This is a genomic window from Streptomyces sp. NPDC023541, assembly GCF_055559995.1.
On the sequence record NZ_JBVHJO010000010.1, the window covers coordinates 1 to 230,686 of the forward strand.

Sequence of the window (230,686 nt, forward strand, 5' to 3'; positions counted from 1 at the left end):
ACGCCCGGTTACATTCCGAACCCGGAAGCTAAGCCTTTCAGCGCCGATGGTACTGCAGGGGGGACCCTGTGGGAGAGTAGGACGCCGCCGAACAACCCGCCCTTTTAGCTCAGTCGGTAGAGCGTCTCCATGGTAAGGAGAAGGTCAACGGTTCGATTCCGTTAAAGGGCTCCACAAGAAAAGGCCCCCGCCATTCGGCGGGGGCCTTTTTGCGTTCTCAAGGGTCAGTAGTAGCCCTTCTCGCCGTCCACCAGTTCGCGGATCGCGTCGAGATGGCCGGCATGACGGGCCGTCTCCTCGATCATGTGGAGCAGGACCCAGCGCACCGAGGCGGCACCCGCCTTGAACTCCGTGTTGCGGCCCGTGTCGTCCAGGGAGAGCGAGGCCACGATCTCGTTCGACACCGCGCACTGGCGGTCGTACTCCTCGAGGAGCCGGCCGAGGGGGATCCCGTCGACCTGCATGTCCGCGTCCTCCACCTCCCCGAACTGGGGGTTGGCGCCGGAAGGACGGTCCAGCAGCATCACCTCGAACCAGCAGTGCTCGACCCAGCGCATGTGGGAGACGAGACCTGCGGCCGTCATCAGCGGAGAAGACGGCAGGACGGGGCGGTGGGCGTCCTGGTCGGAGAGGCCCTCGCACTTCCAGCGGATGATCGAGCGCTGCATGTCGAGCCAGCCCAGGAGCTGGGTGCGTTCGTCGGCGGTGTAATCGGGGCGTATACGGGGAGTCGACATGGCCGCCGAGGCTAGCCCAGGCCGCCGCCGACCGCACCGCGATTAATCGCCCGCGCGAGGATGAGGCACGCGGAAGGCCAGGATCGCCATGTCGTCCGAGGCGGGCTCGGCCGCGAAGCGCTCCACCGCGCGCAGGACACGGGAGGCGACCGCACCGGCGGTCAGACCGGTACAGGTCGTCAGGACCTCCGTGAGGCCGTCGTCCCCGAGCATCCGGCTGCCCTCACGCCGCTCCGTCACACCGTCCGTGACGCACAGCAGGACGTCGCCAGGGTCGAGCATGACGGTCTGCTCGTACAGCTCGAGGTCCTCGATCACACCCAGCAGGGGCTGCGGTTCCGCCGCCGCGTCGACCATGCCGTTCGGACGCAGGCGCAGCGGGAGCGGGTGGCCCGCACAGACGACCTTCATCAGCGCGCCGCCGTCCTGCTGCGGGTGCAGCTCGCCGTAGAGGAGGGTGAGGAAGCGGCTGCGGGCGCCCTCGTCGAGGATGGCCGCGTTGAGGCGTTCGAGGACGGCCGGGCCGCCGAGGCCCTCGCGGGCCAGCAGGCGCAGCGCGTGCCGGGCCAGGCCGGTCACGGCAGCCGCCTCCGGTCCCGTGCCGCAGACATCGCCGATGGCGAAGCCGTACGCGCCGTCGCGGATCGGGAACACGTCGTAGAAGTCGCCGCCCACCTCGTTGCCCTCGCCGGCGGCGCGGTAGATGACCTCTACCTCCATGCCGGGGATGGCGGGGGAGCCTGGCGGCAGCAGGCTGCGCTGGAGGGAGCGGCTGATCGCCGTGCGCTCCGAATAGAGGCGGGCGTTGTCCAGGGCCAGCGCGGCCCGGCGGGAGAGGTCCTCGGCGAGTTCGAGGATCTCCTGGCGGAAGTGCTCCTCCCGCGGCTTGCCGAGGGTGAGCATGCCGATCACGCGGTTACGGGCGAGGAGGGGCAGGACCACCGTCTCGCCGCCGACCGCGAGGGCGGCTTCCGGCCACGGGCGGGCGCCGGCCTCGCGGACCGGTTCGGGCGGGCTGACCCGGGACAGCAGCGCCTTCAGACCGTCGATGCGGTCCTCGTCCTCGTGGAGGACGTATGAGAGGTACGGGTCCGAGGACTGGTCGGCGATGGTGTAGACGGCGCACCAGGTGGCGAGCGTCGGGACGGTCATCTGGGCCATGAGGGCCAGGGTCTGGTCCCGGTCCAGCGTGCCGGCCAGCAGGTCGGAGGCCTCGACGAGGAAGGAGAGGGACCCGCGGCGCAGCCGTTCCAGTTCGCCGAGGCGGGCGGACTCCACCGCCAGGGCGATGCGGTCGGCGGCGAACTGGAGGTGGAGCGCCTCCTCGTTGGAGTAGCGGCCGGCTCCCTCGGCGGCGACGCCGAGGGAGCCGGTGAGGCGGCCCTCGACCTTGAGGGGGACGGTGACCGCGGAGCGCATACCGGTGCCCTCCAGGAGCGGAACGGCTCCGGGGACGGCGACGAGGTCGTCGTGGACGGCCGGCATGCGGGCGGAGCCGTAGCGGTTGGTGCCGGCCTCGACCGGGACGCGGGCGAAGCGCTGGCGGGTGGAGGGCAGGCCGGTGGTGGCCCGGACCTCCAGTTCGGTCTCGTCGTCGGTGGCGAGCAGCAGGAAGGCGGCATCGGCGTCCAGGAGGTCGCGGGCGCGCTCCACGGTGCGCTGGAGCAGGCCGTCGAGGTCGTCGGGGGCGGGAGAGCCGATGAAGACCTCGAAGGGGTCGGCGGCACGGGGCTCGCCGAAGTGGCCGCTGTCCGTGGAGGGCACCCGTACGGGGCTCTGGAGGAGGGCGCGCTCGTCGTCGTGGACGAGCAGGCAGACGGTGGACGGCTCGCCGTGTGCGTCGCGGACCCGCAGGTGGGAGGCGTAGACGGGGATGACGCGCCCGTCGGCGCCGCGGACGCCGTAGCTGCCCTCCCAGCGGGACAGGCGCAGGGCCTCGACGATGCCGGTGCCGGTGCCCGGGGTCTGCGGCCACGCGGCGAGCTCGGCCAGCGGGCGGCCCACGGCCTTCTCGGCGGGGTGGCCGAAAATGTGCTCGGCGTCCTCGTTCCAGGCGGAGACGGCATCGCCCGAGTCGACCTGGAGGACGGCGACGCGGACCCGGCTGTCGGCGAGGGGGAGCAGCTGGTCGGGGACGACGGGGCCCGCCGAGCGGGTACCGACCGGCCGGTCTGGAAGATCGAGGCGGAACCAGACGTGCTTGTGGGTGGACGTGTACTCGACTCCCCAGCGGGTGGCCAGGGCGGCGCAGAGCATCAGCCCGCGGCCGTTCTCGCGGTCGGGGTCGGCGTACGGGCGCTCGCCCGGGTGCCCCAGCGGCAGTCCGCGCTCCGGGTAGCGGTCGGCGACCTCGACCCGGACGCCGTCCTCGGTGCGCAGGCACAGCACCTCCGCCCGGGTGCCGGCGTGGACCACGGCATTGGTGACGAGCTCGCTGGTGAGGACCACCGCGTCGTCGACGATGTCCGCGAAGCCCCAGCCCTGCAGGGTGTCGCGGACGAACGCGCGAGCGGCGGCGACCGAGCGCCCGAGGGGATCGAAGCTGGCAGCCGCCCGTGCCGTGATCACGAATCTCCTTCGACGCGGTTGGACATCGGTTGCCAGGTTACTTACCTTCGCGGACGGCATGGTGCCGTCGTCCGGGAATCCACTCGCAGGGTACGGCGGGTGTGCGATGGTGCCGAAGTGTTATGGCCGGGTTCGGCCAGGGTGAAACACTGGGCAGGCTTGCAGAGCCGGCTTGTGATGAGTCAGGTGTCCGGTGGAACAGTGGTCGACCCTTTCGGGAGGGACACGGTGGAGTCTGGCGCAGTGGTGCGGCGTACGGGGACGCGGCCGAAGGGCGGGCGGTCCCGGCGCAGCGGCACGACAGAGGTCGATACCGCCGCTCTGAACCGGCTGCTCACGGCCCTGGTGTCGATGCGGGACGGAAACTTCCGCAAGCGGTTGACGGTGTCCGGCGAGGGCGTGATGGCGGAGATCGCCGCCGTCTACAACGAGGTCGCCGACCGCAATCTGCACCTGACCGGGGAGCTGTCGCGGGTCCGGCGGATGGTGGGCCGCGAGGGGAAGCTGAGCGAACGGCTGGAAACGGGTGCCTGCGAGGGCTCCTGGGCGGCCGCGATCGACGCCTCGAACCAGTTGGTCGACGACCTGGCCCGGCCGGTGTCCGAGGTGGGACGGGTGCTGTCGGCGGTGGCCGAGGGTGATCTGGACCAGCGGATGGACCTGCGGGCGCAGGCCGCCGAGGGGGCGGGGCATCCGCTGCGCGGGGAGTTCCTGAAGGTCGGGCGTACGGTCAACAACCTGGTCGACCAGCTGTCCGCGTTCACCGACGAGGTGACGCGCGTGGCGCTGGAGGTGGGCACCGAGGGCAAGCTCGGCGGTCAGGCCCAGGTGCGCGGAATGTCCGGTTCCTGGAAGGATCTGACCGACTCCGTCAACACGATGGCGTACAGGCTCACCGCGCAGGTGCGTGACATCGCTCTCGTCACGACGGCCGTCGCGAAGGGTGATCTGTCGCGCAAGGTCACCGTGCACGTGGCCGGCGAGATGCTCCAGCTGAAGAACACCGTGAACACCATGGTGGACCAGCTGTCGTCCTTCTCCTCCGAGGTGACGAGGGTCGCCCGCGAGGTGGGCACGGAGGGCGAGCTGGGCGGCCAGGCCAAGGTGCCGGGGGTCGCGGGCGTGTGGAAGGACCTGACCGACTCCGTCAACACGATGGCCGGGAACCTGACGGCCCAGGTGCGCGGGATCGCGCAGGTGACGACGGCGGTCGCCAACGGGGACCTGTCGCAGAAGGTGCGGGTCAGCGCGCGCGGCGAGGTCGCGCAGCTGGCCGAAACGATCAACCAGATGACGGAGACGCTGCGGACTTTCGCGGACGAGGTCACGCGGGTGGCCAGTGAGGTGGGTGCCAAGGGCCTGCTCGGCGGTCAGGCGCAGGTGCCGGGGGCGGCGGGGACGTGGAAGGACCTCACCGACTCGGTGAACACCGTCTTCCGCAACCTCACCACCCAGGTGCGGGACATCGCCCAGGTGACCACCGCGGTGGCCAACGGCGATCTGTCGCAGAAGGTCACCGTCGACGTGGCCGGCGAGATGCTGGAGCTGAAGAACACCGTCAACACGATGGTGGACCAACTCCAGTCCTTCGGTGCAGAAGTGACGCGGGTGGCCCGCGAGGTCGGCGTCGAGGGCGAGCTGGGCGGTCAGGCGCAGGTGCCGGGGGCGGCGGGGACGTGGAAGGACCTCACCGACTCGGTGAACACCGCCTTCCGCAACCTCACCGGGCAGGTCCGCAACATCGCGCAGGTGACCACGGCGGTGGCCAACGGCGATCTGTCGCAGAAGGTGACGGTGGACGTCTCCGGCGAGATGCTCCAGCTGAAGAACACCGTGAACACGATGGTCGACCAGCTGTCGTCCTTCGCGGACCAGGTCACGCGGATGGCGCGGGACGTGGGTACGGAGGGCCGCCTCGGCGGCCAGGCCCGGGTGGAGGGGGTGTCGGGCACCTGGAAGGAGCTGACCGACTCCGTCAACTTCATGGCCGGGAACCTGACCTCGCAGGTGCGTCAGATCGCGCAGGTGACCACGGCGGTGGCGCGCGGCGACCTGTCGCAGAAGATCGACGTGGACGCCCGGGGCGAGATCCTGGAGCTGAAGAACACCATCAACACGATGGTCGACCAGCTTTCCGCCTTCGCCGAGCAGGTGACGCGGGTGGCCCGGGACGTGGGTACGGAGGGTCGCCTCGGCGGCCAGGCGCAGGTGCCCGGCGTGGCAGGCGTCTGGCGCGACCTCACGGACTCGGTCAACGGCATGGCCGGGAACCTCACCTCACAGGTGCGCAACATCGCCCAGGTCGCCACGGCGGTGGCGCGCGGCGACCTGTCGCAGAAGATCGACGTGGACGCCCGGGGCGAGATCCTGGAGCTGAAGAACACGCTCAACACCATGGTCGACCAGCTCTCGAACTTCGCGGAGCAGGTGACCCGGGTGGCCCGGGAGGTGGGCACGGAGGGCATCCTCGGCGGTCAGGCCGAGGTCAAGGGTGTCTCCGGCACCTGGAAGGACCTCACCCAGTCCGTCAACTTCATGGCGAACAACCTGACCTCCCAGGTGCGCAACATCGCCGAGGTGACGACGGCGGTCGCCATGGGCGACCTCTCCAAGAAGATCACTGTCGACGCCAAGGGCGAGATCCTCGAACTCGTCACGACCGTCAACACGATGGTGGACCAGCTGTCCTCCTTCGCCGAGCAGGTGACGCGGGTGGCCCGCGAGGTCGGCACCGAGGGCATCCTCGGCGGCCAGGCCCGGGTCCGCGGGGTCACCGGCATCTGGAAGGACCTCAGCGACAACGTCAACACGATGGCCGGCAACCTGACGGCCCAGGTGCGCGGGATCGCCCAGGTCTCCGCGGCCGTCGCCAACGGCGACCTGACGAAGAAGGTCACGGTCGAGGCGCGCGGCGAGGTCGCGCAGCTCGCCGACACCGTCAACACGATGGTGAAGACCCTGTCGTCCTTCGCCGACGAGGTGACGCGGGTGGCCCGCGAGGTGGGCACGGAGGGCCGCCTGGGCGGGCAGGCGCACGTGCCCGGCGTCTCGGGGACGTGGAAGGACCTCACCGACTCGGTGAACTTCATGGCCTCCAACCTCACCGGTCAGGTGCGGCAGATCGCCATGGTCACGACCGCCATCGCCAAGGGCGACATGACCAAGAAGATCGACATCGACGCCCGGGGCGAGATCCTGGAGCTGAAGACCACCATCAACACGATGGTCGACCAGCTCTCCTCCTTCGCCGACCAGGTGACGCGGGTGGCCCGCGAGGTGGGCACCGAGGGCATCCTGGGCGGGCAGGCGCGGGTGCGTGATGTGGACGGCACCTGGCGGGACCTGACCGAGTCCGTGAACGAGATGGCCGGGAACCTCACCCGGCAGGTGCGCGCGATCGCGGCCGTGGCCACCGCGGTGACCCGCGGCGACCTCAGCCTGAAGGTGGACGTGGACGCGGCGGGCGAGATCCAGGTCCTCCAGGACAACATCAACACGATGATCGTCAACCTGCGCGACACCACCTTGGCCAACAAGGAGCAGGACTGGCTCAAGGGCAACCTGGCCCGTATCTCCGCCCTGATGCAGGGCCGCCGCGACCTCGACGACGTCGCTTCGCTGATCATGAGCGAGCTGACCCCGGTGGTCTCCGCGCAGCACGGCGCCTTCTTCCTGGCGGTGCCGGCCGGCGGTACCACCGAGATCGGGACGGAAGGCGGCGCGGACGGCTCGTACGAGCTGCGGATGCGCGGGAGCTACGCGTACGCCGGCGGCCAGATGCCCATCTCCTTCCGGCCGGGAGAGGGGCTGATCGGGGCGGTCGCGGAGGAGAAGCGGACGATCCTCGTCGAGAACACTCCGCCCGGCTACCTGAAGATCTCCTCGGGGCTCGGCGAGGCCCCGCCGGCGCACGTGATCGTGCTGCCGGTGCTCTTCGAGGGGAAGGTGCTCGGCGTCATCGAGCTGGCCTCCTTCACGCCCTTCACGCAGATCCAGAAGGACTTCCTCAGCCAGATCGCCGAGATGATCGGTACGAGCGTCAACACCATCAGCGTCAACTCCAAGACGGAGATGCTGCTGAAGCAGTCGCAGGAGATGACCGAGCAGCTGCGCGAGCGTTCCGACGAGCTGGAGAACCGGCAGAAGGCCCTGCAGGCCGCCAACGCGGAGCTGGAGGAGAAGGCGGAACTGCTGGCCCAGCAGAACCGGGACATCGAGGTGAAGAACACCGAGATCGAAGAGGCGCGTCAGGTCCTGGAGGAACGTGCCGAGCAGCTGGCCGTCTCGATGCGCTACAAGTCCGAGTTCCTGGCGAACATGTCGCACGAGCTGCGCACCCCGCTCAACTCGTTGCTGATCCTGGCCAAGCTGCTCGCCGACAACGCGGACGAGAACTTGTCGCCGAAGCAGGTGGAGTTCGCCGAGACCATCCACGGCGCGGGCTCCGACCTGCTCCAGCTGATCAACGACATCCTCGATCTGTCGAAGGTCGAGGCCGGGAAGATGGACGTCTCGCCGACCCGGATCGCGCTGGTCCAGCTCGTGGACTATGTGGAGGCGACCTTCCGGCCGCTGACGGCGGAGAAGGGCCTCGACTTCTCGGTGCGGGTCTCCCCGGAGCTGCCCGCCACCCTGCACACCGACGAGCAGCGGCTGCTGCAGGTGCTGCGCAACCTGCTGTCGAACGCGGTGAAGTTCACCGACACCGGGGCGGTGGAGCTGGTGATCCGGCCGGCCGGGGCCGACGTGCCGACGGCGATCCGCGAACAGCTGCTGGAGGCCGGCTCGCTCCGGGAGGCGGACGCGGACCTGATCGCCTTCTCGGTCACCGACACCGGCATCGGGATCGCGGCGAGCAAGATGCTGGTGATCTTCGAGGCGTTCAAGCAGGCCGACGGGACCACGAGCCGCAAGTACGGAGGCACCGGGCTGGGGCTGTCCATCAGCCGGGAGATCGCCCGGCTCCTGGGCGGCGAGATCCACGCGGCCAGTGAGCCCGGCCGCGGCTCCACCTTCACGCTGTACCTGCCGCTGCACCCGAGCGAGCTGCCGCCGCAGGGGTACGCGCCGCCCACGCCCGGGGGAGCCCGCGGCGAGCTGTACCGCCGGTCCCTCGACGGGGCTCGCCCCGGGCTGCCGGTGCTGCCGGCCGGGCCCTCGGCGACCCCGGCGGCGCCGCCCCAGCCCGTGCGGTCCGCGCCGTCGGCGCCGTCGCCGTCCGGAGCGGGACAGAACGGCGGGGCCGGGCTGTTCCGGCGCCGGCGCAAGGCGCTGAGCGACCTGGAGCCGCGTACGGCGGTGCCGGGGCAGCCGAACGCGGCGGGGGCCGAGGACGGCTGGGACAGCGCGGAGGAGGAGCTTCCGGCGGCGGCGCGGACGTACGACTTCCGCGGCGAGCGGGTGCTCATCGTGGACGACGACGTCCGCAACGTCTTCGCGCTCACCAGCGTGCTGGAACAGCACGGGCTGGCGGTGCTGTACGCGGAGAACGGGCGGGAGGGCATCGAGGTCCTGGAGCAGCACGACGACGTGAAGGTCGTGCTGATGGACATCATGATGCCCGAGATGGACGGGTACGCCACGACCTCGGCGATCCGGCGGATGCCGCAGTTCGCGGGCCTGCCGATCATCGCGCTGACGGCCAAGGCGATGAAGGGGGACCGGGAGAAGGCGATCGACTCCGGGGCTTCCGACTACGTCACCAAGCCGGTCGACCCCGACTACCTGTTGTCCGTGATGGAGCAGTGGATGCTCGGGAAGTGACGGGAGGGAGAGCGGAGGGAGCCGGTCGCTGACGCACTGTGGCCGCGGCGGTGTGGGAGGGCGGTGCACGGGGAACCTTCTGCTCTCCCACCACGTTTCTGCTTCGTGCACAGTGACATCTTGGTGACAGGGTGTGGCGATCTCGGGACTGGGGCTACGATGACCGGCACAAGGACGGACGGCGCACGGGTGTCGTCCTCTGGGGCGGGGCCCGGCGCACAGGCCGGTGCCCAGAGCCGGGGAGGCCCCATGCCGGGGCGAGGAGGACAGGGCATGGTGCAGAAGGCCAAGATCCTCCTGGTCGACGACCGGCCGGAGAATCTGCTGGCGTTGGAGGCCATCCTCTCCGCGCTCGATCAGACACTGGTCCGGGCGTCGTCGGGGGAGGAGGCGCTCAAAGCGCTGCTGACGGACGATTTCGCGGTCATCCTGCTGGATGTCCAGATGCCGGGCATGGACGGGTTCGAAACGGCCGCGCACATCAAGCGGCGCGAGCGCACCCGGGACATTCCGATCATCTTCCTCACCGCGATCAACCACGGTCCCCACCACACCTTCCGCGGCTACGCTGCGGGTGCGGTCGACTACATCTCCAAGCCCTTTGCGGGCCAAGGTCTCCGTCTTCGTGGAGCTGTACACGAAGAACTGCCAACTGCGGGAGCAGGCGGCCCTGCTGAGGCTCCAGCTGGAGGGCGGCGGCTCGAACGGCGTGGACGCCGGCAAGGAGACGGCGGGCCTGCTGGCCGAGCTGTCCGCGCGGCTCGCGGCGGTCGAGGAACAGGCCGAGGCGCTGACCAAGCAGCTCGGCGAGGATTCCGCCGACGCCGGTGTCGTGGCGACCGCGGCCCATCTGGAACGCAAACTCACCGGACTGCGGCGGGCACTGGACGCGCTGGAGCCCGGCAGCGCCGGAGGGGCTCCGGCCCTGCCGTCGCAGAACTGACCGCGCACGCGTCCGGCTTGGCGGAGCGTCACGGCACCTGCCCGGCCGACGACACGAACGGGTGAAGGGGTGGGCACGCGTGTCCACCGGCGTGCGCACCGGTAACCTCGGCCTCATGGCCTCAAGTACGTCCGGCAAGGGTTCCCCTGGCACCGCGGGCACCGCGAAGGGCCGCACCGGCCGTACGACGGGGCCCGCCAAGAAGGCGGCCCCCGCACGCAAGCCACCGGCGAAGAAGGCCGCGGCCGCCAGGCGCGCCCCGGCCAAGAAGGCAGCGGCCAAGCCCGTGCCGTCCCCGACGAGCGGCGTGCTGCGACTGGTGCGGGCCCTGTGGCTGGGCTGCGCGCACGCGGTCGGCGCCGTCTTCCGCGGGATCGGCCAGGGGGCCAGGAACCTCGACCCCGCCCACCGCAAGGACGGCCTCGCGCTGCTCCTCCTCGCCCTCGCGCTGATCGTCGCCGCCGGTACCTGGTCGAACCTGAGCGGTCCCGTCGGGGATCTGGTGACCATGCTGGTCACCGGTGCCTTCGGGCGACTGGATCTGCTCGTTCCGATACTGCTCGGAGTCATGGCGGTACGTTTCATCCGCCACCCCGAACAGGCCGACGCCAACGGCCGGATCGGCATCGGGCTGTCCGCCCTCGCCATCGGCGTCCTCGGCCTGGTCCACATCGCCTGCGGAGCGCCCGGCCGGGACGAGGGCACCACCGCCATGCAGAACGCGGGCGGGCTCATCGGCTGGGGCGCCTCGAAGCCGCTGATCTTCACCATGGGAGCGCCGCTGGCGGTGCCCATGCTGGTGCTGCTCACCGTCTTCGGCCTGCTCGTCGTCACCGCGACCCCGGTCAACGCGATCCCGCAGCGGCTGCGCCGGCTCGGCATCCGACTGGGGCTCATCGCCCCGAACGAGTACGACGAGGGCTACGGGGAGCCCGAGGGAGTCGCCGCCGTACGGCACGACCCCGACCGGTGGCGGGCCCGGGCCGGGGCCGGCGCGGGCCCCGGCGACCCCGCGGACGCCGCCGAGGAGGAGGCACTGAGGCGGCGCCGGCCGCGCAAGACCGCCGCCCGCCCGGCGATGGACCGCGGGATGGACGCCGTCGACGTGGCCGCGGCGGCCGCCGCCGCCCTGGACGGGGCGGTCTACGGCGGAATGCCGCCCTCCCCGCTCGTCGCCGACCTCACGCACGGGATCTCCGCCGAGCGCGACGGCGTGGAGGCCACCGCCCCGGTGCCGACCGCTCGCGCCGGGCGTCCCACCGCGAAGGCGGCACCCGAAGCACCCGCCCCGCCCGTGCCCGCGGCCGCCCCGGAGCCCGCCGAGCAGCCGCACGCCACCACCGCCGCGGTCTCCGGAACGCTGGCGGTACCCGACCTGACGAAGGCCCCGCCCGAGGCCCAGCCGCTGCCGCCCCGCGCCGAGCAGCTCCAGCTGCGCGGGGACATCACGTACTCCCTTCCCTCGCTGGACCTGCTGGAGAAGGGCGGGCCCGGCAAGACCCGCAGCGCCGCCAACGACGCCGTGGTCGCCGCCCTGCGCAACGTGTTCACCGAGTTCAAGGTGGACGCCGACGTCACCGGCTTCACCAGGGGCCCGACGGTCACCCGCTACGAGGTGACCCTCGGCGCGGCCGTGAAGGTGGAGCGGATCACGGCCCTGACCAAGAACATCGCCTACGCCGTGGCCAGCCCGGACGTGCGGATCATCAGCCCGATCCCGGGCAAGTCCGCGGTCGGCATCGAGATCCCCAACACCGACCGCGAGATGGTCAACCTGGGCGACGTCCTGCGCCTCGCGGACGCGGCCGAGGACGACCACCCGATGCTGGTCGCGCTCGGCAAGGACGTCGAGGGCGGCTACGTCATGGCCAACCTCGCCAAGATGCCGCACGTCCTGGTCGCCGGTGCCACCGGCTCCGGCAAGTCCTCCTGCATCAACTGCCTGATCACCTCGATCATGGTGCGGGCCACCCCGGAGGACGTCCGGATGGTCCTCGTCGACCCCAAGCGCGTCGAGCTGACGGCGTACGAGGGCATCCCGCACCTGATCACGCCGATCATCACCAACCCCAAGCGGGCCGCCGAGGCGCTCCAGTGGGTCGTGCGCGAGATGGACCTGCGCTATGACGACCTGGCCGCCTTCGGCTACCGGCACATCGACGACTTCAACCGGGCGATCCGGGACGGGAAGATCAAACTCCCGCCGGGCAGCGAACGGGAACTCAGCCCCTACCCGTACCTGCTGGTGATCGTCGACGAGCTCGCCGACCTGATGATGGTGGCCCCGCGCGACGTCGAGGACTCCATCGTCCGCATCACCCAGCTGGCCCGTGCCGCCGGCATCCACCTGGTGCTCGCCACCCAGCGGCCCTCGGTGGACGTGGTCACGGGCCTGATCAAGGCGAACGTGCCCTCGCGCCTCGCCTTCGCCACGTCCTCCCTCGCCGACAGCCGGGTCATCCTCGACCAGCCCGGCGCCGAGAAGCTCATCGGCAAGGGCGACGGGCTGTTCCTGCCGATGGGGGCGAACAAGCCCGTCCGGCTCCAGGGCGCCTTCGTCACCGAGGACGAGATCGCCGGGATCGTCCAGCACTGCAAGGACCAGATGGCGCCGGTCTTCCGGGACGACGTCACCGTGGGGCAGAAGCAGAAGAAGGAGATCGACGAGGACATCGGCGACGACCTGGACCTGCTGTGCCAGGCGGCGGAGCTGGTCGTCACCACGCAGTTCGGCTCCACCTCGATGCTCCAGCGCAAGCTGCGGGTGGGCTTCGCGAAGGCCGGTCGGCTCATGGACCTCATGGAGTCGCGGGGCATCGTCGGACCGAGCGAGGGCTCGAAGGCGCGCGACGTCCTGCTGAAGGCCGACGAGCTGGACGGGGTGCTCGCGGTGATCCGCGGCGAGACGCATTCGTAGCCGTTTTGCGGGCAACCGTTTCCCTTGGGGCCGCGTCAAGTTGAAGAGAGGTGGCGGCACCGCGCACGACGTGACGTACGGCGGGGGACCGCCGCGCCGGAGGGACCCTTCCCACGCCATTCGGATGGCGTAGGCAGAGCACCCTCCGGTTGCTCCACCCTTTCGTCACCCCCCTAGACTGGACCTCCAGCAGGTGGCTACACGCTCGAAAGGCGCCCTTGTGTCCATCGGCAACTCCAACTCCCCCGAAGAAGAGCGGCCTTCGACCGACGACCGGTCCGAGGACCGTCTCGTCGAACGTTCCGTCGAAGAGCCGTCCATCGGGACGGCCCTCAAGAAGGCCCGGATCGCCGCCGGGCTCACAGTCGACGAGGTCAGTTCCATCACCCGCGTGCGCATCCCGATCGTGCACGCGATCGAAGAGGACGACTTCACGCGGTGCGGCGGCGACGTCTACGCCCGCGGCCACATCCGTACGCTCGCCCGCGCCGTCCACCTCGACCCGGCACCCCTGGTCGAGAGCTACGACGCGGCCCACGGCGGCCGGCCGGCACCCACCCCCGCCGCGCCGATGTTCGACGCCGAGCGGATCCGCCCCGAGCGGCAGCGGCCCAACTGGACCGCCGCCATGGTCGCCGCCATCGTCGCCGTGATCGGCTTCGTGGGCTTCACCGCCTTCGGCGGCGGCGACGAGAAGGGGAAGCGCCCGGTGGCGGAAGGATCCGCCTCGCCCAAGCCCGCACCCAAGCAGACCGGCGGCAAGCCTGCAGCGCAGCCCTCCCAGGTCCCGCCGGCCGCCAAGCCGGAGCCCTCGGACAGCGCCATCGCCGCCGCGCCCAAGGACCTCGTCACGGTCGTCCTGACGGCCGACACGGGCGAGAGCTGGATCTCCGCCAAGGACTCCACGGGCCGGCTCCTCTTCGACGGCACCCTCGTGCAGGGCGAGTCGAAGACGTTCACGGACAAGGAGTCCGTCGACCTCGTGCTCGGCGACGCCGGGGTCGTGAAGCTCTTCGTGAACGGCAAGGAGATCAAGGACGACTTCCGGCCGGGGCAAGTGGAACGCCTCACATACACCAAGGAGGACCCCTCCCGGGACCAGCCGCAGGCGGGCTGACCGAGGGGCCGCCCCCAGGGCGGAAAGCGTGAACCGGGATCCCCGGGGTGCTGCTCGCACCCCGGGGATCTCGGTGTACGGGGACTTGCGGCTGGGGCCGACGCCGGGACGAAGTAGTCTTGAGTCCATGCCCGAACGCCGTACCGTCGCCCTTGTCACTCTTGGCTGCGCCCGTAACGAGGTGGACTCGGAGGAGCTCGCAGGCCGCTTGGCGGCGGATGGCTGGGAGCTCGTCGAGGACGCCGCCGACGCGGACGTAGCCGTCGTCAACACCTGTGGCTTCGTCGAAGCCGCCAAGAAGGACTCCGTAGACGCCCTGCTGGAAGCCAACGATCTCAAGGATCACGGCAAGACCCAGGCCGTCGTCGCCGTCGGCTGCATGGCCGAGCGCTACGGCAAGGAGCTCGCCGAGGCCCTTCCCGAGGCCGACGGGGTCCTCGGCTTCGACGACTACGCCGACATCTCCAACCGCCTCCAGGTCATCCTCAGCGGCGGCAGTGTCGAAGCCCATACCCCGCGTGACCGCCGCCAGCTGCTGCCGATCAGCCCCGCCGCGCGCCAGGCCGCCGACGTCGCCCTCCCCGGGCACGCCCAGGCGCCCGCCGAGGCCCCCGCGGACCTGCCCGAGGGGGTGGCGCCCGCCTCCGGTCCGCGCGCCCCGCTGCGCCGCCGCCTGGACAAGAGCCCGGTGGCCTCGGTCAAGCTCGCCTCCGGGTGCGACCGGCGCTGCTCCTTCTGCGCCATCCCGTCCTTCCGCGGGTCCTTCATCTCCCGCCGCCCCAGCGACGTGCTGGGCGAGACCCGCTGGCTCGCCGAGCAGGGCGTCAAGGAGATCATGCTGGTCTCCGAGAACAACACCTCGTACGGCAAGGACCTCGGCGACATCCGGCTCCTGGAGACGCTGCTGCCCGAGCTCGCCGCCGTCGACGGCATCGAGCGCGTCCGCGTCAGCTACCTCCAGCCCGCCGAGATGCGACCGGGCCTGATCGACGTGCTGACCTCGACCCCCAAGGTCGTGCCGTACTTCGACCTGTCCTTCCAGCACTCGGCCCCCGACGTGCTGCGCGCCATGCGCCGCTTCGGTGACACCGACCGCTTCCTGGAGCTGCTGGACACCATCCGCTCCAAGGCCCCGCAGGCCGGTGTCCGCTCGAACTTCATCGTCGGCTTCCCCGGCGAGACGGAAGCCGACTTCGCCGAGCTGGAGCGTTTCCTCACCCACGCCCGCCTCGACGCGATCGGCGTGTTCGGCTACTCCGACGAGGACGGCACCGAGGCCGTCACCTACGAGAACAAGCTGGACGAGGACACGATCGCCGAGCGCCTGGCGCACATGCAGCGGCTCGCCGAGGAGCTCACCGCCCAGCGTGCGGAGGAGCGGATCGGCGAGACCCTGGAAGTGCTCGTGGAGACGGTCGTCCCGTTCGACGAGGCCGAGGACGGCGAGGGCGCCTACGGGCGCGCCGCCCACCAGGCCCCCGAGACCGACGGCCAGGTCGTCTTCACGGACGGCACGGGCCTGGTCCCCGGGCGTATCGTCACGGCGAAGGTCGTCGGCACCCTGGGAGTGGACCTGGTGGCCGAGCCCCTGGACATGCACTTTGAGGAGGCGGCCGGATGACCGGTGTCCCGGCATCTGCGGCGGGCGGGACCGGCCGCCGGCCCGTACCCGGCGCGAAGCTGGGCGCCGCGGCGGTCGATCAGGCCAGCCTGTGGAACATCGCCAACATCCTGACGATGATCCGGCTCGTGCTGGTGCCGGGCTTCGTCCTGCTGCTGCTCGCCGACGGCGGCTACGACCCGGCCTGGCGGGCCTGGGCCTGGGCGGCCTTCGCTGTCGCCATGATCACGGACATCTTCGACGGGCATCTGGCCCGGACGTACAACCTGGTCACGGACTTCGGCAAGATCGCCGACCCCATCGCAGACAAGGCGATCATGGGCTCGGCGCTGATCTGCCTCTCCTGGCTCGGCGACCTCCCGTGGTGGGTGACCGGGGTGATCCTCGGACGGGAGCTCGGGATCACGCTGCTGCGCTTCTGGGTCATCCGCTACGGCGTGATTCCGGCCAGTCGCGGCGGCAAGCTGAAGACGCTGGCCCAGGGGACGGCGGTGGGCATGTACGTCCTCGCACTGACCGGTGCGCTGGCGACCATGCGCTTTTGGGTGATGGCGATCGCGGTCGTGCTGACCGTCGTCACCGGTTTGGACTACATCCGCCAGGCGGTCGTGCTGCGCCGCCAGGGACTCGCCGCGGAGCGGGCCGCGCGGTGACGTACGGGGCGGGGGATTCTCCGGTGACGCGGGGGCGCTCCGGAGCGAGCGAGGGGCGCACGGCCGCCGCGTACGCGCTCCAGCTGCTCGCGGAGAGTGACCAGACCCTCGCTGTCGCGGAATCCCTGACCGGCGGCATGGTTGCGGCCGAGCTGACGGCCGTCCCCGGAGCCTCACGGTCGTTCCGCGGATCGGTCACGGCGTACGCGACGGAGATCAAGCACCGGGTCCTCGGAGTGAACGCGGACCTGCTCGCGGCCGAAGGCGCCGTGAACGCCCAGGTGGCCGCTGAGATGGCTGCCGGGGTGCGTCGGGTGATGGGCGCTTCGTGGGGGATCGCGACGACCGGGGTGGCCGGTCCGGAGCCCCAGGACGGCCAGCCGGTGGGCACGGTTTTCGTCGCCGTGGACGGTCCGGGGAGCAGGAAAACGGCCCGGCTGAGGTTGAACGGCTCCCGGGCGGAAATCCGTAGGGAGAGTGCACGGACAGTGCTCGAGCTTCTCTCGGACGAACTCCGTGAGAATGCGCGGGGGCAGGATACGGAACAGAACGGGGGGATTTGATGTTTGCAGCCCTGAGTGAACACGACATCGCTCCCCGCACGGCCGCGGCGCGAGGCGGTACGGTGGGGCGTGAAGGATGCGGCTACACGGTCAGAGGAGGGAGCCACCGATGATTCTGCTCCGTCGCCTGCTGGGTGACGTGCTGCGTCGGCAGCGCCAGCGCCAGGGCCGTACTCTGCGCGAAGTCTCCTCGTCGGCCCGAGTTTCGCTCGGCTATCTCTCCGAGGTGGAGCGGGGGCAGAAGGAGGCATCCTCCGAGCTGCTCTCCGCGATCTGCGACGCGTTGGACGTACGGATGTCCGAGCTGATGCGCGAAGTCAGTGATGAACTGTCGCTCGCTGAGCTGGCACAGTCGGCCGCGGCAAGCGAACCGGTCACCGTACCGGTCCGCCCGATGCTCAATTCGGTCTCGATGGCTTCGGTCGCGGGTCCGGAACGGGTGACCATCAAGGCGCCTGCGGAAGCGGTGAATGTAGTAGCCGCGTGAGCGAGCACGTGCGTGTTTGAGCTTGGCCGGAGCCCCGGCCGGTGCGTGGAGCACCGGCCGGGGCTCCCGGCCGTTCTGGGTGCGGGCGCGAGGGGGGTGCGAGACGATGGGGCCGTCCGGGTCCCGGCCCCTGGAGGTGGCAGTGCGGACGTCGCTGCGCATACCTGTGCTGTCGGCCCTCGCGCTGACGGCGGGGGCCCTCTGGTGGTGGGCCGTGCTGCGGCTGGTCCTGGCGCCGGCGGAGTCGGGCGCCGTGGAGGGCGCGGTGGCGGTGGGCGGCTGGGGCCTGGGGCTGCTGCCGGTGCACTGCGTGCCGGCGCCGCTGCGCAGGGCCCGGTGGCGGGCCGGCCGGGAAGCCGGGGCGTCGGGGGAGGTCACCAGGGCATCGACACCCCACCGTTCGGACGCAGGATCTGGCCCGTCATGAAGGACGAGGCGTCCGAGGCCAGGTAGAGCACCGCCTGTGCGATGTCCTCCGGCTCGCCGACCCGGCGCAGGGGAGACATGCGGACCATGGCGGCCTCGGTCCGCTCCTGGACCTCGGGGCCGTGGCGGCCGGTCATCGGGGTGCGGATCCAGCCGGGGGCGACGGCGTTGACCCGTAGGCCGTGCGGGCCCGTCTCGGTGGCGAGTGTCTTCGTGAGCTGGACTACGGCGGCCTTGGCGGCGCTGTAGCAGAGCAGGCCGGGCTGGGCGGCGTCCACGGCGCCGGAGGCCATGGTGACGATCGATCCGGGGCGGCCGGCGGTGATCATGGAGCGGGCGGCCTCCTGGCAGGTGCGCAGGACCCCCTTGAAGTTGATGTCCAGGACCCGGTCGAGGTCCTCGTCGGCCGTCTCCAGGACGCTGCTGGTGTGCATGATCCCGGCGATGGCGGCGGCGATGTCGAGCGGGCCCGCCGCGGTGACGGCCGCCCGGACCGCGGCCCGGTCGGTGACGTCAAGGGGGTGGACGGTGGCGCCGCCCCCGCCGGCCTCGGCGGCCAGGGCGGCCGTCTCGGCCAGTCCCCGCTCGTCACGGTCCGCGCAGTGCACGTGGGCGCCGGCCGCGGCGAGGAGGACGGCGGTGGCGCGGCCGATGCCGCTGGCGGCTCCGGTGACCAGGGCGGTGCGGCCGGTGAGGTCGTACGAGGCTGTGGGTATGGGCATGCCGGGACGGTACGACCGGACCTGACGGGTCGTCAATCGTTGCGTACCGGCGCCTGACGGCGGAGCCGGGGGCGGGGCGCGGGCCGCGGGCCCGGGCGGTCAGGGAGTGGGCCCCGGCTGGCAGCGGGGGCACCAGTAGGTGGGGCGGTCGTCCTGGGAGGCCTCGCGGACGGGGGTGCCGCAGCGCAGGCAGGGGCGGCGGGCGCGGCCGTAGACGAACAACTCCTGGCCGGGGCGGTGGATACCGGTGGTGTTGCGGTGCCCGGACCGGTCGCCGATGTTCGCCGACAGCAGGCGGTGGGCGGCGGCGGCCAGCCGCGGCAGCTTGGCCTCGGGGAGCGCGCCGACCGGGGTCCAGGGGGTGACCTGGGCCAGGAAGCAGAGCTCGGACTTGTAGATGTTGCCGATCCCGGCGAGGTTGCGCTGGTCCAGCAGGGCCTCGCCGAGGGGGCGCTCCGGGGTGGCGAGGAGGTTGGCGGCGGCGCGGGCGGGGTCCCAGTCCGGGCCGAGGATGTCGGGGCCGAGGTGGCCGACGGCGCGGTCCTCCTCGGCGGTGCGGATCAGTTCCAGGACGGGGAGGCGGTAGCCGACGGCCGTATGCCCGTCCGTGCCGAGGACAGCGCGGATCTCGTGGTCCGGGCCGCCGCGCCACTTCTCGCCGGTGGCGAAGACGTGCCAGGCGCCGTCCATGCGGAGGTGGCTGTGCAGGGTGAGGCCGCCCTCGAAGCGGGCGAGGAGGTGCTTGCCGCGGGGGGTGACGTCGAGGGTGACACGGCCGGTGAGGTCCGCCGTGGCGAAACGGGGGACGCGCAGGTCGCTGCGGGTCAGTTCACGGCCTGCCAGGGCCGCGTGCAGGCGGGTCGCCGCGCGCCGGATGCTGTCGCCTTCGGGCATGCCCCCATTGTCGCCGCGGACGCCCCCCGGCGGGAGGGCGCCCGCGGCTCACGCCCGCGGTGGAACGCGGCGGGGGCCACCCGCCGGGGGCGCGTCCGGGACGGACGGGGCGCGGGACGATCCCGAAGCCGCCCCTGGGGTGCTGGGGCTGGGTGCTGGGGCTGGGGGTGCCAGGGGGCCACGCCGCTTGCCGGCACCCCGGGTGGAACGTGGTGGGGGCGGGCCGGCGCCGGTGTCGGCGCTCGCTCCGCGCCGGTACGGCCGGGCCTGCCCAAGGCCGTCCACCGCGCACGGTCCGCGTCCTCCAGCACCCGGCATCGGGAGCGCCCGGCGTCAGCGGTGCGAGGATCCGCATGCGCCGACACCGCGTCGCCGCACGCGCGGAGACGGGGCCTGGTGGCGCCCGCCGTCATCGCCGCCCTGTCCGTCGGTTCCTGTCGCCCCGGCTCCCGCGCCGGCGGGGGAGCGGTGCGCCGGCCGCGGGCGGCGCCGTCGCCGGCGCCGCGTCGCACTCACGCCCGCCTCGTGCACGTGACGTCGGCGCCCCGGAGGCGGGCGTCGAGGAGAGCGGAATGTCGGCCACTTCGGCGATCCTGGGCGATCCGCTCCCGCCCGTTCGGGTCGTGTCGACGGATTCGGCGGGCCTTCTCGGTCACTGTGGTCAGGCTCCTTCCGGGTGCGGAACGGTGGACGAGTGAGCCGGAGGGGATGAGACGCATCAGCCAGAACGGAGCGACACCATGAAGATCGCAGTCCTCGGCACCGGCGCGGGCGGCCGGGCACACGCCGCCAAGCTGCTGAGCCTCGGCCACGAGGTGTACGTGGGCACCCGCGACTCCCAGGTCACCCTGGGCCGCACCGAACCGGACTTCATGGGGGTCGAGCCCTTCGGCCAGTGGCTCGCGGACTACCCGGGCATCGAGCTGCGGAGCTTCGCAGAGGCCGCCGCGGCGGCCCACTTCGTCATCAACGGGATCGACGGCGCCAACGCCGTCCGCGTGCTCGAAGGCATCGACAGGCACCTGGCGGGCAAGACCCTGATGGACTACGCCGTCCCGTACGTCTACAACCCCGAACAGGCCCACCCCTGGCCGACCCCGTGGGGTGTGATGCCCGCCCTGGACCCGGTCGACCACGACAGCCTGGGCGAGCGGATCCAGCGCGCCCTGCCGGACGCCAAGGTGGTCAAGGCGTGCGTCACCCAGGAGCAGGAGACCGTCGTCGACCCGAGGGGCGTGGCGGGCGGTGACCACACGATGTTCATCGCGGGCGAGCACGCCGACGCGAAGGCGGAGGTCACCGAGCTGCTGCGGTCCTACGGCTGGCAGGACGTCCTGGACCTCGGCCCGCTGGTGAGCGCCCGGGGCATGGAGATGTACGCCCACATGCACAGCGCCATCCAGTTCGCGCTCGGCGGTGGCCGCTTCGGTGTCAAGGTCATGCGCTGATCACTGCCGCAGGCGCAGCCCCCGAGGTGTGGCATGGAACCCGGCGGATTCGAGCGGGGGCCCCAGGGGCGAGGTGAGCGCGGCCGCGGCATTGATCCGCTCCACCGTCAGCGCCGGCAGGGTCCCCGAGCGGCAGCCGGCGGCGAGGGCGGCGACCGCCGCCGTCAGCCGCGGGTCCTCCGGGCCGGGCCAGGCCAGCAGGGTCTTGCCCCCGCGCTCCAGGTACAGGGTGAGCTCGCCGTCCACCAGCACCACCAGGGAGCCCGCCTTGCGGCCCGGCTTGTGGGTGGCGCCGGCCGGGGGTTCGGGCCAGGGCAGGGCCGCGCCGTACGCGTTCGCCGGGTCGGCGGCGGCCAGGACCACCGCCGCCAGCGGGGGCGGGGTGCGCTCGGCGGCCCGGAGCCGGTCCACCGCGCCGTCCATCGCGAACTGGGCCGCGCCCAGCCCCTCGACCACATAGCCCCGACGGGCCTGCCCGCTGTCCTCGAAGGCCGACAGGACGCGGTAGACCGCGCTGAAGCCCCCCTCCACGCCCTCCGCGGCGACCGCGCCGCGGGTCACCACCCCGTGCCGGTCCAGCAGGGTGCGGGCCAGGGCGTGGGCGCGGTGCGTCGGGTCGGGCGCCGGGGACGGCAGCAGCGACCAGCGCCCGGAGACCGTGGGCGGGCCCGTACGGGACGCCGTCGCGCTCAGCGTGCCGTACCGGCCGCGCGGGACGGTGCGGCGGGCCCGGTGCGCCGTGGCCCCCGCCGTACGGCCCGAACCGAGCAGCGAGCGCAGCGGGGCGAGGGTGTCGTTGGTGAGCCGGCCCGACCAGGCCAGGTCCCACACCGCCTCGGAGAGGGCGAGGTCCGACGCCTCGGGGAACTCGGCGCGGACCGCCTGCGAGATCTGCCGGAAGAACAGGCCGTATCCGCCCGAGAGGGCCGCCAGGACCGCCTGCTGCAAGGGGCTCGGCTCCAGCGGATGCGGCGGCGGCAGGAGCAGCGGGGCGGCGTCCGCCAGGTAGAGGGACACCCAGCCGTCCTTGCCCGGCAGGCCTCCGGCCCCCGCCCAGACCACCTCGCCCGTAGTGGTCAGTTCGTCCAGCAGGCCGGGGGAGTATCCGGCCACCCGCGACGGGAGGATCAGCCGCTCCAGCGCGGACGCCGGGACCGGGGCGCCCTGGAGCTGCTCGACCGCCCGGGCCAGGCCGTCGAGGCCGCGCAGGGCTCCGCCCAGGTGCTGCCACTGGGGCAGGAACGTGGCCAGCGAGGTCGGCGGGACCGGCTCCAGCTCCTGGCGGAGCGCGGCCAGGGAGCGGCGGCGGAGCCGGCGCAGCACCGTCGCGTCACACCACTCCTGGCCGATGCCCGCCGGATGGAACTCGCCCTGCACCACCCGCCCCGCCGCCGCGAGACGGTTCAGGGCGCCCTCGGTCACGGCCGCGCCCAGACCGAAGGCGGTGGCCACGGCGGCCGTGGTGAACGGCCCGTGGGTGCGCGCGTACCGGGCCAGCAGGTCCCCCAGCGGGTCCTTGACCGGCTCGGTGAACGCCTCCGGGACGCCGACGGGCAGTGCTGTGCCCAGGGCGTCCCGCAGCCGGCCCGCGTCCTCGATCGCCGCCCAGTGGTCCGCGCCGCCGATCCGGACCCGGATGGCCCGGCGGGCCGCGGCGAGCTCCTGGGCCCACGCCGGATCCGCGCCGCGCGCCGTCAGCTGGTCCTGCGTCAGCGGGCCCAGCAGGCGCAGCAGATCGGCCACCGACTCGGTGTCCTTGGCCCGCCGGTCCTCGGTGAGCCACTGCAGTTCCCGCTCCAGCTCCTCCAGTACCTGCGCGTCGAGCAGCTCGCGCAGCTCCGCCTGGCCGAGCAGCTCCGCCAGCAGCCGGGAGTCCAGTGACAGCGCGGCCGCCCTGCGCTCGGCCAGCGGGGAGTCGCCCTCGTAGAGGAACTGGGCGACGTAGCCGAAGAGGAGGGAACGGGCGAAGGGGGAGGGCTCCGGGGTGGTGACCTCGACCAGCCGGACCCGGCGCGACTCGATGTCTCCCATCAGCTCGGTCAGGCCGGGGACGTCGAAGACGTCCTGCAGGCATTCGCGTACGGCTTCGAGCACGATCGGGAAGGATCCGAACTCGGAAGCCACCTGGAGCAGTTGGGAGGCCCGCTGGCGCTGCTGCCACAGCGGGGTGCGGCGGCCCGGGCTGCGGCGCGGCAGCAGCAGCGCGCGGGCCGCGCACTCGCGGAAGCGGGAGGCGAACAGCGCCGAGCCGCCCACCTGGTCGGTGACGATCTGATTGACGTCCCCGTGGTCGAAGGCGACGTCGGCGGCGCCCAGCGGCGCCTGCTCGTCGTCGAACTCGAAGGAGGGGGCTCCCGCCGGGTCGTGGTCCAGGAGGTCCATGGACAGCAGGTCCGCGTCGGGAAGACGCAGCACGATGCCGTCGTCGGCGTGCATCACCTGCGCGTCCATGCCGTACTTCTCGGCGAGGCGGGCGCCGAGGGCCAGCGCCCACGGAGCGTGCACCTGCGCGCCGAACGGAGAATGGACCACGACCCGCCAGTCGCCCAGCTCGTCGCGGAACCGCTCCACCACGATCGTCCGGTCGTCCGGGACGTGGCCGCAGGCCTCGCGCTGCTCGGCCAGGTACGCCAGCACGTTCTCCGCGGCCCAGGCGTCCAGGCCGGCCGCCACCAGCCGCAGCCGGGCGTCCTCCTCGGAGAGGGCGCCGAGCTCGCGCAGGAACGCCCCGACCGCGCGGCCCAGTTCCAGCGGGCGGCCGAGCTGGTCGCCCTTCCAGAACGGCAGCCGGCCCGGCACCCCGGGGGCGGGCGTGACCAGGACCCGGTCGCGGGTGATGTCCTCGATGCGCCAGGACGTGGTGCCGAGTGTGAAGACGTCCCCGATACGGGACTCGTAGACCATCTCCTCGTCCAGCTCGCCGACCCGGCCGCCGCCCTTCTTCGGGTCCGAGCCGGCCAGGAAGACCCCGAAGAGCCCGCGGTCCGGGATCGTGCCGCCGGAGGTGACCGCGAGTCGCTGGGCCCCCGGCCGTCCGGTGACCGTCCCCGCCACCCGGTCCCACACCACGCGCGGTCGCAGCTCGGCGAAGGCGTCGGACGGATAGCGGCCGGCCAGCATGTCGAGCACCGCCGTGAACGCCGACTCCGGGAGCGCCGCGAACGGCGCCGCCCGCCGCACCAGCGCGAGGAGCTCGTCCAGCTGCCAGGTGTCCATCGCGACCATGGCCACCAGCTGTTGCGCCAGGACGTCGAGGGGGTTGGCGGGGATGCGCAGGGACTCGATCGCGCCCGTCCGCATCCGCTCGGTGACCACGGCCGCCTGCACCAGGTCGCCCCGGTACTTGGGGAATACCACCCCGGTGGAGACCGCGCCCACCTGGTGCCCGGCCCGGCCCACCCGCTGGAGCCCGGACGCCACCGACGGCGGGGACTCCACCTGCACCACCAGGTCCACCGCGCCCATGTCGATGCCCAGCTCCAGGCTGGAGGTGGCGACCACGGCCGGCAGCCGGCCCGCCTTCAGGTCCTCCTCCACCAGCGCCCGCTGCTCCTTGGACACCGAGCCGTGGTGCGCCCGGGCCAGCAGGGGAGGGGCGCCCAGGGCCGCGCCCGACTGGGCCATGACCTCGGCCGGCGAGGAGTGCTCGGGCAGCTTCTCGCCGACGGCCCGCTCGTACGCGATCTCGTTGAGCCGGTTGCACAGCCGCTCGGCGAGGCGACGGGAGTTGGCGAACACGATCGTGGAGCGGTGCGCCTGCACCAGGTCCGCGATCCGCTCCTCCACATGCGGCCAGATCGACGGCCTGTCCCCGCCCTCCCGGCCCTCCGTCGCGGGGGAGCCGCCCAACTCGCCCATGTCCTGCACCGGGACGACCACGGAGAGGTCGAACTCCTTGTCCGACGGCGGCTGGACGATCTCCACCCTGCCGCGCGGCGCGAGGTACCGGGCCACCTCCTCCACCGGCCGGACCGTCGCCGACAGCCCGATCCGGCGCGCCGGCCGCGGCAGCAGCTCGTCCAGCCGCTCCAGGGACACGGCGAGGTGCGCGCCGCGCTTGGTCCCGGCGACCGCGTGGACCTCGTCCACGATCACCGTCTCGATCCCGGCCAGCGCCTCGCGCGCCGCCGAGGTCAACATCAGGAACAGCGACTCGGGGGTGGTGATCAGGATGTCCGGCGGCCGGGTGGCCAGCGCCCGCCGCTCCGCCGCGGGGGTGTCGCCGGAGCGGATCCCCACCCGGATGTCCGGCTCGGGCAGCCCGAGGCGGACGGACTCCTGCCGGATCCCGGTGAGCGGGCTGCGCAGATTGCGCTCGACGTCGACGGCCAGGGCCTTCAGCGGCGACACATACAGCACCCGGCAGCGCTTCTTCGACTCGGCGGGCGGCGGGGTCGAGGCCAGCCGGTCGAGGGCTGCGAGGAACGCGGCCAGGGTCTTGCCGGAGCCGGTGGGGGCCACCACCAGCACGTCCGAACCCTCCCCGATCGCCCGCCAGGCACCCTCCTGCGCGCTGGTGGGCGCGACGAAGGCCCCCGTGAACCAGGAGCGGGTCGCGGGGGAGAACGAGTCGAGCGCTGCGCCTGCCATGCCCCCATCGTGCACCCCGCCACTGACAACGCCCCGGACCTGGGCAAACACCCGTCGGCGCGGGGGCGCAGAATGGGGGGATGGGGATGGGGAAGGGCGAAGGCCGCGGGGAGTGGGCCCGGCACTGGCAGTACCCGGAACTGCCCGGGCTCGACCTGCTGCGCGCCCACTACGTGCGCCACACCTTCCCGCGCCACGCGCACGACGGCTACGTCATCGCGGCCGTCACCGGCGGCATCGAGGAGGTCGGCCTGCCCGGCCACATCGTCCGCGCCGGACCGGGCAGCGTGGTCCTGATCAACCCCGAGGTGCCCCACACGGCGCGCGCCGGGGCGCCCGAAGGGTGGGCGTACGCCACCCTCTACCCGTCCAGCGGCCTGATCGCCGAGGTCGCGGCCGAGATCGGCACGCTGCGCGGCACCCCCGGCTTCACCGCCGACATCGTCGCCGACCCGCAGGCCTCGCGCACGATCACCGAGGTGCACCGGGCCGCCGAGGCCGGGAACGCGCTGGCCGCCGACACGCTCCTGCGGGGTGTGGTCGCCCGGATGCTGACCCGGTACGCCGGACCGCTGCCCGCCCGCACGGTCCCCGGCACCGGCGGCCCGGAAGCCGCGGCGGCCCGTGCCGTACTGGAGGAGCGCCTCGCCGACCCGCCGTCCCTGGAGCAGCTCGCGGCGGAGCTGGGCACGAGCCCCTTCGCCCTCCTGCGGGCCTTCCGGGAGCGGTACGGGATGCCGCCGCACACCTGGCTGACCGATGCCAGGGTCCGGCGGGCGCGCCGGCTGCTCGACGCGGGCACCCCTCCGGCGGAGGCGGCGGTAGCCGTCGGCTTCACCGACCAGCCCCACCTGAACCGGCACTTCACCCGCATCGTGGGGGTCCCGCCGGGGGCCTACCGGCGGGAGCGGGCCGGTTAGGCTCCGCCCCATTGGACCTCGGGGGAGTACTGGCACTGCACGACGCGCAGCTCAGGGGCCGGGTGCCCGAGTGGCCCCCGCCCGGCGCGGTGGTCGAGCGCGACAGCCCCTTCGTCCGTACGCACTACGGCACGCACGGCACGGTGGAGCACCGGCCGCTGCCACGGCCCCCCGGCGCGGGGCCGGTGCGGCGACAACGGGCAGCCTTCGCCCTATGCGGCGAGCCCGCGCACTGGAAGGTGTACGGACACGATCCCGCCGGTCTGGGCGATGAGCTCGCCGCCGCCGGGTTCACGGCCGGGCCCCGGCGGTCGCTGCTGGCAGCTGCGCTCGACCTGTTCGGACCGCCCCGGCGGGCCGAGCCGGGGGCAGGGGTGCACCCGGCGGCGGCGACGGGGACCCGTGGTGGGAGGCGGCGCGCACGCTCGCCCCCGCTTCCGGTCCGCACGCCTCGGCGCTCGCCGACTTCGAGGCCGACGGCGGATGCCCGTGGGGGAAACGCGACGCCGCCGTACTGCACTGCGTGGCCGAGGCGGCGGGAGAGCTGCGCACGGGCCTGCTCGCGGCCGGATTCGCCGAGCTGGGCACCGTACGCACCTACTCCTGGGACCCGCCGGGCCACCCGGCGACGGACAGGCCCGTCGGCCTGATCGGCCGACGGGCCGAAGACCTGCTGTGGGACCGGCTTGAGCACGAGTTCGGCTTCGGACCCGGCACCCGGAATTGCCCCGGCTTCGCCGCCCCCGCGCCCTGCGCCACCTGGCGTCTGACGAGCACGCTCCCCGACGAGCTGGACCTGGTCGTGCGACCCGCGCTGAGGGCCCTCACCGGGCCGGGCGAGCGACTGGCCTGGCTGGACTGGCAGCACACCGGCTACACCTTCGACCCCCGCCGAATCGGCTCTCCCGGCGCACCGGACCGGCCCGGAGAGGTCTACCCGAACGGGGACTACTTCCTCTACCTCCACCCCGCCCTGGCGTTCGGAACCTTCGCCACACCCCTGGGAGGAGACGCTGACCGTTTTCGGAGCCCCGCTGCTCACCGCCGTCGAGGGCGAGCTGACCGCGCTCCTCGGGGCTCCGGTGCGGCGGCGCGACTGACGCCGGGAGCGCGCAAGAACGTACAAGACCATCCGGCCCGGCCCGGCGTAGTTTCGGGGGTGTGGGAGAGAAGCAGCTGGTCACAGAGCCAGAGATACGAGAGACACCCGCGTCCGGCGGGCGGCCGCGGGCCGCGGTCGTACGGGACGCGCTCGGGGTCGGCGTCGCCGTCGGCCTGTCCGGGTTCGCCTTCGGCGTGACCGCGGCAGGAGCCGGCATCAGCACCCTGCAGGCCTGCGTGCTGAGCCTGCTCGTCTTCACCGGGGCCTCGCAGTTCGCCCTGGTCGGGGCGCTGGCGGCGGGCGGGAACCCGTTCACCGCCGCCGCCGGGGCCTTCTTCCTCGGGACCCGCAACGCCTTCTACGGCCTGCGCCTGTCGCAGCTGCTCCGGCTGCCGCGCGCCGTACGCCCCCTCGCCGCGCACTGGGTGATCGACGAGACCACCGCCGTGGCGCTGGCGCAGCCCGACCGCAAGTCGGCGCGGCTCGGCTTCACCGTCACCGGGCTCACCCTCTACGCACTGTGGAACATCACCACCCTGCTCGGCGCGCTCGGGGCCGAGGCCATCGGCGACACCAGGGCCTGGGGGCTGGACGCCGCCGGACCCGCCGTGTTCCTGGCCCTGCTCGCGCCGATGCTGAAGACGGCCACCGAGCGGGCGGTCGCGGCCCTCGCGCTCGTCCTCGGGCTGGGATTCCTGCCCGTGCTGCCCGCCGGGGTGCCCGTGCTGATCGCGGCCCTGGCCGCCCCCGTCGTGCTGTGGATGAAGGGACGCCGCTCGTGAACGTGTGGATCGCCATCGGGCTCACCGTCGTCGGCTGCTACGCCGTGAAGTACGCGGGGCTGCTCGTTCCCGCCGGGGCCCTGGAGCGGCCGCTGGTGCGCCGCCTGGCCGCACTGCTGCCGGTCGCGCTGCTCGCAGCCCTCACGGCCCAGCAGACCTTCAGCACCGGGTCCGCGCTCGTCGTCGACGCCCGCGCCGCCGGGCTGGCCGCGGCCGGGCTCGCGCTGCTGCTGCGAGCCCCGTTCCTGGTCGTCGTCGCGGCCGCCGTCGTCGTCACCGCGGGGGTACGGGCCCTGGGCGGCTGACCCGCGCCGGCAGGCGGCCGTAGGCCCGCAGCGTCAGCAATGCCTCCAGCGTCGCGATCGGCCGCCGCTCCAGGGAGCTCCCCGGGGCCCAGGCCTCGCGGCGGACCGGCCAGCCGCCGTCCGCCTGCTGCGCGGCGGCCAGGAAATCCAGCGAGCGGCGCATCTCCTCGTCCGTGAACCAGCCGCGGGCCGGCGACTCCGGCCGCCGCGCGAAGTCGTGCGGGAACAGCTGCTCGCCCGGCGCGTATCCCGGAGCCGGCGGGTACTCCGCTCGCCGCCGCGGATCCAGCACCACGAGCCGCTGCTCGCGCACCAGCCGTCCCAGCCGGTCTGCGGCCGCCGCCGCACGCGCACGGTCGGGGACGCCGTCCAGGAACGCCACGGCGCTCTGGACCTCGTACGGGTGCGTGCGGTGCAGGTTCTCGACCCGGTCCCAGCAGAAGTCCGTGGCCCGGAAGAGCCAGGCGTGCCAGACGCGGTTGCGGTGCAGCAGGCCGACGACCGGGCCGGTGGTCAGGAGCTCGCCCGGCGGGTCGTCGTGCATCGGGTGGTACGGGGCCGCCGGGTAGTCGTGCGGCGTCGGGAAGACCACCGGAAGCGCGCCGTCCCGGGTGGAGACCCCCGTCAGGTGGCGGCAGAGCCGCTCGATGCGCTGTCCGGCGCAGCGGCCCAGGCCGTCCAGGACGCGCAGGGCGTGCGCGGTGTGCAGGGGCTGGCTCAGCGGGCCGCGCAGATCCGGATCGAGAGCGTGACCGTAGCCCCCGTCCGGGTTGAGGTACGAGCCGAGCGCGGTGTCCACCGGGTCGGCGTCCCCGTCGAGGAAGTGGAACGCGAACCGGCGCTGCTCCAGCACGCGGGCCGTGAGCCAGATGAAACGCTCGGCGCGGTCCAGCACGGGCAGCGGGTCCGAAGGGGGCCGAGGGGTGGGTGGGGCGGGCAGGGCGGTCGGGGTGTGCGCGGGGGGCCGTGGGGGGCGCGGGGATCGCGGGGATCGCGGGCTCTGCGGGGAAGCTTCGTCTCCGGGCATGCGTGCAACGTAGGACGCGTCGACGAGGGGTCGCCGGGCGAACGCCGCCGGTGCACTCTCCCGGGGCGGGATACTGGGGGCATGCGGTTGACGATTTTCTGGGAGCGGATGGCCGAGCACTTCGGCGCCGGCTACGCCGACTCCTTCGCACGGGACCACGTCATGACGGAGCTGGGCGGCCGGACCGTCCACCAGGCGCTGGAGGCGGGCTGGGAGGCCAAGGACGTGTGGCGCGCGGTGTGTTCGGCGATGGACGTGCCGGCCTCGCTCCGCTGACGCCCCTCCGTCGTATGCGCAAAGTCCGCCTGCGCGCCCGCCCTCCGGGCGGCCGACGCGACCTTGCGGACACTCCCTGGGGGCTGGGAGTGTGCTGAGGGACGCGTTTTTCGCTGCACGGCCGTCGGTGGGACAGACTTGGCGGCGTGGGAGCCACCGAAGAGACGACCGACCAGCCCGTAGCCGTCCAGGGCGCGCTGCCGGCGCCCCGGGCTGCCGACCGGGACGCCGCCTCCGCCGTACCGGTCGCCTCCGGCCCGGAACCGGAACGGGACGCGGCAGGCGCGGGCGCGCCGGGCACGGCGGCGGCCCGGCCCGCCGATCCCGCCTTGCCGCAGGACCCCGCCGGCCCCGGCCAACCCCCGGCCGAGGGTCCGCCCACCGGCGGAGAGGAGCGCATGCCGCGCTGGCTGCCGCGCGCGGTGGTCCTCGTACTGGCCCTCGTCGCCTGCTTCCAGCTCGGCAGCTGGGCCTTCCACCAGCTGATCGGGCTGCTCGTCAACATCCTGATCGCGTTCTTCCTGGCGCTCGCCATCGAACCGGCGGTCGCCAGGATGGCGGCCGCCGGCATGCGCCGCGGGCTCGCCACCTTCGTGATGTTCCTCGCGGTGTTCGCGGTGACCGCCGGCTTCCTCACGCTGCTCGGCTCGCTGCTCGCCGGGCAGATCGTCGCCATGGTCGAGGGCTTCCCCGGCTACATCGACGCAGTGATCAAAGCGATCAACTCCACCTTCCACACCGAGCTGTCCCGGGTGGAGATCCAGGAGAGCGTGCTGCGTTCCGACTGGCTGCGCAAGTACGTGCAGAACAGCGCGTCCGGAGTGCTCGACATCTCCGCCCAGGTGCTCGGCGGCCTCTTCAAGCTGCTGACGATCGGTCTGTTCTCCTTCTACTTCGCCGCCGACGGACCGCGCCTGCGGCGCGCGCTGTGCTCCGTACTGCCGCCCGCCAAGCAGGCCGAGGTGCTGCGCGCCTGGGAGATCGCCGTCGCCAAGACGGGCGGCTACCTCTACTCGCGCGGGCTGATGGCGCTGATCTCGGGTGTCGCGACCTACATCGTGCTGGCGGTCCTCGGGGTGCCGTACGCGCCCGCGCTCGCCGTGTGGGTGGGACTGGTCTCGCAGTTCATCCCCACCATCGGCACCTATCTCGCGGGCGCGCTGCCGGTCCTGCTCGCCTTCACCGTCAACCCCTGGTACGCGCTGTACGTGTTCGGATTCGTGGTGGTGTACCAGCAGTTCGAGAACTACGTGCTCCAGCCGAAGCTGACCTCCAAGACCGTCGACATCCACCCGGCGGTGGCCTTCGGATCGGTCATCGCGGGCACCGCCCTGCTGGGCGCGGTCGGGGCGCTGATCGCGATCCCGGCCGTCGCCACGCTGCAGGCCTTCCTCGGTGCGTACGTCAAGCGCTACGAGCTGACGCGGGACGCGGACTCCTCTACTTCCCGTCCTCGCCGCCGAGTACGACTGCCAAGGCTTCGTTGACGCTCGCCTCGACGGCGGACTTGTCCACTCCGAGGCCGCTCAGTACGCCCTCGCCGTTCTCCAGCTCCAGGAGCGCGAGCAGGATGTGCTCGGTGCCGACGAAGTCGTGGCCCAGGCGCAGGGCCTCCCGGAAGGTCAGCTCAAGGGCCTTCTTCGCCGAGGCGTCGAAGGGGACGAGGTCGGGGACCTCCGCCTGGGCCGGGGGCAGCACGGCGGCCGCGGCGGCCCGTACGTCCTCCGGCGAGACCCCCTGGGCGCGCAGGGCGAGCCCCGCGAGCCCGTCGGCCTCGGCCGTCAGGCCCAGGACCAGGTGCTCGGTGCTGATCTCGGTGTTGCCGGCGGCGCGGGCCTCGTTCTGCGCGGTCACGACCACGTTGCGGGCGCGGGGGGTGAAGCGGCCGAAGCCCGCGTTCGGGTCGAGACCGCCCGCGCCCTCCTTGTCCGCCTTGGGCACGAAGCGCTTCTGGGCCGCCTGGCGGGTGACGCCCATGCTGCGGCCGATGTCGGTCCAGGAGGCGCCGGAGCGGCGGGCCTGGTCGACGAAGTGGCCGATGAGGTGGTCCGCGACGTCCCCGAGGGCCTCTGCCGCGACGACGGCGCCGCTGAGCTGCTCCAGGGGGTCGGTGTGGACCTTGTTGATGGCCTCGATCAGGTCGTCGAGGCGTACCGGATGGGTCATGCGAACGGGTTCCACCGAAGGGTTCGTCATAGGTGCAACCCTAGGTTGACACTTAGAGGGTGTCAACCTCAGGTTGTCAGTCGGTGGCGTTCGGCGCCCGGCCCGGCCACCGGTGCCATGCTGGGAACTTTCGAGACGGAGGCTGTGATGGGTTTCTACGCCGAACGGGTCGTGCCGCGGATCGTCGACCTCGCCTGCGGGGCGCAGTCGGCCCGGCCGCTCAGGCGCCGCGTCTGTGCCGGCCTGGCCGGGGAGGTCGTCGAGATCGGTTTCGGCACCGGCCACAACGTCCCCTTCTATCCGCCGGGCGTCACCGGCGTGGCCGCGATCGAGCCCTCCGACCTGGGGTGGGAACTCGCCGCCGACCGGGTACGCGCCTCACGGGTCCCCGTGCGGCGGGCCGGTCCGGACGGTCAGTCGCTGCCCTTCGAGGACGCCGCCTTCGACGCCGCCCTGTCCACCTGGACGCTGTGCACCATCCCGGACCCCGTGGCGGCGCTGCGCGAGGTGCGGCGCGTACTCAAACCCGGGGGCCGGCTGCACTTCTTGGAGCACGGACTCGCACCGGCGGGAGACCCGGGCGTGCGCCGCTGGCAGCGGCGGATCGAACCGCTGCACAAGCGGCTGTGCGGCGGCTGCCACCTCACCCGGCCGACCGTCGAGCTGCTGACCGCCGCCGGCTTCACGGTCACGGAGCTCGACGTCTTCTACCAGGAGCGCGCGCCGAAGCCCTTCGCCGCCGACTCGCTCGGCGTCGCGCTCTCGCCCCGGTCGGACGGGTGACGGCTCTGTGGGGAACGGGCTCAGCAGGTACGGCTCAGTAGGTGACGGTGATCCGCCGGGCCGGCCCGTCCACCCGGATCCGCCCGCCCACGGGGATCACGAGCTGCGGGTCGGTGTGGCCGAGGTCCACGTCGAAGACCGCCATGGTGTCGGGGGCGTACTGTCGCAGTGCGCGCAGGACGGCCCCGCGCTGCTCCTCGCGGTACCGCTCCTTCTGCCCGGCATCGAACCGGTTCTCGAACGACCAGCTCTTCGCCCTGCCCATCAGCAGCGCGGGGAACTGCCGCAGCAGGCCGCGCTCGCCCATGTTCCGGAGGATGCGGTAGACCTCCTCCGCGCGCGGCATCTCCTCGGAGGTCTCCAGGAAGAGCACGTCGCCGGCGTACGACTCGGCGGGCAGCACCTCGCGGTCGGCCGCCATCATCCAGGCGAGGATCTCCAGGTTGCCGCCCCAGCCTGCGCCCTCGACCACGCGATCGCCGTTGTGCCAGGTCCAGCCGTAGGAGCGTTCCATCACCGGCTCGGACTCGAAGGTGCTCGGGTCCTCCCAGGGCCGGTTCTCGTCCCCGTACTCGCCCGACCGGTTGAGCTCGTAGGCGCCCGAGGTGAACAGCGCCGCCCGGAGGGAGGCCGCGGTGGCCGGGTGCACCGCGCCGGGTCGGCCGAGCTCGACCATCACCGAGGCGCCGTGGTAGGCGACCATGCCCAGGTTCCGCAGGAACAGCAGGAGGTTGGTGTTGTCGCTGTAGCCGAGGAACGGCTTGGGGTTGGCGCGCAGGAGGTCGGCGTCCAGGTGGGGGAGGACGGTGATCTGGTCGTCGCCGCCGATGCTGGCGATCACCGCCTTGATGTCGGGGTCCGCGAAGGCGGCGTGGACGTCCGCGGCCCGCTCCTCGGGCGTGGCGCCCATCTTCCGCGTCGTCGGGTACTCCACCGGTTCCAGCCCGAAGTCTTCACGGAGCCTGCGCAGCCCCAGTTCGTAGGGGAGGGGGAAGAGGCCCGGCAGCCCGGAGGACGGCGACAGGATCGCGACGCGGTCCCCCGGGCGGGGCTTGGGCGGATACAGGAATTCGATCATGCGGTGATCGTATGAGCCGTTCGGCTGCGCGCCCCGGCAATGGTTCGAGGGTCGCGGCGGCGGTACCGGGAGCGCGCGGCGGGGCACACCGCCGCCGGGCGGGCTCGGCCGCTCAGAGCCCGCAGGCCCCGCCGGCCAGGCGGGACTTTGACGACACGGCCTAGGGGGATTCCGTGGCCTGGGGGCCGCGCAGGCGGACGGCGAGGGCCGCGATGTCGTCGTCGAGGCGGCCCCTGCTGTAGCGGAGGAGGTCGCGGTGGAGTGCCCTGAGCAGTTCGCGGGGCGGTGTGGGGGGCTGCCCGCCCATCCAAGTCGCCAGCGGGAAGAACTCGCCGTCGCGGGCGCGGGCCTCGGCGATCCCGTCGGTGTAGAGCAGCAGCAGGTCGTCGGGGGCGAAGTCGAAAGTGTCGATGCTGTACTCATCGCCGATCAGGTCGGCGAGGCTGAGCAGCGGCGACGGGGCGACCGACTCGAGGGTGCGCAGTCTCCCGCGGTTGAGGAGCAGGGGCGGTGGGTGTCCGCAGTTGAGGATGTCGATACGTCTGCCCTCGTGCGGGATCTGGACGAGCAGCGCGGTGGCGAAACGTTCCATCGGCCCCTCGGGGGGAAAGGCGGCGTTGTAGCGCATGCTGCTCGCGTCCAGTCGGCGTGCGACGTCGACCAAGTCGGTCTCGCCGTAGGCGGCCTCCCGGAAGGAGTTGACGATCGCCGCGGCCGCCCCCACCGCCGGCAGGCCCTTGCCCCGCACGTCGCCGATGAGCAGCCGGACCCCGTACGGCGTGTCGACCACCTCGTAGAAGTCCCCGCCGATGCGTGCCTCCGCGGCGGCCGCGAGGTACAGCGATTCGATCTCGATCCTGCCGAAGCGGCGCGGCATGGGGCTCAGGACCACCTGCTGCGCCGCGTCGGCGACGAGCCGCACCTGGAAGAGCGTGCGCTCCCGCTGGAGCCGGACGTGGCTCCCGTACGCGGCGGCGACGGTGACCGCGATGATCCCGGCGGCCGTCCACCACGTGCCCAGGTCGGGGAAGACGAAGCTGAGGCCGATCATGAGGACGAGGCAGACCGTCCCGAGCAGGACGGTGGGGAGCACCGGCCACATGGCGGCGGCGAGGGCCGGCGCTGCGGGCAGGAGACGGCTGAAGGCCATCTCCGGCGGAGTGTTGTATGCCAGGCTGGCGATGACGACGGTCAGGATGACCGGCGACAGCCGCACGAGTCTTCCCGGGCCGGGGCGCCTACGAAGTCGTGGCCGTCCAGACTCGATCACATTTCACAGGATATCTGTGCAATGGGGGCATAGCGCTCTGGCGTGGCGAGCTTGACAGGGAAATCGAACATCCATTCTGATGAGTTATCCACAGCCGAACCGGTCGTGGAGGCGCATTGTCAGTGGCAGGCATTAGCGTCAATGGCGTGAAGCGATCGACTCAAGCAAACCGGGTGGAACCCATGGCAGGCACCGACCGCGAGAAGGCTCTCGACGCCGCGCTCGCACAGATTGAACGGCAATTCGGCAAGGGTGCGGTCATGCGCCTCGGCGACAAGCCGAACGACCCCATCGAGGTCATCCCCACCGGGTCGACCGCGCTGGACATCGCCCTCGGCGTCGGCGGGCTGCCCCGCGGCCGTGTGATCGAGGTGTACGGTCCGGAGTCCTCCGGTAAGACGACCCTGACCCTGCACGCCGTGGCCAACGCGCAGAAGGCCGGCGGCACCGTCGCCTTCGTGGACGCCGAGCACGCGCTCGACCCCGAGTACGCCAAAGCCCTCGGCGTCGACACCGACAACCTCATCCTCTCGCAGCCGGACACGGGCGAGCAGGCGCTGGAGATCGTGGACATGCTGGTCCGCTCCGGTGCCCTCGACCTGATCGTCATCGACTCCGTGGCGGCCCTCGTGCCGCGCGCGGAGATCGAGGGCGAGATGGGTGACTCGCACGTCGGTCTCCAGGCCCGACTGATGAGCCAGGCGCTCCGGAAGATCACCGGTGCGCTCAACCAGTCCAAGACCACCGCGATCTTCATCAACCAGCTCCGCGAGAAGATCGGTGTGATGTTCGGCTCGCCGGAGACCACCACCGGTGGCCGCGCGCTGAAGTTCTACGCCTCCGTACGTCTCGACATCCGCCGCATCGAGACCCTCAAGGACGGCACGGACGCGGTCGGCAACCGCACCCGCGTCAAGGTCGTCAAGAACAAGGTCGCGCCCCCGTTCAAGCAGGCCGAGTTCGACATCCTCTACGGCCAGGGCATCAGCCGCGAGGGCGGCCTGATCGACATGGGCGTGGAGCACGGCTTCATCCGCAAGGCCGGTGCCTGGTACACGTACGAGGGCGACCAGCTCGGCCAGGGCAAGGAGAACGCCCGCAACTTCCTGAAGGACAACCCGGATCTCGCGAACGAGATCGAGCGGAAGATCAAGGAGAAGCTGGGCGTGGGTGTCCGCAAGGACGCCGCCGAGGACGTGGCCGGTGCCGTTGCCGCCGCACCCGCCGATGCCGCGGCAGTGCCCGCGCCCGCGTCGAAGGCCAAGACGACGGCCAAGGCCGCCGTGGCCAAGAGCTGACCCGTGCGCGAGCAGGAAGGGGGCGGCGGGAGCCGAGGAGGCCGTGAGGGCCGCCAGGAGCTGCCGCCCCAGAGCCCCGAGGAGCAGGCGCGGGCGATCTGCCTGCGCCTGCTCACGGGGAGCCCGCGCACCCGTCGCCAGCTCGCGGACGCCCTGCACAAGCGGGGCATCCCCGACGAGGTCTCGCATGAGGTCCTCTCGCGGTACGAGGAGGTGGGCCTGATCGACGACGCGGCGTTCGCCGGAGCCTGGGTCGAGTCCCGCCACCGTGGCCGCGGCCTGGCCCGCCGGGCGCTCGCCCAGGAGCTGCGGACCAAGGGGGTGCACGCCACCCTCGTGGAGGAGGCCTTGGAGCTGCTGGACTCCGACCAGGAGGAGCAGACCGCCCGCGAGCTCGTGGAGCGCAAGCTCCGCTCCACCCGGGGCCTGGAGCGGGACAAGCGGATCCGGCGCCTGGCCGGGATGCTCGCCCGCAAGGGATACCCGGAGGGCATGGCCCTGCGCGTGGTCCGCCGCGCCCTGGAGGCGGAGGGCGAGGACGCCGACGACCTCGGGTAGCCGGGGGAGTGAGCCGGAGGGCCCGGGGTGGTGGCTGCCCCCGGGCCGGAACGCCGGGCGACTCCGGTGCCAAGGGGTGTGCGCCCAGCAGAGTTGACGCCATGATGCTGCGTTACGCCCTCCAGACCGTCAGGGACCGCAAGGCCGGATTCCTCGGTGCCTTCGTCGCACTGCTGGGGGCGACCGCCCTCGTCACCGCCCGCGGCACACTCCTCGCCATGGACTCGTCCTCGCCTTCACCGCGATCTCGGTGGTCCACCCGCTCGCCCTGTCGACCGCCGAGCGCTTCCGGCAGTGCGCGGTGCTGCGGCCGGCCGGGGCCAAGCGGCGGCAGGTCCTGCGGATGCTCGGGCCGAGGCCCTGGCGGCGCTTCTGAGCGGGATGGTCCTGGGGTCGGGGACCGCCGTGGCCGTACCGACCGCGTTCAGCGTGGGCATGACGGGCTCCGCGGCGCCGACGGTGCTGCCGGTCGCATGCGCGGCTGTGGTGGGATTGGCCGGGCTGGTTGCCCTGGCCGCCACCGCCCTCCCGTGCCGGGTGGCGCTGCGGGCTCGGTGCTCCCGGTGGAGGTCGCCGCGGGGAAAGGGTGAACCAACCCGGGCCGGCGCCCGGAGCCGCACCGCAACGGGGGTGCGGCCCCGGCACGCTCACGGATGCGGTTGCGGCGGCGGCGCCGTGGGTCCGGCACCCGGAACGACGGGGAGGCCGGCTGCCTTCCATGCCTGGAAGCCGCCGGTCAGGTCGGTCGCGCGGTGCAGGCCCAAGGCGTGCAGCGAGGCCGCCGCGAGGCTGGACGCGTAGCCCTCGTTGCAGATCACCACCACGCGGAGGTCGTGGCTCGTGGCCTCGGGGGCGCGGTGGCTGCCCGTCGGATCCAGTCGCCACTCCAGCTCGTTGCGCTCGACCACCAGCGCTCCGGGGATGAGCCCGTCCCGGTCCCGCAGGGTCTGGTAGCGGATGTCCACCAGGAGCGCCCCGGCCGACGCGGCCGCGTACGCCTCCTGTGCCTCGACGCGGGTGTATCCCGCCCGGACGCGCTCCAGCAGCTCGTCGATGCCGACCGGGGCGCTCACTGCCAGTCCGCCGGACGCTCGACGTGTTCCAGGTGCAGTACCGGTCCGCTGCGGCTGTACCGGCGGATCAGCGGCAGCGGCGGGTAGTAGGCGTGTACCGAGACGGCGTGCTCCTCCGGGGACTCGTTGAGGACCTCGTGCACGTGGTGGCGGCCGAAGGCCCGTCCGCCGCCCGCCGCCAGCGTGCGGCTGCGGTCGACGCCGGGGGCCAGCTCCAGCGACCGCCAGCCCTCCGAGGGCAGGCGTACGGCCAGCGAGCGCTCCGTGAGCCGGCCGCGCGCGGTGGCGAACGCGCCGAGCGATTCGGCGTGGTCGTGCCAACCGGTGCCGGTGCCAGGCGGCCAGCCGATCAGCCAGGCCTCGCTGCCGCCGGGCCCGTCGAGGCGGATCCAGGTGCGGCCCTCGGGATCGAGCGGCAGCGAGGCCACGATCTCGGGGTCGGACGCGGTGCGCAGGGCGAAGTCGAGGAGATCGGTTGCGGTGGGGCCCCCGGCGGGTACGGACTCAGGGATGTACGCGGGTGCGGGTGCGGGTGCAGACATGGAAGTGGACCGTTCCTGGGTTCGCGGAAGTGCGCGCAGGCTGGCGGACGGCACGGGGCGCGCGGAGGGAAGGGCGAATCAGCAGGAAGGGCGACACACGCAGCCCGCGTAGCGGAGCAGGTCCATATGGACCCTCCGCCACAGGCGTACGTCGTTGCCGGTCATTTCGCGAGTGAACCACGCGGGCCCGCGCACGGTCAATCGATCACCACGGTCAATCGATCACCACGGTCAGTCGATCACCACGGTCGGCGAAGCGGGAGCCGAAGCCGAAGCCGAAGCCGAAGCCGATGTCGAAGGCGCGGGCACCCGGGACCCGGGCGCACCGGCCCGGACGGCGTCCGCCGCCTCGTACAACTCCGCCGGGCGGACCCCCGCGAAGGTCGCCGCCAGATGTCCGTCCGGCCGCACCAGCAGCACGGTGTGCGCCGGGGCACCCGGGTAGCTGTCCGCGACCAGCAGGTCGGTGCGGACCGGCAGGGCGCTGACCGCCGCAGCCAGGCGGGGCATCAGGCCGGCGCCCAGCCAGTGGCGCCGGTCCCAGACCCCGGTGCCGGGGGCCACGAGGACCACCAGCAGCCGGCCCTGCCCCAGCAGGTCGCGCAGTGGCACGGTCGCCCCGTCGGGCGCGGTGACCGGGACGTTCGCCACCGGACCCCCCGGCTCGGTGGCCGTCGGCACCTCGCGTACGGCGACGGGCGGGGCGTACGCCGGTTGCCCGCCCAGGGGCCCCCGCCCCAGATGGCCGTCGGTGAGCAGGGACTCGGCGGAACGCGAGGCGCCGGGCAGGTAGGTGCGCAGCCCGCCGCCGGACCGCAGAGTCGGCAGCGCCTGGTCGGCCGCGCGCAGCCGGGAGGCCACCGCGGTGCGCCGCTCGTCCTCGTAGCCGTTCAGCAGCGCCTCGGAGGCACCCTGGTGCCAGGCCAGGGAGAGCTTCCACGCCAGGTTCTCGGCGTCACGGAGCCCCTCCTCGACCCCCTGGGTGCCGAGGGCGCCCATCAGGTGTGCGGCGTCCCCGGCCAGGAAGGCCCGCCCGTCGCGCCAGCGCCGGGCCAGCCGGTGGTGCAGCGTGTGCACGCCGGTGTCCAGCAGGTCGTAGGGGGGAGTCGTGCCGCCGCACCACTGCGCGAGGGTGTCGCGGATCAGGGAGACCAGCGCGTCGGGGGTCACCAGATCGCCGCGCGCCGGGAGCAGCCAGTCCAGCCGCCAGACCCCGTCGGCCAGCGGCCGCGAGGTGACCTCCTGCTGCGCGCCGCGGTGCAGCAGGGCCTCACCGGGCCAGGGCAGTTCGGTGCGCAGCGCGGCGACGGCATGGCGCTCGACGGCAGTACGGCCCGGGAAGCGGATGCCGAGCAGCTTGCGCACGGTGGAGCGGGCTCCGTCGCAGCCGACCAGGTAACTCCCGCGCCACCAGGTGGCTTCCGCCCCCTGGGTGTGCGCGGTGACGCCCCGGTCGTCCTGTTCCAGGGAGTCCAGCCTGCTGTCGAAGACCAGCTGGACGAGGGGGTGCGCGGCGGCGGAGTCGCGCAGGGCGCGGGCCAGGGCGTGCTGCGGGACGTGCAGGGGGGCCGGATGGTCCTCGAAGGTCATCCGGTGGGTGTCGCGGCTGCGCCGCATGGTGCGCCAGGCGGTGAAGTACGCCCCCTCGTCGCGCAGGGTCGTCGTGCAGCCCAGCCGGTGCGCCATGGCCGCCGTGTCCGCGTGCAGGACGACCGTACGGGCGGGACGTACCTCCTCCTTGCCGGGCCGTTCGTCGAGCACGACGGAGGGCACGCCCGCGCCTGCGAGGGCGAGGGCCAGGGACAGTCCGACGGGCCCCGCGCCGACGACGATCACCGGGTCCATGGCGCGGCTCCCGATGTCCGGTATGTGATCACAGAACGTATGCAACCCATTGGAGGTGTCTGCGTCAAGTGACACCCGACGGCGCACAGCAGTGTGGTGCGGCGGATGAGCTCCGCCGCACCACACACGCCATGCCGTTGTGCTGAGTGGCTGTCATCCCCCTCCGGCGGCGCCGCCTCGTGCAAGTCGAGGCCTCCAGACCGAAGGCCTCGACTTGTTCTGCCGGGTCAGGGGGCCTTGCCCACGCCCGCCGCGCCGCCCGCGTCGACCTCGGCCACGTCGCCCTCGACCACGGCGCCGGTGCCCTTCTTCGACTGCCGCAGCCGCTTCTCCAGCCAGGAGGCCAGGGTGGTCAGGGCGAAGTTCACAGCGATGTAGATCAGGGCGATCACGACCATGGTCGCGATGGTGTTGCTGTAGTTCGCGGAGATCTGCCGGTTCATCGACATCAGGTCCGCGAAGCCCAGGACGGCGCCACCGAGGGCCGTGTCCTTGAGGATCACCACGAGCTGACTGACCAGCGCGGGCAGCATCGCCGTGACGGCCTGCGGTACCAGGACGTACAGCATGGTCTGACCCTTGCGCATGCCGATCGCCTTGGCCGCGTCCGTTTGGCCGCGGGGCAGCGACAGGATGCCGGCCCGGACAATCTCGGCGATGACCGAGGCGTTGTACAGGACGAGACCGGTGACCACCGCGTAGAGCGGCCGCAGGTCGGAGCTGACGGTCCCGAGCATCACATACAGCGCGGAGCTGAAGATCATCAGGATGAGGACCGGGATGGCGCGGAAGAACTCCACGACCGCGCCGACCGGCACGCGCACCCACGCGTGGTCCGAGAGCCGGGCGATGCCGAGGATCGCGCCCAGCGGCAGGGCGATCACCATGGCGATCAGACCGGCCTTCAGTGTCTCACCGAGGCCGGGCAACAGGAACGTCGTCCAGATCTGGCTGTCGGTGACGAAGGGGGTCCACTTGTCGGCGTCGAGCTGGTTCTTCTCCGCCATACGGGCGAGGATCCACCACAGGGCCAGCCCCACGAGCACCAGAAAGACGCCGGTGTAGATCCAGTTGCGGACCTTGGCCTTGGGGCCGGGGGTGTCGTACAGAACGGAGCTCATCGCTTCACCGCCACTCGCTTGGCCACCCAGCCCAGCAGCAGGCCGGTGGGCAGGGTCAGCAGGACGAAGCCGAGGGCGAAGACCCCGAAGACCGCGAAGAGCGCGTCCGCCTCGTTCTCCAGCATTTCCTTCATCAGCAGGGCCGCTTCTGCCACGCCGATGGTCGCCGCCACGGTGGTGTTCTTGGTGAGGGCGATCAGTACGTTGGCGAGCGGTCCGACGACCGCCCGGAAGGCCTGGGGGAGCACAATCAGGCGAAGCACCTGGTAGAAGCTCAGACCCAGTGCACGGGCCGCCTCGGCCTGGCCGACGGGCACGGTGTTGATGCCGGAGCGCAGGGCCTCGCACACGAAGGTGCCGGTGTAGGCGATCAGGCCGAGGACGGCGAGCCGGAAGCCGGCCTCCTTGGAGGTGTCACCGCCCAGGTTGATGCCGAGGGTCTGGTACAGGCCCAGCGAGCATCCGAGGATCAGCAGGGTCAGCGGCGTGTTGCGTACGGTGTTGACGTACGCGGTGCCGAAGGCCCGCATCAGCGGGACCGGGCTGACCCGCATCCCTGCCAGCAGAATGCCCCAGATCAAGGATCCGATCGCCGAGTAGAGGGTGAGCTGAACCGTCACCCAGAAGGCTCCGAGCACGTCGTACTGCCCGGAAGTAAGAAAGTCGAACACGTTGCCCTGCGCTCTCCCCAGGATGGCCGGTGGGGCGCGCCGCCGCCCACTACGGGCGGGCGGCGGCGCGCCCCACCGATGAATCAGCTGCCTTCGGTGATCTGCGGGGCCGGGTCGGCCTTGTAGCCGGCGGGGCCGAGGTTCGCGTCCACGGCCTTCTGCCAGGAGCCGTCCTCGACCATCTTCTTGAGCGCGGCGTTGACCTTGGTCTGGAGCTCCTTGTCGCCCTTCTTCAGACCGATGCCGTAGGGCTCGTCGCTGAGCTTCAGGCCGGCGAGCTTGAACTTGCCCTTGTTCTTCTCCTGTGCGGCGTAGCCCGCCAGGATCGAACCGTCCGTGGTCACGGCGTCGACGGCCTTGTTCTCCAGGCCCGTCAGGCACTCGGAGTAGCCGGGGTACTCCTGCAGGTCGGCGTCGGGGGCCAGCTTGGTCTTGACGTTCTGCGCGGAGGTGGAACCGGTGACCGAGCAGAGCTTCTTCTTGTTCAGGTCCTCGGCCTTGGTGATCGAGGTGTCGTCGGCGCGGACCAGCAGGTCCTGGTGGGCCAGGAAGTACGGGCCGGCGAAGTCGACCCGCGCCTTGCGCTTGTCGTTGATCGTGTACGTCGCGACGACCAGCTTGACGTCACCGTTCGAAATCATGTTCTCGCGCTCGGCGCTGACGGCCTGCTTGAACTCGATCTGGTCGGGCTGGTAGCCGAGCTCCTTGGCGACGTAGGTCGCGACATCGACGTCGAAGCCCGCGAACTTGCCGTCCGGGGTCTTCAGACCCAGACCGGGCTGGTCGAACTTGATGCCGATGACGATCTTGTCCTTGCCGCCCCCGGTGGTGCCGCCGTCGCTCGCCTTGTCGGCGCCGCCGCCACACGCGGTCGCGGTCAGGGACAGGGCGACGGCGACGGCCGCGGCCGCAGCGGCCTTGGAGATCTTCATGGTGAACTTCCCTCGGATGAGACGTTGTTGGACGACGAGCGACGACGCGTGCGCCGGGCCGCCAGGGGATCACTACCAGACGGAACCGTCAGTGGTGCAGGATCTTCGACAGGAAGTCCTTCGCCCGATCACTGCGCGGGTTGCTGAAGAACTGCTCGGGGGTGGCTTCTTCGACGATCTTTCCGTCGGCCATGAAGACGACCCTGTTCGCCGCGGAGCGGGCGAAGCCCATCTCGTGCGTGACGACCACCATGGTCATCCCCTCACTGGCGAGCTGCTGCATGACCTCCAGCACCTCGTTGATCATCTCCGGGTCGAGCGCCGAGGTGGGCTCGTCGAAGAGCATCACCTTCGGCTCCATCGCCAGCGCCCGGGCGATCGCCACGCGCTGCTGCTGGCCGCCCGAGAGCTGGGCCGGGTACTTGTCGGCCTGCGACCCGACACCGACCCGCTCCAGCAGGGACAGCGCCTTCGCGTGGGCCGCGGCCTGGTCGGTCTTGCGGACCTTGAGCTGGCCCAGCATGACGTTCTGCAGCACCGTCTTGTGCGCGAAGAGGTTGAACGACTGGAACACCATGCCGACGTCGGCCCGCAGACGGGCGAGCTCCTTGCCCTCCGAGGGCAGCTCCTTGCCGTCGAGCGTGATGGTGCCCGAGTCGATGGTCTCCAGGCGGTTGATGGTCCGGCACAGCGTGGACTTGCCCGATCCCGAAGGACCGATCACCACGACTACCTCACCGCGGGCAATGCTCAGATCGATGTCCTGAAGCACGTGCAGCGCGCCGAAGTGCTTGTTGACGTTGCTCAGCACGACCAGGTCGTCCGCGGCACCGGCCGCGTCCTGAACGTCCTTGGTCACTGATACTCCGCTCATCGGCTTCTAGCTCCGTCCTCCTCGGTTGGGAGGACAGTAGTGACGACTCGCGCACAACGTCATCACATCTGAGGGAGAATTGAGCATAACGATCCGGCCTCTTCCGGATACGCTCCGTGCGCGGCACCGGCGTGGTCGATCATGTACTCGTACCGGGTGCATAACGGTAGGCGCGCCGCGGCGGAACGCTCTTGACGTGGGACTCCGCATGGGCGTGGATGCAGGGTGGCCATTCCTGCGGCCGTACGCGCGGCACCGACCGGCCGCGCGGGAGGGTGCGGGCCGTACGAGGCGGACCGCGGCCCGGGCGCGGGCCGCCCGGGAGACCCGAGAGAGAAGAAGGAGAGGGGGACGACATGAGACTGCTGCTCGTCGAGGACGACGATCACGTCGCCGCCGCCCTGTCCGCGATCCTCGCCCGGCACGGCTTCCAGGTCACCCACGCCCGCAGCGGCGAAGAGGCCCTCCAGGCACTGCTGCCCGCCGGCGCCCCGCCCTTCGGCGTGGTCCTGCTCGACCTCGGCCTGCCCGACCAGGACGGCTACGAGGTCTGCGGCCGGATCCGCAAGCGCACCGCCACGCCCGTCATCATGGTCACCGCGCGGGCCGACGTGCGCTCCCGCATCCACGGCCTGAACATGGGCGCCGACGACTACGTCGTCAAGCCCTACGACACCGGCGAGCTCCTCGCCCGCATCCACGCCGTCGCCCGGCGCACCGGGGCCTCCGAGGAGGCCGCCGCCACCGGCACCGGGGCGCCCACCACCGTCCGCCTCGGCCCCGTCAGCATCGAGCTGCCCACCCGCCGGGTCAGCGTCGACGGCACCGACGTACCCCTCACCCGCAAGGAGTTCGACCTGCTGGCCCTGCTCGCGCAGCGGCCCGGCGTCGTCTTCCGCCGCGAGCAGATCATCAGCGAGGTCTGGCGCACCAGCTGGGAGGGGACCGGGCGCACCCTGGAGGTCCACGTCGCCTCGCTGCGCTCCAAGCTGCGCATGCCCGCCCTCATCGAGACCGTCCGCGGGGTGGGCTACCGGCTCGTCGCCCCGGCCGCCCCCTAGGGGCCTCCTGCCGTGCGCGCCCGCCTGCTCCCCCTGCTCGTCATCCTGATGGCGGGCACGCTGCTCGCCCTCGGCTTCCCGCTCGCCGTGAGCCTGGCCGCCGGACAGCAGCAGCGGGTGGTCGTCGACCGCATCGACGACAGCGCCCGCTTCGCCGCCCTGGCCCAGTTCGTCATCGACGCCCGGGGCTCCGGCTCCACCGGAGCCGACGAGCGCGAGCAGACCCTCCAGCACGAACTCGGCCGCTACCACGAGCTGTACGGCATCCGTGTCGGGATCTTCAACCGCGACGACGCCGCCATGGTCCGCTCCCCGGGCTGGTGGCAGCTCCCCGAGGCCGGCGAGGGCCGCCGGGCCTTCGAGGAGGCGCTCGCAGGGCGCCGCAGCCACGACCCGCCCCAGGTGTGGCCCTGGCAGACACACGGCAAGCTGCTCGTCGCCTCCCCGGTCGTCCTCGACGGCGACGTGGTCGCGGTCGTCGCCACCGAATCGCCGACGGACCTCATGCGGGGCCGGATCCTGAGGGGCTGGCTGCTCATCGCGGGCGGCCTCACCGCCGCCATGCTGGTCGCCTTCGGCGCCGCCCTGCGGCTCACCAGCTGGGTGCTCAAGCCCGTACGGACACTTGACACCGCCGCCCACGGCATCGCCACCGGCCGGATGAACTCCCGCGTCGCGGCCGCCAGCGGTCCGCCGGAACTCCAGCGTCTGGCGCACTCGTTCAACGAGATGGCCGACAACGTCGAAGAGGCACTGGAGCAGCAGCGGGCGTTCGTCGCCGACGCCTCGCACCAGCTGCGCAACCCGCTCGCGGCACTGCTCCTGCGCATCGAGCTGCTCGCCCTCGAACTGCCCGAGGGCAACGAGGAGATCGCGTCCGTGCGCACCGAGGGCAAGCGCCTGACGCAGGTCCTCGACGACCTCCTGGACCTGGCGCTGGCCGAGCACGCCTCCGCCGAGATCAGCCTCACCGACATCGGCGCGCTGGCCGCGGAACGGGTCGCCGCGTGGCGGCCGTACGCCGAGGAGAAGGGCGTACGGCTCACCGAGACGGGCCGGACCGCCGTCACCGGCTGGGCCGACCCCATCGCCCTGTCCAGCGCGCTCGACGCAGTCATAGACAACGCCCTCAAGTTCACTCCCGCGGGTGAGGAGGTCGAGGTGTCGGTCTCGGCCGAGGGCCGCACGGTCCGCGTGGTCGTCGCCGACCGCGGCCCCGGCCTCACCGAGGAGGAGCTGCTGCGCGTGGGCGACCGCTTCTGGCGCAGCGGCCGCCACCAGAACGTCAAGGGCTCCGGACTCGGCCTGTCGATCTCCCGGACCCTGCTCGCCGGGGGCGGCGGGACCCTCTCCTACGCGACGAACACGCCGCACGGCCTCCGGGTGACCGTGACCGTCCCGCGCACGAGCCCCGAGGCCCCCTGACCCTGACCGGCACAACGCCTCTGACAGCCCCTACGGCTCCCAGGGCAGGGTCGTGCGGGCGGGCGCGGACACCGCGTACAGCTCGTCGACGGCCCGCACCTCGAAGACGGCCGCCCGCTCCCGGCCGGCGCGCAGGACCCCCGGGAGGTAGAGGGCGGTGCCGCAGGTGCCGCCGAGGAAGCGGCGCCCGCCGCCGGGCAGCCACCGGTGCACCTCGTAGTGGCGCGGCCGCCCACCCGGACCGGACACCGCCGCCCGCCACGACAGGCGCAGCCAGGCCCTGCCGTCCTGGCGGGCCGCAGCGTCCACGGCCGGCGCGGTGGGCGGGGCCGGGCACCGGGTGCGGGCGCCGCCGTGCACCGACAGGGCGCCGAGCCGCCACACCACCCCAGTGCGGCCGGGCGCGGTGATCCGCACGGCGAGGGCGTACGCGGTCCTGCCCGCCAGCGGCGCGAGCGCGGCCCGCGCCGTGCACCAGCCGGCGGCGCCGGCCGCCCCGGCGCCCGTGCTCCCGGTCCGCAGCCAGGTGTACGGGACCGGCTCCCCCGGGGCGGAGGGCTCCCGGGTGGCCACGCCCACCTCGACGGTCACCGGACCCGAACCGGTGGCGTGCACCAGCTCCACGACGCTCCCGCGGGTCAGCGGCAGCCGCGTGGAGTGCAGACCGACGGCCACCGGCGCCGTCAGGGTGCCCGAGACCAGCAGGCTGGAGCCGCCGCGCCAGGCGTCCGCGAAGTCCAGGGTGACGGACGGGCGCATTCCGGCGGTGTGCACCACCCAGCGGCGGCCCGGCAGCCGGTCCTGGAGCCCGAGGTGGTTCCAGGGAGCGTCCGAGGTGACCTCGCCGTTCTCGTGCCACCGCAGCCCGTGTCCGGTGTTGAAGGTGCAGGCGAAGGGCAGTCCGGTGACGGTGGACCGGTCGGCGACGACCGTCGCGGGGGCCCGCCAGGAAGCTGCGGGCGCGGGCCGGGACGGGTCCAGGGACCCGCCCGTCCAGAACCGGTCGTCCGCGTGGTGGAAGGCTCCCGGGGAGCGGTCGGCCAGGTGGTTGCGGGTCCATTCGGGCCGGTAGAAGCCGTAACTGACGACGTGGTCGCCGGTCCGCGGGACGATCGCGTCCCAGCGGACGTCGGCGTCCCAGCCCCGGGACTCCGTGTCCACGGCCGCCCACAGCTCGTGGCGGGAACGGCCCAGCCGGTCGGCGAGCGCACCCGAGGCGGCCAGCGTGTCCGGGGTCCAGCGGAAGTCCACGAACATCGTGTCCGCGACCTTGCCGGCCCGGTCCTCGTAGAACTCCTGGTTCAGGGCGTTGAGCGCGCCCTGCCAGCCGACCCGGCCGGTGCTGTTCATGGCGTCGTACCAGGTGATCCGCAGCCCGTGCGGCTCGCCCGCCGCCCGCAGGGCGCGCAGGAACTCCCGCATCCGGGTGGCGAGGGCGCTGTCGCCGCCGTCGGTCTCCGCGTTGACGAACCAGCCGTCGAAGCCGTACGTCCGCGCAACGCGGACGAGCTGCTCCGCGATCGGGAAGCGGCCGAGGGAGTCGCGCCGCACCAGGTCGCGGGTCCACCGCAGGTCGCCGCCGTACGCCACCGGTGGCAGGAACACGTTGCCCAGCACCCGCACCCCGTTGCGGTGGGCGGCGTCGACCACGGGGGCGTTCGGGGCCAGGACGATCCCCTCGCCCGCGGAGCCGCCCCAGAAGACCAGCTCGTCGATGTACGCCCAGTGCGTGAGCGCGTAGTAGTCGGCGGTGGGGGAGCCCTGCGAAGGGTTGCCCGCGGTCGGCGCGAAGGAGACGAGGGAGGCGATACGGGCCTGGCCGGCGCGGGCCGTCCCGTTGGCCGGGACGGGGGTGAACCGCTCCGCGAGCGGCACGGTCGCGGTGTTGTGGGCCAGATCGGGGTCGTCCTCGGGGCGCCACCGGCTGAGCGAGCGCCATACGATCCCCGGGCCGGGGGTGCCCTCCGGGAGGGAGTCCGGGAACCAGTAGGAGGCGTACGGGGCCAGGCCGCCCGGCTCCGGCGCGACCGACGCGGGCACGGCCGGCTCCCCGGCCGTGGCGGCCCGCGCGCGCCCGGCCACGCCCAGCAGCGCGGCGGCGCCGACCCCGGCGGCCAGGACTCTGCGCCGGGCGGGCCATAAGGGGTGCGGCCGCAGCGGGTGCGGCCTTGACGGGAGCGGCCGCAACGGTACCGGCGGCGTACGGCGGTCGACGCCGTGGTCGGGCTCGGACATGAGGGGCTCCTCACGAGCGGTCGGACCGGATCGGGATCCGGTCGGGTCGGGATCCGGGTCGGGTCGGATCCGGTCGGGGCGGATGGGGGCGATCCGGTTCACCGGACGTCGCGAACGTGCAGCACCTCGGTGATGCCGCGCGCCGCCAGATGGACCGGGTCCGCGGCGCGCTCCGCCAGCACCACCGCGGGCCGCGCCCCCTGGGCCGTCAGCACGGTCCAGGCGTCGAAGAACGTGCCGCCCGGGGCGCACACGGAACGGACCGGGGCCCGCTCCGCCCCGCCCACGTCCACGACGAGCGCAGTGGAGCGCGGAGCGGGACGGTGCGCGCGGCCGCGCCACTGCGCGGCGATCCGGGCGATGGCGGCGCCGGCGGGCTTGGTCCTGCGGTCGTTGGTGAGCAGGCCGAGGCCGTACTCCAGCTCCGGGAAGTCGGCGAGGTCCCGGGACACGTCGTGCGAGCACCACCAGGTCACCCCCCACAGGTCCGGGCAGTCCAGTGCGTTCACGACGGTGGCCTCGGTGAACCGCGCCGCCTGCTCCGGCCCGATCAGCGGCGCCGGGGCGCCGGCCTCCTGGAGCCACACCGGCCGGTGCGGGTCCAGGGCCCAGGCCTTGGAGAGCTCGATGAGGTACGCGGCGTGGTGCTCGGTCGCCGTACCGCCCGCCCCGTGGCGCTGCGCGGTGCCGTCGAACACCCAGGAGTGGACGGCGGTGGCCGCCCCCAGCCCGGCGGCCTGGGCGGGCGTGAAGGGGTGGTCGTCCCGGTACCAGACGGCGTCGTACTCGGCATGCAGGTGGAGGCGACCGGGCGCCCCCCGCTCGCAGGCGGCGAGCATCCGCTCCAGCCAGCGGGCGGCCTGTGCCGGGGTGATGCGGTCGGGGTCGGGGTGCGGGGCGCCGGAGAACTGGTTGATCTCGTTGCCGACGGTCATGCCGAGGAAGTTCGGGCGGTCGGCGAGGGCCGCGGCGAGCGTGCGCAGGTACTCCTCCTGCCCGGCGACCACGTCGGGGTCGGTGAAGATGTTGCGCCGGTGCCAGGTCCGGGTCCACGCGGGCAGGAAGTCGAAGCTCGACAAGTGCCCCTGCAGGCCGTCAACGTTGACGTCGAGCCCGCGCTCGGCGGCCGCGTCCGCGAGCGCGACGAGCTGCTCGACGGCGCGCGGCCGGATCAGCGTGCGGTTCGGCTGGAAGACCGGCCACAACGGGAAGACGCGCACGTGGTCCAACCCGAGCGCGGCGATCGCGTCGAGATCGGCCCTGACCGCGTCGAGGTCGAAGTCCAGCCAGTGGTGGAACCAGCCCTGGGCCGGCGTGTAGTTGGCACCAAAGCGGAGCGGGTCGTCCTGCACGAGGCGTCCTGGGTTCTGGAGTCTGCACGAATTCACCGGGCGGGCCACAAAATGCCGGTGCCGATGTGGAAAGTCAACAGTGCCTCCGGCGGGGCTACTTAAGCGCTTCAGTCCAGTCACCCCAAGGGCTCCGCTGCCAAGTCCCCCAGAAGCTAATGCGGTTCAGTGGTGGCGTCGTCCTGGGAAGTGTGCGCAAATGGACAGCGGTTTTCCGGCCAGGCCTTTGCGGGGCGCGGTGGTTGACGGGTCGTCCGCCGCGGCCGGGTCGCGTACGGTCCGGCACGTGCCGCCCGTCGTCCGCACCCCGTCGTCCGATGCCCGTCGTCCGCACCCCGTCGTCCGCAGCCCGTAGTGAATGAGGCAGGCCATGGCCCGCAGACCCACGATCAAGGACATCGCCCGACGGGCCGGAGTGTCGGAGAGCGCCGTCTCCTTCGCGCTGAACGACCGCCCCGGAGTCTCGCGGGACACCCGGGCCCGGATCCGCCGCGTCGCGGAGGAACTCGGCTGGCAGGCCAACAGCGCGGCCCGAGCCCTGTCCGGTGAACGCTCCGGCGCCGTCGGGCTCGTCCTGGCCCGGCCCGCGCAGACCCTCGGCGTCGAGTCCTTCTTCCTGCAGCTCGTCTCCGGAGTCCAGGAGGTCCTCTCCGCCGCCCGGACCGCGCTGCTGTTCCAGGTCGTCGAGGACGTGGACGCCGAATGCGCGGTCTACCGCCGCTGGTGGGCCGAGCGGCGGGTCGACGGCGTGCTCGTCGTCGACCCGCGTACGGGCGACCCGCGCCCGGCGCTCCTGGCGGAGCTGGGCCTGCCCGCGGTCACCATCGGCGAGCCCGGCCCGCCGGACGGCCCCCCGGTGGCCTCCGGGCCCCGGGCCGGCACCGGAGCCCCGCCGGTCTCCTCGGTCCGGGCCGACGACGCCGGTGCGATGGCGCAGGTCGTGGAACACCTCCACGGGCTGGGCCACCGCCGGATCGTCCACATAGCGGGGCTGCCGGGTCTCGCCCACACCGTCCGCCGGATGGAGTCCCTGCGGGCCGAGGCCGAGCGCCGCGGCCTGGGCCCGGACCACGTCCGCTCGGTGGTCACCGACTACTCCGACGCGGAGGGCGCCGCCGCCACCCGCCGGGTCCTCGCCGAGCCGGAGCCCCCGACCGCCCTCGTCTACGACAACGACGTGATGGCCGTCGCCGGCAGCGCGGTCGCCGCCGAGCTGGGCATCCCCGTGCCGCACCGGCTGTCGATCGTCGCCTGGGACGACTCCGCGCTGTGCCGGGTCACCCACCCCCGGCTCACCGCCCTCGTCCGCGACACGGCTGGCTTCGGGCGGCTGGCCGCCGAGGAACTCCTGTCCGTACTCGCCGGCGCTCCGACCGGAGTACGAGAGAGCGAGCGGCCGCGGCTGGAGCCTCGCGAGAGCACGGCGCCGGCCCCCGCGCATACTGATTCCTGAACCCTTCCTGGAGCCGCCACCGTGATCACCCCCACCGCCCCGTCGCCCACACCGCGTGCCGCCGCAGCGGCCACCGGACCGACGGTGGCGATCGACATCGGCGGCACGAAGATCGCCGGGGCGCTGGTGCACCCCGACGGCACGATGTCGGCCACCACCCGCCGGGCCACCCCGCGCGGAGTGGACGCCGAAGGCGTCATGGCGGCGGTGGCCGAGGTCGTCGCCGACCTGTCCGAGTCACCGCTGTGGGCTTCCGCGGTCCGCTGCGGGATCGGCAGCGCCGGCCCCGTGGACACCTCCCGGGGCACGGTCAGCCCGGTCAACATCGGGGCGTGGCGGGACTTTCCCGTCCAGGAGCGGGTCGCGGCGGAGCTCGCGGCGCGCGGAGCCGAACTGCCGGCCGTACTGGCCGGCGACGGTGTGGCGATGACCGCGGCCGAGCACTGGCTGGGTGCGGCCCGCGGATACGCGAACGCCCTGTGCATGGTGGTCTCCACGGGCGTCGGCGGCGGGCTGATCCTGAACAACCAGCTCCATCCCGGCCCCACCGGCAACGCGGGCCACATCGGCCACATCAGCGTGGCCTTCGACGGTGAGCCGTGTGCCTGCGGCGGCCGCGGCTGCGTCGAGTCGATCGCCTCCGGCACGGCGATCGCCCGCTGGGCCCTCGACCAGGGTTGGAAGCCGTCGGCGGGTTCGGGCCGGGGCGCCGCGCACGACGCCACGGCGGCGGGCGTGGCCGCAGCCGCCGCGCAGGGCGATCCGATCGCCCTGGCCGCCTTCGACCGCGCCGGCCGCGCCCTGGCCGCCGCCATCGCGGCCAGCGCCACCCTCGTGGAGACGGACATCGCGGTCATCGGGGGCGGAGTGGCCACCGCGGGGGACACCCTCTTCGGCCCGATCCGCTCCCACCTCGCCCAGTACGCCACGCTCTCCTTCGTCCAGGAGCTCCAGGTGGTGCCGGCGACGCTGGGCACCCATGCGGGGCTGATCGGCGCGGCCGCTGCGGCGACGATGCTGCTGTCCCCGGCCGCCCCCGCGCCCACGGCGTGAGCGTCAGGGCTTGACGGACCGGTAGTACCGGCCGGCTCCCTCATGGAGCTCCAGGGGATCGGTGTAGATCGCCGTGCGCAGGTCCACCAGCTGCGCCGCGTGCACCGCGCGCCCGACCTTGTCGCGGCTGGCGATCACCGTCCGGGTCAGCTGCTCGGTCAGCCCGGGGTCGGCCTTGGCCGTGGTCACCAGCAGGTTCGGCACGGCCAGGGTGGTCACCGCGCTGGTGTTGCGCGCCCGGCTGTACGCGTCCTGCGGCATGACGGCCGTCCGGTAGTAGCGCGCCGGGCTCCCGCTCCCCTGGAGCTGCTCCACGAGGTCGCCGAGCTGCACGAGCCGGACGTCGAAGCGCTCGGACAGCTCGCGCACCGCGTTCGTCGGCAGGCCGCCCGACCAGAAGAAGGCGTCGATCCGGCCCGCCTCCAGCTCGGTCGGCATGGTGTCGATGCCGATGGACACCGGCGTGAGGTCCAGGACGGGGTCGATGCCGGCCGCGGTGAGCAGCCGCTCCGTGACCAGCCGCACGCCGGAACCGGGCTGGCCGATCGCCACCCGCTTGCCCCGCAGGTCCCGCGCCGACTGCACCGGGGATCCGGCCGGCACCACCAGCTGCACGTAGTCGTCGTAGAGCCGCGCGCATCCGCGCAGCAGGTCCGCGCCCGGCTTCCCGTCGAGCCGGTACTGGGCGACCGCGTCCGCCGTGGCCACGGTGAAGTCCGCCTCCCCGGTGGCCAGCCGCTTCAGGTTCTCCTGCGATCCCTCGCTGGTCACCAGCTCGACGTCCACCCCGGGCATGTCCTGTCCGAGTGCCTGCTGCAGGAGCTGCCCGTACCGGTGGTAGACCCCCGTCCGCGCGCCCGTGCTGACGGTCAGCTCGCCCTGCAGCTCCGGCTTCCCGAAGGGCTTCAGCCACCACGTGAGGACGCCGAGCACGGCGAGTACGGCCACCAGGACCCGCAGGGCGTGGCGCCTGCTGATCCGGGGCGGTACGAGAGGCATGCGCGCGATCCTGCCACCCGGCCGCCGTCCTGTCACGGCGCGGGCCGTCCGCGGCCCCCGCCCGCGACCGCCGCCGACCCCTTGGCCTGCGGCTCGTCCGGTTCGGCCGGGTCCCGCCGGGTGACCGGGCGCACGGCGGCCTGAGGGCTCCCGTCCACCACCTACCCTTGTTGCATGACCAGCAGCGACCGGAGCCAGGCAGTGGACGAGAAGCGAAGCTACGAGGTGCGCACCTACGGGTGCCAGATGAACGTGCACGACTCGGAGCGGCTCTCCGGTCTGCTGGAGGACGCCGGCTACGTCCGCGCGCCCGAGGGCTCCGACGGCGACGCCGACGTCGTGGTCTTCAACACCTGCGCGGTCCGCGAGAACGCCGACAACAAGCTGTACGGCAACCTCGGCCGGCTCGCCCCGATGAAGACGAAGCGGCCCGGCATGCAGATCGCCGTCGGCGGCTGCCTCGCCCAGAAGGACCGCGACACGATCGTCAAGAAGGCCCCCTGGGTCGACGTCGTCTTCGGTACGCACAACATCGGCAAGCTCCCCGTGCTGCTGGAGCGCGCCCGCATCCAGGAGGAGGCGCAGGTCGAGATCGCCGAGTCGCTGGAGGCCTTCCCCTCCACCCTCCCGACCCGCCGCGAGTCCGCGTACGCCGCCTGGGTCTCGATCTCCGTCGGCTGCAACAACACCTGCACCTTCTGCATCGTCCCGGCGCTGCGCGGCAAGGAGGAGGACCGCCGGCCCGGCGACATCCTCGCCGAGGTGGAGGCGCTGGTCGCCGAGGGCGTCTCGGAGATCACCCTGCTCGGCCAGAACGTGAACGCCTACGGCTCCGACCTGGGTGACCGCGAGGCCTTCAGCAAGCTCCTGCGCGCCTGCGGCCAGATCGAGGGCCTGGAGCGGGTCCGCTTCACCTCGCCGCACCCGCGCGACTTCACGGACGACGTGATCGCGGCGATGGCCGAGACCCCGAACGTGATGCCGCAGCTGCACATGCCGATGCAGTCCGGCTCGGACCCGATCCTGAAGGCGATGCGCCGCTCGTACCGCCAGGAGCGCTTCCTCGGCATCATCGAGAAGGTCCGCGCCGCGATCCCGCACGCCGCGATCTCCACGGACATCATCGTGGGCTTCCCCGGCGAGACGGAGGAGGACTTCCAGCAGACGATGCACGCGGTGCGCGAGGCCCGCTTCGCGAACGCCTTCACCTTCCAGTACTCCAAGCGGCCCGGCACCCCCGCCGCCGACATGGACGGGCAGATCCCCAAGGAGGTCGTGCAGGACCGCTACATGCGCCTGGTCGCCCTCCAGGAGGAGATCTCCTGGGAGGAGAACAAGAAGCAGGTCGGCCGCACGCTGGAGGTGATGGTCGCCGAGGGCGAGGGGCGCAAGGACGGCGCCACGCACCGCCTCTCCGGCCGCGCCCCCGACAACCGCCTGGTGCACTTCACCAAGCCGGAGCAGGAGGTCCGCCCCGGTGACGTGGTCACCGTGGACATCACCTACGCGGCCCCGCACCACCTGCTGGCCGAGGGCCCGACGCTGACGGTGCGGCGCACCCGCGCCGGCGACGCCTGGGAGAAGCGCAACGCCGCCCCGGCCCAGCCGGCGGGCGTCATGCTCGGCATCCCGACGCTGGGCGTCCCGACGCCCCTGCCGGCCGTCGCTTCGGGCTGCTCGGTGCCCGCCTCCTCCTGAGGCTCCGGTGCCCCTGAGGGCCCGGTCCTCCCGAGGCTCCGGTGCCGCGGTCCGGCTAGGCTGCGGATCATGCTCGTAGCCGCCGCCGTCTGTCCCGCCCCGCCGCTGCTCGTGCCGGAGGTCGCCGCGGGCGCCGCCGCCGAACTCGCCGACGCCCGCACCGCCTGCTCCGATGCGCTCGCGGTGCTCGCCGCCTCCCGGCCCGACCTGCTGGTCGTGGTCGGGGCCGCGGAGGAGGGCGGCGGGTACGACCAGGGCACGCCCGGCAGCTTCGCCGGCTTCGGCGTGGACCTGACCGTCACCCTCGGCCCCGAGCTGGGCGAACCGCCGAGCGGCCACGCCACCGGGGCCGCCCTGCCGGCTTCCCTCGCGGTCGCGGGCTGGCTGCTCGGTCGGGCCGGCTGGGCGGCCGCCCCGGTCGCCGGAGTGGCCGTCGCCGAGGACCTCCCGCCCAGCGGCTGCGGCCTGCTCGGAGCGGACCTGGGCCGTTCCGCCGAACGCGTGGCCATGCTGGTCGTCGGGGACGGCAGTGCCTGCCGCACCCTCAAGGCCCCCGGCTACCTGGACGAGCGCGCCGCGGGCTTCGACGCGGCCGCCGCCCGCGCCCTGGGCACCGCGGACGTGGCCGCGCTCGCCGCGATCGACGCCGGACTCGCCGCCGAACTCCAGGCCGCCGGGCGCGCCCCCTGGCAGGTGCTGGCCGGCGCCGCCGAGGGCGCGGACCTCGCCGGACGGCTGCTGTACGAGGACGCCCCGTACGGCGTGGGGTACTTCGTCGCCGCCTGGTCGTAGCGTCCGGTCAGGCCCGGGGCAGGCCGCACGGGCGGCCCACGGGCCCGGGAACGCCGAAGGGGCGCGGAACCAGGATCAGCTGGTTCCGCGCCCCTTCGGCGTTCCCGTAGCGCGTCAGGAGGCGGCCGGCGGCGTCTGGCCGCCGGGGGCGTCCTTGTGCGCGATCTTTCCCAGGGCGTCCTTCGCCTTGCCCGTCCCGCTCGTGATCTGGCCGCTGTACTTGCCCTTGGTCTTGGAGTCCACGGCCTTGGCGACCTTGTCCAGACCCTCGCTGATCCTGCCCTCGTGCTGGTGCGCGAGGTCGCCGACCTTGTCCTTCGCCGGAGCGAGCTTGGCCTTCAGATTGTCCAGCAGGCCCATGGGTCACCTTCCGTTGGCGTTCGCTACGTACGGGCGCCCTCGCCGGCCTCGCTGTCCGCGGCCACCTCGGCCGACTGCTGCTTGGGGATCTCCGCGGCTTCCGCCGGCTCGCCCTCCGCGACAGCAGGCTCGGCCTCGTCCGCCGCACCGGACTCCGCCGCCGGAGCCGCGGCCGCGACCTCCTCGGTCACGGCCTCGCCCTTACGACGGAAAAACCGATCAAAAACGCCCATGTCTACTCCCGTAACGTTACGCGTGCGAATGAAGTTCCGCGTTCACCGAACCTGCCTGCGCCGGGCGTACGCACGGCGTACGCCCGGCCGGAACCTCGCCAGGGCAACGACCTCGCCCCCACCCCGTCACGTAGCTCGATCGGGTACATGAGCGTGTCTTGACCGGGGGCTGCGAGACTGGGGCCGTGAGGAATGCAGCCCCCGCCCCGCGGGTCATCGCCGTCGTCGGTCCCACCGCGGCAGGAAAGTCCGACCTGGGCGTAGCCCTGGCCCGCCGGTTCGACGGCGAAGTCGTCAACGCCGACTCCATGCAGCTCTACCGGGGGATGGACATCGGCACCGCCAAGCTGACGACCGAGGAGCGCGGCGGTGTCCCGCACCACCTCCTCGACATCTGGGACGTCACCGACACCGCCAACGTCGCCGAGTACCAGCGGCTGGCCCGGCTGGAGATCGACAGACTGCTCGCCGAGGGCCGCACCCCCGTCCTCGTCGGCGGATCCGGCCTGTACGTCCGCGGTGCTCTGGACGTCATGGAGTTCCCCGGCACCGACCCCGAGGTCCGCGCCCGGCTGGAGGAAGAGGTCACGCTGCGCGGCCCCGGCGCCCTGCACGCCCGGCTCGCCGCCGCCGACCCCGAGGCAGCCCGGGCGATCCTGCCCAGCAACGGCCGCCGCATCGTCCGCGCGCTGGAGGTCATCGAGATCACCGGCAAGCCGTTCACCGCGAACCTGCCCGGCCACGAGTCCGTCTACGACACCGTCCAGATCGGCGTCGACGTCGCCCGGCCCGAGCTCGACGAGCGGATCGCCCTGCGCGTCGACCGGATGTGGGAGGACGGCCTCGTGGACGAGGTCCGCGAGCTGGAGGCCCGCGGGCTGCGCGACGGGATCACCGCCTCCAGGGCACTGGGCTACCAGCAGGTGCTCGCCGCGCTCGCCGGCGAGTGCACCGAGGACGAGGCCCGGGCGGAGACCGTGCGGGCGACCAAGCGGTTCGCCCGCAGGCAGGACTCCTGGTTCCGCCGCGATCCGCGGGTCCACTGGCTCAGCGGGGCCGCCGCCGACCGGGCGGAACTCCCCGGACTCGCGCAGTCGTTGGTCGAACGAGCGGTTACAGCCTGATCACGTGATGGCATCGGGACGCTCCGGGCGCCCGTAGCGGGGCTGAGGGCGTGCCATCATCAAACTCCAGCGGGTGCGATCACCTGCGAAGCATGGCGGCGTACTGAGTCCGAGTGGGGAGGGCGCGTGGCGATGGAGGCCGGCCCTCGCGACACCGGGCGGGACGACACCCGGCGGGAAGCGGACCCGATGCTTCTCGGCGGAGCGGACGGACCCGCGGGCCTCGGGCTGCCCGCCGACCCCGCGCGGCTGACCCCCGACGGCCCGGACGCCCCGGACACCGCCGAGGCCGAGGCGGCCGCCGGACCCGAGTTCGAGGTCGAACTGCGGCCGCAGCGCCGCCTGCGCGTGTGGCAGATCGCCCCCATCGTGATGCTCGCCGCCGCCGGTTCGCTGATGTTCGCCTTCCCCCTCGCCTTCGAGTTCGGCGACGGCGGAGCCGTGGTCGCCATGCTCGGCTTCCTCATCAGCTGCTGCGCCGGAGGCTGGGGGATGATGGCCGCCCGACGGGTCGGCTACACCTGGCCCGGGCTTCCGGCCCGGGGGAGTGGCCGCCGCCCCGACTGGCGCATGGCCGCGCTGTACGCCGCGGTCGCGCTGGTCGTCGTAGGCCTCGCCGTGTACCGGGTGGCCCGGCTCCGCTGACCGCCCCTCGGACGCTCCGGCCCCTCTGAGCTGCGGCTGGGTACGATGGGCGGGTGACGCAGACCACCCTCTCCTTCCTCAAGGGCCACGGCACCGAGAACGACTTCGTGATCGTCCCGGACCCCGACAACGCCATCGAGCTGCCCGCCTCCGCCGTCGCGAAGCTCTGCGACCGGCGCGCCGGAATCGGCGGTGACGGGGTGCTGCACGTCGTCCGGTCCGCCGCGCACCCGGAGGCGGCGCACCTGGCCGACGAGGCGGAGTGGTTCATGGACTACCGCAACAGCGACGGCTCCGTCGCCGAGATGTGCGGCAACGGCGTGCGCGTCTTCGCCCGCTACCTCCAGTACGCCGGCCACGTCGAACCTGGCGACCTCGCCGTCGCCACGCGCGGCGGCGTCAAGCGCGTGCACCTCGACAAGGGGGGCGACGTCACCGTCTCCATGGGTCGTGCCGCGTTCCCCGAGGGCGAGGTCACCGTCAGCGTCGGACCGCGCAGCTGGCCCGCCCGCAACGTGAACATGGGCAACCCGCACGCGGTCGCGTTCGTCGACAGCCTCGACGACGCAGGGAACCTGTTCACCCCCCCGCCGTTCAGCCCGGCGTCCGCCTACCCGACGGGTGTCAACGTCGAGTTCGTCGTCGACCGCGGCCCCCGGCACGTCGCCATGCGCGTCCACGAGCGCGGCTCCGGCGAGACCCGCTCCTGCGGCACCGGCGCCTGCGCCGTCGCCGTGGCCGCCATCCGCCGTGACGGCGCGGACCCCGCAGCCACCGGCGAACCGGCCACGTACACCGTCGACCTCCCCGGCGGAACGCTCGTCATCACCGAACACCCCGACGGCCGGATCGACATGACCGGCCCGGCCGTGATCGTGGCCGCCGGTGAGTTCGACGCGGCCTGGCTCACCGAAACGGCTTTCTCCTGAAGCTTCCCTCTAATGGGTGATCCGTTTCACGCTGTGCGAGAGGTGGACTGCGCCACGTGGTGGGGTCGGTAACATCAGGCACCGGCCCTGAGGGCGCACCCCATGCCCGCCACCGCCGGTCGAAGCCGCCGGAGGTGCCCATGAGTGCAGAGGCCACGAACCCCGAAGCACACCCCGAAGCGCGCCCTGAGCTCCGCAGACGGGGCCGGAGCAGGATCGATCTGCGCCGGCTCGGGCGCGCGGCGCTGCTCGGGCCGACGTCCCGGGACCGCCTCCCGGACGCGATCGGCCACGTCGCGGAGGCGCACCGCGCCCACCATCCGGACGCCGATATGTCCATTCTGCGGCGCGCTTACCTCCTCGCGGAGAGCTCCCACCGCGGCCAGATGCGGAAAAGTGGTGAGCCGTACATCACACATCCGCTCGCCGTTACCCTCATCCTCGCCGAACTGGGCGCCGAGACCACGACCTTGACGGCCTCTCTGCTCCACGACACCGTCGAGGACACCGACGTGACCCTCGATCAGGTCCGGGCCGAGTTCGGCGACGAGGTCTGCTTCATCGTCGACGGCGTCACCAAGGTCGAGAAGATCGACTACGGCGCCGCCGCCGAACCGGAGACCTTCCGCAAGATGCTCGTCGCCACCGGCAACGACGTCCGCGTGATGTCCATCAAACTCGCCGACCGGCTGCACAACATGCGCACCCTGGGCGTGATGCGCCCCGAGAAACAGGCCCGCATCGCCAAGGTCACGCGCGACGTCCTCATCCCGCTGGCCGAACGGCTCGGCGTGCAGGCCCTCAAGACCGAACTGGAAGACCTCGTCTTCGCGATCCTGCACCCCGAGGAGTACGAGGGCACCCGCGCCCTCATCGCCGCCCACGCCGGCGAACGCGACCCGCTGCCCGGCATCGCCGACTCCGTACGGGCCGTCCTGCGGGAGGCGGGCATCAGCGCCGAAGTGCAGGTCCGGCCGCGGCACTTCGTCTCCGTGCACCGCATCGCCCGCTCGCGCGGCGAGCTGCGCGGCTCCGACTTCGGCCGCATCCTGGTACTCGTCGGCGAGAACGCCGACTGCTACGGCGTGCTCGGCGAGCTGCACACCTGCTTCACCCCGGTCGTATCGGAGTTCAAGGACTTCATCGCCACCCCGAAGTTCAACCTGTACCAGTCCCTCCACACAGCCGTCGCCACCCCCGAGGGGTATGTCGCCGAGGTCATCGTGCGCACCCGGCAGATGCACCGCGTCGCCGAGGCCGGCGTGGTCGCGCTCGGCAACCCGTACGCCACCGCCACGCCGGACGCCGCCGCCGACCCGGACGAGGAGCGGGTGGACCCCACCCGGCCCGGCTGGCTGTCCCGGCTGCTCGACTGGCAGCAGTCCGCCCCCGACCCCGACACCTTCTGGACCGTGCTCCGCGCCGAGCTGGCACAGGACCGCGAGATCACCGTGTTCCGGGCCGACGGCGGCACCCTGGGCCTCCCGGCCGGAGCCAGCTGTATCGACGCCGCCTACGCGCAGCACGGCGAAGCGGCCCACAGCTGTATCGGCGCCCGCGTCAACGGGCGCCTCACCTCCCTGTCCTCGTCGCTGTCCGACGGCGACACCGTCCAGCTGCTGCTCGCCCAGGACGCCTCCTCCGGACCGGCGGCCGAATGGCTGGACCACGCCCGGACACCCGCCGCCCGCATCGCCATCAGCAGCTGGCTGGAGACCCACCCCGACCGCGCCATGGCCACCACCACGGCCGCGCGGGCACCGCTGTCGGTGGTCGGAGCCCGGGGCGGCGGGGCCAACGCCGTCGCCGACCTGCCGGACGCCACCGTACGGCTGGCCGGGTGCTGCACCCCGGTGCCGCCGGACGCCGTCGCCGGCTTCCTGGTCCGCGGCGGAGCCGTCACCGTGCACCGCATCCACTGCGCGGCCGTGGCGCAGATGCGCGCCGTCGGGCGCACCTCCGTCGCCGTGCACTGGCGGGCGACCGCCGACTGCCGGGTCACCCTGCTCGCTGAATCGTTCGGCCGCCCCCATCTGCTGGCGGACCTGACCGAGGCCATCGCACACGAGGGCGTCGAGGTGGTCTCCGCGACCGTGGAACCCCCGGTCGAGGGCCGGGTCCGGCACACCTACACCCTGCAGCTGCCCGACGCGGCCGGGCTCCCCGCCCTGATGCGCGCCATGCGGGACGTACCGGGCGTGTACGACGTCAGCCGCGCCTAGACCGGTACGGCGCCGGAAGGTCCCGTTCGGAAGACCCCGTTCGGGTGGACCCGTCGCGCGCCGTACCCGGCCCCGCCGCGTGCGCTGGTAAGCGGTGGTGGATGCAGCTCTCCTCCCCCCGCCTGCGCGCCGCCCTGCTCGCCGCGGCCTCCCTGACCCTCGTCGCCGCGGTCCTGCCCCCGCCGAAGCCCCTGGGCATCGGCGACCGGCTCTTCCCCGAGCTGGGGAACCCCGGCTACGACGTCCTCTCGTACGACCTGTCCTTCACGTACAAGGACAACAAGAGCCCCCTCGACGCGGTCACCGTGATCGACGCCCGGGCGACGGCGCCGCTGGAGCGGATCAACCTCGATTTCACGCACGGCAAGGTGGCGTCCGCCGAGGTCAACGGGGAACCCGCACGGTACGAGAGCGTCGGGGAGGACCTCGTGCTGACCCCGCGCCGCGCGGTGGCGGACGGCGGCCCGCTGCGCATCACGGTCCGGCACACCAGTGACCCGCGCGGCCGCGCGGACGGCGGCTGGGTGCCCACCGAGGACGGTCTGGCCATGGCCAACCAGGCGGACGCCGCCCACCGCGTGTTCCCCTGCAACGACCACCCCGCCGACAAGGCCCTCTTCACCTTCCGCATCAGCGCCCCCGCCGGGCTGACGGCCGTCGCCAACGGCTACCAGGTGGCCCCTGCCCTGCGCACGGGCCCCTCGACGACGTGGACGTACCGGACCAGGCACCCGATGGCCACCGAGCTGGCCCAGGTCTCCGTGGGCCGCTCCGCCGTCGTGCACGGGACCGGACCGCACGGGCTGCCGCTGCGCGACGTGGTCCCCGCCGCCGACCGGCAGCGGCTCGACCCCTGGCTGAAGAAGACCGCCGGCCACATCGAGTGGATGGAGGAGCGGGTCGGCCGCTACCCCTTCGAGAACTACGGGGTGCTGATCGCACGGGCGACGACCGGCTTCGAGCTGGAGACGCAGACCCTCTCGCTCTTCGAGAGCAGCCTGTTCTCCGGCGACGGCTATCCGGAGTGGTACGTCGAGTCGGTGATGGTCCACGAGCTCGCCCACCAGTGGTTCGGCGACAGCGTCACTCCGCGCACCTGGTCCGACCTGTGGCTCAACGAGGGACACGCCACCTGGTACGAGGCCCTGTACGCGGACGGGCTCGGCAAGTACTCCCTGGAGCGGCGCATGCGCGAGGCGTACCAGCGCTCCGACCAGTGGCGGGCGGCGGGCGGCCCCCCGGCCGCCCCAAAGGCCGCCGCGCCCGGCGAGAAGATCGGGCTGTTCCGGCCGGTGGTCTACGACGGCTCCGCGCTGATCCTCTACGCACTGCGGCAGGAGATCGGCGCCCCGGCCTTCGACCGCATCCAGCGTCGCTGGGTCGCGCAGTACCGGGACGGGATCGCGGGCACGGCCGACTTCGTACGCCTGGCCTCGCAGGAGGCCGGCCGCGACCTCGGAGACTTCCTGGAGCCGTGGCTGTACGGGACGAAGACCCCGCCGATGCCGGGGCACCCGGAGTGGAGCGCGCCGCCGGCGGCGGACAGGACGGCCCCGGGCAAGACCGCGCCCGCCGGGAAAAGGGTGTGACCGCCGAGGAACGGGCATGTCACCATCGACGGGTCCGTTCGGGGAATCCCCGGGCCGTGTGACACGTTGGACGAGACAGCCAACGTGTCCCGCCAGGCGTGACACCGCTATTCGAATCGACGTAAGGATCCAATGACCTCCTCTTCTTCCCCTTCCCAGGACGAGCGGGACGCACGGGACGTGCGTGACCCGCAGAGCTTCACCGAGGGCCTTCGGGCCGACGCCCTGATGGAAGAGGACGTCGCCTGGAGCCACGAGATCGACGGAGACCGGGACGGCGACCAGTTCGACCGCTCCGAGCGCGCGGCCCTGCGCCGCGTGGCCGGCCTTTCCACCGAGCTCGAAGACGTCACCGAGGTCGAGTACCGACAGCTCCGCCTGGAGCGCGTCGTCCTCGTAGGTGTCTGGACCTCCGGCACGGTGCAGGACGCGGACAACTCCCTCGCGGAGCTCGCGGCCCTCGCCGAGACGGCCGGTGCCCTCGTCCTCGACGGCGTGATCCAGCGCCGCGACAAGCCGGACCCGGCCACCTTCATCGGTTCGGGCAAGGCCCGCGAGCTGCGTGACATCGTCATGGAGACCGGCGCCGACACCGTCGTCTGCGACGGTGAGCTCAGCCCCGGCCAGCTCATCGCCCTCGAAGACGTCGTCAAGGTCAAGGTGGTCGACCGGACCGCACTGATCCTTGACATCTTCGCCCAGCACGCCAAGTCCCGAGAGGGCAAGGCGCAGGTCGCGCTCGCGCAGATGCAGTACATGCTGCCGCGACTGCGCGGCTGGGGTCAGTCGCTGTCCCGGCAGATGGGCGGCGGCGGCGGTGGCGGCATGGCCACCCGAGGCCCCGGTGAGACCAAGATCGAGACCGACCGGCGACGGATCCGCGAGAAGATGGCGAAGATGCGCCGGGAGATCGCGGAGATGAAGACCGGCCGTGACATCAAGCGGCAGGAACGGCGCCGCAACAAGGTGCCCTCGGTCGCCATCGCCGGCTACACCAATGCGGGCAAGTCCTCGCTGCTCAACCGCCTCACGGGCGCGGGCGTGCTGGTGGAGAACGCGCTGTTCGCCACCCTCGACCCGACCGTGCGCCGGGCCGAGACGCCGAGCGGCCGCATCTACACCCTGGCCGACACGGTCGGATTCGTCCGGCACCTGCCCCACCACCTCGTCGAGGCCTTCCGCTCCACGATGGAGGAGGTCGGCGACTCCGACCTGATCCTGCACATCGTGGACGGCTCGCACCCGGCGCCGGAGGAGCAGCTGGCGGCGGTCCGCGAGGTCATCCGCGAGGTCGGCGCGGTCAACGTGCCCGAGATCGTGGTGGTCAACAAGGCGGACGCCGCGGACCCGCTCGTCCTGCAGCGGCTGCTGCGGATCGAGCGGCACTCCATCGCCGTCTCGGCGCGGACGGGCCAGGGCATCGAGGAACTCCTCGCGCTCATCGACTCCGAGCTGCCGCGGCCCGAGGTCGAGGTGGAGGCCCTGGTCCCGTACACGCGTGGCTCTCTGATCGCCAAGGCGCACGCCGAGGGCGAGGTGATCTCCGAGGAACACACCCCGGAGGGCACCCTGCTCAAGGCGCGCGTCCACCAGGAACTGGCAGCGGACCTGGCGCCGTACGCGCTGGCGAAGCAGTAGTCCCGGGCTTCTGAAGACCGAGGGCCCCCTGCGGTGTGCAGGGGGCCCTCAGCCGTTCGTCATCGCTCCGGGCGGTCCGCCGCCGGCGGCGGCCGGTTACCGGCTGCCGCCTACTTGAACTTGTTGCTGACCGCGGTGAAGATGCCCTTCGCCTCCGGACCCAGCCGCGGTCCGGCCAGCCAGCCCGCCTTGGCCGGGCCGATCGAGGTGTTCGACACCAGCGCCGGCTTGCCGTCGGCGCCCGCCGCGACCCAGCCGCCGCCGGAGGCGCCCCCGGTCATCGTGCAGCCGATGCGGTACATCACCGGCTCGTTCGCCCTCAGGGTCAGCCGTCCCGGCCTGTCCGTGCACTGGAAGGCCTTCTGGCCGTCGAACGGGGCCGCCGCCGGGTAACCCGTTGCCGTCAGGCTCGCGACCTTCGGCACGGCGGGCGCGGCGAACTCCACCGGGAGTGCCGAACCGACCGTCTCCTCAAGGGACTTGCCACTGCCCTTCTCAGGCGTCACGTGCAGCACGGCGAAGTCGTACGGAGCGCCCGCGCCGCCGGTCGGACCACCGGTCGCGATCCACTGGTCGGAGGTCTGCGCCCAGTCGCTCCACCACACGCCGAACGGGGCCACCTGCTCGCGGGGCGCGCCCTTGAGCTGCGCCGACGGCTTGCCGGCGTTGTTGTAGGAGGGCACGAAGGCGATGTTGCGGTACCAGCCGCCCGCCTTGCCCGCGTGCACGCAGTGCCCGGCGGTCCAGACCATGTTGGACTTGCCGGGGTGGGCGGGGTCCTTGACGACGGTCGCCGAGCAGACCATCGAGCCCTCGGGGCCGTCGAAGAAGACCTTGCCGGACTCCGGAACGCTCTTGTGGTAGGGCGCGTTGGCCGGCTTGGCCGCCACCGGCGCCGGGGTCGGGTCGGTGACGCCCTGGTCCTTGCCCGCGTCCGGGTCGACCGACGGGCGCTGCGGCTGCTCGGCGTCACGCATGCGGTCCGGGTCCCAGAGGTCCTCGATGACCGGATTTATGTAGTCGCCCGCCTCGCGGAGCCAGTCCTCCTGCTTCCAGTTCTTCCACTCACCCCCCTTCCACTTCTCCAGGTCGATGCCGCGTTCCTTGAGTTTTTGCTTGAGCTGGTCCGGGATCTTGATCCCGTCCGTGTTCGGCAGGCTCGCCGCCACGGTCGGCTTGGCGTCGGCGCCGGCCTCCCCGTCGCCGGGGCCGCAGGCAGCGGCGGTCAGCACGAGGGCGGCCGCGCACAGCGTCGCGGTGACCGGTCGGTTCGGTCGCATGTCGTTCGTCCCCCTGGAGGTTCGAGGCGTGGAGTGGAGCCCCCCACTATGCCGCTGCCGCCGAGGACGACACAGCCTGGGTCAGCGGTTCCTTTTGCTCATTTCTTGAGTACCAAGGATCTTGCGCCCACCCGTGATCCGTCGCCGTCACCGTCGTTGGTACGTACGGGGGAGGGGGGAGCGTTGGTGTTCGAAGCGCAATCCGTAAGTGAAATCAGTGCGGGAGGAGCGACACTCGTGGCACACACCGAGCCGGCCGGGGCGGCGGCCGCGACACAGACCCCGCCGCCGGGATTGCCGCGGACAGTGCCGCAAGCAACCCCCCGAGTGCCGCCGCAAGTACCGCCGCAGACCGGCCGCGCAGCAGGTCACGACGGCATCCTGCGCAGGCAGGCGCAGCGCGAGTCCGCAGCCCGGACGTATGCCCGCTCCCTGCCCATCGTCCCGGTGCGGGCCCGCGGGCTGACCATCGAGGGTGCCGACGGCCGGCGTTACCTCGACTGCCTTTCCGGCGCCGGCACCCTCGCCCTCGGACACAACCACCCGGTGGTGCTGGAAGCCGTCCGTGGTGTCCTCGACTCGGGTGCGCCGCTCCACGTCCTGGACCTCGCGACACCGGTGAAGGACGCCTTCACCACCGAGCTGTTCGCCAACCTGCCGCCGGCGCTGGCCGCCGACGCCCGCATCCAGTTCTGCGGACCCGCCGGCACGGACGCCGTGGAAGCCGCCCTCAAACTGGTCCGCACCGCAACCGGTTGTTCCGGACTGCTCGCCTTCACCGGGGCCTACCACGGCATGACCGCCGGCGCCCTGGAAGCCTCGGGGGGCGCTGCCGAGGGACGCGTCACCCGGCTTCCCTACCCGCAGGACTTCCGCTGCCCGTTCGGCGTCGGAGGCCCCGAGGGAGCCGAACTCGCCGCACGTTGGACGGAGAACCTTCTCGACGACCCCAAGGGCGGCATCCCCCTGCCCGCCGGCCTGATCGTCGAACCCGTGCAGGGCGAGGGCGGGGTCAACCCCGCCCCGGACGGCTGGATGCGCCGCATGCGGGAGATCACCGCGTCGCGGGGGATCCCCCTCATCGCAGACGAGGTCCAGACGGGGGTCGGCCGGACCGGAGCCTTCTGGGGCGTCGACCACGCAGGGGTGGTGCCCGACGTGATGGTCCTGTCCAAGGCGATCGGCGGCAGCCTGCCCCTCGCGGTGATCGTGTACCGGTCGGGCCTGGACGTGTGGGCACCCGGCGCCCACGCAGGCACTTTCCGCGGCAACCAGCTCGCCATGGCCGCAGGCACCGCCACGCTCGCCTTCGTCCGCGAGAACCGGCTCGCGGAACGCGCCGCCGTCCTCGGCGACCGGATGACGGCGGCGCTGCGCGGCCTGGCCGCCGGCCACCCCTGCATCGGGGACGTCCGGGGCCGCGGCCTGATGATCGGCCTCGAACTCGTCGATCCCGACACCGGGGCCGCCGCACCCGCCGTCGCAGAGGCCGTCCGCCAGGAGTGCCTGGAACGCGGCCTGATCGTCGAACTCGGCGGCCGCCACAGCGCCGTGGTCCGCCTGCTCCCCCCGCTCACCCTGACCGACGAGCAGGTCGCGGCGGTCCTCGACCGCCTGGCCGACGCCATCCCGGCCGCCGCCCGCCGGACCCGCTGACCCGCACCGGAGGACCCGTGATGCCAGAGCCGCACCAGTCCACCCCGACCACTCCCCTCACCCCGACCGCGCCCTTCACGCCGAGCACACCGGTCCGCCCCAACCCCCTTGCGGACAAGGCGGCTTCTGCCATCTCCGTGCCCGCGACCGCCCCGGAAGGGCCGGCCGACCCGCAACCACTGCCCGACCCGGTCCGTACGGCGCCGACGCACCCCGAGCCCGCAGCCGCCGCCCCGGGACAGCCGGCCCCGGCGCCCGCCGCCGCACCCGCGCCCGCCGCCGACCCCGTGCGGGACCCTGCCCCGGCGCAGCCGCCCACCGCGCCCGCCCCGGCCGCCGGTGCGACGGCATCACCCGCCGCCCCCACCCCCGGTCGCGGGGAGCACGTCCAGGCCACCGACCCGCACAGCCCGGTGGCCGAGCCGGCCACCGGACACCGCGCCGCCGCCGACGCCCACATCGACGCCCACGCTGACGGGATCACGGCCGCTCACCCCCCGACGCCCGAGTCGACCCCAGTGGTGCCGTCCCCGCAGCCCGCCGCCGACACCGCGGCGACCGCCACCGTGCCGCGGCAGAAGGACGGCACCCCCAGAGCCCGCACCGGTTGGCCGGGCTTCGTCCGACCGGAACCGACCGCCGGACCCGACCCCTTGGACCACCCCGACCCGGCCCTCGCCGCCGAAGCAGCGGCGGTGGAGAACCTCCTGAGGTGCTGGGTCCGCGAATCCGGACTCCACCGCCCCGACGGCCCCGCCGACAGCCCCCTGCGCATCCCCCTTCCCGCATCGGGCACCGCCGTGCTGGTCGGTGTCCGCCACTGGTCCCATGCGGGCTGGCACCGTTTCGGCCCCGCTCGCCTCGAAGGCACCGCCGCCACCGCGCCGTGCCTGGACGCCGTCACCCTCGCCGCCCTCATCGCCCGTGAGGGTGCGGGCGACGGCCGCGGCAGCTCCGACCTCGTCGGCCGGGTCGCCGACTCGGTGCGCCGTACCACCGAGTTCATCGCCGACCGGCGAGAGCGTCCCACCGCCCCGGCCCCCGCCTGCGGGGACCGCTTCCTCACCGCCGAACAGTCACTTCTCCTCGGCCACCCCCTCCAGCCGGACCCGAAGAGCCGCGAAGGACTCTCCGAGACCGAGGCCCGTCACTACTCACCCGAACTCCACGGCTCCTTCCCCCTGCACTGGTTCGCGGTCGACCCCTCCGCACTCGCCACCGAATCTGCCTGGACCGAGCGCGGCCGCCCCGTCTCCGCGCCGCAACTCCTCGGCCGACTCGCCCCCGGACTTCCGCTGCCCGACGGCACCACCCCCCTTCCCCTGCACCCCTGGCAGGCCCGCGAACTCCTCCAGCGCCCCTCCGTCACCGCCCTCCACGACGCGGGACTCCTGCACGACCTGGGCCCGCACGGCGAGGCCTGGTACCCGACCTCCTCCGTCCGCACCGTCCACCGTCCGGGCGCCCCCGCGATGCTGAAGCTCTCCCTGGCCCTGCGCATCACCAACTCCCGCCGCGAGAACCTCCGCAAGGAACTCCACCGAGGCGTGGAAGTGCACCGGCTGCTCCGCACCGGCCTCGCCGAGCAGTGGCAGGCGGCCCACCCCGGCTTCGACATCGTCCGCGACCCGGCCTGGGTGGCCGTGGACGCCCCGGACGGCACCCCCGTCGCCGGTCTCGACGCCCTGCTCCGTCACAACCCCTTCCGCTCGGGCGACGACGCCGTCTGCGTCGCCGCGCTCACCTCTCCCCGCCCATGGCCCGGCCGGACCACCATGAGCTCCCGGCTCGCCGAGATCGTCACCGGTCTCGCCTCCGCCACCGGACACACCACCTCAGCCGTCGCCGCCGAGTGGTTCCTGCGCTACCTCGACCACGTGGTCCTGCCCGTCCTCGCCTTCGACGCCCTCGCCGGTATCGCCCTCGAAGCGCACCAGCAGAACACGCTGGTGCTCCTCGACCCGGCCGGCTGGCCCACCGGCGGCCGCTACCGCGACAACCAGGGCTACTACTTCCGCGAATCCCGCCGCGCGGAGCTGGAGCAACGGCTGCCCGGTATCGGCGGCCGCAGCGACACCTTCGTCTCCGACTCCGTCACCGACGAACGCTTCGCCTACTACCTCGGCATCAACAACGTGCTCGGCCTGATCGGTGCCTTCGGCTCCCAGCGCCTCGCCGACGAACGCGTCCTCCTCGCCGCCTTCCGCCGCTTCCTCGCCAAGGCCGCGGGCCTCGGCCCGCTCCCCACGCGGCTGCTCGACTCGCCCACCCTGCGCTGCAAGGCGAACCTGCTCACCCGCCTGGGCGGTCTCGACGAGTTGGTCGGCCCCGTCGACACCCAGTCCGTCTACGTCACCATCACCAACCCCCTTCACGATTGACGCGTCGGCGCCCGACGCGGAGGAGAGCCCCCGATGCGCCTCACGGACACCGCCGCCGATCCCGCCGCACCCGGCCTCGACGCCGATGACGCGGCCAACGCCTTCGGCGCGCGCCGGCACACCACCGCACAACGCCTCAACGCCGACCTGCTGCCCCTGCTCGCCGAGGCCGACCTGCTCGACTCACCGGCCACGTGGGGGAGCGTCGCCACCCGGGCCGGCGCCTTCCGCCTCGAACCCGTACGGCCGGGCCGAGACCTGGAGCTCCTCACCGCCTGGATGAACGATCCCGAAGTGGCCGCCTACTGGGAGCTTGCCGGCCCCGCCGAGGTCACCGCGGCCCACCTGCGGTCGCAGATCGACGGCAACGGCCGGAGCATCCCCTGCCTCGGCCTCCTGGACGGCACGCCGATGAGCTACTGGGAGATCTACAGGGCCGACCTCGACCCGCTCTCCCGCCACTACCCGGCGCGCCCCCACGACACCGGTATCCACCTGCTCATCGGAGACGGCACGAACCGCGGACGCGGGTTGGGCACGGCCCTGCTCCGTGCCGTCGCCGACCTGGTACTCGGCAACCGCCCCCGCTGCACACGCGTCGTCGCGGAACCGGACATCCGCAACACCCCCTCCGTATCGGCCTTCCTCGGCTCAGGCTTCCGCTGCCATGCGGAAATCGACCTTCCCGAGAAGCGCGCCGCCCTGATGGTCCGGGAGCGGGTGCTGCGCAACCTCCTCTGATCGCCGCCCCGCACGCCCTGACCGCCGTCGTCGTCGTCCGCACCTCTCCCTTGGAAAACTCTGCGTCGCGCAGCAAAGTTCCCGATCTTCGAGGCGTTTCGTGCCGATGCTCGCCGAGCCCGCCGACTCCTGCCGCAATTCATCCACTGCGGTCTGTTCATCGGAGTCTTCCGCTATCGGTCGGCCTCTGCGAGGACCGCCTCGGCGTCCCGGGAGGGCGCTTTCTGGTCGCTCGTACGGGCCGAGGCCCTGCGCCACCAGGCCCGCTTCCCGGAGCGGAAGGACCGCTACGAGCTTTTCGACCTGCTCGGCGAGCGCATCACAAGGCTGTGTCCCGACAGGAACCGACTGTAGGAGGACGGCTGCCGTGACCGCCCCGACCGCCCGCACGCCGTGCAGTACGGCACCGTGCCCAACCCCCTCCACCGGCCATGAATCCCCGTCGGTGTGCACCCGGTGTCAGCGGGGCCCCGTAGGGTTGGCAGTGCTATGACGAAGCCCTCCCTCCCCGACCTGCTGCACGCCGCCGTCTCCGCCGTCGGCGGCACGGAGCGCCCCGGCCAGGTGGCCATGGCCGAAGCCGTCGCCGAAGCGATCGACGACAACTCCCACCGGCTCATCCAGGCGGGTACCGGCACCGGTAAGTCCCTCGGCTACCTGGTGCCGGCCCTCGCCCACGGCGAGCGCGTGGTCGTGGCCACCGCGACCCTCGCCCTCCAGCGGCAGCTCGTCGAGCGTGACCTGCCCCGGACGGTGGACGCACTGCATCCGCAGCTGCGCCGCCGGCCGCAGTTCGCCATGCTCAAGGGCAGGTCCAACTATCTCTGCCTGCACCGCCTGCACGAGGGCGCTCCGCAGGACGAGGAGGAGGGCCTCTTCGACCAGTTCGAGGCGGCCACCCCCACGAGCAAGCTCGGCAAGGACCTGCTGCGCCTGCGCGACTGGGCCGACGAGACGGAGACCGGCGACCGCGACGACCTGACGCCGGGCGTGTCGGACAAGGCCTGGTCGCAGATCTCCGTCTCCTCCCGCGAGTGCCTGGGCGCGACGAAGTGCGCGTACGGAGCCGAGTGCTTCGCCGAGGCCGCGCGCGAGCGGGCCAAGCTCGCGGACGTGGTCGTCACCAACCACGCGCTGCTGGCCATCGACGCCATCGAGGGCGCGCCGGTGCTGCCGCAGCACGAGGTGCTGATCGTGGACGAGGCCCACGAGCTGGTCTCCCGGGTGACCGGGGTCGCCACCGGCGAACTCACTCCCGGCCAGGTCAACCGGGCCGTGAAGCGCTCGGCCAAGCTGGTCGACGAGAAGACCGCGGACGCGCTCCAGACCGCCTCCGAATCCTTCGAGCGCGTGATGGAGCTGGCGCTCCCGGGCCGCTTGGAGCAGATCCCCGAGGACCTCGGCTACGCCCTGATGTCCCTGCGGGACGCCGCACGCAATGTGATCTCGGCGATCGGCGCCACCCGGGACAAGTCCGTCCACGACGAGGACGCGGTCCGCAAGCAGGCCCTGGCGGCGGTGGAGAGCATCCACGCGGTGGCGGAGCGGATCACGAACGGCTCCGAGTACGACGTGGTCTGGTACGAGCGCCACGACCGCTTCGGCGCCACCCTCCGGGTCGCCCCGCTGTCGGTGTCCGGGCTGCTGCGCGAGAAGCTCTTCGAGGACCGTTCGGTGGTCCTGACCTCGGCCACCCTGAAGATCGGCGGCGACTTCAACGGTGTCGCCGCGTCCCTGGGGCTGTCCCCGGAGGGCGTCGAGGGCGACGACGTGCCCCTGTGGAAGGGCCTGGACGTCGGCTCGCCCTTCGACTACCCGAAACAGGGCATCCTCTACGTCGCCAAGCACCTGGCCACGCCGGGCCGTGAGGGCACCCGCGGCGACATGATGGACGAGCTCGCCGAGCTGATCGAGGCGGCGGGAGGCCGCACCCTCGGGCTGTTCTCCTCCATGCGCGGCGCCAAGGCGGCCGCCGAGGAGCTGCGCGGCAGGATCGACAACCCGATCCTGCTCCAGGGTGAGGAGACGCTGGGCGAGCTGATCAAGGCCTTCGCCGCCGACCCGAAGACCTGCCTGTTCGGAACGCTGTCGCTGTGGCAGGGAGTGGACGTGCCCGGTCCCAGCTGCCAGCTGGTGGTCATGGACCGGATCCCCTTCCCCCGCCCCGACGACCCGCTCATGAGCGCCCGCCAGAAGTCGGTGGAGGAGCACGGGGGCAACGGCTTCATGGCCGTCGCCGCCACGCATGCCGCCCTGCTGATGGCGCAGGGCGCGGGCCGGCTCGTTCGGGCGACGGGGGACCGTGGCGTCGTCGCGGTCCTGGACCCTCGCCTGGCCACCGCCCGGTACGGGAGCTTCCTGCGGGCCACGCTGCCGGACTTCTGGTACACCACGGACCGCAACCAGGTCCGTCGCTCGCTCGCCGCGATCGACGCCACGGCCCAGGCCGACGGCACGTAGTACTCGCAAGGAACAGAACAACCCCCGGGACCGGCGCAGTGGGTCCCGGGGGCTGGCTAGGGAGCGGCGGGGTCAGACGCGGCGCAGGACCGCGACGACCTTGCCGAGGATGGTCGCCTCGTCACCGGGGATCGGCTGGTAGGCGGCGTTGTGCGGGAGGAGCCAGACGTGGCCGTCCTCGCGCTTGAAGCGCTTGACGGTGGCTTCCCCGTCCAGCATCGCTGCGACGATGTCGCCGTTCTCGGCGACGGGCTGGCGGCGGACGGTGACCCAGTCGCCGTCGCAGATGGCGGCTTCGATCATCGAGTCGCCGACGACCTTGAGGACGAAGAGCTCGCCGTCGCCGACGAGCTGGCGGGGGAGCGGGAACACGTCCTCGACCGACTCCTCGGCGAGGATCGGGCCGCCGGCCGCGATCCGGCCGACCAGGGGAACGTAGGAGGCGGCGGGCTTCCCGGTGGTGTCCGTGGGCTGCGAGCTGGGCTGGTCCGAGCCGCGCACCTCGTAGGCCCTGGGCCGGTGCGGGTCGCGGCGCAGGAAGCCCTTGCGTTCCAGGGCCATCAGCTGGTGTGCCACCGACGACGTGCTGGACAGGCCGACGGCCTGGCCGATCTCCCGCATCGACGGCGGGTAGCCCCGGCGCTGCACGGAGTCGCGAATGACCTCGATGACCCTCCGCTGCCGGTCCGTGAGCCCGGAACTGTCGGCGCGGATGCCTGGAGGTCGACCTGGCAGCGAGCGTGCGGGGCGCACTGCGGCGTCCGCGTCCGGGTTCAGGTTTGCGTCGTTCATGGCATGCACCGGCTCAAGTCGGCTCTGGGAGCGGTTGTGGGCAGTGATGGCGGCACTGTCTGCGGTGGTGGTCACGTCGGTCGGCCCCTCTCGAAATGTTCTCCCTAGCTGGACAACGGTAGTTGCTTTCGAAAGGTTGCGCCAAACACACGTTCGAGTGAAAAATCGCAGATCGCCCTGCGTGGGTAAATCGAGGGGTGTATGGACGATCGGATCGACGAACGCGGGTTCGGTCCGTCCCCCGCTGCTTACGGTACCCTTCCCGGTCGGGTCGCCGCCGTCCGGCCCTGCCCCCAGTGTGGCACCGCAAGGCCCTTCATCCGGCTATCGGACGCCGCGACACGCAGAGGCGTCCAAATCCGCCGCAACCCAAGATCTAGTGGTTGGATGAGCGCGGCCGCCCAGAAGTTGTGGTCCCTGGGTCCGCTGAGGCGCCTGGGATCGCATATGCTGGGGGCTGCTCCGCGAGCCCCCGACAGAGCCCGTCTCCGTCGTTCAGGTGCTCTGTGGGGTGATTCAGTCGTGCCGAGAAGGAAGGGTGAGGGAACCATGCACTGCCCCTTCTGCAGGCACCCCGACAGCCGCGTCGTCGACAGCCGCACCACGGACGACGGCACGTCGATCCGCCGGCGCCGTCAGTGCCCCGACTGCTCCCGTCGTTTCACGACGGTGGAGACGGCCTCGCTGATGGTGATCAAGCGCAGCGGGGTGACCGAACCCTTCAGCCGTACCAAGGTCATCTCCGGCGTGCGCAAGGCGTGCCAGGGGCGGCCGGTCACCGAGGACGCCCTCGCCAAGCTCGGCCAGCGGGTCGAGGAGGCGGTGCGCGCCACCGGCAGTGCCGAGCTGACCACCCACGACGTGGGTCTGGCCATACTCGGCCCGTTGCAGGAACTCGACCTGGTCGCGTACCTGCGGTTCGCGTCCGTTTACAAAGCGTTCGACACCCTCGAAGACTTCGAGACCGCCATCGCGGAGCTCCGCGTGCCGCGGCCTCACCCTGAAGAGTGCGAGCACGGCGGGACCGGTTCGGTCCCCGTGCCCGCCTCCGCCGCCGACTGACCGGGCTGCCCGCGGCGTGGTGCTCGTGCACCGGGTCGTGGCCGGTCGGCCGTGCGAAGAGACGTAGATACAGAGACACAGCACTGTGCCGCGGAATATCGCTGGCACTTTAGGGCGTTTTTGCCCGCATATGGGAGGCAGCGGCATGACAGAGACGGCGAGCAGCTCGGCACGTGGTTCCCGCGCCAAGGGGACCAGGGCTGCCAAGGGCGGCCTGCGTATCGAGCGCATCCACACCACCCCCGGCGTGCACCCCTACGACGAGGTGAACTGGGAACGCCGTGACGTCGTCATGACCAACTGGCGCGACGGCTCGGTCAACTTCGAGCAGCGCGGCGTCGAGTTCCCCGACTTCTGGTCGGTGAACGCGGTCAACATCGTCACCAGCAAGTACTTCCGCGGCGCGGTCGGCACCCCGCAGCGCGAGACCGGTCTGAAGCAGCTGATCGACCGGATCGTGAAGACGTACACGAAGGCCGGCGAGGACTACGACTACTTCTCGTCGCCCGCCGACGCGGAGATCTTCGAGCACGAGCTGACCTACGCCCTCCTGCACCAGATCTTCAGCTTCAACTCCCCGGTGTGGTTCAACGTCGGCACGCCCCAGCCGCAGCAGGTCTCCGCCTGCTTCATCCTGTCCGTCGACGACTCCATGGAGTCGATCCTCGACTGGTACAAGGAAGAGGGCATGATCTTCAAGGGCGGCTCCGGCGCCGGCCTGAACCTCTCCCGCATCCGCTCCTCCAAGGAGCTCCTCTCCTCGGGTGGCAACGCCTCCGGCCCGGTCTCCTTCATGCGCGGCGCCGACGCGTCCGCCGGAACGATCAAGTCGGGCGGCGCCACCCGCCGCGCGGCCAAGATGGTCGTCCTGGACGTGGACCACCCGGACGTCGAGGCCTTCATCGAGACCAAGGTGAAGGAGGAGGAGAAGATCCGCGCCCTGCGCGACGCGGGCTTCGACATGGACCTGGGCGGCGACGACATCACGTCCGTCCAGTACCAGAACGCCAACAACTCCGTCCGAGTGAACGACGAGTTCATGACGGCCGTCGAGAACGGCACCGAGTTCGGCCTGCGTGCCCGCATGACCGGCGAGGTCATCGAGAAGGTCGACGCCAAGGCGCTCTTCCGCAAGCTTGCCGAGGCCGCGTGGGCCTGCGCCGACCCGGGCATCCAGTACGACGGTGTGATCAACAACTGGCACACCTGCCCCGAGTCCGGCCGCATCACCGCGTCCAACCCCTGCAGCGAGTACATGCACCTGGACAACACGTCCTGCAACCTCGCCTCGCTGAACCTGATGAAGTTCCTGAACGACGACGGCAAGGGCGACCAGTCCTTCGACGCCGAGCGCTTCGCCAAGGTCGTCGAGCTCGTCATCACCGCGATGGACATCTCCATCTGCTTCGCGGACTTCCCGACCCAGAAGATCGGCGAGAACACCCGCGCCTTCCGTCAGCTGGGCATCGGCTACGCCAACCTCGGCGCCCTGCTGATGGCCACCGGCCACGCGTACGACTCGGACGGCGGCCGCACCCTCGCCGCCTCGATCACCTCGCTGATGACCGGTACCGCGTACAAGCGCTCCGCCGAGCTGGCCGCCATCGTCGGCCCGTACGACGGCTACGCCCGCAACGCCGAGGCGCACAAGCGCGTCATGAAGCAGCACGCCGACGCCAACGCCGTCGCGCCGCGCACCGACGACCTGGACAACTCGATCTGGGCCGCGGCCACCGAGGCCTGGCAGGACGTCCTGCGTCTCGGCGAGAAGAACGGCTTCCGCAACTCCCAGGCCTCCGTCCTCGCGCCGACCGGCACCATCGGTCTCGCGATGTCCTGCGACACCACCGGTGTCGAGCCGGACCTGGCCCTGGTCAAGTTCAAGAAGCTCGTCGGCGGCGGCTCGATGCAGATCGTCAACGGCACCGTCCCGCAGGCCCTGCGCCGCATGGGATACCAGGAAGAGCAGATCGAGGCCATCGTCGCCCACATCGCCGAGCACGGCGTGGTCGTCGACGCCCCGGGTCTGAAGACCGAGCACTACTCGGTCTTCGACTGCGCCATGGGCGAGCGTTCCATCTCCGCGATGGGCCACGTCCGCATGATGGCCGCCATCCAGCCCTGGATCTCCGGCGCGATCTCCAAGACGGTCAACATGCCGGAGTCGGCGACCGTCGAAGAGATCGAGGAGATCTACTTCGAGGCGTGGAAGCTGGGCGTCAAGGCGCTCGCGATCTACCGCGACAACTGCAAGGTCGGCCAGCCCCTCTCCGCCAAGAAGAAGGAAGAGGAGAAGGAGGAGGTCACCGCCAAGACGGAGGAGACCATCCGCGCCGCCGTCGAGAAGGTCATCGAGTACCGGCCCGTCCGCAAGCGCCTCCCCAAGGGCCGTCCGGGCATCACCACCTCCTTCACGGTCGGTGGCGCCGAGGGCTACATGACCGCGAACTCCTACCCGGACGACGGTCTGGGCGAGGTCTTCCTGAAGATGTCCAAGCAGGGTTCGACCCTCGCGGGCATGATGGACGCCTTCTCGATCGCCGTCTCGGTCGGCCTCCAGTACGGCGTGCCGCTGGAGACCTACGTCTCGAAGTTCACGAACATGCGCTTCGAGCCGGCCGGCATGACGGACGACCCGGACGTGCGGATGGCGCAGTCGATCGTCGACTACATCTTCCGCCGCCTGGCGCTGGACTTCCTGCCCTTCGAGACCCGCTCGGCCCTCGGTATCCACACCGCCGAGGAGCGTCAGCGCCACCTGGAGACCGGCTCCTACGAGCCGCTCGAGGACGAGGTGGACACCGAGGCGCTGGCCCAGTCCGCCCCGCTCGCCGCGGTGCCGTCGGCCCCGAAGCAGCCCACCCCGGTCGCCGTCCCGGCGCCCGAGCGGAAGACGGCCCACAGCAGCGCCGAACTGGTCGAGATGCAGCTCGGAGTCTCCGCGGACGCCCCGCTGTGCTTCTCCTGCGGCACGAAGATGCAGCGGGCCGGCTCCTGCTACATCTGCGAGGGCTGCGGCTCCACCAGCGGCTGCAGCTGACAGAGGGCGCAGCGGTGCGGACACGGCGTCCGACGTAGTACGCGCCCGTAGCTGACCTGTGGTTCACGAAGGGGACCGGCCTGTGGCCGGTCCCCTTCGTGCGTCGGCCGTCAGTGGGGGATGCGGCGGGCGGGACGGGTGACGAGCTCCTCGCGGAACTCCGCTATCCGGGAATGGACCTGGCGCAGGAGGTGGGTGTCCTCGATGCGGTCCAGGTAGAGGCAGCGCGCGGCCAGGCCCGGCAGGTCGAAGGCGAAGCACAGCGCCATCAACGGGTTCACGAAGAGCTCGCTGCCGCTGGTGCGGGAGGTGAACCGGACGTCGCCGAAGGAGCCCCGCACGGCAGCGGCGATCGAGCCGTTGACGATGCTGGGCCGCTCCGGGGTGTGGTCCTGGGCATGGGCCACCGCGTCGAGGAAGAGCGCGCCCTCGCGGGTGGCGCGCGGTACGGAGAACGCGCCGAGATAGGCACCCTCGCGTTCCAGCGCGGCAATGTTCTCCAGCACCAGCGCGTGGCTGACCCCGTGGTACGCGTCCACGCCGAAGCCGACCGACACGACGAGGCGCTCCGGTACGTCGTCCAGCGCGGCCAGCGCCGCGAGGCTGGTCATGTCCTCCTCGGGGGTGCCGAGCCCCGCTTCGTCACCCCGCATCAGGATGTCGGTGCCGCCGTCGACCAGGACGATCGCGTCGATGCGGTGGAGGTCGACCAGGGCGCGGTAGGCGTCGCGCAGCGGTTGCACCCCGGTCTGGGGGAAGGCGTACACGGTGGACGGGTAGCCGTGCGTCTCCAGCCATCGGGCCAGGGTCCGCTCGGGGAAATAGGCCTGGTGGGGCGCGGTGTGGGGGGTGATGACGGCGAGGTCGGGAGCGGCCCAGTCCTCCGGGGGCAGTCCCGCGAGGTGGCTGAAGGAGAGGTTCGCCAGATGCACCTCCTTGCCCTGGTGGAGGAGGGAGAGGGCGACGGGGAGGCCGGAGTAGATGTCGAAACCGCCGCCCGCCCCCGCCACGAGGATCCGTTCGGCATCGGCGAGGCGGGCGAAGAGCGGGTTGGTGTGCAAGGCGGTCATGGCGATCATTGTGCGGGGCGCGGACGTGCCCGTGCCCGGGATTTCCCGGGCCGTGCGACGCCGGAAGGCAGCCGGGGGGCAGGGGAGATGGGGAACATGTGGAGCGGTGACGAGCTGGACCTGGACGCGTATCTGACGCGGATCGGCCTCGGGGACGGTTCCCGGGCGGTGGGGGAACTCCGGCCGGACCTCCCCACGTTGTACGCAGTGCACCGGGCCCACACCGCCGCCATCACCTTCGAGAGCCTGGACGTCCTCCTCGGCCGCCCCGTCGCGCTGGACGTCCCGTCGATCGAGGAGAAGCTCGTGCACGGCCGCCGCGGCGGCTACTGCTACGAGCAGAACTCGCTGCTGGCCGCCGCCCTGGAGCGGATCGGCTTCGAGGTCACCGGGCGCGGGGCCCGCAACCGCACCCGCGGGGACTCGCTGCCGGCGGTGACCCATGCGGTGCTCGTCGTGAGCGTCGACGGTGAGGAATGGCTGTGCGACGCCGGGTTCGGCCACCAGGGGCCCTGCGAGCCGGTTCCGCTGGGGCGCCCCGGTGCCGAGGTGCAGCAGGGGAAGTGGACGTACCGCATCCGCGAGGAGGCGGACGGGGTCCTCGCTCTGTGCATGCTGCGCGGGGAGACCTGGCGGGACCTGTACGCCTTCTCCCCGCAGCGCTACCACCCCGCCGACTACGTCGTGCTCCACCACTACAGCTCCGGTCACCCCCGCTCCTCCTTCGTCGGACGGGTGGTCGTCCAGCGTCCGGGCGATGACGTCCGCCGGGCGCTCGTCGGACGGGAACTCACCACCCTGCACCCCGGCGGGGGGACCGAGCGGCGGCTCGTCGACCCGGACGAACTCCTCACCGTGCTCGACCGGGAGTTCGGTCTTCGGCTGCCCGATCGGGACGCGGCGGAACTGGTGGGGATGTACCGCGCCGGGGACTGACCGGGGCCGCGCCCGGCCCGTACGATGGCGCAGTGCTGGTCAAGTGGATTCGCTGCACGGTGACGGACCGACGCGGGTTCGAGCGCGGGCAGCGAAAATGGGCGGGGCTGCCGGGCGAACCGGGATTCCGGGGGCAGGGCGGCGGCTGGAGCAGAGGCCGGCAGGGGGTCGCGCACGTCTTCGCGTTCTGGGAGAGCCGGTCCTTCTACGACTCCTTCATGGCGCGCTCGCACGACAGGCTGGCCGCCGCCCAGCACGGCACCTACACCGATCTGCGGGTGACCCTCTTCGACCACCGCTTCGACGTGAAGACCGGTTTCGAGCCGCGCTTCACCGATGCCGACGTGGTCCGGGTCGCGCACACCCGGGTCCGGGAGGGCCGGGTCGACCACTTCGCCCTCATGCAGGAGAAGGTGTGGAACCCGGCCATGGCGGGCTCGCCCGGGATGATCCGGGGGCTCTTCGGGGAGGCCCCGGGCCGGGAGTTCCTGGTGCTCTCCATGTGGCACGCCGCCGCCGAGCACGGCAAGTACCGGCAGGAGCGGGTCGAGCGGCTGTCCCTGCGCGCCCAGATCCAGGCGGACGTGGAAGCCCTCACCGGTGACGTCGTCGACCTCGAACCGTCCTGGACGGTGTGACCGTATGACGAGCGCCAGGCCGACCGGCGTGCCCGGTGGGCCGGCCCGGTTGTGGCCGAATAGGGTCGTGGCATGGTTCGACCACGGCGCATCGTCCTTGTCCGACACGGGGAATCGGAGGGAAACGCCGACGACTCGGTGTACGAGAGGGAACCCGACCACGCCCTGCGACTGACCCGCAACGGCCACGAGCAGGCCGCGGCGGCCGGGGTCCGGCTGCGCGAGATCTTCGGCGACGAGACCATCAGCGCGTACGTCTCCCCCTACCGCCGGACCCTGCAGACCTTCCGCGAGCTCCGGCTCGACCCCACACGTGTCCGGATGCGGGAAGAGCCGCGGCTGCGCGAGCAGGACTGGGGGAACTGGCAGGACCGGGCGGACGTACGGCTCCAGAAGGCGTACCGGGACGCCTACGGGCACTTCTTCTACCGCTTCGCGCAGGGCGAGTCGGGGGCCGACGTGTACGACCGGGTCGGGTCCTTCCTGGAGAGCCTCTACCGCAGCTTCGAGGCCCCGGACCATCCCCAGAACGTGCTGCTGGTGACGCACGGGCTGACGATGCGGCTGTTCTGCATGCGCTGGTTCCACTGGTCGGTGGCCGAATTCGAGGCCCTGTCCAACCCCCCGAACGGCGATTTCCGGATGCTCCTGCTGGGTCCCGACGGCCGGTACCGGATGGACCGCCCGTTTGAGCGGTGGACCACACCGGAGCCTTATGACCTGGACGGCTAGAGTGACCCGCGATGACGCCTGACTCCACTCCCGAACGGCGCTACGCACGCGCCATGGCCAGCCTCCGCGGGCTGGCGCTGGGTGACGCCCTCGGCTCCCAGTACTTCGTCCCCGTGAACTACCCGCTGCTCAAGCGGCGCGAGGTGCCCTCCGGCGCCGAGACGTGGCAGTGGACCGACGACACCGAGATGGCCTGCTCGGTGGTGGCCGTGCTCGCCGGGCACGGCCGGATCGACCAGGACGCGCTCGCGATGTCCTTCGCCCAGCACCACGACTTCGACCGGGGCTACGGGCCCGCGGTGAACCGGATGCTGCGCCTGGTGCGGGAGGGCGCGGACTGGCGCACGCTGGCCGCCGAACTGTTCAACGGGCAGGGCTCGTGGGGCAACGGCGCCGCCATGCGGATCGCACCGCTCGGCGCCTGGTACGCCGACGACCCGGAGCAGGCCACGCACCAGGCGGAGATCTCCGCCTACACGACCCATCAGCACCGCGAGGCCGTGTGCGGGGCGATGGCCGTCGCCGCGGCGGCCGCGCTGGCCGCGGGCACGCAGGCCCCGCCGAAGGCGGCCGATCTGCTGGACGGGGTGATCGCGCTCGTGCCCCGCAGTGCGGTCGGGGCCGGGCTGCGGCGCGCTCGGGACATGCTGGACTACGGCGACGCGACCACGGTCGCGGCCGTGCTGGGCTGCGGGCGGCGCACGAGCGCCCACGACACCGTGCCGTTCGCCCTGTGGTCGGCGGCGCGGGCCCTGGACGACTACGAGCGGGCGTTCTGGACCACGGCGCAGGTGGGCGGGGACGTCGACACGACGTGCGCGATCGTGGGCGGAGTGCTGGGCGCGCGCGGGGACGCCGTGCTGCCCGCCGAGTGGGTGGCGCGCACCGAGGCGCTGCCGGCCTGGCTGCCGCGGACGGCGGCGTAGCCCGTCTCTTCCGGGCCGTGCCGGGCCCGCGCTGCCCGCCACGATCCGAAAGGGACGGCCTGGCTCCGCCCCCGCGTTCCGATTGTCACGGTCCTGCCACAGCAAGCTTTTGATCCTGTTCAAAACCTTGTGCCTGCTGCCTACCCTGTCCCCATCGCCGCCCCAGCCTGAACGTCGGGGCGGCCGACAGGGGAGGGGACCCGATGTCAGAGAACACCGGCGGGGCGGACGAAGCCCAGCCCAAGGCAGCGGCCAACGCAGAGGCCGTGACAGGGGATTCGCCCACAGGTCCGGCGCCGGCCCCGGCCGGCGGCGCGCCCGCCGACGCGGCCCGGCCGCAGCCGGGAGCACCGGCCGAGGCCGCCGCACGGACGGCCTGGCAACAACAGCAGCACCAGCAGCGACAGCAGCAACAGCGTCCCTGGGGTGCCCCGGCCGCGCACTCACCCGTGAAGCCCTCCTGGGCCACGCTGGTGCGCCCCGCCGAGGCCGCCCCCGTACGGACCGCGGCCCTCGTCGCCGTCCTCGCCTCCGGTCTCGCGGCCGCGTTCCTCCTGGCCGACGGCATGGGCCCCGGCCTGCTGCTCGCGGTGGTGCCCGCCGCCGTCGCCGCGTACGTCGCCGCCCGCGCGGCAGGCCGTACGGCCCGGCCCTGGACCTTGGCCTGGGTGGTCGGCTGCCTCGCGCTCCTCGTCGTACCCGCCCTGCGCGACTCCGCGTGGCCGGCCACGCTCGCGCTCCTGGCCGCCGTACTGCTGGGCGCGCTCGCCCTCCACGGCAGCCGCACCTGGCCCGGGGTCTTCCTCAGCCCGCTCGGGTTCGTCGACTCCACCGTGTCCGGCATCGCCTGGATGCTCAAGGGGCTGCGCTCGCGCGGAGGGATCGGCAAGGACCGCTGGCTGCCCGTCGCCAAGGCGGCCGCGGTGGCCGTGGCCCTGCTCGTGCTCTTCGGCGCGCTGTTCGCCTCCGCCGACGCGGCCTTCGCCGATCTCCTGGGCGGCCTGATACCCGACGTGTCGGTCGAGGACGGCCCCATCCGCTTCATGCTCTTCGTCCTCGGCGCGGTGATCGCCATCGCGGCGGCCCGCACCGCGGCCGCCCCGCTGCGCTGGGACCGCATCGAGGTGACCCCGGGCAAGCCGCGCTCCCGCGTCGAGTGGGCCCTTCCGCTCGTCGTGCTCAACCTGCTCTTCGCCGGCTTCAACGCCGTCCAGCTGGCCGTCCTGTTCGGCGGCTACGACAAGGTTCTGGAGAGCACCGACCTCACCTACGCCGAATACGCCCGCCAGGGTTTCTGGCAGCTGCTCTGGGCCACCCTGCTCACCCTCGCCGTGATCGCGCTCGCCCTGCGCTGGGCGCCGCGCGACGGGGCCGGTGACCGGCGCCTCGTGCGGATCGTCCTCGGATCCCTGTGTGCGCTGACGCTCGTCGTGGTGGCCGCCGCGCTGCGCCGCATGGACCTCTACGTGGACGCGTACGGCCTGACCAGGCTGCGGGTGTCGGTGGCCGCGATGGAGCTGTGGCTGGGGCTGGTCATCGTACTGATCATGGCTGCCGGGGTGTTCGGCGCGCGCCGGCTGCCGCGCGCGGTCGCCGGCAGCGCGGCGGCGGCGGTCCTGGCCTTCGGCCTGCTGTCCCCGGACGGGATGGTCGCCGAGCAGAACGTGACCCGCTTCGAGAAGGACAAGAAGATCGACCTGGCCTACTTCCAGTCCCTCTCGGCGGACGCCGTCCCCGCCCTGGACCGGCTGCCCGAGCCCCAGCGGTCCTGCGCCCTGCGCGGGATCAACGACGACATGGCCAGGGCCGGCGACGTGCCCTGGTACGCGATGAGCATGGGCGAGTACCGGGCCCGGGAGGTGCTGCGCGAGCGCCCGGTGACGGCGTCGTACGAGGTCTGCTCCCGCCTGGGCACCTTCGGCAGCCGCGTCGAGTAGGACGGGCGACCCGGCGGGGCCGGGCGCGGGGGAGGGTTCCCGTGCCCGGCCCCGTGCGTACGCGGGGGAGCCTGGGCAGGCGGCCGGACCGGCCTTCGCGGCGGCGCCGGCCAGGGCTTCCAGGTCGCTCTTGCCCACCCGGATCACCAGCAGGGCGGTGGCCAGGGCCAGGCCGGCCATCGCCACGGCGGCCGTGAACGAGGTGGAGATGCCCTGGGCCAGGACGAGATCCCCCCCCGGGGTCGGGCAGTCGGCGGTCTCCTCGAAGGCGGCCGCGGCCTCGGGATCCGCCTGGGCCAAGAAGGCCGGGACCTGCTTCATGGTCTCCTCGCGGCTGGCCGTACCGAGACGGTGACCAGGATGGACAGGCCGAGCGAGCCGCCGACCTGCTGGCTGGCGTTCAGCAGCCCGGAGGCCGCGCCGGCCTCCTTCGCGCCCACCCCCGAGACGGCCGTCAAGGTCAGCGTCACGAAGTTCAGGCCCATGCCGAAGCCGAACAGCAGCATCCGTCCGAGCACGCCGGAGAGGTAGGAGCTGTCGGTCGCTGCGAGAGGCCGGCGGCGGGGACGCGATGAAGAAGATCAGCACGCCGACGGCACGTTGACGAAGAGGATCCAGCGCCAGTCGACCCACTCGGTCAGCATGCCGCCGGCCAGCAGGCCGATCGCGCCACCGCCCGCGGAGACGGCGGCGAACACCCCGAACGCCCTGTTCCGCTCGGCCCTTCGGCGAAGGCCGTCGTGACCAGGGCGAGCGAGGTCGGGGAGGCGATCGCACCGCCGACGCCCTGGAGGGCCCGGCCGCGAGCAGCTGCCACGGTTCCTGGGCGAAGCCGCCGAGGAGGGAGGCCAGGGTGAAGAGCAGGATTCCGGCCAGGAACACCCACCGCCGGCCGAGGATGTCACCGGCCCGGCCGCCGAAATAGTGAACGTCATCGTTCACTAAGGCTGAAGATGTGTGCGCCGGCGTCTCGGGCCGGTCGGAGGTGGGGAGATGGCGGCGTCGCGCCGGTCGTCGGCGTCGCCGGGGCGCAGGCGGGGTCGCGAACTCGAACGGGCGATTCTCGACGCGGCGTTGGAGCAGCTGAGTACGGTCGGTGAACGCGCTCACCATGGAGGGCGTCGCCGCGGCGCGCAGACGGGCAAGGCCGCGCTCTACTGGCGCCGGCCCTCGAAGGCGGACCTGGTGGCCGACGCGCTGCGCTCCGCACTGCCCCGGATCGGTGAGATTCCCGACTCCGGCTCGATCCGCGAGGACCTTTGCCTGCTGTGCGTGCGCACGAGGGAGGTCATGCACTCGCGCGCCGGGCAGGCCCTCTGGTCGGTGCTTCACGAATGCGATCACAAGACTGCGGAGCGGTTGCACGAGGTCATCGGGTCGGGGCTGCAGGAGCCCGCCCAGCGTCTGATCAGGGAGCTTGTCCTGCGTGGAATCGAGCGGGGGGACGTGCGACCGGACGCTACTGGTCCGTTTGTCGTGGATGTCGTTCCGGCGATGCTGATGTAGCGCGCCAAGGTGTGCGGTAGCGAATGGGGGGACTCGGACATCGTCGTGTTGATCGACGAGGCGGTGGTGCCGCTGCTCAGGGTGTTGAGGCGGGCGGGGGCGGCCGCGGGCGGGGACGAGAGGGGCTGGTGGCCGATCCCGGGCCCGTCGGACCCGGGCGGGGGTGTGCAGTGGGCTCGGGGCGGCGTAACCTTGCTGGCGCCATGCCGTACGAAGCACCCACCCACACCGTCGAGCGCTCCCTCCGTGCAACCACCGGCGCCAAGGTCATCGCCGGGGTCGACGAAGTCGGACGAGGGGCCTGGGCCGGTCCCGTCACCGTGTGCGCGGCGATCACGGGCCTGCGCCGGCCGCCCACCGGGCTCACCGACTCCAAACTGCTCACCCCCAAGCGACGCGACGCCCTGCTCGACGTCCTGGAGGGCTGGGTGACCGCGTACGCGCTCGGGCACTCCACGCCCGAGGAGATCGACGAGCTCGGGATGACCGCCGCCCTGAGGCTCGCGGCGGAGCGCGCCCTGGAAGCCCTGCCGGTGCGGCCCGAAGCGGTGATACTCGACGGCAAGCACGACTATCTCGGCCCGCCCTGGCGGGTCCGTACGGTGATCAAGGGCGACCAGTCCTGCATCGCCGTCTCCGCGGCTTCGGTCATCGCCAAGGTCCGCCGCGACCGGATGATGGCCGAGCTCGGCGAACAGGGCGGTGGGATCGAGGACTTCGCCTTCGCCGCCAATGCCGGATACCCCTCGCCCGTACACCGCGCGGCTCTGGAGGAGCGGGGGCCCACCCCCTACCACCGGCTCTCGTGGTCGTACCTCGACGCGCTGCCCAGATGGCGTCACCTGAAGAAGGTGCGCCGCAGCGAGGAGTCGATGGAACTGGAAAACGGAGGCCAACTCGGCTTCGATTTCTGATCGCACCCATGTGCCACCGACCGGTACGTTTCGTACCGGTGTTTGATAGATGTCAACTCATGCCTCTCACCCCCGCCATCGAGGAGCCTCAGATTCACGAGAGTGCCCAGGGTCCCCGCGTCACGCCGGCCGCGAGCCGCACCGCGCAGACCCCCCGCCCCGTACCTGGTCCGCGTCCCGTCGCCGTCCCGCGGCCCGGACGCCCCGGTCCCGCCCGGCCCGCACCTCCCGCGCAGCGTGCGGCGCAGGCCACCCCCGGACCCGTTCCCGCAGCCCCTGCCCCCACCGCACCGTCCGTCTCCGCGGCGGTGCCGCAGATCCAGCTGATCCCGGCGTCCGCCGAGGGTGCGCTGGACGCGGCCGAAGAGGCCGTGGACCTGCTGCTCGACACGGGGCGCGCGCCCGGCGACATCCTGGTGCTCACCACCGGCGACCCGCACCCGTGGGCCGCCCACGAGCTGTCCTTCGGCGAGGCCGCGTACTGGGCCCTGCACGACGCCGGGGACGACGTCTTCTACGCGGACGCGGCGCAGGTCCAGCGTGCCGCCGGCCGTCCCGTCGTGGTCTTCGCGGCCAACGGCGGTGCGGTCGACACCGTCGCGGGCTCCCTGCCGGTGGCGCTCACCCGGGCGGGTGCGCTGCTGATCGTGTGCGGTGACCCGCAGCAGATCAACTCCGTGCTGGGTGCGGGCGTCTGACGCCCTGTACCCCGGCACGGGCGAGGGGCGGGGCGGGCGCTGAGCCGGCCCCGCTGAAGCCCGGCCCCGGGCCGAGGTCCGAGCCGTGGCCCGAGCCGACACCCGCCAGGGTGCCCGACGCCTGATCCGCCGTACGCCCGGTCCCGGGTGTACGGCCGTGAGGCCTCGCCCGCGAGGAGGCCGCGCACCGGGTGCGGGCGTCAGCGCGCGGCGGTCCGGCGCAGGGCCTCGGCCGCGCCGCCGCCGGTGTGCAGGGCGAGCGGAGCGAACTCGGCCACGGTGTCACCGAGCCGCTGGGGCCGCGATTGCGAGCTGGGCCTCCGCCCGCCACGGCCTTCGCCCAGCACCTGCCAGCCGCCGCGGGTCAGCGTGATGTACGCGCCGCAGCGCAGCCCGTGCAGGGTGCAGGCGTCCCGCAGCCCCCACATCCACGCGCCGTCCTCCGGGGTCCACCGCTCGTCGCCCTCGCGGCAGTAGAGCAGCACGGCCGTGCGTACCGGGGTCCGTCGCCGCAGGTCGTGCGGGAGGACCCGGCGCAGCCGGGACAGCAGGGCGTTGCGGTACTCCCAGCCGTCGGCCGACGCCGAGCGCTGCACGAAGGAGGCGCTCGCCACGAGCTGTTCCTCCGGGCCGAGGACGGCGATCACCGCGGTCGAGGGCACCGGGCTGTGCCGGGAGTGCAGCCCGCTGACCACCTCGCGCGGATCGCGCAGCAGGGGAATGCCCGCCGACGTCCACTCGGACGGTTCCAGCAGTCTGCCGTGCCGGCTCGCGCCACCGGTGGCCGTTGCCAGGGACGATGTCGAAGGCGGCGTGAATCCGAAGGTCACGTTCCTCCCTTCGGGTACACGCCCGCGGACGGGCACGGCTGGAGTCGGGGCGCGCCGCAGCGCGGCCCAGGAGGGTGCCGAGGAGCCGAGCGGGAGCACTCCAATTCTCGCGTGGCTTGCGAGCATGCGGCAACGAGCAATTGACGACGCCGACCGGAATTCGCCGGTATGCCGTTCATATCCTTGCCCCGCCACGCCGAGAATGACGCATCCGGCCCCCCGCGGAGCGTCGGCACCAGCAAGAACGCCTCCGTCGCGGGGTGAAGTGGCCGAGTGTCGTAGCCATCGGGTTGCATGGGGGCATGGACACCCAGGAGCTGCGCATCGAAGCCGACACGATCCTCGCCGAGCTGGTCGGCGACCCCGGGGGGTCGGCCCGGCTGCGGGAGGACCAGTGGCAGGCGGTGGCGGCCCTGGTCCAGGAGCGCCGCCGGGCGCTGGTGGTGCAGCGCACCGGCTGGGGGAAGTCGGCGGTGTACTTCGTCGCCACCGCCCTGCTGCGCCGTCGCGGCTCCGGCCCCACCGTGATCATCTCGCCGCTGCTGGCCCTGATGCGCAACCAGGTCGAGTCGGCGGCGCGGGCCGGCATCCAGGCCCGCACCGTCAACTCCGCCAACCCGGAGGAGTGGGACGCCATCTACAAGGAGGTGGAGCGCGGCGAGACCGACGTCCTCCTCGTGAGCCCGGAACGACTCAACTCCGTGGACTTCCGCGAACAGGTCCTGCCCGAACTCGCGGCCACGACCGGTCTCCTGGTGGTCGACGAGGCCCACTGCATCTCCGACTGGGGCCACGATTTCCGCCCCGACTACCGCCGGCTGCGGGCCATGCTGGCCGAGCTCGCCCCCGGTGTTCCGGTCCTGGCCACCACGGCGACCGCGAACGCGCGCGTCACGGCGGACGTGGCGGAACAGCTGGGCACCGGCGCCGGCGAGGCCCTGGTGCTGCGCGGCCCGCTGGAGCGGGAGAGCCTGCGGCTGGGCGTGGTCCGGCTGCCGGACGCCGCCCACCGGCTGGCGTGGCTCGCCGAGCACCTGGACGAGCTGCCGGGCTCGGGGATCGTCTACGCCCTCACCGTCGCCGCGGCCGAGGAGGCCACCGCCTTCCTGCGGCAGCGCGGCTTCAAGGTGGCCCCGTACACGGGGCGCACGGAGAACGCCGACCGCCTGCAGGCGGAGACCGACCTGCAGGAGAACCGGGTCAAGGCGCTGGTCGCGACATCCGCGCTCGGCATGGGATTCGACAAGCCGGACCTCGGTTTCGTGGTCCACCTCGGCTCGCCGTCCTCGCCGATCGCCTACTACCAGCAGGTGGGCCGCGCCGGCCGCGGCGTCGAGCACGCCGACGTGCTGCTGCTGCCCGGCAAGGAGGACGAGGCCATCTGGCGCTACTTCGCCGACACCGCCTTCCCTCCGGAGGCGCAGGTCCGGCAGACCCTCTCGGCCCTCGCCGACGCGGGACGGCCGCTGTCCGTGCCCGCGCTGGAGGCGGCGGTGGACCTCCGGCGCACCAGGCTGGAGACCATGCTGAAGGTCCTTGACGTGGACGGCGCGGTCAAGCGGGTGAAGGGCGGCTGGGCGTCCACCGGCCGGCAGTGGACCTACGACTCCGAGCGGTACGCGTGGGTGGCCCGGCAGCGCGCCGCCGAACAGCAGGCCATGCGCGACTACGTGACCACGACGGGGTGCCGCATGGAGTTCCTGCGCCGGCAGCTCGACGACGAAGGGGCCGCCCCGTGCGGCCGCTGCGACAACTGCGCGGGGCCCTGGGCCGAATCCGCCGTCTCGGCGGAGATGCTGACCGGGGCGGCGAAGGAACTGGACCGTCCTGGCGTGGAGGTCGAACCGCGCCGCATGTGGCCGACGGGAATGCCGGCCCTGGGCGTCAACCTCAAGGGGCGGATCCCCGCCGGCGAGCAGTGCTCCACCGGCCGCGCCCTGGGCCGGCTCTCGGACATCGGCTGGGGAAACCGGCTGCGGCCCCTGCTGGCCGAGAACGCCCCCGACGCGCAGGTCCCGGACGACGTCCTGAACGCCGCAGTGGCCGTCCTCGCCGACTGGGCCCGTTCGCCCGGCGGTTGGGCGCCGAACGTCGCGGACCCCTCCGCCCGGCCGGTCGGGGTCGTCGCCGTCCCCTCCATGACCCGCCCGCAGCTGGTCGGTTCCCTGGCCCAGGGGATCGCGGCCGTCGGCCGGCTCCCGTTCCTCGGCACGCTGGCGTACACCGGACCGGGCGGAGCGCACGCGGCACGCCGCAGCAACTCCGCCCAACGACTGCGGGCGCTGTCCGACGTGTTCACCGTGCCCGAGGACCTGGCCGCTGCGCTGGCCGGCGCTTCCGGCCCGGTCCTGCTCGTGGACGACCGCACCGACTCCGGCTGGACCCTCGCGGTCGCCGCCCGGCTCCTGCGCCGGGCGGGCGCCGACCAGGTCCTCCCCCTGGTCCTCGCCTCGGCGGGCTGACCCGACGGCGGGAGCACGGCCGCGCCCCCCGACGCCCCGTTGCCCGTCCGCCGCTCGAGCGATGCCCGAGCGGCGGTTCGTAGAGAGACGGCAGTCGGCCGTCAGGAAGGAGGGCCGCTCTCCCGGCGCGAAGGACGGAAGACTGTGCAGGAATACCCCCAGGCAGGGCAGGCGGCGGACGCGTTCGGCGAGGTCGCGCGCGTCTTCGAGGAGAACTTCGCGGCGGGCGAGGAGCTGGGCGCGGCCGTCGGCGTCTACCACCGGGGCCGCCCGGTGGTGGACCTCTGGGGCGGCTGGGCGGACCCCGCGCGCACCGATCCGTGGCGTTCGCACACGCTGGCGGTGCTCGCCTCCCCGACCAAGGCACTGGTCACCGCGGCCTACCTGCACCTGGCCGACCGGCAGCGGCTGGACCTGGACGAGCCGGTCGCGGCGCACTGGCCCGAGTTCGCCGCCAACGGCAAGGCGGCCATCACCCCCCGCATGATCCTCACGCAGCGCTCCGGCATCGTCTGCCTGGACCACGCGCCCCTCACCCCGTCCGCTCTGCGCGCCCACACTCCGGTCGCCGAGGCACTGGCAGCGGCCCGCCCCGAGTGGGAGCCGGACACCGCGCACGGCTACCACGCCACCACCTACGGGCACCTGCTGAGCGAACTGGTCCGCCGCCGCACCGGGCTCACCGCGGGCCGCTACTTCGCCCGCCACCTCGCGGGACCCCTGGGCCTCGACGCGTACATCGGACTGCCCGCCGGCACGGACGCCCACCTCGCCACCATGCTGGAGTCCAAGGCGGAGGCCCTGATGGACGGCGCGGACCCCGGTACGGAGCTGGACATGCTCCGAGCCCTCGGCGAACCCGGGTCGCTCACCCACCGGGCCATGATCGGCAGCATGCGGCTGCACGACGCCCCGGACCCGTCCGTCGAGGACCCCTCGTACGGAGGCCTGGCCGGCGCCGGCTCGCTGTCCCGGCTGTTCGCCGCCCTGGTCGGCGAGGTCGACGGCATCCGCCTCATCGGCCCCGGCCTCACCGCCGAACTGGCCCGCCCCTACTCCCGCGGCACGTGCGAGGTGGTGCTGCTGCCCAGCACCTGGGGCCTCGGCTTCATGCTCCCGGACAGCCCGGTCTTCCCGGCCTCCGCCGGACTCGGCCCGCGCGCCTTCGGCTTCGACGGCGCCAACGGCACCTTCGTCTTCGCCGACCCGGACCACGAACTGGCCTTCGCATACGTCCAGAACGCCGGCTCGCGCACCATTGGCCGCATGAACGACCGGGCGCACCGCCTGGTCGCGGCCGTGTACCGGTCGCTCGGGGGGGAGCGTGCGCGGGGCGTGAGGCAGAGGGCACCCCGGCGCGGGCTCTAGCGGTTTTCCAGGGCTCGTGAAGGGTGCTTTGAGCGGCCGCTGGGAGCGTGACGCCTCCCAGCCGACCCTTCGCGGAGGAAACATGGCCAACGCCAACGCCAACGCCAACGCCCACGCCCCTGCCCACGCAGACGCACGCACCGCCCTCGTCACCGGAGCCACCAGCGGTATCGGCCTGGAGATCGCCACCCGGCTCGCCCGCGCCGGCCACCGTGTCTTCCTGGGCGCCCGCACCGCCGACCGTGTCGAGCAGACCGTCGCCGCACTGCGGTCCGAGGGACTGGACGTGGACGGCCGGAGCCTGGACGTGACCTCCCGCGAGGACATCACCGCCTTCGTCCGGGCCGCCACCGAGCGCTTCGGTCCGGTGGGGATCCTCGTCAACAACGCCGGCCGCTCCGGCGGCGGCGTGACCCGCGAGGTCCCCGACGAGCTCTGGCTCGACGTCATCAACACCAACCTGAACAGCGTGTTCCTGATGACGAAGGACGTCCTCAACCACGGCGGCATGCTGGAGCAGGGCTGGGGCCGGATCATCAACATCGCCTCCACCGGCGGCAAGCAGGGCGTCCTGCACGGCGCCCCCTACTCGGCCTCCAAGCACGGAGTCGTCGGCTTCTCCAAGTCCCTCGGCCTGGAACTGGCCCGGACCGGGGTCACCGTCAACGCCGTCTGCCCCGGCTTCGTCGAGACGCCGATGGCCGCCCGGGTGCGGGAGACGTACGCCGGCCTGTGGGACGTCACCGTCGACGAGGCCCACGCCCGCGTCAGCGCTCGCGTGCCGGTGGGCCGGTACGTGCTCCCCGAGGAGGTCGGCGCGATGGTCGACTACCTCGTCGGCCCGGGCGCCGCCTCCGTCACCGCGCAGGCCCTCAACGTCTGCGGCGGCCTGGGCAACTACTGACCGGCCGCCGCCCCGCCGCAGTCCCGGCGCGCACGCGCCGCCCGAAGACCCGAAAGGACATGCCCTCCTCATGGAGAACACGGCCGAGCTGTACTTGGACCTGCTGGAAAAGGTCGTCACCAACCTCGTCTACGAGGACGCCCCGATCCCCAACGAGTGGTTCCCCGAGCGGGAGTTCCGCCCCGAGAACCGGGAGACCGGCACCGACTGGCCGAGCGTCGCGCACACCATGGTGGGCCTCAAGCGCGTCCGCAACATCCGCACCCTCCTCGACCGGGTCGTCGCCGACGGCGTGCCCGGGGACTTCATCGAGACCGGTGTATGGCGCGGCGGCGTCTGCATCTTCGCCCGCGGATACCTCAAGGCCCACGGGATAACCGACCGGAACGTCTGGCTCGCCGACTCCTTCGAGGGCATCCCGGACACCGGCGAGGACGGCCACCCCATGGACCGGGAGATGGCCCTGCACCGCTGCAACGGCGTGCTCGGCGTCACCGCCGACACCGTGCGGGAGAACTTCGGCCGCTACGGACTCCTCGACGACCAGGTCCGGTTCCTTCCGGGCTGGTTCAAGGACACACTGCCGACCGCTCCCGTCGAGCGCCTCGCGGTGCTGCGCCTGGACGGCGACCTGTACGAGTCCACCCTCGACGCGCTCGACAACCTCTACCCGAAACTCTCCACCGGCGGCTTCGTCGTGATCGACGACTACTTCATCCCGGCCTGCCGCAAGGCGGTGGACGAGTTCCGGGAGAAGCACGGCATCACGGACGAGATCGAGGCCATCGACGAGTACAGCGTCTTCTGGCGCCGCTCCGCCTGAGCCGCCCGCCGCCCGCCGACCGCCCGACCGTCCGCACACGCCATCGGCCTCCGGGATCTCCCAGGATCCCGGAGGCCGATGGCGTGTGCCGGTGGCGCCTCGGACGGTCAGGCGGCGGCGGTGCGGTCCGCCAGCTCCAGCGTCGTACGGCTGTTCCTGCCGAGCACCTCGCGCAGGTGCCGGCGGGCGTCGGCCACCGTGGCCCCCGCACCGAGGACCTCTTCCACGGCGGCGGGGTCGATCACCACCGTGTGCTCGGCCGTGACCCGGGCGCCCGCCCCGGTCCCGGAGTCAGTGAACTCCCATACACCGCTGTGTCCGAGCAGCAGCCGCGGCGGCACCAGCTGCTTGTAGGCGATCCGCTCCCCGGGCCGGCAGACGCGCACCGAGCGGGTGGTGTGCGCCGCCCCGTCGGCGGTGACGGTGTCCATCTCCATCTCCTGCACCCCGGCGGCGTCCTCGGTGAGCTCCACCCGGCCCACGTGGGGCAGCCGCTCGGGCCACAGGTCCGCGCGGTGCACGAACGCGTAGGCCTCCTGCGCGGTGCAGTCCAGGGCGACGGTGTCGGAGAAGGAGAACACCAGGTCGCCCGCGTCCGCGCCGAGCTCGGCGATCCGGGCCAGGGCCGCCAGTTCCAGCGGGCTGTTGCGGTCCAGCGCGGCGTTGATCCAGTCCACGGTGTCGGGGTCGTCGCCGACCGCCGTGAAGTCGTGCAGCAGCACGATGTCCGTACCGCCGTCCTCACGCACCTCGAAGATCCATTCGCCCCCCATGGAGGCGATGGGCGGAGCGCTCTCCTCCTGATCGAAGCGGATCCGCAGGTTCAGCGGGTCCAGGGTGCGGCGCGATACCCACGTCTTGACCTCGCCCCCCACCGTGGCCCACAGCCGGAACCGCTCGGAGAGCTCGCCGCGCTCCAGATAGTGCGCGGCGACGCTGGGCGCGAACACGGCCGGCCACCGGCCGACGTCGGCGGCGAGGTCGTACAGCGCCTGCGGCGGGGCGGTGGAGGTCAGGGCGTGCCGGGTGTGCCGACGCATGCCTCAGCCCGCCGCGGGGAGGGAGCCGTTGACGGCGTCCAGCAGCTCGCGCGGGGTGGCGACCTTGTCCGGGATCTCCACGCCGTACTCGCGCTGGATGACGGCCGAGGTCTCCAGCAGTGCCAGCGAGTCGTAGCCCAGCTCCGTGAAGGCGGTGTCGAGGATGTCTCCGTCGAGCTGGCCGCCCTCGCTGCCGGCGGAGTCCGACAGGATCCGGCGCAGGTCGTCCAGGGTCATCGTGGTGGTGGTCGGGTCGCTCATCGTTGAAATCTCCTTCATCGTTACTGCTCGTTGCCTCAGTGGTCGTACGTCCGCAGGACAGCGGCCGAGTTGAAGCCGCCCGTACCCCGGGCGAGGACGAGGGCCGTCGACAGCCGTGCCTCGCGGGGGGCCTTGCGGACCAGGTCGATGCCGTACTCCTCCGGTACGTCGTCGGTGTTCGCGGTCGGCGGGATCACCCCGTCGCGCAGCGACAGCAGCGCGGCCACCACGTCCAGCGGTCCGCCCGCGGACTGCAGCCGCCCGGTCAGCGCCTTGGGCGCGGTCACCGGGACGCCGTGGGCGCCGAACACCTCGCGCAGGGCCTCGGCCTCGCCCCGGTCCAGCGCGGGCAGGCCCGCCGAGTCCGCGAAGACCACGTCCACTTCGGCCGGAGCGGCCCCGGCCTCGGCCAGTGCGAGCTCGACGGCGCGGCGCAGGGCCGGAGGCCTCGGCGAGCCGGGCGGCGGGTCGAAGGTGGAGGCCTGTCCGGCGAGTTCGCCGTACACGCGGGACACGCCGCGCCGGCGGGCCGCTTCCGCGTCCTCCAGGACCAGGATCGCGGCGCCCTCCCCGGGCACGTGCCCGCTCGCCGTCCGGTCGAACGGCCGGTACTCCCCGGAAGCGGCCACCCGGCCCCCCGACCACTGCGCGGCCCAGCCCCACGGGTCCAGCGCCGAGTCCGCGCCGCCGGTGACGACCAGCTTCGCCTCGCCGCGGCGCAGCGCCCTCCGGGCGTGACCGAGCGCGTCCAGCCCGCCGGCCTGCTCGGCGACGAGCGCCTTGCCCGGGCCGCGCAGCTGGTGGCGGATGGAGATCTGGCCGGTGTTGACGGCGTAGAACCAGGCGAAGGACTCGTACACGCTGACGAACTGCGGCCCCTTGGACCACAGCTTCGCGAACTCGCGGTGGGTGAACTCGAAGCCGCCGAACGCGTTGGCGGTGATCACACCCATGTCGTAGTCGACGAGCGCCCCAGGGTCCACGCCGCCGTCGGCCAGGGCCAGCTCCGCGGCGGTCAACGCGAACCGGGTGGACCGGTCGGTCTGGGGCAGCAGCCGGTTCGGCAGGTGTGCCGCCGGGTCGAAGCCCCGCACCTCGCCGGCCCGCCCGGCCGGATATCCGGAAGCGTCGAACGCGGTGATGTCGGCGATGCCGCTGCGGCCCTCCAGGGTCGCGGACCAGAACTCATCGGCGTCCGGTCCGTTGGGGGCGACGACACCCAGCCCCGTGAACACTGTGGTCGTCATGACACTCCTTCCGGCCGCCGCAGCAGCATCGCGCTCTGGAAACCGCCGAACCCGCTGCCCACGGTCAGCACGGTGTCCACGCGCTGCTCGCGGGCGGTCAGCGGCACGTAGTCGAGGTCGCACTCCGGGTCGGACCGGTAGAGGTTGGCGGTGGGCGGCACCACGTTGTGCTTCATGGCGAGCGCGCACGCCGCGATCTCCACGGAGCCGATGGCCCCCAGCGAGTGGCCCACCATGGACTTGATCGAGCTGATCGGGGTGCGGTAGGCGTGGTCGCCCAGAGCGCGTTTGAACGCGGCCGTCTCGTGCCGGTCGTTCTGCACCGTGCCCGAGCCGTGGGCGTTGACGTAGTCGATCGCGTCGGCGTTCAGCCGGGACTGGTCCAGCGCGACCCTGATGGCCTCGGCCATCTCCCGGCCGTCCGTCTTCAGACCGGTCATGTGGTAGGCGTTGAGGCGGGTGGCGTACCCGCTGACCTCGGCGTAGACCGTCGCGCCGCGCGCCCGCGCCCGCTCCAGCTCCTCCAGGACGAAGACGGCCGCGCCCTCGGCCAGGACGAAGCCGTTGCGGGAGGCGTCGAAGGGGCGGGAGGCGTGTGCGGGGTCGTCGTTGCGGTTGGTGGTGGCCTTGATGGCGTCGAAGCTGGCCACCACGACCGGGGTCACCGGGGTGTCGGCCGCTCCGGCGAGCATGACGTCGGCGGTGCCGTCCGCGATCAGCTGGACGGCGTTGCCGACGGCGTCCAGCCCGGAGGTGCAGCCGTTGGACACCAGGGCCACCGGGCCCTCCGCGCCCACCGTCCACGCGACCTCGGCGGGCAGTTTCCCCGGAGTCAGGTAGTCGTACATGTGCGGCGACAGGTAGCCGGGATCGACCTCCCACTGCCGTCCGGCGTCGGACAGCACCAGGTACTCGCGCTCCAGGCTGGTCGCGGCGGCGACGGCGCTGCCGAGGCTCACGCCGACCCGGGACGGGTCGAGCGCCCCGAAGTCGAGGCGGCTGTCCGACACCGCGTCGCGGGCGCAGACCACGGCGAACTGCGTCGCCCGGTCCATTCTGCGGACCTCCCGCGGGGTGAGCCCTTCGGCCCCCGCGTCGAAGTCGCACTCGCCCGCGAGCTGGGAGCGGAAGGGGGTGGGGTCGAAGAAGGTGATCCGGCGGGTCGCGGTACGACCCGCGGCCAGCAGGGACCAGAACTCCTCCGTGCCGCTTCCTCCCGGTGCGCGCACCCCCATACCGGTTATCACGACACGACGGGACATCGAATCGGTTTCCTTCTCGAAGAGGTGACTCGGTAGGACCGGGAGAAACCCGGCCGGGTCCCTTGGTAGGCGGAGGCGGTCAACCTCGGCTCAAGAGGCGCTCGATGTGCGCTCAGGACGGACGGGGGTCCAGTGGTTCTCTAGTGCCGCGGTGCACCGTCCGTGCGATGAAGATCCTCTTTATCACCGGGGGGAGTCCGGCGACCGTCTTCGCCCTCGCCCCGCTCGCCTCGGCGGCCCGTCTCGCCGGCCATGACGTCCTCGTCGCCTCCCCCGAGGACATGGCCCCGTACGTCACGGGCACCGGGCTGCCCGTCCTGCCCGTCACCGACGGGACCATGCGCCGGTTCATGTTCGAGGACCGCGCCGGGCGCGAACTGTCCATCCCCGGCGACCCCCAGGAGCGGATCCGCTTCAACGGGGAGGGGTTCGGACGGCTGGCCGCCGCCTGTCTGCCCCGGCTGCGCACCCTGGCCGCCGACTGGAGCCCGGACCTCGTGGTCGGCGGATCGCTCTGCTACGCGGCGGCGCTGCTCGCCCACGAGCTCCGCGTTCCGTGGGTGCGGCACACCTGGGACCTCGGCGAGCCGCCCGGGATGGATGCCGGGGCCGCCGCCGAGCTGTCCGCCGAACTCGGCGGGGCCGGGCTGGACGGACTGCCCGCGCCGCGGCTCTGGGTGGACATCTGCCCGCCGGGGCTGCGCGCCGCGGACCTGGCCGCCGGCCCCCGGCAGTCGATGCGGTTCGTCCCCGCCAACCTGCGCCGGCCGCTGGAGCCGTGGATGCTGCGCAGGCCGGACCGGCCCCGGGTGTGCGTCACCGCGGGCAGCCGGGTCGCCGGGCCGGACGGGGTGGCCGAACTGGTCGAACTCGCCCGGACGGTGGAGGGCCTCGACGGGGAGCTGGTCGTCGCCGCCCCGCAGGACGTGGCGGACGCGCTGACCGCCGCGGTGCCAGGGGTCCGGGCCGGCTGGTTCGCCCTGGACACCCTGCTGGCCACGTGCGACCTCATCGTCCACCACGGCGGCGGACAGACCGCCATGACCGCCCTGCACGCGGGCGTGCCGCAGCTGCTGGTGCCCACGATCCCGAAGATGCTGGAGCCGTGCCGCCGCATCGAGGCGCGTGGCGCGGCCGTGGTGCTGGCCGACGGTGAGCAGTCCGGCGCCCGGATCGCCGGCGCGGCGGCCGCCCTGCTGGCGGGCTCCGGCCCCCGCGAGCGGGCTGCGGAGATCGGCGCGGAGATCGCCGCGCAGCCGGCCCCGGCCCGGGTGGTCTCCGTACTGGAGTCGCTGCGGGCGTGACCCGCCCCGCGCGCACGACGACGGCCCCGCCCGGACCGGGCGGGGCCGTCGTGTGCTCTCTCCAGTGCTCTCCCGTGCTGCGGCGCCCGTGTCAGGGCCGGGACGCCGCCCCGGCCTCGCGGGCCACGGCGCCGACCGTCCGGTCCAGGGCCTCGTCCAGCGCGGTGCGTGCCCGCCAGCCCGTGGCGGCCGTGAAGGCCGAAGGGTCGACCTCCAGGCTGCGGAAGTCGGTCGGGTCCGCGTGCGGGGGCGGCTCCACCGACACCACCGGCACCGGCTCGGCCCCCGTGTGGCGCGACACGGCGCCCGCCACCGCCCCGAACACCTCGCCGAGCGGCCGCGCCCGGCCGGTACCGATCAGGAAGTGGCGGCCGGACAGCGACTCCGCGTGCACCAGGGCCGCCGTGAACGCCCGGGCGGCGTCCTCCACGTACAACAGGTCGCGGCGGACCGTGCCGTCGTGCCACATCGTCAGCGGCTCCCCGGCCAGTGCCCGCCGGATCATGGTGGACACCACCCCGCGGTCGTCGGCCGTCGGGGAGCCCGGGCCGAAGACGGGCGGCAGCCTGAGACTGACGGCCCGGGCCAGGCCGCGGGCCGCGGCCTGCTTCAGCAAGGACTCGGCGGCGTGCTTCTGCCGGTCGTACACCCCCTCGGGGCGGTCCGGTTCGGAGCCGTCGATGCGCTCGGCGGTGACCCGCCCCACCTGGGTGTTGCTGGCCGGGAACACGACCGCGGGCGGGCCCCCGGGGCCGGGGGGCCGTTCGGCGAGCAGCGCCACCAGGTCCCGGACCAGGCCGACGTTGACCCGGTCCGCCTCCTTGTCGTCCTCGGACAGCCGCCACCCCGACGCTCCGCGGATCCGGGCCGTGAAGGGCAGTACGGCGTCGGCGCCGGCCACTGCCCGGGCCAGGACGTCCCGCTCGGTGAGGTCGCCGGTCAGCACCTCCACCCGCCCGGCGAGCCGCTCCGGGAGCACGACCGGCCGCCGGGAGACCGCGCGCACCCGCACGGTGCGGTCGGCGGCCAGCTCCCGGACCACGGCCGAGCCGAGGAAGCCGGACGCCCCGAGCACCACGACCTGCCGCGGCGCGCTCACCGCCCGCCTCCACCGCGGGCGCCGCCGCCGGCCGGCACGCAGTCGGCGTACGACGGCAGCAGCCCGGCCTCGCGGGCAGCGGCCAGGGTCGGCGCCCCCCGGTCGCGCTCGGACAGCACCGGATCGTGCCCGCCGGGCAGCTCCAGGCCCAGCGCGGGGTCCAGCGGGTGCACGGCCCGCTCCTTGTCCGCCCGGTAGGCCGCCGACAGCAGGTACACCATCACGGTGTCCTCCTCCAGCGCGGCGAACAGGTGCCCCACACCCGGCGGCAGGTAGAGCGCGGTGCCCGCCTCCGGGGAGAGCTCCACCCGCTCGCTGCGCCCGAAGGTGGGCGAACCGAGCCGGAGGTCGACCACCACGTCCAGGGCACGGCCGCCGGTGCATAGCACGTACTTGGCCATGGACCCGGGCGTGGCCGTGTAGTGCACCCCGCGCACCACCCCGCGCCGCGACCGGCTGGTGCTGACCTGGGCGACGGGGAAGAGCGGGCCGCCCAGTGCCGCTCCGAAGGCGGCCTCCTGGTGCGGCGAGCGGAACGAGCCGCGCTCGTCGTGGAAGACCTCGGGTTCGAAGGCGTACGCACCCTCGACCGCCAGCTCGCGGACCTTCACGCGGCACCGCCGGGGCGGGTGGCGACGAACAGCCCCGGGCCGTAGAGCTCGTGCCGCACGTACGTGGGCTCCAGCCCGGCCCGCAGGAACGCGTCCCGGTACTCCGTGCGCTCGAACAGGCTCATGACGTGCGTGTCGGTGAAGTGCTCGATGCCGGTGCGGGGGTCCGCGACGGTGTAGTGCACCTCCATCCGGCTGGTCCGTCCGGCGCGGACGGTGTGGGAGACCCGGGAGATGGTCCGCTCCCCGGAGCGGACCACGTCGGCGCCGACCCAGCCGGGCAGGAAGCTCTCCGGGCACCACCAGGGTTCGACGACGAGGACGCCGCCGGGCTCGAGGTGCCCGGCCAGGTTCGCGACGGCCGCGTCCAGGTCGGCGGCGGTCTCCAGGTATCCGACCGAACTGAACATGCAGGTGACGGCGGAGAAGGTGCGGCCGAGCCGGAAGTCGCGCATGTCGCCCTCCGTCAGCGCGGTCCCGGGGTTGTTGCGGGCGGCGACGGCGAGCATCTCGGCGGACAGGTCCACCCCGGCGACGTGGCCGAAGAAGCCGGTGTGCTCGGCCAGGTGGGAGCCGGTGCCGCAGGCGACGTCCAGAAGCGAACCGTCGGCCGGGGACACCGAGGCGCGCTGCTCGACGAGTTCGCGCACCACGGCCGCCTCGGCCCGGTAGTCCTTGCCGCGGCCGTGGTAGAAGTCGTGGTAGACGTCGGCGCGGCGGTAGATGAGCGTGTCCGTGCTGGCAAGCATGGTGTGGGCCTTTCGATCGGGCGGTTGGGGCGGCGGCAAGATCCGAAAGAGACGGCCTAGAGCGTCCGCAGGACCTCGTGGAGCGCCTCGATGACCTTGTCCTGCACGGCCTCGGGCAGCGACGGGTACATGGGCAGCGAGAAGATCTCCCCGGCCAGCCGCTCGGTGACCGGCAGCGAGCCGGCCTCCACACCGAGGTGGGCGAAGCCGCGCATGGTGTGGACCGGCCACGGATAGCTGATGTTGAGGGAGATGTCGTAGCGCTCCTTGAGGGCGCTGATGATCTCGTCGCGGCGCGGGTGGCGCACCACGTACACGTAGTACACGTGCTCGTTGCCCGCGGCCGTGGCCGGCAGGGTCAGCCCGCCCGGCCCGCACAGCCCGGCGAGCCCCTCGGCGTAGCGGCGCGCCACCCGGCGCCGGCCTGCCACGTAGGCGTCGAGCCGGGTCAGCTTGCGGCGCAGGATCTCGGCCTGGACCTCGTCGAGCCGGCTGTTGTGGCCGGGCGTCCGCTCGACGTAGTACACCTCCTCCATGCCGTAGTACCGCAGCCGGCGCAGCGCGCGGTCGGTGTCGGCGGAGCCGGTCAGGACGGCCCCGCCGTCGCCGTACGCCCCCAGCACCTTGGTCGGGTAGAAGGAGAACGCCGCGGCGTCGCCCATGGTCCCGGCCGGCGCCCCGTGGTGCCGGGCGCCGTGGGCCTGCGCGCAGTCCTCCACGATCGCCAGTCCGTGCTCGTCGGCCAGGCGCCGGAGCGGATCCATGTCCACGCACTGTCCGTACAGGTGCACCGGCAGCAGCGCCTTGGTGCGCGGGGTGATCGCGGCGGCCACCTGGTCGGTGTCCATCAGGTGGTCCTCGGCGCGGACGTCGACGAAGACCGGGACGGCGCCCGCCGCGTCGATGGCGACGACGGTCGGGGCGGCGGTGTTCGAGACGGTGACGACCTCGTCTCCGCGGCCCACGCCGAGGGCCTCCAGCGCCAGCTGGACCGCGTTGGTGCCGTTGTCGACGCCGACGCAGTACGGCAGGCTGTGGCGGGCGGCGAACTCGGCCTCGAACCCGCGCACGCTCTCGCCCAGCACCAGCCGGCCGCTGGCGAAGACCTGCTGTACGGCGTCGAGGATGTCCTCCCGCTCCGCCTCGTACTCCGGAAGGTAGTCCCAGACATGGGTGGTCACTCGTCGTCCTCCTTGTAGAAGCCCGCGAACGTCAGCAGGCTCCGGGCCTCGACGTTCAGGTGGTTGCCGTAGCGCACGAAGTCGGTGAGCTGGCGCAGGGTGATCCAGGCGTAGTCGTCGGGCACCTGCAGCGGGAAGCCGTCCGCGACCTCGACCAGCAGGTAGCGGTTCTGCGCGTGGTAGAAGCGGCCGCCCTCCTCCGAATGGACCCGGTCGAAGCGGATCCGCTCCGGTGGAGCCTCCAGCACCTCCGAGAGGAACCGCGGTCGGCGCTCCTCGGGCAGGCCGCGGTAACTGTCGGGCTGGCACTGCACGGTCGGGGCCATCTCCACGCCGTCGAAGCCGCCCGTCTCGGTCCGGGCCTGCATCAGGACGTGCAGCACGCCCCCGATACGGCGGACGAGGAAGGCGATGACGCCCTGGCTGCGCGGTTCGAACATGGGCTGGTGCCAGCGCGCCACCTCCCGGCTGTCGGTTTCGACGGACACCCCGATGACGGCGAAGTGCTGGTCCCGGTCGTGGACCAGGGCACCGTCGCGCCGGCTCCACCCCTCGACCTTGGTGAGCGGGATCAGCTGCCGGGTCAGCGTGCAGCGGTTCTTGGCCTCGGTGAACCAGCTCAGCAGGTGGGTGGTGTCGTGCAGGGCCACGTTGCCGGGGGCCCAGGAGCGGGCCAGCGCGCCCCGGAAGGTGTCCGCGACCAGGTCGGCGTCGCGGTCCCGCCACGAGGCGGCACCGGCCAGGACCGTACGGGTGTCCATGTTGACCAGGTTCGGCTCGCGCAGCAGCAGGGCGATCTGCTCGAAGTCCAGCCAGCAGAAGTCCTCCAGCACGGGGACGTCCCCGTCGACCTGCACGATCATGTTGCGGTTGCGCTTGGCCAGGAACCAGGACGCCTGCTCCGACTGCAGGACGTCCGACAGGACCCGTCCCGAGCGCGGCGCCGTGAAGTACTCCAGGTAGGGGACCGACCTGCCGCCGTGCGCACCGGTGAAGTTGGACCGGGTCGCCTGCACGGTCGGCGAGAGCTGGAGGCCGTTGACGTTGCCCGGCTCCATCTTGACCTGGAGCAGGAAGTGCGGGACGCCCGCGAACTCCTTGACCAGGATGCCCAGGACGCCCTGCTCCGGCTGGACGATGATCGGCTGCTGCCAGGCACCCACCTCCCGGCCGGAGTCCGCCACGTCCAGCCCCTCGACGGTGAAGAACCGCCCGGTGCGGTGCACGAGGTTGCCGGAGTCGGGGTCGGTACGCCAGCCGTCGAGGGCGTCGAGCGGGATCCGATCCACCCGGTAGCCGTGGGCGCGGCGCCGCCCCGCGTACCAGTCCTGGAATTCAGCTATGCCGGAGAACACGCGGCCACCTTCCGTGCGGAAAATTCCATCCCATTCCCCCAGAGGAATGCCTGCTTTCCGAGGAGAACAGCCTTTGAGTGGAATCGCATGGCGCCGATCCTGCCAGACGATTTCCCTTCCGGTCACCCTGCCGGGGCTTCTGTATTCCCTTGCGAGCGGGACATGACCGGTATTCGAGCGGGGCCCGAGCGGCGGTCGGATCATCACAGGTCGGAGCCGACCGAAAGCCGCCCCGGGGACCACCCGGGCGAAGCGGCCGAACCTCCCTCGCGAAGGACGGAAGACTGTGCAGCAATATCCCCAGGCAGGGCTGGCCGAGGACGCGTTCGCCGACGTCGCGCGCGCCTTCGAGGAGAACTTCGCCGCGGGCGAGGAGGTGGGCGCGGCCGTCTGCGTCTACCACCGGGGCCGTCCGGTGGTGGACCTGTGGGCCGGCTGGTCCGACCCCGACCGCGCCGACCCCTGGCGGGCCGGCACGGTGGGCGTCCTCGCCTCCCCGACCAAGGCGCTGGTCACCGCGGCCTTCCTGCACCTGTGGCAGGAACAGAGCCTCGACCTCGACGAACCGGTCGCCGCGCACTGGCCGGAGTTCGCCGCCAACGGCAAGGGGGCCATCACCCCCCGCATGATCCTCTCCCACCGCTCCGGGGTGGTCTGCCTCGACCACGCCCCGCTCTCGCTGGCGGCCCTGCGCGCCCACACTCCGGTCGCCGAGGCACTGGCAGCGGCCCGCCCCGAGTGGGAGCCGGACACCGCGCACGGCTACCACGCCACCACCTACGGGCACCTGCTGAGCGAACTCGTGCGCCGCCGCACCGGCCTGACCGTGGGCCGCTACTTCGCCCGCCACCTGGCAGGACCCCTGGGCCTCGACGCGTACATCGGGCTGCCCGCCGGCTCGGGCGCCCACCTCGCCACCATGCTGGAGTCCAAGGCGGAGGCCCTGATGGCCGGCGCCGACCCCGGCGAGGTCGTCGAGCTGCGCGAACCCACCACGCTCACCTACCGGGCGACCATCGGCAGCATGTCCCAGGATCCGGCCGACCCGGCCGTCGAGGACCCCTCGTACGGCGGCCTCGCCAGCGCCCACGCCCTGGCCCGGCTCTTCGCCGCGCTGGTCGGCGAGGTCGACGGCATCCGCCTCATCGGCCCCGGCCTCACCGCCGAACTGGCCCGCCCGCACTCCAGCGGCACCTGCGAGGTCATGCTGACCCCGCTCACCTGGGGGCTGGGGGTGCAGCTGGCGGACAGCGCCGTATTCCCCGCCGACGCCGGACTGAAGAATTCTTTCGGGCTGAGCGGGGCGAACGGCGTCTTCACTTTTGCCGACCCCGAGCGCGAGCTGGCATTCGGATACGTCCCGAATATGGGCTCCGCAGTGATGGGAAGCATGGACGGCAGGATCCGCAGGCTTGTCGAGGCCGTATTCCGCAGCGTCGACCGAATTCTGTGAACCACCGCACCGTCCGAATCTGAAGGAGTCCTCATGCGGATCCTGTTCCCGGCCGCACCGGGATACGGGCTGATGCTGCCCCTCGTACCGCTCGTCTGGGCGGCACGCGCGGCGGGCCACGAAATCCTGATCGCCACCACCGCCCACATGGCCAAGGCGGCCGCCTGGGCCGGGGCGCCGGTGGTCGACGTGTTCCCCCTCCGCGACGTCGGCGAGGACCTCGTCGCCGGCCCCGACGCACCCGGCTGCGAGGACGGTCCCGGCCTGCCCGAGGGGTACTGGGAACTCGCCCGCGCCATGCGCCCGTTCGAGCTGTTCACCCTCGCGATGACCCGGGGCACGGTCGACGCCGGCCGCGACTTCGGCGCGGACCTCGTCGTCTACTGCTCCGACCACCAGGCCGGCAAACTGGCCGCCGTCGCCCTCGGCGTGCCCGCACTGGAAGTCGGCAACCGGGTCTCCTGGTCGATGCGCGACCCGGGCGTGCGCGAGGCCGCCCGAACCAATGCCCGCTTCGGTGTCGTCCCCGACGACAACCCCGTCGTACTGCGGCTGCGCGAGGAACTCGGCCTCGGCGAACGCGAACCGGACCTCCTCGGCCGGATCGACCCGCGCGCCCCCAGCCTCGGCGGCCTGGAGCACGAGGAGGCCGACCCGTACGACGGCGTGCCGTGGCTGCCGATGCGCTACGTGCCGTACAACGGCGGCGCCGTCCTGCCCGACTGGGCGCTGCGCAAGGCCGCCAGGCCCCGCATCTGCCTCACCCTCGGCACCGTCGCGCCCCTGCTGCCGGGCGGCACCGACGCCCTGCGGCTGCTGATCGACGCCCTCGCCGCCCTGGACGCGGAAGTGGTCCTCGCCGACGACGAGACCGACCTGAGCACGCTGGGCCCACTGCCCGCCAACCTCGTCCCGGCCGGCTTCGTACCGCTCTCCGGGATCCTGCGCGACTGCGCGCTCGTGGTCCACCACGGAGGATCGGGCACCACCGCGGCCGCCCTGCACTACGGGGTACCGCAACTGCTGGTCCCCAGCGGCGCGGACAACGAGCTGTGCGCCCGCCGGGTGACGGACCGCGGGGTGGGCCTGGCCGTGGCACCGGCGACGGCGGACGCCGCCCGCATCGCCGCGGCCGCCGCGCGGCTCCTCACGGAGGAGTCCTTCCGGCACGCGGCCGGACAGGTGCGCCACGAGATGGCCGGACAGCCGTCCCCCGCCGAGCTGATCGACCGCATCACCGCAGGAGTGGCTGCCTGAGCTGTCCTCGTGCGCCCGCCGGGGATGACGGGACAGCCCTGAGGGGGTGTCTCGCCGATCAGGCCGGGCTCGCGCCGCATGGCACGGAGCCCGGGCCCGGTCCCGGCGGTCCGGGCTCCGGTACACGCGCGAACGCCCGCGGGCGGGGCACCTCCTCAAGTGCCCCGCCCGCGTTTTCCGTTGCCGCGCGAGGGCGCCGGCCGTGGCGTCAGCCGCGCACACCGGACCGGTCGAGCGCGGCCATCGCCCGCTCCAGGACCGAGATCCGCTCCTGCGTGCCGCCGGCCATCGAGGAGATCATGATGCCGAGCGTGGTGACGCCCGCTTCCGCGTACTGCCGCATCCGCTCCGCCACCCGGTCCACCGGCCCGGTCAGCGCGGTCAGCTCCACGAACCCGGCCGGCACCGCCGCCGCGGCCCCCGCCCGGTCGCCCTCGCCCGCCAGCCGGCCCACCTCGGCGGCCCCCGCCCCGAAGCCGAGCCGCGTGGCGAGCGCGATGTAGAAGTTCCGCTCCGGCGCCCCGATGCCCATCAGGTAGGCGTAGTGGGCCCGCAGCAGGTCGACGCAGCCGTCGGTGTCCTCGCCGATCGCGGTCGCCAGGCAGGGCATCACGTCGAAGCCCTCCATCGGCTTCCCGGCCCGCGCCCGGCCCGCCTCGATGTGCGCGACCGACTCGGCGACCTGCTCGGGAGCGGCGAACACCCCGATCCAGCCGTCGGCGATCTCGCCGGCCAGCGCCAGGTTCCCCGGACCGACCGCCCCCAGGTACACCGGTACGGGCGTACCCGCCGGCTCGGTGATCACGTGCAGCGGGGCCGCACCGGAGCCGGAGGGGGGCAGCCGGTAGTGCCGGCCCTCGTAGCGGACCGGCTCGCCCGTCAGGGCCCGCCGTACGATCTCCACGTACTCCCGGGTCCGGACCAGGGGTTCCGCGAAGGGGACCCCGTACCAGCCCTCGGAGACATCGGGGTTGGACACTCCCAGCCCCAGCCGGAACCGACCGCCCGAGAGCGACTGCAGGGTCGCGGCGGTCAGCGCGGCCAGCGCCGGGCTGCGGGCGGGGATCTGCATCACGGCGGAGCCGAGCGCGATCCGCTCGGTCCGCCCCGCGACGAGCCCGAGCACGCTGGCGGCGTCCGAGCGGTAGCCCTCGGGGGCCAGGGCCACGTCGTAGCCGAGCCGTTCGGCCGCCACGGCCAGCTCCGCGGCGCCCTGGTAACTCAGGTTCACGCCAAGCTTCACGGTCTGTCGTCCTCTCAGATCAGCAGGTGGGCGCCGCCGTCGGCGAGCACCACCTCGCCGGTGGTGTAGGCGGCCCGGTGCAGGCCCACCACCAGCTCGGCGATGTCCTCCGGGGTGCCGGTGCGGCGCAGCGGCACGGCCTCGCGCACCCGCTCGCGGATCTCGGTGAAGGTCTCCGTCCACGGGGTGTCGACGAGCCCGGGAGCGATGGCGTTGACCCGCACCTCGGGGCCGACGGCGGCCGCCAGCAGCCGGGTCATGTGGTTGACGGCGGCCTTGCTGACCGCGTAGGGGATGGAACTGCCGGCCGGCCGGACCCCGGCGACGGAGGAGATGTTGACGACGTGGCCGGCGCCCGAGGCGCGCAGCAGCGGCATCGCGGCCACCGTCGTCTGCCAGGTGCCGACGACGTTGACACCGAGGATGGTGCGCCACACCTCCCCGGTGGCCGCCTCGAGATCCTGGTGGGGGATGCCCCGGGTGACACCGGCGTTGTTGACGAGCAGGTCGAGGGCGCCGTACTCCCCGGCCACCTCGTTCAGCAACCGCCGTACCTGCTCCTCGTCGGAGATGTCCGCCTGGACGAACCGTGCGTCGGGCAGGGACTCGGCGAGCCGGCAGCCCGCGTCGGCGCTCCTGGCCGCGTTGACCACCACCGCCATCCCCTCGTCGGAGAGTCTGCGGGCGACGGCGGCGCCGATCCCGGACGAGGATCCGGTCACCAGGGCGACGGGCTTGCGGGACATGGCGGGGGGTTCTCCCTTCGGAGGGGGGCCGGTGGGCGCGGAGCGGCTGCTCAACGGGCCGCGGGCCGGGCGGGCCGGGTGTCCGGGACGTGCTGGTCGTGCTGGACGTGCTGGACGTGCTGGTCGTGCTCGACGCGGCGGGAGCGGTTGCGCACCGACCCGTCCGTGATCTCCAGTACGTCGCGGACCAGGCAACTGGGGCCGACCTGCGGTTCCTTGACCCCGGGCCGGACGGTGAGCACCAGCGCGTAGAACACGGCGTCGAAGTCGCCGTCCTCGCGCGGGCTGAGGTCGATCATGTTGAACCAGTGCCGGCGCTGTACCGGGTCGTCGGCGAACCGCTCGTGGAAGGCGTGCAGTTCGGCGACGATGCCGGCCGGGGTGCGGGCCGGGGGGACCCCGGGGGTGTGCTGGAACTCGCCGTCCTCCGTGAAGGTGCCGGCGTACTCCTCGAACCTCCCGCCGTCGAGGAACTGGACCTGGCGGGCGTAGTGCTGCCCCACCGCGGCGTAGAGGTCGGCGAAGCGGCTGGCGGCGGACGTCATCGGGTACTCCAGACGGCTCGGGTATGACGGAGCGGGCGCCCGGGCACAGGTGCTGTGCGCCGGGCGCCCGCGAGCGTCGCCGATCCTGCGAGCACTTCCTCAAGGCCCGCTTGAAACGCCGTCAAGCCGCGTACGGCGACCGCGACCGCGGTCGTCGGGTCGCGTCAGGCGTGGCAGACCGGCGGAGCCCCCCGGTAGGCGGCCATCTCCTCGAACATGGTGTCCATTTCGGTGATGACGGCCGACATGTCCAGTGCCCCGCCGTGGGCCCGGCCCCGTTCCTCGGCGAACGCCCGGTACAGATTGGGCACGATCCGCTCCGGATCGAGCAGGCCGGCGAAGGGCCCGAGGTCGGCCTCCCGGGCCACCTCCGGCGCCGTCAGCCCCGCGGACACGCCCTGGCGGGCCAGTTCCTGCAGCCACCGCAGGTACGCCTCCGTGGTGTCGAGCACCTCGATGCCGCCGACGACGCCGTGCCCGGCCACCACCACCGCGGGGTCGAGCGCCCGCATCCGCGCGACGGCCCGCAGCGAACCGGCAACCGAGCCCATCGGCAGGAACGGCGTCACCCCCGACATCACCACGTCCCCGGTGAACAGCACCCTCCGCTCGGGAACCCACACGGCGGTGTCGTTCGTGCTGTGGGCCACTTCCAGGTGGATCAACCGGGCCGTCACCGCTCCTACGTGCAGGGTGAGTTCGTCCCGGTAGGTGACCTCGGGGAGCACCACCTGAAGTGCCCCCCACTCCACCTGGGGCCACAGTCCGGCCAGGTGCAGGCCGGCCGCGGCCATCTCCCGACGCGTCTCGTGGTGCGCGTGCACGACTGCCTCCGGGAACACGAAGTTGCCGAAGGTGTGGTCACCGTGCGAGTGGGTGTTGACCACGGCGTACGGGACCGGCCGCCCCTGCGCCACGACCGCCGCCCGCAGGCTGCGGGCGCGCGCCTCGGTGGCCGCGGTGTCGACCAGGACGGCCCGGCCCTCGGAGACGATCAGCCCGGCGTTGTTCACGCACCAGCTGCCGTCCGGCTGGACGTAGGCGAACACCCCGTCGGCGACCTCGCCCAGCACCCCTGCCCTGTCCGCGCTCACGTCAGGACGTAATCGCGCAGCGACAGGTCAGTGGCGTTCGACAGCAGCTCCTGGTGGAGGCTCTGGAGGCGGCCGGACGGCTCGACGCCGAGCTCGTTGATCAAGGCCTTCCTCAGGTCGCGGAAGACCTCGAGGGCGCGCCAGCCCGACCCCGACCGCTGGTGGGCGATCATCAGACAGGCGGCCAGCTTCTCGTGCAGCGGATGTTGTTCCACCAGCTTGCGCAGTTCCGGAACGAGACTTGCGCTCTTACCGAGCCAAAGATCGGCGAGAATTCGCTGTTCCAGAACACGCATTCTTACTTCGTTGAGACCCATGAGTTCCATGGCGAGCACGCGGCCCACGGGTACGTCCATCAATGCCGGACCGCGCCACAATTCCAACGCCTGGTGGAGGTATTTCGAGGCGGCCTCGGCGTCTCCGCGCTCCAGCGCGTTGTCTCCGGATCCGGCCAGTGACTCAAATTCGATCAGGTCGAACGACTTCGGCTTGACGGAGAGCTGGTAGCCGTTGAACCGGGTGGCCAGCAGATCCTTCGGGGTGCGCTCGGAGCCCTCGGGCAGGGCTTCCACGATGAGTCTGCGCAGGTGGAGGACGTAGGTTTGCAGGGTGGTCATGCCGCTGCGGGGGATGTCCTCACCCCACACCTCCTCCATCAGGGTCGGCACCTGTACGACCCGGCCGCAGCGCAGGGCGAGGAGGGCGAGCAGTTGCCGCGGTTTTCCCGCGGTCGGCACGATGGACTGTCCGTTGAATTCGACGCTCAATGATCCAAGAACGCTGATTTCCGCGAACGGTAGCGACTCGGACGGTCGAGAGGAATCTTTTGACATTCTGTAAAACCCCCGATGGCAAGATCGGGCCATGCGTGGGGAGCCGGCCCGACGTCTCGCCAGGCTACGACTTCGACAACCCAAGATCAAGTAAAGTGTGAGCGGTCGGAGAGGTTCCGGATCGGCCATTGGCCACGCCGGATTCACATCTTCCGCGCCGTCGTGATAAAGCGCGCGGGGGCGGTGATCGGGCACCTTCGCAGACCGTACCGACCGGTCTCCATGCCCGCCCTCCGCCCACGCCGCCGGCCGGTCACCGCGCGCTGTGACATATGTCCCACGCCGGGTCGGCGGCTCGAGCGCGGCTGTAGCAGTGCCCTAGGGGACCTGTAGCGGTGCCCGATCGGGTCGGCCGACGTTGTCTCCTCGCACCGACCGCAAGGAGAGCCGGCCCATGCCCCAGCAGACACAGTCAGCGCCCGAACCGGCCCTCCCCGCCCGGGAAGTGAGCGCCCTCGCGGCCGGCCGTGCCGAAGCCGCCGAAGCCGCCCGTTCGTTGGACCCGGACGTCGTACGGGCGCTGCTCGACGCCGGCTTCGCCCGCCACTTCGTGCCCGTCGCCCACGGGGGAAGTGGCGGTGGCTTCGGCGCCCTCACCGACGCGGTCACCGCGATCGGGGCGTCCTGCCCGGCCACCGCCTGGTGCGCCTCCATCGCGCTCAGCCTCTCCCGGATGGCCGGATTCCTGCCCGAGGAGGGCCGCAAGCGCATCTGGCAGGACGGCCCGGACGTCCTGGTCGCCGGCTCGGTCTCGCCGCGTGGCCGGGCCCTGCCGGCGGACGGCGGCTGGCAGTTGACCGGGACATGGCCGTACGTCAGCGCCGTCGAGCACTCCGACTGGGCGCTCGTGCTGGGCCTGGCCAAGACCCCGGACGCCCCGGCCGAGCGGCGGATCTTCGCCGTACCGCGCTCGGCCTACGCCGTCGAGCGGACCTGGTCCGACATCGGCATGCGGGCCACCGGCAGCCACACGCTCACCGTCGACGACCTCCACGTGCCCGGGGAGATGTCCTTCCCGGTCGACGACCTGATGGCCGGCCGCCCCTCCGCCGACGGCGGCGTCAGCGGCGGGGCCGGCGCGGCCGTGCCGGGCGTACCGCTCGCCGCCGTGAACGGGCTGTTCTTCTGCCTGCCGATGCTCGGCGCGGCCGAGGGCGCCCTCGCGCACTGGTCGGCGTACGCGCAGGACCGGCTGCGCGCCGAGCGCCCGGGAGTGCCCGGGCCCGGCCGCGCCTTCTACGAGGAGACCCTCGCCCGGGCGGGCGGCGAAATCGACGCCGCCCGCCTGCTGCTGGAGCGCATCGCGGCCGTGGCCGACTCCGGCCGGGAGATCACCGCGCTGGAGACGGCGCGGGCCCAGCGGGACTGCGCGCTGGTGGCCGACTTGCTGGTCGGAGCCGTGGACCGGCTGTTCCGGGCCTCCGGGACGGCCGGGCACAGCGAGAGCTCGCCACTGCAGCGGCTGTGGCGGGACGTGCACTCCGCCGCCGGCCACATCGTGCTCCAGTTCGGGCCCAACGCGAGTGCGTACGCCGCGCAGGCGCTGCCCGCCGGCCCGTCCGAGCCGTAGCCGCGGCGCCACCCGTTGTTCCTGTGCCCCGGCGGGCCGGCAGCCCCGCCGGGGCACCCGCGGTCAGGCGGCGGCGGGCGGGCCGGGCGGGAAGGGGATCTCGGAGAGCAGGGGCAGCAGCGACTCCTCCTCGTAGTCGAGGTGGGCGTTCAGCTCCTGCGACATGCGGGCCAGTTCCTTGCGGAACCGCTCCGGGTCCGCCCCGCTGATGTCGGCCAGCAGCACGCTCAGCTCGTGCTGCAGCCGCGCCACCGTGACGTGCTCCGTCCGCAGCCGCTCGAAGACGTCCTTCAGGTGCGGGTTCTGCGCCGCGAGGGCGGGGAACATGTGCGCGTCCTCGCCGGTGTGGTGGATCTCCAGCGTCTGGCAGAACGCCAGGCAGTGCTGGCGGATCTGGAGCCCGAGGCCCGGCGCCGGTGCGGACCCCTCGCCCTGGTGCGCGGCCACGGCCTCGAAGTAGGCGTCCACCTCTGCGCTCACGTGCCGCAGCTGCCCGCGCAGCCACACGTGCACCTCGACCAGCTTGTCGGCCAGGCTCCGGATCTCGGCCGGGCCCTCGCCGGGTGCGGGGTCGCTGCGCTCCAGCACCACCACGGGCAGCACGCGGCTGGTGTTCTCCTGGTACTCGCCGTAGCCCGGCTCCGCCGCCACGACGTGCGCGAACAGCCGGTCCCGGCGCTCGCCCTCGGCGGGCACCGCGACCGCCTCGAAGGACTCGGCGCCGATCTCCACCTGGACCAGCGGGTTGGCGAGCACGTTGTGGTACCAGTCGGGATGCTTCGGCCCGCCCAGGTTGGAGCCGATGACCAGCAGGTGCTCGTCGTGGCGCACGTACCCGAGCGGGACGGTCCGCTCCTCACCCGACTTGGCGCCGGTGACCGTGAGCAGCAGCAGGTCGCTGCCCTCGAAGTACCCGCCGACCTTTCCCTGGTTGGCGCGGAACTCGTCGATGACGGACTGGTTGAAGGACATGGCGGGGTGGGACTCCTCGGGTGATGGGATCTGCGGGGGAGGGGCGATGAGGGGAAGGGAGAAGGCGCGTGCGCGGACGTCGTTCCGTACGGCACGCCGTGCGACGGCGGGCGGGAGGACGGACGGCGACACGGCTGGACGCGGGGGATACGGCACGGCCGGTTCGAGTGGCGGTGCGGGCGCGGTGAGGCGCCTGGATCAGGCGGAGCCTGTGAGAAGAGAACGCATGTGACGGTCCCTGATGTGCGGGTGGTCGCCCGGTCACCGGCCGGCCCAGTTCTCTTTGGCCGGCGCCACGCGCCACGTTCCTCATTAGAACGACCGCCCCGCGATCTTGTCAACGCGGTCCTAGCCGCCCGCTGGCCGGATTCGAGCGGAATCCAGGCGGCCCGCACCACACTGGCGCACGACGACGACACCACAGGGGGGCGCGATGCTCAGCTCGGCCATGGCACGACGACGGTTCCTCGGCATCGGCGCGGCGGCGGGCGCCGCAGCGCTGATCGGCGACGCGCGCTGGGGCGGCACGGCGGTCGCCGCCGAACGCACCGGCCCGTCGGCGGCCCGGACGGGCCGGCCCGACGTCCTGAACCTGCCGAACGGTTTCCACCCGGCCGGCATCGGCATCGGCCCGGCGCCCTACGCCTACTTCGGTTCGCTGCTCGGCGGCGCGGTCTACCGGGCGTGCCTGCTCACCGGCCGGGGAAAGGTCATCAACCCGGGCCTCGGAGAGGGGTACTACGCGGTCGGCCTCCAGGTGGACGACCGGCAGCGGGTCTTCGTCGCGGGCGGCTGGGGACGGCTCATCACCGTCCTGGACGGAATCACCGGGAAGGTGATCGAGACGTACGAGGTCGGCAACGCCGACACCTTCGTCGACCACGTGGTGCTCACGCCGCGCGCCGCCTGGTTCACGGACTCCTTCAGCGGACAGCTGTTCCGCCTGCCGCTCGGTCCGCGCGGGGAGCTCCCGGCGCGCGACGCGGTGACGACCTTGAAGCTGGGCGGCGAGTGGACGCAGGGCCCCTCGGACGGGCTCACCGCCACGGGCATCGCGGCCACCCCCGACGGATCCGCGCTCCTGGTGGTCAACATCCACGCCCACGGCGGCAGCCTGTTCCGCGTCGATCCGGTCACCGGCGTCGCCCGCCGCACCGACCTGGGCGGTGTCACGCTGCCCACGACCAACGGCATCCTGGTGCACGGCCGGACCCTGTACGCGCCCCGCATGAACGACCTCGCGGTGATGCGCCTGGATCCGACCGGCCACAACGCCCGCCTGGCCCGTACGGTCACCGACGCGCGCTTCGAGACCCCATGCGCGGCGGCCGTCCACGGCAACCGCCTCTACCTGCCCAACTCCCGCTTCCCGCAGCCCCCGGAGCCGGACCTCCCCTACAACGCGGTGGCGCTCACCCTGCCGCTGTAGCGGCGCCGCCCCGGGTGTCCCGCGCGTGCGGTGGTTGAGGCGTCAACAGTTATCCACAGGGCTTTCGGGATCGGATCATGCACGGGACCTTCGTGACATGACGAACAACAACGAATTCCGCCGCCCGTCCGACCGGTCCTTCACCAGCCCGGCCGGAGCCGTCGACGCACCGCAGATCACCCTGCGCAGCCCGGCCGAACTGGCCGATGCGCTGCCCTACATGCTCGGCTTCCACCCGTCCGACTCGCTCGTCATGGTCGCCGTGCACGGCGAGGGCGGGCGCTTCGGCGGCCGCCTCCGCGTCGGCATCCCCACCACGCCCGCCGAATGGGAGGACACTGCCCGACAGGTCGCCGACTGCCTCATCCGGGGCAGTGAACGGCGCGGTGCCAAGCCCGACGGCATCGTCGTCTATCTGTGCCAGGAGCCGCGCGGGGAGGAGACGGGCCAGGGGGTGATGACCCGGCTGCGGCCGTTCGCCCAGCGGGTCCGGCTGGCCTGCGGCGGGCTGGACGTGCCGGTGCTGGAAGCCCTGTGCCTGTCAGCCGGCCGCTTCTGGTCCTACGTCTGCCCGGACGAGCGGTGCTGCCCGGCCGAGGGCAGCCCGCTGGCCCCGGTCGGCACCTCGGTGATGGCCGCTGCAGCCACCTTCGCCGGGCTCCAGGTCCGCGGCTGCCTCGACGAGATCGAGGGCAGGCTCGCACCGCTGCGCGGGCCCGTGGCCGAGGAGGCGGAGCGGGCCCTCGACCGTGCTGCCGCCGCCCTGGTGCCGAGGATCCTCCACGGCGCCACCAGGGAGGAGGTCGGCGCCGAGACCATCACGCTGGCACAGACGCTGATGCGGCGCATGACCCAGGCCCCGCCCGCCGAGGGCGGCCCCCAGGGCGACGACTGGGACGACGCGCTGCTCGGCCACGACGAGGCCGCCTCCCTGATCCTCGGCCTCCAGGACCGCGAGGTCCGCGACGTCGCGGCCGAGTGGATGGAAGGGGAGGAGGCGGCTCCCGCCCTGCGTCTGTGGCGTGCCCTGGCCCGCCGCTGCGTCGGCGCCTACGGCGAGCATGCCGCGGCCCCCCTCACCCTGGCCGGGTGGGTCTCCTGGTCCACCGGTGACGAGCCGACCGCCCGGATCGCCCTCGGCCTCGCCCTGAGGGCGGACGCCGAATACCGCTTCGCCCAGCTGCTCCACCACGCCTGCAACGAGGGGATCGACCCCGAGGGGCTGCGCCAGTGCCTGAGGGAGGAGCGGCGCCGCCGCGAACCGAGGCGCAGCCGGTCCTCCGCCGTCACCCGGCCGCCCGGACGGAGGGGCAGGACGGCCTCGCGCCGCGGATCCCGCCGCACCGCGGGGAGCGGGCAGTGAGCGCGCGCCGGCCCTCCTGCGGCGGTCGTCCGCGGTTGCCCCGCGCCGCCTCGGGGCCGCCATCACGGCGCGATCTGCGTCCCCGGAGCGCCCGTCCGGAGTCCGGGCCCGTGACCCGGGCGGGGGCGGGGGCGTTCAGCTGGGGGGTGGTGCCGCCCCGGCCGCGCCGCCGCCCAGCTGAACCCACCGGAGCGCAGACAAGGCGACACATGTCTCACCCCGCACCTCCCCGCCCGACCGGCGTGCCCGTGGCCCGCAGGCCCGAGCTGCCGCCCGTGCACGGCGCCGTCATCTGCGTCGCCGCACCCTGTCTGGTCATCTCTCCCGAACACGGCCAGCTGACCGGGCAGGGGATCGACGGGATCTACCGCTCCGGGCGCCGGCTGCTCTCCCGCTGTGTGCTGCGCGTCGGCGGCCGGGACCCGGTCGCCGTCCAGGGCCGCAGCCTCGGTGCCGACCGGGCCGCCTTCACCGCCACGGTGCGCACCGGGGCCGAGCCCGGACCCGATCCGGACATCGGTGTGGAACGGATCCGCCACGCGGACGGCACCGAACGGATCACCCTGCGCAGCTTCACGGCCCGGCCGGTACGCCTCCCCGTGGAGCTGCTGCTCGGCTCCGACCTGGCGGAACTGGCCGCGGTGGCCGCCGGACGGGCCGGCCCGGAGCTGCCCGCCGGGGTGCATGCCGCCGGCCTGCGCTGGAGCACCGGCGCAGCTCAAGCCGTCACCACGGCAGACCCGGCCCCGGACGACGCCGTGGCCTCGGCCGGGCTGCTGCGCTGGCAGCTCGAACTGGGCCCCGGGGAATCCCGCACCATCGAGCTGCGCACCACACAGGACCGGGTGGGGCGGGCACCCGCCGGCCAGGTGGCGAACCCGCTGGCCGACGCCCGGGCCGAGGGGGACGACCCGAGGGCCGAGGCATGGTTCCGCACCAGCGTCGAGGACCTGCGCGCGCTGCTCTCGCGGGACCCGGATGGTCCGGGTGACGCCTTCGCGGCGGCCGGGGTGCCCTGGCGGCTGGGCCTGGCGCCGGCGGAATCGCTCTGGGCCGCCCGGATGGCGCTGCCGCTGGGGACCGGGCTCGCCGCCGCCACCCTGCGCATCCTCGCCCGCACACAGGCCGAGGGGCACGGCGGCGAGGCCGGGAAGATCCCGGGGCCCCTGCGCGGAGCGGGCCCGCAGCTGCCGCCCGCGTGCACCGGCACCGAGGCGACCCTCGCCTTCCCCGCGGTGCTCGCCGAAGCCCGTCTCTGGGGCCTGCCGGAGGACGAAGTCGCCCGACTGCTCCCGGCCGCCGAACGGTGCCTCGACTGGCTGCGCGGCGCCTTCGGCAAGGACGGCTTCCTGGCCGATCCCGATCCTGGGCCGCGGCGCTGCGAGACCCAGGCCCACGCCCACCGGGCCGCCGTGCTGGGCGCCGACCTCCTCGCCGGGTGCGGACGACCCGGCGCCGGGGAATGGCGGGAGCGGGCGGCCGCGCTGCGCGAGCGGTTCCGGGACGGGTTCTGGATCGACGGACCGGACGGCGGCCGGCCGGCATCGGCCCTGCATCCCGACGGGCGGCCCCTGCCACGGCTGACCGGGGCCGCCGCGCATCTGCTCGACACCGGGTTGCTCAGCGGCGGCCGGCTCGCCCCCGGGCTCCTCGACGCGGTCCGCGCCGAGCAGCTGGCCCGGCTGCTCGGTGCCCCCGCCATGGACTGCGGATGGGGGCTGCGGAGCATGGCCCGCCAAGAGCCGGGGCACAACCCGTACGGCCACCGCTCCGGCGCGGTACGGGCGTACGAGAGCGCCGTGGCCGTGTCCGGACTGGCCGCGGCGGGCTTCGAGAAGGAGGCCGCAGGCCTGCTCAAAGGCCTCCTGGACGCGGCAGAGGCGTTCGGGTACCGGCTGCCGGAGATGTTCGCGGCCGAGCAGCGCACCGCCGGCAGCGTTCCCGTTCCGCACCCGGCGGCCTGCCGCCCCGCCGCCGTGGCCGCGGCCGCGGGGGTCCACGTACTGACCGCCCTCGCCGGCATCCGCCCCGACGCCCCCTCTGGCACCGTCGCCCTGGTACCCCTTCCGGGCGCCCCCCTCGGTGCGATCCGGCTCGCGGGGCTGCGGGTGTCGGGAGCGCCCTTCGCGGTCCGGGTCAGCCGGCTCGGCCTCGCCCTGGTGGAGGAGGCCGCGGATGCGCTCCAACTGGGTGGCTAGGTCGTGTCGTCAAAGTCCCGCCTGGCCGGGCCTCGTGCGAGCCGCACCGGTCCGCTCGGGCCCGCAGGCGGTGGGCGTCCCCCGTCGTGCCCGCCCGGCGCCCCCGCCGGCCCGCGGGCCATTGCCTTCAAGGTCACCAAAGCGCTGTTTATCGTCAGGCAGACGACTATGATCGCGGCATGTCGCCCTACGACCCGTCGGCCTATCCGCCCTTCGCAGTCACCGTCGACCTGGTCGTGCTCACCGTGCGGCGCCACGCGCTCTGCGCGCTGGTCGTCCGGCGGGGTGAGCAGCCGTTCCAGGGGCGCTGGGCGCTGCCCGGCGGATTCGTCCGCGGTGACGAGGACCTCGCGGCCGCCGCCGCCCGGGAACTCTCCGAGGAAACCGGCCTGTGCGCGCACGACCCCGCCATGCCGGGCGCGGGTAACGGGGCACACCTCGAACAGCTGGCCACCTACGGCGATCCGAAGCGGGATCCGCGCATGCGGGTCGTCAGCGTGGCGCATCTGGTGCTGGCTCCGGACCTCCCCGCGCCCCGGGCCGGCGGTGACGCCAACAGCGCCCGCTGGGCTCCCGTCGACGAACTGCTGGCCGTCGGCGAGGAGAGCGCCGCGGGGCTCGCCTTCGACCACGCCCGGATCCTGGCGGACGGCGTGGAGCGGGCCCGGTCGAAGATCGAGTACTCCTCGCTGGCCACCGCCTTCTGCCCGTCCGAGTTCACCGTGGGGGAGTTGCGCCGGGTGTACGAGGCCGTGTGGGGCGTGGCCCTGGACCCGCGGAACTTCCACCGCAAGGTCACCGGCACCCCCGGCTTCCTGGTGCCGGCCGGAGGGACGACCACCCGTCAGGGAGGCCGTCCGGCCCAGCTGTTCCGCGCGGGCGGGGCGACCTTGCTCAATCCCCCGATGCTGCGCCCGGAGGTCTGACGCCGCGGCCCACGCGCCGCCGGTGCTGCAGACGCCGCGGCCCCCGCGCCGCCGGTGCTGCAGACGCCGCCGACCGGGCCCCCGGTTCGGGGTGAACCTGACGGAACCAGCGGCATGCCATCGGATCGGTTGCGCCGAAAATCGGACATATCGCGTTATCTTGCTTGCGGTAATCATCCTGCCGCAGAGCGGTCTCACCCCTCGCGAGAGAAGCGATGCTCCAGGCCATCGGACTCACCAGCAAACCACGCACCGACGCCCCGCCCCTCGTGGACGACCTCACCTTCGAGGCCCGCCCGGGGCACGTGACCGCCCTGCTCGGCGAGCCGGGATCGGGCAAGACGACCGCCCTGCGGCTCATGCTCGAACTCGAACCGGGCCGCGGCGTCACCTACTTCCGCGGCCGCCCGCTGCACCGGATCCCCCACCCCGGCCGTGAGGTCGGAGTGCTGCTCGGCGACGTCCCCGGCAACCCGGCCCGGACCGTCCGCAACCAGCTGCGGATGCTCTGTGCCGCCGCCGGGGTGCCCGCGTCCCGGGCCGACACCATGCTCGAGGTCGTCGGCATCGCCGGCCTGCGGGACCAGCGCCTCGGCTCGCTGTCGCTCGGCATGGAGCGCAGGGTCGCCCTGGCCTCGGCGCTGCTCGGCGATCCCTGCACCCTGCTCCTCGACGAGCCGGCCGCCGGCCTCTCTCCCCGCGAACGCGGCTGGCTGTACGGCCTGCTGCGCGGCCACGCCTCCCTCGGTGGAGCGGTGCTCTTCACCACCGACGACGCCAAGGAGGCGGCCCGGAGCGCCGACCGGGTCGTCAGCATCGAGGCGGGCCGCCTCGTCGCCGACCAGGAGGCCGCGGACTTCGCGCGGACGCGGCTGAGGCCGCGCGTCGCCGTGCGCACCCCGCACGCGGCCCGGCTGGCCGACGTACTGGGCCGGGAAGCCCGGGCGGCCCAGCGGACGGTGGAGATCGTCGAGGAGAGCGGCAGCCGCCTGTCGGTGTACGGCAGCAACTGCGCCGAGGTCGGCGAGGCGGCGTTCCGCCACGGCGTACTGGTCCACCAGCTCGCCGACGAGACCGGCGTCGCCGGCGCGTCGCCGGCCCCGGTCCCGCACGCCCGGGCCGCCGCGACGGCAGAGGCGGCCCCCGCCGGGGCCGCGCCGGGTCCCGCCGCCGACTCCGGCGGCCGTTCCCGGGGCGCACGCTCCCGGCGGCCGGCCTCGGCCGTGCGGCGCGTGGGCGGACCGCTGCGGCCACTGCGCTACGAGCTGCTCCGCGTCTTCGGCACCGCCACCCCCGCCCTCACCGCCACCCTCGTCGTCGTGGTCTCCGTCCTCACCTCCCTCGTGCTCGCCCGGGCCGGCCAGACCCCGCAGAACCGGCTGCTCGCCGCCTGGCCCGAGTTGCTGCCGCTGCCGCCCGCCGCGCTGGGCGCCGGGCTGCTCGGAGCACTGGCCTTCGGCGAGGAGTACCGCTATCCCGCCCTCGCCGCCGACCGGGGCACCGTGCCGCGCCGGCTGGGGCTGCTCACCGCGAAGCTCGGCGTCTGCGCCGCCCTCGGATTGCTGCTGGGCGCCCTGGTGGTGACGGCCGACGCCGCCGCCCTGGCGCTCGTCTTCGACAGCGGCCCCCTGCGCACCCCGGCGGAGTGGCTGTCCCCGGCCGCGAGTTGGGCCGGCCTGTTGATCGGCTGCGCCTGGGCCGGCGTACTGGCCTCCGGCGTCTTCCGGTCCGCCACCGCGGGACTGGCGGCGGTGCTCGCCGTACCCGTGGGAGTGGTTCCGCTGGTGCGCAAGGCGCTGGAAGGCTCGTCCGCGTACCCGGTGACCGGACTGGGACCCCGGCTGCGGGGCCTGTCCTGGGTGCAGTGGCCGCCGGAGGCGGACCGGCTGCTCGTGGCGGCTCTGCGGGTGATGACCCAGCCCGTCGCGACCGCACTGGTGTTGTCGCTGATGGTCCTGTTGTGCGCCTATGGGTTCACCGGACTGCGCAGCAGGGTTCGTTGGTGATCGTTCGGTGCCGGAGCAGGTGCGGACGGGACCGTTGCAGTCCATGTCGCGTCAAGCGGACCGCAACTCCACGTAATAGGCCCGGTTCTTTACGATAAGTCGTCAATTGCGTAGGTGGCACTGATCACCCTTTCGTGTGCTTTTCACCAAAGACCTCAAGGGTCGTGGAGGCACGGCCGACAAAGGATTCGTGAGTACCCTTGCGCACACCATGATGACCGCCGCCCGCCACGCCGACTCCGGCCTCGCCGGCGCGGGCGAACTCGACCGCTACCCCTACGCGGAGGCCCCCGGGTCCGACCGCGTCGGAGCACCCCACTGGGACGGCGCCGACGTCGAGTTGAGCCGCGTGGGCCGCCGCGCGGCAGGCAGCCGCGGCCGCGGACTGCACGGCCAACTCGTCCAGCAGCTCGGCCAGATGATCGTCTCCGGCGACCTCGGCGCGGACCGCCCCCTGGTCCCCGAGGAGATCGGCCAGCGCTTCGAGGTCTCCCGCACGGTCGTCCGCGAATCGCTGCGGGTCCTGGAGGCCAAGGGCCTCGTCAGCGCCCGCCCCAACGTCGGCACCCGGGTCCGCCCCGTCGCCGACTGGAACCTGCTCGACCCCGACATCATCGAGTGGCGGGCCTTCGGGCCCCAGCGCGACGACCAGCGCCGCGAGCTCGGCGAGCTCCGCTGGACGATCGAGCCGCTCGCGGCCCGCCTCGCCGCCGGCCACGGCCGCCCGGACATCCAGCAGCGCCTGGCCGACATGGTCGAGATCATGGGCCACGCCCTCGGCCAGGGTGACTCGATCACCTTCGCCCGCGCCGACAACGAGTTCCACGCGCTCCTCATCCAGGTCGCCGGCAACCGCATGCTGGAGCACCTCTCCGGCATCGTCTCCGCCGCCCTCCACGTCTCCGGCAGCCCGATGACCTCCTGCGACCGCCCGAGTGAGACCTGCGTCGCGCACCACGCACGGATGGTCGAGGCCCTCGCCGCGGGTGACGCGGTGGGTGCCGAGAACGCGATGCGCCAGCTCCTGACGGTTCACCCGGAGGTCGAGCGCGTGGTCCCCGCCCCGCGCGAGCACTGACGGGCGGGTGCGCGGGGGTGTACGACACGTCGCCGGGCCCGGCCGGGCCCGGCGACACCGGCGTGCGGAGCCCTTCCGGAGCCGCCGCTTCACCTCCGGAAACCGAGGGGTGTGACCGTATGACCGGCATCCGCGCAAGCGGAGTGTGACTCGGGCCACGAAGATTGGGCGTAACGCTCCGCGAGGTCGCGCGATGACTTAAGAGGTGATGGCCGACGGAGGGAAGACAGCAGCCCTTGGGGGTGCTGTGCAGCTCCCCGGCCCCTGCCCGCGCCGCCGGCCCATCCCCGGTCGGTGGTCGTCGGCTCCGGTCCAGCACCACCAGGCCCGGGGTCGGAAGCCGTTCCCATCGTTCCGAGAGGTTGTTCGTGTCGGCCAGCACATCCCGTACGCTCCCGCCGGAGATCGCCGATTCCGAGTCTGTGATGGCGCTCATCGAGCGGGGCAAGGCCGAGGGGCAGATCGCCGGCGATGACGTGCGTCGGGCCTTCGAGGCTGACCAGATTCCTGCGACCCAGTGGAAGAATGTTCTGCGCAGCCTCAACCAGATCCTCGAGGAAGAGGGTGTGACGCTGATGGTCAGTGCCGCGGAGTCGCCCAAGCGCACCACCCGCAAGAGCGTCGCAGCGAAGAGCCCGGCCAAGCGGACGGCCACCGAGCCCGTCAGGAAGACGGCGGCCAGGACGACGGCGGCGCAGCCCGCCGCCCCCGCGGCCGCGGGGGCCGAGACGGCGGACCCGCAGGCGCCGGACGCCCTCGTCGAGGAAGCCGCCGCGGAGCCCGTGGCCAAGAAGGCGGCCGCGAAGAAGACGGCCGCCAAGAAGGCCGCGCCCGCCAAGAAGGCTGCTGCGAAGAAGACCGCCGCGAAGAAGACCGCGGCCAAGAAGGACGCCGACGAGGCCGGCGACGACGAGAGCCCGGAAGAGGGTCCCGACGCGGTCAAGGCCGAGGGCGACGAAGAGGACGAGGGCGGGGAGAACAAGGGCTTCGTCATCTCCGACGACGAGGACGACGCCCCGGCCCAGCAGGTCGTGGTGGCCGGTGCCACCGCCGACCCGGTCAAGGACTACCTCAAGCAGATCGGCAAGGTCCCCCTCCTCAACGCCGAGCAGGAGGTCGAGCTCGCCAAGCGCATCGAGGCGGGTCTGTTCGCCGAGGACAAGCTGGCGAACTCCGACAAGCTGGCGCCCAAGCTCAAGCGCGAGCTGGAGATCATCGCCGAGGACGGCCGCCGCGCGAAGAACCACCTGCTGGAGGCCAACCTCCGCCTCGTGGTCTCGCTCGCCAAGCGATACACCGGCCGCGGCATGCTCTTCCTGGACCTGATCCAGGAGGGCAACCTGGGCCTCATCCGTGCGGTCGAGAAGTTCGACTACACCAAGGGCTACAAGTTCTCGACCTACGCGACGTGGTGGATCCGCCAGGCGATCACCCGCGCCATGGCCGACCAGGCCCGCACCATCCGCATCCCCGTGCACATGGTCGAGGTCATCAACAAGCTGGCCCGCGTGCAGCGCCAGATGCTCCAGGACCTGGGCCGCGAGCCCACCCCGGAGGAGCTGGCCAAGGAACTCGACATGACCCCCGAGAAGGTCATCGAGGTCCAGAAGTACGGCCGCGAGCCGATCTCCCTGCACACCCCGCTGGGCGAGGACGGCGACAGCGAGTTCGGCGACCTCATCGAGGACTCCGAGGCCGTCGTCCCGGCCGACGCGGTGAGCTTCACGCTCCTGCAGGAGCAGCTGCACTCGGTGCTCGACACCCTGAGCGAGCGCGAGGCCGGCGTGGTGTCCATGCGCTTCGGCCTCACCGACGGGCAGCCCAAGACCCTCGACGAGATCGGCAAGGTCTACGGGGTCACCCGTGAGCGGATCCGCCAGATCGAGTCGAAGACGATGTCGAAGCTGCGGCACCCGTCCCGCTCGCAGGTGTTGCGCGACTACCTGGACTGAGCCGGGCGGGCGGGCCGCGGCGGCGGAGGGCGCCGGCCGCGGCGCTGCCGGCCGTGGCGGGGGCCGCGCGGGTGCGCTCGGCCGACGGGCATCCCACTCTGGGTGGAGTCATGCACACTCGGAGTCAGGAGGCCCCATGCGTCGTCCCTTTTCCCGTGTCCTGGCGGGCGCGCTGACCCTGGCGGCGGGAGCGGCCGCGGCACCGCTTGCCCAGATGCCCCAGGCGGTCGCGGACAGTGTGGTGATCGGGGGGAAGCCGGTGAAGGCGGCCGACAGCCCCTGGGTCGTGGCCCTGGCCAGCCGTGACCGGTTCGGGGGTACGCGGGACGGACAGTTCTGCGGGGGCGTCGTCGTGGCCCCGACCACGGTGGTCACCGCGGCCCACTGCCTGGGCCGGCAGGTGCTCGGCGGCCCCGTGGAGTCCGTGTCCGACTTCCGGGTGATCGCGGGCCGTACGGAACTCCGGGCGGCCGACGGCCGGGAGATCGCGGTGCGCGGGGCGCGGGTGAACCCCGACTACGACCCGCAGAGCAACGCCGGGGACCTCGCCGTACTGGAGCTGGCGGAGGCCGTGCCGGCCCACAACGTGCTTCCCATGGCGGAAACGGGACACCCCGCGTACCAGCCGGGCACCGAGGCTGCCGTCTACGGCTGGGGCGACACCAGCGGGTTCGGTGACTACGCGTACGCCCTGCGGGCCGCGCCCGTGACGGTGCTGGCGGACGAGGTCTGCGGGCGCGCCTACCCCGGGGACGCTGACGGACAGTACCGGGCCGAGTCCATGGTGTGCGCGGGGGACGACGGGGGCGGCAGGGACGCCTGCCAGGGCGACAGCGGCGGGCCGCTGGTCGCGCAGGGGAGGCTCATCGGGCTGGTCTCCTGGGGGCGGGGCTGCGGGCGCGCCGACAGTCCCGGCGTGTACACGCGCATCGCCCCGCTGGCCGGCTTCGTGACGGCTCCGGAGAGGGCCGCGCAGCCGGAGGGGGCCCGGAACGCCGCGTGGGGGCCCCAGGGGGGCTCCGGGACGCAGGCAGGGTCTGTACGGGGGCATCGTGCGCGGTAGCGGCCGCGGACATGAGGACGGGCGGTACCCCTGGGTCTCAGGGGTGCCGCCCGTCGACCGGCCTGGCCGGTCCTGGCTCGTCGGATGCGAGGTTCGGCCTGTGTGTCAGCGGTCCTCGGGTTCGGCGTGGGCAGCCGGAGCGGACGTGAGCCGCTCGGTCTCATCCTGTATTTCCGCGGCGATCTTCTTGAGTTCCGGCTCGAACTTGCGACCGTGGTGGGCGCAGAAGAGCAGTTCACCGCCGCTCAGCAGGACGACGCGCAGATATGCCTGGGCGCCGCAACGGTCGCATCGGTCAGCGGCCGTCAGCGGGGTCGCGGGTGTCAGAACAGTAGTCACGTCGCCTCTTCTCTAGCTCGACGAGCTGTCGTACCAGGGTCAACATCCAACCAGGCCGAAAACGTTCCCGCTCGCGGCTTTTCCTCGAAACTTCCTTCCGAAGCTGGCCGGCTGTTGCCGGTTGGCGGCGAAGGAGCCGTATTGCGTTGCTTTACGGTTTCGCGTTGTCACTCGTGCGCTTGTTGCAGTTCCATCCTCCCCGGCGTGAGTGCCAGGTTGTTCATGAGGACGTGCCCGAACCCTAAATGGTTCATGCGCGGAAGGGAACGTGATGTTTCCTTCACCCGCCCGGGGGATCGAACAGTCGTGCGGATCTGCACTAGGCTGAGGAAACCGCGAGGGTGGCGTTGCATCGGCTCTACCTGGCCTCGGTACCCTTCGACGGGCACCCGAGCCACCCCTGCGCCCGACCGGGCCAGAAAAGAAATTCAGCGAGGAGCGAACTGCGTGACCGCCGACACGTCCGTGCCTTCCAGCGCGCTGCTGTCCGGAGCAGACCGGGACGGTTCCAACTACACCGCGCGGCACCTGCTCGTCCTCGAAGGGCTGGAGGCCGTCCGCAAGCGACCCGGCATGTATATCGGCTCCACCGACAGCCGGGGCCTCATGCACTGCCTGTGGGAGATCATCGACAATTCCGTCGACGAGGCCCTCGGCGGCTACTGCGACCACATCGAGGTGATCCTCCACGAGGACTCCTCGGTCGAGGTCAGGGACAACGGCCGCGGCATCCCCGTGGACGTCGAGCCCAAGACCGGCCTGTCGGGTGTCGAGGTCGTCATGACCAAGCTGCACGCGGGCGGAAAGTTCGGCGGCGGCTCGTACGCGGCCTCCGGCGGCCTGCACGGCGTCGGCGCCTCTGTGGTCAACGCCCTCTCCGCCCGCCTGGACGTCGAGGTCGACCGGGGCAGCTCCACGCACGCCATCAGCTTCCGCCGCGGCGTCCCCGGCATGTTCACCGAGCAGGGCCCCGAGAGCCCCTTCGACCCGTCGAACGGCCTGCGCAAGGTCAAGCGCATCGCCAAGGGCAAGACCGGCACCCGGATCCGCTACTGGGCCGACCGCCAGATCTTCCTCAAGGACGCCCGCCTCGGCCTGGAGACGCTCTACCAGCGCGCCCGGCAGACCGCCTTCCTCGTCCCCGGCCTGACCCTGGTCGTCCGCGACGAGCGGGCCATAGACGGCGCCGGCAAGACGGAGGAGACCTTCCGCTTCGACGGCGGCATCAGCGAGTTCTGCGAGTACCTCGCCCAGGACAAGGCCGCCTGCGACGTGCTGCGGCTGACCGGATCGGGCACCTTCAAGGAGACCGTCCCGGTCCTCGACGACCGCGGCCACATGACCCCCACCGAGGTCACCCGCGAGCTCGGCGTGGACATCGCCCTGCGCTGGGGCACGGGCTACGAGACCAACGTCAAGTCCTTCGTGAACATCATCGCCACCCCCAAGGGCGGCACCCACGTCACCGGCTTCGAACGCTCGGTGACCAAGACCGTCAACGAGGTGCTGCGCTCGGCCAAGCTGCTGCGCGTCGCCGAGGACGACGTGGTCAAGGACGACGCGCTGGAGGGCATGACGGCCGTCGTCACCGTCCGCCTAGCCGAACCCCAGTTCGAAGGCCAGACCAAGGAGGTGCTCGGCACCTCCGCCGCCACCCGGATCGTCGCCGCCGTGGTCGCCAAGGAGCTCAAGGCCTTCCTGACCTCCACCAAGCGCGACGACAAGCAGCAGGCCCGCGCCGTGATGGAGAAGATCGTCGCGGCCGCCCGGACCCGGATCGCGGCCCGCCAGCACAAGGAGGCCCAGCGCCGCAAGACCGCGCTGGAGACCTCCTCGCTCCCCGCCAAGCTGGCCGACTGCCGCAGCGACGACGTGGACCGCAGCGAGCTCTTCATCGTCGAGGGGGACTCCGCCCTCGGCACCGCGAAGCTCGCCCGGAACTCCGAATTCCAGGCGCTCCTGCCCATCCGAGGCAAGATCCTCAACGTCCAGAAGTCATCCGTCTCGGACATGCTCAAGAACGCCGAGTGCGGGGCGATCATCCAGGTCATAGGGGCCGGCTCCGGTCGGACCTTCGACATCGACGCCGCCCGCTACGGCAAGATCGTGCTGCTCGTCGACGCCGATGTGGACGGCGCGCACATCCGCTGCCTGCTGCTGACGCTCTTCCAGCGGTACATGCGGCCGATGGTCGAGGCCGGCCGGGTCTTCGCGGCCGTCCCGCCGCTGCACCGGATCGAGCTCGTCCAGCCCAAGAGGGGCCAGGACAAGTACGTCTACACCTACTCGGACAACGAGCTGCGCCAGACCCTTCTGGAGTACCAGCGCAAGAACATCCGGTACAAGGACTCGATCCAGCGCTACAAGGGCCTCGGCGAGATGGACGCGGACCAGCTGGCGGAGACCACCATGGACCCCCGCTTCCGTACCCTGCGACGGATCAACATCGGCGACCTGGACTCGGCCGAGCAGGTCTTCGACCTGCTCATGGGCAATGAGGTGGCCCCGCGCAAGGAGTTCATCACGAGCTCCGCGGCGACGCTGGACCGCTCGCGCATCGACGCCTGAGCACGCGGGCACCGGAGGCCGGCGGCGCCTGACACGGGCGGGCGCCACGGCACACCGGTCCCCTTCGCTGCATCACCTGTTGGAGTGAAGAGCACCGGTACACCTGTCCGGAAACCGTCCATTCCGCACATCCTTGGGCACGCGGCCAATGCGGCAGCGGACAAGGAGAGTTCGGTGGACAAGCACGAAGGTCGTGATGCCGGAACGATCCGGCTGGACGACCCCTGGTACGACGCACTGGCCGTCGGCTGGGGCGAGGGCGCGGAGCCGTCCCCGCCGCGGCCGGCTCCTGCCGGCCGACCGGCGGCCAGCGCATCCGACATCTACCTGGAAGTGCAGCGCAGCGCCGCCTTCCAGGAGGTCCGGAGCCGCTATCGCCGGTTCGTCGTCCCCGCGACCGCCGGGTTCTTCCTCTGGTACGTCGCCTACGTGGTCGCCGCGACGGCCGCGCCCGGCCTGATGGCCCGGCCCGTCCTGGGCGCGGTCAACGTGGCCATGCTCGCGGGCCTCGGCCAGTTCCTCAGCACCTTCCTGCTCACCTGGGCCTACGCCCGGCACGCACGGCTGCGCCGGGACCGGGCCGCGCTCGACCTGCGCTGGACGGTCTTCGAGCAGGAACGCGGCCAGGAGCGGTCCCGGGCGAGGAGGGCGGGCCGGTGACGACCGAACACCAGACCCTCGCGCTGATGCTGTTCAGCCTGTTCATCGCGGTGACCCTGGGGATCACCACCTGGGTCAGCCGCAACCGGCACGGTTCGGCCGAGGAGTTCTACGCCGGCGGGAGGCTCTTCTCCCCGATGGAGAACGGGTTCGCCATCGCGGGCGACTACATGTCCGCGGCCTCGTTCCTCGGCATCTCCGGTCTGATCGCCCTGTTCGGCTACGACGGCCTGCTCTACTCGGTGGGATTCCTCGTCGCCTGGCTGGTGGTGCTGTTCCTCGTCGCCGAACTGGTGCGCAACTGCGGGCGCTTCACCCTCGCCGACGTGGTCGCCGCCCGGATGAGCGAGCGCCCGGTGCGGATCGCCGCCGGGATCTCCTCGGTCGCCGTGTCCGTGCTCTACCTCGTCGCGCAGATGGTCGGCGCGGGCAGCCTCGTGGGGCTGCTGCTCGGGAACTCCAGCGCCGCGGCCCGGACCCTCACCGTGATCGGGGTGGGCGCCCTGATGGTGGTCTACGTGTCCTTCGGCGGCATGCGGGCTACCACCTGGATCCAGATCGTGAAGGCCGTGCTGCTGATGGGCGGGGCGATCACCCTGACCGTGCTCGTGCTGCTGCGCTTCCACGGTGATTTCGACCGGCTGCTCACCACCGCCGCCGAACGCAGCGGGTACGGAATCCGGTTCCTCAGTCCCGGCCTGAAGTACGGCGGGGACTGGACCGCCCGCTTCGACTTCATCAGCCTCGGCCTCGCGCTGGTCCTGGGCACCGCCGGACTGCCGCACATCCTGTCGCGCTTCTACACCGTGCCCACCGCCCGTGCGGCCCGCCGCTCGGTGGTGTGGGCGATCGCGCTGATCGGCGGCTTCTACCTGATGACCATCGTGCTCGGCTTCGGCGCGGCGGCCCTGGTCGGGCCGGACGAGGTCCGGGCTTCCAACGCCTCGGGGAACACGGCCGTTCCGCTGCTCGCGGCCTTCCTCGGCGGGGGCGCCGAGACGACCGGTGGCGCGGTGCTGTTCGCCTTCGTCGCCGCCATCGCCTTCGCCACCATCCTGGCCGTGGTCGCCGGCATCACCCTGGCCTCGTCCGCCTCCGTCGCGCACGACCTGTATGCCTCGCTCAAGCGGAGGCGGGCCAAGCAGCGCAGCGAGGTCTCGGTGGCCCGGGGCGCGGCCGTGGGCATCGGGGCCGTGGCCATCGCCCTCGGCCTGCTCGCCCAGAACCTCAACGTGGCGTTCCTGGTGGGGCTGGCCTTCGCGGTGGCGGCCTCCGCGAACCTTCCGGTGCTGCTGTACTCGCTGTTCTGGCGCGGTTTCACCACGCGCGGAGCCGTCTGGTCGGTGTACGGGGGTCTGGTTCCGGCGGTGCTGCTCGTCCTGGTCTCACCCGTGGTGTCGGGGAGCCCGGAGTCGCTGTTCCCGGGAGCGGACTTCCAGTTCTTCCCGCTCCAGAACCCGGGGATCGTCTCGATCCCGCTGGGCTTCCTGGCCGGCTGGCTGGGCACGGCCACCTCGAACGAGGAGCCGGACGAGGCGAAGCACGCGGAGACGGAGGTCCGCTCCCTGACCGGCGCCGGAGCGGTCTGAGCCGAGGGGTCAGACCGGTCCCTCCGAGGGGAGCCAGGTGTAGCGGTGTTCCGGACGGCCGGTCTCGCCGTAGCGCAGGGCCAGCGTGACGCGGCCGTTGCGTTCGAGGAGCTTCAGGTAGCGCTGGGCGGTCTGGCGGCTGATGCCCGCGCGGTCGGCGATCTGCTGGGTGGACAGCGGGCCGTCGGCCGTGCGCAGGACTTGGCGGACGAGCTCGGCCGTGGTGGGGGAGTGGCCCTTGGGGAGCTCGTTCACGCAGCCGGCACCGGCCAGGGCTCCGAAGATCCGGTCCACTTCGGCCTGTTCGGCCTCGCCGCCCGTGTCCAGGGTGCGGCGCAGTGAGCCGTACGCCTCCAGCCGGGCGCGCAGCCCCGCGAAGGTGAAGGGTTTGACCAGGTACTGGAGGGCTCCGAGGCGCATGGCGGACTGCACGGTGGCCAGGTCACGGGCAGCGGTGACCATGATCACATCGGTGCCGTGGCCGCGCTGGCGCAGGCGGCGGACCAGGTCCAGGCCGTTCTCGTCGGGGAGGTAGTGGTCGAGGAGGACCAGGTCCACCGGGTGGGTGGAGAGCAGGTCCAGGGCTTCGGCCGCCGAATGGGCCCGCGCCGTCACCCGGAAACCGGGAACCTTCGCGACGTACGCCGCGTTGATCCGGGCAACACGCATGTCGTCGTCGACGACCAATACGTGGATCGGGGTCTCGTTCACCGCAGGGCCTCCGGGAGTACGACGGAGAACTCCGCCCCTCCGTCCGCTGCTTCACCGGCCCGGGCGCTGCCGCCCTGCCGCTCCGCGAGACGGCGTACGAGGGCGAGGCCCAGCCCGCGCTCGCGGTGGGCCCGGGGCTGCTTGGTCGACCAGCCCGCAGTGAAGATCTCCTCGCGGCGCGCGGCGGGGACCCCGGGGCCGCTGTCACGCACCCGCAGCACGGCGGTGCGGCCCTCCGCGCGCAGCTCCACCTCGACCAGGGGCGCGGCTCCGCCGGCGGCGGCGTCCAGGGCGTTGTCCACCAGATTGCCGACGATCGTGACGAGTCCGCCCGGGTCGACCAGGCGGTCGGGGAGGAGGGTGGCTGCGGCCAGCCGCAGGGGGATGCCGCGCTCGGCGGCGACGGTGGCCTTGCCGACGAGGAGGGCGGCCAGCAGCGGGTCGTGGACCTTCTCGGTGACCTGTTCGGCGGTCGTGCGGTGCACGCCGACCACTTCCGTCACGAATTCCACCGCCTCCTCGTGCAGGCCCAGCTCCAGCAGGCCGAGGAGGGTGTGGAGGCGGTTGGCGTGTTCGTGGTCCTGGGCGCGCAGGGCGTCGATGAGGCCATGGGTGGAGTCGAGTTCGCGGCTCAGGTGCTCCAGTTCGGTGCGGTCGCGCAGGGTGGCGACGGCGCCTCCGTCCGCGGTGGGCCTGCGGTTGGCGACCAGGACCCGGGGGCCTTGGACGGTGAGCAGGTCACGGCCCGTCACACGGCCGGAGAGTACGTCGGCGGTGCGGCCGGCGCCGAGGACGTCGTCCAGCGGGCGTCCGGCGAACGTACCGGTGGCGTCGGGGGCGAGGCCCAGCAGGCGGGCGGCCTCGTCGTTGACGAGGCGGACGCGGCCGTCGGGGGCGAGGGCGATCACTCCTTCGCGGATGGAGTGCAGCATGGCCTCGCGCTCGGCGAGCAGGCCGGCGATGTCGGAGAAGGCCAGGTCGCGGGTCTGGCGTTGGATCCTGCGGGAGAGGAGGTAGGCGGCGAGGGCGCCCGCGGCCAAGGCGCCGCCGGCGTAGGCGAGGAGCCCCGGGATGGCCCCGAGCAGACGGTCGCGGACGCTGTCGTAGGCGATGCCGACGGAGACCGCGCCGACGATCTCGCCGTCGGCGGCGACGAGCGGGACCTTGCCGCGGGCGGAGCGGCCCAGGGTTCCGTCGTCGATCTCCATGACCTCGCGGCCGGCCAGGGCGTCGGCCGGGTCGGTGGAGACGGGCAGCCCGATCCGCTCCGGGCTCGGGTGCGAGCGGCGGATGCCGTCCAGGTCGAGGACGACGACGTACTCGGCACCGGTCGCCCGGCGGATCCGCTCGGCCGAGGCCTGCACCGGGCTGTCCGGCGACGCCGCCGAGTTCAGGAGGCCGGCGGCGATCGAGGGGTCGGCCGCGGTGCTCTGCGCGATGGCCAGGGCGCGCCGCATGGCCTGGTCGTCGAGCTGGGCGCCGAGAGGTGCCAGGAACAGGCCCGTGGCCAGCACGACGACCCCGGCGGCGATGGCCAGCTGGGTCAGGAGGATCTGCGAGACCGCCCGTCTGGGCAGCCCGAGGCGCCGAGCGCTCATGTGGGGGAACCGCATGGACAGCAACGGTAGGTCGGCCCCGGCAGAAGCGGAACGCTTGCGCCCTTGTAGTCGGTGAGACACCCCTCAGGGCATCGGCTGGGGTGGGCGTGGGCCGTGGTACTGGCCGCTCGGCCGCATGCGCAGCGGGCGCTCCTCATACTCCTCCAGCGCGTGGGCGATCCAGCCCGCGGTGCGGGCCACCGCGAAGACGGTCTCGCCGGCCTCGGCCGGCATTCCGCACGACACCGTCAGGACCGCCAGGGCCAGGTCCACGTTGGCGTGCAGCCCGCCCTGGCGGGCCATGACCGCGGCCACCTCGCGGGCCGCCGCCAGTGCGGGGCCGGCCTGCCCCAGCCCTTCCAGCCGGGCGAACAGCGCACCCGCCCGGGGGTCCTCGCCCCGGTAGAGGCGGTGCCCCAGGCCCGGGACCCGATGCCCGGCCCGCAGGTACTCGGCGACCACCGGAGCGGCCCCGCCCTGTTCCAGGACCTCCACCAGCATCCGGTGGGCCAGCCGCCCGGCCGCGCCGTGCAGCGGCCCTTCGAGCGCGCCCAGCCCGGCAGACACCGCCGCGTACGGATGTGCGCGCGCCGAGGCCGCCACGCGTACGGCCAGCGTGGACGCGGCCAGGTCGTGGTCGACCAGCAGCGCCAGCGCCAGGTCCAGCACGGCGAGCGCGTCCGGGTCGGGCTCCCGCGGCGTCAGCCGGGACCACAGCCGGCGGGCGATGCGGCCGTCGCCGGCCCACGCGGTGCCCGCCGCGGGCAGGGCGCCGACGAGTGTCGGAATCAGGCAGCGCGCAGCGCCCAGTACCGCATCCTCCGACAGGTCGAAGCGCAGCGGATCAGCCACCGCGGCGGCGGCGACGGCCACCCGAAGCCGGTCCACCGGGCCGCTGTGCGCCGGCAGGGCCTCCACCGCCCGCCGGGCCGCCTCCAGCGCCTCCGGGGGAGCGGTGAACCGGGTCCCGGGGGCGAGGTTCCCCGTCCAGAGCCATTCGGCGACCTCCTCGAAGCGGTACCGCGAAGCCAGGGCCACGGCGTCGACGCCCCGGAAGTAGTACCGGTCGGGTTCGATGAGGGTGAGCGCCGTGCGGACGGAGAGTTCCCCCGCGGCGGGGGCCGCCGCCTCGCGCCGGCTGCGCCGGGCCAGTGCCTCCACCTCGGCGGCGTCGAAGCTGCTGCCGCGCCCGGCCGGATCACGGCGGCTGGCGAGCTGGCCCCGGCTGACGTAGGCGTACACCGTCGCCGGCTTCACACCGAGCACCCTGGCCGCCTCCTGCGTGCTGAGCCTGCGTCCGCCGTCCGTCTGGTCACTCATGAGGAACACCCTACAGATTGCTTGCAATATTGATTCAATCAACATTGACAAGGATTCAGTCCATCATGGATGGTCGATGCATGAACACCACCGACAGCACCATCGAAGGACCGCGGGGCCTCGCGGGAGTCGTGGTCACCGAAACCGAGTTGGGTGACGTCCGGGGCCGCGAGGGCTTCTACCACTACCGCCAGTACTCGGCCGTGGAGCTCGCCGCGAGCCGCAGCTTCGAGGACGTGTGGCACCTGATGTTCCGCGGCACGCTCCCGGCGGACGCCGCCGAGCGGGCCGCCTTCACCGCCGAGACCGCCGCGCTGCGCCGGCTCCCCGAGGAGGTACGGGTCGTCCTGCCGGACCTCGCCCGCGCCACCCGGCTCTCCGGCCCGCTCGCCGGGCTGCGCACCGCGCTCTCGCTCCTCGGAGCGTCCGCCGGATTCCGGCCGGTGTACGACCTGACCCCCGAGCGGCGGGCCGCGGACGCGCTGGCCGCCTGCGCCGCCGTGCCGACCCTGCTGACCGCCCTGCACCGGCTGGGCCAGGGCCTGGAGCCGGTCGAGCCGCGCGAGGACCTCCCGTATGCCGCCAACTACCTCTACATGCTGACCGGCGACGAGCCCGATCCGGTCCGGGCCCGCGCGGTCGAGCGGTACCTGGTGTCCACCGTCGACCACGGCTTCAACGCCTCGACGTTCACCGCCCGGGTGATCGCCTCCACCGGCGCCGACGTCGCAGCCTGCCTGACCGGCGCCGTCGGCGCCCTCTCAGGCCCGCTGCACGGAGGCGCCCCCAGCCGCGCCCTGGACACCCTCGACGCGATCGGCACCGTGGACCGGATAGGGCCGTGGATCCGGGAACGGGTCCTCGCCGGCGACCGGATCATGGGCTTCGGGCACCCCGTCTACCGCACCGAGGACCCCCGCTCACGCATGCTGCGCGACATCGCCCTCGGCTTCGGCGGCCCCCTCGTGGACTTCGCCGTCGAGGTCGAGCGCCAGGTGGAGGAGATCCTCGCCGAACTCAAGCCGGGCCGGGAACTGCACACCAACGTGGAGTTCTACGCGGGCGTGGTCATGGAGCTGTGCGGACTGCCGCGCGAGATGTTCACTCCGACCTTCTGCGCGGCCCGGGTCGTCGGCTGGAGCGCGAACATCCTGGAGCAGGCCACCGATTCGAAGATCATCCGACCGGCCGCCCGGTACACGGGCCCCACCCCGCCGCAGCCGGTGCCGCTCCTCGACTGACCGGGCATGGCTACGATCGACCGGGTGAACAGCAGGCAGCCCATCCCCGTCGTCGTCCTCGCCGGATTCCTCGGATCCGGGAAGACCACCGTGCTGAACCACCTCCTCGCCGGCCGTGGGGGCACCCGTATCGGGGTCGTCGTCAATGACTTCGGCTCGATCGAGGTCGACGCGATGTCGGTGGCCGGCCAGGTCGGGGACTCCATGGTCTCCCTCGGAGGCGGCTGCCTGTGCTGCGCCGTCGACGGCAGCGAGCTGGACGCGTATCTGGAGAAGCTCTCCGCTCCCGTCCACAGGATCGACGTGATCGTCATCGAGGCGAGCGGCCTGGCCGAACCCCAGGAGATGATCCGCATGCTGATGGCCAGCGAGAACCCGGCCGTCCGGTACGGCGGCATGGTGGAGGTCGTGGACGCGGCGGAATTCGACGTGACCCGGGCCCGGCATCCGGAGACCGACCGCCACCTCGCCGTCGCAGACCTGGTGGTACTCAACAAGACCGACCGGGTCGACGCGCGCGAACGGATCAGGATCGAGACCGAACTCGCCGCGCTCTGCGCGCCCGGCACCCCGGTCGTGGGCGCCGACCACGGCCGCATCGACCCGGAGCTGCTCTTCGACCGCCGGCCCTGGACCGAGACCCGGGGGCAGCTTTCCTTCGAGGACCTGCTCGCGGAGGAAGACGGCCACGACCGCTGCGCTCATGCGCACGCCGCGTACGAGAGCACGGAGTTCAGCTCGCAGCAGGCCCTCTCCCCGCGCCGGTTCATGGACTTCCTCGACCGGCGCCCGGCCGGGCTCTACCGGATCAAGGGCTTCGTGTGGTTCGGGGTACCCGGACACGAGGAGCGCTACGAGCTCCAGGCCGTCGGCCGCTTCCTCCGCTTCGCCCCGCAGCCCTGGACGCGGGGCGAGACACGGCAGACGCAGCTGGTCCTGATCGGCTCGGGCACCGACGGTGAGGGACTGGTGCGCGAGTTGGAGGCCTGCCGCGAGGAGGCCCCGCAGGACGCGAACCCCGACAGCATGTGGGGTGTCCTGCGGTACGTCGACCGGCCCGCGCAGGATGAGGGCGACGCCCCCGGGCCGGACACGTCCGAGACGCTCCTGACGTATTGATCACGCAGCGCCCGGGCGCGCCCTTCCCGCAGGCTTCCCCCGAGTGCGGTCCCGAGGCGGCTTCCCGGGCGGTCAACGAGGCGCGCTCCACCAGACGACGTTCTCGCCCGTCCAGGTGCGCGAGCTTCATGTGCTCGGCCCGCTGCGGGCGAAGCCGCTGAGGTCCTGGTCGAGCACGAGCGGAGGCCTGCCGACGGTGGCCCGTTCGCTGTTCAGCAAGTGCAGGGACGACGCACTGGGCCGCCTGGACGCCTTGCGCCGAGGTGCGGGCGCCGGGCACTTTCGGGTCCGGCCCCACCGGAGCGCTCCCCGAGGGCCGGGGGCCGCGGGTCGGCTGCGCGGGCCGCTCCTGCTTCGCAACGGCCCGGACGAGGGGTCGGCCGACGCCGCGGTACGCGAGGGGGACGCGGAGGCGGTGGCGCTCGCGGCCCGGAAGGACGGCCCTTCCCCGCCCTGTCCGAACTCGTCGTCGAGCCACTGCGTCGCGTCTCCTCCGACGTGTGACGGCCCATTCGCCTGACACAAGAGGAGACCCGCGGGACGGGCGGCGGCAAGAGTTGCTCCGCAGGGGCCCGCCCGAGCCGCGCCTACTCGGCGGCGCCCGGACCGCCGGAGCCGTCCGGGTACTCCGCCTCGCCGGTGAGGCAGGCGTGGCACAGGCAGCGGTCCGGGTGCGGACTCTTCGGCGCCGTCTCGGCACGGTACTGGCGCGCGTACCGCTCCAGCACCGCGGAGGCGTCCACCACGTGCTCCTCCGTGGCGAAACCGCGCGCGTAGCGTTCCTCGCGCAGCCGTTCCAGGACGCGCGGCGTGTGGACGAGCTTGGGCCGGAAGCCGTACAGGTGGCGCGTCGCCGTGTCGATGACGATCCACCGGCCGGTGTGCCGTTCACGCCCGGCCACCGTGACCCGGTCGCCCCCCGGACCCCAGTACACCCTGGCGACGTACACCTTCGCCCCGCCCTTGAAGCACTTCGTCCCCGGGTGCAGTTCCTGGCCGCCGACCCCACAGCGACGCCAGGCCACGACGTTCGCGGCCACCAGCCAGACCGGCTCCGCCGATCGGTCGGCGGACTCGTCCACCCGCTCCACCCGCTCCATCCGCTCCACCCCTAGGCGACCTCCACGCCGTACTCGCGCAGCAGGTCCCCCAGGCCGCCACGGTAGCCCTTGCCGCCGATCACGAAGTCCCAGTCGCCGTTGGGGCGGCGCCGGAACGAGCCGAGCACCAGCGCGGTCTCGCCGGCCCGGCCGTCGGAGACCTCCAGCTGCCCGGCCTCCGCGCCCGCCGCGTCCAGGAGCCGGATCCGGGCCTCGGTGAAACCGGCCAGGTCGGCATGCGGATCGGCCTCCGGGTCCACGGCGGCCACCAGCACCAGCCGGTCCGCTTCGCGCGGCAGGGCCTCGAAGGAGACCTCCAGCGCCGCCTTGTCCGGTGCCGCGTGCGCCCTGGCCCGTACCGAACCGTCCGGCGTGCGTGGATTGTTGAAGAACACGAAGTGGTCCTCGCTCAGCACCCGGTTGCCCGTGCAGACGAGGGCGCACACGTCCAGGGCGACCCGGCCGGACCACGTCATGCCGAGCACGTTGTGGTCGGCCGGCGGGGCCGGCTCGGGAGAGCGCTGCGCCGGGACCGCGCCCGCCGGACCGCCGCCGAGGCGCCCGCGCAGCCCGTACTGGTGCAGGAGCTCCACCAGCTTGTCCCCGGGAACCAACTCCAACGGCTTGCCGTTGGAGAAGGTGTACGACGTGGGACCGAAGGACGAGGTGGTGACCAGCACCCCCTTGTTCGCCCCCTTGTCCTGGACCGTGCCGTACAAGTCCCGTACCGCCGTGGGCGGCACGGTGTTCCGGTAGCGCTTGACCTGCACCACGATGCGTCCGCCCGTGATCGGGGAAGGGTCATTCGCCTCGATGTCCACCCCGCCGTCACCGGACCGCTGGGTGGTCACCGCCTCCATGCCCATCGCCCGGAAGAGCTCCGCCACCAGGTTCTCGAAGGCGATCGGGTCCATCACGAAGAGGTCCGGCTCGTCCTCGTCGCCGCCCGCGTGCCCGCCGTGGCTGACGACTCCTCCGCCGACCTCGTCGGGCCGGCGTCCCGGGCGTACGGCCGTCAGCTGGTCGGGGCGCGCCGACAGCTGCCCGCGCAAACCCTCCACCAGGCAGTCCACCGCGCTGACCTGCTCCAATCGCAGCCCCGCGAAGGCGGAGCGGGCCGCCGACACCGAGCCCAGGACGATCCGCGCCTCCTGCCCCGTCACCGGATCGTGGTCGTCCACGAAGCCGTTGACCACCACGGACTCCAGTGCGCCGAACTCGTCCGCCGCGTACAGCTCCCGCACCACCAGCAGCAGGCACTGCGCCAGCAGGTCCCGGTACAGTGCGCGGCGCTGCGTCGCAGGGCGGGCCGTCTCCTTGTCCTGGTCCGTGCTCGCCATGTACCGGACCGACTTGGCCTCGGGCACCACCTGGAATCCGGGCAGCTGCCAGTCCAGCACCAGCTCCCGCCCGCCCCGGTCGTAGGCGGCGGCCAGCTGCCTGGGCAGCGCTTCTGGCCAGGCGGTGGAAGCGTAGAGAGCGGCCGAGAAGTACTCCACGGCGGCGTCCGCGTCCCCCGCGCGCAGCGCCCTGCCCAGCTCGGCGAGGCCGTTGTTGTGCTCGCGGATCCCGGCGAGCTGCTGCGCGGCCCACTGGTCGTACTGCCCGCGGTACGCCGCCAGTTGCTGCTGACGCTGCAGTTCCGCGGCGTGAGCCGCCTGCCAGGCCTGGGTGTAGCGGGCGTGCGCGTCGCGCTCCGCCTGCGCCCGGCGGTTCGAGCCGAGGGTCCAGCCGGTGTTCTGGTGCTGGAACTGCTCGATGCGCGGCATCGGCAGCGGATGCGCGAGGTTGCCCGGGGCGAAGGGCTCAAGCTGTTCGGACCTGACCAGAGCGGCCGTGCGGAACGCGGGTGCCCGGCATCCCGCGGCCAGCAGGCCTTGCAGGGCGGCGACCTCCGCCTCGATGCGCTCCGTACGCCGTCGTGCCTCGGCCTCCCGGTGCTGGCGGTACGCGGCCTGCTGCTCGCGCTGCCCCCGGGCCGCCTCGCGTTCGTACGCCCGCTGTCGGCGTTCCGCCTCGCGGTGCTGGATCAGCTGTGTCTGCTGCATCCGGCGCTGGGCCTCGGCCCAGTCCCCGATCAAACCGCCCGACCGACGACTCATCAGCTCTGTGTTCTCCCGCCCCACCCGACAGTGCCAAGAGGGAAAACACTAGTCGCCATTCGGGTGGTACGTCCCCCGGACGTACCACCCGAATGGTCTGGAACCTCCTACAGCGCGGGTCCCGCCAGCGCCGCCACGGCCGCCGGCAGGGGCGCCCCCGAGCCGTCCCGGCGCGGGTCGTGGGCCGGCAGCTCGGCCGGAGTGCCGTTCGCCGCCGCCGCGCGGGCGGGGGCGGCGCCGGCCCAGGCCAGCACCAGCAGGTCCTCGCCCTTCAGGAACCGCTGGCAGCGCACGCCGCCGGTGGCGCGGCCCTTGCGCGGGTACTGGTCGAAGGGGGTCAGCTTCCCGGACAGCAGGGAGTCGTCCAGGGTCCCGTGCGCGCCGGCCACCGTGAACACCACGGCGTCCCGGCCCGGGTCGACGGCCGAGAAGTGGATCACCTTGGCGTTCTCGGAGAGCTTGATGCCCGCCATGCCGCCCGCCGGGCGGCCCTGGGGGCGCACCTGGCCCGCGGGGTAGCGCAGCAGCTGGGCGTCGTCGGTGATGAAGACCAGGTCCTCCTCGCCCGTGCGCAGCTCGACCGCGCCGACGATCCGGTCACCGTCCTTGAGGGTGATGACCTCCAGCTCGTCCTTGTTGGCCGGGTAGTCCGGCACGACGCGCTTGACCACGCCCTGCTCGGTGCCCAGCGCCAGCCCCTGCGAGGACTCGTCCAGCGAGGTCAGGCAGATCACCTTCTCGTCCGCCTCCAGTGCGGAGAGGAACTCCGAGACCGGCGCGCCGCCCGCGAGGTTCGGCGCGGCGTGCGTGTCCGGCAGCTGCGGCAGGTCGATCACGGAGAGCCGCAGCAGCCGGCCGGTGGAGGTGACGACGCCGATGTCGGCGCGCGCGGTGGCCGCGACCTGCGAGACGATCAGGTCGTGCTTGGCCCGGGCGCCGCCCTCGTCCTGCGGCAGCGGCTCGCCGTTCGCCGTACGGGCCAGCAGGCCGGTCGAGGACAGCAGCACCCGGCACGGGTCGTCCGCGACCTCCAGCGGAACGGCCGACACCGCGGTGCCCGCCGACTCCAGCAGGACCGTACGGCGCTCGGTGCCGAACTTCTTCGCGACGGCAGCCAGTTCCGAGGAAACCAGCTTGCGCAGCTCGTTGTCGGACTCCAGGATCCCGGTCAGCTCGTCGATCTCGCCCGTCAGCCGGTCGCGCTCCGACTCCAGCTCCAGGCGGTCGAACTTGGTGAGCCGGCGCAGCGGGGTGTCCAGGATGTACTGGGTCTGGATCTCGCTCAGCGAGAACCGCTCCATGAGCCGGGCCTTGGCCTGGGCGGAGTTCTCACTGTCGCGGATGAGGCGGATGACCTCGTCGATGTCGATCAGGGCCACGAGCAGGCCCTCGACGAGATGCAGCCGGTTCCGGCGCTTGGTGCGGCGGAACTCGCTGCGCCGGCGGACGACCTCGAAACGGTGGTCGAGGTAGACCTCGAGCAGTTCCTTGAGGCCGAGGGTGAGCGGCTGCCCGTCCACCAGCGCCACGTTGTTGATGCCGAAGGACTCCTCCATCGGCGTCAGCTTGTAGAGCTGCTCCAGCACGGCCTCCGGGTGGAAGCCGTTCTTGATCTCGATGACCAGGCGCAGGCCGTGGGCCCGGTCGGTGAGGTCCTTGACGTCGGCGATGCCCTGGAGCTTCTTCGAGCCGACCAGGTCCTTGATCTTCGCGATGACCTTCTCGGGGCCCACCATGAAGGGCAGTTCGGTGACGACCAAGCCCTTGCGGCGCGCCGTCACGTTCTCCACGGCCACCGTCGCGCGGATCTTGAAGGACCCGCGGCCGTTCTCGTAGGCGTCCTTGATGCCGGAGAGCCCGACGATCCGGCCGCCCGTGGGCAGGTCGGGACCCGGTACGAAGCGCATCAGCGCCTCCAGGTCCGCGTGCGGGTGGCGGATCAGGTGGCGGGCGGCCGCGATGACCTCGCCGAGGTTGTGCGGGGGCATGTTGGTCGCCATCCCGACCGCGATCCCGGACGCGCCGTTGACCAGCAGGTTCGGGTAGGCGGCGGGCAGCGCCACCGGCTCCTGCTCCTGGCCGTCGTAGTTGGCGGTGAAGTCGACGGTGTCCTCGTCGATCGACTCCGTCATCAAAGACGTGGCGTCGGCCATGCGGCACTCGGTGTAGCGCATCGCGGCCGGCGGGTCGTCGTTGCCGAGCGAACCGAAGTTGCCGTGGCCGTCGACGAGCGGCAGCCGCATGGAGAAGGGCTGTGCCATGCGCACGAGGGCGTCGTAGATCGACGCGTCGCCGTGGGGGTGGAGCTTGCCCATCACCTCGCCGACGACGCGGGCGCACTTCACGTACCCGCGGTCGGGACGCAGGCCCATCTCGTTCATCTGGTAGACGATGCGGCGGTGCACCGGCTTCATGCCGTCCCGGGCGTCGGGCAGGGCACGGGAGTAGATCACCGAGTACGCGTACTCGAGGAAGGAGCCCTGCATTTCGTCGACGACGTCGATGTCGAGGATCTTCTCCTCGAAATCCTCCGGCGGCGGGGTCTTCGTGCTGCGGCGGGCCATCGCTGCGCGGCTCCTTAACCAAGAATGTATGTGCTGGGTGTCTGGCTGGTCTGGCGGGGTCTGGCTGGGTCCTGCCGTTGGCCGGCAGGGGTACGACGCCGACCATTGTGGCCCGGGGGACCGACAACGCCGACTCCGACCCAGGTCTGGCCCGGGAACTTATCCGGTGGCCGACGCGCTTGCATACAGTGGCAGGTCTGACGGAAATCTCTGCATCGCGATCGAAGGGACCACATGCCCATGGGTCACACGGCCACAGCCCAGGCCGGCTCCGGCGGCCTGACAGCGACCGAGCACCGGCTGGCCAACGGCCTGCGCGTGGTGCTGTCCGAGGACCACCTGACCCCGGTCGCCGCGGTATGCCTCTGGTACGACGTCGGCTCGCGCCACGAAGTCAAGGGGCGTACCGGCCTGGCTCACCTCTTCGAGCACCTGATGTTCCAGGGTTCGGCGAGCGTACCGGGCAACGGACACTTCGAGCTGGTCCAGGGTGCCGGCGGCTCCCTCAACGGCACCACCAGCTTCGAGCGCACCAACTACTTCGAGACGATGCCGACCCACCAGCTGGAGCTCGCGCTCTGGCTGGAGGCGGACCGGATGGGGTCGCTGCTGGCCGCCCTGGACGAAGAGTCCATGGAGAACCAGCGCGACGTCGTCAAGAACGAGCGCCGCCAGCGCTACGACAACGTCCCGTACGGCACCGCCTTCGAGCGGCTGACCGCCCTGGCGTACCCGGAGGGCCACCCGTACCACCACACCCCGATCGGCTCCATGGCCGATCTGGACGCCGCGTCCCTGGAGGACGCGCGCACCTTCTTCCGTACGTACTACGCGCCCAACAACGCGGTGCTGTCGGTCGTCGGCGACATCGACCCCGAGCAGACGCTCGCCTGGGTCGAGAAGTACTTCGGCACCATCCCCTCCCACGACGGCAAGCAGCCGCCCCGCGACGGCTCGCTGCCCGACGTCATCGGGGAGCAGCTGCGCGAGGAGATCGTCGAGGAGGTTCCGGCGCGCGCGCTGATGGCCGCCTACCGGCTGCCGCACGACGGCACCCGCGAGTGCGACGCCGCCGACGTGGCGCTGACCATCCTGGGCGGCGGCGAGTCCTCGCTGCTGCACAACCGGCTGGTACGCCGCGACCAGACGGCCGTCGCCGCCGGCTTCGGCATGCTCCGCCTGGCCGGGGCGCCGTCGCTGGGCTGGCTGGACGTCAAGACCTCCAGCGGGGTCGAGATCCCCGCCATCGAGGCGGCCGTCGACGAGGAGCTCGCGCGGTTCGCCGCCGAGGGCCCGACCGCCGAGGAGATGGAGCGCGCCCAGGCGCAGCTGGAGCGCGAGTGGCTGGACCGGCTGAGCACGGTGGCCGGCCGCGCCGACGAACTGTGCCGGTACGCGGTGCTGTTCGGCGACCCGCAGCTGGCCCTCACCGCCGTACAGCGTGTCCTCGACATCACCGCCGAGGAGGTGCAGGCCGTGGCCGCGGCCCGACTGCGCCCGGACAACCGCGCGGTGCTCGTCTACGAGCCCCTCGCGGCCGAGGGCGAAGAGGGCGAAGAGGGCGAAGAGAACGCCGACAGCGACGAGAACGAGGGGGCGGAGCAGTGAGCGACACCGCAGCCGTCACGATGACCTTCCACCCGCGGCCGCAGGCCGGGGAGCCGCAGCCGTGGGCCTTCCCGGCCCCCGAGCGCGCGACGCTGTCCAACGGGCTGACCCTGCTGCGCTGCCACCGCCCCGGCCAGCAGGTCGTCGCGGTCGAGATCAACCTCACCGCGCCCCTCGACGCCGAGCCCGAGGGCCTGGACGGCGTGGCGACCATCATGGCGCGCGCCCTGTCGGAGGGCACCGACAAGCACTCCGCCGAGGAGTTCGCGGCCGAGCTGGAGCGCTGCGGAGCCACCCTCGACGCGCACGCCGACCACCCGGGCCTGCGGGTCTCCCTGGAGGTGCCCGCATCCCGGCTGGCCAAGGCGCTGGGCCTGCTCGCCGAGGCGCTGCGCGCGCCCGCCTTCGCCGACGCCGAGGTCGACCGGCTGGTGCGCAACCGGCTCGACGAGATCCCGCACGAGCTGGCCAACCCGCAGCGCCGCGCCGCCAAGGAGCTCTCCAAGGAGCTCTTCCCGGCGTCCCTGCGGATGTCCCGGCCGCGCCAGGGCACCGAGGAGACGGTCGCCCGGATCGACTCCGCCGCCGTACGCGCCTTCTACGAGGCCCACGTACGGCCCGCCACCGCCACCGCGGTGGTCGTGGGCGACCTGACCGGCATCGACCTGGACGCCGTGCTGGCCGACACCCTGGGCGCCTGGACCGGCGACACCGCCGAGGCGCGCCCCGTGCCGCCGGTGACCGCCGACGACACCGGCCGCGTGGTCATCGTCGACCGGCCGGGCGCGGTCCAGACGCAGCTGCTGATCGGGCGCATCGGGCCGGACCGGCACGACCGCGTCTGGGCGGCCCAGGTGCTGGGCACGTACTGCCTGGGCGGCACCCTCACCTCCCGCCTGGACAAGGTGCTGCGCGAGGAGAAGGGGTACACCTACGGCGTGCGGGCCTTCGGCCAGGTGCTGCGCTCCACCGCCGACGGCAAGGGCGCCTCCATGCTCGCCATCAGCGGATCGGTGGACACCCCCAACACCGGCCCCGCGCTGGAGGACCTCTGGAAGGTGCTGCGCACCCTCGCGGAGGGCGGTCTGACCGACGCCGAGCGCGATGTGGCCGTGCAGAACCTGGTGGGCGTGGCCCCGCTGAAGTTCGAGACGGCGGCCTCGGTCGCCGGCACGCTGGCCGACCAGGTCGAGCAGGAGCTGCCGGACGACTACCAGGCGCAGCTGTACGCGCAGTTGGCCGAGACGGGCACGGTGGAGGCCACCACGGCCGTCGTGCAGGCGTTCCCGGCGGACCGGCTGGTCACGATCCTGGTGGGCGACGCCGCGGTGATCGAGGAGCCCGTGCGGGCCCTCGGGATCGGTGACGTCACGGTCGTCAGCAACTGACGTCGCAGGCGCCCGTATGACGGGCAACTGACGCACTTTTCAAGGGGCTCCGGCGGTTTTCCGCCGGAGCCCCTTTTGTCCGTTTAGTGGTGAGGTTGCTTGTATGCGGTGTGGCGTACGCAACAAAAAGGCGCGTCTGTTTGGCGATTGACTGATGATCCGCCTAGCGTCATCCGTGCTGTCCGTCAGTTGTGCCCGCCGCACCCGCGGCACCGGACAGCGATCGCCGAGTCCCCGTCAGGCGCGAGCCTGGGGAGCCGGGGACCCACATCAGTCCCTGGGGTGAATCGGACCCCCTCGCAAGAGGAGGCCCGTAGGAGACCTTCCTGCTCCGAACCCGTCAGCTAACCCGGTAGGCGAGAAGGAAGGAAAGGATCAAACCCTTCATGGCGTTTGGCAGTCGTCCCGCTGGTACCGGCAAGCACCGTGGTTCCAGCCGCCTGAGCAAGAAGACCGCCGGCTACGCCGGTATCGCCGCGATCGCCACCACGGGTGTGGTCGGCTCCCTCGCAGCCCCGGCCTTCGCCGCGGACAACCACAGCAGCTCCGCCCCGGAGAACGGGCTGGGCGCCGTCGTCGTCGCCGAGGACCTCGCGGGCGACATCCAGGACCAGGCCGAGGCCCAGCACCGCGCCGCCGAGCACGCCGCCGCCAAGGCGCAGGCCGAGGCCGACGCCAAGCAGAAGGCCGCCGAGGCCAAGCGCCTCGCCGAGGCCAAGGCGAAGGCCGAGCGCGAGGCCGCCGAGCGCGCCGCCCGCGAAGAGGAGCGCAAGCGCCTCAACACCTTCGTCTCCCCGCTGGACGACTCCTACGTCAGCACGCAGTACAAGGCGGGCGGCGGCATGTGGTCCTCCGGCAGCCACACCGGCATCGACTTCCACGCCGCCTCCGGCACCTCGGTCCGCGCGGTGGGCTTCGGTACCGTCGTCGAGGCCGGCTGGGGCGGTGCGTACGGCAACAACGTCGTCATCAAGCACAACGACGGCACCTTCACGCAGTACGGCCACATGTCCTCGCTGAACGTCTCCGTCGGCCAGCAGGTCACCCCGGGCCAGCAGATCGGCCTGTCGGGCTCCACCGGCAACTCCAGCGGCCCGCACCTGCACTTCGAGGCCCGCGCCGGCTCGCAGTACGGCTCGGACATCGACCCGATCGCGTACCTGCGCTCGCACGGCGTCAGCGTCTGACCCGTTCCGCGGCTCACCGAGCACCGCGCACAGCTCCACGAAGACCCCGCCTCCCGAGCCGGGGTCTTCGTGTTTTCGCGTTCCGGCGCAATGTTTCGGATTTCCGCCCGCTCTCGAAATCTTGCTGTGCTGCAATAGAGTCGTTGTGTGCGCGTGGATGCGCACGGGGGGCTGGCGGACGGAAATAGGCGGAGGTTCGGTCTTGCGTATTCCTGCGCACGCGGTATGCACGGCAATTCGCGACGACATCGTCTCCGGGGTGTTCGAACCGGGCGGTCGGCTGACCGAGGAGGTGCTGGCCCGCCGGTACGGGGTCTCGCGGGTGCCGGTGCGCGAGGCGCTGCGGACGCTGGAGTCGGAAGGTTTCGTGACCACGCGCCGCCACGCCGGGGCCTGTGTGGCCGAGCCGACCGCGCAGGAGGCGGCGGACCTGCTGGAGCTGCGGATGCTGCTGGAGCCGCTGGCGGCGTCACGGGCCGCCCGGCGCCGCACCGACGCACACCTCAAGGTGCTGCGGGGGCTGGTCAGGCTGGGTCAGGAGCGGGCCAGGCGGGGTCAGGGCGAGGACCTGCGGGCGCTCGGGGGCTGGTTCCACGAGACGCTCGCGCAGGCCTCCGGCAGCCCCGGGCTGATCGCGCTGCTCACGCAGATGCGGCACAAGGTGGCGTGGATGTTCGTGGTCGAGGCGCCGGCCCGGCCCGCGGAGTCCTGGGCGGAACACGGCGCGATCGTCGACGCGGTGGCGCGCGGCGACGCCGAGCGGGCGCGGACCCTGGCCGCGATCCACGCCGATCGCGCGGCTGCCGCGCACCGGCTGAGGCGGCGGCCGGTGAGCACTTCGCAACCTGCCGTAAACATGTCGGGCGGTCCGCATTAACAGAGGCCGTATACAAAGGGTGGAATCGCGGGAATTCGGGGCGCGGACGACGGGGTAATTCGCCGTGCCGAATTCCAGCGGTGCGCGGGCGGTCGAGCCGCATTCTGTGAATTCCGGCCGATTGTGCGGCCAGGTCGGGAGTGCCGGTGTCCCTGGGGGGTCCGCCCATCGACGCCGAAGCCGCGGCCCCGGGAGGGGCCGCGGCTTCGGCGCCGGTGCTCTGTGGGGCGAACCCGAAGGGTCAGACCGTCTCGGGGAGCTCTTCGAGGCCCTCGGCGACCAGCTTCGCGAGGCGGTCCAGGGCGGCCTCCGCGCCCTCGGCCTCGGATGCGAGGACGATCTCCTCGCCGCCCTGGGCGCCCAGGCCCAGGACCGCCAGCATGGAGGCGGCGTTGACGGGGTCGCCGCCGGACTTCGCGATGGTCACCGGGACGCCGGAAGCGGTCGTCGCACGGACGAAGATCGAGGCGGGACGAGCGTGCAGGCCCTCGGCCCAACCGACGTTGACGCGGCGCTCTGCCATGGTGATGCCCTTCAGGTTCTTACGGTTGTCTAGACCAGTCTCTCACGGCGCCCCGAATGCTCGGACCGACCCTCGGCCTGAATTCCTTGTTCTCGCCGCTGAACGAGCGTCCCCAGCTTGCACCGGTTCGTCCCGGCTTGCCTACTACGCCGCGCGAGCGCTGTCCGGCCCGGTCCGGCCGTAAGGTATGCGCATGACCATAGAGTCGGACCCGTCCTACCCGGCCCACTGGGAAGCCGATGTCGTCCTGCGCGACGGCGGCACCGCCCGGATCAGGCCCATCACCACCGAGGACGCCGGCCGGCTCGTCAGCTTCTACGAGCAGGTCTCCGACGAGTCGAAGTACTACCGCTTCTTCGCGCCCTACCCCCGCCTCTCCGACCGCGACGTGCACCGCTTCACGCACCACGACTACGTGGACCGCGTGGGCCTCGCCGCGACCATCGGCGAGGATTTCATCGGCACCGTCCGCTACGACCGCATCGGCCCCGACGGCCGGCCCGCCTCCGCCCCCGCCGACGAGGCCGAGGTCGCCTTCCTCGTCCAGGACGCGCACCAGGGCCGCGGCGTCGCCTCCGCGCTCCTCGAACACATCGGCGCGGTGGCGCGGGAGCGCGGCATCCGCCGGTTCGCCGCCGAGGTGCTGCCCGCCAACACCAAGATGATCAAGGTGTTCACGGACGTCGGCTACCAGCAGAAGCGCAGCTTCGAGGACGGCTCCGTCCACCTCACCCTCGACCTCGAACCCACCGCCGAGTCCCTCGCCGTGCAGCGCGCCCGGGAACAGCGCGCCGAAGCCCGATCCGTCCAGCGCCTGCTGGCCCCCGGCTCGGTGGCCGTCGTCGGGGTCAGCCGTTCCGGCGCCGGGGTGGGCGCGGCCGCCCTGCGCAACCTGCGCGACAGCGGCTTCCACGGCCACCTCTACGCCGTCAACGAGGCCGTCACCCGCGACCTCCTCGACGGGGTGCGGGCCTACCGCACCGTCGAGGCCATCGGCGCCCCCGTCGACCTCGCGGTGATCGCGGTGCCGGCCGACCGGGTCCCCGACGCGGTGGCCGCGTGCGGCGAGCACGGCGTGCAGGGGCTCGTGGTCCTCTCCGCCGGATACGGGGACAGCGGCCCGGCCGGCCTCGCCCGCCAGCGCGAGCTGCTGCGGCAGGTGCGCTCGTACGGGATGCGCCTCATCGGACCCAACGCCTACGGGGTGATCAACACCGCCCCGGACGTGGAACTCAACGCCTCGCTGACCCCCGCGCCGATGCCCGTGCGCGGCCGGACCGGCCTGTTCACGCAGTCCGGGGCGATCGGGATCGCCCTGCTCTCGGCGCTGCTGCGGCGCGGCGAGGGCCTGTCGTCCTTCGTCTCCGCGGGGAACCGGGCCGACGTCTCCGGCAACGACATCCTCCAGTACTGGTACGAGGACGAGGCGACCGACGTCGCCCTGATGTACCTCGAAACCCTCGGCAACCCGCGGAAGTTCACCCGCCTCGCCCGCCGGACGGCGGCCGTCAAACCGGTGGTCGTCGCCAAGGGCGGCCGACACACCCCCGCCGGGCACGTCGTCCCCGGCACCCGGCTGTCGGAGGACACCGTCTCCGCCCTCCTGCGGCAGGCCGGCGTCATCCGGGTCGACACGGTCACCGAGCTGGTGGACGTCGGCCTGCTGCTGTCCTCGCAGCCGCTTCCCGCCGGACCCCGGATCGCGATCCTCGGCAACTCCGAGTCCCTCGGGGTCCTCACCTACGACGCCTGCCTGGCCCAGGGCCTGCGCCCGCTGCCGCCCCTGGACCTGACGACCGCCGCGTCCCCGGAGGACTTCCGCACCTCCCTGGCCTCGGCCCTCGCCTCCGACGACTGCGACGCGGTGATCGTGACCGCCATCCCGTGGGTCAGCGAGCACGCCCTCGCCGACGACCTCGCCGACGCGCTGCGCGAGGCCGTCGCCGGCACGCCGGGCAAGCCGGTGGCGGTCGTGCACGTGGAACTGGCCGAGCTGGTGCAGGCCCTGTCCGCGACCCGCGGGCCCGCCGACGAGCCGCCGGCCCACCCCGCCGACGCGACGCCGGCCCACCCCGCCGCCGACGCCCTCCGGACCCCGGCCGCCCCCGCCGCCCCCGGCCGGGCCGCCTCCACCCCCGAGCCGGACCGGATCCCCAGCTATCCCGCCGCCGAGCGCGCCGTCAAGGCCGTCGCGGAGGCCGTGCGCTACGGGCAGTGGCGCCGCGCCCTCGCCGATGCCGGGCAGGTCCCCGAGTACGAGGACATCGACGAGGCCGGCGCCGCCGCACAACTCGCCGGGCTGCTCGCAGACGTCGACGGCGGCGCCGTGCTGACCCTCAGCGACTGGGACGCCCGCGAGCTGCTCGCGCGCTACGGGATCCGCGTCCTGCCCACGCTCCCCGCGCCCAGTCCCGACGCCGCCGTCCGGGCCGCCGAGGTCCTCGGCTACCCGGTCGCCCTCAAGACCACCGCCCCGCACCTGCGCCACCGCGCGGACCTGGGCGGCGTACGGCTCGACCTCACGAACGAGGCCGAGCTGAGGCGCTCGTACGAGGAGCTCACCGACGCGCTCGGCAAGCCGGCCGAGCTCCAGCCCGTGGTGCAGCCCATGGTGCCGCGGGGCGTCGACACCGTCGTGCGGTCCGTCATCGACCCGGCCGCCGGCGCCGTCCTCTCCTTCGGACTCGCCGGGGTGGTCTCCGAGCTGCTCGGCGACACCGCCCACCGGCTGGTCCCGGCCACCGACCGGGACGCCGCCGCACTGATCCGGTCCATCCGGGGGGCACCGCTCCTCTTCGGCTGGCGCGGCAGCGACCCCGTCGACACCCCCGCCCTGGAGGCGACGCTCCTGCGGCTGTCCCGGCTCGTGGACGACCACCCCGAGGTGATCGCAGTCACCCTGGAGCCCGTCGTGGTCGCCGCCGAGGGCGTCTGCGCCCTCAGCGCGACCGTCCGCGTCGCCCATCCGCCCGCCCGCGGTGATCTCGGCCCCCGGACGCTCCCCAGTTACTGAGCGGGTACGGCGCGGTAGGAGGGCAGCCGGGGGGCCTTACCATTGACCCCATGGCGAAATCCGGTACGACGACCCAGGGGCTGCGCACGGCGATCGAGCGCAGCGGCTACTACCCGGCCCTCGTGGCCGAGGCGGTGGAGGCCGCGGTGGGCGGCGAGCCGATCTCGTCGTACCTGGTCCACCAGGAGACGACCTTCGACTCCAACGAGGTGCGCCGCCACGTCACCGTGCTGGTCCTGACCGGCAACCGCTTCATCGTCAGCCACACCGACGAGCAGGCCGCCGACGCCGGGTCCCCGTCGCCGTACGCGACGACCTCCACCGAGTCGGTCAAGCTCTCCAGCATCTCCTCCGTGGTGCTCAGCCGCGTCGTCGCCAACCCGGAGTCCTACACCCCCGGCACCCTGCCCCGCGAGGTCGTCCTGACCATCGGCTGGGGCGCCGTCTCGCGGATCGACCTGGAGCCGGCCGCCTGCGGAGACCCCAACTGCGACTCCGACCACGGATACACCGGCAACTCCACCGCCGACGACCTCAGCCTGCGGGTCAGCGAGGCCGGCGACGGACCGGAGGCGGTGCGCCAGACCCTCGTCTTCGCGCAGGCGCTCAGCGAGGCGACAGCGGCCACGTCCTCCCCCTCCGCCCGCTGATGGCTTACTCGGCACCGCAGGACTGGACCGAGCCGGAGCTGCTGGACCTGGCCGGCGCCCCCGTCCCGGAGTACGGCGCCGGGTCGCTCGCCGATCTGCTGCCGACGCTCGTGGCCGGACAGGGCGTCCCCGGCTACACCGCCGCCATCGCCGAGCTGACGCCGGCCGACCGCAACTGCGTGTTCCTGGTCGACGGCATGGGCTGGGAGCAGATCAAGGCCCACCCGGACGAGGCCCCGTACCTGGCCTCCCTCCTCGGCAGCTCGCGCGGCGGCACCGGGCGCCCGATCACCGCGGGCTTCCCGGCGACCACCGCCACCTCACTGGCGTCCGTCGGAACCGGGCTGCCGCCGGCCCGCCACGGTCTGCCGGGCTACGCCGTGCGCAACCCGGCCACCGGTGAGCTGATGAACCAGCTCCGCTGGCAGCCGTGGGCGCCGCCGAAGCCGTGGCAGCCGTACCCGACGGTCTTCCAGGAGGCCGACAAGGCCGGTGTGGCGACCGCGCAGGTGTCCTCGCCCGCCTTCCAGACCACCCCGCTCACCAAGGTCGCCCTGAGCGGCGGCACCTTCCTCGGCCGGATGACCGGCGAGGAGCGGATGGACCTGGCCGCCGAACGCCTCGCGGCCGGCGACCGCTCGCTCGTCTACACCTACTACAGCGAGCTCGACGGGGCCGGCCACCGGCACGGCGTGGACTCCGACGCCTGGCGCGGCCAGCTGATGTATGTGGACCGGCTCGTCCAGCGGCTCGCCGAGCAGCTGCCCGCGCGCACCGCGCTGTACGTGACCGCCGACCACGGCATGGTCGACGTCCCCTTCGACGAGGACTGCCGGATCGACTTCGACGAGGACTGGGAGCTCGGCGCCGGCGTGGCCCTGCTGGGCGGCGAGGGCCGGGCCCGGCACGTGTACGCGGTGCCGGGAGCCGAGGCCGACGTGCTGACCGTGTGGCGCGAGGTGCTCGGCGACCGCTTCTGGGTCGCGAGCCGCGAAGAGGCCCTGGACCTGGGCTGGTTCGGCCCGCCGGGGGAGTGCGACGAGCGCGTGCTCGGCCGGATCGGCGACGTGGTCGCGGCGGCCCAGGCCGATGTCGCGATCACCGCGTCGCGCAACGAGCCGAAGGAGTCGGCGCTCGCCGGAATGCACGGCTCCATGACCGCGGAGGAGCAGCTCGTCCCGCTGCTCGAAATCCGCACCTGACCGGTCACGCCGGCCCCGTCACTCCACCCACGATCCGAAAGGTCCGTACTTCCCATGCCCGAGCTGGTGTTCTTCTCCGGAACGATGGACTGCGGAAAGAGCACACTGGCTCTCCAGATCGCCCACAACCGTGATGCGCGGGGGCTCCAGGGCGTGATCTTCACCCGTGACGACCGGGCGGGCGAGGGCAAGCTGTCCTCGCGCCTGGGACTGGTGACGGAGGCGGTCGAGGCGCCGGAGGGCATGGACCTCTACGCGTACCTGGTCGCGCAGCTGTCGAAGGGCGGCAGGGCGGACTACGTGATCGTGGACGAGGCCCAGTTCCTCGCCCCGGAGCAGATCGACCAGCTGGCGCGCATCGTGGACGACCTGGACATGGACGTCTTCGCCTTCGGCATCACCACGGACTTCCGCACGAAGCTCTTCCCCGGCTCCCAGCGCCTGATCGAGCTGGCGGACCGGATCGAGCAGCTCCAGGTCGAGGCCCTGTGCTGGTGCGGAGCCCGCGCCACGCACAACGCCCGTACGGTCGGCGGCGTGATGGTCGTCGAAGGCGAGCAGGTCGTGGTCGGGGACGTGAACCGCCCGGCCGAGGAGATCGGCTACGAGGTCCTCTGCCGCCGCCACCACCGCCGGCACATGACCTCCGCCGCGGCCCACGCCGCCGCCCTCTCCCCGGACGTCCTCCCGGTCAACAGCCGCTGATCGAATCGATCAGCCGGGGCGGTGGCGGGCGCCGATGCCCTGGGGATCGGTCGTGCGGGCCAGGGTGCGGCGGGCGGGGTCGGTGTACGCGCGGTCGACGGACTCCCGCAGCAGGGACAGTTCGTTGTCGACGGCCGGCCGGGACACGGCCGGCACGGCGTGGAGGAGGCCCTCCAGCAGGGCGCCGAGCCGCCGGCAGACCTGGACGGACGAGGTGCCGTACTCCCGGATCTCCGTCACGGCCAGCTGGAGGTAGTCCTCCCAGTCTCGGCCCTGGACCACCAGCCGCGGGGTGCCGTGCGGGTCGCCGAGCACGTAGCGGTCGCGCAGACCGGTGCGGCCGACCGTGTGGAGGAACGCCTCGATGTGGTTGAGCACTTGCACCGCGGTGGTCGGGTCGTTCACGGCGGGGGAGAGCGCCCGGACGGCGATGTCGACGAGGACCCGCAGCGCGAACGCCGGGTCCTGTTCGATGGTCCGCTCGGAGCCGAAGGCGATCAGTCCGGTCACCCGCCGCGGATCCGGTGCCGATGACCCGCCGTGGACCTCGACGACGACCGCGCCCGGCGGTACGTAGTCCCCGACCAGGCGGGTGAGCACGAGGACGCAGTCGTGGCGCGCCGCCAGGGCCGTCAGCCGCCCCGCGTGGCACGCCTGGATCACGCCGCCTCGCTCGGACCGTACGTAGGCGACCGGTCCGCCGTCCGCCGCCGGTACGGGGTCGCCCCCGCGCGGCGCGGGGCCGAGGACCGCCGCTTCCCCGCGGGCCAGGACCGTTTCGCCCATCCGTCCGACCAGTTCGGCTATGGCCACGGGCCGGAGGTTGTGGGTGAACCGGTTGAGGTAGACGAGCAGCAGCAACAGGCTGACGGACACGGCGGCGCCGGCCAGGGTGACCCCGATGTCTGGCACGGAGTCCGCCTCGATGGTGCGCAGCAGGGCGAAGGAGAAGGAGAAGGTCCCGGTGAAGGTGGCCAGCACCGCCTTCTGCAGCCGGTCCCGGTACCACAGGCGCATGTAGCGCGGGGACAGGGTGCCCGTCGCCTGCTGGACCACGAGCACGCCGATCGTGACGACGAACCCGAGCAGGGCGATCATCGCACCGACGATGGCGGTGAGCACGCCGGTGGCCGTGGGGGCGGAGTACCGCCAGCCGGCCGGGAGCCCGCTGGTGTCCACGGAGACGGCCCATTCCGCGAGCAGTACGCCGAGGAGCAGACCGAGCAGCGGCACGATCCAGAGGCTGGCCTTCGTGTACTGCAGCAGCCGGAACCGGGAGGCCCAGGACATCAGGGGCCGCAGCGGAATTCCGGTCGCCGGCCGGGCGGCGTCGTACGTCGGTACGGCACGGGTGACCTCCGACCTCCGGTTCGCGGTTCGGGACGGCCTTCAGCCCCACGGTAAGGCCGCTCGGCGCCCTCCGCACGCCGCCGCCGCAGGCCGCCGCCCCACCGCCGCCGGACGTGCTGCCACGCCGCCGCCGGACCCGTCGCGGCCCCCCGGTGCTCCGCAGGAGCGGCCCGGACATTCCTGCCTAAGCTGACCGTGTGACATCGGATCGGCCTTCTCCCGTCCGTGTTCCGGCCGGGCCGTACCCGCGGACCGAAAGGTGTTCCCGATGGACGAGTACCCCCTGATCGAGAACCACGGCCTGATCGGCGATCTGCAGACGGCCGCCCTGGTGGCCACCGACGGGACGATCGACTGGTTCTGCTGTCCGCGCTTCGACTCGCCGAGCGTGTTCGGGGCCCTGCTGGACCGGGAGAAGGGCGGGCACTTCAGGGCCGCCCCCCTGAACGCCACGTACACGACGAAGCAGTTGTACCTCCCTGACACGGCTGTTCTCGTGACGCGCTTCATGACGGAGTCGGGCGCCGGCGAGGTCATCGACTTCATGCCGCCGACGGGGAGGACGGCCACCGACCGGCACAGCATCGTCCGCATGCTCCGGTGCGTGCGAGGCAGCATGACCTTCGAGGTCGACATCGCGCCGCGCTTCGACTACGGCCGGGCGCCCCACACCCTGCACACGACCGAGCACGGCGCGGTGTTCGTGTCGGAGGGGATGGAGCTGACCGTTCACGCCGTCCGCGAGCGGGAGGACGAGCGGTTGCTGACCAGCCTGTCGAAGGAGCACGACCTGCACTTCTCGCTGACCCTGCAGGCCGGCCAACAGCGGGGGGTGGTACTGGAGTCGGCGGCCGGCGGGCCGCCGCGCGAGATCCTGCCCGCCGACTTCGACATGATGTTCGTCGAAGCCGTCGAGCACTGGCGTACCTGGCTGCGCCAGTCCCGGTACACCGGCCGGTGGCGGGAGGCCGTCGAGCGCTCCGCCATCACCCTGAAGCTGATGACGTACGCGCCGAGCGGCGCCCTGGTGGCGGCACCCACGGCGGGGCTGCCCGAGCAACTGGGCGGCGAGCGCAACTGGGACTACCGGTTCACCTGGATCCGCGACGCCTCCTTCTCCGTGTACGCCCTGCTGGGCCTCGGCTTCACGGAGGAGGCGACGGCGTTCATCGGCTGGCTGCGCGACCGGGTCAGGGAGAAGGCCGGCAGCGACGGGGACACCGGGCCGATGAACGTCATGTACCGCGTCGACGGCTCGTCCGACCTCTTCGAAGAGACCCTGGAGCACTGGGAGGGCTACCAGGGCTCCCGCCCCGTACGCATCGGCAACGGCGCGGCCACCCAACTGCAGCTGGACATCTACGGCGAGGCACTGGACAGCATCTTCTTCGCCCACCAGCACGGGATCCAGCTGGACCACCGGGCCTGGACCTCGCTGCACACCCTCCTCGACTGGCTGACCGACCACTGGGACCAGCCCGACGAGGGCCTGTGGGAGACCCGGGGAGGCCGCCAGGACTTCACTTACGGCCGGGTGATGTCCTGGGTCGCCTTCGACCGCGCCGTGCGCCTGGCGGCCTCCAGCGGCCGGCCCGCGGCCAGCGGCCGCTGGGTCCAGGCCCGCGACGCGATCTACGAGCAGGTCCTCCAGCGGGGCTGGGACCCGCAGCGCAAGGCATTCGTGCAGCACTACGGCAGCGCCGTCCTCGACTCGGCCCTGCTGCGGATGCCGACGGTCGGCATCATCACCCCCGACGACCCGATGTGGACGACCACCCTGGAGGCGATGGACCGGGAACTGGTCACCGACAGCCTCGTCTACCGCTACAACCCCGAGGCATCGCCCGACGGGCTGCGCGGCTCCGAAGGGACCTTCTCGCTGTGCACGTTCATGTACGTCGACGCGCTCGCCCGCGCCGGACGCACCGACCAGGCACGGCTGGTGCTGGAGAAGATGCTCACCTACGCCAACCACCTGGGCCTGTACTCGGAGGAGATCGACCTGACCGGGCGCCAGCTCGGCAACTTCCCGCAGGCGTTCACCCACCTGGCGTTCATCGACGCGGCCATCACCCTGGACGCGAACCTCAACCGAGCTCGGACCCGGGCGGCGTGAGCGGTACGGGACCGAGCAGTACGAGGAGGTCTCCCTCCGCCGGGGTGACGGCCTCGGCCTCGCCGGCCGGGACGAGCCGGCCGTCGGCCCGCACCACGAACAGCGTCTCGAAGTCCGGCGGGGCCGGCCGGGTGGCCGGCTGCACCAGGTACCGGGCGCCCTGCCGGTAGTGCTCCGCCAGGACGTGCCGGACCAGCCGGGAACCGAAGAGGACGTCGCCGCCCGTGTAGGGGGCGATGACGCCGCGGCTGGTGTGCGGCGGGCCGACGCGGTAGACGGGGCCTTCGACGTTGCCCTGCACCATGACCGAGGCCAGGGCGTTGAAGTCGTCGTCGTCCGTGAGCAGGAAGACGGCGGTGACGCCCTCCAGCCGTGCGCGCGGGTTGGTGGCCGTCGCCAGCAGCTCCCCCTGAGCCAGTTCGATCCCGGCGTCCTTGATCCGCTCCCGTTCGGCCTCGTCACCCGCCCACATGAGGACGTCGAGGCCGGCCGACCGCAGCGCCTTCCCCATGTCGACCACCCAGCGGTCTCCGCCCACCAGCAGGGGGCGTGTGCGGGAGGGGCGGACGACACCCAGTCTGCGGGCCACGGGGGCGGCGGTCAGCGCGTAGAGCAGAACCGTTCCCACGATCACCAGGAAGGTGACCGGGAGGATCTTCGAGGCCCCGGGCAGGCCCTTGTCGGACAAGGTGGCTGCGAACGCGGAGGCGGTGGAGGCCGCCACGATGCCGCGCGGCGCCATCCAGGCGAGGAAGCCCCGCTCCCCCCGGGTGAGCCCTGAGTTCCGGGTCGACAGGAAGGCGATCACCGGCCGCAGGACCAGGACGAGGAACGCGATGAGGATGAGGGAGGGAAGGAGCACGGGCGTCAGGGACGCCGGGGTGACGGTCGACGAGATCGAGATGAAGAGCAGCCCGATGATCAGCTGGACCAGCGTCTCGAAGAAGGGGCGGCGGGCGGGCATGTCGAAACCCGGGAGGTTGGTGACGGCCAGCCCCGTGACGATCGCGGCGATCAGCCCGGTGTCGTCGCGGACGATGTCGCAGCCGGCCGACACCGTGATCACCACGGCCAGCTGGGCGAGCGTGCCGAGCGTCTCGCCGAGCCGCATGATCCGCAGCGTCAGCCACAGCAGGGCGGCGCCCACGGCCCCGCCGATCAGGCCGACACCCATGCTGATCAGGAACTGGCCGATCTGGTAACCGCGGCCGATGTCGATCCGGTGGGAGGAGGAGACGGCGTGGAAGACGAGCGCGCCGAGGATGCCGCCGATCGGGTCGATCAGCGTCCCTTCCCAGACCAGGATGCGCCGTACCTTGTCCGTCGGCCGCACGTACTCGAGCAGCGGACCCACCACCGTCGGGCCCGACACCACGAGGATCGTGCCCAGCATCGCGCCGGTGGCGAGCGACATGCCGAACAGGGCGGGGGAGACGAAGCCGACGGCGAGGAAGGTGCCGAGGACGCCGACCGCCAGGAGCCTGCCCACGATGCCCCGGGTGCGGCCGGTGAGCCGGCGCAGGTTGAGTCCGAGACCGGCGTCGTAGAGGATCACGGCCACGGCCAGGGAGACCAGCGCATCGAACTCCGCGCCGATGAGCTCGTCCGGATGGATGACGTCGGTCAGCGCCCCCGCGACGAAACCGGCCGGCAGCAGCAGGATCAGCGCCGGCACGCGCAGCCTGTTGGCCAGGATCTGCGAGACCGCGGCCAGCGCCACCGTCAGGGCGATGCCGAGGAGGATCTGGTCCTCGCTCACGGGGCCGGTGCCTCTCGGACGAGGCCCGCCGGGGACCGGCGGCCGTCAGCCACCATCGCTCCTCCCGCCCGGTCCGGCGCCGTCGCGCCGCAGGTCGGCGTCGGTGAGCGACTCCAGCTCGCCGTGCGTGTCCAGCCAGTACAGGAGGGCGACGGCCGGGGCGACGATCACCAGGGCCACGAGCGTGACGAACGCCAGCCACGTCAGGGTGGAGGGGGCGCCCGCGGCGTCGGCCACGGTCAGCGAGGTGGGGATGAGGTAGGGCCGCTGGGCCATGCCCCAGGCGAGGACCGCCGCGGCGACGACCCCCACCGCCGTGACGCGTACCCAGATGCCCGGCGGGCGCAGCAGCAGCCATGCCGTGGCGAACGTGGCCGCCACGGCCAGGAGGACGAACAGGAGCCCCAAGCCGTGGGTGAGGCCGTGCCAGATGTGCGGGGCGTCCGAGCGCGTGACGAACAGCGCGACCACGGCCAGTACGGCGACGACGGCCAGCGCGGCCAGGGCCCGCCCCCGGAAGTGGTCGACCAGATCGGGCACGTCGAAGCGGCGGGCGTCACCGGAGAGGAACACGGCGCCGAGGAAGGCCGTCGTCGCGATGGCCAGCAGCCCGAACACCAGGGAGGTCGGGTTGGACCAGGCCCTGGCCGAGGCCTCCGTGCCGAGCGCGACCCGGCCGGAGGCGATGCCGCCGACGGCCGCGCCGAGGAAGAAGGGCGTCACGAGTGAGGACAGGGCGAACAGGACCCCGAACAGGCGCCTCCCGGCGATCCGCCGGGAGGCCTTGCGGAAGGCGAAGCCAGCGCCGCGCAGGACCATGCCGACGGCGGCCAGGGCGAGCGGCAGCCACATCGCGGAGAAGACCGTCTGGAAGAAGACCGGGAACCCGGTCCACATGATGACGAAGATGAAGATCAGCCAGACGTTGTTGACCTCCCACACCGGAGCCATGGCGTGGTCGATGAGCCACCGGGTCCGCTTGCCCCGCTCCGCCCCTCCCGCGGCCAGGTCCCAGAAGCCGGCCCCGTAGTCGGTGCCGCCCGCACAGGTGTACGCGGTCACGGCGAGCAGCAGCACGAAGGCGATGACGTCGGCGCTCACGGGCGGCCGTCCCCGGACGTGGACGGGACGGGCGAGCGCGGGCCGTACGGAGTGTCCGCCTCCGGGCCCTCACCCGGGCCCTCCGCCTCCTGTTGCGCGTCGGCGAGCCGCCATCGGGTGCGCATCTTGAGGAGGACGGCGAGGAACGCGCCGAAGACGAACACGTACACCACGATCACCAGCCCGAACGTGATCCACAAGGTCGTCGAGCGGGTCGCCGTGACCGCCTCGGCGACCCGCATGTTCTGGTAGACGATCCACGGCTGGCGCCCCACCTCGGTGGTGACCCAGCCGCACTCCACGGCGACGACGGACGCGACGCCCGCGCAGGCCGCGCTGCGCCAGAACCACTTGGATTCCGGCAGCCTGCGGCGCCGCCACCAGACCAGCGCGTACCAGAGGGCGAGCAGCACCAGCACCGACCCGATCACGACCATGAGGTCGAAGGCCCAGTGGGCGATGGTCGCCTGGGTGGCGTTCGGCCGGTCGCTCGCGGGCACCGAGGTCAGCCCCGTCACCTTGGTGTCCGGGCTGAAGCCCGCCAGGACGGAGTCGAGCTGGGGGATCTTGATACCGCCCGAGACGGTCCCGTCCGGGTGCAGACGGCCGAAGAGGTACTCGGGCATGTGGGTGTCGGTCTCCCAGACGATCTCCATGGCGGCGAACTTCACCGGCTGCTTCTGGAACACCTGCCGGGCGATGGAGTCGCCCAGGAAGAACTGGATCGGGGTGGCGATGGCCGCGACGGTGAAGGGCACGGTGAAGCCGAGCCGGTGGTAGTGGTCCCGGCGGCCGCGCAGCCAGCCGACGGCGTACACGCCGGCCACCACGTACCCCGCGGTCAGCAGCATCGCCACGACGAAGTGCCAGTACTGCGGCCCGAACATCGGGGTGAAGACGGCCTTCCAGATGTTCACGTCGACCGGGTTGCCGGCGGAGTCGAGGGAGAAGCCCCGCGGGGTGTTCATCCACGAGTTGGCGGCCAGGATGCCGAACGCCCCCATCAGGGCGGCGGCCGGCAGCGGCAGTCCGAGCAGGAAGTGCGTACGGGGTTTCAGCCGGCGCCAGCCGTACAGGTAGACGGCGATGAGCACCGCTTCGAGGAAGAAGGCCCACGCCTCGACGCCGAAGCCGATCCCGAACACGTCACCCCACTTGCCCATGAGCCCCGGCCAGAGCAGGCCGAACTCGAAGGACAGGACGGTGCCGGTGACGACTCCGACGGCGAACTGCACCGCCATGACGGCCGACCAGCGCCGTGCCAGCAGCAGGGCCGTGGGGTCGTTGTGGCGGAGCCCCCGGTAGTGCATCAGCAGGGTGATGAACGGCAGGGCCACGCCCATCGGCACCAGGATGATGTGCGAGGCGAGCGTGAAGGCCATGAGCTGTCTGGCCGGGAGCAGCTGGGCCGGGGCGTCCGCCGCCAGCAGGAGAACCGTGGTGTGCATGCGTGCCTTCGCTGCTAGGAAGCCGGGCCGTCCAGGCCGTCTCTTTCGGATCTTGCCGGGCCCGCGTCGTACGGCACCGCGCCCAGCCCCGTTGTCGGGGCTCCCGAGCGCGTCCGGTCCGAGAGGGACGACCTAGCCGCCGGTGGCGAACCCGGGGAAGAGGGTCATTCCGCCGTCGACGTAGAGGGTGGTCCCCACCACGTAGTCCATGAGGTCGCAGGCGAGGACGACGACCGCGTTGGCGATGTCCTCGGGATCGCCGATCCGGTCGTACGGGATCAGTTTCAGCAGGTCTTCGCGGGCCTGCGGGGTCTCCCAGGCGCTGCGGTTGATCGGCGTCCTGATGGCTCCGGGGGCGACCGCGTTCACCCGGATCTTCCGCGGTGCGAGCTCCTGGGCCAGGGTCTCCATCATCATCTGCACGCCGCCCTTGGAGGAGGCGTAGTTGACGTGTCCCGCCCACGGGATGAGCTGGTGCACCGAACTCATGCAGATGATCTTCCCGGCCGCCCGGGACACCTCGGGCACGACGCCGCGCCGCACGAACTCCTTCGTCGCCTCGCGGGCGCACAGGAACTGCCCGGTCAGGTTGACGTCCAGGACCTTCTGCCACTGCGCGAGGGTCATCTCGGTGAAGGCGGAGTCCCGCTGCAGACCGGCGTTGGCGACCATGATGTCGATCGTCCCGAACTCCCGGACCATCCGGTCCACCATGGCGACGACCTGGTCCTCCTGCGACACGTCCGCCTCGTACGCCGCCGCGCGCACGCCGAACGAGGTGATCTCCCGGACCACCTCCTCGGCGGACTCCTGATCGGCCACGTAGTTCACGACCACGTCGGCGCCGGCCCTGCCCAGCCCGATGGCGGTCGCCTTCCCGATACCGGAGTTGGCGCCGGTGACCAGAGCCTTCTGGCCCTTGAGCAGTTGAGCCGGAACCACACCCTGCGGTGTGCCCACGGTGGAATCCACGTTGTGCTGCCTCCTCGACGAGCCGGCCCCGGCGTGCCCCGGCCGCGGCCGGCCGGACCGACCGCCCACGTAATCACCGGCAGTGGCGGGGGGCCTGCCGGGCGGGTCCTGGTTGGGCCGTTCGGCGGAGGTTCTTCCTCCGGTCGGCGCAGGTCGGCGCGGCTCGGGCGAGGACCCGCGCGAGGGCCCGCGCGCGGCCCGGGGAGGCGGTCAGTTCAGCCGGGACAGGAGGTGGTCGCCGACCCGCAGGGCGTTGGCGATGGCGGTCAGGGACGGGTTGACCGCGCCGATGCTCGGGAAGAAGCTCGTGTCGACGACGTAGAGGTTGTCGAGGTCGTGGGCCTTGCAGTTGACGTCCAGCGCCGAGGCGGCCGGGTCCGTGCCGAAACGCACGGTCCCCGCCTGGTGCGCGGTCGCCCCGATCGGCATGCCCTTGTGCAGGTAGATGCTGTGCGGCAGCAGGTGGTGTTCGTGCATGCCCAGGTGCCCGAGCATGCTCTGGAGCTTGTGCCTGAGCCGCCCCAGACCCTCGATGTTGTTCTTCTCGTCCAGCGAGAGGTGGATGGCGCCGTCGGCGTCCAGGGTGACCCGGCTGTCGGGCAGCGGAAGGTCCTCCCCGCACAGCCAGAAGTCGACCGCGTGGTGCGCCAGCACCTCGAAGGGCATGTCCGGGGTGACGGCTCCGGCCCAGCGCGGGGCCTCACCGTGGATCTGCTCGGCGTCCGACTTGCCCAGCATCTGGATGCCGCCCAGCGGGAAGTCCCAGTCGTCCGCACCCAGATACCAGTCGTGCAGCGCGAGCGTCTTTTGGAACTGCGTGGGGTTGGGCTCCTTCGACACCGCCATCAGGGCCAGGTTGTTGTGCCGCATGTAGTGCCGGCCCACCACGTCCGAACTGTTGGCAAGACCCCGCGGGTGACGGTCGTTGGCCGAGGCCAGCAGCAGGGCGGCGGAGTTGACCGCCCCGCAGGAGACGACCACGACGTCCGCGCAGAAGCGGGTCTCGGACCCGTCGGCGAGCCGGACCACGACCGCCGTGACGGTGCGCCCGGTCGCGTCGGTCTCCAGGCGGACCACGTGGGCATGGGTGACCAGCTCGACGCCCGGGTGTTCCAGGGCGGGCTCCACGCAGATCACCTGGGCGTCGGACTTGCCGCGCACCAGGCAGGGGAAGCCGTCCACCCGGTTGCAGCGGATGCACACGCTGGAGGGAACGGCCCGCCCGTCGGCGTCCTGGACGAGGTCGACACCGATGGGCAGGTGGAAGGGGTGCAGCCCCCGCTTCTCCAGGTCTTCGCTCAACTGCTGTATGCGCGGCTCGTGTTCGACGGGCGGGTAGGCGTACTGCGCGCTCGCCGGCCCCTCGCCGGGGTCCTCGCCGTGCCGTCCGTGGACGCGGTAGAGGTGCTCGGCCTGCGTGTAGTACGGCTCCAGGTCCTCGTACCGCAGGGGCCAGGCGGGGGAGATGCCGCCGTGGTGCCGGATCTCGCCGAAGTCCTCGGGCCGCAGCCGGAAGAGCGCGGCCCCGTAGAACTTGGTGTTGCCGCCGACGTAGTAGTTGACCTCGGGCGGGAACTCGTTGCCGTGCTCGTCGAACCAGAACTCCGGCGCCCGGTACTTGCCCTTGACGAACACGGCGGTGGACTCCCAGTTGTCCCGCTCCCGCGGCAGGTAGCCGCCGCGTTCGAGGAGGAGCACACGCTTGCCGGAGGGCGCCAGCCGATGCGCGAGGGTACCGCCCCCGGCGCCGGTGCCGATGATGATGACGTCGTAGTGGGGAGAGTCGCCCACGTCGACCACCGTCCTTGGGCTCGTGGCCCCGCCCGGCGGGCCGGACCTGTCACTCCGCGGAGCGGAGGCCAAGCATCCCCACCCATTCGAAGCTAGCCGCCCGTCCACCTGACGGCGACCCGGAGGAGACCCCCGCGGTTCGGCCGCGGCGGGCGGCCCCGGCCGCGGGCCGCCCGTTCACAGCACGGCGATCGGGTTGACGGGCGAGCCGGTGGCGCCGGGCAGGCGCAGCGGGGCGACCACGCACAGGAAGCTCCACCGGCCGGTCAGCGCGCAAGTCCCCGCCAGCTCCTCGAACTGCAGGTAGTCCATGAGGTGCACGCCCATCGCGTGCACCGCCAGCACGTGCACGGGGAAGGCGACGTCCGCCACCGCGCTGGGCGCGGTGTCGTTGTTCCCGTCGCCGCCCAGGACGGCCACCTCCCGCTCGGCCAGGAACTCCATGGCCTCCGGGTGCAGCCCGGCCCTGGCCCGGGCCGCCTCCCACGCCCCGAGCTCCCCGCGGCGACGCCGGTGCCCCACCCGTACGAGCAGCAGGTCCCCGGGGCCGACCCGGACGCCCTGGGCGGCCTCGGCCGCCGTCAGGTCGTCCGCCGTCACGTGGTCCCCCGGCTCCAGCCAGGGCACGCCCCGCAGCAGTGGGACGTCCAACAGCACACCCCGCCCGGCGATGCCCTCCCGGACCAGGTCCACGGAGAGCGAACGGACCTCCGCGGCCGTCGCGCCGACGGCTGGGACACCGCCGTAGAACTCGCCGTCGTACAGCACGTGGTTCAGCGCGTCGAGGTGGCTGTCCGCGTCACCGTGGACGTTCATGGCGAACCGGTCGAGCGCGAAGTGCAGTCCGTCGGCCCCGGCCTCCCCGGGGGCGGGGCCGGTCATGCGGTGCTTCGCCGGCTCCGGGTTGTCCGGGCCCGGCCGGGTCTCGATCGGCGCGGCCAGGGACACCGTGCGGCCCAGCCGGACCTCGGCCGCGGCCGCCGCGACACGGGCGGGCGTCAGATGGCGCAGCGCCCCTCGGTGCGCCCCTCGGCGGCCGCCGTCCGCGCCGCCCTGCACGCCCGCCCGTGCCGCCCGGCGCAGCCGTTCGTGGAGCGTCCGGAAGTCCTCCCCGCTCATGGGCCGTGCGACGGGCGGTTCCGGTTGCCCGGTCATCGGAACGCCGCCCCACCGGCGGTCACCCACGGGCGCAGGCCCCAGCGGAGCGCATGGCCCGCCCCCGGCTCCAGGACGGTGAGAGCGGTACCCGTGCGGAAGGCGTCCGCGGGGCACGACATGGCTTCCACCGCGACACCGCGCCGGCGCCGCTCGGGCTGCCCCAGGGTGTCGCCCGTGTAGACCTGCACGTACCGGGTGCCCTCGCCGAGCCACAGGTCCGTGCCGCGCCGCCCCGACGGGTGCGCCAGCCGGACCACGGCGCGGCCGGTCCCGTCGCGTTCGAGTCCGGTGAAGGCGGTGTCCAGCGCCCCCGCGCCGATGGGACGGGCGGTACGGAAGTCGTACTCCGTCCCCTCGACGGGCGCCTCACCCGTCGGCAGGCCCTCGTCGTCGGTGGTCAGCCGGCGGCCGGCGGGCACGGTCAGCAGCGCCGTGTCGACGAGATCGGTGCCGACCGTCAGGTACGGGTGCTGCCCCACGCCGTACGGAGCCCTCGTGCTGCCGGTGTTGACGGCGCCGACCAGGACCTCCAGCCCGTCGTCGGTGAGCCGGTATTCGGCGGACACCTCCAGCAGGAAGGGGTATCCGGGCTGCGGATGGAGGGTGGTGCCGACCCGCACCGCTTCGCCGGAGCGGGCCAGCAACCGCCACGGGACCCAGCGCAGCAGCCCGTGGATCGCGTTGTGCCTCTCCGGCTCGCTCAGCGGAAGGTGCAGGTCCGCGCCGTCGAAGCGGTAGCGGCCGCCGCCGACCCGGTTGGGCCAGGGCACGAGCAGCTGCCCGCGCCCCGAGGTGACGGGCTCGTCGGCGGCGAACCCGTCCAGCAGGGGCACGCCGTCGGCCTCGTAGTGGCGCAGGGCGCCGCCCAGTTCGACCACGACGGCGCGCTGCCCGCCGTGGCGCAGCTCCCACTGCTCACCTGTCGGGCCTGCGGACCGGGGTGCCTGCTCGGACACGGGAGCCTCCTCGGACGGGGCGGAGGGGGCCGACGAGGCGGTGAGGCCCAGTAGGGAGAGTGCGGCCGCCACCACGGCCCGCGGCGGCTGGTCGATCTCCACGACCACGGGGTGCTCGTCGGGCTGCGGTTCCTGGAGGTCGGCGAACTGGCTGTCCAGCAGGGCCGCCGGGAAGAAGTGGCCGTGCCGCGCCTGCAGGCGGGCCCGGAGCAGCTCCCGCGCACCGTGCAGGTACAGCAGGCGCACGCCGGGCCGCCCGTGCAGCAGCCGGTCCCGGTAGGAGCGTTTGAGCGCGGAGCAGGTGACGACCGCCGGCCGGTGCGCGGCGGCCTCCTGGTCCATCCAGGCGCCGATGGCTGCCAGCCAGGGGGCCCGGTCGGCGTCCGTGAGGGGTTGGCCTGCGGCCATCTTGGCGCGGTTGGCCGGGGAGTGGAACTCGTCCGCGTCCCGGTGGGGCCAGCCGAGCCGCTCCGCGAGCAGCCCGGCCACCGTGGTCTTGCCCGAACCGGACACGCCGACGACGAGCACCAGCGGAGTCGGCTGCCCGGCTTGCGCCGGCATCCGGGCTCAGTCCCCCGTGAGACCGGGTGCCGTGCACAGCGCCCAGACGATCAGGCCGTCGATCGCCAGGAGCACCAGGGCCCAGAACGGCGTGTACGGCAGCCACATGAAGCTCGCCACCATGCTGAGGCCCGCCAGCACCAGGCCCACGATCCGCGCCCACAGGGCGCCCCTGATCACAGCCAGTCCGGCGAGGAGGATCACGATGCCCAGCATCAGGTGGATCCAGCCCCAGCCCGTGAGGTCGAACTCGTAGGCGTAGTGCGGGGTGGGGATGAAGACGTCGTCCCCGGCGATAGCGGAGAGCCCCGAGAACAGCATCATCAGTCCGCCGAAGACCATCAGGAACCCGGCGAAGAGCAGCCAGCCGTTGCGGGCGCCGAAGCCGCCCTTGCGCGCGGCCGGGGCAGCGCTGTTCGGGCGGGCTCCGCCCACGTTACTCGTCATGACACGCTCCTTGCGATCCGGATCGGCGGGCGGCCGCGCCTGTCACCTCGCGGCGGGGCCCGGGGTGCCGACCGCCTTGCCCACCGGGGGAACTTCGGGCCCGGGCGGCAGCAGTTCGGTGACCACGAAGGCGACCACGGCCGAGATGATGACGACGGGGATCATCGCGCCGCTGCCGAGCAGCAGGACGACGAGGACCACGCTGCTGACCGGAAGCCGCAGCGCGCTGGTGGCCGCGGCGGCCATGCCGGCCGCGAGGCCCGGTACGACTCCCAGCCCGGGCAGCGGCGCGAACAGCACACCCGCGGCGGCGCCCAGGAACAGCGCCGGGAAGATGGGGCCGCCGCGCAGGCTGCCCAGACAGAGCGCGTAGGCAGCGCCCTTGCACAGCAGGACGGCGACCAGCGCCCCGATGCCCCAGGCCTGCGGATCGGCGGCCAGGCTGCCCATCACGGCCTGGCCCGAGGAGGCCACGTCGACGGGGGAGTTGCCGGTGACGAGCGCGTACAGCGCGCCGAAGGCGCCGGCCGCCACGGCGCATACGGTCGTGTGGGCCACCGGCCGCCTGGCCACGTACACCGCGGCGTACCGGCCGCCGGCCAGCACCACGTGCATGAAGACGCCCATGGCGGCCGCCAGGACCACCGACCACAGGACGTCGCCGGCGTCGAGACGGGGGAAGGGGGCGTTCAGGTCCAGCGTCAGGCTGCCCGACGACAAGCCCGTCCAGCGGCCGAAGCCGGTGAACACGAGCTCGCCGATCCCGCTGGAGAGCAGGGCCGGCAGCATGATCGCGAACAGCTGCGGTCCGCCCACTCCGGCCACCTCCATCAGCAGCACGGCGCCGACCAGCGGGTTGCCGAAGATCGCGGAGATGGCCGCGGCGGCTCCGGCCGCGGCCAGGATGACCGTGCTCTGCGGTGTGGCGGGCGCTTGGGCCAGGTCCCTGAAGAGCAGCGCGAGCCCGCCGCCGAGTGCGATGAGCGGCGCTTCCGGGCCGAGGGTCGCACCGAGCGGCAGACTGAAGACCGCCGCCAGGACGACCCCCGGCAGCGCCGCCGAGGTCGCGCCCCCGGCGTGCAGACCGGACGCGGGGATGTGGCCGCCCGCCCCGGGCAGCCTGGTCACCACCAGGGCGACCAGGACGCCTGCGACCAGCAGCAGCGGCAGGGGCCACCACCAGGGCGGCTCGTTCCAGCCGAGCGCCTCCGGGAGGTCGGCCCACATCACGTGCTCCAGCTGGTGGAGCGCGACCAGGAACCAGAACGCCGCGAGGGAGACCGGGATGCCGATGAGGGCGCAGAGGACGAGCAGCTTCAGGTAGCCCGGCGTGCGCAGCATGTCCCGCAGCCGGTCGCCCTCCGCGGATTCCCCGGCCGGTGCTGGTGCTGGGGTACGCGGTGCCGTCATGGGGCCATCCCCTTCCGTCCCCGGTGACCGACCGGCCTCTCAGCCGAGGAGTCTGCTCTTCTGCTGCGTGAACTCCTCCTCGGTGAGCAGCCCCTGGGCCTTCAGCTCGCCCAGCTTCTGCAGCTGGTCGAGCTTGCTGCTCATGTCGTCGCCGACGGGCGGGGGCGGGGCGGCCGGGGCGGGCGGCGGAGCGGCCTGCGGCTCCTCCTGCTGGGCCCAGCGGCCCGCCTGCCGCCGCGACACGCGGTTGGACACCGCGGTGGCGGTTCCCGCCACCACGGCGGTACGGGCGACACCGCGAAGAAGTCCGGGCATGGATCGTCATCTCCCAGGTTGTTCAAGGGGGGAGACGGCCGCGACGCGCGGCCGGTCCCCGGATCGGGAAGCAGGGCCGAGCCGTGCGGCCCGCGCTCACGCCTCCATCGCGTCGAGCGAGGCCAGCAGTGCCTGGACCGGAATCCGGCCGCTGGCCACCAGCTGGGCTCCGCCGCGCCGCAGGGCACGGGCGAACGGCGCCGCCCAGACGTTCTCGTACACCAGGATCCCGGCGGAGCTGTTCGCCTCCAGGGCGGCACCGGCCTCGTCGATGTCGTCCTGGCCGAGCAGGCCCGAGGCCGCGCCCTCGAAGACGGACAGGTCCATCTCGCCGCCGCCGACGTCTCTCAGCTCCAGTGCGACCACCGAGCCATCGGCATCCTTGCGGACGAAGACCAGGTCGAGGATGCGGATGATCCCGCGGTCCACCAGATCGACGAGCAGGGGGAAGCCCTCTCCGGTCATCTTGTTGCCTGGGAACTCGACGACCAGGTAGTCGACAGGCCCCATCATCTCGATGTCGTCGCTCATCACCACTCCTCGTGTGCGCCGCGGTGGGGGTGACCGCGCCGTGGGCCGGCCGCCCGATTCCGGTGGCGCATTCCGCGGCACACCGGCTCAGGGGCGGCCCACCAGCTCATTGCAGCACCCCGCCGACGCCTTCGCACCTTCGGCCACCGGGCCGCGACGGACGCGGGTGGACCGGTGTCGTGAACGGCGTATGGCAGTCGTGTTGCGGGCCGCGCCGTCCCCTTCACCCGGGCCGGGTGGTGCGCCTACGGTCGTACCCGAAGCGCCACCACGACCGTGTGCCCGAGTGGCCCAGGGGCCGGACTGCAAATCCGGTGACGCGGGTTCGAATCCCGCCACGGTCTCTACGACGGGGGCTCCGCCCGGTTCCAGTCCATCCGGGACCAGGGCAGGGCCAGTCCGTCCCGGCCCACGACCTGCCGGGGAGCCAGCGAGTCGATCGGCGCGGCCTCGCGGTGCCGCGCGTACACGGTGTCCACGTAGCGGTGGCCGGTGTCGGCGGCGACGAAGAGGACCGTGCGCTCCGGCGACCGGGCGCGCTCCCAGCGGGCGGCGAGGTAGCCCGCCCCCGTGGACAGTCCGGCGAAGACCGCGTGCCGGCGCAGCAGGTCGACACTGCCGGCCAGCGCCGCGTCGAACGAGATCCAGTGGAGCGTGTCGTACGACGCGTGCCGGACGTTCCCGAAGGGGATGGAACTGCCGATTCCCGCGATGATGATCTCGGGGTCGGCGACGTGCTCGGCACCGAAGGTGACGCTTCCGAAGGGCTGTACGCCGACCAGCTCGGTGCCGGGAGCGTCCTCGCGCAGGTAGTGGGCGAGGGCCCCGGTGGAGGCGCCCGACCCCACGCCGCCGACGACGGTGAGCGCCTCGCCGCCCGTGGACGAGCGGACCAGGTCGGCCACGGCCCGGTAGCCGAGGTAGTGGATCTCGTCGTGGTACTGCCGCATCCAGTGGTGGCCGGGGTGTTCGGCGAGGATCTCGTGGACGCGCTCCACGCGCCGCTTCTGGTCCAGCTTCAGGTCACTGCACGGCTCCATCTGCTCCAGCGTCGCTCCGAGGACGGCGAGTTGGGTGCGCAGGGTGTGGTCGACCGTCGTCGAGCCGACGATGTGGCAGTGCATGCCGTGCCGGTGGCAGGCCAGGGCGAGGGCGTACGCGTAGATCCCGCTGGAGCTGTCCAGCAGGGTGTCGCCGCGCCGCACCACTCCGGCGTCGAGCAGATGGCGGACCGCGGCGAGGGCGGAGACCACCTTCATCGTCTCAAAGCGCAGGCAGACGAGCCGGTCGTCGAGGCGTATCAGGTCCGGTCGGCCGATGGCCTCCGCGATGTGCTGGTCCACTCGGGGACTCCTTGGGCGTCGGGAACTTCGGGAGGGTCGGATCAGTCGGGCAGGGCGTGGGGTGGGGGAAGGTCGTGAACGTACGGGTGGCGGGGATGCCGTCGCTCTCCAGGGCCCGTACGCAGCCGCGGACCCGGTGGCGCAGCCCCGGGGCGGCCGGGTCCAGGAGCAGCCCGGCCACGGCGCCGCTGTGCGCGATCTGGACGCCCACGGCCCCGAGCCTGCGGGCGATGCCGACGAGCGCGTCGAACTCCGGGTGGCGCAGGACCCGCTGACCGCGCCGGGCGCTCGCGGTCGCCACCCGGCCGAGCAGTCCGGCGTCGCCCGTGGCCACGGCCCGCCGCAGCAGCACGCGCAGCCGCTCGAAGGCGCGTACGTCGTGGTCGTCGTGCACCCGGGCCGGGAGGGAGAGCGTGTCGACGGGCACGCCCCCGCCCAGCGCGCAGCCCACGACGACCAGCGGCGGCAGGCGGCTGCCGAGTACCTCCAGGACCCGTCCCTCGCGCTGGGCGAAGAGCACCGGGCGGGCATCGAGCATCAGCGGGTCGCAGGCCAGCTCGGCACGGACGGCGAGCCGGGCGACGACGGCGGGCGCGAGCCGCACCGCGTACGAGTCCGCGACCGCGCGGATGACGGCGATGACGTCGCTGGTGGAGCTGCCCATGCCCAGGCCCAGCGGGATGTCGCCGGAGATCCCCAGCTCCCCGCCGCAGGGCGGCTCCCCGCGCCGCCGGGCGCACTCCTCGACGGCCAGGGCCGCCGCGCGCGCGGCCTTCGTACGGTCTGCGGGCCGTACGGTGAGCGCCGTCGGCGGGCTGCCGGCCCGCAGGGTGAACTCCGCCCGGCTGCCCGGGCCGCTCATCGGCAGGGTGACCAGGCCGGCGCACCGGCGCCCGGCGGAGTCGAGGAAGGTGCCCTGGAGGATCTCGCCGTGGTGGCAGGAGGCGTGCCCGGCACCGCGTCGGTCGGTGCCGGGGTGGTCCCGGCGGCCCGCCGGGATCACGCCGGCCCCGCCGTGCGGTAGCGGTACAGCGTGGTCGCATCGGCGCTGAACTGGGAGAAGGGGAAGGGCTCCGCGGACACGGCGGTCACCCCGGAGCCGAGGAAGGCGCGGGCCACCGCGCTGCCGCTCTGGGCGTAGACGACGAGCGGGATCCCCCTGGCGCGGCAGCGGTCCAGGATGGTGTCGAAGGAGCCGTTGCTCAAGGTCATGCCGGTGGCGACGACGGCGTCGGCGCGCTCCAGCACCTCGTGCATGTCGCTGGTGACGGGGTCGCCCCACTGGGTGGCCTTGAAGTTGAAGTCGCAGGGCAGCGGTTCGCCGCCACGCTCGCGGATCGCCGCGACCAGCGGGTTCACCACCCCGATGAGGCCGACCACGGCGCCGCTGCCGATGTCCAGCAGTCCGGCGATCGCCGCGTCGCGGGCCCTCGCGCGGACCTCGGGGGTGCCGGCGGGCAGGGTGACCGGTTCCGCCCCGGAGTCGCGGTGCGGGCGCTGCCGGGCGAGGTAGGCGTCGAGGGCGGCGATCCGCAGGGGACGCGGCGCCTCCCGCAGCAGGATGTCGAGCGGGGCGCCGGAGGAGTCGCGGCAGACCGCGGGGTCGATCTCGCCGGCCTCGAAGGCACAGCCGCCGAAGGAGTCGCCGAGGCGGACCAGGACGTACTGGTTGAGGTAGGTGGTGTCGCCGCCGGCCAGCCGGGTGCCGTGGTGGATCCAGAACACGCTGGTCGCCACCAGCTCGGAAGGCAGCGGGCCGTGCTGGCCGGCCAGTACGGCCTCGATGAGGGCGTCGACGGTCGCCGCGGGAGCGGTTCGGGTCCGGGGCGGGGTCTGGTTCGTCATGGGGTTCCTTCTCGGAGAGCGGATCGGGGCGCGGAGCGGGGCGCGGAGCGCCGCGCGGCGTCGCGGATCGGACCGCGGTAGGTGACCGCCGGCCGGCCCAGGGCGTCGGCGGACAGTTCGGCGTCCACCTCGAAGAAACGGGCGAGGTTCCCGGAGGTGAGGACGTCGGCGGGGGCGCCGGAGGCGACCAGCAGGCCGTCGTGCATGAGCAGCAGCCGGTCGCAGTGGCGGGCGGCCAGGGTGAGGTCGTGCAGGGCGACGAGGACCGTCCGGTCGGCGCCGGCGAGGAGCTCCATCAGCTCCAACTGGTGTTTGACGTCGAGGTGGTTCGTGGGCTCGTCCAGGAGCAGTCCGTACGGCTGCTGGGCGAACGCGCGGGCGATGTGGGCCCTTTGCCGTTCACCGCCGGACAGGCCCTTCCAGGGGCGTCCGGCGAGCCCCGTGAGTCCGACGCGGTCGAGCGCGGCCGCGACGACGGCCCGGTCGTACGCGTCCGGTCCGCGCCAGCGGTCGCGGAAGGGGGTCCGCCCCAGCCCGACGACGTCGGCGACGCGCAGGTCGGTGTCGAGAGCGGAGTCCTGGGCGACGAAGGCGACCCGGCGGGCGATCTCTCGAGCGCCCAAGTCCCGTACGGGCACGCCGTCGTAGCGCACCGTACCCGCGTCGGGCACGCGCAGCCCGGCCAGGCAGCGCAGCAATGAGGACTTGCCCGAGCCGTTGGGGCCGACCAGAGCGACGGTCTCGCCCGGTGCGATGTCCAGGCCGATCCCGCGCAGGACGGGCGTGCCCGTGGCCGACCAGCTCAGCCCTTCGGCGGTGATCCTCACAGTTCCCCCCTCCTGCGCAGGACGAGGAGGAAGAGCGGGACCCCGATCAGCGCCGTGATCACGCCGACGGGCACCTCCCGGGGGGCGAAGGCCACCCGGGCCAGGGCGTCGGTCCACACCAGGAACACCGCGCCCGCGAGCGCCGCGTAGGGCAGCAGCACCCGGTGCAGCGGCCCGGCCAGGAAGCGCACCCCGTGCGGGACGATCAGCCCGACGAAGCCGATGGCGCCGACGGTGGCCACCGCGACCGAGGTCAGCACGGCGGTCACCACGAGCAGCAGCATCCGGGTGCGCCGTACGCCGATCCCGAGGGAGGCGGCGGTGTCCGCGCCGAAGGCGAGCCCGTCGAGGGCGTTCGCGCACAGCAGGGCGGCGGCCAGCCCCAGGGGTGTGACGACCGCGCAGACCACCACGGAGTCCCAGCGGGCCGGCGCCATCGATCCCAGCAGCCAGTGGGTGAGGGCACGCGTGGTGTCGGCGTCGGCCGACGCCATCAGGGTGAGCGAGGTCAGGGCGGTGAACAGTTGGCCGACGACCACCCCGGTCAGCACGATGCGGACCGAGTCGAGCCCCGTGCGGCGCAGCAGGAGCAGCAGTCCCGCGAAGGCGAGCAGCGCCCCGGCGAGGGCGCCGCCGGTGATGCCGAGGGTGCCGGCGCCGAAGCCGAGGACGACGACGGCGACCGCGCCCGCCCCGGCGCCCGAGGAGACCCCGAGCAGGTACGGGTCGGCGAGCGCGTTGCGCGTGACGGCCTGGAGCACCGTCCCGCAGACCGCGAGCGAGGCGCCGACCAGGGCGGCCATCAGGACCCGGGGCAGGCGCAGGTCCCAGACGAGCGAATCCAGCAGCGGCGGCAGCGGTTCGGTGCCCAGTCCGAGCCGCGCCCCGAGCACCCGGCCCAGGTCGGTCCATCCCACGTCGGCGCTGCCGATCCGGGTGGCGGCCGCCACCGAAGCGGCCAGTACGAGCCCCAGGGCGAGCAGCACCCCCGCCCGGGCCCGGAGCCGCGGGGGCGGCGCGGGCGGCGCGGCGACGGCCGCCCCGGGCGCGCGGGCCGCGGGATGCAGCAGGTCAGCGGACATGTCCGAGGTCCTTCATCCCGGCGGCCAGCAGGCCCAGGGCGTGCACGGAGCGCACGGAGGGGTCCAGCTCGATGCCGGGCACCTCGATGATCCTGTTGTCGCGCACCGCCGCCAGCCTGGAGACCACCGGGTCCTCGGCCATCGCCTTGCGCTTCTCGGCGGCGCTGTCACCGGGCCGGCCCCGCTCGGACAGGTCGCCGATCACGATGAAGTCCGGGTCGCGCTTGGCGACTTCCTCCCAGGACACCTCCGGCCAGTCCTCCTCCATGTCGTCGAAGGCGTTCCGCGCGCCGACGATCCGGCTCATCTCGCTGGGCAGCCCGGTCCGGCCGGCGACGTAGGGCATGCCGTTGAAGACGGAGTAGAGGTAGACGACGGTGGGCTGCTTGCCGTTCCGGGCCGTGCCGGAGGCGCCCTCGGCGGCCTTGGCGACGGCGGCGCGCTGCTCCCGGGCGAGCCCTGCGGCCCGCTCCTCGGCGCCGAAGGCCTTGCCGAGCTGCTCGTAGTCGGAGAAGAGCAGTTCGAAGGGGGACTTCCCGGCCTCGTGGTGCTGGGGGCAGTCCACGGCGCTGACGAAGGAGGGGACCCCCAGGGCCGCCAGTTCCTCCCGGGTGCCCGCCCGGTCCTTCGTGTAGAGGTCGGTGGAGCCGGCCACCACGAAGTCCGGTGTGGCGGCCCGTAGTTGCTCACCGGTCGCGATCTTCGGGGCGATCACCGGGACCTTCGCGTACGCGTCCCGGTACTGCGCGGGGATCTTCGTCTTGAGGTTGGCGGTCCCGGCCATCCGGTCCTGGAGGCCCAGTTCCAGCAGGGTCTCGGTCGAGGTCTGGTCCAGGGTGACGGCGCGCTGCGGGGACCGGTCGAAGGAGAGCTGACGGCCGCAGCTGGTGACGTCCGGCCGGGCGGCGGCCGCGCTCTGCGGGCTGCGGTCGGTGGTGGCCGAGCAGCCCGCGGCGACGGCCGTGGATACGAGGACGAGGGTCAGGGCGATGCCCGTTCGGGCTCGGTGGCGCATGGGTTCTCCGGTCTGCGAGGCGGTGTGGGCGTGGAGGTGCACCGGGCAGGAGTGCCGCGTTCACACAGTACTGTAATGGTTATCGTTTTCATTAACCGGATGAGGAGCACCACATCGTGGCGACCACACCTGCCCCCACGGAGTCCAAGAGCCGTCCGCCGGGGACGTGTTCCGTCCTGCGCGACATCGCCTTCCTGCGCCTGTGGGCCGGCACCACCGCCTCCGGACTCGCGACCTGGGCCCTGCCCTTCGTCCTCGGTCTCGCGGTCCTGCAACGCGAACTGGGTGCGGCCGGCCTCGGCCTCGTCCTGGCCGCGCGCACCGCGGGCTTCCTCGCCGCCGTGGCCGTCGGCGGAGTGCTGGCCGACCGGCACTCCCGCCGGGCCGTGGTCCTCTGGTCCGCCCTCGCCGCCGCGGCCGCCGCCCCCCTCCTCGCCGTCGGACTGGGCCGCTCGCTCCTGCTGATGACCGCCGCCGCCGCACTCGCCGGCGCCGGCCAGGGCGCATGCCGCCCCGCCTTCCAGGCGCTCACGGCCGAGGTCGTCGACCCCGGCCGCAGGCAGCAGGCCAATGCCGCGACGACCCTCGCGGTGCGCAGTTCCACACTGGCCGGGCCCGCCCTGACCGCGCTGCTCGCCGCCTTCGTCGACGTCGCGACCCTGCTGCTGGGGATCGGCCTGCTCTGGCTGGTCGCCGCACTCCTGCCGGGCCGGGGCGGCCCCGCCGCGGCCGGCGCACCGGGATCGCCCCGGCCGCAGCGGGCCTCGCTGCGCGCCGAGTTCGTCGACGGGATACGCGAGGCCCGCCGCCACCCGTGGTTCCTCGCCGGGCTCGGCGCCCTGACCGCCGTGATCGCGCTGGGCTACTCCGCCACCAGCGTCGCCCTGCCCCTGATCAGCCGCGACCGCTACGCCACCGAGTGGGTGCTGGCCGCCGCGATGACCGCCTACACCGTGGGCGCGCTCGGCGGCGCCCTGGCCACCGCCCGCTTCCGGCCGAGCTCCCAGGGCTGGGCCGCGTTCGCGGGCCTCGCCGCCTACGGCTTCGCACCGCTGAGCCTGGTGTTCCCGGTGCACCCGGCCGTGGTGATCGGCGCCTACGCGGTCGCCGGGATCGGGATCGAACTGTTCAACGTGCCCTGGTTCACCGCCACCCAGCGCGAGGTCGCCCCGGACAAGCTCGCCCGGGTCTCCTCACTGGACTTCCTCGTCTCCTACGGCCTCGCCCCGGTGGGCCTGGCCCTCATCGCCCCGGCCATCGACACCTTCGGGGTCACCGGGGTCCTCGGTGCGTGCGCCGCGGCCTGCTTCCTCGTCCCCGCGGCGGCCGCACTCGCGCCCACCGCCCGGCACTTCGGGCGCCCGCCGGTCCGGCACACCCCCTGAGCCGCGCCGAGCCGAAACTCAGGGCCGCGACCGTACGAGGACGAACACGGCACCCTCCGGGTCGGCCACGGTGGCCTGCCGCCCCCGCATGCCCTCGCGGGGCGGATCGACGACGCGCCCGCCGAGCTCCTGGACCCGGCGCGCGGCCGCGTCGGTGTCCTCCACCTCGAAGTAGGCCAGCCAGTGCGGGCCCCGGTCGTGCGGCAGCGAACGTCCCACGCCGTGCACGGCGGCGACGGGACGGCCCGCCAGGTTCAGGGTGAGGTGGTCGAAGTCGTCCGAGGCGGTGCCGTAAGTCTGCGCCTCGTGGCCGAACACGTGCTCGTAGAACTTGCCGACCGCCGAGGTGTCCTGGGTGATCAGCTCGTGCCAGACGGGGGTGCCCGGCCCGCCGTGCGGCCGGGCGGCCAGGCCGGGCTGCGCCTGCCACAGCCCGAAGACCGCTCCCAGCGGGTCCGAGCAGATCGCCACCCGCCCCGCGGCACCGGCGTCCAGCGGTCCCACCGCCACCGTGCCGCCGCACGCCCGGACCGACTCGGCGGTCGCGCCGGCGTCGTCCGTGGCCAGGTACGTGGTCCAGGCCGTCGGGAGGTGTGCGTCCGGCGGCATCTCGCCGATCCCGGCGACCTCGTGGCCGTCCAGCACGGCGCGGACGTACGGGCCGAGCTGCTCGGGCCCGGGCACGTACTCCCATCCGAACAGATCGGCGTAGAAATCCTCGGTGCTCCCGAGGCCGTGCACCATGAGGCTCACCCAGCACGGGGTGCCGGGCGTGCGCCGGGTTGCTTCCGCTGCCTCGGTCATGTCAGCCGTCTCCTCCGTCGTGCCGTCACCGGTGCTGATGGTTCCACTCCGACGGACGCGGCGCGCCCCGACCGCGCCGCATTCCGGTGGTCCGGAACTGAGTTGACCGGATCAGGGTCCCCCGCGATGACGGCCCTGTTACGCGGGTGCCGGGTGGGGAGGAAGATGGCCGACATGACTGCGAGAACTGCGATCCTCTCCGCCGCCGAACTGAGGGACGAGCTGGCCGGTGCCCGGCCGCCGGTCCTGCTGGACGTCCGCTGGCAGCTGGGCGGCCCCGACCAGCGGCCCGCGTACGAGGCCGGACACCTGCCCGGCGCCGTGTACGTCGACCTCGACCGCGAACTGGCAGGTCCGGCCGGGTCCGGCGGGCGCCACCCGCTGCCGGACCCGGAGGCCTTCGGCGCGGCGATGCGCAGGGCCGGGGTCGCGGCGGACACGCCCGTGGTCGTGTACGACGGCGGCCAGGGCTGGGCGGCCGCCCGTGCGTGGTGGCTGTTGCGCTGGACGGGTCACCCGAACGTGCGAGTCCTGGACGGCGGCCTTGCCGCGTGGACGGCATCCGGCGGCGCCCTCACGGCTGAACGAGTGATTCCGGTTGAGGGCGATTTCAAGCCAAGCCCGGGGGCGCTCGGGCTGCTCGACGCCGACGCGGCGGCCCTGCGGGCGCGCGAGGGCGTCCTCCTGGACGCCCGGGCGGGGGAGCGGTACCGCGGCGAGGTGGAGCCGATCGACCCGGTGGGCGGCCACATCCCGGGCGCGCTGTCGGCCCCGACCACCGAGAACGTGGGCCCCGACGGCCGGTTCCTGCCGGCGGACGCACTGCGGGCCCGGTTCGGGGCGCTCGGCGCGTCGAAGGGCACCCCGGTGGGCGTCTACTGCGGCTCGGGGGTCTCCGGAGCCCATGAGGTGCTCGCCCTGGAAGTGGCCGGTATCGAGTCCGACCTCTACGCGGGCAGTTGGTCGCACTGGTGCACGGACCCGGCCCGCCCGGTGGCCACGGGCCCGGACCCCCAGTAGGCGGGACGGGGCCGGCGTACATCGGGGCGTCCCCGCGGGTCGCCGAACGCGATGTGCCCGGCAGCTGCGGCCCCTCGTCACGTTCGCCGTCGGAGGAGGGGCCTCGGCGGACGCGCGGGCCCGGTCCGACCCGCTCGCACCGGTCCCGCCGTGCTGTGCGGCCCGCCGCTTCGGGCGTCGGCGCTATTCCTGCTTCTTGCGGCGGGTGCCGAAGACGATCTCGTCCCAGCTCGGCACCGCCGCACGGCGCCCGGGACGGACCCCGTCGGCCTCTGCCTGCCGGTCGGTGGTGCCCGTCAGCCGGTCGCGGTGGCCCGCCACCGTACGGGGCATCAGGACATCGGCGTACGCGGCGCCGGCGCCGGCCGACGCGGCGGGCGCCGGCGGCTCCTCCGCCTCCGCTTCCGCCTCCGCCGGTTCGGTGCGCTCCGGGACGACCATGTCCCCGCGGAAGCTCGGTACCGCCTCCAGCAGGCTGGTCAGCGTGTCCCGTTCCTCCTCCGGCTCCGGCACCGGCGCGGGCCGCGGCTCGGCCCGCTCCAGCTGCCGGTCCAGGGCACGGTCCAGCGGCCGGTCACGCGGCAGGCGCGCGATCCTCGGCACGAAGGGGAAGCTCGGCTCCGGCGTCGCCGGCAGGTCATCCGACTCGCCGATGAGCGAGCGCGCCTCGTCGTCCACGGCCACGACCAGCCGGCGCGGCGGGTCGTAGGTCCAGCTCGCCGAGTGCGGCTCGCCGGCGACCCGGTAGACCAGGAGGACCTCCCAGGTGCCGTCGTCGCGGCGCCACGAGTCCCACTGGACGGATTCCTTCTCGGCCCCGCGCAGGGTCAGACGTTCCTGCACGGCCTCACCGAGCTGCGGCCCGGTGTTCTCGCCGGGGCGGCGCACCGGCGTCTTGCGGGCGCGTTCGGCCATGAAGGCGCGCTCGGCGAGCACGGGACCCTCGAAGCGGCGTACGCGGTCGACGGGGATGCCGGCGAGTTGAGCGACCTCCTCCGCGGAGGCACCGGCTCGTATGCGCGCCTGGATGTCGCGGGGACGGAGGTGGCTCTCGACCTCGATCTCGATCTGGTTCAGGCGCGCGCGGTCGTTGCGTACGGCAGCCCGAAGCCGCTCATCGATCGGAAGCGTGTACTCCGTGCTGTCCGCAGCCTTGAGCACCAGTCGTGTGCCGTCATTGGAGACGGCCACGACACGCAGTTCGGGCATGGGGACCTCCCGGGTGGTGCCTGCCGACGTCACGTGCGTCGCTGCTTCCGCTAGTCGAGTGTGGCCTGCCCGGGTGCAGCCTGCCACAACCTTGCCGTGTTAAACCGGCGTGTCGGGCATGCGCCCTTGATCGCCGTTATGGCACGGTTACCTGTTGAGCACGCACAGTGACCGGACGGTTACTGTGCGCAGCAGGATCCGTGCCATGCCGCGGCATCGCCGGTCTTCGAGTGCCGCTTTCCGTCAGCCGGCCCCCTCTCCCGGGTCCGGACATCCGAAAGGAAGGACAGCCCCAGGGCTCGCCACAGTACTCCATTCGGGCCACCTGGGTGGACCGCCGCGCCGCCGAAGTTTCCTCGGACGGCGGGAGTTGGGCTGCCCGCTGTCAGGTCCCGCCTGCGTCCGCGGCCTGACGCCGGGTGTTCGGCTTCACGGAATCACCCGAAACGGAACTATCGCCTTCGCTCACCTGTCGGTAACTGCTGAAAGAGGAGGAGCGCGAGAGGTCGGGCACACGTGGGGCGGCGATGGGTCGGAGGACGACGCGTGCGGACCGCCCCGCCCCACCCGGACACGTCCGGGCGGCGGGGAGAAGGAGCGGCGGGGCGGCGCCGAGACCCCCGGTCCGGGACCTCCCCGACCCGCTCCCGTCCGCACGGCGACCGGAGTCCGGACCCCGCCCCGCCGACGCCGAGTCCCGCCGACGCCGAGTCCCGCCGACGCCGAAGACCGGCGGCGCGACGACGAGGCCGAGCGCCTCCGTGACCCGGGGACATCGCCGATCAGGCGCCCAGGACGCGCCGCAGGTAGTCGTTGCCGAAGACCCGGTCCGGGTCGAGACGGTCCCGCAGCGCGGTGAACTCGCCGAAGCGGGGATAGATCCGGGAGAAGTACTCCGCGTCCCGCGTGTGCACCTTGCCCCAGTGCGGACGCCCGCCGTGCGAGGTGAAGATGTGCTCGGCCGCGGTGAAGTAGGCCTGGTAGGGGGTGCCCTTGTACATGTGCACCGCGATGTAGGCCGTCTCGCGCCCGGAGGCCGTGGACAGCGCGATGTCGTCCGCCGGAGCCGTCCGCACCTCCACGGGGAAGCTGATCCGCAGCCGGGAGCGGTCGACCATCGCCCGCAGCTCCCGCAGCGCCTCGACCACCGCCTCGCGCGGAAGGGCGTACTCCATCTCCACGAACCGCACCCGGCGCGGACTGGTGAACACCTTGTACGGGATGTCCGTGTAGGTGCGCGCCGACAGGGCGCGGCTGGCCACGCGGGCGATGGACGGGATGGTGGCCGGGACCGCGCGGCCCAGCGAGTTCACGGCCTGGAAGAGGCCGTTGGAAAGCAGCTCGTCCTCGATCCAGCCGCTCACCGGTCCGGGCGGGGCGGCGGGGCCCTGGCTGCGGTTGTTGCGCTTGGTGTTGCAGTTGCCGGTGTGCGGGAACCAGTAGAACTCGAAGTGCTCGTTCTCCGCGAAGTGCTCCTCGAACTCGGCGGCCACCCGGTCGAAGCCCATGGGCTCCTCACGGGCGGTCAGGAAGAAGAGCGGCTCCACGGCGAAGGTGATCGAGGTGACGATGCCGAGCGCGCCGATGCCCACCCGGGCCGCCGCGAAGACCGCGCGCTCCTCGGCGGTCCCCGTCTCCGAACACGTCAGCACACTGCCGTCGGCCGTGACCAGCTCCAGGGCGCGGATCTGGGCGGCGAGGGAGGCCGAGTCACGGCCGGTGCCGTGGGTGCCGGTGCTGGTGGCGCCGGAGACCGTCTGCTCCATGATGTCGCCCATGTTGGTGAGCGAGAGGCCCTCCGCGGCGAGGGCCCGGTTGAGGTCCTTGAGGGTCGTGCCCGCCGCCACCGTGACGGTGCCCGCGGCGCGGTCGACCGACCGGATCCCCGCCAGGGCCTGCGGCCGTACGAGGACCCCGTCGGTCGCGGCGGCCGCGGTGAAGGAGTGGCCGGTGCCGACCGCCTTCACCCGCAGCCCGTCCTCGGCGGCCCTGCGGACCGTCTCCTGGAGCTCCTCGACCGAGGCCGGGGTCGCCACGCGGGTGGGCGTGGCGGTGACGTTGCCCGCCCAGTTACGCCACGCGGTCGCCGTGCTGCTGTTCCGTGCTGTCGCCGTCCCCATCGGTTGCTGGCTCCTCCCCTTGCGCCGGCCTCGTCAGCCGGCGGTATCCCGCGAACGCCACCGCCGCCGCGGCCGCCCCCGCCGAGATGGAGACGACGTATCCCGTCCGCGCGCCGGCCGCGTCGACGACCCAGCCGGTCACGGAGGACCCCAGCGCGATACCGACCGCGAGGCCGGTGCTGATCCAGGTCATGCCCTCGGTCAGCTTCGCGTGTGGTACGTGCGCCTCGATCAGGGCCATCGTGGTGATCATCGTGGGAGCGATGGCGAGGCCCGAGACGAAGAGCGCCACGGCCAGAAACGGAAGGTTCCCGGCCAGTAGGAGGGGGATCATACTCACGGCCATCGCACATACGCCCAGTACCCAGCGCAGTTCTGTCCGGCCCTTGAGGTGGAGCAGGCCGAAGACGATGCCCGCCAGGCAGGATCCGGCCGCCCAGATGGCCAGGATGAAGCTTGCGGCGGACTTCTGGCCCTGCTCCTCGGCGAAGGCCAGCGTGGACACGTCGATGGAGCCGAAGATCGCGCCGGTCGCCACGAACGTGGCCGTCAGGACCTGCAGGCCGGGGGAGCGCAGGGCCGAGGTGCGGTGCCCGTCCGGCGCGCGCGGGTGCGGGGCGGGCTCGGTGGACCGCTGCGCGGTCAGCAGCCATACGCCGACGAGCAGGCAGACGGCGGCGATCAGCGGACCGGCCTCGGGGAACCAGGTGGTGGACAGTCCGATGGCGAGGATCGGGCCGAAGATGAAGCACACCTCGTCGACGACGGACTCGAAGGAGTAGGCGGTGTGCAGTTCGCGCGGGGAGTCGCGGTAGATGACGGTCCACCGGGCGCGGACCATCGATCCGACGCTGGGCACGCAGCCCGCCACGGCCGCACAGACGAAGAGGGTCCAGTCGGGCCAGCCGTTCGCGGCGGCCACCAGTAGCACGGCGACCGCGGCCACGCAGATCAGCGTGGCGGGGCGGAGCACCGCCCGCTGCCCGTGCTGGTCCACCAGCCGGGACACCTGCGGGCCGACCACCGCCGCGGCGAGGGCGAGGGTGCCGGTCAGGGCGCTCGCCATGGCGTAGCGGCCGGTGATCTCGGAGATCATCGTCAGGATGCCGACGCCGACCATGGATATCGGCAGGCGGCCGATCAGGCCGGCGGCACTGAACCCCTTGGTGCCGGGGGCCGCGAAGATCGCGCGGTAGGGACTGGGCAAGGGAGCCCTCCGTAAGGGACGTGATCGGCCCGTACAGGTTACGACGGCCGACCGGGCACCGCACGGGAGAGTTTCCGCGAGCCGGAACTTAGGTTCACCTTACCTTCATCGGTGTCCGCCTCGCGGACAGGGTGGTTCTCTCCGGAGCGGGCCGGGTGGCAGGATTCGAGGCATGTCAGACCAGCTCCCCCCGCCCGCCGGCGGGCCCGCCGCCCCGTACGACGCCCTGCTGCTGCTGTCCTTCGGCGGCCCCGAGGGACCCGACGACGTCGTGCCCTTCCTGGAGAACGTCACGCGCGGGCGCGGTATCCCGCGCGAGCGGCTCAAGGAGGTCGGGCAGCACTACTTCGGCTTCGGCGGGGTCAGCCCGATCAACGCGCAGAACCGCGCGCTGCTGGACGCGCTGCGCAAGGACTTCTCCGAGCACGGGCTGGACCTGCCGGTCTACTGGGGCAACCGCAACTGGGCCCCGTACCTGACCGACGTGATGCGGGAGATGGCCGCCGACGGACGCCGCCGCATCGCCGTGCTGGCGACCAGCGCCTACGCCTCGTACTCGGGCTGCCGGCAGTACCGCGAGAACCTCGCGGACGCACTGGCCGCCCTGGCCGAGGAGGGCGTGGAGCCGCCGCGGGTCGACAAGCTGCGGCACTACTTCAACCACCCCGGCTTCGTGGACCCCATGATCGAAGGCGTGGTGGCGGCGCTCGGCGAACTGCCCGAGGCGGTCCGCGAGGGCGCCCACCTCGCCTTCACCACCCACTCCATCCCGACCGCCGCGGCGGACACCTCCGGCCCCGTGGAGGACCACACCGGGGGCGGCGAGGGCGGCGCTTACGTCAAGCAGCACCTCGACGTCGCCCGGGTGATCGCGGACGAGGTGGCCGTGCGCACCGGCGTCGCCCGTCCCTGGAAGCTCGTCTACCAGTCCCGCAGCGGCGCCCCGCACATCCCGTGGCTGGAGCCGGACATCTGCGACCACCTGGAGGCCCTGCACGCCGAGGGCGCGCCCGCCGTGGTCATGGTGCCCATCGGCTTCGTCTCCGACCACATGGAAGTCCTGTACGACCTGGACACCGAGGCCACGGCCAAGGCGGCGGAACTGGGCCTGCCCGTCGCGCGCTCGGCGACCGTCGGAGCCGACCCGTCCTTCGCCGGGGCCGTACGGGAGCTCGTGCTGGAGCGTGCCGCCAAGGAGCGCGGGGAGCCGGCCGAGGAGTGCTGGGTGGGCATGCTGGGCCAGAGCCATGACCTGTGCGCGGTGGGCTGCTGCCCGGCGCGCAGCCCCCGGCCGGCGGCCGCGGGCGCGGACAGCCCGTACTAGCGGGCGGCCCGTTCGAGGCGTACGAGGAAGAGGAACCGTGATTTCCGAAGAGCTGAAGGCCGAACTGCTGGACGTCGGCATGGAGGCCGCCCGGCAGGCCGGGGCTCTGCTGCGCGACGGCCGGCCGGCCGACCTGGCGGTGGCGGCGACGAAGACCAGCCCCATCGACGTGGTGACCGAGATGGACATCGCGGCGGAGAAGCTGATCACCGGCATCCTGGCCGAACGGCGGCCCGAGGACGGACTGCTGGGCGAGGAGGGCGCGGACACCCCGGGGACGAGCGGGGTGCGCTGGGTCGTCGACCCGCTGGACGGCACCGTGAACTACCTCTACGGGCTCCCGAGCTGGGGCGTGTCCATCGCCGCCGAGTACGGGGGCGAGACCGTGGTCGGCGTCGTGGCGGCGCCGATGCGCGGGGAGGTCTACCACGCGGTCCTCGGCGGCGGCGCCTGGCTGGGCACGGCCCGCCTCGCCTGCCGCCCGGCGGCCCCGCTGGACCAGGCGCTGGTCGGGACCGGCTTCGCCTACGTCCAGACCCGGCGGGCCCGCCAGGCCGACGTGGCGCAGCGGATCATCCCGCTGGTGCGGGACATCCGGCGGGGCGGCTCGGCGGCGCTGGACCTGTGCGACGTGGCCGCGGGGCGGCTGGACGGCTACTACGAGCGCGGCCTGAACCCCTGGGACCTGGCCGCCGGCGAGCTGATCGCCCGCGAGGCGGGGGCCGTGACCGGCGGCCGCCCGGGGGAGCCGGCCTCGGGCGAGCTGGCACTGGCCGCCAGTCCGGCCGTCTTCGCCTCCCTCCAGCCGCTGCTGGAAGAGGCCGGGGCCTGGCACGACTGAGTGCGGCGGCGGTCAACGCACGTGGACCCCGGCCGCCCCTTCGGGCGGCCGGGGTCCACGTCGTCCTTGAGCCGGCGCTCAGCGGCCGGTCGGCTGCCGGGCAGGGCCGGTCAGCGGCCGGTCAGCAGGCGGGTACGGCGGCCGTGACCGGGACGCCGTGCTCGGCGGCCAAGCGCTGGAGGTCTTCCAGCTCCGCCTGTTCCACTTCCGCGAGGAAGTCGTCGCCCGTCTCACGGGCGTGCCTGAGATCCGACTGCGTGGCCCTGATGCGGTGCAGGAGACCCGCGGTGAATGCGTCCATGATGGGTTCGCCCCCTCTTCGTGGGTCGGCGGCGGCACGTGGCTATACCGCCGTCAGGGAGTGGATGGGGTGTTCTCACGTCCTCCCCGGCACCCCGGGCCCAGAAACCTCTGAAGGCCGGGGAATCCTCACTTCAGCCCCGGGAGCCCCTCTCTGACCCGCCTTACAGCCGGTTTACGGCTGAAACGTGCAGGATGTACGACGCAATACAGGTGTGCCCTTCAGGGCTCGGAGGAAGGAAACGACGTGCGCGTACTCGTCGTCGAGGACGAGCAGCTGCTCGCCGATGCGGTGGCCACCGGCCTGCGCCGGGAGGCCATGGCCGTGGACGTCGTGTACGACGGCGCCGCCGCCCTGGAGCGGGTCGGCGTGAACGACTACGACGTGGTCGTGCTCGACCGGGACCTCCCGCTCGTACACGGCGACGACGTGTGCCGGAAGATCGTCGAGCTCGGCATGCCCACCCGCGTGCTGATGCTGACCGCCTCCGGTGACGTGAGCGACCGCGTGGAGGGCCTGGAGCTGGGGGCGGACGACTACCTGCCCAAGCCCTTCGCCTTCACCGAGCTGACCGCCCGGGTGCGGGCCCTCGGCCGGCGCACCACCGTCGCGCTGCCGCCCGTACTGGAGCGGGCCGGGATCAGGCTGGACCCCAACCGGCGCGAGGTGTTCCGCGAGGGCAAGGAGGTGCAGCTGGCCCCGAAGGAGTTCGCGGTGCTGGAGGTCCTGATGCGCAGCGAGGGGACCGTGGTCTCGGCCGAGCAGCTGCTGGAGAAGGCCTGGGACGAGAACACCGACCCGTTCACCAACGTGGTGCGCGTGACGGTGATGACCCTGCGCCGCAAGCTGGGCGAGCCGCCCGTCATCGTGACGGTGCCCGGCTCCGGATACCGGATCTGACCGCGTGGCGACCACCCCGGCGCCACCGGCGGCGCCACCGAAACCGACGTGGGACCCCGGCCAGCCCGAGGGTCCCTTCCCGTGGCTGAGGCCGACCATCCGGATACGCCTCACCCTGCTCTACGGCGGGATGTTCCTGATCGCGGGCATCCTGCTGCTGTCGATCATCTACCTGCTCGCGGCGCAGGCCCTGCGGCAGGGCAACGCACTGCCGTTCCAGATCGTCGGCGGCCAGGTCAAGGTCACCAGCAGTTCCTGCCCCGGAGTGGTGGGTCTCGAACTGATTTCGCCCGACCAGTTCAACGCCGCGATCGGCCAGTGCATCCTCGAACAGCGCAGGCACGCCCTGGACGACCTGCTGAGCCGCTCGCTGATGGCCCTGCTGGGCCTGAGCATCATCGCCTTCGCCTTCGGCTACGCGATGGCCGGCCGGGTGCTCTCGCCGCTGGGCAAGATCACCCGTACCGCGCGCCGGGTGGTCGGCTCCGACCTGACCCGGCGCATCGAGCTGGACGGCCCGGACGACGAGCTCAAGGAGCTCGCCGACACCTTCGACGAGATGCTCGACCGGCTGGAGCGGGCCTTCACGGCCCAGCAGCGGTTCGTCGCCAACGCCTCGCACGAGCTGCGGACGCCGCTGGCGATCAACCGGACCCTGCTGGAGGTGCACCTGTCCGACCCGGGCGCCCCGGTGGAGCTCCAGCAGCTCGGCAAGACCCTGCTCGCCACCAACGAGCGCAGCGAACAGCTGGTCGAGGGTCTGCTGCTGCTGGCCCGCAGCGAGAACCAGATCGTCGAGCGCAAGCCCGTGGACCTGTCGGAGGTCGCCTCGCGCGCCGTCGACCAGGTGCGGGGCGAGGCCGATGCCAAGGGCGTGGAGTTCCGCGGCGAGCGCGCGCCGGCCGTCGTGCAGGGCAATGGCGTCCTGCTGGAGCGGATCGCTCTCAACCTGGTGCAGAACGCCGTCCGGTACAACGTGCCGGAGGACGGCTGGGTGGAGGTCACCACGGTCGCCCAGCACGGCCAGGCGGTGCTCCTGGTGTCGAACACGGGTCCCGTTGTTCCCGCGTACGAGGTGGACAACCTCTTCGAGCCGTTCAGGCGGCTGCGTACGGAGCGTACGGGCAGCGACAAGGGTGTCGGACTGGGCCTGTCGATCGCGCGCTCCGTGGCGCGCGCACACGGCGGCAGGATCCAGGCGATGCCCCGGGAGGGCGGTGGCCTCGTGATGCGTGTCACTCTTCCTTTGTGACACCCTCACCCCGTGTTCGCTTTTGGCTGAATACTTGGCCGCTGAATCCATCCGCCTCTGTGTGATCGATCACAGTGGGTGGTGTCCGGCCATGTGCGTTTGGTGACTTGGGGGCGGCCGGAACGCCCGGGAAGTCCGGGTTTCCGGCCCGCCGAATGGCGGGAAATACACGGGGTGGCGTTTGTGCAAGACGGCACCCGGACCGTGTACGGTCCCGGTCGTCATCCCAGCCAATCGCCGCTTCAGGTGGGCGGCTGGGTGTCGATTGAGTAACAGACCTTGATGTGAGGCAAAATCTCCGCCTCAGGTCGGGCACAAGTCCGGCCTCTCGTGCGTTACGTGCGCTGAGACACCGCTAACACCCAGAGGGGGAGAGCGAACAATGGCAACGGACTACGACACCCCGCGCAAGACCGACGACGACGTCGACAACGACAGCATTGAAGAGCTGAAGGCTCGACGCAATGAGAAGTCGTCCTCGTCCGTCGACATGGACGAGTTCGACTCGGCCGAGAGCCTGGAGCTTCCCGGCGCGGACCTCTCCAACGAGGAGCTGGCCGTCCGGGTCCTGCCCAAGCAGGCCGACGAGTTCACCTGCATGAGCTGCTTCCTGGTGCACCACCGCAGCCAGCTGGCGCGTGAGAAGAACGGTCAGCCGATCTGTCGCGACTGCGACTGAGAGGCGTCGGCCGTGGCTGGCTCGACACCCTTTCGGAAGCGCCGCTTCCGAAAGCCAGGTGATGCGGCGGAGACGCAGGTGGTGACCACGGACCCTCAGACGGGTCCCGAAGCCCCCGGCGGCTCCGCCAGTGCGGCGCTCGTCGTGCCCTCCGCCGCCGCCCCGGCGGCGTCGGTCACGGAGCCCGGCGAGGGATCCCGGCGCGGCCCCGGGGGACGTCGCCTGCAAGCCGTCAAGAACGGTGTGCGCAGGGGCGGCGAAGGCGTGCGCGGCGCCGCTCTGTACATCACCGACAGGATCATCGAGAACGCACCGCGCGTTCCGGTCAGGGACCTCGCTACGCTGCGCGCGCAGTTCCCCGGCCTCGGCCCCGAACAGCTCGCCGACAAGCTGATCTCGGGCGCCGCAGCCGCCTCGGCGACCGTCGGGGCGAGCATCGGCGCGGCAGCCATGCTGCCCGTGCCGCCCGCGATGCCCGCCGAACTGGCTGCGGAGATCACCGGCGTCGCGGCGATCGAGCTCAAGCTGATCGCGGAGCTCCACGAGGTGTACGGCCAGCGGCCGCACGGCAGCCTCAAGGAGCGCACGTTCGCCTACCTGACCGCGTGGACCGAAGAGCGCGGGGTCGACCTGACGAAGCCCACGACGCTGAACGCGGCGCTCGGCGGTCAGATGAAGCGCGAACTGCGCCAGCAGATCGTCAAGCGGATGATCCGCAGCCTGCCGAACCTCATGCCGTTCATGGTGGGGGCGGCGGTCGGAGCGGTCATGAACCGCCGCGACACCCGCAAACTCGCCGAGAAGGTCCGTGGGGACCTGCGCCGGCAGGCGGTGGCCTGGGAGGCCCTGCGCACCCTGCCGCCCCTGGAACGGCCTGTGGAGCCCCTTCCCGAGGCCACCAGGGCCGCCCTTGAGGGGCCGGAGTACTTCACGCGCGACTGATGCCGTCCGCGGCCCCGCCGAGGGCCCGGCGCGTCAGGCCGCCCGCGCCGCGCGCAGGGCCGAGACCAGGGCCTGCGGCTCGCGGGTGGAGACGTAGACGTACGGGGTCGGGTCGGCGGGGTCGGTGACCTCGACGCGGACCGCCGTCGGCACGTAGCTGCGCATCAGCATGAAGGCCCGGGTGTCCGCCTTGTACGTCCGCCAGGCGCGGGCCTCCTCGGCGTCGAGGACCTCGGGCTCGCCCAGCGCCGACACCGGGATCCGCGCGTCGCCGACGGCCAGCGCACCGTTCACCACGCGCACGCGCGCGGAACCGTACGAACTCACCAGCAGTCCGGCCAGCGCGGTGCCGCCGACCAGGCCGGCCAGCAGCGGCAGCGTGCCCAGGGGCAGCAGCATCAGCGCGCCCGCGAGGCCGGTCAGTACGGAGATGCCCCACCAGGAGCGGGGGGCGGTCAGGCGTTCGTCGTGGTGCGCGGTGGAGAGCTGCATGCGCTCAAGCCTGCCACGAGGCGACCGGTGGGTAGCCGCGCGGGTAAGGTCTGCGGCTGTGAGTGGACGAAACACAGCGCTGACGCCCCCGGCCGGTGCCGCGGCACCGGTCCGGCATCCCGACGCGCCGGCACCCGGCGAGCTCCTCGGTGCCCACTACGAGCACTGTTTCGGCTGCGGCGGGAGCCAGCCGCACGGTCTGCACCTGGAGGCCCGCGCCGGTGACGGCGTGCGCGTCACCGCCGAGTTCACCGTCAAGCCCGCCCACCAGGGTGCGCCCGGGCTCGCCCACGGCGGGGTGCTCGCCACCGCACTCGACGAGACGCTGGGCTCGCTGAACTGGCTGCTGCGCGTCATCGCCGTGACGGGCCGGCTGGAGACGGACTACGTGCGGCCGGTGCCCGTGGAGACCGTGCTGCACCTGGAGGCCGAGGTCACCGCCGTCGCCGGTCGCAAGATCTACTGCACGGCCGTGGGCCGGATAGGCGGGCCGGACGGCCCGGTCGCGGTCCGGGCCGACGCGCTCTTCATCGAGGTGAAGGTCGACCACTTCACCGACAACGGACGGCCCGAGGAGATCCGGGCGGCCATGGCCGACCCGGACCAGGTCAGGCGCGCACGCGCCTTTGAGGTGAACCCCTGATGCCCCTGAACGACTACGGATCGCGCCATGACGTCGACGTGCTGATCCGCCGCATCGACCCGGAGGTTCCCATTCCGGCGTACGGGCACCCGGGTGACGCCGGCTGCGACCTGGTGACCACCGAGGCCGCCGTGCTGGAGCCCGGCGAGCGCGCGGTGCTGCCCACCGGGGTCTCGATCGCCCTTCCCGACGGGTACGCGGCCTTCGTGCACCCGCGGTCGGGTCTGGCCGCACGCTGCGGGCTCGCGCTGGTGAATGCCCCGGGGACCGTGGATGCCGGGTACCGTGGAGAGATCAAGGTGATCGTGGTCAATCTCGACCCTCGCGAGAGCGTCCGGTTCGAGCGTTTCGACCGCATTGCCCAGCTGGTTGTCCAGCGGGTCGAGAAGGTGCGCTTCCACGAGGTGGCGGAACTTCCCGGCTCGGCCCGGGCCGAGGGGGGTTTCGGCTCCACCGGCGGTCATGCGGCCGTGGCCGGATCCGGGGCTGGTCAGCAGGGTGGGAATGGCTACGCTTCGGTCGTAACCGACCGGGAAGGACAGTGACGTGTTCGGACGTCGCAAGAAGAACGACTCCGCCCATGACGGCGGCGCGGCCGAGCAGGTCGTAGACGGCGTCGCCGCCGGTGAGCAGGACGACGCGGAGGAGTCGGACAGCGCTGCCGCGCCGCGCCGGATCAACCTGCCCCCGGCCCCGCGGCCGGACGGCCCCTGGGACATCTCAGAGGTGCTCGGGAACCCGGCCGACGGCCGGGTCGACCTGGGCGGCATCTTCGTACCCGGTGTCGACGGCATGGAACTGCGCGTCGAGGTCGCCGGAGACGCGATCGTGGCCGCCACCGTGGTCCTGGGCGACAGTGCCGTGCAGCTGCAGGCCTTCGCCGCGCCCAAGAAGGAGGGCATCTGGGGCGAGGTCCGCGACGAGATCGCCGCGGGCATCACCCAGCAGGGCGGCATCATCGACGAGGTCCAGGGCACGCTGGGCTGGGAACTGCGTGCGCAGGTGCCCGTCCCGCTCCCGGACGGGCAGACCGGCGCCCAGCTGGTCCGCTTCGTCGGCGTCGACGGCCCGCGCTGGTTCCTGCGCGGCGTCATCTCCGGCCAGGGCGCGGTGCGCCCCGAGTCGGCGGGCGTCCTGGAGCAGATCTTCCGGGACACCGTCGTCGTCCGCGGCGACGGCCCGATGGCCCCGCGCGACCCGATCGTCCTGAAGCTGCCGAACGACGCCCAGATGGTGCCGGACGGCGTGCAGACGGAGGAGCAGGAAGGCTCCCGCTTCGGCGGCGGCATGGGCCAGCTCGAGCGCGGCCCGGAGATCACCGAGGTCCGCTGACCCCGGACGGCCCCCGCAGAGGGGGTGCGTCGTGTTTCCGGCCGGTGGGCCCCATCCCGACGGGGTGGGGCCCACCGGCTCTCGCGCGCCCGCCTGCGACCCGCGCCGTACCCCGCGTCAGAGATCCGTCAGGGATCGGTCCCGCCGCCGCGATCGGTGCGTGCGCCGCCCGGACGTCCCCGAGAATGAGCCCATGGGACGCGGCAGGCTCAGGATCTATCTCGGCGCGGCACCCGGTGTGGGCAAGACCTACGCGATGCTCTCCGAGGGGCACCGCAGGGTGGAGCGGGGCGCGGACTGCGTCGTCGGCTTCGTCGAGCACCACGGGCGGCCGCGTACGGAGGTCATGCTCCACGGCCTGGAACAGGTGGAGCGCAGGACCCTGGCCCACCGCGGCGCCTCCTTCACCGAGATGGACGTGGACGCGGTCCTCGAACGCCGGCCGGCCATAGCGCTCGTGGACGAGCTCGCGCACACCAACGTCCCCGGCTCGCGCAACGCCAAACGCTGGCAGGACGTGGAGGAGCTGCTGCGAGCCGGTATCGACGTCGTGTCGACGGTCAACATCCAGCACCTGGAGTCGCTCGGGGACGTGGTCGAGTCGATCACCGGGGTGCGGCAGCGGGAGACCGTGCCCGACGAGGTCGTCCGCCGGGCCGACCAGGTCGAGCTGGTCGACATGTCCCCGCAGGCGCTGCGCCGGCGGATGGCGCACGGGAACATATACAAGCCCGAGAAGGTCGACGCGGCCCTCTCCAACTACTTCCGGCCCGGCAACCTCACGGCCCTGCGCGAGCTGGCGCTGCTCTGGGTCGCCGACCGGGCGGACGAGTACCTCCAGCAGTACCGGGGCGAGCACGGCATCCGCTCGACCTGGCAGGCGCGGGAGCGGATCGTCGTCGGGCTCACCGGCGGACCCGAGGGACGGACCTTGATCCGGCGCGCCTCGCGGATGGCGGCGAAGGGCTCGGGCAGCGAGATCCTCGCCGTCTACATCGCCCGCAGCGACGGCCTGACGGCGGCCTCGCCGAAGGAGCTCGCGGTCCAGCGGACGCTGGTCGAGGACCTCGGCGGAACGTTTCACCATGTCATCGGCGACAACATCCCCGACGCCCTGCTCGCCTTCGCGCGCGGGGTCAACGCCACCCAGATCGTGCTCGGCTCCAGCCGCCGCCGCTCGTGGCAGTACGTCTTGGGCCCCGGTGTCGGCGCGAGCGTGGCCCGCGACTCGGGACCCGACCTCGACGTCCACATCGTCACGCACGAGGAGGTCGCCAAGGGGCGGGGCCTGCCCCTGGCCCCCTCCGCCGCCCGCCTCGGACGCAGCCGGATCCTGGCCGGCTGGGTCGTCGGCACGGTCTTCCCGGTCCTGCTGTGCCTCCTGCTCACGCACATCGCCGCGGACCTCGGCATCGCCAACGACATGCTGCTGTTCCTGGCGCTGACCGTGGCGGCCGCCCTGCTGGGCGGGCTCTGGCCGGCCCTGGCCTCCGCCGCCGTCGGCTCACTGCTGCTGAACTACTACTTCGCCCCGCCGCTGCACCGCTTCACCGTGTCCGACCCCAGGAACATCGTCGCCATCGCCGTCTTCTTCGGTGTGGCCGTCGCGGTGGCCTCCGTGGTGGACCTGGCCGCCCGGCGCACCCACCAGGCGGCCCGGCTGCGCGCCGAGTCCGAGATCCTCTCCTTCCTCGCCGGGAGCGTGCTGCGGGGCGAGACCACTCTGGACGCGCTGCTGGAGCGGGTGCGCGAGACCTTCGCCATGGAGTCGGTGGCCCTGCTGGAACGGGCGGACGACCGGGACCCGTGGAAACGGGCCGGCAGCGTCGGCCCCCGCCCGGTCGCCCGCCCCGAGGACGCCGATGTGGACATGCCGATCGGCGACCACATGGCGCTCGCGCTGTCCGGGCGGGTCCTGCCCGCCGAGGACCGCCGGGTGCTCGGGGCCTTCGCCGCCCAGGCCGCCGTGGTCCTGGACCGCCAGCGACTGGTCGGCGAGGCCGAGGAGGCCCGCCGGCTGGCCGAGGGCAACCGGATCCGGACCGCCCTGCTGGCCGCCGTCAGCCATGACCTGCGTACGCCGCTGGCCTCCATCAAGGCCTCCGTGACCTCGCTGCGCTCCGACGACGTCGAATGGTCCGAGGCGGACCGCGCCGAGCTGCTGGAGGGCATCGAGGACGGCGCCGACCGCCTCGACCACCTGGTGGGCAACCTGCTGGACATGTCACGGCTGCAGACCGGGACCGTCACCCCGCTGATCCGGGAGATCGACCTCGACGAGGTGGTCCCGATGGCGCTGGGCGGCGTACCGGAGGACAGCGTGCTGCTGGACGTGCCCGAGTCGCTGCCGATGGTGGCGGTGGATCCCGGGCTGCTGGAACGGGCCGTGGCCAACGTCGTCGAGAACGCCGTCAAGTACAGCCCGGCCGGGACGCCGGTGCTGGTGGCGGCCAGCAGCCTCGGCGACCGGGTCGAGGTGCGGGTCGTCGACCGCGGTCCCGGGGTCCCCGACGACGCCAAGGACCGCATCTTCGCCCCCTTCCAGCGGTACGGGGACGCCCCGCGCGGCGCCGGAGTGGGCCTCGGGCTGGCCGTCGCCCGCGGATTCACCGAGTCCATGGACGGCACGATCGCCGCCGAGGACACCCCCGGCGGCGGGCTGACCATGGTGCTGACCCTGCGCGCGGTACACCGCGGCGCGCCGGTCCGTGGCACCGTGGACGCCGGCGAACGCGGCGACGGGGACGGCCTCGCCACCCTGGGTGCGGACGCATCGCAGACCGGTCACGACCGTGACCGGAAGACCAAGACGCGACAGAAGGCAGGACCTCAATGACCCGGGTGCTCGTGGTGGATGACGAGCCGCAGATCGTCCGAGCCCTCGTGATCAATCTGAAGGCACGCACGTACGAGGTCGACGCCGCTGCCGACGGCGCGAGCGCCCTGGAGCTCGCGGCGGCCCGCCACCCCGACGTGGTCGTCCTCGACCTCGGTCTCCCGGACATGGACGGGGTCGAGGTGATCAGGGGGCTGCGCGGCTGGACCCGCGTCCCCATCCTGGTCCTCTCCGCCCGGCACAGCTCCGACGAGAAGGTCGAGGCCCTGGACGCGGGCGCCGACGACTACGTGACCAAGCCCTTCGGCATGGACGAGCTGCTGGCCAGGCTGCGCGCCGCCGTCCGCCGGGCGGAACCGTCCGCCGGTGCGGGAGAGGGCGAGGTGGTCGTGGCGACCGAGGGCTTCACGGTGGACCTGGCCGCCAAGAAGGCGGTGCGCGAGGGGCGTGACGTACGGCTGACCCCCACCGAGTGGCACCTGCTGGAGGTCCTGGTCCGCAACGGCGGCAAGCTGGTCAGCCAGAAACACCTCCTGCAGGAGGTCTGGGGGCCGTCGTACGGCACCGAGACGAACTACCTGCGGGTCTACATGGCCCAGTTGCGGCGCAAGCTGGAGGCGGACCCCTCGCATCCGCGGCACTTCATCACCGAACCGGGCATGGGATACCGCTTCGAGAGGTAGTCGGCGCGCCGGTAGGCTTTCCTGTATGAGTGCTGAACCGCGTCCCGAGAAGCCCGCGAAGCCGGCCAGGCCGGCGGGCCGGTTCCGCCGGATGATCGAGCGGCTGTCGACCTCGCAGGAGGACCTGCATTCCGCGGAGCTGCAGGAGGACGCAGAAGCCGCGGGCTGTACGCGGATCTGCGACTGCGACGACCGCCAGATAGTGAAGGTGACCGGCACCCTGCGTACGGTCACCCTCCGCCCGAGGGCCGGCGTCCCCGCTCTGGAGGCCGAGCTGTTCGACGGCTCCGGCGCACTGGACGTGGTCTGGCTCGGGCGTCGCTCGATCGTGGGAATCGAGCCCGGGCGACGCATGATCGCCTCCGGGCGCATCTCGCTGAGTCACGGCCGTCGGGTGCTGTTCAACCCGAAGTACGAACTCCGACCGCTCGGACAGGAGCAGTAACCGGCGATGTCACTCGACAAACCGACCAATCCGGAGCCCGGCGCCGAGCCCCCCGCGGAGCAGTCCGCGGACCAGAAGGCCGTGACGCAGGCGGCGCTGTTCGACGCGTTCGGAGGTGTCCGGGGCACCGTCGAGACGATGCTCCCCGGGCTGCTCTTCGTCATGATCTACACGGTCAACAAGGACGTGAAGATGTCCGCCGTCGCGGCGGGCGCGGTCGCCGTGCTGCTGGTGATCGTGCGGCTGCTGCGCAAGGACACGGTGAAGCACGCCTTCAGCGGCGTCTTCGGCGTGGGCGTGGGCGTGGCCTTCGCCCTCTTCACGGGCAGCGCGAAGGGGTTCTACCTGCCGGGCATGATCTACGGCGTCGGCCTGGGCGTGGCCTTCACGGTCTCGGCGCTGGTGGGCTTCCCGCTGCTGGGCGTGATCCTCGGCCCGGTGTTCAAGGAGAACCTGTCCTGGCGCACGCGCAACCCGGGGCGCAAGAAGGCGTACACGAAGGCCAGCCTGGCCTGGGGGCTGATCTTCCTCGCCAAGTACGCGATCCTCTTCCCGCTGTACTGGTGGGGCGACGCGACTCAGCTGGGCTGGGTGCTGATCGCGCTGAAGCTCCCGCCGATGGTGCTCGCGGTGTACTTCACCTGGGTCTTCCTGGCGAAGGCGCCGCCGCCGATCGACGTCATCGCGGAGTGGGAGGCCAAGGAGGCCGCCGAGGAGGCCCGCAAGGCGACGTCCCACCGGAAGCCCTGACCGACGGGCAGACGTGACGAGGGGCGGGACGGCCGAAAGGCCGCTCCCGCCCTTCCGCGTTGCGGGCCGCAGCCACCGGGCAGCCCTTGGCCGCCCGGGCCCCGGCCCCAGGCCTGACCGGCCCCGGCCCCAGGCCCTAGCCTGCCGGGCCCCGGTCGAGAACGGCCCTGGGGCCGCGGGCCCGATCCGGGCACCAGTGGCCGCATTTGCCGAGGTCGCGCCTTCGGGAAGCCACGCCGAACGTGTCGCGGGGGCCGGGCTGCCGTCGACCTGCCGGCACGCCGTCCGCGCTCCGGGCCGGCCACGGGCGGGGCTCGTTCGCCGAGCGTGCCCGGAGGGCCGGCCGACGGTGCGTGGCGCTGCCATGCGCAGGCCGAGGGGTGGCCGAGACCGCCCGGGCGGGCCCGCAGGGCCTGTGGTGGGGAAGCGCGAAGGGGGCGCGCCGTGCCGGGCGCGCCCCCTTCGTCCGTCCGCCGTCCGCCGAGCAGGTCCGCAGGACTAGCGGCGGGCCTGGAGGAGGTCCTCCAGCTGCTCCTCGCGGGCCTGGGCCGCCACGAAGAGGAGCTCGTCGCCCGGCTCCAGGGTCTCCTCGCCGTGCGGGGTGAGCACCCGGTTGCCCCGGATGATCGTCACCAGCGAGGTGTCCTCGGGCCAGCTGATCTCGCTGATCTGCGTACCCGCGACCGAGGAGTCGGCCGGCAGGGTCAGCTCGACCAGGTTGGCGTCGCCGTGGCTGAAGCGCAGCAGCCGCACCAGGTCGCCGACGCTCACGGCCTCCTCGACCAGGGCCGACATCAGGCGCGGCGTGGAGACCGCGACGTCCACGCCCCAGGACTCGTTGAAGAGCCACTCGTTCTTCGGGTTGTTGACGCGGGCCACCACGCGCGGCACGCCGTACTCGGTCTTCGCGAGCAGCGAGACGACGAGGTTGACCTTGTCGTCACCGGTCGCCGCGATGACCACGTTGCAGCGCTGCAGCGCCGCCTCGTCCAGCGAGGTGATCTCGCAGGCGTCGGCCAGCAGCCACTCGGCCTGAGGCACCCGCTCCACCGAGATGGCGGTCGGCGCCTTGTCGACCAGGAGCACCTCGTGGCCGTTCTCCAGCAGCTCGCCCGCGATGGAGCGGCCCACCGCGCCTGCCCCGGCGATAGCGACCCTCATGCGTGTGCCTCCTCAGGCCCCTCGGCGAAAGCCGCCTCGACCTTGTCGATCTCGTCCGTGCGCATCATCACGTGGACGAGGTCGCCCTCCTGCAGCACCGTCTGCGACGTCGGCAGCATGGCCTCGCCCAGCCGGGTGAGGAACGCGACACGGACGCCGGTCTCGTCCTGGATCTTGCTGACCTTGTGCCCGATCCAGGCGGGAGAGGTGTGCACCTCGGCGAGCTGAACGCCGCCGCTCGGGTCCCGCCACAGCGGCTCGGCGCCCGACGGCAGCAGCCGGCGCAGCATCTGGTCGGCGGTCCACCGCACGGTGGCGACGGTGGGGATGCCCAGGCGCTGGTAGACCTCGGCGCGTTTGGGGTCGTAGATGCGCGCGGCGACGTTCTCGACGCCGAACATCTCCCGGGCCACCCGCGCGGCGATGATGTTGGAATTGTCACCACTGCTGACGGCGGCGAACGCGCCCGCGTCCTCGATTCCCGCCTCCCGCAGGGTGTCCTGGTCGAAGCCGACCCCGGTGACGCGGCGGCCGCCGAATCCGGCGCCGAGCCGGCGGAATGCGGTGGGGTCCTGGTCGACGACTGCGACCGTATGCCCCTGCTGTTCCAGGGTTTGCGCGAGGGCGGAGCCCACTCTTCCGCAACCCATGATGACGATGTGCACGGCCGTCCTTCCGGCTGTCAGCGACTCGCTGGTTCCCAGCCTCATTGCATCTCTGGTTTAACAGGGTCTCAGACCATGGCCCAAGCTACACACGGGTGGTCACGGGTGAGGCCTGTTGTTCGCTTCTCGGGACGCACCCGGGCTCGTCCGGGCCCGCCCGGGCCCACCGGGGCACCTCCGCGACGTATCCGCGGCCCACTCGGAGCACGACCGCGGTGCGGTCGTGGTGCGTTCGTGGTGCGGTCGGGGAGGAAATGCGACGGGATCGCGTTATGAGGGGGTGGGGGGTTCGTCAGCCTGATTTCGAACGCTTACGATCCTCTGCGTGTCCAAACTGACCGACGTGCCCAAACGGATCCTGATCGGCCGGGCGCTACGCAGCGACCGCCTCGGGGAAACACTCCTTCCCAAGCGGATCGCCCTTCCTGTCTTCGCGTCCGACCCTCTCTCCTCCGTGGCCTACGCCCCGGGCGAGGTCCTGCTGGTCCTGTCGATCGCGGGCGTGTCGGCGTACCAGTACAGCCCCTGGATCGCCCTCGCGGTCGTGGTGCTGATGTTCACGGTGGTCGCCTCCTACCGGCAGAACGTCCACGCCTACCCCAGCGGCGGCGGCGACTACGAGGTGGCCAACACCAACCTCGGACCCCGGGCCGGCCTGACCGTGGCGAGCGCCCTGCTCGTCGACTACGTCCTGACCGTCGCCGTGTCGATTTCCTCCGGAGTGGAGAATCTCGGCTCGGCGGTGCATTTCGTCATCGAGCACAAGGTGCTCTCGGCGATCGTCATGATCCTTCTGCTCACCCTGATGAATCTGCGCGGCGTGAAGGAGTCCGGCAAACTCTTCGCGATCCCGACCTATGTCTTCGTCGCCGCCGTCTTCGTCATGATCGGCTGGGGCGCCTGGAAGGGCATCGTCCTCGGCGAGACCATGTCGGCGCCGACGGCCGACTTCGAGATCGAACCCGAGCAGAAGGGCCTCGCCGGCTTCGCGATGGTTTTCCTGCTGCTGCGCGCCTTCTCCTCCGGCTGTGCCGCACTGACGGGCGTCGAGGCCATCAGCAACGGCGTCCCCGCCTTCCGCAAGCCCAAGAGCAAGAACGCCGCGAGCACCCTCGCCCTCATGGGCGGCCTGGCGGTCACCATGTTCTGCGGCATCATCGGCCTCGCCATGGCCACCGACGTGCGCATGGCCGAGAACCCCGCCGTGGACCTGCTGGACGACGGCGTCCCGGTCGGCCCCTCGTACGTCCAGGACCCGGTGATCTCCCAGGTCGGCGAAGCCGTCTTCGGCGGCGGCAGCATCCTGTTCATCCTGCTCGCCACGGCCACCGCGCTCGTCCTCTTCCTGGCGGCGAACACCGCGTACAACGGCTTCCCGCTGCTCGGCTCGATCCTCGCGCAGGACCGCTACCTGCCGCGCCAGCTGCACACGCGCGGCGACCGGCTCGCCTTCTCCAACGGCATCGTGCTCCTCGCCGGCGCCGCCATACTGCTCGTCTGGATCTACGACGCGGACTCGACCAAACTGATCCAGCTGTACATCGTCGGCGTGTTCGTGTCCTTCACGCTCAGCCAGATCGGCATGGTCAGGCACTGGAACCGGCACCTGAAGACCGAGCGCGACGCCGCCGCCCGCCGGCGCATGCACCGCTCCCGGGCGATCAACACCTTCGGCGCCTTCTTCACCGGCATGGTCCTGGTCATCGTCCTGGCCACCAAGTTCACCCACGGCGCCTGGGTCGCCCTGCTCGGCATGGTGATCTTCTACGGCACGATGACCGCGATCCGGAAGCACTACGACCGGGTCTCCGCCGAGATCGCCGCCGCCGAGGGCCCCAGCGACGACAGCGTGCGCCCCTCCCGCGTCCACTCGATCGTCCTGGTCTCCAAGGTGCACAAGCCCACGCTGCGCGCCCTGGCCTTCGCCAAGCTCACCCGCTCCGACACCCTGGAAGCGGTCAGCATCAGCGTCGACACGGCCGAGACCAAGGCGCTGCGCGAGGAGTGGGACCGGCGCGGGATCAACGTCCCGCTCAAGATCCTCGACTCGCCGTACCGCGAGATCACCCGCCCGGTCGTCGAGTACGTCAAGGGCCTGCGCAGCGAGAACCCGCGCGACGCGGTCAGCGTGTACATCCCCGAGTACGTCGTCGGCCGCTGGTGGGAGCACCTGCTGCACAACCAGAGCGCACTGCGCCTCAAGGGCCGGCTGCTCTTCACCCCCGGTGTGATGGTCACCTCGGTGCCCTACCAGCTGGAGTCCTCGGAGCTCGCCAAGAGGCGGGCGAAGAAGCGCCAGGACTGGAACGCCCCGGGCTCGGTCCGCCGCGGTCCGGTCGACACCCCGCGACCGTCGAAGGCGCCGACCGGCAAGGGCTGAACCGGTTGGTGAACGGGTTGGTGAACGGCCGGACGAGATCCACGTAAACTGGTGGGTCGGTCGTCCGGCCGTTCACTTTTTTTGGTCTTTCTTATCCTTGGAGCCTCCCCGCCATGACGGAGCAGAACGAGAAGCAGTCACTGGTCGGGGAGGAGTACGAGGTCGAGGTCGGTCCCGTCGCGCACGGCGGCCACTGCATCGCCCGCACCGCAGAGGGCCGGGTCCTGTTCGTCCGCCACACCCTGCCCGGCGAGAAGGTCGTCGCGAAGGTCACCGAGGGCGACGTCGACTCCCGCTTCCTGCGCGCCGACGCGATCACCGTGCTCGATGCCTCCAAGGACCGCGTCGAGGCCCCGTGCCCGTACGCCGGCCCCGGGAAGTGCGGTGGCTGTGACTGGCAGCACGCCAAGCCGGGCGCGCAGCGCCGGCTCAAGGGCGAGGTCGTCGCCGAGCAGCTGAAGCGGCTCGCCGGGCTCACCCCGGAGGAGGCCGGCTGGGACGGCACCGTGATGCCCGCCGAGGGCGACAAGCTGCCGGCCGGGCAGGTGCCGCAGTGGCGCACGCGCGTGCAGTACGCCGTCGACGAGGACGGCACCGTCGGCCTGCGCAAGCACCGCTCCCACGAGATCGAGCCGATCGACCACTGCATGATCGCGGCGCAGGGCGTCAGCGAGCTGGGCATCGAGAAGCAGGACTGGCCCCAGATGGCCACGGTCGAGGCCATCGCCGCCTCGGGCTCCCAGGACCGCCAGGTCGTCCTGACCCCGCGCCCCGGCGGCCGCCTGCCCCTGGTCGAGCTCGACAAGCCGGTCTCCGTCCTGCGCGTGGAGGAGAAGGACGGCGGGGTCCACCGCGTCCACGGCCGCCCCTTCGTCCGGGAGCGCGCGGACGGCCGTACGTACCGCGTCGGCATGGGCGGCTTCTGGCAGGTCCACCCGCAGGCCGCGGACACCCTGATCAAGGCCGTCATGCAGGGCCTGATGCCGCGCAAGGGCGAGATGGCCCTCGACCTCTACTGCGGTGTCGGCATCTTCGCCGGGGCCCTCGCCGAACGCCTCGGCGAGACGGGCGCCGTCCTGGGCATCGAGTCCACGAAGCGCGCGGTGGAGGACGCCCGGCACAACCTGGCGGACTTCCCCCGGGTCCGCATCGAACAGGGCAAGGTCGAGACGGTCCTCCCGAAGACCGGCATCACGGAGTGCGACCTGGTCGTCCTGGACCCCCCGCGCGCGGGCGCGGGCAAGCAGACGGTCCGCCACGTGGCGGGCCTCTCGGCCCGCCGCATCGCCTACGTGGCGTGCGACCCGGCGGCCCTGGCCCGCGACCTGGCCTACTTCGCGGAAGCCGGCTACAAGGTCCGCACCCTGCGCGTCTTCGACCTCTTCCCGATGACCCACCACGTGGAGTGCGTGGCGATCCTGGAGCCGATGGCGAAGGGCGCCTGACCTGCGGTTTTGTCGGTGTGCATTATGTGTGTTGTGGGCGTTACGGGCGATATCTTGACGCTGAAACGACGCTCGTGACGCTCATTTGACGCTCGCCCCGATCGGGTGGTCAGCCCCTTGATCATGCAGGTCATGGGCGGTTCCAGGTATGCCTTCCGAGATCCCGCTTTGCGAAGTCTTGGCCGTTCGCTGTCATGGGTGTCCTACGCCCGTGGCAGCGCCGGCTGGCCTTGAGTACTGCTGGTTAGCGCGGACTCCTGCATCCCCAGTGCTTGTACGGTGGTCACGGTTCGGGGCAGTCCCAATCGACGGCGAGGCGCAGCGCATTTGCTGAACGGGGCAGGGGTGCGGTCTGCAAGCCGAGGTGTTCGGCGGCGTGCAGAATCTCGTCCAGGAGCATCGGGTCGGCATCCTGCACGGCGATCACCAGGAGGGGGTCGAGCTGTTCGCGCCACGCGTCATGAGCGGAGGGGCGCGTGCGGACCTCGTTGGCCCAGGCGAGCATCTCCGTACGGTCTGCGCGGGGCATCGGGACCCCGAGGTCCGGTCCGGGGGGGACGGAACGCAGGGTCACCACCGCGGCCAGCGCGGCCGCGAGAGTCGTGTGGTAGCAGGTGCCGAAGAGATAGGCAGCCGCTTTGTCCCCGGTCAGACCATCGAGGACCGCGGGCCTGTGCACCGGGCTGGGAACGGCACCGTCGGAGCGCTGAGCGGCTTCGACGGCTTCCCATCCCTGCCGTTCGAAGGCCAGGGTGGGTCCGCCCAGTGCCCTGGCACACAGCAGGAGCTCGGACAGCAGGTCCAGGTTCCTGCGTGCCAGATGCACACCGAGCAGAGCGCGTACGGCCTCTCGCAGGGCTTCGCTTCCGGGCGTGTCCGGGCAGGGCCGCTGCCCGAAGTCGGTGGCGTAGAAGACGGAGTGCGTCAGCGCGTACGTCTCGCTGCTCGTCAGTTGGTGTACGTCGGGGCTCAGGGCGGCAATGCTTTGGGCGTACAGCGACTCGGCGTCAGGCAGACGCGCCGGGGCGGCGAAACCGCCACGGTCGAGGAAGTAGCGCAGTTCAAGACGGTTGAGGACGGGTTTGTACAGCTGGGTGTGGCCGCCGGCATCGGCGTCCAGCAGAGCTTGGCAACGGCTGCGTGACGTGGGCTGAGGGCGGCCGAGGAGGTCGAGGAGAGCCACGAGGTTGAGGTGGTAGGGGAAGAGCTCGCCGGCCTTGCGCAGACCTTCGCCGAAGGAGGGCGCGGCGGCCGTGCGCGCGGCCAGGTCGACGGCACGGCGGGTGAAGGCGGCGTCGGCCTCCGGGGGGACGCCGGGCCGGTTCAGGAGCCTCACCAGGCCCAGTAGTTCGAGGAGCGTGCCGGGCGGGAAGGGCCGGCGGGGCAGGTGCTCCTCCCAGCGCTCGGGGGCGAACCATTCGAGGTTGGTCTCCAGCCAGCCGAGCGCACCCGCCAGCACCCGGGCGGCGGCGGTCATCGGCCGCTCCGCAGCCGCAGCAGGGCCAGGACGGCGAGGAGGATTCCGCCGAGCACGGCGAGGTCCGCCCAGAGGGGGAGGAGGCCGCCGCTGCCGAGGAGGGTCTGACGGGCCAGGTCGACGGCATAGGTCATGGGGTTGAGGTGCATGATCCAGCCGAGCCATCTGGGAGCGTCCTGCGGGCTGAACACCGAGCCGGACAGGAACAGCATGGGGAACATCGCGAGCTGGACGGTTGCCTGAAGGGTCTGCACGCGAGTGATGACCGTGGCCAGGCAGAGGCCGATGACGCTGAAGACGGTGGCCGCGAGCCCGTAGCAGCCGACCGCGGCGATGAAGCGCAGCGGAGTCAGATGGACGCCCATGAGGGGGGACAGGGCCAGCATCAGCACGCTCTGCACGGTCACCATCCCGGCTCCGGCGGCGACCTTTCCCAGAGGGAGGCAGATCCGTGGCACGGGGGCGACGATGAGTTCGCGCAGTACGCCGTACTCGCGGTCCCAGGCGTAGGTCTGGCCCGAGGCGATGCCGATGGAGACGACCTGGATGGCGATGATGCCGGGGAAGACGTACGCGCTGAACTCCACCGGGCCACCCGCTCCGTCGGCCCCGACGGTGCCGATCATCCCGTCGAAGCCGACCGCGTACACGAGGACGAAGAACAGGATCTGCACGGCCTGGCTGAGGAGCACGCCGGGCCGTTTCACCTGACGGAGCAGATCGCGGTGGGCGATCACCGCGATGGCGCGCAGAGCGGTTCGCAGGGGCGCGTCGGCCGGGGTGAGGGGCGAGGTGCCGTCCGGGGCGTACCGGGGAAGCCGTCCGTCCGGTTGAGCGGGGGCAGGGGCGACGGTCATCGGGGGCTCACACTCTCCTGCGTCTGCGGCGGGCGGGTGTTCTCGGGGTGGGCGGCGGCCGCGAGGTACACGTCGTTCATGGAGGGACGGTGCACGGAGACGGTCAGGCCGGGTACGTCGAGCGCGCGGACGACGTGGGCGATCCGGGCCTCCGGGTCGGGGCAGTGCACCGCGACGCCGCCGTCCTCGATCAGGGGCTCGAACCCGGCGGCGCGCAGCTGTCGTGCTGCGGCTTCGTCGTCCGCGCAGGACACCACGATGCGGGAGGACTCGAGGCTGCTCTTGAGACGACCGACGCTGTCGTGCCGGACGATGCGTCCGCGTTGGAGGATGACGATGTCGTCGGCGTACTCCGCCTCGTCCATGTAGTGCGTGGCGAACAGGACGGTGACGCCGAGCTCGTCGCGCAGCTGCCGGAGGTCGGACCACACCCCGGCGCGCACGGCCGGGTCGAGGCCGTTGGTGGGTTCGTCGAGGATCAGCAGGCCCGGGCGGTGCAGCAGCGCACGCGCGATCTCGACGCGCCGGGCGAGGCCGCCGGAGAGTTCCTCGACGGGCTGGCGGCGCCGGCCGGTGAGGTCGAACCGTTCGAGGAGGGTGTCGATGCGGGCGCGCGCCTCCGCTCGGGGCACGCCGAAGAGGCGGGCGTGGAACCAGAGGTTTCGGTCGATGGAGAGCTCTTTGTCCAGGGTGCGTTCCTGGAAGACCAGACCGAGCCGCCGACGGGCGGCCATCGGCGCCTCCTCGACGTCGTGTCCGAAGATGCGTACCCGTCCGGAGTGGGGTCGCGAGGCGGTCGACAGGACGCCCAACAGGCTGGACTTTCCGGCGCCGTTCGGCCCGGGGAGGGCCGTGATGCGGCCGGGCGGCGAGCTGAGGGACACGTCCTGGACGGCGGTGACGTTGCCGTACCGCACCACCAGACCGGTCGTCTCGAAGGCCGCGACGGGTGCGGGAGGAAGGCCGGGTGTGTGCACGGGGGCGTCTTCCCGCGGTGCGAGGGGCGGCCGGATCATGCGAGCCCCAGCGTGCGGTCCCAGGGAAGCGGGGAGTCGTGCACGGGGAGAAGACACAGGGCGACACCCGCCGCTCCTTCGAGCATGCCCCCGGTGTCGACGGCCCGGTGCGGTACCGGCGAATGGGCCGCGGCCGCGAACCGCATGAGGTGGCGGAAGCCGAACGGGGCATCCGGGTCCGCGCAGTCCAGGGTCCGCCTGAGCAGCAGGGCCTGGCCGAGATCGAGTTCGGCCCGTGCCTGGGGGTCCGTGACGTCCCGGGCCACGCGGCCGACGATCCTCAGCAGTCCGCCGTAGCCGTGGCAGAGCGTCGCGCCCTCGATCGCCCAGTCGGACTCGTCCCGCCGCAGAGCGGCCCGCAGCGCGTGGACTGGGCCACCTTGAGGACCGCCAGGGAGCGGGGATGGCGCGGATCGGCCTCACGATCGCGGACGAGGAAGGCCCGGCTGGTGGAGCCGGTGCCCAGCCGGCGCCGGACCTCCCAGCGGCCGGCGAGCAGGTCCCCGGCCACGGCCTCCAGCGGGTCCTTCTCGGGGGCCGGGGCGGCGGTGTCGGCGCTGTCCGCGCTGTCGGTGAGGTCCTGGACGGCGGCCGCGGAATCGGCGGACGGTGCGGTGAGGGAGTCCTCGACCAGCTCCAGCATCTCCAGGAACTCGTCCACCGTGGACAGCCGCTGGGCGGGACGGTAGGCGGTGGCGGCCTGGACCAGGTCGTCGATGTCCTCCGACAGGCCGTCCACCAGCGAGCTGGGCCGCAGCCCTTCGCCCGCCTCGAGCCGCGCGAGCAGCTCGGCCTGGCTGGCGGCCGGGGGCTTGCCGGTCACGAGCAGGTAGGTGAGGACCCCGAGACCGTAGACGTCCAGGTAGACCGGGTCGGCGCTGAGGGCGGTCAGCTCGGGTGCGAAGTACGGGTCCGAGCCCTCCGACAGGTGCATGGCGGAGAGCGCGGTGGGCGCGAGCCGGGTGGCACCCGGGGCGGCGCCGCCGGTGCCGCTGCTCTGGGTCGCGATCTGCCAGTCGGAGATCTGCAGGCGCGGGGCGAGCCACGCGGCCTCCTCGCCGACCGTCCGGCCCTCGCGGCCCCGGCTGCGCGGGATCACGTGGATGGCGCGGGCGGCCAGTGCCCGGTGGAAGATGCGGCGCGAGTGGGCGGAGCGCATCGTCTCGGCGAGCTGCCTGACCAGCGACATCCTGGCCAGGATGTCCAGCTTGTCGCCGTACTGGTGGAGGTACTCGTCCAGGCGCAGGGTCTGCCGGTCGTAGTCGAACACGACGACGGGGCCGGCGGAGTGCTCGGACGGGTAGTACTGCCGGTACTGGACGACGCCGGGGTGCCTGAACCGCTGGAGTACGGCGGCCTCCCGGCGGGCGGCGTTGTCCACCGACTGCCTCAACGCGGCGGAGGAGCCGCGTTCCCGGAGGTAGATGCGGACCCGGGCGGTCTCGGGCAGCTCGCTGTGCTTGGCGTTGTAGTCGGCCCAGGTCGGCCCCGTGTCGAAGGCCTTCCGCTCCAGCTCGTACGGGCCCACCTTGTACTCGGCGTCGCTGCGGCGGATGCCGACCCGCTCCAGCGCGCCCTTGATCTCGCGGGAGTCGACGGCGGTGATCCGGTGGCGCTCGTCCCGCGGCGGCTGCTTCAGCATGGCGAGCAGCTCGGGAAGGGTGTAGATCCCGTTCTGGTCGTGGGCGGGCAGCCGGACGCGCAGGGAGCCGTCCGTGAAACAGACCGCCTCGGCCACCCAGACGCGCTTGCCGTGCTGCCCGAGCAGCCCGGCCAGTTCCTTGGCTTTCTTGTTGACCAGGTGCAGCGGGTTGCCGTGGGACTCCCGGCGGCCATTGGGCTTGATCTGCACCCAGGTGCCGCTCTCGCTGGTGACCGTGCCGCGCCAGTTCTTCAGCTCGATCATGCAGGCGCCGCCCGGGGCGACGACGAGCAGGTCCACTTCGCGGACGTGGCCGGTGTTCGCGGTGAAGGTGAAGTTGGACCAGGCCCGCCACGGGTCGGCGTCGGGCAGCTGCTCCTTGATGGCGTCCAGCGCGCGGCGCTCATGGTCGAACTCGGACTCGGTGACCGTGGTCCAGCGGCCTTCCCGCATGCGCCGTTCCTGCCTTCTCCGTCACCGCGCCGTCTGTGATCTCCGCCCGTTCCGTCCTGCACTGCCGGACTTGGCGGAAACTCCGAGAATCCTAACGGCAGGGAGTGACGGCCGGGCCTGATCGGAGTGAAAAGGAGCAGGTCCCCGGTGTGGTGGCTGGGCACGGACGGGAGTGGTGTCAGCGGCCAGCCCGCAGGTGGATGTCCTGGGTCCAGGCGTTGGAGCGCCCGGAAGGGGTGGTCTTGCACGCGGTGGCGTAGCAGCGCCAGAACCAGTTGCCGTTCTTCCGCCGCCGGATCTCGATCTCCGTGCCCCGGCACCGGCCGCACTTCGGCGGGCGGGCGAAGATCTCCGCGTGCTCGTGCGCGAGCAGCTTGCGGGCGAAGTACGCGCCGCGCATCGCGACCATCACCTCCCGGGTCCAACTCTGGGACAGGGCGTTCAGGCTGCCGAGCAGGACGGTCCGCTCGTCGAAGACCGCGATCTTCTGGTGCATGACGTTCATCGGGATCACGGTGTGGGCCACCGCGCGCAGGTCCGTGATCAGCGACTGGCTCGCGGGCTTGCGCTGCAACTGGTCCGTGTCGTCGCGGATGAAGACGGTGATCCGCACGCCCCGGTCGGCGGCGGCAGCCAGGGCGGGCAACAGGGAGCGGAGCCGCTTCGCGACCCACGGCGCCCAGAGCCACAGCGAGTGGCGTGCCTGAAGGATCTCCTCCGTGAAGGTGTCGTAGAAGGTCGTCTCGTCGTCGACGTCGGTCACCTCCACGTGCCGGCCCAACACCTCCGCCAGGGCCGTGCCGAACTCGCCGCGGAACGGCACCGGGGCCTTCGGCGGGGCGATCAGGTGCTTGGCCTTCAGGACCCGGACGCCCGGGGATCCGATCAGCGCGGCGAGCCGGGCCAGGGCCGTTCCGGGCTTGGCGTTCCTGACGCGGGCCCCGCCGGCGACGACGTACAGCCGGGCCTTCGTCCGGGTCACCGCCACGTTGAACAGGCGGACGCCGTTGCGGTGCCAGGCGTCCGCACCCGGCTGCCGGTGGGCCAGAGCCATCCACAGCTCGCGGCTGTCCCCGCTGCCCTCCACCGTATCGAAGACGACGACGTCGAACTCCCGGCCCTGGAACCGGTGGGCCGTACCGACCTCCGCGAGCGGACGGCCTGCGCCTTCGACGTCGCGCAGTGCCTCCAGGGTGGCCTCGGCCTGGACGCCGTACGGCGTGACGATGCCGGCCTCTTCACCCTGTTCGCGGTGGAGTTCCACCAGGGCCCGGGCGATGAGGGAGCCGGCCGGCCACCACCCCTTGCGACTGCCGGTCAGGTGGGCGCGGGCCAGCTCGTGCAGGCCGTCGGTGTCGATGAGGACGATCTCGGGGTCGTTGTCCGGCCGTTCCCGCAGCACCTGGGAGCCGCCCGAGAGGACACCGCCGTACGCGAGGTCGTTGGCCAGTCGCATGACGGCGGGGCCGAAGCGGTGCTGTTCGGTGAGCGTGACGCAGGACGGGTGCGCCTGGGCGTCGGCGGGTTCATGGATGCCGCAGTGCTGGAAGACGTCCGGGTGCAGCCACCGCTTGATGTCGGGTCGGTCGTTGTTGCCGAGGGCCGGCGGGATCACCGGCCCCAACTGCATGAAGTCCCCGAGCAGGACGGCCGCTCGGTCCGCTTTGCCGGTGGCGAGCAGGACCTCGGGGAGGGTCGCGGCACCCGCCTCGTCGACGAGGACCACGTCGTACGGCCCCTCGAAGACCGCTCGGTTGGTGCGGAACCGGGCCAGCGTGGTGGCGACCAGCTTGGCGGACTTGATGATCTCGCCCTGGGCGTTGCGGGCCAGCCGTTCGTACTCCTCCTGCGCCTGCTGGTACTGCTTCTCCAGCTCCGGGCGGCGGGTGCGGTCGGCGGCCACGGCAGGGCGCAGCCGTTCGGCCCGGTCGTGCTGGGCACGGCGCGCGAGCGTGCGGAACTCCGGCGCAGCCAGCTGTTCGTGGCCATGACCCGGGCCCGTGACCTGCTGTGGCTCGGCAGCGTCGCCGACCCGCCGGCGCGGTGATCCCCGTGTGATCGTTCCGGTGCGGGCCGGCTGTGGCTGCGGGCATGCTCGGACCGGGCCCTCTCCTTCACAACTTCCGCCGCCCGAAGGACGGATGGTCGTCGGTGGAGACGACGGGCCGGCCCGGCGGCCGGCGCACGAGCTCCAGGGCGTGCACCGGGAACGGGTGAACCTCGTGGTGCCCGGACTGACAGACCGCCGTGCGGCCGTACCGGACCTGCGGTACGGCCGCACGGCGGCGCTCGGACCTGGAGTCACTGGAGAGCGCGGGCGCCGAGCAGGGTGAGGGCTTCGGCCGTCGGGGTGCCGGGGGCGGCCTCGTAGACGATGAGCTGCTGGCCCGGGGCGGCGCGGACGTCGAAGGACTGGTACGTCAGGGTCAGGGGGCCTGCCACCGGGTGGTGGAGGTGCTTGGCGTCCCGGGTCTTGGCCAGGACGTCGTGGGTGGTCCACAGGCGGGCGAAGTCCGGGCTGTGCGTGGTGAGGGTACGGACGAGGTCGCGCAGGCGGGGGTCGTCCGGGGCGATGCCGGAGGCCTCGCGGAGGTGGCCGGCCGTGGCCCGGGACGCGGAGGCCCGGTCCGCGTAGAAGCGGCGGCCCGCCGGATCGAGGAAGACCATGCGGGCCAGGTTGTCCGCCGGCGCGAACGGCGCATGCAGGGCCAGGGCGCAGTCGTTGGCCGCCAAGACGTCCAGGGCGGCGTTGACGACGAACGCCGGGAAGGCGGGGAAGCCGTCGAGGAGTCGGCGCAAGGCCGGGTCGACCAGGTCGGTGGCCGGGCGCTCGGCCGGCGGTGAGCCGGCCAGGCGGTGCAGGTGGGCGTGGGCGTCGGGGCGCAGCCGCAGGGCGCGGGCGAGCGCGTGGAGGACCTGCGGGGAGGGGTGGCGCTCGCGGCCCTGCTCCAGGCGGGCGTAGTAGTCGACGTTGACGTCGGCCAGGACGGCGACCTCCTCGCGGCGCAGGCCGGCGACCCTGCGCACGCCGTGGCTCGCCATGCCGACGTCCTGCGGCCGCAGGGCCGCCCTGCGCGCGCGGAGGAACTCTCCGAGGGCCCTGTCCGTCGTGGTCGTGGTCATGGCCACAGGTTAGGCCGCGGGGCTGCGCCGTGCCCGGGTGTGCCGCACCCGGGCAACTCGCGCCCTGGCCGGCCGTCTTCGGCGCGCGAAGACTCGGTCGGGCAGGACGGACCTGCGCCCGTGGTCGAGGAGTAGGGCAGGCATGAGGAACGAACCCAAGGTCGTGGCAATCACCGGGGCGAGCAGCGGGATCGGGAGGCGACCGCACGGCGGCTCGCCGCCGACGGACATCGGCTGCTGCTCGGGGCGCGGCGCGCGGAGCGGCTGGAGGCGCTGTGCAAGGAGATCGGCGCGGCGGGCGGGACCGCGGCGTTCCGGCGGCTCGACGTCACGGACGCCGGGGACGTACGCGGCTTCGTGGCCGCGGCGGGCGAGCGGTACGGGCGGGTGGACGTGGTGGTCAACAACGCCGGCGTGATGCCGCTGTCGCCACTGGACGCGCTGGAGGTCGAGGAGTGGGACCGGATGATCGACGTGAACGTACGGGGAGTGCTGTACGGGATCGCCGCCGCGCTGCCCGTGATGCGCGCCCAGGGTGCCGGGCACATCGTGAACATCGCCTCCGTGGGTGCCTATGAGGTCTCGCCCACCGCCGCCGTGTACTGCGCCACCAAGTTCGCCGTACGGGCGATCTCCGAAGGGCTGCGGCAGGAGTCGGGGGGTGGCGTACGGGTCACCCTCGTGTCCCCGGGGGTGACCGAGTCCGAACTCGCCGACCACATCTCCGATCCGGCTGCGAGGGAGGCCATGAAGGCCTACCGCGCCGTGGCGCTGCCGGCCTCCGCCGTCGCGGACGCCATCGCGTACGCGGTGTCCCAGCCGCCGGAGGTCGATGTCAACGAGCTCGTCGTGCGTCCTGTCGCGAGCGTCCGATGACCGCCCCGGGAGACTGCGACCGCCCGGTCCGGCGGCTGCGCGTGCTGGAGGACAAGGAAGCGCTGCGGGGGCTGCTGGTCCGGGGGTGGCGGGCGCTGGACCTCAAGGACTGGCGGACCTGGATCGAGTGCTGGGCCGAGGACGCGGTGCTGGAGTTCGGTCCGTGGGGTGAGATACGAGGCAGGGAGGCGATCCGGGCGAAGGTGGAGGAGGCGGAGGCGTCCTTCCCGAGCATGCAGCACCACATCCTCAACACGCACTTCGAGGTGGACGGGGACCGGGCGGCCGGCGTCGGCTACATGTGGTTCGTCGCCGTCACGGGCGAGGCGGCGAGGTCCGCGCCGTACTCCATGGGAGGCCCGTACGACTGGGAGTTCCGCAGAGGCACGGACGGCGGCTGGCGTCTGACCCGCCAGCGGCTCGGCGTCCGGTGGACCGCGGGGGAGGACTCCGGTCCGGAGGCCTTCCGGTAGGTCAGGCGTGTCGATCTCGTGGCTCGGGCGAGCCCGACAATGGTTCCCCAAGCACAAGAGAGCAGGTAACCGTTGATGCATGCGCACTCCTACCCGCCCGCCGACGACCCGCTGTTCGGGACCGTCACCGTCGAACTCGACCACGAGGCGGGGACCCTCGCCGTGCACGGCGAGGGGATACCGCGGGTCGAGATGAGGCGGACGGGCGCCGCGGCGGCGGAGAGCCATGTGCCGATCGGGACCCGGGACCCCGAACGCCTGGCGATGGAGGTCGGGGGAGCGGAGGTGGAGCTGCGGCCCTCCAAGGGGTTCCTGACCCGCACGTCCTACCGGGTCGACGTCGGCGACCACCGGTTCGTTCCGGTCTCGCTCGACGGCAGCCGGCTGTCGCGCGGCGGTGCGGTACTCGGGGTGTTCGTCTCGACCGGGGACGGGCGGGTGACCGCCGAGTGGGGGGACGTGCAGCCGGAGGGGTACGACGCGGCCGTCGGGTACGCGCTTGCCGCGGCGTTCGGGACCGGCGCCGAGCCGGCATGGAAGCTCACCGTGGACGCCGTACTGGAGGCCATGCCCTGAAACCGGAAATTGGCCACCTGTTCACCGCTCCTATTGAGTGCGGCGGCGGCGCGGATATCGTGGCACGAGGTATCCGTGAACCGACTCCGCATCGAGGGAAACCATGAGCCAATCAGGGCGAACGGCAAGGCCGCGGCATTATCTGATGTGCCGTCCGCACTATTTCGACGTTCGGTATTCGATCAATCCGTGGATGGACCCCACGAAGCCCACGGTGACGGAAACCAGCCTTTCCCAGTGGAAGCGGCTGCACGACCTGTTCGTCGAGCTCGGGCACCGGATCGACCTGATCGAGCCGGTGCCCGACCTGCCGGACATGGTGTTCGCCGCCAACGGGGCGACCGTGCTGGACGGGCGGGTGCTGGTCGCCCGCTTCCGGCACGACTACCGGGCCGGGGAGTCGCCGGCGTACCTGGACTGGTTCGCGGAGCGGGGGTGGGGCGAGGTCCGGCAGGCGGAGTACGTGAACGAGGGCGAGGGCGACTTCCTGCTCGTCGGCGACACCCTCCTGGCGGGCAGCGGGTTCCGCAGCGACCCGCGCTCGCAGCGGGAGGCGCAGGAGTTCTTCGGGCGGCAGGTCCTCGGGCTGACGCTGGTCGACCCGCGGTTCTACCACCTCGACACCGCGCTCTCGGTCCTCGACCGCGACGAGGTCATGTACTACCCGGCGGCGTTCTCCCCGGAGAGCCGCGAGGTGCTCGCCGACCGGTTCCCCGACGCGGTCCTGGCCGAGGAGGCCGACGCGGTGGCGTTCGGGCTGAACGCCGTCTCCGACGGCCTGCACGTGGTGCTGCCCGAGCAGGCGCGGGGGCTGGCCGCCCAGCTCGCCGAGCGCGGGTTCGAGCCGATCGGCGTCGACCTGTCCGAGCTGCTCAAGGCCGGCGGCAGCGCCAAGTGCTGCACGCTGGAACTGCGTCCGGCGCCGGCCGCCGACCGACCTGGCCGGTCGTAACCGCCGCTTTGCGCTCGCCGCCCTATCCGCTTCCCGGGTGCGCTTTCAGGGGCGCGGGGCTCTCGATACCGCCTTCGCCCGCATTCGGCCGGCGAAATGCACGGAACCGCCGCGGGGTCGTCCTGTCGACAGGACGACCCCGCGGTCGCATTTCGGAGGCGCCGTGAATGATTATGCGTTCCGGCGGATGATTGGGAATGTGCCTCCCGCGGAATTCCCGTGCCGCGATCCCGCGTGCCGCGCGCCGGAGCGAGCCGGTCCGCCTCTTCCGGGTCTGTTCGGACACGGCCCGCCGCGGCACGGCACGGCCGCGGCCGCGGCCGCGGCCCCGCTGGTTCCGCAGTGGCACCCGGAGGCTCCGGCCTGCCGGCATCAGTCGAGTAGTGGCGTCACTTGGCTCAGCTTGGCTCCTTAGTGGCACACGCTCTGACCTGCATCTTTGTAAGTGGTGGCACATGTGGCGCCAGATTGGCTCGCCATGGCGCCATATGTGTGTCATGCTGTGGGACATGGACCTCAGCCCCTATGTCGCAAGTCTTCGCCGCGAGCTCGCGGTGGCCGCCGAAGCGGGCGGCGAAGAAGCCCGCGCTCTCGCCGAGCGGCTCACCGCCCCGCTAGAGTCGGCAGCCAGGCTCACCCTCCTGACCGCCCTGTCGGACGCCATGGGCGAGGTCACCCGGGAGCTCGCTCCCGGTTCGGTCGACGTGAGGCTACGGGGGCTCGAACCCGAGTTCGTCGTGACCGCCCCGCCGAAGGAAGAGCCCTTCGAGGCGGGCGGCTTCGACGAAGCGCCCGCCGCCGCCCTGCCCGCCGTGCCGCTCGCGCCGGAAGGGGAGGACAGCAGCACCGCACGCATCAACCTCCGACTCCCCGGCCACGTCAAGACGCGGGCCGAACAGGCGGCGGCGCGTGAGGGGCTCTCCCTCAACGCCTGGCTCGTCAGGGCGGTTTCGGGCGCCCTGGAGACCGGCGGCGCCCGGCCGGCGGCCGAGACGCAGGCGCCCCGGCGCGGCAGCGGCAGGCGGAGCTTCACCGGCTGGGTGAGCTAGGGCGCACCGGGCGACCCGGTGCCGCAGGGGCGGCACCGGGGCACACGACACCGGCGTACGGGAGCCCACCACTCCCGCGTCGTCTTCACGTCCCCGGAGCGGGGGCGACCACCAGACCCACGAGGACGGGACAGCCATGCCTTCTTACGCGACCGAGGGACCCATCACCGCGACCATCCACGTCGAGGTCGGAGTCGCCCGCATCAGCGCCACGGACCGCACCGACACCGTGGTCGAGATCCACCCGCGCACCGCCGGGGACAAGGACGACCAGCGCGCCGCCGAGGAGACGAAGGTCGACTTCACCGACGGGAACCTGACGATCCGCACCCCGAAGGCGCGCGGCCTCTTCAGCGCCCGCGGTTCGGTCACCGTCGACGTCGCCCTGCCCGAGGGCTCGCGCCTGCTCGGCACCCTGGAGATGGGCGACATCACCTGCAAGGGAACGCTGGGGGAGTGCGAGGTCCGCACCAGCGCCGGCTACATCCGCCTCGACCAGGCCGGCCCGGTCAGGCTCAAGACCCAGCACGGCGACATCCAGCTGGACTCGGCGGCCGGCGACGTCGACATCACCACCGGCTCGGGCGAGGTCCGGGTCCGTGCGATCGGCGGCGACGCCGACATCAAGAACTCCAACGGCAACACGTGGCTGGACGACGTAGCGGGCGATCTGCGACTGAAGGTCGCCAATGGAAACATCACCGTCGGCCGGGCGCAAGGGTCCGTGTCGTCAAAGAGCTCGAACGGCAACGTACGCATCGAGGAAGTGGCGCGCGGCACCGTCGAGCTCCAGACTAAAGCCGGCAACCTCGAAGTCGGGATCCGCCAGGGGACTGCCGCCTGGCTCGACATCAACTCCCAGTCCGGGACGGTCTACAGCACCCTCGGATCCGCCGAAGGCCCCACCGAGGGCGCGGAGACCGTCAAGGTGCACGCGAGGACCAGCCTCGGTGACATCACCATCCAGCGTGCGCACGGCGCCTGACGTCAGAGCTCTGCCTCGCAACAGCTACGAAATGGAGGGGGCACGATGAGTGCCGCGACCGAACAGATGGCCCCGCCCAGGGGAATCAGCGCAGTCGGCCTGCGCAAGTCGTACGGCGAGAAGCTCGTACTCGACGGGATTGACCTGCACGTGCAGGCGGGCACGATCTTCGCGCTCCTCGGTCCGAACGGTGCGGGGAAGACCACCACCGTCCAGATCCTCTCGACGCTCATCTCCGCCGACGGCGGCGAGGCGACCGTCGTGGGGCACTCGCTGGACCGGGACGCGGACGCCATTCGTGCCAAGATCGGTGTCACCGGACAGTTCGCGGCGGTGGACGGGCTGCTGACCGCCGAGGAGAACATGCTCCTCATGGCGGACCTGCACCACCTCGACCGCGCGGAGGGCAAGCGCCGCACCGCCGAATTACTCCGGCAGTTCGAACTCACCGAGGTCGCCCGGAAGATGGCCTCCACCTTCTCCGGAGGCATGCGCCGCAAGCTCGACCTGGCGATGACCCTCGTCGGCAACCCCAGCCTGATCTTCCTCGACGAGCCGACCACCGGCCTCGACCCGCGCAGCCGCCGCACCATGTGGCACCTGATCCAGCAGCTCACCGCCCAGGGCGTGACCATCTTCCTCACCACGCAGTACCTGGAGGAGGCCGACCAGCTCGCCGACCGGATCGCCGTCCTCGACAAGGGCAAGATCGTCGCCGAGGGCACCGCGGACGAGCTCAAGCGCCGGATCCCCGGCGGCCACATCCGCCTCCAGTTCTCCGACGTGCTCAGCCTGGACGCCGCCGCCCGCCGCCTCGCCCTGGGCCCCGGCGCCCGCGACGAGGAGAAGCTCACCCTGCAGATCCCCAGCGACGGCAGCATCCCGGCGCTGCGCTCCGTACTCGACCTGCTGGAGAGCGCCGGAGTCGAGGCGGACGCGCTGACCGTCCACACACCCGACCTGGACGACGTCTTCCTCGCCCTCACCGGCGACGGCTCCCGCCACCACGCCACCACCGTTCCCAGCCCCGCCGACGCGGTGAAGGAGGCCCGGCGATGAGCACGACGTACGCAATGCGCGACTCGATGACGATGCTGCGCCGCAACCTCAAGCACGCCCAGCGCTACCCCTCGATGACGATCTCGATCGTCGCGATGCCGATCCTGATGCTCCTGCTGTTCGTCTACGTCTTCGGCGGCGCGCTCGGCGCCGGCATCGAACTGCCGGGCGGCGGCGCGGGCGACCGCGGCGACTACACCAACTTCGTCGCCCCCGGCATCCTCCTGATGGCGGCCACCGCCGGCGCCGTCTCGACCGCCGTCTCCGTCTGCACCGACATGACCGAAGGCATCATCAACCGCTTCCGGACCATGTCGATCTCGAAGTCCTCCGTGCTGACGGGGCACGTCGTCGGCAACGTCATCCAGACCATGATCAGCCTGGTTCTCGTCATCGGCGTCGCGCTCCTGGTGGGCTTCCGGCCCAACGCCACCTTCGTCGAGTGGCTCGCCGCCCTCGGCATCCTCGCCCTGCTCGCCTTCGGCCTCAGCTGGCTCTCCGCGGCCATCGGCCTGGGCTCCAGCAGCGTCGAGGCGGCGAGCAACGCCCCCATGCCTCTGACCTTCCTGCCCTTCCTCGGCAGCGCGATCGTCCCGCCGGAGTCCATGCCGGTCGGCCTGCGTTGGTTCGCCGAGTACCAGCCCTTCACCCCGATGACCGACACCCTGCGCGGCCTGCTCATGGGCACGGAGATCGGCAACAGTGGCTGGCTCGCGCTGGGTTGGGGCGTCGTCCTCAGCCTCCTCGGCTTCCTGTGGGCCCGCTCGGCCTTCAAGCGCGAGGCGAAGATCTAGGGATCCGCTGCACCCGCCGAAACGTGAACGGGGCCGCCCGGCCGAAGGCCGGGCGGCCCCGTTCTTCGTGCCGGCTGTCCCGTCGACGGGACAGCCGGCACGGACAACGGGACGCGATGGCCGAAAACGCAAGCGGTAATCGCTCACCAGTACCGCCGCGGCAGAGCTGTACCGGCATTCCTTGCCTCGCCCATGGGCCACTCCTACGATCAATCCGGAAGGGCGGGGAAACGAATTCACGGCTGATCCGGTCCGGCCCCCTGTGCCATTGAATCCGGCACCGCATTCCACATTCCGTTTCCCTCTCCGTGCTTCCCGCTTCCGTCCGACGAAACACAGAGGGGCCATGGTCATGCACACCCGCAGCCACGCAACGGAAACCGCCGCCGGACTGGTCGTCGAAAGCCCCTTCATATGGCGGGCCAGACGGCCCGGACACCGTCACCAACTGGTCTGCTTCCCCCAGGCGGGAGGCGGCGCCGGCGCCTTCAGCGACTGGGTGCACCAGCTCCCCGCCGACATCGAGGTCGTCGCCGTCCAGCTGCCCGGCCGGCAGAACCGGATCCTGGAGGACCCCGCCACCGAGGTCGGCCCGCTCGTACGGACGCTGGCGCAGGCCCTGCGGCCCGTACTGGACGGGCCCTTCTCCTTCTTCGGCCACTCCTGCGGGGCCCTGCTGGCCTTCGAGCTGGCCCTGGCCCTCCAGGCCCGCGGCGGCCCCCGCCCGGCCCACCTCTTCCTCTCCGGCCAGGCCTCGCCCGTGCCCTTCCGCGACCGCCCCCAGCTGCACGGACTCTCCGACGAGGAGTTCCGGGCCGAGGTGCTGCGGCTCGGCGGCTTCGACGAGGAGCTCGCCGAGGACGAGGACGCCATGGAGGCCCTGCTGCCGCCCGTCATGGACGACTTCACGCTCTGGGAGCAGCACGCCATGCCCGTCGACGCCCGCCTCGACGTCCCCATCACCGCCCTCGTCGGCGCGTCCGACAGCAGGGCTCCTCGCGGCGAGATGGAGACCTGGGGCGCCCACACGGACACCGCGTTCGACCTGCGCGTCTACCCCAGCGGGCATTTCTATCTCTTCGAGCCCGGACTGAGCTCCGAGCTGCTCGAATTCATCGCCGGAACGGTTCTGGACTCATAAGCTCCCGATGGGCAGTGCCTGTATGGCAGCTTTTTCGGGTTGCCGCGCCACCGGCCCGGCTGCGCTTAATTGAGAAATCAAACCCACGAGATCCCGGTCTTCATGTCCAACCATTGGGGGATGGTCGCTTTGTGCTCGTTCCATGACGCGGCGGTGCCGGTGGCGACGATTCCTGAAATGTTCGAGAAGCAGGTCGTCGCCTCACCGGACGCCGTCGCCCTCGTCTTCGGCGAGACGTCGCTGACCTACCGCGAACTCGACGCCCGCGCCAACCGCCTGGCCCGTTTCCTGGTGGCGCGCGGCGTCGGGCCCGAAACGGTCGTGGGCGTGGCCCTGTGGCGCTCGCCGCAGCTGTGGACCGCCGTCCTCGCGGTCCTCAAGGCGGGCGGCGCCTACCTTCCCATGGACGCCGCGTACCCGGCCGAGCGCCTGCGCTACATGGCGCAGGACTCCGGTGCCCGCCTGGTCCTGGCGGACACGCCGACCGGCGGCGAACTGCCCGAACTGCCCGCCCCCGTACTGCTGCTGGACACCCAGGAAACCCTCACGGCGGTCTCCCGCGAGGCCGCCGGGCCGCTCACCGACACCGACCGGATCCGCCCGCAGCGCGTCGCGCAGACCGCGTACGTCATCTACACGTCGGGCTCCACCGGCCGGCCCAAGGGCGTCGCCGTCACCCACAACGGCCTCGCCCCGCTGCTCGCCACGCACGTCGAACAGCTCAAGGCGGGGCCCACGAGCCGCGTGCTCCAGTTCGCCTCGCCGAGCTTCGACGCCTCGGTGTGGGAGATGTGCATGGGCCTGCTCTCCGGGGCCGCCTTCGTGCTCGCCGACAAGGAGGAGCTGGCCCCCGGCGACCCGCTGGCCGCCACCGTCGCCCGGTACGGCGTGACCCACCTGACGCTGCCGCCCCCGGTGCTCGCCGCGGTCCCGGCCGGCGCGCTGGCCGGCGTCGAGACCCTGGTCGTCGCCGGAGACGCCACCACCCCCGAGCTGGTCGCCACCTGGTCGGCCGGCCGCCGCATGATCAACGCCTACGGGCCCACCGAGACCACCGTGTGCGCCACCATGAGCGCGCCCCTCGCCGGTGACGGCCGCGTACCGCCCATCGGAGGCCCGATCACCGACACCGGCGTGCACGTCCTCGACGACGGACTGCGCCCGGTGGACGCCGGGGTGATCGGCGAACTGTACGTGTCGGGCGCCTCGCTGGCCCGCGGCTACCTCGGCCGCCCCGACCTGACCGCGCAGCGCTTCGTGGCCTGCCCCTTCGGCGGGCCCGGCGCGCGGATGTACCGCACCGGCGACCTCGTCGAACGGACCCCCGACGGCACCCTCGTCTTCCACGGCCGCGCCGACACCCAGGTCAAGATCCGCGGCATCCGGATCGAACCCCTGGAGATCGAGGCGGTCCTCAGCGCCCACCCCGGCGTCGCCGACGCCGCGGTCCTCCCCCACGAGCAGGCCGGCGGCCGCAGGCTGGTGGCGTACGTCGTCCCCGCCGCCTCCGGCCGCCCCGGCCACGGGCGCCCGCAGGGCAGCGGCTACGGCAGCATCGCCCTCGACTCCGGCTTCGGCGCCGGTGAGCTGCGCGCGTACGCCGGCCGCCACCTGCCCGACCACATGGTCCCCGCGGCCTTCGTCCTGCTGGACCGGCTGCCCCTGACGCCGAACGGCAAGCTCGACAAGGCCCGCCTGCCGGAGCCGGAGTTCAAGGCAGGCACCTACCGGGCCCCGCGCACCCCGCAGGAGGAGATCCTCGCCGAGCTGTACGCGAAGGCCCTCGGCCTCGGCCAGGTCGGCATCGACGACGACTTCTTCACCCTCGGCGGCGACAGCATCCAGTCGCTCCAGGTCGTGTCCTGGGCGCGGGCCCGCGGCCTGGTGGTCACCGCCCGCCAGGCCGTCGAGCACCGCACCGTCGCGCGCCTCGCCGAGATCGCCGCCGCGAACGGGCGGGGCGACGCCACCGGAGCCGTCCTGGAGGAGCTCGACGGCGGCGGCACGGGCTGGATGCCCCTGCTGCCCGTGGCCCGCTGGATCCGCGACTGGGGCCCCGGCTTCGACCGCTTCCTCCAGGCGATGGTGCTGGAACTGCCCGAGGACATCGACGCGGCCGGCCTGGCCGCCACTCTCACGGCCGTATTGGACCGCCACGACCTGCTGCGCTCCCGCCTGGTGCCCGCGCACGACGGTGACGCCGACACCGACGGTCTGCTGGTCGCGCCCGCCGGCTCCGTGGCCGTGGACCCGCTGCTGCGCCGCGTCGCGTGCGACGGCCGCTGGGACGACGCGTCCTGGCGCACCCTCCTCCTCCGTGAACTGGACGAGGCCGCCGCCCGGCTCGACCCGGCCGCGGGCGTGGTCGCCCAGTTCGTCTGGTTCGACCCGGCCTCCGGCGAGGGCGGCCCGGGGCGGCTGCTGCTCGCCCTGCACCACCTGGTCGTGGACGGTGTGTCCTGGCGCATCCTGATGCCCGACCTCGCCTCCGCCTGGCAGCAGGTCCGTGCCGGCCGCCCACCCGAACTGCCGCCCGTCGCCACGTCCATGCGCCGCTGGGCGCACGCGCTCGCCGACGAGGCGCAGCGCCCCGGGCGGGTCGCGGAGCTCGACCTGTGGCGGTCGGTCGTCGAAGGCCCCGACCCGCTGCTCGGCGCCCGCCGCCTGGACCCGGCCGTCGACGTACGGGCCCGCGTGCACACCACCCGCGTACAGCTTCCCGCGTCCGTCACCGAGGCCCTGCTGACCGACCTGCCCGCGGCGTTCCGCGGCGGCGTCAACGACGGGCTGCTGGCGGCGCTGGCCCTGGCCCTCGCGCAGTGGCGGCGCACCCGGTCCGTCGACGAGACCTCCGCACTGATCCGCCTCGAAGGACACGGCCGCGAGGAGGCCGCCGCGTCCGGCGCGAGCCTCGCCCGTACCCTGGGCTGGTTCACGACCGCATTCCCGGTACGCCTCGACCTCGCCGGGGTGGACCTCGACGAGGCCTTCGCGGGCGGGCCGGCCGCCGGCCTGGCCGTCAAGAAGGTCAAGGAACAGCTCCTGGCCCTCCCCGACAAGGGCATCGGCTACGGTCTGCTGCGCCACCTCAACCCGCGGACCGCCGCCGTCCTGGAGCAACACCCCGTCGGCCAGGTCGGCTTCAACTACCTGGGCCGTTTCTCGTCGGACGCCGACATGCCCGCCCAGCTGCGCGGACTGGGCTTCACCCGGGCGCCCGAGGCGGCGGCGATCGCCGAACTGGCCGAACTCGACGCCGCCCAGGACCCGCGGATGCCGGCCTCCGCCGAGCTGGACGTCAACGCCTCCGTCGACGACCGGCCCGCCGGACCCGTGCTGAACGCCGTGTTCAGCGCCCCCGAGGGGGTGCTCGGCCCGGCCGAGGTACGGGAGATCGCCGACCTGTGGCGCGCCGCCCTGGAAGGACTCGCCCGGCATGCCGCCGAGCCGGGCGCGGGCGGGCTCACCCCCTCGGACCTGCCGCTGGTGACGGCGAGCCAGCACGACATCGACGGCTGGGAACGGCGCTTCCCCGGCCTGACGGACGTCTGGCCCACCACCGCCCTCCAGTCGGGCCTGCTCTTCCACTCGATCTTCGAGGACTCCTCCTTCGACGCCTACCAGGTGCAGTACGCACTGCACCTGTCGGGGCAGGTCGACCCGACCCGGCTGCGCGCGGCCGGCCAGTCGCTGCTCGACCGGCACGCCGGCCTGCGGACCGCCTTCGTGCACAACGCGTACGGGGACCTCGTCCAGCTCGTCCTCGACACCGTCACCCTGCCCTGGCAGGAGCTCGACCTGTCCGCCCTGGACGAGGCGGAGCGCACGGACGCCTTCGAACAGTTCCTCGCGCAGGACCTGACCACGCACTTCGACCAGGTCGCGCCGCCGATGCTGCGGATGACCCTCGTGCGGACCGGCGCGCGGACCCACGAACTCGTCCTCACCGCCCACCACGTGCTGTTCGACGGCTGGTCGGTGCCCCTGCTCATGCAGGATCTGCTCACCTTCTACGGATCGGCCGGCCGGGCCACCGGGCTGGAACCGGCCCGGAACCACCGGGACTTCCTCGCCTGGCTCGCCCGCCAGGACCGCGAGGAGTCCGCACGGGTCTGGCGCGAGGAGCTCAGCGGCGTGGGGGAGCCGACGCTGCTCGCCCCGCTGCTCCCCGCGCCGGAGGCCGCCCCCGCCGGCGGATCCCCGGAACCGGCCGAGGACATCGCCATGCGGCAGGCGGAGGTGCCGCTGCCCGTGGAGGCCTCCCGAGACCTCCAGCGGCGCGCGGCGGACCTGGGCGTCACCCTGAACACGGTGGTCCAGGGCGCCTGGGCGATGTTGCTGGCCCAGCTCACCGGCCGCCAGGACGTGGTCTTCGCGTCCACCGTCGCCGGCCGGCCGCCCGCCCTGCCCGGTGTGGACTCCACGGTCGGCATGTTCCTCAACACCCTCCCGGTACGAGTGCGGTGCGCGCCCGCGGACACGGTCGCCGAGCTGCTCACCGCGCTCCAGGGCCGGCAGGCCGCGCTCATGGACCACCACCACGTCGGCCTCGGCGAGATCCAGCAGGCAGCCGGCGTCGACTCCCTCTTCGACACGATCATCGGCTTCGAGTCCTTCCCCATGGACCGGGCCGGCATCGTCGAGGCCAGCCGGCTGGCCGGGATCTCGATCACCGGCATCCGCTCCTTCACCGCCAGCCACTACCCGGTGACGGTGCTCGCCTTCATCGAGCCCGACCGGCTGCGCCTGGCGGTGCAGTACCGGCGCACCGTGCTCGACCCGGCCGCGGCCGAGTCCCTCGCCGTACGCTTCGGGATGGTCCTGCGGCAGGTGGCCGAGGACACCTCCCGCCGGGTGGGCACCGTGGAGGTGCTGGAGCCCGCCGAGCGCGACCGGCTCCTGCACGGCCCCGCCACGACGGGAGCGCCCGAGGACGACACGGCCGCCGGGGCGGATACGACGGTCCCCGCGCTCTTCGAGCGCCGCGCCGCCGACACCCCCGACGCCGTGGCGGTGGCCGACGGCGGGCGGTCCCTGACCTACCGGGAGCTCGACGAGCGGGCGAACCGGCTCGCGAAGGCCCTGACCGGACGCGGGGCCCGCCCGGAGACCCCGGTCGCCGTGGCCCTGCCCCGGTCGGCGGAGCTGGTCGTCGCGCTGCTCGGCGTACTGAAGTCCGGGGCCGCGTTCCTCCCTCTCGACCCGCGGCACCCGGGCGAGCGCCTCGCGCGGGTCCTGGCCGACGCGCGGCCGCTGCTGGTACTCACCGACGCGGACACGGCGGCCGCCCTGCCGGACACCGGCGTCCCCGTCCTCACTCCGCAGGACGCGGGCACCGGCGACGGCGGACCCGCCCCGGCAGCGTTCCTCCCGCGGGCCGGCTCGCTCGCGTACCTCTCGTACGCCTGCGGGAGTTCGGGCGGGCCGACGGGTGTGGAGACCACCCACGGCAACCTCACCGGCCGGGTGCCCGGGCTGCTCGCGCGGCTCGGCCCCGCGGCCGGCCGGCGCCTGCTGCTGGGCGCCGACTCCGACACCGCGCTGCCCGTCGCGGAGATCGTCGCCGCGCTCTGCGCGGGCGGCGGTGTCGAAGTGCTCCCCGACGGCGCGGCGGCCACGGGCGGGGTGCTCACCACGACCCCCTCCGCCTGCGCCGACCTGCTCGACGAGGCCGTCGACGACATCGCCGCGGACACCCTCCTGCTCTCGGGCGAGCCGCTCCCGGCCGCGCTGGCGCTGCGGGCGGCCGCAGCGGCCCCCGGGGCCCGCCTGGTCAACGTCCACGGGCATCCCGAGACCGGCCCCGCCACCGCGTACTCACCGCCGGACGGCGAGCAGCCGCCCGGGACCGGGATCGTGCCCGCGGGGACGCCGCTGGCCGGAGTACGCGCATACGTCCTCGGCGCGGGCCTTGCCCCCGTACCGCACGGCGCGGTCGGGGAACTGTACCTCGCGGGCGGCGCTCCGGCCCGCGGCTACCGGGGCCATGGCGCCCTGACCGCCCAGCGGTTCGTCGCCGACCCCTTCGGGCCGCCCGGATCGCGGATGTTCCGCACCGGCGACCTGGTCCGCCGGAACGCCGACGACCAGGTGGAGCTCCTGGGCCGCACCGGTACGGAGGCGGCCGTCCGCGGTACGCGGATCACCCCGGCCGAGGTCGAGGCCGTCCTCACCGGGCACCCCGGAGTGGAGCAGGCCGTCGTCGTCGTCCGCGGGGGCCACGGACCCGGCGGGACCGCCCAGTCGGTGGGCTACGTCGTGCCCCCCGACGGCTACGGCGTGCCCGACCCCGCGGCCCACGCCGACCGGGTGCGGGCCCACGCGGCACGGGAGCTGCCGGCGGCCCTGGTCCCGGCGGTCGTCGTGTCGCTGGAGCGGCTGCCGCTGACGCCCGACGGCGGGACGGACCGGGCGGCACTGCCCGAGCCGGAACCGCCCGCCCGCCCCTACCGGGCGCCGCGCACCCCGCAGGAGGCGGCCCTCTGCGAGCTGCTGGCGGAGGTGCTCGGCGCCGAACGGGTCGGCATGAACGACGACTTCTTCGAACTGGGAGGCAACTCCCTGCTGGCGACGCGGCTCACCAGCCGCATCCGGAAGGTGCTCGGGGTGAGCGTGCCCCTGCGGTCGATCTTCGAGTCCCACGCAATTTCAGAACTTTCGCGCACGGTCAAGAACGCAGGCACGTCGAGCCGGCCTCGACTGCGCAAGATGGACAGGAGTGGACAGTAAAATGATCCCGTTGTCGTTCGCACAGCGTCGGTTGTGGTTCATCGACCGGTTCGAGGGGCCGTCGGCCACGTACAACGTCCCCTTCCTCGTGCGGTTGACGGGCGAGCTCGACCGGACCGCCCTGCGGTCGGCGGTGCGCGATGTCGTGGCCCGGCACGAGAGCCTCCGTACGCTCATCGTGGTCGACGAGCAGGGCGTGCCCTCGCAGCAGGTGCTGCCGGTGGACGGTGCGCTGCTGGACGTGCCGCTCGTGGAGGTCGCTCCCGACGCGCTCGACGAGGCCGTCCGCCAGGCGGCCCAGTACACCTTCGACCTGTCGGCGGAGATACCCGTCCGCGCCACCCTGCTGCGCTCCGGCGAGCGCGAGCACGTGCTGCTCCTGCTGGTGCACCACATCGCCAGCGACGGCGAGTCGATGGAGCCGCTCTCCCGCGACCTGGCCGCCGCCTACACCGCCCGGCTGCGCGGCGGGGTCCCGCAGTGGGCCGACCTGCCGGTGCAGTACGTCGACTACACGCTGTGGCAGCGCGAGCTGCTCGGCGACGAGAACGACCCCGGCAGCGTGGTCTCCACCCAGGTCGCGTACTGGAAGGACGAGCTCCAGGGCGTGCCGACACCGCTGCGCCTGTCCACGGACCGTCCGCGCCCGCCGGTGGCCAGCCACCGCGGCGACACGGTCGGCTTCCCGATCGACGCCGAGCTGCTCGCCGCCGTCGAAATCCTGGGCCGCGAGCGGGACATGACCGTCCCGATGGTGCTCCAGGCCGCCCTCGCCGTGGTGCTCCAGCACCTGGGCGCCGGCCACGACATCGCCATCGGCTCCACCGTCGCCGGCCGCACCGACGACGAACTCGCCGACCTCGTCGGCTTCTTCGTCAACACCTGGGTGCTGCGCACGGACCTCTCCGGCGCCCCGACCTTCGACCGGGTGCTGGAGCAGGTGCGCCAGAAGGCGCTGACGGCCTACGACAACCAGGACGCGCCCTTCGAGCACCTGGTGGAGGTCCTCAACCCGGAGCGGTCCACCGCCTACCACCCGCTGTTCCAGGTCATGTTCACCTGGGAGAACGACGCCTGGATCGACCTGGAGCTGCCGGGGCTGGAGCGGGCGCGGTTCGAGGTGCTGGCCACCCCGACCGCCAAGTTCGACCTGGAGTTCAACTACTTCTCGGACCCCGAGGGCCCGGGCATGCTCTGCTACCTGGAGTACGCCACCGACCTGTTCGACCGCTCCACGGCGCAGTCCGTCGTGGACCGCTACCTGCGGCTGATCCGTGAGGTCGTCGCCCGTCCGGACCGCCCGGTCGCCCTCGCTCCCGTCCTCGACCAGGACGAACTGGACACCGTAGTGGGCCAGTTCAACGAAACCGCCGTCGAGCTGCCCCGGGTCACGGTCGGCGAGCTCTTCGAGCGGCAGGCCGCGGCCACCCCCGACGCGGTCGCGCTGGAGGCCGGGGACGAGACCCTCACCTACCGCGAACTCGACGTGCGGGCCACGCGCATCGCGCGGGAGCTCGCCGCCCGCGGCGTCGGCGCCGAGACCCTCGTGGGCGTCGCCCTGCCGCGCACCGCGGACCTGGTGGCGGGCCTGCTGGGCGTGCTCAAGGCCGGCGGGGCCTACCTGCCGATCGACCCCAGATACCCCAGCCGCCGGCTCGACTTCATCCTCGACGACGCCGCGCCCGCGCTGATCCTGACCGACGGCGAGACGGTCGGCGTACTGCCGCCGACGGAGGTCCCGCGGCTGTTCACCGGCGACATCGGCTCCGGCGACCCGCAGGACGAACAGGCCCCCGCCGCCGTCGCCGGTGCCCGGCCGGGCCAGACCGCCTACGTCATCTACACCTCGGGCTCCACCGGTACGCCCAAGGGCGTCGCGATCACCCACGCCAACGTGGTCAACGACGTCCTCGGCCTGGCCTCGGCCATCGGCGTCGGCGCCGGTACGCGCGTGCTGGCCGGCACCTCGGTCAACTTCGACGTGTCGGTCTTCGAGATCTTCGCGACCCTCTGCTCCGGCGGCACCGTCGAACTGGTGCGTGACGCACTGGTGATCGGCGAGCGCGGCGGCTGGAGCGGCGGAGTGATCAGCACCGTCCCGTCCGTCTTCGCCGAACTCCTCGGACAGGTCGGCGACGGCATCGCCGTCGACACCGTCGTATTCGCCGGCGAGGCGCTCCCCACCTCCCTCGTTCGGCGCGTCCGCGAGGCGATCCCCGGCGTCCGGGTGGTCAACGCCTACGGGCAGAGCGAGTCCTTCTACGCCACCACCTTCGCCCTGCCCGCCGACGAGGAGTGGGACGGCGCCGGCAGCGCCCCCATCGGCTCCCCGCTCGGCAACGTCCGCACCTACGTCCTCGGCCCCGGCCTGCGGCCCGTCCCGGCCGGCGTGGTCGGCGAGCTGTACGTCGCCGGCGAGATCGGCCGCGGCTACTTCGGCCGCGCCGCCCTGACCGCCGACCGTTTCGTCGCCGACCCGTACGGCGCTCCCGGATCGCGCATGTACCGCACCGGCGACCTGGCGCGCTGGAACACCGCCGGGCAGTTGGAGTACGCCGGCCGCGACGACGCCCAGATGAAGGTGCGCGGCTTCCGCATCGAGCCCGGTGAGATCGAGGCCGTCCTGACCGCCCACCGGGGCGTGGCCCAGGCCGTGGTCACCATCCGCGAGGGCCGCGGCAGCAAGCAGCTCGTCTGCCACGTCGTCCCGCTCGACGCCGACCAGGGCGGCTTCGGCACCGTCGCCAGCCTCGGCGACCTCGACGTCGACCTCACCACCAACGTGTCGGTCCGCGAGCTGCGGCGCTTCGCCGCGGGCCGGCTGCCCGAGTTCATGGTGCCGTCCGTGTTCGTCATGGTCGGCCGGCTGCCGCTGACCGCCAACGGCAAGCTCGACCTGGCGGCGCTCCCCGAGCCGGACTTCAGCGGCGGCGAGTACCGCGCCCCGCGCAACACCGCGGAGGAGGTCCTCGCCGCCGTCTACGCCGAGGTCCTCGGCCTCGACCGGGTCGGCATCGACGACGACTTCTTCGCCGTCGGCGGCGACAGCATCCGCTCCATCCAGGTCGTCTCCCGCGCCCGCAGCGGCGGCGTGGAGGTCAGCCCGCGCCAGATCTTCGACCACCGCACCGTCGCCGAACTGGCCGCGGTCGCGATCCTCGGCACCGAAGCCGGCACCGGGCCGCAGCTCGCGGAACTCGAAGGCGGCGGCACCGGCCGGATGCCGCTGCTGCCGATCGGCGAGTACCTGCTCGAACTGGGCGAGGACACCGACCGGTTCGCCATGTCCACCGCCGTCGAGCTCCCCGAGGGCATCGACCGGGCCGGGCTCGCCGCCACCCTCGGCGCGGTCCTGGACCGCCACGACATCCTGCGCTCCCGGCTGGTCACCGGCGACGGGGGAGCCGCCCTGGAGGTGGCCGCACCCGGCTCCGTCGACGCCGACGCGCTGATCCACCGCGTCGAGTGCGACGGCCGCTGGGACGAGCAGTGGTTCGAGCGGGCCACCGCCGAGCTGGACGCCGCCACCGGACGGCTGGACGCCGCGGCCGGCACCATGGCGCAGTTCGTCTGGTTCGCCCCGCAGAAGGGCGCCGGCCGGCTGCTGCTGGTCCTGCACCACTTCGTCGTCGACGGCGTGTCCTGGCGCATCCTGCTGCCGGACCTCGCCGCCGCCTGGGAGCAGGTCCGCCAGGGCCGAACCCCCGAGCTGCCCGGCACGGGCACCTCGGCCCGCCGCTGGGCGCACGCCCTGGCCGACGAGGCGCAGGAGCCCGGACGCGTCGCCGAACTCGCCCTGTGGCGCTCGGTCGTCGCGGGCCCCGACCCCCTCCTCGGGTCGCGCGCCCTGGACCCGGCCGTCGACACCATGTCCACGGTCGAGCACACCTGGCTCACGCTTCCCGTGCCGGTCACCGAGACCCTGCTGACCACCCTCCCGGCCGCCTTCCACGGCGGCGTCAACGACGGACTGCTCGCCGCCCTGACCCTGGCCCTCGCCCGCTGGCGCCAGGCCCGCGGCATCGACGAGTCCTCCGCCCTGCTCCGGGTCGAGGGACACGGCCGCGAGGAGGATGTCGTCCCCGGCGCCGACCTGTCGCGCACCGTGGGCTGGTTCACCACCATGTTCCCCGTCCGCCTCGACCTCGCCGGGATCGACCTCGACGACGCGTTCGCCGGCGGCGCCGCCGCCGGCGCCGCGGTCAAGGCCGTCAAGGAGCAGCTCCTGTCCCTCCCCGACAAGGGTGTGGGCTACGGTCTGCTGAGGTACCTGAACCCGCAGACCGCAGACGTGCTGCGCCGCTACCCCACCGGCCAGATCGGCTTCAACTACCTCGGCCGCTTCTCGTCCTCCTCGGACGTGCCCGAGCACCTGCGCGGCCTGGGCTGGACCCTCGCCGAGGGCACCACCGAGCTGATCGCGCAGCCGGGCGGCCGCATGCCGGCCCTCTCCACGCTGGACGTGGGCGCGCTCGTCACCGACACCGAGCAGGGCCCGCAGCTCACCGCCCGCCTCGCCTTCCCCACGGGCCTGCTCGCCAAGGAGGACGTCGAGGAGCTCGCCGAGCTGTGGAGCACCGCCCTGAACGCCCTGGCCCGGCACGCCGCCGCGCCCGGCGCGGGCGGCCTGACCCCCTCAGACGTACCGCTCGTCAGGGTGGGCCAGGACGAGATCGAGGCCTGGGAGGAGCACTACCCCGGCCTGGA

The 230,686-nt window shown here is 72.6% G+C and carries 184 protein-coding genes, 2 tRNA genes, 1 rRNA gene, 5 pseudogenes and 1 riboswitch (1 of these 193 cut by a window edge); of the genes and pseudogenes, 108 read left to right on the forward strand and 84 right to left on the reverse strand.

Going from position 1 to position 230,686, the window contains the following annotated elements; translation table 11 throughout:
• Together rrf and ACZ3X1_RS24290 are read left to right on the forward strand one after the other, a co-directional pair.
• A 5S ribosomal RNA gene (rrf, locus tag ACZ3X1_RS24285) occupies window positions 1-93 on the forward strand; the annotation flags it as partial.
• A 5-nt stretch (window positions 94-98) separates the two neighbouring features.
• Window positions 99-174, forward strand: a tRNA-Thr gene (locus ACZ3X1_RS24290).
• Window positions 175-224: 50 nt separating this feature from the next.
• Here ACZ3X1_RS24290 and ACZ3X1_RS24295 read toward each other — a convergent pair.
• Both ACZ3X1_RS24295 and ACZ3X1_RS24300 read right to left on the reverse strand, forming a co-directional pair.
• Complete coding sequence (locus ACZ3X1_RS24295) at window positions 225-737, reverse strand: DinB family protein (protein ID WP_467280957.1); 513 nt, start codon at window positions 735-737, stop codon at window positions 225-227.
• A 42-nt stretch (window positions 738-779) separates the two neighbouring features.
• The gene (locus ACZ3X1_RS24300) at window positions 780-3,365 is read right to left on the reverse strand and encodes a SpoIIE family protein phosphatase (RefSeq protein WP_356815871.1); all 2,586 of its coding nucleotides are present in this window, start codon (window positions 3,363-3,365) and stop codon (window positions 780-782) included.
• Between the two features lie 168 nt (window positions 3,366-3,533).
• Here ACZ3X1_RS24300 and ACZ3X1_RS24305 point away from each other — a divergent pair, with 168 nt between their 5' ends.
• The 9 genes and pseudogenes from ACZ3X1_RS24305 (at window position 3,534) to ACZ3X1_RS24345 (ending at window position 17,796) form a co-directional block, all read left to right on the forward strand.
• Window positions 3,534-9,068: a HAMP domain-containing protein gene (locus ACZ3X1_RS24305; protein ID WP_467280958.1), complete on the forward strand. Its 5,535-nt coding sequence runs from the start codon at window positions 3,534-3,536 to the stop codon at window positions 9,066-9,068.
• Between the two features lie 273 nt (window positions 9,069-9,341).
• Window positions 9,342-10,011 (forward strand): annotated as a pseudogene (locus tag ACZ3X1_RS24310) (response regulator).
• A gap of 115 nt (window positions 10,012-10,126) precedes the next feature.
• A complete protein-coding gene (locus ACZ3X1_RS24315; protein WP_467280959.1) occupies window positions 10,127-12,928 on the forward strand; it encodes an FtsK/SpoIIIE family DNA translocase in 2,802 nt (933 codons plus the stop codon).
• Between the two features lie 220 nt (window positions 12,929-13,148).
• Window positions 13,149-14,045, forward strand: a complete 897-nt coding sequence (locus ACZ3X1_RS24320) for a helix-turn-helix domain-containing protein (RefSeq protein WP_356810505.1) — start codon at window positions 13,149-13,151, stop codon at window positions 14,043-14,045.
• 127 nt (window positions 14,046-14,172) lie between these two features.
• Complete coding sequence (rimO, locus tag ACZ3X1_RS24325; protein ID WP_390077073.1) at window positions 14,173-15,666, forward strand: 30S ribosomal protein S12 methylthiotransferase RimO; 1,494 nt, start codon at window positions 14,173-14,175, stop codon at window positions 15,664-15,666.
• The gene (pgsA, locus tag ACZ3X1_RS24330) at window positions 15,663-16,319 is read left to right on the forward strand and encodes a CDP-diacylglycerol--glycerol-3-phosphate 3-phosphatidyltransferase (RefSeq protein ID WP_326476625.1); all 657 of its coding nucleotides are present in this window, start codon (window positions 15,663-15,665) and stop codon (window positions 16,317-16,319) included. The genes rimO and pgsA overlap by 4 nt, the downstream gene beginning before the upstream one ends.
• A gap of 23 nt (window positions 16,320-16,342) precedes the next feature.
• A complete protein-coding gene (locus ACZ3X1_RS24335; RefSeq protein ID WP_356810503.1) occupies window positions 16,343-16,882 on the forward strand; it encodes a CinA family protein in 540 nt (179 codons plus the stop codon).
• 109 nt (window positions 16,883-16,991) lie between these two features.
• Window positions 16,992-17,369 (forward strand): helix-turn-helix domain-containing protein, encoded by a 378-nt coding sequence (locus ACZ3X1_RS24340; protein WP_030664971.1) that lies wholly within the window; start codon window positions 16,992-16,994, stop codon window positions 17,367-17,369.
• Window positions 17,370-17,475: 106 nt separating this feature from the next.
• A complete protein-coding gene (locus ACZ3X1_RS24345) occupies window positions 17,476-17,796 on the forward strand; it encodes a hypothetical protein (protein ID WP_467280960.1) in 321 nt (106 codons plus the stop codon).
• Here ACZ3X1_RS24345 and ACZ3X1_RS24350 read toward each other — a convergent pair.
• Window positions 17,744-18,517 (reverse strand): SDR family NAD(P)-dependent oxidoreductase, encoded by a 774-nt coding sequence (locus ACZ3X1_RS24350; RefSeq protein WP_390077078.1) that lies wholly within the window; start codon window positions 18,515-18,517, stop codon window positions 17,744-17,746. The two genes, ACZ3X1_RS24345 and ACZ3X1_RS24350, sit on opposite strands and share 53 nt — an antisense overlap.
• Before the next feature lie 99 nt (window positions 18,518-18,616).
• A complete protein-coding gene (locus ACZ3X1_RS24355; protein ID WP_467280961.1) occupies window positions 18,617-19,411 on the reverse strand; it encodes an Fpg/Nei family DNA glycosylase in 795 nt (264 codons plus the stop codon).
• A gap of 740 nt (window positions 19,412-20,151) precedes the next feature.
• Between ACZ3X1_RS24355 and ACZ3X1_RS24360 the strand changes: the two genes are divergently transcribed.
• The gene (locus ACZ3X1_RS24360) at window positions 20,152-20,859 is read left to right on the forward strand and encodes an NADPH-dependent F420 reductase (RefSeq protein ID WP_356810499.1); all 708 of its coding nucleotides are present in this window, start codon (window positions 20,152-20,154) and stop codon (window positions 20,857-20,859) included.
• Here the strand turns inward: ACZ3X1_RS24360 and ACZ3X1_RS24365 are convergent, their stop codons facing one another.
• The gene (locus ACZ3X1_RS24365; protein ID WP_467280962.1) at window positions 20,860-25,449 is read right to left on the reverse strand and encodes an ATP-dependent helicase; all 4,590 of its coding nucleotides are present in this window, start codon (window positions 25,447-25,449) and stop codon (window positions 20,860-20,862) included.
• 80 nt (window positions 25,450-25,529) lie between these two features.
• Here ACZ3X1_RS24365 and ACZ3X1_RS24370 point away from each other — a divergent pair, with 80 nt between their 5' ends.
• The 4 genes from ACZ3X1_RS24370 to ACZ3X1_RS24385 all read left to right on the forward strand — a co-directional run bounded on the left by ACZ3X1_RS24370 (window position 25,530) and on the right by ACZ3X1_RS24385 (window position 28,558).
• The gene (locus tag ACZ3X1_RS24370; RefSeq protein ID WP_467280963.1) at window positions 25,530-26,369 is read left to right on the forward strand and encodes an AraC family transcriptional regulator; all 840 of its coding nucleotides are present in this window, start codon (window positions 25,530-25,532) and stop codon (window positions 26,367-26,369) included.
• 523 nt (window positions 26,370-26,892) lie between these two features.
• On the forward strand, window positions 26,893-27,669 hold the full coding sequence (locus ACZ3X1_RS24375) for a DUF2716 domain-containing protein (protein WP_467280964.1): 777 nt from the start codon (window positions 26,893-26,895) through the stop codon (window positions 27,667-27,669).
• Complete coding sequence (locus ACZ3X1_RS24380; protein WP_467281060.1) at window positions 27,564-28,253, forward strand: AzlC family ABC transporter permease; 690 nt, start codon at window positions 27,564-27,566, stop codon at window positions 28,251-28,253. The genes ACZ3X1_RS24375 and ACZ3X1_RS24380 overlap by 106 nt, the downstream gene beginning before the upstream one ends.
• The gene (locus ACZ3X1_RS24385; RefSeq protein WP_030664986.1) at window positions 28,250-28,558 is read left to right on the forward strand and encodes an AzlD domain-containing protein; all 309 of its coding nucleotides are present in this window, start codon (window positions 28,250-28,252) and stop codon (window positions 28,556-28,558) included. The genes ACZ3X1_RS24380 and ACZ3X1_RS24385 overlap by 4 nt, the downstream gene beginning before the upstream one ends.
• Here the strand turns inward: ACZ3X1_RS24385 and ACZ3X1_RS24390 are convergent.
• Window positions 28,527-29,585: a hypothetical protein gene (locus ACZ3X1_RS24390; protein WP_467280965.1), complete on the reverse strand. Its 1,059-nt coding sequence runs from the start codon at window positions 29,583-29,585 to the stop codon at window positions 28,527-28,529. The genes ACZ3X1_RS24385 and ACZ3X1_RS24390 overlap by 32 nt on opposite strands.
• A gap of 81 nt (window positions 29,586-29,666) precedes the next feature.
• Here ACZ3X1_RS24390 and ACZ3X1_RS24395 point away from each other — a divergent pair, with 81 nt between their 5' ends.
• Entirely contained in the window at window positions 29,667-29,861 is a 195-nt protein-coding gene (locus tag ACZ3X1_RS24395) for a DUF3046 domain-containing protein (RefSeq protein WP_030650223.1), read from the forward strand.
• 329 nt (window positions 29,862-30,190) lie between these two features.
• Window positions 30,191-31,348, forward strand: a complete 1,158-nt coding sequence (locus ACZ3X1_RS24400; RefSeq protein ID WP_356810510.1) for an AI-2E family transporter — start codon at window positions 30,191-30,193, stop codon at window positions 31,346-31,348.
• On the opposite strand, the gene ACZ3X1_RS24405 is transcribed toward ACZ3X1_RS24400, so the two are convergent.
• Window positions 31,302-32,057 (reverse strand): Clp protease N-terminal domain-containing protein, encoded by a 756-nt coding sequence (locus tag ACZ3X1_RS24405; protein ID WP_356810495.1) that lies wholly within the window; start codon window positions 32,055-32,057, stop codon window positions 31,302-31,304. The genes ACZ3X1_RS24400 and ACZ3X1_RS24405 overlap by 47 nt on opposite strands.
• A 117-nt stretch (window positions 32,058-32,174) precedes the next feature.
• On the opposite strand from ACZ3X1_RS24405, the gene ACZ3X1_RS24410 reads away from it, so the two are divergent.
• Window positions 32,175-32,810: a class I SAM-dependent methyltransferase gene (locus ACZ3X1_RS24410; protein ID WP_467280966.1), complete on the forward strand. Its 636-nt coding sequence runs from the start codon at window positions 32,175-32,177 to the stop codon at window positions 32,808-32,810.
• A gap of 34 nt (window positions 32,811-32,844) precedes the next feature.
• Here the strand turns inward: ACZ3X1_RS24410 and ACZ3X1_RS24415 are convergent, their stop codons facing one another.
• Both ACZ3X1_RS24415 and ACZ3X1_RS24420 read right to left on the reverse strand, forming a co-directional pair.
• On the reverse strand, window positions 32,845-33,888 hold the full coding sequence (locus ACZ3X1_RS24415; RefSeq protein WP_467280967.1) for a S66 family peptidase: 1,044 nt from the start codon (window positions 33,886-33,888) through the stop codon (window positions 32,845-32,847).
• A 160-nt stretch (window positions 33,889-34,048) separates the two neighbouring features.
• Entirely contained in the window at window positions 34,049-35,104 is a 1,056-nt protein-coding gene (locus ACZ3X1_RS24420) for a PP2C family protein-serine/threonine phosphatase (RefSeq protein ID WP_356810492.1), read from the reverse strand.
• A gap of 236 nt (window positions 35,105-35,340) precedes the next feature.
• On the opposite strand from ACZ3X1_RS24420, the gene recA reads away from it, so the two are divergent.
• From recA to ACZ3X1_RS24435, 3 genes are all read left to right on the forward strand, one after another.
• The gene (gene recA / locus ACZ3X1_RS24425) at window positions 35,341-36,456 is read left to right on the forward strand and encodes a recombinase RecA (RefSeq protein ID WP_356810491.1); all 1,116 of its coding nucleotides are present in this window, start codon (window positions 35,341-35,343) and stop codon (window positions 36,454-36,456) included.
• A 3-nt stretch (window positions 36,457-36,459) separates the two neighbouring features.
• On the forward strand, window positions 36,460-37,014 hold the full coding sequence (gene recX / locus ACZ3X1_RS24430; RefSeq protein WP_467280968.1) for a recombination regulator RecX: 555 nt from the start codon (window positions 36,460-36,462) through the stop codon (window positions 37,012-37,014).
• Between the two features lie 250 nt (window positions 37,015-37,264).
• Complete coding sequence (locus tag ACZ3X1_RS24435; protein WP_467280969.1) at window positions 37,265-37,390, forward strand: hypothetical protein; 126 nt, start codon at window positions 37,265-37,267, stop codon at window positions 37,388-37,390.
• A gap of 271 nt (window positions 37,391-37,661) precedes the next feature.
• Here ACZ3X1_RS24435 and ACZ3X1_RS24440 read toward each other — a convergent pair whose 3' ends face one another.
• The 8 genes from ACZ3X1_RS24440 to ACZ3X1_RS24475 form a co-directional block, all read right to left on the reverse strand.
• Complete coding sequence (locus tag ACZ3X1_RS24440; RefSeq protein WP_467281061.1) at window positions 37,662-38,093, reverse strand: rhodanese-like domain-containing protein; 432 nt, start codon at window positions 38,091-38,093, stop codon at window positions 37,662-37,664.
• A complete protein-coding gene (locus ACZ3X1_RS24445) occupies window positions 38,084-38,629 on the reverse strand; it encodes a cupin domain-containing protein (protein ID WP_467280970.1) in 546 nt (181 codons plus the stop codon). The genes ACZ3X1_RS24440 and ACZ3X1_RS24445 overlap by 10 nt, the downstream gene beginning before the upstream one ends.
• A gap of 78 nt (window positions 38,630-38,707) precedes the next feature.
• Complete coding sequence (locus tag ACZ3X1_RS24450) at window positions 38,708-38,794, reverse strand: putative leader peptide (protein WP_311318651.1); 87 nt, start codon at window positions 38,792-38,794, stop codon at window positions 38,708-38,710.
• Between the two features lie 66 nt (window positions 38,795-38,860).
• Window positions 38,861-40,474, reverse strand: a complete 1,614-nt coding sequence (locus tag ACZ3X1_RS24455) for an FAD-dependent monooxygenase (protein WP_467280971.1) — start codon at window positions 40,472-40,474, stop codon at window positions 38,861-38,863.
• 227 nt (window positions 40,475-40,701) lie between these two features.
• Window positions 40,702-41,595, reverse strand: a complete 894-nt coding sequence (locus tag ACZ3X1_RS24460) for an amino acid ABC transporter permease (protein WP_356810485.1) — start codon at window positions 41,593-41,595, stop codon at window positions 40,702-40,704.
• Window positions 41,592-42,266, reverse strand: coding sequence for an amino acid ABC transporter permease (locus tag ACZ3X1_RS24465; protein WP_356810484.1), 675 nt, complete (start codon window positions 42,264-42,266; stop codon window positions 41,592-41,594). The genes ACZ3X1_RS24460 and ACZ3X1_RS24465 overlap by 4 nt, the downstream gene beginning before the upstream one ends.
• Before the next feature lie 83 nt (window positions 42,267-42,349).
• Window positions 42,350-43,198: a glutamate ABC transporter substrate-binding protein gene (locus ACZ3X1_RS24470; RefSeq protein WP_467280972.1), complete on the reverse strand. Its 849-nt coding sequence runs from the start codon at window positions 43,196-43,198 to the stop codon at window positions 42,350-42,352.
• A gap of 88 nt (window positions 43,199-43,286) precedes the next feature.
• Entirely contained in the window at window positions 43,287-44,072 is a 786-nt protein-coding gene (locus ACZ3X1_RS24475; protein WP_356810482.1) for an amino acid ABC transporter ATP-binding protein, read from the reverse strand.
• Between the two features lie 356 nt (window positions 44,073-44,428).
• On the opposite strand from ACZ3X1_RS24475, the gene ACZ3X1_RS24480 reads away from it, so the two are divergent.
• Window positions 44,429-45,133, forward strand: a complete 705-nt coding sequence (locus tag ACZ3X1_RS24480; RefSeq protein ID WP_467280973.1) for a response regulator transcription factor — start codon at window positions 44,429-44,431, stop codon at window positions 45,131-45,133.
• A 12-nt stretch (window positions 45,134-45,145) separates the two neighbouring features.
• On the forward strand, window positions 45,146-46,558 hold the full coding sequence (locus ACZ3X1_RS24485; protein WP_467280974.1) for a sensor histidine kinase: 1,413 nt from the start codon (window positions 45,146-45,148) through the stop codon (window positions 46,556-46,558).
• A 30-nt stretch (window positions 46,559-46,588) separates the two neighbouring features.
• Here ACZ3X1_RS24485 and ACZ3X1_RS24490 read toward each other — a convergent pair whose 3' ends face one another.
• Entirely contained in the window at window positions 46,589-48,793 is a 2,205-nt protein-coding gene (locus ACZ3X1_RS24490) for an endo-beta-N-acetylglucosaminidase (RefSeq protein ID WP_467280975.1), read from the reverse strand.
• A gap of 98 nt (window positions 48,794-48,891) precedes the next feature.
• Window positions 48,892-50,145 carry a glycoside hydrolase 5 family protein gene (locus tag ACZ3X1_RS24495; RefSeq protein ID WP_467280976.1) on the reverse strand — a complete coding sequence of 418 codons (1,254 nt, stop codon included), beginning with the start codon at window positions 50,143-50,145 and terminating at the stop codon, window positions 48,892-48,894.
• Between the two features lie 367 nt (window positions 50,146-50,512).
• On the opposite strand from ACZ3X1_RS24495, the gene ACZ3X1_RS24500 reads away from it, so the two are divergent.
• Window positions 50,513-51,595, forward strand: a complete 1,083-nt coding sequence (locus ACZ3X1_RS24500; RefSeq protein ID WP_467280977.1) for a LacI family DNA-binding transcriptional regulator — start codon at window positions 50,513-50,515, stop codon at window positions 51,593-51,595.
• A gap of 21 nt (window positions 51,596-51,616) precedes the next feature.
• Complete coding sequence (locus ACZ3X1_RS24505; protein ID WP_467280978.1) at window positions 51,617-52,648, forward strand: ROK family protein; 1,032 nt, start codon at window positions 51,617-51,619, stop codon at window positions 52,646-52,648.
• A gap of 3 nt (window positions 52,649-52,651) precedes the next feature.
• Here ACZ3X1_RS24505 and ACZ3X1_RS24510 read toward each other — a convergent pair whose 3' ends face one another.
• Complete coding sequence (locus ACZ3X1_RS24510) at window positions 52,652-53,647, reverse strand: TAXI family TRAP transporter solute-binding subunit (RefSeq protein WP_467280979.1); 996 nt, start codon at window positions 53,645-53,647, stop codon at window positions 52,652-52,654.
• Between the two features lie 32 nt (window positions 53,648-53,679).
• On the reverse strand, window positions 53,680-53,805 hold the full coding sequence (locus ACZ3X1_RS24515) for a hypothetical protein (protein ID WP_467280980.1): 126 nt from the start codon (window positions 53,803-53,805) through the stop codon (window positions 53,680-53,682).
• A gap of 16 nt (window positions 53,806-53,821) precedes the next feature.
• Between ACZ3X1_RS24515 and miaB the strand changes: the two genes are divergently transcribed.
• Both miaB and ACZ3X1_RS24525 read left to right on the forward strand, forming a co-directional pair.
• Window positions 53,822-55,345 (forward strand): tRNA (N6-isopentenyl adenosine(37)-C2)-methylthiotransferase MiaB, encoded by a 1,524-nt coding sequence (gene miaB, locus ACZ3X1_RS24520; protein WP_362631060.1) that lies wholly within the window; start codon window positions 53,822-53,824, stop codon window positions 55,343-55,345.
• Between the two features lie 69 nt (window positions 55,346-55,414).
• Window positions 55,415-56,137 carry a class III extradiol dioxygenase subunit B-like domain-containing protein gene (locus ACZ3X1_RS24525; protein ID WP_356810473.1) on the forward strand — a complete coding sequence of 241 codons (723 nt, stop codon included), beginning with the start codon at window positions 55,415-55,417 and terminating at the stop codon, window positions 56,135-56,137.
• A 114-nt stretch (window positions 56,138-56,251) separates the two neighbouring features.
• On the opposite strand, the gene ACZ3X1_RS24530 is transcribed toward ACZ3X1_RS24525, so the two are convergent.
• Window positions 56,252-56,497, reverse strand: a complete 246-nt coding sequence (locus ACZ3X1_RS24530; protein ID WP_030027316.1) for an antitoxin — start codon at window positions 56,495-56,497, stop codon at window positions 56,252-56,254.
• A gap of 23 nt (window positions 56,498-56,520) precedes the next feature.
• A complete protein-coding gene (locus tag ACZ3X1_RS24535; RefSeq protein WP_362631057.1) occupies window positions 56,521-56,688 on the reverse strand; it encodes a gliding motility protein in 168 nt (55 codons plus the stop codon).
• Window positions 56,689-56,915: 227 nt separating this feature from the next.
• Here ACZ3X1_RS24535 and miaA point away from each other — a divergent pair, with 227 nt between their 5' ends.
• The 6 genes from miaA to hflX all read left to right on the forward strand — a co-directional run bounded on the left by miaA (window position 56,916) and on the right by hflX (window position 64,877).
• Entirely contained in the window at window positions 56,916-57,854 is a 939-nt protein-coding gene (miaA, locus tag ACZ3X1_RS24540; RefSeq protein WP_356810471.1) for a tRNA (adenosine(37)-N6)-dimethylallyltransferase MiaA, read from the forward strand.
• 132 nt (window positions 57,855-57,986) lie between these two features.
• The gene (locus tag ACZ3X1_RS24545) at window positions 57,987-58,499 is read left to right on the forward strand and encodes a hypothetical protein (protein WP_356810508.1); all 513 of its coding nucleotides are present in this window, start codon (window positions 57,987-57,989) and stop codon (window positions 58,497-58,499) included.
• 53 nt (window positions 58,500-58,552) lie between these two features.
• Window positions 58,553-59,428 (forward strand): diaminopimelate epimerase, encoded by an 876-nt coding sequence (gene dapF, locus ACZ3X1_RS24550; protein ID WP_467280981.1) that lies wholly within the window; start codon window positions 58,553-58,555, stop codon window positions 59,426-59,428.
• Window positions 59,429-59,568: 140 nt separating this feature from the next.
• A complete protein-coding gene (locus tag ACZ3X1_RS24555; RefSeq protein WP_362631054.1) occupies window positions 59,569-61,650 on the forward strand; it encodes a RelA/SpoT family protein in 2,082 nt (693 codons plus the stop codon).
• Window positions 61,651-61,751: 101 nt separating this feature from the next.
• Complete coding sequence (locus ACZ3X1_RS24560; RefSeq protein ID WP_356810468.1) at window positions 61,752-63,239, forward strand: M1 family metallopeptidase; 1,488 nt, start codon at window positions 61,752-61,754, stop codon at window positions 63,237-63,239.
• Window positions 63,240-63,371: 132 nt separating this feature from the next.
• On the forward strand, window positions 63,372-64,877 hold the full coding sequence (gene hflX / locus ACZ3X1_RS24565; RefSeq protein ID WP_362631050.1) for a GTPase HflX: 1,506 nt from the start codon (window positions 63,372-63,374) through the stop codon (window positions 64,875-64,877).
• A 110-nt stretch (window positions 64,878-64,987) separates the two neighbouring features.
• Here hflX and ACZ3X1_RS24570 read toward each other — a convergent pair whose 3' ends face one another.
• Window positions 64,988-66,157: a trypsin-like serine peptidase gene (locus ACZ3X1_RS24570; RefSeq protein ID WP_356810466.1), complete on the reverse strand. Its 1,170-nt coding sequence runs from the start codon at window positions 66,155-66,157 to the stop codon at window positions 64,988-64,990.
• 306 nt (window positions 66,158-66,463) lie between these two features.
• On the opposite strand from ACZ3X1_RS24570, the gene ACZ3X1_RS24575 reads away from it, so the two are divergent.
• From ACZ3X1_RS24575 to ACZ3X1_RS24595, 5 genes are all read left to right on the forward strand, one after another.
• Complete coding sequence (locus tag ACZ3X1_RS24575) at window positions 66,464-67,813, forward strand: diaminobutyrate--2-oxoglutarate transaminase family protein (protein ID WP_467281062.1); 1,350 nt, start codon at window positions 66,464-66,466, stop codon at window positions 67,811-67,813.
• 20 nt (window positions 67,814-67,833) lie between these two features.
• Complete coding sequence (locus ACZ3X1_RS24580; protein WP_467280982.1) at window positions 67,834-70,194, forward strand: IucA/IucC family protein; 2,361 nt, start codon at window positions 67,834-67,836, stop codon at window positions 70,192-70,194.
• A 33-nt stretch (window positions 70,195-70,227) separates the two neighbouring features.
• Window positions 70,228-70,935, forward strand: coding sequence for a GNAT family N-acetyltransferase (locus ACZ3X1_RS24585; protein ID WP_356810464.1), 708 nt, complete (start codon window positions 70,228-70,230; stop codon window positions 70,933-70,935).
• Between the two features lie 84 nt (window positions 70,936-71,019).
• A complete protein-coding gene (locus tag ACZ3X1_RS24590; protein ID WP_467281063.1) occupies window positions 71,020-71,289 on the forward strand; it encodes an IucA/IucC family C-terminal-domain containing protein in 270 nt (89 codons plus the stop codon).
• 135 nt (window positions 71,290-71,424) lie between these two features.
• Entirely contained in the window at window positions 71,425-73,395 is a 1,971-nt protein-coding gene (locus tag ACZ3X1_RS24595) for an ATP-dependent DNA helicase (RefSeq protein WP_362631044.1), read from the forward strand.
• Between the two features lie 72 nt (window positions 73,396-73,467).
• On the opposite strand, the gene lexA is transcribed toward ACZ3X1_RS24595, so the two are convergent.
• Window positions 73,468-74,262, reverse strand: a complete 795-nt coding sequence (gene lexA / locus ACZ3X1_RS24600) for a transcriptional repressor LexA (protein ID WP_467280983.1) — start codon at window positions 74,260-74,262, stop codon at window positions 73,468-73,470.
• A 474-nt stretch (window positions 74,263-74,736) separates the two neighbouring features.
• Here lexA and nrdR point away from each other — a divergent pair, with 474 nt between their 5' ends.
• Together nrdR and ACZ3X1_RS24610 are read left to right on the forward strand one after the other, a co-directional pair.
• Window positions 74,737-75,249, forward strand: coding sequence for a transcriptional regulator NrdR (nrdR, locus tag ACZ3X1_RS24605; RefSeq protein WP_030821262.1), 513 nt, complete (start codon window positions 74,737-74,739; stop codon window positions 75,247-75,249).
• 145 nt (window positions 75,250-75,394) lie between these two features.
• Window positions 75,395-78,289 carry a vitamin B12-dependent ribonucleotide reductase gene (locus ACZ3X1_RS24610; protein WP_467280984.1) on the forward strand — a complete coding sequence of 965 codons (2,895 nt, stop codon included), beginning with the start codon at window positions 75,395-75,397 and terminating at the stop codon, window positions 78,287-78,289.
• A 110-nt stretch (window positions 78,290-78,399) separates the two neighbouring features.
• On the opposite strand, the gene ACZ3X1_RS24615 is transcribed toward ACZ3X1_RS24610, so the two are convergent.
• On the reverse strand, window positions 78,400-79,359 hold the full coding sequence (locus tag ACZ3X1_RS24615) for a DUF1152 domain-containing protein (protein ID WP_356810460.1): 960 nt from the start codon (window positions 79,357-79,359) through the stop codon (window positions 78,400-78,402).
• 87 nt (window positions 79,360-79,446) lie between these two features.
• Here ACZ3X1_RS24615 and ACZ3X1_RS24620 point away from each other — a divergent pair, with 87 nt between their 5' ends.
• The 5 genes from ACZ3X1_RS24620 to ACZ3X1_RS24640 all read left to right on the forward strand — a co-directional run bounded on the left by ACZ3X1_RS24620 (window position 79,447) and on the right by ACZ3X1_RS24640 (window position 84,528).
• A complete protein-coding gene (locus ACZ3X1_RS24620; RefSeq protein ID WP_356810459.1) occupies window positions 79,447-80,295 on the forward strand; it encodes an arylamine N-acetyltransferase family protein in 849 nt (282 codons plus the stop codon).
• 32 nt (window positions 80,296-80,327) lie between these two features.
• A complete protein-coding gene (locus ACZ3X1_RS24625) occupies window positions 80,328-80,933 on the forward strand; it encodes a YdbC family protein (RefSeq protein WP_030650343.1) in 606 nt (201 codons plus the stop codon).
• Between the two features lie 72 nt (window positions 80,934-81,005).
• Window positions 81,006-81,665 (forward strand): histidine phosphatase family protein, encoded by a 660-nt coding sequence (locus tag ACZ3X1_RS24630; protein WP_356810458.1) that lies wholly within the window; start codon window positions 81,006-81,008, stop codon window positions 81,663-81,665.
• A gap of 11 nt (window positions 81,666-81,676) precedes the next feature.
• Window positions 81,677-82,591, forward strand: a complete 915-nt coding sequence (locus ACZ3X1_RS24635; protein WP_362631034.1) for an ADP-ribosylglycohydrolase family protein — start codon at window positions 81,677-81,679, stop codon at window positions 82,589-82,591.
• 203 nt (window positions 82,592-82,794) lie between these two features.
• Window positions 82,795-84,528, forward strand: a complete 1,734-nt coding sequence (locus ACZ3X1_RS24640; protein ID WP_467280985.1) for a DUF4153 domain-containing protein — start codon at window positions 82,795-82,797, stop codon at window positions 84,526-84,528.
• A 99-nt stretch (window positions 84,529-84,627) separates the two neighbouring features.
• Here the strand turns inward: ACZ3X1_RS24640 and ACZ3X1_RS24645 are convergent.
• Window positions 84,628-85,446, reverse strand: a pseudogene (locus tag ACZ3X1_RS24645) (MFS transporter); the annotation flags it as partial.
• A gap of 75 nt (window positions 85,447-85,521) precedes the next feature.
• Between ACZ3X1_RS24645 and ACZ3X1_RS24650 the strand changes: the two are divergent.
• The 3 genes and pseudogenes from ACZ3X1_RS24650 to ACZ3X1_RS24660 form a co-directional block, all read left to right on the forward strand.
• Window positions 85,522-86,115 (forward strand): annotated as a pseudogene (locus ACZ3X1_RS24650) (TetR/AcrR family transcriptional regulator); the annotation flags it as partial.
• A 122-nt stretch (window positions 86,116-86,237) separates the two neighbouring features.
• On the forward strand, window positions 86,238-86,948 hold the full coding sequence (locus ACZ3X1_RS24655) for a ribonuclease HII (RefSeq protein WP_356810455.1): 711 nt from the start codon (window positions 86,238-86,240) through the stop codon (window positions 86,946-86,948).
• A gap of 59 nt (window positions 86,949-87,007) precedes the next feature.
• Window positions 87,008-87,646 carry a hypothetical protein gene (locus ACZ3X1_RS24660; RefSeq protein WP_362631029.1) on the forward strand — a complete coding sequence of 213 codons (639 nt, stop codon included), beginning with the start codon at window positions 87,008-87,010 and terminating at the stop codon, window positions 87,644-87,646.
• 200 nt (window positions 87,647-87,846) lie between these two features.
• Here ACZ3X1_RS24660 and ACZ3X1_RS24665 read toward each other — a convergent pair whose 3' ends face one another.
• Window positions 87,847-88,476 (reverse strand): hypothetical protein, encoded by a 630-nt coding sequence (locus ACZ3X1_RS24665; RefSeq protein ID WP_362631027.1) that lies wholly within the window; start codon window positions 88,474-88,476, stop codon window positions 87,847-87,849.
• A gap of 302 nt (window positions 88,477-88,778) precedes the next feature.
• On the opposite strand from ACZ3X1_RS24665, the gene ACZ3X1_RS24670 reads away from it, so the two are divergent.
• The 4 genes from ACZ3X1_RS24670 to ACZ3X1_RS24685 all read left to right on the forward strand — a co-directional run bounded on the left by ACZ3X1_RS24670 (window position 88,779) and on the right by ACZ3X1_RS24685 (window position 94,033).
• Window positions 88,779-90,938, forward strand: coding sequence for a RecQ family ATP-dependent DNA helicase (locus ACZ3X1_RS24670; RefSeq protein ID WP_467280986.1), 2,160 nt, complete (start codon window positions 88,779-88,781; stop codon window positions 90,936-90,938).
• 144 nt (window positions 90,939-91,082) lie between these two features.
• A complete protein-coding gene (locus ACZ3X1_RS24675; RefSeq protein ID WP_467280987.1) occupies window positions 91,083-92,306 on the forward strand; it encodes a serine hydrolase domain-containing protein in 1,224 nt (407 codons plus the stop codon).
• An 82-nt stretch (window positions 92,307-92,388) separates the two neighbouring features.
• Complete coding sequence (locus ACZ3X1_RS24680; RefSeq protein WP_467280988.1) at window positions 92,389-93,210, forward strand: SDR family NAD(P)-dependent oxidoreductase; 822 nt, start codon at window positions 92,389-92,391, stop codon at window positions 93,208-93,210.
• Between the two features lie 70 nt (window positions 93,211-93,280).
• Window positions 93,281-94,033 (forward strand): TylF/MycF family methyltransferase, encoded by a 753-nt coding sequence (locus tag ACZ3X1_RS24685; protein WP_356810449.1) that lies wholly within the window; start codon window positions 93,281-93,283, stop codon window positions 94,031-94,033.
• Between the two features lie 107 nt (window positions 94,034-94,140).
• Here the strand turns inward: ACZ3X1_RS24685 and ACZ3X1_RS24690 are convergent, their stop codons facing one another.
• From ACZ3X1_RS24690 to ACZ3X1_RS24705, 4 genes are read right to left on the reverse strand one after another with little or no spacing between them, the layout of a single operon-like run.
• Window positions 94,141-95,073 (reverse strand): aromatase/cyclase, encoded by a 933-nt coding sequence (locus tag ACZ3X1_RS24690; protein WP_356810448.1) that lies wholly within the window; start codon window positions 95,071-95,073, stop codon window positions 94,141-94,143.
• 3 nt (window positions 95,074-95,076) lie between these two features.
• Window positions 95,077-95,334: an acyl carrier protein gene (locus ACZ3X1_RS24695; RefSeq protein ID WP_362631017.1), complete on the reverse strand. Its 258-nt coding sequence runs from the start codon at window positions 95,332-95,334 to the stop codon at window positions 95,077-95,079.
• A 35-nt stretch (window positions 95,335-95,369) separates the two neighbouring features.
• Complete coding sequence (locus ACZ3X1_RS24700; protein ID WP_467280989.1) at window positions 95,370-96,581, reverse strand: ketosynthase chain-length factor; 1,212 nt, start codon at window positions 96,579-96,581, stop codon at window positions 95,370-95,372.
• Window positions 96,578-97,843, reverse strand: a complete 1,266-nt coding sequence (locus tag ACZ3X1_RS24705; protein WP_356810445.1) for a beta-ketoacyl-[acyl-carrier-protein] synthase family protein — start codon at window positions 97,841-97,843, stop codon at window positions 96,578-96,580. The genes ACZ3X1_RS24700 and ACZ3X1_RS24705 overlap by 4 nt, the downstream gene beginning before the upstream one ends.
• A 167-nt stretch (window positions 97,844-98,010) precedes the next feature.
• Between ACZ3X1_RS24705 and ACZ3X1_RS24710 the strand changes: the two genes are divergently transcribed.
• On the forward strand, window positions 98,011-99,147 hold the full coding sequence (locus ACZ3X1_RS24710; RefSeq protein WP_356810444.1) for a glycosyltransferase: 1,137 nt from the start codon (window positions 98,011-98,013) through the stop codon (window positions 99,145-99,147).
• 91 nt (window positions 99,148-99,238) lie between these two features.
• Here the strand turns inward: ACZ3X1_RS24710 and ACZ3X1_RS24715 are convergent, their stop codons facing one another.
• From ACZ3X1_RS24715 to ACZ3X1_RS24735, 5 genes are read right to left on the reverse strand one after another with little or no spacing between them, the layout of a single operon-like run.
• Entirely contained in the window at window positions 99,239-100,246 is a 1,008-nt protein-coding gene (locus tag ACZ3X1_RS24715; RefSeq protein ID WP_356810443.1) for an NAD-dependent epimerase/dehydratase, read from the reverse strand.
• Window positions 100,243-100,857 (reverse strand): dTDP-4-dehydrorhamnose 3,5-epimerase family protein, encoded by a 615-nt coding sequence (locus tag ACZ3X1_RS24720; protein WP_467280990.1) that lies wholly within the window; start codon window positions 100,855-100,857, stop codon window positions 100,243-100,245. Before ACZ3X1_RS24720 ends, ACZ3X1_RS24715 begins: the two co-directional genes overlap by 4 nt.
• Entirely contained in the window at window positions 100,854-101,606 is a 753-nt protein-coding gene (locus tag ACZ3X1_RS24725; protein ID WP_356810441.1) for a class I SAM-dependent DNA methyltransferase, read from the reverse strand. The genes ACZ3X1_RS24720 and ACZ3X1_RS24725 overlap by 4 nt, the downstream gene beginning before the upstream one ends.
• Window positions 101,607-101,662: 56 nt before the next feature.
• Window positions 101,663-102,787, reverse strand: a complete 1,125-nt coding sequence (locus ACZ3X1_RS24730; protein ID WP_467280992.1) for a DegT/DnrJ/EryC1/StrS family aminotransferase — start codon at window positions 102,785-102,787, stop codon at window positions 101,663-101,665.
• Window positions 102,784-104,142 (reverse strand): NDP-hexose 2,3-dehydratase family protein, encoded by a 1,359-nt coding sequence (locus tag ACZ3X1_RS24735; RefSeq protein ID WP_356810439.1) that lies wholly within the window; start codon window positions 104,140-104,142, stop codon window positions 102,784-102,786. Before ACZ3X1_RS24735 ends, ACZ3X1_RS24730 begins: the two co-directional genes overlap by 4 nt.
• Window positions 104,143-104,428: 286 nt before the next feature.
• On the opposite strand from ACZ3X1_RS24735, the gene ACZ3X1_RS24740 reads away from it, so the two are divergent.
• Both ACZ3X1_RS24740 and ACZ3X1_RS24745 read left to right on the forward strand, forming a co-directional pair.
• Window positions 104,429-105,595, forward strand: a complete 1,167-nt coding sequence (locus ACZ3X1_RS24740; RefSeq protein ID WP_467280993.1) for a serine hydrolase domain-containing protein — start codon at window positions 104,429-104,431, stop codon at window positions 105,593-105,595.
• A gap of 33 nt (window positions 105,596-105,628) precedes the next feature.
• Window positions 105,629-106,852, forward strand: coding sequence for a nucleotide disphospho-sugar-binding domain-containing protein (locus ACZ3X1_RS24745; protein ID WP_356810437.1), 1,224 nt, complete (start codon window positions 105,629-105,631; stop codon window positions 106,850-106,852).
• A gap of 208 nt (window positions 106,853-107,060) precedes the next feature.
• Here ACZ3X1_RS24745 and ACZ3X1_RS24750 read toward each other — a convergent pair whose 3' ends face one another.
• From ACZ3X1_RS24750 to ACZ3X1_RS24770, 5 genes are all read right to left on the reverse strand, one after another.
• Window positions 107,061-108,095, reverse strand: coding sequence for an LLM class flavin-dependent oxidoreductase (locus ACZ3X1_RS24750; RefSeq protein WP_356810436.1), 1,035 nt, complete (start codon window positions 108,093-108,095; stop codon window positions 107,061-107,063).
• 14 nt (window positions 108,096-108,109) lie between these two features.
• Window positions 108,110-108,841 carry an SDR family NAD(P)-dependent oxidoreductase gene (locus ACZ3X1_RS24755; protein ID WP_467280994.1) on the reverse strand — a complete coding sequence of 244 codons (732 nt, stop codon included), beginning with the start codon at window positions 108,839-108,841 and terminating at the stop codon, window positions 108,110-108,112.
• A gap of 50 nt (window positions 108,842-108,891) precedes the next feature.
• Entirely contained in the window at window positions 108,892-109,386 is a 495-nt protein-coding gene (locus ACZ3X1_RS24760) for a nuclear transport factor 2 family protein (RefSeq protein ID WP_467280995.1), read from the reverse strand.
• 164 nt (window positions 109,387-109,550) lie between these two features.
• Window positions 109,551-110,480 (reverse strand): MBL fold metallo-hydrolase, encoded by a 930-nt coding sequence (locus ACZ3X1_RS24765; protein WP_467280996.1) that lies wholly within the window; start codon window positions 110,478-110,480, stop codon window positions 109,551-109,553.
• Complete coding sequence (locus ACZ3X1_RS24770; protein ID WP_356810432.1) at window positions 110,477-111,247, reverse strand: AfsR/SARP family transcriptional regulator; 771 nt, start codon at window positions 111,245-111,247, stop codon at window positions 110,477-110,479. Before ACZ3X1_RS24770 ends, ACZ3X1_RS24765 begins: the two co-directional genes overlap by 4 nt.
• A 460-nt stretch (window positions 111,248-111,707) precedes the next feature.
• Here ACZ3X1_RS24770 and ACZ3X1_RS24775 point away from each other — a divergent pair, with 460 nt between their 5' ends.
• Entirely contained in the window at window positions 111,708-112,883 is a 1,176-nt protein-coding gene (locus ACZ3X1_RS24775; RefSeq protein WP_467280997.1) for an acyl-CoA dehydrogenase family protein, read from the forward strand.
• Between the two features lie 63 nt (window positions 112,884-112,946).
• On the opposite strand, the gene ACZ3X1_RS24780 is transcribed toward ACZ3X1_RS24775, so the two are convergent.
• Window positions 112,947-113,855, reverse strand: coding sequence for a nitroreductase/quinone reductase family protein (locus ACZ3X1_RS24780; RefSeq protein WP_467280998.1), 909 nt, complete (start codon window positions 113,853-113,855; stop codon window positions 112,947-112,949).
• A gap of 448 nt (window positions 113,856-114,303) precedes the next feature.
• On the opposite strand from ACZ3X1_RS24780, the gene ACZ3X1_RS24785 reads away from it, so the two are divergent.
• The 8 genes from ACZ3X1_RS24785 to ACZ3X1_RS24820 all read left to right on the forward strand — a co-directional run bounded on the left by ACZ3X1_RS24785 (window position 114,304) and on the right by ACZ3X1_RS24820 (window position 125,870).
• Window positions 114,304-115,284, forward strand: coding sequence for an NHL repeat-containing protein (locus ACZ3X1_RS24785; RefSeq protein ID WP_356810429.1), 981 nt, complete (start codon window positions 114,304-114,306; stop codon window positions 115,282-115,284).
• A gap of 97 nt (window positions 115,285-115,381) precedes the next feature.
• Window positions 115,382-116,647: a DUF4192 domain-containing protein gene (locus tag ACZ3X1_RS24790; RefSeq protein WP_467280999.1), complete on the forward strand. Its 1,266-nt coding sequence runs from the start codon at window positions 115,382-115,384 to the stop codon at window positions 116,645-116,647.
• A 209-nt stretch (window positions 116,648-116,856) separates the two neighbouring features.
• Entirely contained in the window at window positions 116,857-118,845 is a 1,989-nt protein-coding gene (locus ACZ3X1_RS24795) for a glycogen debranching N-terminal domain-containing protein (protein ID WP_467281000.1), read from the forward strand.
• Window positions 118,846-119,024: 179 nt separating this feature from the next.
• Complete coding sequence (locus ACZ3X1_RS24800; RefSeq protein ID WP_356810426.1) at window positions 119,025-119,771, forward strand: NUDIX hydrolase; 747 nt, start codon at window positions 119,025-119,027, stop codon at window positions 119,769-119,771.
• 215 nt (window positions 119,772-119,986) lie between these two features.
• Window positions 119,987-121,777 carry an ATP-binding cassette domain-containing protein gene (locus ACZ3X1_RS24805; RefSeq protein WP_390077145.1) on the forward strand — a complete coding sequence of 597 codons (1,791 nt, stop codon included), beginning with the start codon at window positions 119,987-119,989 and terminating at the stop codon, window positions 121,775-121,777.
• Between the two features lie 190 nt (window positions 121,778-121,967).
• Window positions 121,968-122,855 (forward strand): FadR/GntR family transcriptional regulator, encoded by an 888-nt coding sequence (locus ACZ3X1_RS24810; protein WP_356810424.1) that lies wholly within the window; start codon window positions 121,968-121,970, stop codon window positions 122,853-122,855.
• Window positions 122,856-123,217: 362 nt separating this feature from the next.
• Complete coding sequence (locus ACZ3X1_RS24815) at window positions 123,218-124,807, forward strand: RNA polymerase sigma factor (protein WP_467281001.1); 1,590 nt, start codon at window positions 123,218-123,220, stop codon at window positions 124,805-124,807.
• A gap of 136 nt (window positions 124,808-124,943) precedes the next feature.
• Window positions 124,944-125,870, forward strand: a complete 927-nt coding sequence (locus ACZ3X1_RS24820) for a S1 family peptidase (protein ID WP_467281002.1) — start codon at window positions 124,944-124,946, stop codon at window positions 125,868-125,870.
• A gap of 105 nt (window positions 125,871-125,975) precedes the next feature.
• Here ACZ3X1_RS24820 and ACZ3X1_RS24825 read toward each other — a convergent pair whose 3' ends face one another.
• Window positions 125,976-126,209, reverse strand: a complete 234-nt coding sequence (locus ACZ3X1_RS24825; protein WP_030028922.1) for a DUF7455 domain-containing protein — start codon at window positions 126,207-126,209, stop codon at window positions 125,976-125,978.
• A gap of 447 nt (window positions 126,210-126,656) precedes the next feature.
• Between ACZ3X1_RS24825 and ACZ3X1_RS24830 the strand changes: the two genes are divergently transcribed.
• From ACZ3X1_RS24830 to ACZ3X1_RS24840, 3 genes are all read left to right on the forward strand, one after another.
• On the forward strand, window positions 126,657-128,777 hold the full coding sequence (locus tag ACZ3X1_RS24830; RefSeq protein ID WP_390077149.1) for a DNA gyrase/topoisomerase IV subunit B: 2,121 nt from the start codon (window positions 126,657-126,659) through the stop codon (window positions 128,775-128,777).
• A 174-nt stretch (window positions 128,778-128,951) separates the two neighbouring features.
• A complete protein-coding gene (locus tag ACZ3X1_RS24835) occupies window positions 128,952-129,437 on the forward strand; it encodes a DUF485 domain-containing protein (protein WP_356810420.1) in 486 nt (161 codons plus the stop codon).
• A complete protein-coding gene (locus tag ACZ3X1_RS24840) occupies window positions 129,434-131,026 on the forward strand; it encodes a solute symporter family protein (RefSeq protein ID WP_356810419.1) in 1,593 nt (530 codons plus the stop codon). Before ACZ3X1_RS24835 ends, ACZ3X1_RS24840 begins: the two co-directional genes overlap by 4 nt.
• A 9-nt stretch (window positions 131,027-131,035) precedes the next feature.
• On the opposite strand, the gene ACZ3X1_RS24845 is transcribed toward ACZ3X1_RS24840, so the two are convergent.
• The 3 genes from ACZ3X1_RS24845 to ACZ3X1_RS24855 all read right to left on the reverse strand — a co-directional run bounded on the left by ACZ3X1_RS24845 (window position 131,036) and on the right by ACZ3X1_RS24855 (window position 134,655).
• On the reverse strand, window positions 131,036-131,695 hold the full coding sequence (locus ACZ3X1_RS24845) for a DUF7342 family protein (protein ID WP_436840722.1): 660 nt from the start codon (window positions 131,693-131,695) through the stop codon (window positions 131,036-131,038).
• A gap of 38 nt (window positions 131,696-131,733) precedes the next feature.
• The gene (locus ACZ3X1_RS24850; protein ID WP_467281003.1) at window positions 131,734-133,335 is read right to left on the reverse strand and encodes an ATP-binding protein; all 1,602 of its coding nucleotides are present in this window, start codon (window positions 133,333-133,335) and stop codon (window positions 131,734-131,736) included.
• A gap of 84 nt (window positions 133,336-133,419) precedes the next feature.
• Window positions 133,420-134,655: a citrate synthase gene (locus ACZ3X1_RS24855; RefSeq protein ID WP_467281004.1), complete on the reverse strand. Its 1,236-nt coding sequence runs from the start codon at window positions 134,653-134,655 to the stop codon at window positions 133,420-133,422.
• 80 nt (window positions 134,656-134,735) lie between these two features.
• Here ACZ3X1_RS24855 and ACZ3X1_RS24860 point away from each other — a divergent pair, with 80 nt between their 5' ends.
• Window positions 134,736-135,896, forward strand: a complete 1,161-nt coding sequence (locus ACZ3X1_RS24860; protein ID WP_467281005.1) for a citrate synthase — start codon at window positions 134,736-134,738, stop codon at window positions 135,894-135,896.
• 24 nt (window positions 135,897-135,920) lie between these two features.
• Entirely contained in the window at window positions 135,921-137,015 is a 1,095-nt protein-coding gene (locus ACZ3X1_RS24865) for a CobW family GTP-binding protein (protein ID WP_467281006.1), read from the forward strand.
• Window positions 137,016-137,602: 587 nt separating this feature from the next.
• Here ACZ3X1_RS24865 and ACZ3X1_RS24870 read toward each other — a convergent pair.
• From ACZ3X1_RS24870 to ACZ3X1_RS24880, 3 genes are all read right to left on the reverse strand, one after another.
• The gene (locus tag ACZ3X1_RS24870; RefSeq protein WP_467281064.1) at window positions 137,603-138,115 is read right to left on the reverse strand and encodes a hypothetical protein; all 513 of its coding nucleotides are present in this window, start codon (window positions 138,113-138,115) and stop codon (window positions 137,603-137,605) included.
• Window positions 138,116-138,126: 11 nt separating this feature from the next.
• On the reverse strand, window positions 138,127-140,217 hold the full coding sequence (locus ACZ3X1_RS24875) for a restriction endonuclease (RefSeq protein WP_356810412.1): 2,091 nt from the start codon (window positions 140,215-140,217) through the stop codon (window positions 138,127-138,129).
• A gap of 107 nt (window positions 140,218-140,324) precedes the next feature.
• Window positions 140,325-142,781 (reverse strand): DNA gyrase/topoisomerase IV subunit A, encoded by a 2,457-nt coding sequence (locus ACZ3X1_RS24880; protein WP_356810411.1) that lies wholly within the window; start codon window positions 142,779-142,781, stop codon window positions 140,325-140,327.
• 240 nt (window positions 142,782-143,021) lie between these two features.
• Between ACZ3X1_RS24880 and ACZ3X1_RS24885 the strand changes: the two genes are divergently transcribed.
• The 4 genes from ACZ3X1_RS24885 (at window position 143,022) to ACZ3X1_RS24900 (ending at window position 147,841) form a co-directional block, all read left to right on the forward strand.
• Window positions 143,022-144,389, forward strand: coding sequence for a M16 family metallopeptidase (locus ACZ3X1_RS24885; RefSeq protein ID WP_467281007.1), 1,368 nt, complete (start codon window positions 143,022-143,024; stop codon window positions 144,387-144,389).
• Window positions 144,390-144,409: 20 nt separating this feature from the next.
• The gene (locus tag ACZ3X1_RS24890) at window positions 144,410-145,777 is read left to right on the forward strand and encodes a M16 family metallopeptidase (RefSeq protein ID WP_467281065.1); all 1,368 of its coding nucleotides are present in this window, start codon (window positions 144,410-144,412) and stop codon (window positions 145,775-145,777) included.
• A 214-nt stretch (window positions 145,778-145,991) separates the two neighbouring features.
• Window positions 145,992-146,150, forward strand: a riboswitch (cyclic di-AMP (ydaO/yuaA leader).
• A 13-nt stretch (window positions 146,151-146,163) separates the two neighbouring features.
• Entirely contained in the window at window positions 146,164-146,964 is an 801-nt protein-coding gene (locus tag ACZ3X1_RS24895; RefSeq protein WP_356810409.1) for a M23 family metallopeptidase, read from the forward strand.
• Window positions 146,965-147,166: 202 nt separating this feature from the next.
• Complete coding sequence (locus tag ACZ3X1_RS24900; RefSeq protein WP_356810408.1) at window positions 147,167-147,841, forward strand: GntR family transcriptional regulator; 675 nt, start codon at window positions 147,167-147,169, stop codon at window positions 147,839-147,841.
• Between the two features lie 241 nt (window positions 147,842-148,082).
• On the opposite strand, the gene ACZ3X1_RS24905 is transcribed toward ACZ3X1_RS24900, so the two are convergent.
• Entirely contained in the window at window positions 148,083-148,364 is a 282-nt protein-coding gene (locus ACZ3X1_RS24905) for an HPr family phosphocarrier protein (protein ID WP_030026990.1), read from the reverse strand.
• 187 nt (window positions 148,365-148,551) lie between these two features.
• Here ACZ3X1_RS24905 and ACZ3X1_RS24910 point away from each other — a divergent pair, with 187 nt between their 5' ends.
• From ACZ3X1_RS24910 to ACZ3X1_RS24925, 4 genes are read left to right on the forward strand one after another with little or no spacing between them, the layout of a single operon-like run.
• Window positions 148,552-151,377: a bifunctional acetate--CoA ligase family protein/GNAT family N-acetyltransferase gene (locus ACZ3X1_RS24910; protein ID WP_467281008.1), complete on the forward strand. Its 2,826-nt coding sequence runs from the start codon at window positions 148,552-148,554 to the stop codon at window positions 151,375-151,377.
• 50 nt (window positions 151,378-151,427) lie between these two features.
• The gene (locus ACZ3X1_RS24915; protein WP_069924106.1) at window positions 151,428-152,027 is read left to right on the forward strand and encodes a DUF5998 family protein; all 600 of its coding nucleotides are present in this window, start codon (window positions 151,428-151,430) and stop codon (window positions 152,025-152,027) included.
• The gene (locus tag ACZ3X1_RS24920; protein WP_356814504.1) at window positions 152,027-153,229 is read left to right on the forward strand and encodes an alkaline phosphatase family protein; all 1,203 of its coding nucleotides are present in this window, start codon (window positions 152,027-152,029) and stop codon (window positions 153,227-153,229) included. The genes ACZ3X1_RS24915 and ACZ3X1_RS24920 overlap by 1 nt, the downstream gene beginning before the upstream one ends.
• Before the next feature lie 54 nt (window positions 153,230-153,283).
• Window positions 153,284-153,934 carry a thymidine kinase gene (locus tag ACZ3X1_RS24925; RefSeq protein ID WP_356814503.1) on the forward strand — a complete coding sequence of 217 codons (651 nt, stop codon included), beginning with the start codon at window positions 153,284-153,286 and terminating at the stop codon, window positions 153,932-153,934.
• A 9-nt stretch (window positions 153,935-153,943) separates the two neighbouring features.
• Here the strand turns inward: ACZ3X1_RS24925 and ACZ3X1_RS24930 are convergent, their stop codons facing one another.
• Complete coding sequence (locus tag ACZ3X1_RS24930) at window positions 153,944-155,224, reverse strand: DUF2254 domain-containing protein (protein WP_467281009.1); 1,281 nt, start codon at window positions 155,222-155,224, stop codon at window positions 153,944-153,946.
• 328 nt (window positions 155,225-155,552) lie between these two features.
• Between ACZ3X1_RS24930 and ACZ3X1_RS24935 the strand changes: the two genes are divergently transcribed.
• Complete coding sequence (locus tag ACZ3X1_RS24935; protein ID WP_467281010.1) at window positions 155,553-157,400, forward strand: glycoside hydrolase family 15 protein; 1,848 nt, start codon at window positions 155,553-155,555, stop codon at window positions 157,398-157,400.
• Here ACZ3X1_RS24935 and ACZ3X1_RS24940 read toward each other — a convergent pair.
• The 11 genes from ACZ3X1_RS24940 to ACZ3X1_RS24990 all read right to left on the reverse strand — a co-directional run bounded on the left by ACZ3X1_RS24940 (window position 157,372) and on the right by ACZ3X1_RS24990 (window position 169,849).
• Window positions 157,372-159,159 (reverse strand): cation:proton antiporter, encoded by a 1,788-nt coding sequence (locus tag ACZ3X1_RS24940; protein WP_467281011.1) that lies wholly within the window; start codon window positions 159,157-159,159, stop codon window positions 157,372-157,374. The two genes, ACZ3X1_RS24935 and ACZ3X1_RS24940, sit on opposite strands and share 29 nt — an antisense overlap.
• A 45-nt stretch (window positions 159,160-159,204) precedes the next feature.
• Window positions 159,205-160,260: a cytochrome d ubiquinol oxidase subunit II gene (locus ACZ3X1_RS24945; RefSeq protein WP_467281012.1), complete on the reverse strand. Its 1,056-nt coding sequence runs from the start codon at window positions 160,258-160,260 to the stop codon at window positions 159,205-159,207.
• A complete protein-coding gene (locus tag ACZ3X1_RS24950; protein WP_356814498.1) occupies window positions 160,257-161,708 on the reverse strand; it encodes a cytochrome ubiquinol oxidase subunit I in 1,452 nt (483 codons plus the stop codon). The genes ACZ3X1_RS24945 and ACZ3X1_RS24950 overlap by 4 nt, the downstream gene beginning before the upstream one ends.
• A gap of 132 nt (window positions 161,709-161,840) precedes the next feature.
• Entirely contained in the window at window positions 161,841-162,680 is an 840-nt protein-coding gene (locus tag ACZ3X1_RS24955) for an SDR family oxidoreductase (protein ID WP_467281013.1), read from the reverse strand.
• A gap of 210 nt (window positions 162,681-162,890) precedes the next feature.
• Window positions 162,891-164,471 (reverse strand): GMC oxidoreductase, encoded by a 1,581-nt coding sequence (locus ACZ3X1_RS24960; protein ID WP_467281014.1) that lies wholly within the window; start codon window positions 164,469-164,471, stop codon window positions 162,891-162,893.
• Between the two features lie 177 nt (window positions 164,472-164,648).
• The gene (locus ACZ3X1_RS24965; protein WP_467281015.1) at window positions 164,649-165,590 is read right to left on the reverse strand and encodes a cyclase family protein; all 942 of its coding nucleotides are present in this window, start codon (window positions 165,588-165,590) and stop codon (window positions 164,649-164,651) included.
• 32 nt (window positions 165,591-165,622) lie between these two features.
• Entirely contained in the window at window positions 165,623-167,146 is a 1,524-nt protein-coding gene (locus ACZ3X1_RS24970; RefSeq protein ID WP_467281016.1) for a gluconokinase, GntK/IdnK-type, read from the reverse strand.
• A 6-nt stretch (window positions 167,147-167,152) separates the two neighbouring features.
• On the reverse strand, window positions 167,153-167,593 hold the full coding sequence (locus ACZ3X1_RS24975; protein ID WP_467281017.1) for a DUF7144 family membrane protein: 441 nt from the start codon (window positions 167,591-167,593) through the stop codon (window positions 167,153-167,155).
• A 42-nt stretch (window positions 167,594-167,635) separates the two neighbouring features.
• The gene (locus ACZ3X1_RS24980) at window positions 167,636-169,003 is read right to left on the reverse strand and encodes a chloride channel protein (RefSeq protein WP_467281018.1); all 1,368 of its coding nucleotides are present in this window, start codon (window positions 169,001-169,003) and stop codon (window positions 167,636-167,638) included.
• 39 nt (window positions 169,004-169,042) lie between these two features.
• Entirely contained in the window at window positions 169,043-169,318 is a 276-nt protein-coding gene (locus tag ACZ3X1_RS24985) for an SHOCT domain-containing protein (protein ID WP_356814491.1), read from the reverse strand.
• A 96-nt stretch (window positions 169,319-169,414) separates the two neighbouring features.
• Window positions 169,415-169,849, reverse strand: coding sequence for a DUF6325 family protein (locus ACZ3X1_RS24990; protein WP_356814490.1), 435 nt, complete (start codon window positions 169,847-169,849; stop codon window positions 169,415-169,417).
• Between the two features lie 272 nt (window positions 169,850-170,121).
• Here ACZ3X1_RS24990 and ACZ3X1_RS24995 point away from each other — a divergent pair.
• Window positions 170,122-170,193 (forward strand) — tRNA-Cys (locus ACZ3X1_RS24995).
• Here ACZ3X1_RS24995 and ACZ3X1_RS25000 read toward each other — a convergent pair.
• From ACZ3X1_RS25000 to ACZ3X1_RS25025, 6 genes are read right to left on the reverse strand one after another with little or no spacing between them, the layout of a single operon-like run.
• Complete coding sequence (locus ACZ3X1_RS25000) at window positions 170,194-171,192, reverse strand: pyridoxal-phosphate dependent enzyme (protein WP_356814489.1); 999 nt, start codon at window positions 171,190-171,192, stop codon at window positions 170,194-170,196. It abuts the tRNA gene before it with no gap.
• Window positions 171,113-172,195 carry a GHMP family kinase ATP-binding protein gene (locus ACZ3X1_RS25005; protein WP_467281019.1) on the reverse strand — a complete coding sequence of 361 codons (1,083 nt, stop codon included), beginning with the start codon at window positions 172,193-172,195 and terminating at the stop codon, window positions 171,113-171,115. Before ACZ3X1_RS25005 ends, ACZ3X1_RS25000 begins: the two co-directional genes overlap by 80 nt.
• Window positions 172,192-173,037, reverse strand: a complete 846-nt coding sequence (locus tag ACZ3X1_RS25010) for a Rossmann-like domain-containing protein (RefSeq protein WP_467281020.1) — start codon at window positions 173,035-173,037, stop codon at window positions 172,192-172,194. The genes ACZ3X1_RS25005 and ACZ3X1_RS25010 overlap by 4 nt, the downstream gene beginning before the upstream one ends.
• Window positions 173,034-173,864, reverse strand: coding sequence for an ABC transporter ATP-binding protein (locus ACZ3X1_RS25015; protein ID WP_467281021.1), 831 nt, complete (start codon window positions 173,862-173,864; stop codon window positions 173,034-173,036). The genes ACZ3X1_RS25010 and ACZ3X1_RS25015 overlap by 4 nt, the downstream gene beginning before the upstream one ends.
• Complete coding sequence (locus ACZ3X1_RS25020) at window positions 173,861-174,946, reverse strand: FecCD family ABC transporter permease (RefSeq protein ID WP_467281022.1); 1,086 nt, start codon at window positions 174,944-174,946, stop codon at window positions 173,861-173,863. Before ACZ3X1_RS25020 ends, ACZ3X1_RS25015 begins: the two co-directional genes overlap by 4 nt.
• Complete coding sequence (locus ACZ3X1_RS25025; protein WP_467281023.1) at window positions 174,936-175,961, reverse strand: ABC transporter substrate-binding protein; 1,026 nt, start codon at window positions 175,959-175,961, stop codon at window positions 174,936-174,938. The genes ACZ3X1_RS25020 and ACZ3X1_RS25025 overlap by 11 nt, the downstream gene beginning before the upstream one ends.
• A 116-nt stretch (window positions 175,962-176,077) precedes the next feature.
• On the opposite strand from ACZ3X1_RS25025, the gene ACZ3X1_RS25030 reads away from it, so the two are divergent.
• Window positions 176,078-177,346 carry an MFS transporter gene (locus ACZ3X1_RS25030; protein ID WP_467281024.1) on the forward strand — a complete coding sequence of 423 codons (1,269 nt, stop codon included), beginning with the start codon at window positions 176,078-176,080 and terminating at the stop codon, window positions 177,344-177,346.
• A gap of 18 nt (window positions 177,347-177,364) precedes the next feature.
• Here ACZ3X1_RS25030 and ACZ3X1_RS25035 read toward each other — a convergent pair whose 3' ends face one another.
• Complete coding sequence (locus ACZ3X1_RS25035; RefSeq protein WP_467281025.1) at window positions 177,365-178,150, reverse strand: VOC family protein; 786 nt, start codon at window positions 178,148-178,150, stop codon at window positions 177,365-177,367.
• A gap of 174 nt (window positions 178,151-178,324) precedes the next feature.
• On the opposite strand from ACZ3X1_RS25035, the gene ACZ3X1_RS25040 reads away from it, so the two are divergent.
• Window positions 178,325-179,170, forward strand: coding sequence for a sulfurtransferase (locus ACZ3X1_RS25040; protein ID WP_467281026.1), 846 nt, complete (start codon window positions 178,325-178,327; stop codon window positions 179,168-179,170).
• 183 nt (window positions 179,171-179,353) lie between these two features.
• Here ACZ3X1_RS25040 and sepH read toward each other — a convergent pair whose 3' ends face one another.
• From sepH to ACZ3X1_RS25055, 3 genes are all read right to left on the reverse strand, one after another.
• Complete coding sequence (gene sepH / locus ACZ3X1_RS25045; RefSeq protein ID WP_467281027.1) at window positions 179,354-180,379, reverse strand: septation protein SepH; 1,026 nt, start codon at window positions 180,377-180,379, stop codon at window positions 179,354-179,356.
• A gap of 782 nt (window positions 180,380-181,161) precedes the next feature.
• Window positions 181,162-182,499 carry a D-arabinono-1,4-lactone oxidase gene (locus ACZ3X1_RS25050; RefSeq protein ID WP_467281028.1) on the reverse strand — a complete coding sequence of 446 codons (1,338 nt, stop codon included), beginning with the start codon at window positions 182,497-182,499 and terminating at the stop codon, window positions 181,162-181,164.
• Window positions 182,450-183,706, reverse strand: coding sequence for an MFS transporter (locus ACZ3X1_RS25055; protein ID WP_356814478.1), 1,257 nt, complete (start codon window positions 183,704-183,706; stop codon window positions 182,450-182,452). Before ACZ3X1_RS25055 ends, ACZ3X1_RS25050 begins: the two co-directional genes overlap by 50 nt.
• A 172-nt stretch (window positions 183,707-183,878) precedes the next feature.
• On the opposite strand from ACZ3X1_RS25055, the gene ACZ3X1_RS25060 reads away from it, so the two are divergent.
• Together ACZ3X1_RS25060 and ACZ3X1_RS25065 are read left to right on the forward strand one after the other, a co-directional pair.
• Window positions 183,879-185,030 (forward strand): ferrochelatase, encoded by a 1,152-nt coding sequence (locus tag ACZ3X1_RS25060; protein WP_467281029.1) that lies wholly within the window; start codon window positions 183,879-183,881, stop codon window positions 185,028-185,030.
• Between the two features lie 79 nt (window positions 185,031-185,109).
• Window positions 185,110-185,871, forward strand: a complete 762-nt coding sequence (locus tag ACZ3X1_RS25065) for an inositol monophosphatase family protein (protein WP_467281066.1) — start codon at window positions 185,110-185,112, stop codon at window positions 185,869-185,871.
• Window positions 185,872-185,992: 121 nt separating this feature from the next.
• Here the strand turns inward: ACZ3X1_RS25065 and ACZ3X1_RS25070 are convergent, their stop codons facing one another.
• Window positions 185,993-186,172, reverse strand: a complete 180-nt coding sequence (locus tag ACZ3X1_RS25070) for a hypothetical protein (RefSeq protein ID WP_030821464.1) — start codon at window positions 186,170-186,172, stop codon at window positions 185,993-185,995.
• Between the two features lie 246 nt (window positions 186,173-186,418).
• On the opposite strand from ACZ3X1_RS25070, the gene ACZ3X1_RS25075 reads away from it, so the two are divergent.
• The 4 genes from ACZ3X1_RS25075 to ACZ3X1_RS25090 all read left to right on the forward strand — a co-directional run bounded on the left by ACZ3X1_RS25075 (window position 186,419) and on the right by ACZ3X1_RS25090 (window position 189,945).
• Window positions 186,419-187,072 (forward strand): response regulator transcription factor, encoded by a 654-nt coding sequence (locus ACZ3X1_RS25075; RefSeq protein ID WP_453705395.1) that lies wholly within the window; start codon window positions 186,419-186,421, stop codon window positions 187,070-187,072.
• Between the two features lie 4 nt (window positions 187,073-187,076).
• Window positions 187,077-188,324, forward strand: coding sequence for a sensor histidine kinase (locus ACZ3X1_RS25080; protein WP_467281030.1), 1,248 nt, complete (start codon window positions 187,077-187,079; stop codon window positions 188,322-188,324).
• Window positions 188,325-188,706: 382 nt separating this feature from the next.
• Window positions 188,707-189,003, forward strand: a complete 297-nt coding sequence (locus tag ACZ3X1_RS25085; protein WP_030036261.1) for a DUF4193 domain-containing protein — start codon at window positions 188,707-188,709, stop codon at window positions 189,001-189,003.
• Window positions 189,004-189,015: 12 nt separating this feature from the next.
• Window positions 189,016-189,945 carry a hypothetical protein gene (locus ACZ3X1_RS25090; protein WP_467281031.1) on the forward strand — a complete coding sequence of 310 codons (930 nt, stop codon included), beginning with the start codon at window positions 189,016-189,018 and terminating at the stop codon, window positions 189,943-189,945.
• Between the two features lie 33 nt (window positions 189,946-189,978).
• Here ACZ3X1_RS25090 and ACZ3X1_RS25095 read toward each other — a convergent pair whose 3' ends face one another.
• Window positions 189,979-190,437: a DUF3093 domain-containing protein gene (locus ACZ3X1_RS25095; RefSeq protein ID WP_467281033.1), complete on the reverse strand. Its 459-nt coding sequence runs from the start codon at window positions 190,435-190,437 to the stop codon at window positions 189,979-189,981.
• A gap of 58 nt (window positions 190,438-190,495) precedes the next feature.
• On the opposite strand from ACZ3X1_RS25095, the gene ACZ3X1_RS25100 reads away from it, so the two are divergent.
• From ACZ3X1_RS25100 to ACZ3X1_RS25130, 7 genes are all read left to right on the forward strand, one after another.
• The gene (locus ACZ3X1_RS25100; RefSeq protein ID WP_467281034.1) at window positions 190,496-191,080 is read left to right on the forward strand and encodes a PaaI family thioesterase; all 585 of its coding nucleotides are present in this window, start codon (window positions 190,496-190,498) and stop codon (window positions 191,078-191,080) included.
• On the forward strand, window positions 191,080-191,625 hold the full coding sequence (gene dut / locus ACZ3X1_RS25105) for a dUTP diphosphatase (RefSeq protein WP_467281035.1): 546 nt from the start codon (window positions 191,080-191,082) through the stop codon (window positions 191,623-191,625). Before ACZ3X1_RS25100 ends, dut begins: the two co-directional genes overlap by 1 nt.
• 1 nt (window position 191,626) lies before the next feature.
• Window positions 191,627-192,412 (forward strand): DUF3710 domain-containing protein, encoded by a 786-nt coding sequence (locus tag ACZ3X1_RS25110; protein WP_356811656.1) that lies wholly within the window; start codon window positions 191,627-191,629, stop codon window positions 192,410-192,412.
• Window positions 192,413-192,605: 193 nt separating this feature from the next.
• On the forward strand, window positions 192,606-195,248 hold the full coding sequence (locus ACZ3X1_RS25115; protein ID WP_467281036.1) for a DUF4118 domain-containing protein: 2,643 nt from the start codon (window positions 192,606-192,608) through the stop codon (window positions 195,246-195,248).
• Window positions 195,245-195,931: a response regulator gene (locus ACZ3X1_RS25120; protein ID WP_362630573.1), complete on the forward strand. Its 687-nt coding sequence runs from the start codon at window positions 195,245-195,247 to the stop codon at window positions 195,929-195,931. Before ACZ3X1_RS25115 ends, ACZ3X1_RS25120 begins: the two co-directional genes overlap by 4 nt.
• Before the next feature lie 25 nt (window positions 195,932-195,956).
• A complete protein-coding gene (locus tag ACZ3X1_RS25125; RefSeq protein ID WP_136229447.1) occupies window positions 195,957-196,376 on the forward strand; it encodes an OB-fold nucleic acid binding domain-containing protein in 420 nt (139 codons plus the stop codon).
• 6 nt (window positions 196,377-196,382) lie between these two features.
• Window positions 196,383-197,126, forward strand: coding sequence for a DUF3159 domain-containing protein (locus tag ACZ3X1_RS25130; RefSeq protein WP_362630569.1), 744 nt, complete (start codon window positions 196,383-196,385; stop codon window positions 197,124-197,126).
• A gap of 498 nt (window positions 197,127-197,624) precedes the next feature.
• Here ACZ3X1_RS25130 and ACZ3X1_RS25135 read toward each other — a convergent pair whose 3' ends face one another.
• Together ACZ3X1_RS25135 and ACZ3X1_RS25140 are read right to left on the reverse strand one after the other, a co-directional pair.
• Window positions 197,625-198,287, reverse strand: a complete 663-nt coding sequence (locus ACZ3X1_RS25135) for a potassium channel family protein (protein ID WP_030650639.1) — start codon at window positions 198,285-198,287, stop codon at window positions 197,625-197,627.
• A complete protein-coding gene (locus tag ACZ3X1_RS25140; protein WP_030838372.1) occupies window positions 198,284-198,952 on the reverse strand; it encodes a potassium channel family protein in 669 nt (222 codons plus the stop codon). Before ACZ3X1_RS25140 ends, ACZ3X1_RS25135 begins: the two co-directional genes overlap by 4 nt.
• A 325-nt stretch (window positions 198,953-199,277) precedes the next feature.
• Between ACZ3X1_RS25140 and ACZ3X1_RS25145 the strand changes: the two genes are divergently transcribed.
• Window positions 199,278-201,332, forward strand: coding sequence for an APC family permease (locus ACZ3X1_RS25145; protein ID WP_356811660.1), 2,055 nt, complete (start codon window positions 199,278-199,280; stop codon window positions 201,330-201,332).
• 113 nt (window positions 201,333-201,445) lie between these two features.
• Window positions 201,446-202,777: a class I SAM-dependent RNA methyltransferase gene (locus ACZ3X1_RS25150; RefSeq protein WP_467281037.1), complete on the forward strand. Its 1,332-nt coding sequence runs from the start codon at window positions 201,446-201,448 to the stop codon at window positions 202,775-202,777.
• A gap of 283 nt (window positions 202,778-203,060) precedes the next feature.
• Here the strand turns inward: ACZ3X1_RS25150 and ACZ3X1_RS25155 are convergent, their stop codons facing one another.
• From ACZ3X1_RS25155 to ACZ3X1_RS25185, 7 genes and pseudogenes are all read right to left on the reverse strand, one after another.
• Window positions 203,061-204,254 carry a DUF6895 family protein gene (locus ACZ3X1_RS25155; protein WP_467281039.1) on the reverse strand — a complete coding sequence of 398 codons (1,194 nt, stop codon included), beginning with the start codon at window positions 204,252-204,254 and terminating at the stop codon, window positions 203,061-203,063.
• Window positions 204,251-205,111, reverse strand: coding sequence for an ABC transporter permease (locus tag ACZ3X1_RS25160; RefSeq protein WP_467281040.1), 861 nt, complete (start codon window positions 205,109-205,111; stop codon window positions 204,251-204,253). Before ACZ3X1_RS25160 ends, ACZ3X1_RS25155 begins: the two co-directional genes overlap by 4 nt.
• On the reverse strand, window positions 205,108-206,088 hold the full coding sequence (locus tag ACZ3X1_RS25165) for an ABC transporter ATP-binding protein (RefSeq protein ID WP_467281041.1): 981 nt from the start codon (window positions 206,086-206,088) through the stop codon (window positions 205,108-205,110). The genes ACZ3X1_RS25160 and ACZ3X1_RS25165 overlap by 4 nt, the downstream gene beginning before the upstream one ends.
• Before the next feature lie 35 nt (window positions 206,089-206,123).
• Window positions 206,124-206,489 carry a lanthionine synthetase LanC family protein gene (locus tag ACZ3X1_RS25170; protein ID WP_467281067.1) on the reverse strand — a complete coding sequence of 122 codons (366 nt, stop codon included), beginning with the start codon at window positions 206,487-206,489 and terminating at the stop codon, window positions 206,124-206,126.
• Window positions 206,483-208,222, reverse strand: a pseudogene (locus tag ACZ3X1_RS25175) (NERD domain-containing protein); the annotation flags it as partial. The pseudogene ACZ3X1_RS25175 and the gene ACZ3X1_RS25170, both read right to left, overlap by 7 nt.
• 178 nt (window positions 208,223-208,400) lie before the next feature.
• Window positions 208,401-210,125: a DEAD/DEAH box helicase gene (locus ACZ3X1_RS25180; protein ID WP_467281042.1), complete on the reverse strand. Its 1,725-nt coding sequence runs from the start codon at window positions 210,123-210,125 to the stop codon at window positions 208,401-208,403.
• Window positions 210,126-210,523: 398 nt separating this feature from the next.
• Window positions 210,524-211,345 (reverse strand): helix-turn-helix domain-containing protein, encoded by an 822-nt coding sequence (locus tag ACZ3X1_RS25185; protein ID WP_467281043.1) that lies wholly within the window; start codon window positions 211,343-211,345, stop codon window positions 210,524-210,526.
• Window positions 211,346-211,487: 142 nt separating this feature from the next.
• Here ACZ3X1_RS25185 and ACZ3X1_RS25190 point away from each other — a divergent pair.
• From ACZ3X1_RS25190 to ACZ3X1_RS25240, 11 genes and pseudogenes are all read left to right on the forward strand, one after another.
• A pseudogene (locus ACZ3X1_RS25190) lies at window positions 211,488-212,221 on the forward strand (SDR family oxidoreductase).
• A complete protein-coding gene (locus ACZ3X1_RS25195; protein WP_467281044.1) occupies window positions 212,218-212,694 on the forward strand; it encodes a nuclear transport factor 2 family protein in 477 nt (158 codons plus the stop codon). Before ACZ3X1_RS25190 ends, ACZ3X1_RS25195 begins: the two are co-directional and overlap by 4 nt.
• A gap of 75 nt (window positions 212,695-212,769) precedes the next feature.
• A complete protein-coding gene (locus ACZ3X1_RS25200) occupies window positions 212,770-213,270 on the forward strand; it encodes a hypothetical protein (protein WP_467281045.1) in 501 nt (166 codons plus the stop codon).
• Window positions 213,271-213,373: 103 nt separating this feature from the next.
• Window positions 213,374-214,222 carry a dimethylargininase gene (gene ddaH, locus ACZ3X1_RS25205; protein ID WP_031154391.1) on the forward strand — a complete coding sequence of 283 codons (849 nt, stop codon included), beginning with the start codon at window positions 213,374-213,376 and terminating at the stop codon, window positions 214,220-214,222.
• A gap of 509 nt (window positions 214,223-214,731) precedes the next feature.
• Window positions 214,732-215,271: a toxin-antitoxin system HicB family antitoxin gene (locus ACZ3X1_RS25210; RefSeq protein ID WP_356811705.1), complete on the forward strand. Its 540-nt coding sequence runs from the start codon at window positions 214,732-214,734 to the stop codon at window positions 215,269-215,271.
• A gap of 136 nt (window positions 215,272-215,407) precedes the next feature.
• Window positions 215,408-216,256, forward strand: a complete 849-nt coding sequence (locus ACZ3X1_RS25215) for a DUF4097 family beta strand repeat-containing protein (protein ID WP_356811706.1) — start codon at window positions 215,408-215,410, stop codon at window positions 216,254-216,256.
• A 45-nt stretch (window positions 216,257-216,301) separates the two neighbouring features.
• Window positions 216,302-217,315 (forward strand): ATP-binding cassette domain-containing protein, encoded by a 1,014-nt coding sequence (locus ACZ3X1_RS25220; protein ID WP_467281046.1) that lies wholly within the window; start codon window positions 216,302-216,304, stop codon window positions 217,313-217,315.
• Window positions 217,312-218,109, forward strand: coding sequence for an ABC transporter permease (locus tag ACZ3X1_RS25225; protein WP_467281047.1), 798 nt, complete (start codon window positions 217,312-217,314; stop codon window positions 218,107-218,109). Before ACZ3X1_RS25220 ends, ACZ3X1_RS25225 begins: the two co-directional genes overlap by 4 nt.
• Before the next feature lie 352 nt (window positions 218,110-218,461).
• Window positions 218,462-219,250: a thioesterase II family protein gene (locus tag ACZ3X1_RS25230; RefSeq protein WP_467281048.1), complete on the forward strand. Its 789-nt coding sequence runs from the start codon at window positions 218,462-218,464 to the stop codon at window positions 219,248-219,250.
• A 177-nt stretch (window positions 219,251-219,427) separates the two neighbouring features.
• A complete protein-coding gene (locus ACZ3X1_RS25235; RefSeq protein WP_467281049.1) occupies window positions 219,428-225,979 on the forward strand; it encodes an amino acid adenylation domain-containing protein in 6,552 nt (2,183 codons plus the stop codon).
• Between the two features lies 1 nt (window position 225,980).
• Window positions 225,981-230,686, forward strand: the beginning of a protein-coding gene (locus ACZ3X1_RS25240) for an amino acid adenylation domain-containing protein (protein ID WP_467281050.1). It continues 12,859 nt past the right edge of the window; 4,706 of the gene's 17,565 nt are visible here — the first part of the coding sequence; the start codon lies at window positions 225,981-225,983; its stop codon lies beyond the right edge, outside the window.

Bases quoted from the DNA above. Each gene is read 5' to 3' on its own strand.
- ACZ3X1_RS24295 (WP_467280957.1), bottom strand. From the start codon at position 737: ATGTCGACTCCCCGTATACGCCCCGATTACACCGCCGACGAACGCACC.
- ACZ3X1_RS24300 (WP_356815871.1), bottom strand. From the start codon at position 3,365: ATGCCGTCCGCGAAGGTAAGTAACCTGGCAACCGATGTCCAACCGCGT.
- ACZ3X1_RS24315 (WP_467280959.1), top strand. From the start codon at position 10,127: ATGGCCTCAAGTACGTCCGGCAAGGGTTCCCCTGGCACCGCGGGCACC.
- rimO (WP_390077073.1), top strand. From the start codon at position 14,173: ATGCCCGAACGCCGTACCGTCGCCCTTGTCACTCTTGGCTGCGCCCGT.
- pgsA (WP_326476625.1), top strand. From the start codon at position 15,663: ATGACCGGTGTCCCGGCATCTGCGGCGGGCGGGACCGGCCGCCGGCCC.
- ACZ3X1_RS24340 (WP_030664971.1), top strand. From the start codon at position 16,992: ATGATTCTGCTCCGTCGCCTGCTGGGTGACGTGCTGCGTCGGCAGCGC.
- ACZ3X1_RS24345 (WP_467280960.1), top strand. From the start codon at position 17,476: ATGGGGCCGTCCGGGTCCCGGCCCCTGGAGGTGGCAGTGCGGACGTCG.
- ACZ3X1_RS24350 (WP_390077078.1), bottom strand. From the start codon at position 18,517: ATGCCCATACCCACAGCCTCGTACGACCTCACCGGCCGCACCGCCCTG.
- ACZ3X1_RS24355 (WP_467280961.1), bottom strand. From the start codon at position 19,411: ATGCCCGAAGGCGACAGCATCCGGCGCGCGGCGACCCGCCTGCACGCG.
- ACZ3X1_RS24360 (WP_356810499.1), top strand. From the start codon at position 20,152: ATGAAGATCGCAGTCCTCGGCACCGGCGCGGGCGGCCGGGCACACGCC.
- ACZ3X1_RS24365 (WP_467280962.1), bottom strand. From the start codon at position 25,449: ATGGCAGGCGCAGCGCTCGACTCGTTCTCCCCCGCGACCCGCTCCTGG.
- ACZ3X1_RS24370 (WP_467280963.1), top strand. From the start codon at position 25,530: ATGGGGATGGGGAAGGGCGAAGGCCGCGGGGAGTGGGCCCGGCACTGG.
- ACZ3X1_RS24390 (WP_467280965.1), bottom strand. From the start codon at position 29,585: ATGCCCGGAGACGAAGCTTCCCCGCAGAGCCCGCGATCCCCGCGATCC.
- ACZ3X1_RS24395 (WP_030650223.1), top strand. From the start codon at position 29,667: ATGCGGTTGACGATTTTCTGGGAGCGGATGGCCGAGCACTTCGGCGCC.
- ACZ3X1_RS24405 (WP_356810495.1), bottom strand. From the start codon at position 32,057: ATGACGAACCCTTCGGTGGAACCCGTTCGCATGACCCATCCGGTACGC.
- ACZ3X1_RS24410 (WP_467280966.1), top strand. From the start codon at position 32,175: ATGGGTTTCTACGCCGAACGGGTCGTGCCGCGGATCGTCGACCTCGCC.
- ACZ3X1_RS24415 (WP_467280967.1), bottom strand. From the start codon at position 33,888: ATGATCGAATTCCTGTATCCGCCCAAGCCCCGCCCGGGGGACCGCGTC.
- recA (WP_356810491.1), top strand. From the start codon at position 35,341: ATGGCAGGCACCGACCGCGAGAAGGCTCTCGACGCCGCGCTCGCACAG.
- ACZ3X1_RS24445 (WP_467280970.1), bottom strand. From the start codon at position 38,629: ATGTCTGCACCCGCACCCGCACCCGCGTACATCCCTGAGTCCGTACCC.
- ACZ3X1_RS24450 (WP_311318651.1), bottom strand. From the start codon at position 38,794: ATGACCGGCAACGACGTACGCCTGTGGCGGAGGGTCCATATGGACCTG.
- ACZ3X1_RS24455 (WP_467280971.1), bottom strand. From the start codon at position 40,474: ATGGACCCGGTGATCGTCGTCGGCGCGGGGCCCGTCGGACTGTCCCTG.
- ACZ3X1_RS24460 (WP_356810485.1), bottom strand. From the start codon at position 41,595: ATGAGCTCCGTTCTGTACGACACCCCCGGCCCCAAGGCCAAGGTCCGC.
- ACZ3X1_RS24470 (WP_467280972.1), bottom strand. From the start codon at position 43,198: ATGAAGATCTCCAAGGCCGCTGCGGCCGCGGCCGTCGCCGTCGCCCTG.
- ACZ3X1_RS24475 (WP_356810482.1), bottom strand. From the start codon at position 44,072: ATGAGCGGAGTATCAGTGACCAAGGACGTTCAGGACGCGGCCGGTGCC.
- ACZ3X1_RS24480 (WP_467280973.1), top strand. From the start codon at position 44,429: ATGAGACTGCTGCTCGTCGAGGACGACGATCACGTCGCCGCCGCCCTG.
- ACZ3X1_RS24490 (WP_467280975.1), bottom strand. From the start codon at position 48,793: ATGTCCGAGCCCGACCACGGCGTCGACCGCCGTACGCCGCCGGTACCG.
- ACZ3X1_RS24500 (WP_467280977.1), top strand. From the start codon at position 50,513: ATGGCCCGCAGACCCACGATCAAGGACATCGCCCGACGGGCCGGAGTG.
- ACZ3X1_RS24510 (WP_467280979.1), bottom strand. From the start codon at position 53,647: ATGCCTCTCGTACCGCCCCGGATCAGCAGGCGCCACGCCCTGCGGGTC.
- miaB (WP_362631060.1), top strand. From the start codon at position 53,822: ATGACCAGCAGCGACCGGAGCCAGGCAGTGGACGAGAAGCGAAGCTAC.
- ACZ3X1_RS24525 (WP_356810473.1), top strand. From the start codon at position 55,415: ATGCTCGTAGCCGCCGCCGTCTGTCCCGCCCCGCCGCTGCTCGTGCCG.
- ACZ3X1_RS24530 (WP_030027316.1), bottom strand. From the start codon at position 56,497: ATGGGCCTGCTGGACAATCTGAAGGCCAAGCTCGCTCCGGCGAAGGAC.
- ACZ3X1_RS24545 (WP_356810508.1), top strand. From the start codon at position 57,987: ATGGAGGCCGGCCCTCGCGACACCGGGCGGGACGACACCCGGCGGGAA.
- ACZ3X1_RS24555 (WP_362631054.1), top strand. From the start codon at position 59,569: ATGAGTGCAGAGGCCACGAACCCCGAAGCACACCCCGAAGCGCGCCCT.
- ACZ3X1_RS24560 (WP_356810468.1), top strand. From the start codon at position 61,752: ATGCAGCTCTCCTCCCCCCGCCTGCGCGCCGCCCTGCTCGCCGCGGCC.
- hflX (WP_362631050.1), top strand. From the start codon at position 63,372: ATGACCTCCTCTTCTTCCCCTTCCCAGGACGAGCGGGACGCACGGGAC.
- ACZ3X1_RS24570 (WP_356810466.1), bottom strand. From the start codon at position 66,157: ATGCGACCGAACCGACCGGTCACCGCGACGCTGTGCGCGGCCGCCCTC.
- ACZ3X1_RS24580 (WP_467280982.1), top strand. From the start codon at position 67,834: ATGCCAGAGCCGCACCAGTCCACCCCGACCACTCCCCTCACCCCGACC.
- ACZ3X1_RS24585 (WP_356810464.1), top strand. From the start codon at position 70,228: ATGCGCCTCACGGACACCGCCGCCGATCCCGCCGCACCCGGCCTCGAC.
- ACZ3X1_RS24595 (WP_362631044.1), top strand. From the start codon at position 71,425: ATGACGAAGCCCTCCCTCCCCGACCTGCTGCACGCCGCCGTCTCCGCC.
- nrdR (WP_030821262.1), top strand. From the start codon at position 74,737: ATGCACTGCCCCTTCTGCAGGCACCCCGACAGCCGCGTCGTCGACAGC.
- ACZ3X1_RS24610 (WP_467280984.1), top strand. From the start codon at position 75,395: ATGACAGAGACGGCGAGCAGCTCGGCACGTGGTTCCCGCGCCAAGGGG.
- ACZ3X1_RS24615 (WP_356810460.1), bottom strand. From the start codon at position 79,359: ATGACCGCCTTGCACACCAACCCGCTCTTCGCCCGCCTCGCCGATGCC.
- ACZ3X1_RS24620 (WP_356810459.1), top strand. From the start codon at position 79,447: ATGGGGAACATGTGGAGCGGTGACGAGCTGGACCTGGACGCGTATCTG.
- ACZ3X1_RS24630 (WP_356810458.1), top strand. From the start codon at position 81,006: ATGGTTCGACCACGGCGCATCGTCCTTGTCCGACACGGGGAATCGGAG.
- ACZ3X1_RS24635 (WP_362631034.1), top strand. From the start codon at position 81,677: ATGACGCCTGACTCCACTCCCGAACGGCGCTACGCACGCGCCATGGCC.
- ACZ3X1_RS24640 (WP_467280985.1), top strand. From the start codon at position 82,795: ATGTCAGAGAACACCGGCGGGGCGGACGAAGCCCAGCCCAAGGCAGCG.
- ACZ3X1_RS24655 (WP_356810455.1), top strand. From the start codon at position 86,238: ATGCCGTACGAAGCACCCACCCACACCGTCGAGCGCTCCCTCCGTGCA.
- ACZ3X1_RS24660 (WP_362631029.1), top strand. From the start codon at position 87,008: ATGCCTCTCACCCCCGCCATCGAGGAGCCTCAGATTCACGAGAGTGCC.
- ACZ3X1_RS24670 (WP_467280986.1), top strand. From the start codon at position 88,779: ATGGACACCCAGGAGCTGCGCATCGAAGCCGACACGATCCTCGCCGAG.
- ACZ3X1_RS24680 (WP_467280988.1), top strand. From the start codon at position 92,389: ATGGCCAACGCCAACGCCAACGCCAACGCCCACGCCCCTGCCCACGCA.
- ACZ3X1_RS24685 (WP_356810449.1), top strand. From the start codon at position 93,281: ATGGAGAACACGGCCGAGCTGTACTTGGACCTGCTGGAAAAGGTCGTC.
- ACZ3X1_RS24690 (WP_356810448.1), bottom strand. From the start codon at position 95,073: ATGCGTCGGCACACCCGGCACGCCCTGACCTCCACCGCCCCGCCGCAG.
- ACZ3X1_RS24695 (WP_362631017.1), bottom strand. From the start codon at position 95,334: ATGAGCGACCCGACCACCACCACGATGACCCTGGACGACCTGCGCCGG.
- ACZ3X1_RS24700 (WP_467280989.1), bottom strand. From the start codon at position 96,581: ATGACGACCACAGTGTTCACGGGGCTGGGTGTCGTCGCCCCCAACGGA.
- ACZ3X1_RS24705 (WP_356810445.1), bottom strand. From the start codon at position 97,843: ATGTCCCGTCGTGTCGTGATAACCGGTATGGGGGTGCGCGCACCGGGA.
- ACZ3X1_RS24710 (WP_356810444.1), top strand. From the start codon at position 98,011: ATGAAGATCCTCTTTATCACCGGGGGGAGTCCGGCGACCGTCTTCGCC.
- ACZ3X1_RS24725 (WP_356810441.1), bottom strand. From the start codon at position 101,606: ATGCTTGCCAGCACGGACACGCTCATCTACCGCCGCGCCGACGTCTAC.
- ACZ3X1_RS24745 (WP_356810437.1), top strand. From the start codon at position 105,629: ATGCGGATCCTGTTCCCGGCCGCACCGGGATACGGGCTGATGCTGCCC.
- ACZ3X1_RS24755 (WP_467280994.1), bottom strand. From the start codon at position 108,841: ATGTCCCGCAAGCCCGTCGCCCTGGTGACCGGATCCTCGTCCGGGATC.
- ACZ3X1_RS24760 (WP_467280995.1), bottom strand. From the start codon at position 109,386: ATGACGTCCGCCGCCAGCCGCTTCGCCGACCTCTACGCCGCGGTGGGG.
- ACZ3X1_RS24775 (WP_467280997.1), top strand. From the start codon at position 111,708: ATGCCCCAGCAGACACAGTCAGCGCCCGAACCGGCCCTCCCCGCCCGG.
- ACZ3X1_RS24780 (WP_467280998.1), bottom strand. From the start codon at position 113,855: ATGTCCTTCAACCAGTCCGTCATCGACGAGTTCCGCGCCAACCAGGGA.
- ACZ3X1_RS24785 (WP_356810429.1), top strand. From the start codon at position 114,304: ATGGCACGACGACGGTTCCTCGGCATCGGCGCGGCGGCGGGCGCCGCA.
- ACZ3X1_RS24790 (WP_467280999.1), top strand. From the start codon at position 115,382: ATGACGAACAACAACGAATTCCGCCGCCCGTCCGACCGGTCCTTCACC.
- ACZ3X1_RS24795 (WP_467281000.1), top strand. From the start codon at position 116,857: ATGTCTCACCCCGCACCTCCCCGCCCGACCGGCGTGCCCGTGGCCCGC.
- ACZ3X1_RS24800 (WP_356810426.1), top strand. From the start codon at position 119,025: ATGTCGCCCTACGACCCGTCGGCCTATCCGCCCTTCGCAGTCACCGTC.
- ACZ3X1_RS24805 (WP_390077145.1), top strand. From the start codon at position 119,987: ATGCTCCAGGCCATCGGACTCACCAGCAAACCACGCACCGACGCCCCG.
- ACZ3X1_RS24820 (WP_467281002.1), top strand. From the start codon at position 124,944: ATGCGTCGTCCCTTTTCCCGTGTCCTGGCGGGCGCGCTGACCCTGGCG.
- ACZ3X1_RS24845 (WP_436840722.1), bottom strand. From the start codon at position 131,695: ATGCGTGTTGCCCGGATCAACGCGGCGTACGTCGCGAAGGTTCCCGGT.
- ACZ3X1_RS24850 (WP_467281003.1), bottom strand. From the start codon at position 133,335: ATGAGCGCTCGGCGCCTCGGGCTGCCCAGACGGGCGGTCTCGCAGATC.
- ACZ3X1_RS24855 (WP_467281004.1), bottom strand. From the start codon at position 134,655: ATGAGTGACCAGACGGACGGCGGACGCAGGCTCAGCACGCAGGAGGCG.
- ACZ3X1_RS24860 (WP_467281005.1), top strand. From the start codon at position 134,736: ATGAACACCACCGACAGCACCATCGAAGGACCGCGGGGCCTCGCGGGA.
- ACZ3X1_RS24870 (WP_467281064.1), bottom strand. From the start codon at position 138,115: ATGGAGCGGGTGGAGCGGGTGGACGAGTCCGCCGACCGATCGGCGGAG.
- ACZ3X1_RS24875 (WP_356810412.1), bottom strand. From the start codon at position 140,217: ATGAGTCGTCGGTCGGGCGGTTTGATCGGGGACTGGGCCGAGGCCCAG.
- ACZ3X1_RS24880 (WP_356810411.1), bottom strand. From the start codon at position 142,781: ATGGCCCGCCGCAGCACGAAGACCCCGCCGCCGGAGGATTTCGAGGAG.
- ACZ3X1_RS24885 (WP_467281007.1), top strand. From the start codon at position 143,022: ATGGGTCACACGGCCACAGCCCAGGCCGGCTCCGGCGGCCTGACAGCG.
- ACZ3X1_RS24890 (WP_467281065.1), top strand. From the start codon at position 144,410: ATGACCTTCCACCCGCGGCCGCAGGCCGGGGAGCCGCAGCCGTGGGCC.
- ACZ3X1_RS24895 (WP_356810409.1), top strand. From the start codon at position 146,164: ATGGCGTTTGGCAGTCGTCCCGCTGGTACCGGCAAGCACCGTGGTTCC.
- ACZ3X1_RS24905 (WP_030026990.1), bottom strand. From the start codon at position 148,364: ATGGCAGAGCGCCGCGTCAACGTCGGTTGGGCCGAGGGCCTGCACGCT.
- ACZ3X1_RS24910 (WP_467281008.1), top strand. From the start codon at position 148,552: ATGCGCATGACCATAGAGTCGGACCCGTCCTACCCGGCCCACTGGGAA.
- ACZ3X1_RS24915 (WP_069924106.1), top strand. From the start codon at position 151,428: ATGGCGAAATCCGGTACGACGACCCAGGGGCTGCGCACGGCGATCGAG.
- ACZ3X1_RS24920 (WP_356814504.1), top strand. From the start codon at position 152,027: ATGGCTTACTCGGCACCGCAGGACTGGACCGAGCCGGAGCTGCTGGAC.
- ACZ3X1_RS24925 (WP_356814503.1), top strand. From the start codon at position 153,284: ATGCCCGAGCTGGTGTTCTTCTCCGGAACGATGGACTGCGGAAAGAGC.
- ACZ3X1_RS24930 (WP_467281009.1), bottom strand. From the start codon at position 155,224: ATGTCCTGGGCCTCCCGGTTCCGGCTGCTGCAGTACACGAAGGCCAGC.
- ACZ3X1_RS24935 (WP_467281010.1), top strand. From the start codon at position 155,553: ATGGACGAGTACCCCCTGATCGAGAACCACGGCCTGATCGGCGATCTG.
- ACZ3X1_RS24950 (WP_356814498.1), bottom strand. From the start codon at position 161,708: ATGCACACCACGGTTCTCCTGCTGGCGGCGGACGCCCCGGCCCAGCTG.
- ACZ3X1_RS24965 (WP_467281015.1), bottom strand. From the start codon at position 165,590: ATGAGCGGGGAGGACTTCCGGACGCTCCACGAACGGCTGCGCCGGGCG.
- ACZ3X1_RS24970 (WP_467281016.1), bottom strand. From the start codon at position 167,146: ATGCCGGCGCAAGCCGGGCAGCCGACTCCGCTGGTGCTCGTCGTCGGC.
- ACZ3X1_RS24975 (WP_467281017.1), bottom strand. From the start codon at position 167,593: ATGACGAGTAACGTGGGCGGAGCCCGCCCGAACAGCGCTGCCCCGGCC.
- ACZ3X1_RS24980 (WP_467281018.1), bottom strand. From the start codon at position 169,003: ATGACGGCACCGCGTACCCCAGCACCAGCACCGGCCGGGGAATCCGCG.
- ACZ3X1_RS24985 (WP_356814491.1), bottom strand. From the start codon at position 169,318: ATGCCCGGACTTCTTCGCGGTGTCGCCCGTACCGCCGTGGTGGCGGGA.
- ACZ3X1_RS24990 (WP_356814490.1), bottom strand. From the start codon at position 169,849: ATGAGCGACGACATCGAGATGATGGGGCCTGTCGACTACCTGGTCGTC.
- ACZ3X1_RS25010 (WP_467281020.1), bottom strand. From the start codon at position 173,037: ATGACGAACCAGACCCCGCCCCGGACCCGAACCGCTCCCGCGGCGACC.
- ACZ3X1_RS25020 (WP_467281022.1), bottom strand. From the start codon at position 174,946: ATGTCCGCTGACCTGCTGCATCCCGCGGCCCGCGCGCCCGGGGCGGCC.
- ACZ3X1_RS25025 (WP_467281023.1), bottom strand. From the start codon at position 175,961: ATGCGCCACCGAGCCCGAACGGGCATCGCCCTGACCCTCGTCCTCGTA.
- ACZ3X1_RS25035 (WP_467281025.1), bottom strand. From the start codon at position 178,150: ATGACCGAGGCAGCGGAAGCAACCCGGCGCACGCCCGGCACCCCGTGC.
- ACZ3X1_RS25040 (WP_467281026.1), top strand. From the start codon at position 178,325: ATGACTGCGAGAACTGCGATCCTCTCCGCCGCCGAACTGAGGGACGAG.
- sepH (WP_467281027.1), bottom strand. From the start codon at position 180,379: ATGCCCGAACTGCGTGTCGTGGCCGTCTCCAATGACGGCACACGACTG.
- ACZ3X1_RS25050 (WP_467281028.1), bottom strand. From the start codon at position 182,499: ATGGGGACGGCGACAGCACGGAACAGCAGCACGGCGACCGCGTGGCGT.
- ACZ3X1_RS25060 (WP_467281029.1), top strand. From the start codon at position 183,879: ATGTCAGACCAGCTCCCCCCGCCCGCCGGCGGGCCCGCCGCCCCGTAC.
- ACZ3X1_RS25065 (WP_467281066.1), top strand. From the start codon at position 185,110: ATGGAGGCCGCCCGGCAGGCCGGGGCTCTGCTGCGCGACGGCCGGCCG.
- ACZ3X1_RS25070 (WP_030821464.1), bottom strand. From the start codon at position 186,172: ATGGACGCATTCACCGCGGGTCTCCTGCACCGCATCAGGGCCACGCAG.
- ACZ3X1_RS25085 (WP_030036261.1), top strand. From the start codon at position 188,707: ATGGCAACGGACTACGACACCCCGCGCAAGACCGACGACGACGTCGAC.
- ACZ3X1_RS25095 (WP_467281033.1), bottom strand. From the start codon at position 190,437: ATGCAGCTCTCCACCGCGCACCACGACGAACGCCTGACCGCCCCCCGC.
- dut (WP_467281035.1), top strand. From the start codon at position 191,080: ATGCCCCTGAACGACTACGGATCGCGCCATGACGTCGACGTGCTGATC.
- ACZ3X1_RS25115 (WP_467281036.1), top strand. From the start codon at position 192,606: ATGGGACGCGGCAGGCTCAGGATCTATCTCGGCGCGGCACCCGGTGTG.
- ACZ3X1_RS25120 (WP_362630573.1), top strand. From the start codon at position 195,245: ATGACCCGGGTGCTCGTGGTGGATGACGAGCCGCAGATCGTCCGAGCC.
- ACZ3X1_RS25125 (WP_136229447.1), top strand. From the start codon at position 195,957: ATGAGTGCTGAACCGCGTCCCGAGAAGCCCGCGAAGCCGGCCAGGCCG.
- ACZ3X1_RS25130 (WP_362630569.1), top strand. From the start codon at position 196,383: ATGTCACTCGACAAACCGACCAATCCGGAGCCCGGCGCCGAGCCCCCC.
- ACZ3X1_RS25135 (WP_030650639.1), bottom strand. From the start codon at position 198,287: ATGAGGGTCGCTATCGCCGGGGCAGGCGCGGTGGGCCGCTCCATCGCG.
- ACZ3X1_RS25150 (WP_467281037.1), top strand. From the start codon at position 201,446: ATGACGGAGCAGAACGAGAAGCAGTCACTGGTCGGGGAGGAGTACGAG.
- ACZ3X1_RS25155 (WP_467281039.1), bottom strand. From the start codon at position 204,254: ATGACCGCCGCCGCCCGGGTGCTGGCGGGTGCGCTCGGCTGGCTGGAG.
- ACZ3X1_RS25160 (WP_467281040.1), bottom strand. From the start codon at position 205,111: ATGACCGTCGCCCCTGCCCCCGCTCAACCGGACGGACGGCTTCCCCGG.
- ACZ3X1_RS25185 (WP_467281043.1), bottom strand. From the start codon at position 211,345: ATGACCACGACCACGACGGACAGGGCCCTCGGAGAGTTCCTCCGCGCG.
- ACZ3X1_RS25195 (WP_467281044.1), top strand. From the start codon at position 212,218: ATGACCGCCCCGGGAGACTGCGACCGCCCGGTCCGGCGGCTGCGCGTG.
- ACZ3X1_RS25200 (WP_467281045.1), top strand. From the start codon at position 212,770: ATGCATGCGCACTCCTACCCGCCCGCCGACGACCCGCTGTTCGGGACC.
- ddaH (WP_031154391.1), top strand. From the start codon at position 213,374: ATGAGCCAATCAGGGCGAACGGCAAGGCCGCGGCATTATCTGATGTGC.
- ACZ3X1_RS25210 (WP_356811705.1), top strand. From the start codon at position 214,732: ATGGACCTCAGCCCCTATGTCGCAAGTCTTCGCCGCGAGCTCGCGGTG.
- ACZ3X1_RS25215 (WP_356811706.1), top strand. From the start codon at position 215,408: ATGCCTTCTTACGCGACCGAGGGACCCATCACCGCGACCATCCACGTC.
- ACZ3X1_RS25220 (WP_467281046.1), top strand. From the start codon at position 216,302: ATGAGTGCCGCGACCGAACAGATGGCCCCGCCCAGGGGAATCAGCGCA.
- ACZ3X1_RS25225 (WP_467281047.1), top strand. From the start codon at position 217,312: ATGAGCACGACGTACGCAATGCGCGACTCGATGACGATGCTGCGCCGC.
- ACZ3X1_RS25230 (WP_467281048.1), top strand. From the start codon at position 218,462: ATGCACACCCGCAGCCACGCAACGGAAACCGCCGCCGGACTGGTCGTC.
- ACZ3X1_RS25235 (WP_467281049.1), top strand. From the start codon at position 219,428: ATGTTCGAGAAGCAGGTCGTCGCCTCACCGGACGCCGTCGCCCTCGTC.